General features: G+C 63.4%; 170 protein-coding genes, 1 tRNA gene, 1 other RNA gene and 4 pseudogenes. 74 read left to right on the top strand and 102 right to left on the bottom strand.

Annotated elements, in window-relative coordinates; translation table 11 throughout:
- The 5 genes and pseudogenes from Q7V46_RS06670 to Q7V46_RS06650 all read right to left on the bottom strand — a co-directional run.
- A pseudogene (locus Q7V46_RS06670) lies at nucleotides 1-153 on the bottom strand (IS110 family transposase); the annotation flags it as partial.
- A gap of 348 nt (nucleotides 154-501) precedes the next feature.
- On the bottom strand, nucleotides 502-915 hold the full coding sequence (locus Q7V46_RS06665) for a hypothetical protein (RefSeq protein ID WP_304912732.1): 414 nt from the start codon (nucleotides 913-915) through the stop codon (nucleotides 502-504).
- 177 nt (nucleotides 916-1,092) lie between these two features.
- Complete coding sequence (locus Q7V46_RS06660; protein WP_304912731.1) at nucleotides 1,093-2,346, bottom strand: nucleoside recognition domain-containing protein; 1,254 nt, start codon at nucleotides 2,344-2,346, stop codon at nucleotides 1,093-1,095.
- Nucleotides 2,347-2,384: 38 nt separating this feature from the next.
- The gene (locus tag Q7V46_RS06655) at nucleotides 2,385-3,779 is read right to left on the bottom strand and encodes a GTPase/DUF3482 domain-containing protein (protein WP_304912730.1); all 1,395 of its coding nucleotides are present in this window, start codon (nucleotides 3,777-3,779) and stop codon (nucleotides 2,385-2,387) included.
- Nucleotides 3,776-5,218, bottom strand: coding sequence for a DUF2868 domain-containing protein (locus Q7V46_RS06650; RefSeq protein ID WP_304912729.1), 1,443 nt, complete (start codon nucleotides 5,216-5,218; stop codon nucleotides 3,776-3,778). Before Q7V46_RS06650 ends, Q7V46_RS06655 begins: the two co-directional genes overlap by 4 nt.
- Between Q7V46_RS06650 and Q7V46_RS19995 the strand changes: the two are divergent.
- A pseudogene (locus Q7V46_RS19995) lies at nucleotides 5,154-5,720 on the top strand (VOC family protein); the annotation flags it as partial. The gene Q7V46_RS06650 and the pseudogene Q7V46_RS19995 overlap by 65 nt on opposite strands.
- Nucleotides 5,721-5,840: 120 nt before the next feature.
- Here the strand turns inward: Q7V46_RS19995 and Q7V46_RS06640 are convergent.
- Complete coding sequence (locus Q7V46_RS06640) at nucleotides 5,841-7,448, bottom strand: iron ABC transporter permease (protein ID WP_304912728.1); 1,608 nt, start codon at nucleotides 7,446-7,448, stop codon at nucleotides 5,841-5,843.
- Between the two features lie 194 nt (nucleotides 7,449-7,642).
- Between Q7V46_RS06640 and Q7V46_RS06635 the strand changes: the two genes are divergently transcribed.
- Nucleotides 7,643-8,767, top strand: a complete 1,125-nt coding sequence (locus Q7V46_RS06635) for an ABC transporter ATP-binding protein (protein ID WP_304912727.1) — start codon at nucleotides 7,643-7,645, stop codon at nucleotides 8,765-8,767.
- Nucleotides 8,768-8,862: 95 nt separating this feature from the next.
- On the opposite strand, the gene Q7V46_RS06630 is transcribed toward Q7V46_RS06635, so the two are convergent.
- From Q7V46_RS06630 to Q7V46_RS06620, 3 genes are all read right to left on the bottom strand, one after another.
- Nucleotides 8,863-11,349 carry a penicillin acylase family protein gene (locus Q7V46_RS06630; protein WP_304912726.1) on the bottom strand — a complete coding sequence of 829 codons (2,487 nt, stop codon included), beginning with the start codon at nucleotides 11,347-11,349 and terminating at the stop codon, nucleotides 8,863-8,865.
- Nucleotides 11,350-11,593: 244 nt separating this feature from the next.
- Nucleotides 11,594-12,085, bottom strand: a complete 492-nt coding sequence (locus tag Q7V46_RS06625) for a copper chaperone PCu(A)C (RefSeq protein ID WP_370690292.1) — start codon at nucleotides 12,083-12,085, stop codon at nucleotides 11,594-11,596.
- Between the two features lie 136 nt (nucleotides 12,086-12,221).
- Nucleotides 12,222-12,614: a DUF2946 family protein gene (locus Q7V46_RS06620; RefSeq protein WP_304912725.1), complete on the bottom strand. Its 393-nt coding sequence runs from the start codon at nucleotides 12,612-12,614 to the stop codon at nucleotides 12,222-12,224.
- Between the two features lie 101 nt (nucleotides 12,615-12,715).
- Here Q7V46_RS06620 and Q7V46_RS06615 point away from each other — a divergent pair, with 101 nt between their 5' ends.
- Both Q7V46_RS06615 and Q7V46_RS06610 read left to right on the top strand, forming a co-directional pair.
- Nucleotides 12,716-13,369 carry a glutathione S-transferase gene (locus tag Q7V46_RS06615; RefSeq protein ID WP_304912724.1) on the top strand — a complete coding sequence of 218 codons (654 nt, stop codon included), beginning with the start codon at nucleotides 12,716-12,718 and terminating at the stop codon, nucleotides 13,367-13,369.
- Between the two features lie 20 nt (nucleotides 13,370-13,389).
- On the top strand, nucleotides 13,390-15,798 hold the full coding sequence (locus Q7V46_RS06610; RefSeq protein WP_304912723.1) for an alpha/beta hydrolase fold domain-containing protein: 2,409 nt from the start codon (nucleotides 13,390-13,392) through the stop codon (nucleotides 15,796-15,798).
- Nucleotides 15,799-15,948: 150 nt separating this feature from the next.
- Here the strand turns inward: Q7V46_RS06610 and Q7V46_RS06605 are convergent, their stop codons facing one another.
- Entirely contained in the window at nucleotides 15,949-18,042 is a 2,094-nt protein-coding gene (locus Q7V46_RS06605) for a TonB-dependent receptor (RefSeq protein ID WP_304912722.1), read from the bottom strand.
- A 295-nt stretch (nucleotides 18,043-18,337) separates the two neighbouring features.
- Nucleotides 18,338-20,470, bottom strand: coding sequence for a PQQ-dependent dehydrogenase, methanol/ethanol family (locus tag Q7V46_RS06600; protein WP_304912721.1), 2,133 nt, complete (start codon nucleotides 20,468-20,470; stop codon nucleotides 18,338-18,340).
- Between the two features lie 256 nt (nucleotides 20,471-20,726).
- Between Q7V46_RS06600 and Q7V46_RS06595 the strand changes: the two genes are divergently transcribed.
- Entirely contained in the window at nucleotides 20,727-22,046 is a 1,320-nt protein-coding gene (locus Q7V46_RS06595; protein WP_304912720.1) for a helix-turn-helix domain-containing protein, read from the top strand.
- Here Q7V46_RS06595 and Q7V46_RS06590 read toward each other — a convergent pair.
- The 6 genes from Q7V46_RS06590 to Q7V46_RS06565 all read right to left on the bottom strand — a co-directional run bounded on the left by Q7V46_RS06590 (nucleotide 22,022) and on the right by Q7V46_RS06565 (nucleotide 26,955).
- Nucleotides 22,022-22,792 carry a 1-acyl-sn-glycerol-3-phosphate acyltransferase gene (locus Q7V46_RS06590; RefSeq protein WP_304912719.1) on the bottom strand — a complete coding sequence of 257 codons (771 nt, stop codon included), beginning with the start codon at nucleotides 22,790-22,792 and terminating at the stop codon, nucleotides 22,022-22,024. The two genes, Q7V46_RS06595 and Q7V46_RS06590, sit on opposite strands and share 25 nt — an antisense overlap.
- A complete protein-coding gene (locus Q7V46_RS06585) occupies nucleotides 22,789-24,123 on the bottom strand; it encodes a dihydroorotase (protein WP_304912718.1) in 1,335 nt (444 codons plus the stop codon). Before Q7V46_RS06585 ends, Q7V46_RS06590 begins: the two co-directional genes overlap by 4 nt.
- A 226-nt stretch (nucleotides 24,124-24,349) precedes the next feature.
- Nucleotides 24,350-25,312: an aspartate carbamoyltransferase catalytic subunit gene (locus tag Q7V46_RS06580; protein ID WP_304912743.1), complete on the bottom strand. Its 963-nt coding sequence runs from the start codon at nucleotides 25,310-25,312 to the stop codon at nucleotides 24,350-24,352.
- Complete coding sequence (gene pyrR / locus Q7V46_RS06575; RefSeq protein ID WP_304912717.1) at nucleotides 25,309-25,824, bottom strand: bifunctional pyr operon transcriptional regulator/uracil phosphoribosyltransferase PyrR; 516 nt, start codon at nucleotides 25,822-25,824, stop codon at nucleotides 25,309-25,311. The genes Q7V46_RS06580 and pyrR overlap by 4 nt, the downstream gene beginning before the upstream one ends.
- The gene (ruvX, locus tag Q7V46_RS06570) at nucleotides 25,821-26,225 is read right to left on the bottom strand and encodes a Holliday junction resolvase RuvX (RefSeq protein ID WP_304912716.1); all 405 of its coding nucleotides are present in this window, start codon (nucleotides 26,223-26,225) and stop codon (nucleotides 25,821-25,823) included. The genes pyrR and ruvX overlap by 4 nt, the downstream gene beginning before the upstream one ends.
- 139 nt (nucleotides 26,226-26,364) lie before the next feature.
- Nucleotides 26,365-26,955 (bottom strand): YqgE/AlgH family protein, encoded by a 591-nt coding sequence (locus Q7V46_RS06565; protein WP_304912715.1) that lies wholly within the window; start codon nucleotides 26,953-26,955, stop codon nucleotides 26,365-26,367.
- A 54-nt stretch (nucleotides 26,956-27,009) separates the two neighbouring features.
- Here Q7V46_RS06565 and Q7V46_RS06560 point away from each other — a divergent pair, with 54 nt between their 5' ends.
- Nucleotides 27,010-28,491 (top strand): deoxyribodipyrimidine photo-lyase, encoded by a 1,482-nt coding sequence (locus tag Q7V46_RS06560; RefSeq protein ID WP_304912714.1) that lies wholly within the window; start codon nucleotides 27,010-27,012, stop codon nucleotides 28,489-28,491.
- 178 nt (nucleotides 28,492-28,669) lie between these two features.
- On the opposite strand, the gene Q7V46_RS06555 is transcribed toward Q7V46_RS06560, so the two are convergent.
- The 6 genes from Q7V46_RS06555 to Q7V46_RS06530 all read right to left on the bottom strand — a co-directional run bounded on the left by Q7V46_RS06555 (nucleotide 28,670) and on the right by Q7V46_RS06530 (nucleotide 38,744).
- On the bottom strand, nucleotides 28,670-34,738 hold the full coding sequence (locus Q7V46_RS06555) for an Hpt domain-containing protein (protein ID WP_304912713.1): 6,069 nt from the start codon (nucleotides 34,736-34,738) through the stop codon (nucleotides 28,670-28,672).
- Between the two features lie 35 nt (nucleotides 34,739-34,773).
- Entirely contained in the window at nucleotides 34,774-37,020 is a 2,247-nt protein-coding gene (locus Q7V46_RS06550) for a methyl-accepting chemotaxis protein (RefSeq protein ID WP_304912712.1), read from the bottom strand.
- A 57-nt stretch (nucleotides 37,021-37,077) separates the two neighbouring features.
- The gene (locus Q7V46_RS06545) at nucleotides 37,078-37,611 is read right to left on the bottom strand and encodes a chemotaxis protein CheW (RefSeq protein ID WP_304912711.1); all 534 of its coding nucleotides are present in this window, start codon (nucleotides 37,609-37,611) and stop codon (nucleotides 37,078-37,080) included.
- Nucleotides 37,612-37,641: 30 nt separating this feature from the next.
- Complete coding sequence (locus Q7V46_RS06540) at nucleotides 37,642-38,007, bottom strand: PleD family two-component system response regulator (RefSeq protein ID WP_304912710.1); 366 nt, start codon at nucleotides 38,005-38,007, stop codon at nucleotides 37,642-37,644.
- Nucleotides 38,007-38,402 (bottom strand): PleD family two-component system response regulator, encoded by a 396-nt coding sequence (locus tag Q7V46_RS06535; protein ID WP_370690291.1) that lies wholly within the window; start codon nucleotides 38,400-38,402, stop codon nucleotides 38,007-38,009. Before Q7V46_RS06535 ends, Q7V46_RS06540 begins: the two co-directional genes overlap by 1 nt.
- 168 nt (nucleotides 38,403-38,570) lie before the next feature.
- Nucleotides 38,571-38,744 carry a rubredoxin gene (locus tag Q7V46_RS06530; protein WP_304912741.1) on the bottom strand — a complete coding sequence of 58 codons (174 nt, stop codon included), beginning with the start codon at nucleotides 38,742-38,744 and terminating at the stop codon, nucleotides 38,571-38,573.
- A gap of 152 nt (nucleotides 38,745-38,896) precedes the next feature.
- Between Q7V46_RS06530 and Q7V46_RS06525 the strand changes: the two genes are divergently transcribed.
- Complete coding sequence (locus Q7V46_RS06525) at nucleotides 38,897-39,838, top strand: bifunctional hydroxymethylpyrimidine kinase/phosphomethylpyrimidine kinase (protein ID WP_304912709.1); 942 nt, start codon at nucleotides 38,897-38,899, stop codon at nucleotides 39,836-39,838.
- 182 nt (nucleotides 39,839-40,020) lie between these two features.
- The gene (gene hemL / locus Q7V46_RS06520; RefSeq protein ID WP_304912708.1) at nucleotides 40,021-41,328 is read left to right on the top strand and encodes a glutamate-1-semialdehyde 2,1-aminomutase; all 1,308 of its coding nucleotides are present in this window, start codon (nucleotides 40,021-40,023) and stop codon (nucleotides 41,326-41,328) included.
- A 605-nt stretch (nucleotides 41,329-41,933) separates the two neighbouring features.
- Here hemL and purH read toward each other — a convergent pair.
- The 3 genes from purH to dusB all read right to left on the bottom strand — a co-directional run bounded on the left by purH (nucleotide 41,934) and on the right by dusB (nucleotide 44,940).
- The gene (gene purH / locus Q7V46_RS06515; protein WP_304912707.1) at nucleotides 41,934-43,520 is read right to left on the bottom strand and encodes a bifunctional phosphoribosylaminoimidazolecarboxamide formyltransferase/IMP cyclohydrolase; all 1,587 of its coding nucleotides are present in this window, start codon (nucleotides 43,518-43,520) and stop codon (nucleotides 41,934-41,936) included.
- Nucleotides 43,521-43,605: 85 nt separating this feature from the next.
- Nucleotides 43,606-43,839 (bottom strand): helix-turn-helix domain-containing protein, encoded by a 234-nt coding sequence (locus tag Q7V46_RS06510; protein ID WP_304912706.1) that lies wholly within the window; start codon nucleotides 43,837-43,839, stop codon nucleotides 43,606-43,608.
- A 48-nt stretch (nucleotides 43,840-43,887) separates the two neighbouring features.
- Nucleotides 43,888-44,940, bottom strand: a complete 1,053-nt coding sequence (gene dusB / locus Q7V46_RS06505; protein ID WP_304912705.1) for a tRNA dihydrouridine synthase DusB — start codon at nucleotides 44,938-44,940, stop codon at nucleotides 43,888-43,890.
- A 148-nt stretch (nucleotides 44,941-45,088) separates the two neighbouring features.
- Between dusB and Q7V46_RS06500 the strand changes: the two genes are divergently transcribed.
- Entirely contained in the window at nucleotides 45,089-45,574 is a 486-nt protein-coding gene (locus Q7V46_RS06500) for a YqaA family protein (RefSeq protein WP_304912740.1), read from the top strand.
- 88 nt (nucleotides 45,575-45,662) lie between these two features.
- Nucleotides 45,663-46,850 (top strand): MFS transporter, encoded by a 1,188-nt coding sequence (locus tag Q7V46_RS06495; RefSeq protein ID WP_304912704.1) that lies wholly within the window; start codon nucleotides 45,663-45,665, stop codon nucleotides 46,848-46,850.
- Here Q7V46_RS06495 and Q7V46_RS06490 read toward each other — a convergent pair.
- Complete coding sequence (locus Q7V46_RS06490) at nucleotides 46,835-47,608, bottom strand: RNA pseudouridine synthase (protein WP_304912703.1); 774 nt, start codon at nucleotides 47,606-47,608, stop codon at nucleotides 46,835-46,837. The genes Q7V46_RS06495 and Q7V46_RS06490 overlap by 16 nt on opposite strands.
- Before the next feature lie 8 nt (nucleotides 47,609-47,616).
- Complete coding sequence (gene ychF / locus Q7V46_RS06485; protein ID WP_304912702.1) at nucleotides 47,617-48,708, bottom strand: redox-regulated ATPase YchF; 1,092 nt, start codon at nucleotides 48,706-48,708, stop codon at nucleotides 47,617-47,619.
- Between the two features lie 99 nt (nucleotides 48,709-48,807).
- On the opposite strand from ychF, the gene Q7V46_RS06480 reads away from it, so the two are divergent.
- The 12 genes from Q7V46_RS06480 to Q7V46_RS06425 all read left to right on the top strand — a co-directional run bounded on the left by Q7V46_RS06480 (nucleotide 48,808) and on the right by Q7V46_RS06425 (nucleotide 61,105).
- On the top strand, nucleotides 48,808-49,560 hold the full coding sequence (locus Q7V46_RS06480; RefSeq protein ID WP_304912701.1) for a LytTR family transcriptional regulator: 753 nt from the start codon (nucleotides 48,808-48,810) through the stop codon (nucleotides 49,558-49,560).
- Between the two features lie 273 nt (nucleotides 49,561-49,833).
- Nucleotides 49,834-50,697 carry a xanthine dehydrogenase family protein subunit M gene (locus tag Q7V46_RS06475; protein WP_304912700.1) on the top strand — a complete coding sequence of 288 codons (864 nt, stop codon included), beginning with the start codon at nucleotides 49,834-49,836 and terminating at the stop codon, nucleotides 50,695-50,697.
- Nucleotides 50,698-50,714: 17 nt separating this feature from the next.
- Entirely contained in the window at nucleotides 50,715-51,200 is a 486-nt protein-coding gene (locus Q7V46_RS06470) for a (2Fe-2S)-binding protein (RefSeq protein ID WP_304912699.1), read from the top strand.
- A gap of 15 nt (nucleotides 51,201-51,215) precedes the next feature.
- The gene (locus Q7V46_RS06465) at nucleotides 51,216-53,627 is read left to right on the top strand and encodes an aerobic carbon-monoxide dehydrogenase large subunit (RefSeq protein ID WP_304912698.1); all 2,412 of its coding nucleotides are present in this window, start codon (nucleotides 51,216-51,218) and stop codon (nucleotides 53,625-53,627) included.
- Nucleotides 53,628-53,783: 156 nt separating this feature from the next.
- Nucleotides 53,784-54,419 (top strand): SRPBCC family protein, encoded by a 636-nt coding sequence (locus Q7V46_RS06460; protein ID WP_304912697.1) that lies wholly within the window; start codon nucleotides 53,784-53,786, stop codon nucleotides 54,417-54,419.
- A 14-nt stretch (nucleotides 54,420-54,433) separates the two neighbouring features.
- Nucleotides 54,434-55,375, top strand: a complete 942-nt coding sequence (locus Q7V46_RS06455) for a MoxR family ATPase (protein ID WP_304912696.1) — start codon at nucleotides 54,434-54,436, stop codon at nucleotides 55,373-55,375.
- Nucleotides 55,376-55,397: 22 nt separating this feature from the next.
- The gene (locus tag Q7V46_RS06450; protein ID WP_304912695.1) at nucleotides 55,398-56,585 is read left to right on the top strand and encodes a VWA domain-containing protein; all 1,188 of its coding nucleotides are present in this window, start codon (nucleotides 55,398-55,400) and stop codon (nucleotides 56,583-56,585) included.
- Between the two features lie 26 nt (nucleotides 56,586-56,611).
- Nucleotides 56,612-57,562 carry an XdhC family protein gene (locus Q7V46_RS06445; RefSeq protein ID WP_304912694.1) on the top strand — a complete coding sequence of 317 codons (951 nt, stop codon included), beginning with the start codon at nucleotides 56,612-56,614 and terminating at the stop codon, nucleotides 57,560-57,562.
- Nucleotides 57,563-57,567: 5 nt separating this feature from the next.
- On the top strand, nucleotides 57,568-58,248 hold the full coding sequence (locus Q7V46_RS06440) for a nucleotidyltransferase family protein (protein ID WP_304912693.1): 681 nt from the start codon (nucleotides 57,568-57,570) through the stop codon (nucleotides 58,246-58,248).
- Between the two features lie 22 nt (nucleotides 58,249-58,270).
- Entirely contained in the window at nucleotides 58,271-58,966 is a 696-nt protein-coding gene (locus Q7V46_RS06435; protein ID WP_304912692.1) for a TIGR02466 family protein, read from the top strand.
- The gene (locus Q7V46_RS06430) at nucleotides 58,959-60,107 is read left to right on the top strand and encodes a hypothetical protein (RefSeq protein ID WP_304912691.1); all 1,149 of its coding nucleotides are present in this window, start codon (nucleotides 58,959-58,961) and stop codon (nucleotides 60,105-60,107) included. The genes Q7V46_RS06435 and Q7V46_RS06430 overlap by 8 nt, the downstream gene beginning before the upstream one ends.
- Nucleotides 60,104-61,105 (top strand): XdhC family protein, encoded by a 1,002-nt coding sequence (locus Q7V46_RS06425; RefSeq protein WP_304912690.1) that lies wholly within the window; start codon nucleotides 60,104-60,106, stop codon nucleotides 61,103-61,105. The genes Q7V46_RS06430 and Q7V46_RS06425 overlap by 4 nt, the downstream gene beginning before the upstream one ends.
- 3 nt (nucleotides 61,106-61,108) lie before the next feature.
- Here Q7V46_RS06425 and Q7V46_RS06420 read toward each other — a convergent pair whose 3' ends face one another.
- Nucleotides 61,109-62,005 carry an MOSC domain-containing protein gene (locus Q7V46_RS06420; RefSeq protein WP_304912689.1) on the bottom strand — a complete coding sequence of 299 codons (897 nt, stop codon included), beginning with the start codon at nucleotides 62,003-62,005 and terminating at the stop codon, nucleotides 61,109-61,111.
- A gap of 81 nt (nucleotides 62,006-62,086) precedes the next feature.
- Here Q7V46_RS06420 and Q7V46_RS06415 point away from each other — a divergent pair, with 81 nt between their 5' ends.
- From Q7V46_RS06415 to Q7V46_RS06400, 4 genes are read left to right on the top strand one after another with little or no spacing between them, the layout of a single operon-like run.
- Nucleotides 62,087-63,256 (top strand): FAD-dependent monooxygenase, encoded by a 1,170-nt coding sequence (locus Q7V46_RS06415; protein WP_304912688.1) that lies wholly within the window; start codon nucleotides 62,087-62,089, stop codon nucleotides 63,254-63,256.
- A gap of 49 nt (nucleotides 63,257-63,305) precedes the next feature.
- The gene (locus Q7V46_RS06410) at nucleotides 63,306-64,019 is read left to right on the top strand and encodes a DsbC family protein (RefSeq protein ID WP_304912687.1); all 714 of its coding nucleotides are present in this window, start codon (nucleotides 63,306-63,308) and stop codon (nucleotides 64,017-64,019) included.
- A 32-nt stretch (nucleotides 64,020-64,051) separates the two neighbouring features.
- Nucleotides 64,052-64,510, top strand: coding sequence for a DUF3429 domain-containing protein (locus Q7V46_RS06405; protein WP_304912686.1), 459 nt, complete (start codon nucleotides 64,052-64,054; stop codon nucleotides 64,508-64,510).
- Between the two features lie 10 nt (nucleotides 64,511-64,520).
- On the top strand, nucleotides 64,521-66,371 hold the full coding sequence (locus Q7V46_RS06400) for a M61 family metallopeptidase (RefSeq protein ID WP_304912685.1): 1,851 nt from the start codon (nucleotides 64,521-64,523) through the stop codon (nucleotides 66,369-66,371).
- A 174-nt stretch (nucleotides 66,372-66,545) separates the two neighbouring features.
- Here Q7V46_RS06400 and Q7V46_RS06395 read toward each other — a convergent pair whose 3' ends face one another.
- The 5 genes from Q7V46_RS06395 to Q7V46_RS06375 form a co-directional block, all read right to left on the bottom strand.
- The gene (locus Q7V46_RS06395; RefSeq protein ID WP_304912684.1) at nucleotides 66,546-67,088 is read right to left on the bottom strand and encodes an outer membrane beta-barrel protein; all 543 of its coding nucleotides are present in this window, start codon (nucleotides 67,086-67,088) and stop codon (nucleotides 66,546-66,548) included.
- Nucleotides 67,089-67,230: 142 nt separating this feature from the next.
- A complete protein-coding gene (locus tag Q7V46_RS06390) occupies nucleotides 67,231-67,758 on the bottom strand; it encodes a hypothetical protein (RefSeq protein WP_304912683.1) in 528 nt (175 codons plus the stop codon).
- 161 nt (nucleotides 67,759-67,919) lie between these two features.
- Nucleotides 67,920-69,215: a phenylacetate--CoA ligase PaaK gene (paaK, locus tag Q7V46_RS06385; protein WP_304912682.1), complete on the bottom strand. Its 1,296-nt coding sequence runs from the start codon at nucleotides 69,213-69,215 to the stop codon at nucleotides 67,920-67,922.
- Nucleotides 69,212-69,652 (bottom strand): hydroxyphenylacetyl-CoA thioesterase PaaI, encoded by a 441-nt coding sequence (gene paaI, locus Q7V46_RS06380; RefSeq protein WP_304912681.1) that lies wholly within the window; start codon nucleotides 69,650-69,652, stop codon nucleotides 69,212-69,214. Before paaI ends, paaK begins: the two co-directional genes overlap by 4 nt.
- A 2-nt stretch (nucleotides 69,653-69,654) precedes the next feature.
- A complete protein-coding gene (locus Q7V46_RS06375) occupies nucleotides 69,655-70,461 on the bottom strand; it encodes an enoyl-CoA hydratase-related protein (RefSeq protein WP_304912680.1) in 807 nt (268 codons plus the stop codon).
- Between the two features lie 182 nt (nucleotides 70,462-70,643).
- Here Q7V46_RS06375 and Q7V46_RS06370 point away from each other — a divergent pair, with 182 nt between their 5' ends.
- The 5 genes from Q7V46_RS06370 to Q7V46_RS06350 all read left to right on the top strand — a co-directional run bounded on the left by Q7V46_RS06370 (nucleotide 70,644) and on the right by Q7V46_RS06350 (nucleotide 73,452).
- A complete protein-coding gene (locus Q7V46_RS06370) occupies nucleotides 70,644-71,432 on the top strand; it encodes an enoyl-CoA hydratase (protein ID WP_304912679.1) in 789 nt (262 codons plus the stop codon).
- A 206-nt stretch (nucleotides 71,433-71,638) separates the two neighbouring features.
- Nucleotides 71,639-72,007: a high-potential iron-sulfur protein gene (locus Q7V46_RS06365; protein WP_370690293.1), complete on the top strand. Its 369-nt coding sequence runs from the start codon at nucleotides 71,639-71,641 to the stop codon at nucleotides 72,005-72,007.
- 80 nt (nucleotides 72,008-72,087) lie between these two features.
- Nucleotides 72,088-72,164 (top strand) — tRNA-Met (locus Q7V46_RS06360).
- 45 nt (nucleotides 72,165-72,209) lie between these two features.
- The gene (locus Q7V46_RS06355) at nucleotides 72,210-72,770 is read left to right on the top strand and encodes a YaeQ family protein (RefSeq protein WP_304912677.1); all 561 of its coding nucleotides are present in this window, start codon (nucleotides 72,210-72,212) and stop codon (nucleotides 72,768-72,770) included.
- 37 nt (nucleotides 72,771-72,807) lie between these two features.
- The gene (locus tag Q7V46_RS06350; RefSeq protein ID WP_304912676.1) at nucleotides 72,808-73,452 is read left to right on the top strand and encodes a class I SAM-dependent methyltransferase; all 645 of its coding nucleotides are present in this window, start codon (nucleotides 72,808-72,810) and stop codon (nucleotides 73,450-73,452) included.
- Between the two features lie 10 nt (nucleotides 73,453-73,462).
- Here Q7V46_RS06350 and Q7V46_RS06345 read toward each other — a convergent pair whose 3' ends face one another.
- Nucleotides 73,463-74,056: a carboxymuconolactone decarboxylase family protein gene (locus Q7V46_RS06345; RefSeq protein WP_304912675.1), complete on the bottom strand. Its 594-nt coding sequence runs from the start codon at nucleotides 74,054-74,056 to the stop codon at nucleotides 73,463-73,465.
- A 158-nt stretch (nucleotides 74,057-74,214) separates the two neighbouring features.
- Here Q7V46_RS06345 and Q7V46_RS06340 point away from each other — a divergent pair, with 158 nt between their 5' ends.
- The 7 genes from Q7V46_RS06340 to mdoH all read left to right on the top strand — a co-directional run bounded on the left by Q7V46_RS06340 (nucleotide 74,215) and on the right by mdoH (nucleotide 83,514).
- On the top strand, nucleotides 74,215-74,646 hold the full coding sequence (locus tag Q7V46_RS06340; RefSeq protein WP_304912674.1) for a hypothetical protein: 432 nt from the start codon (nucleotides 74,215-74,217) through the stop codon (nucleotides 74,644-74,646).
- A 131-nt stretch (nucleotides 74,647-74,777) separates the two neighbouring features.
- The gene (gene miaB, locus Q7V46_RS06335; protein WP_304912673.1) at nucleotides 74,778-76,145 is read left to right on the top strand and encodes a tRNA (N6-isopentenyl adenosine(37)-C2)-methylthiotransferase MiaB; all 1,368 of its coding nucleotides are present in this window, start codon (nucleotides 74,778-74,780) and stop codon (nucleotides 76,143-76,145) included.
- A 12-nt stretch (nucleotides 76,146-76,157) separates the two neighbouring features.
- Complete coding sequence (locus Q7V46_RS06330) at nucleotides 76,158-77,576, top strand: sensor histidine kinase KdpD (protein WP_304912672.1); 1,419 nt, start codon at nucleotides 76,158-76,160, stop codon at nucleotides 77,574-77,576.
- Nucleotides 77,566-78,273, top strand: a complete 708-nt coding sequence (locus Q7V46_RS06325) for a hypothetical protein (RefSeq protein WP_304912671.1) — start codon at nucleotides 77,566-77,568, stop codon at nucleotides 78,271-78,273. The genes Q7V46_RS06330 and Q7V46_RS06325 overlap by 11 nt, the downstream gene beginning before the upstream one ends.
- On the top strand, nucleotides 78,270-79,703 hold the full coding sequence (locus Q7V46_RS06320) for a sigma 54-interacting transcriptional regulator (RefSeq protein ID WP_304912670.1): 1,434 nt from the start codon (nucleotides 78,270-78,272) through the stop codon (nucleotides 79,701-79,703). Before Q7V46_RS06325 ends, Q7V46_RS06320 begins: the two co-directional genes overlap by 4 nt.
- 191 nt (nucleotides 79,704-79,894) lie before the next feature.
- On the top strand, nucleotides 79,895-81,466 hold the full coding sequence (locus tag Q7V46_RS06315) for a glucan biosynthesis protein G (protein ID WP_304912669.1): 1,572 nt from the start codon (nucleotides 79,895-79,897) through the stop codon (nucleotides 81,464-81,466).
- Nucleotides 81,439-83,514, top strand: a complete 2,076-nt coding sequence (gene mdoH / locus Q7V46_RS06310; protein ID WP_304912668.1) for a glucans biosynthesis glucosyltransferase MdoH — start codon at nucleotides 81,439-81,441, stop codon at nucleotides 83,512-83,514. The genes Q7V46_RS06315 and mdoH overlap by 28 nt, the downstream gene beginning before the upstream one ends.
- Before the next feature lie 47 nt (nucleotides 83,515-83,561).
- Here mdoH and Q7V46_RS06305 read toward each other — a convergent pair whose 3' ends face one another.
- Complete coding sequence (locus Q7V46_RS06305; protein WP_370690290.1) at nucleotides 83,562-84,188, bottom strand: hypothetical protein; 627 nt, start codon at nucleotides 84,186-84,188, stop codon at nucleotides 83,562-83,564.
- 46 nt (nucleotides 84,189-84,234) lie between these two features.
- Entirely contained in the window at nucleotides 84,235-85,605 is a 1,371-nt protein-coding gene (gene ffh, locus Q7V46_RS06300) for a signal recognition particle protein (protein WP_304912667.1), read from the bottom strand.
- A 181-nt stretch (nucleotides 85,606-85,786) separates the two neighbouring features.
- On the opposite strand from ffh, the gene Q7V46_RS06295 reads away from it, so the two are divergent.
- The 8 genes and pseudogenes from Q7V46_RS06295 to Q7V46_RS06260 all read left to right on the top strand — a co-directional run.
- Nucleotides 85,787-86,587, top strand: a complete 801-nt coding sequence (locus Q7V46_RS06295) for an inner membrane protein YpjD (RefSeq protein WP_304912666.1) — start codon at nucleotides 85,787-85,789, stop codon at nucleotides 86,585-86,587.
- An 11-nt stretch (nucleotides 86,588-86,598) separates the two neighbouring features.
- Nucleotides 86,599-86,847 carry a PP0621 family protein gene (locus Q7V46_RS06290; protein WP_304912665.1) on the top strand — a complete coding sequence of 83 codons (249 nt, stop codon included), beginning with the start codon at nucleotides 86,599-86,601 and terminating at the stop codon, nucleotides 86,845-86,847.
- Nucleotides 86,848-87,067: 220 nt separating this feature from the next.
- Nucleotides 87,068-88,729: a PAS domain-containing sensor histidine kinase gene (locus Q7V46_RS06285; RefSeq protein ID WP_304912664.1), complete on the top strand. Its 1,662-nt coding sequence runs from the start codon at nucleotides 87,068-87,070 to the stop codon at nucleotides 88,727-88,729.
- 32 nt (nucleotides 88,730-88,761) lie between these two features.
- On the top strand, nucleotides 88,762-90,276 hold the full coding sequence (locus tag Q7V46_RS06280) for a sigma-54 dependent transcriptional regulator (protein WP_304912663.1): 1,515 nt from the start codon (nucleotides 88,762-88,764) through the stop codon (nucleotides 90,274-90,276).
- Nucleotides 90,266-90,886, top strand: coding sequence for a 1,6-anhydro-N-acetylmuramyl-L-alanine amidase AmpD (gene ampD, locus Q7V46_RS06275; RefSeq protein ID WP_304912662.1), 621 nt, complete (start codon nucleotides 90,266-90,268; stop codon nucleotides 90,884-90,886). Before Q7V46_RS06280 ends, ampD begins: the two co-directional genes overlap by 11 nt.
- 433 nt (nucleotides 90,887-91,319) lie before the next feature.
- Nucleotides 91,320-94,208, top strand: coding sequence for a ribonucleoside-diphosphate reductase subunit alpha (locus tag Q7V46_RS06270; protein WP_304912661.1), 2,889 nt, complete (start codon nucleotides 91,320-91,322; stop codon nucleotides 94,206-94,208).
- Nucleotides 94,209-94,350: 142 nt separating this feature from the next.
- Nucleotides 94,351-95,517 carry a ribonucleotide-diphosphate reductase subunit beta gene (locus tag Q7V46_RS06265; RefSeq protein ID WP_304912660.1) on the top strand — a complete coding sequence of 389 codons (1,167 nt, stop codon included), beginning with the start codon at nucleotides 94,351-94,353 and terminating at the stop codon, nucleotides 95,515-95,517.
- 217 nt (nucleotides 95,518-95,734) lie between these two features.
- A pseudogene (locus Q7V46_RS06260) lies at nucleotides 95,735-95,980 on the top strand (histone); the annotation flags it as partial.
- Nucleotides 95,981-96,032: 52 nt separating this feature from the next.
- Here the strand turns inward: Q7V46_RS06260 and Q7V46_RS06255 are convergent.
- The 7 genes from Q7V46_RS06255 to Q7V46_RS06225 all read right to left on the bottom strand — a co-directional run bounded on the left by Q7V46_RS06255 (nucleotide 96,033) and on the right by Q7V46_RS06225 (nucleotide 102,895).
- Nucleotides 96,033-96,914, bottom strand: a complete 882-nt coding sequence (locus Q7V46_RS06255) for a carbohydrate kinase family protein (protein WP_304912659.1) — start codon at nucleotides 96,912-96,914, stop codon at nucleotides 96,033-96,035.
- 14 nt (nucleotides 96,915-96,928) lie between these two features.
- Nucleotides 96,929-97,594 carry a DUF3426 domain-containing protein gene (locus Q7V46_RS06250; RefSeq protein WP_304912658.1) on the bottom strand — a complete coding sequence of 222 codons (666 nt, stop codon included), beginning with the start codon at nucleotides 97,592-97,594 and terminating at the stop codon, nucleotides 96,929-96,931.
- A 996-nt stretch (nucleotides 97,595-98,590) separates the two neighbouring features.
- Nucleotides 98,591-99,478 (bottom strand): 50S ribosomal protein L11 methyltransferase, encoded by an 888-nt coding sequence (gene prmA / locus Q7V46_RS06245; protein WP_304912738.1) that lies wholly within the window; start codon nucleotides 99,476-99,478, stop codon nucleotides 98,591-98,593.
- An 86-nt stretch (nucleotides 99,479-99,564) separates the two neighbouring features.
- On the bottom strand, nucleotides 99,565-100,914 hold the full coding sequence (gene accC, locus Q7V46_RS06240) for an acetyl-CoA carboxylase biotin carboxylase subunit (RefSeq protein WP_304912657.1): 1,350 nt from the start codon (nucleotides 100,912-100,914) through the stop codon (nucleotides 99,565-99,567).
- Between the two features lie 14 nt (nucleotides 100,915-100,928).
- Nucleotides 100,929-101,384, bottom strand: coding sequence for an acetyl-CoA carboxylase biotin carboxyl carrier protein (gene accB, locus Q7V46_RS06235; RefSeq protein ID WP_304912656.1), 456 nt, complete (start codon nucleotides 101,382-101,384; stop codon nucleotides 100,929-100,931).
- A 273-nt stretch (nucleotides 101,385-101,657) separates the two neighbouring features.
- Nucleotides 101,658-102,185: a TlpA disulfide reductase family protein gene (locus tag Q7V46_RS06230; RefSeq protein WP_304912737.1), complete on the bottom strand. Its 528-nt coding sequence runs from the start codon at nucleotides 102,183-102,185 to the stop codon at nucleotides 101,658-101,660.
- A gap of 92 nt (nucleotides 102,186-102,277) precedes the next feature.
- Nucleotides 102,278-102,895 (bottom strand): hypothetical protein, encoded by a 618-nt coding sequence (locus Q7V46_RS06225; RefSeq protein WP_304912655.1) that lies wholly within the window; start codon nucleotides 102,893-102,895, stop codon nucleotides 102,278-102,280.
- Between the two features lie 112 nt (nucleotides 102,896-103,007).
- Between Q7V46_RS06225 and mpl the strand changes: the two genes are divergently transcribed.
- On the top strand, nucleotides 103,008-104,474 hold the full coding sequence (gene mpl / locus Q7V46_RS06220) for a UDP-N-acetylmuramate:L-alanyl-gamma-D-glutamyl-meso-diaminopimelate ligase (RefSeq protein ID WP_304912654.1): 1,467 nt from the start codon (nucleotides 103,008-103,010) through the stop codon (nucleotides 104,472-104,474).
- Nucleotides 104,475-104,478: 4 nt separating this feature from the next.
- Here mpl and Q7V46_RS06215 read toward each other — a convergent pair whose 3' ends face one another.
- The 6 genes from Q7V46_RS06215 to rodA all read right to left on the bottom strand — a co-directional run bounded on the left by Q7V46_RS06215 (nucleotide 104,479) and on the right by rodA (nucleotide 111,369).
- Nucleotides 104,479-104,799, bottom strand: coding sequence for a hypothetical protein (locus Q7V46_RS06215; RefSeq protein ID WP_304912653.1), 321 nt, complete (start codon nucleotides 104,797-104,799; stop codon nucleotides 104,479-104,481).
- A 143-nt stretch (nucleotides 104,800-104,942) separates the two neighbouring features.
- The gene (locus Q7V46_RS06210; RefSeq protein WP_304912652.1) at nucleotides 104,943-105,947 is read right to left on the bottom strand and encodes a hypothetical protein; all 1,005 of its coding nucleotides are present in this window, start codon (nucleotides 105,945-105,947) and stop codon (nucleotides 104,943-104,945) included.
- A gap of 237 nt (nucleotides 105,948-106,184) precedes the next feature.
- Entirely contained in the window at nucleotides 106,185-107,318 is a 1,134-nt protein-coding gene (locus tag Q7V46_RS06205) for a 3-deoxy-7-phosphoheptulonate synthase (protein ID WP_304912651.1), read from the bottom strand.
- 421 nt (nucleotides 107,319-107,739) lie between these two features.
- Nucleotides 107,740-109,200 carry a metalloprotease TldD gene (gene tldD, locus Q7V46_RS06200; RefSeq protein WP_304912650.1) on the bottom strand — a complete coding sequence of 487 codons (1,461 nt, stop codon included), beginning with the start codon at nucleotides 109,198-109,200 and terminating at the stop codon, nucleotides 107,740-107,742.
- A gap of 77 nt (nucleotides 109,201-109,277) precedes the next feature.
- Nucleotides 109,278-110,192 carry an NAD(P)-dependent oxidoreductase gene (locus tag Q7V46_RS06195; RefSeq protein WP_304912649.1) on the bottom strand — a complete coding sequence of 305 codons (915 nt, stop codon included), beginning with the start codon at nucleotides 110,190-110,192 and terminating at the stop codon, nucleotides 109,278-109,280.
- Nucleotides 110,193-110,214: 22 nt separating this feature from the next.
- Nucleotides 110,215-111,369, bottom strand: a complete 1,155-nt coding sequence (gene rodA / locus Q7V46_RS06190) for a rod shape-determining protein RodA (protein WP_304912648.1) — start codon at nucleotides 111,367-111,369, stop codon at nucleotides 110,215-110,217.
- Between the two features lie 23 nt (nucleotides 111,370-111,392).
- Here rodA and Q7V46_RS06185 point away from each other — a divergent pair, with 23 nt between their 5' ends.
- From Q7V46_RS06185 to ruvC, 7 genes are all read left to right on the top strand, one after another.
- Nucleotides 111,393-112,055 carry a YqiA/YcfP family alpha/beta fold hydrolase gene (locus Q7V46_RS06185; protein ID WP_304912647.1) on the top strand — a complete coding sequence of 221 codons (663 nt, stop codon included), beginning with the start codon at nucleotides 111,393-111,395 and terminating at the stop codon, nucleotides 112,053-112,055.
- A 47-nt stretch (nucleotides 112,056-112,102) separates the two neighbouring features.
- Entirely contained in the window at nucleotides 112,103-114,178 is a 2,076-nt protein-coding gene (locus tag Q7V46_RS06180; RefSeq protein WP_304912646.1) for a ribonuclease catalytic domain-containing protein, read from the top strand.
- Nucleotides 114,179-114,211: 33 nt separating this feature from the next.
- Entirely contained in the window at nucleotides 114,212-115,078 is an 867-nt protein-coding gene (locus tag Q7V46_RS06175; protein WP_304912645.1) for an energy transducer TonB, read from the top strand.
- Nucleotides 115,079-115,088: 10 nt separating this feature from the next.
- Entirely contained in the window at nucleotides 115,089-115,826 is a 738-nt protein-coding gene (gene mtgA, locus Q7V46_RS06170; protein WP_304912644.1) for a monofunctional biosynthetic peptidoglycan transglycosylase, read from the top strand.
- 148 nt (nucleotides 115,827-115,974) lie between these two features.
- On the top strand, nucleotides 115,975-116,592 hold the full coding sequence (locus tag Q7V46_RS06165) for a lysophospholipid acyltransferase family protein (RefSeq protein WP_304912643.1): 618 nt from the start codon (nucleotides 115,975-115,977) through the stop codon (nucleotides 116,590-116,592).
- Nucleotides 116,592-117,581, top strand: coding sequence for a phosphatidate cytidylyltransferase (locus tag Q7V46_RS06160; RefSeq protein ID WP_304912642.1), 990 nt, complete (start codon nucleotides 116,592-116,594; stop codon nucleotides 117,579-117,581). Before Q7V46_RS06165 ends, Q7V46_RS06160 begins: the two co-directional genes overlap by 1 nt.
- A 12-nt stretch (nucleotides 117,582-117,593) precedes the next feature.
- The gene (gene ruvC / locus Q7V46_RS06155) at nucleotides 117,594-118,142 is read left to right on the top strand and encodes a crossover junction endodeoxyribonuclease RuvC (protein ID WP_304912641.1); all 549 of its coding nucleotides are present in this window, start codon (nucleotides 117,594-117,596) and stop codon (nucleotides 118,140-118,142) included.
- Nucleotides 118,143-118,381: 239 nt separating this feature from the next.
- On the opposite strand, the gene Q7V46_RS06150 is transcribed toward ruvC, so the two are convergent.
- The 26 genes from Q7V46_RS06150 to dapF form a co-directional block, all read right to left on the bottom strand.
- The gene (locus tag Q7V46_RS06150; RefSeq protein WP_304912640.1) at nucleotides 118,382-118,558 is read right to left on the bottom strand and encodes a hypothetical protein; all 177 of its coding nucleotides are present in this window, start codon (nucleotides 118,556-118,558) and stop codon (nucleotides 118,382-118,384) included.
- Nucleotides 118,559-118,586: 28 nt separating this feature from the next.
- On the bottom strand, nucleotides 118,587-119,510 hold the full coding sequence (gene lpxC / locus Q7V46_RS06145) for a UDP-3-O-acyl-N-acetylglucosamine deacetylase (protein WP_304912639.1): 924 nt from the start codon (nucleotides 119,508-119,510) through the stop codon (nucleotides 118,587-118,589).
- A 221-nt stretch (nucleotides 119,511-119,731) separates the two neighbouring features.
- Nucleotides 119,732-120,946, bottom strand: coding sequence for a cell division protein FtsZ (gene ftsZ, locus Q7V46_RS06140; protein WP_304912638.1), 1,215 nt, complete (start codon nucleotides 120,944-120,946; stop codon nucleotides 119,732-119,734).
- Between the two features lie 237 nt (nucleotides 120,947-121,183).
- Nucleotides 121,184-122,413 (bottom strand): cell division protein FtsA, encoded by a 1,230-nt coding sequence (gene ftsA, locus Q7V46_RS06135; RefSeq protein ID WP_304912637.1) that lies wholly within the window; start codon nucleotides 122,411-122,413, stop codon nucleotides 121,184-121,186.
- Between the two features lie 12 nt (nucleotides 122,414-122,425).
- Nucleotides 122,426-123,217: a cell division protein FtsQ/DivIB gene (locus tag Q7V46_RS06130; RefSeq protein WP_304912636.1), complete on the bottom strand. Its 792-nt coding sequence runs from the start codon at nucleotides 123,215-123,217 to the stop codon at nucleotides 122,426-122,428.
- Entirely contained in the window at nucleotides 123,218-124,198 is a 981-nt protein-coding gene (locus tag Q7V46_RS06125) for a D-alanine--D-alanine ligase (protein ID WP_304912635.1), read from the bottom strand.
- Nucleotides 124,195-125,604 (bottom strand): UDP-N-acetylmuramate--L-alanine ligase, encoded by a 1,410-nt coding sequence (murC, locus tag Q7V46_RS06120; RefSeq protein ID WP_304912634.1) that lies wholly within the window; start codon nucleotides 125,602-125,604, stop codon nucleotides 124,195-124,197. The genes Q7V46_RS06125 and murC overlap by 4 nt, the downstream gene beginning before the upstream one ends.
- Complete coding sequence (gene murG / locus Q7V46_RS06115; protein ID WP_304912633.1) at nucleotides 125,601-126,680, bottom strand: undecaprenyldiphospho-muramoylpentapeptide beta-N-acetylglucosaminyltransferase; 1,080 nt, start codon at nucleotides 126,678-126,680, stop codon at nucleotides 125,601-125,603. The genes murC and murG overlap by 4 nt, the downstream gene beginning before the upstream one ends.
- Nucleotides 126,677-127,984 (bottom strand): putative lipid II flippase FtsW, encoded by a 1,308-nt coding sequence (gene ftsW / locus Q7V46_RS06110; RefSeq protein WP_304912632.1) that lies wholly within the window; start codon nucleotides 127,982-127,984, stop codon nucleotides 126,677-126,679. Before ftsW ends, murG begins: the two co-directional genes overlap by 4 nt.
- Nucleotides 127,984-129,825 (bottom strand): UDP-N-acetylmuramoyl-L-alanine--D-glutamate ligase, encoded by a 1,842-nt coding sequence (murD, locus tag Q7V46_RS06105; protein WP_304912631.1) that lies wholly within the window; start codon nucleotides 129,823-129,825, stop codon nucleotides 127,984-127,986. Before murD ends, ftsW begins: the two co-directional genes overlap by 1 nt.
- Nucleotides 129,822-131,000 (bottom strand): phospho-N-acetylmuramoyl-pentapeptide-transferase, encoded by a 1,179-nt coding sequence (gene mraY, locus Q7V46_RS06100; RefSeq protein WP_304912630.1) that lies wholly within the window; start codon nucleotides 130,998-131,000, stop codon nucleotides 129,822-129,824. The genes murD and mraY overlap by 4 nt, the downstream gene beginning before the upstream one ends.
- A complete protein-coding gene (gene murF / locus Q7V46_RS06095) occupies nucleotides 130,990-132,432 on the bottom strand; it encodes a UDP-N-acetylmuramoyl-tripeptide--D-alanyl-D-alanine ligase (protein WP_370690289.1) in 1,443 nt (480 codons plus the stop codon). The genes mraY and murF overlap by 11 nt, the downstream gene beginning before the upstream one ends.
- On the bottom strand, nucleotides 132,429-133,997 hold the full coding sequence (locus tag Q7V46_RS06090; protein WP_304912629.1) for a UDP-N-acetylmuramoyl-L-alanyl-D-glutamate--2,6-diaminopimelate ligase: 1,569 nt from the start codon (nucleotides 133,995-133,997) through the stop codon (nucleotides 132,429-132,431). The genes murF and Q7V46_RS06090 overlap by 4 nt, the downstream gene beginning before the upstream one ends.
- Entirely contained in the window at nucleotides 133,997-135,730 is a 1,734-nt protein-coding gene (locus tag Q7V46_RS06085; RefSeq protein WP_304912628.1) for a penicillin-binding protein 2, read from the bottom strand. The genes Q7V46_RS06090 and Q7V46_RS06085 overlap by 1 nt, the downstream gene beginning before the upstream one ends.
- Nucleotides 135,727-136,035 carry a cell division protein FtsL gene (gene ftsL, locus Q7V46_RS06080; RefSeq protein WP_304912627.1) on the bottom strand — a complete coding sequence of 103 codons (309 nt, stop codon included), beginning with the start codon at nucleotides 136,033-136,035 and terminating at the stop codon, nucleotides 135,727-135,729. The genes Q7V46_RS06085 and ftsL overlap by 4 nt, the downstream gene beginning before the upstream one ends.
- Nucleotides 136,032-136,958 carry a 16S rRNA (cytosine(1402)-N(4))-methyltransferase RsmH gene (rsmH, locus tag Q7V46_RS06075; protein ID WP_304912626.1) on the bottom strand — a complete coding sequence of 309 codons (927 nt, stop codon included), beginning with the start codon at nucleotides 136,956-136,958 and terminating at the stop codon, nucleotides 136,032-136,034. Before rsmH ends, ftsL begins: the two co-directional genes overlap by 4 nt.
- Before the next feature lie 5 nt (nucleotides 136,959-136,963).
- Nucleotides 136,964-137,389, bottom strand: a complete 426-nt coding sequence (mraZ, locus tag Q7V46_RS06070) for a division/cell wall cluster transcriptional repressor MraZ (protein WP_304912625.1) — start codon at nucleotides 137,387-137,389, stop codon at nucleotides 136,964-136,966.
- Between the two features lie 336 nt (nucleotides 137,390-137,725).
- Nucleotides 137,726-139,066 (bottom strand): ATP-dependent protease ATPase subunit HslU, encoded by a 1,341-nt coding sequence (hslU, locus tag Q7V46_RS06065; protein ID WP_304912624.1) that lies wholly within the window; start codon nucleotides 139,064-139,066, stop codon nucleotides 137,726-137,728.
- Between the two features lie 115 nt (nucleotides 139,067-139,181).
- Nucleotides 139,182-139,727, bottom strand: coding sequence for an ATP-dependent protease subunit HslV (gene hslV / locus Q7V46_RS06060; RefSeq protein WP_304912623.1), 546 nt, complete (start codon nucleotides 139,725-139,727; stop codon nucleotides 139,182-139,184).
- Nucleotides 139,728-139,873: 146 nt separating this feature from the next.
- Nucleotides 139,874-141,742, bottom strand: a complete 1,869-nt coding sequence (locus Q7V46_RS06055; RefSeq protein ID WP_304912622.1) for an STAS domain-containing protein — start codon at nucleotides 141,740-141,742, stop codon at nucleotides 139,874-139,876.
- A 51-nt stretch (nucleotides 141,743-141,793) separates the two neighbouring features.
- Nucleotides 141,794-142,516, bottom strand: coding sequence for an RNA polymerase-binding protein DksA (gene dksA / locus Q7V46_RS06050; protein WP_370690288.1), 723 nt, complete (start codon nucleotides 142,514-142,516; stop codon nucleotides 141,794-141,796).
- A gap of 708 nt (nucleotides 142,517-143,224) precedes the next feature.
- On the bottom strand, nucleotides 143,225-144,289 hold the full coding sequence (locus tag Q7V46_RS06045; RefSeq protein WP_304912621.1) for a GTP-binding protein: 1,065 nt from the start codon (nucleotides 144,287-144,289) through the stop codon (nucleotides 143,225-143,227).
- 172 nt (nucleotides 144,290-144,461) lie between these two features.
- Complete coding sequence (locus Q7V46_RS06040; RefSeq protein ID WP_304912620.1) at nucleotides 144,462-144,896, bottom strand: DsrE family protein; 435 nt, start codon at nucleotides 144,894-144,896, stop codon at nucleotides 144,462-144,464.
- Nucleotides 144,897-145,015: 119 nt separating this feature from the next.
- Entirely contained in the window at nucleotides 145,016-146,059 is a 1,044-nt protein-coding gene (locus Q7V46_RS06035) for a tyrosine recombinase XerC (RefSeq protein WP_304912619.1), read from the bottom strand.
- Nucleotides 146,060-146,092: 33 nt separating this feature from the next.
- Nucleotides 146,093-146,791, bottom strand: a complete 699-nt coding sequence (locus tag Q7V46_RS06030) for a DUF484 family protein (RefSeq protein WP_304912618.1) — start codon at nucleotides 146,789-146,791, stop codon at nucleotides 146,093-146,095.
- A 54-nt stretch (nucleotides 146,792-146,845) separates the two neighbouring features.
- Nucleotides 146,846-147,721, bottom strand: a complete 876-nt coding sequence (dapF, locus tag Q7V46_RS06025) for a diaminopimelate epimerase (protein WP_304912617.1) — start codon at nucleotides 147,719-147,721, stop codon at nucleotides 146,846-146,848.
- A gap of 72 nt (nucleotides 147,722-147,793) precedes the next feature.
- Between dapF and Q7V46_RS06020 the strand changes: the two genes are divergently transcribed.
- Nucleotides 147,794-149,515 (top strand): MBL fold metallo-hydrolase, encoded by a 1,722-nt coding sequence (locus Q7V46_RS06020; RefSeq protein ID WP_304912616.1) that lies wholly within the window; start codon nucleotides 147,794-147,796, stop codon nucleotides 149,513-149,515.
- Nucleotides 149,516-149,581: 66 nt separating this feature from the next.
- On the opposite strand, the gene Q7V46_RS06015 is transcribed toward Q7V46_RS06020, so the two are convergent.
- Nucleotides 149,582-150,118, bottom strand: coding sequence for a Crp/Fnr family transcriptional regulator (locus Q7V46_RS06015; protein WP_304912615.1), 537 nt, complete (start codon nucleotides 150,116-150,118; stop codon nucleotides 149,582-149,584).
- A gap of 471 nt (nucleotides 150,119-150,589) precedes the next feature.
- Here Q7V46_RS06015 and Q7V46_RS06010 point away from each other — a divergent pair, with 471 nt between their 5' ends.
- A complete protein-coding gene (locus Q7V46_RS06010; protein ID WP_304912614.1) occupies nucleotides 150,590-151,270 on the top strand; it encodes a Crp/Fnr family transcriptional regulator in 681 nt (226 codons plus the stop codon).
- 13 nt (nucleotides 151,271-151,283) lie between these two features.
- Here Q7V46_RS06010 and rnpB read toward each other — a convergent pair.
- Nucleotides 151,284-151,645, bottom strand: an RNA gene (gene rnpB, locus Q7V46_RS06005) — RNase P RNA component class A.
- 67 nt (nucleotides 151,646-151,712) lie between these two features.
- On the opposite strand from rnpB, the gene Q7V46_RS06000 reads away from it, so the two are divergent.
- A complete protein-coding gene (locus Q7V46_RS06000; RefSeq protein WP_304912613.1) occupies nucleotides 151,713-153,542 on the top strand; it encodes an NAD(P)/FAD-dependent oxidoreductase in 1,830 nt (609 codons plus the stop codon).
- A gap of 110 nt (nucleotides 153,543-153,652) precedes the next feature.
- On the top strand, nucleotides 153,653-154,288 hold the full coding sequence (locus Q7V46_RS05995) for a glycine zipper 2TM domain-containing protein (protein WP_304912612.1): 636 nt from the start codon (nucleotides 153,653-153,655) through the stop codon (nucleotides 154,286-154,288).
- Between the two features lie 147 nt (nucleotides 154,289-154,435).
- Here the strand turns inward: Q7V46_RS05995 and htpX are convergent, their stop codons facing one another.
- The 6 genes from htpX to Q7V46_RS05965 form a co-directional block, all read right to left on the bottom strand.
- Entirely contained in the window at nucleotides 154,436-155,305 is an 870-nt protein-coding gene (gene htpX, locus Q7V46_RS05990; RefSeq protein WP_304912611.1) for a protease HtpX, read from the bottom strand.
- A 184-nt stretch (nucleotides 155,306-155,489) separates the two neighbouring features.
- Entirely contained in the window at nucleotides 155,490-156,290 is an 801-nt protein-coding gene (locus Q7V46_RS05985; protein WP_304912610.1) for a DUF3025 domain-containing protein, read from the bottom strand.
- Nucleotides 156,291-156,334: 44 nt separating this feature from the next.
- Nucleotides 156,335-157,381 carry a dihydroorotase gene (gene pyrC, locus Q7V46_RS05980; protein WP_304912609.1) on the bottom strand — a complete coding sequence of 349 codons (1,047 nt, stop codon included), beginning with the start codon at nucleotides 157,379-157,381 and terminating at the stop codon, nucleotides 156,335-156,337.
- 131 nt (nucleotides 157,382-157,512) lie between these two features.
- Nucleotides 157,513-157,842: a transporter substrate-binding domain-containing protein gene (locus Q7V46_RS05975; RefSeq protein ID WP_370690287.1), complete on the bottom strand. Its 330-nt coding sequence runs from the start codon at nucleotides 157,840-157,842 to the stop codon at nucleotides 157,513-157,515.
- 23 nt (nucleotides 157,843-157,865) lie between these two features.
- Entirely contained in the window at nucleotides 157,866-158,792 is a 927-nt protein-coding gene (locus Q7V46_RS05970; protein ID WP_304912607.1) for a LysR substrate-binding domain-containing protein, read from the bottom strand.
- A 171-nt stretch (nucleotides 158,793-158,963) separates the two neighbouring features.
- Nucleotides 158,964-160,877, bottom strand: a complete 1,914-nt coding sequence (locus tag Q7V46_RS05965) for an ABC transporter ATP-binding protein/permease (RefSeq protein WP_304912606.1) — start codon at nucleotides 160,875-160,877, stop codon at nucleotides 158,964-158,966.
- A 37-nt stretch (nucleotides 160,878-160,914) separates the two neighbouring features.
- Here Q7V46_RS05965 and Q7V46_RS05960 point away from each other — a divergent pair, with 37 nt between their 5' ends.
- Nucleotides 160,915-161,355 (top strand): acyl-CoA thioesterase, encoded by a 441-nt coding sequence (locus Q7V46_RS05960; RefSeq protein ID WP_304912605.1) that lies wholly within the window; start codon nucleotides 160,915-160,917, stop codon nucleotides 161,353-161,355.
- Nucleotides 161,356-161,494: 139 nt separating this feature from the next.
- Complete coding sequence (gene bamE, locus Q7V46_RS05955; RefSeq protein ID WP_304912604.1) at nucleotides 161,495-162,070, top strand: outer membrane protein assembly factor BamE; 576 nt, start codon at nucleotides 161,495-161,497, stop codon at nucleotides 162,068-162,070.
- Between the two features lie 197 nt (nucleotides 162,071-162,267).
- On the opposite strand, the gene Q7V46_RS05950 is transcribed toward bamE, so the two are convergent.
- The 3 genes from Q7V46_RS05950 to Q7V46_RS05940 all read right to left on the bottom strand — a co-directional run bounded on the left by Q7V46_RS05950 (nucleotide 162,268) and on the right by Q7V46_RS05940 (nucleotide 165,856).
- The gene (locus Q7V46_RS05950; RefSeq protein WP_304912603.1) at nucleotides 162,268-163,017 is read right to left on the bottom strand and encodes a type 1 glutamine amidotransferase; all 750 of its coding nucleotides are present in this window, start codon (nucleotides 163,015-163,017) and stop codon (nucleotides 162,268-162,270) included.
- A 92-nt stretch (nucleotides 163,018-163,109) separates the two neighbouring features.
- Nucleotides 163,110-163,913: a crotonase/enoyl-CoA hydratase family protein gene (locus tag Q7V46_RS05945; RefSeq protein ID WP_304912602.1), complete on the bottom strand. Its 804-nt coding sequence runs from the start codon at nucleotides 163,911-163,913 to the stop codon at nucleotides 163,110-163,112.
- Entirely contained in the window at nucleotides 163,910-165,856 is a 1,947-nt protein-coding gene (locus tag Q7V46_RS05940; RefSeq protein ID WP_304912601.1) for an acyclic terpene utilization AtuA family protein, read from the bottom strand. The genes Q7V46_RS05945 and Q7V46_RS05940 overlap by 4 nt, the downstream gene beginning before the upstream one ends.
- Nucleotides 165,857-166,133: 277 nt before the next feature.
- Between Q7V46_RS05940 and Q7V46_RS05935 the strand changes: the two genes are divergently transcribed.
- The 8 genes from Q7V46_RS05935 (at nucleotide 166,134) to Q7V46_RS05900 (ending at nucleotide 174,585) form a co-directional block, all read left to right on the top strand.
- Entirely contained in the window at nucleotides 166,134-167,009 is an 876-nt protein-coding gene (locus Q7V46_RS05935; RefSeq protein WP_304912600.1) for a branched-chain amino acid ABC transporter permease, read from the top strand.
- A gap of 126 nt (nucleotides 167,010-167,135) precedes the next feature.
- The gene (locus Q7V46_RS05930; protein ID WP_304912599.1) at nucleotides 167,136-168,212 is read left to right on the top strand and encodes a branched-chain amino acid ABC transporter permease; all 1,077 of its coding nucleotides are present in this window, start codon (nucleotides 167,136-167,138) and stop codon (nucleotides 168,210-168,212) included.
- Nucleotides 168,213-168,352: 140 nt separating this feature from the next.
- Nucleotides 168,353-169,189: an ABC transporter ATP-binding protein gene (locus Q7V46_RS05925; protein ID WP_304912598.1), complete on the top strand. Its 837-nt coding sequence runs from the start codon at nucleotides 168,353-168,355 to the stop codon at nucleotides 169,187-169,189.
- A complete protein-coding gene (locus Q7V46_RS05920) occupies nucleotides 169,186-169,974 on the top strand; it encodes an ABC transporter ATP-binding protein (protein WP_304912597.1) in 789 nt (262 codons plus the stop codon). The genes Q7V46_RS05925 and Q7V46_RS05920 overlap by 4 nt, the downstream gene beginning before the upstream one ends.
- 303 nt (nucleotides 169,975-170,277) lie before the next feature.
- Nucleotides 170,278-172,134, top strand: coding sequence for a long-chain fatty acid--CoA ligase (locus tag Q7V46_RS05915; protein ID WP_304912596.1), 1,857 nt, complete (start codon nucleotides 170,278-170,280; stop codon nucleotides 172,132-172,134).
- Between the two features lie 76 nt (nucleotides 172,135-172,210).
- A complete protein-coding gene (locus tag Q7V46_RS05910) occupies nucleotides 172,211-173,377 on the top strand; it encodes an ABC transporter substrate-binding protein (protein ID WP_304912595.1) in 1,167 nt (388 codons plus the stop codon).
- 173 nt (nucleotides 173,378-173,550) lie between these two features.
- Nucleotides 173,551-174,144: a hypothetical protein gene (locus tag Q7V46_RS05905; RefSeq protein ID WP_304912594.1), complete on the top strand. Its 594-nt coding sequence runs from the start codon at nucleotides 173,551-173,553 to the stop codon at nucleotides 174,142-174,144.
- 39 nt (nucleotides 174,145-174,183) lie between these two features.
- Nucleotides 174,184-174,585 (top strand): DUF2784 domain-containing protein, encoded by a 402-nt coding sequence (locus Q7V46_RS05900; RefSeq protein WP_304912593.1) that lies wholly within the window; start codon nucleotides 174,184-174,186, stop codon nucleotides 174,583-174,585.
- Between the two features lie 229 nt (nucleotides 174,586-174,814).
- On the opposite strand, the gene Q7V46_RS05895 is transcribed toward Q7V46_RS05900, so the two are convergent.
- Nucleotides 174,815-175,714 (bottom strand): crotonase/enoyl-CoA hydratase family protein, encoded by a 900-nt coding sequence (locus Q7V46_RS05895; protein WP_304912592.1) that lies wholly within the window; start codon nucleotides 175,712-175,714, stop codon nucleotides 174,815-174,817.
- Nucleotides 175,715-175,975: 261 nt separating this feature from the next.
- On the opposite strand from Q7V46_RS05895, the gene Q7V46_RS05890 reads away from it, so the two are divergent.
- The 4 genes from Q7V46_RS05890 (at nucleotide 175,976) to Q7V46_RS05875 (ending at nucleotide 183,567) form a co-directional block, all read left to right on the top strand.
- On the top strand, nucleotides 175,976-178,021 hold the full coding sequence (locus Q7V46_RS05890; protein ID WP_304912591.1) for a PhoX family phosphatase: 2,046 nt from the start codon (nucleotides 175,976-175,978) through the stop codon (nucleotides 178,019-178,021).
- Between the two features lie 467 nt (nucleotides 178,022-178,488).
- A complete protein-coding gene (locus Q7V46_RS05885; RefSeq protein ID WP_304912590.1) occupies nucleotides 178,489-180,429 on the top strand; it encodes a phosphate transport regulator in 1,941 nt (646 codons plus the stop codon).
- On the top strand, nucleotides 180,426-182,087 hold the full coding sequence (locus tag Q7V46_RS05880) for a PEP/pyruvate-binding domain-containing protein (RefSeq protein ID WP_304912589.1): 1,662 nt from the start codon (nucleotides 180,426-180,428) through the stop codon (nucleotides 182,085-182,087). Before Q7V46_RS05885 ends, Q7V46_RS05880 begins: the two co-directional genes overlap by 4 nt.
- 64 nt (nucleotides 182,088-182,151) lie before the next feature.
- Nucleotides 182,152-183,567 carry a bifunctional enoyl-CoA hydratase/phosphate acetyltransferase gene (locus tag Q7V46_RS05875; RefSeq protein ID WP_304912588.1) on the top strand — a complete coding sequence of 472 codons (1,416 nt, stop codon included), beginning with the start codon at nucleotides 182,152-182,154 and terminating at the stop codon, nucleotides 183,565-183,567.
- A 64-nt stretch (nucleotides 183,568-183,631) separates the two neighbouring features.
- On the opposite strand, the gene fabI is transcribed toward Q7V46_RS05875, so the two are convergent.
- From fabI to Q7V46_RS05860, 3 genes are all read right to left on the bottom strand, one after another.
- Nucleotides 183,632-184,390 (bottom strand): enoyl-ACP reductase FabI, encoded by a 759-nt coding sequence (gene fabI / locus Q7V46_RS05870; RefSeq protein ID WP_304912734.1) that lies wholly within the window; start codon nucleotides 184,388-184,390, stop codon nucleotides 183,632-183,634.
- A 116-nt stretch (nucleotides 184,391-184,506) separates the two neighbouring features.
- Nucleotides 184,507-185,691, bottom strand: a complete 1,185-nt coding sequence (locus Q7V46_RS05865; protein WP_370690286.1) for an acetate/propionate family kinase — start codon at nucleotides 185,689-185,691, stop codon at nucleotides 184,507-184,509.
- 56 nt (nucleotides 185,692-185,747) lie between these two features.
- Nucleotides 185,748-187,553 (bottom strand): alpha/beta hydrolase, encoded by a 1,806-nt coding sequence (locus Q7V46_RS05860; protein ID WP_304912587.1) that lies wholly within the window; start codon nucleotides 187,551-187,553, stop codon nucleotides 185,748-185,750.
- A gap of 181 nt (nucleotides 187,554-187,734) precedes the next feature.
- On the opposite strand from Q7V46_RS05860, the gene Q7V46_RS05855 reads away from it, so the two are divergent.
- Entirely contained in the window at nucleotides 187,735-189,618 is a 1,884-nt protein-coding gene (locus tag Q7V46_RS05855; RefSeq protein ID WP_304912586.1) for a 5'-nucleotidase C-terminal domain-containing protein, read from the top strand.
- Nucleotides 189,619-190,244: 626 nt separating this feature from the next.
- On the opposite strand, the gene Q7V46_RS05850 is transcribed toward Q7V46_RS05855, so the two are convergent.
- The 11 genes from Q7V46_RS05850 to Q7V46_RS05800 form a co-directional block, all read right to left on the bottom strand.
- Nucleotides 190,245-190,571, bottom strand: coding sequence for a hypothetical protein (locus tag Q7V46_RS05850; protein WP_304912585.1), 327 nt, complete (start codon nucleotides 190,569-190,571; stop codon nucleotides 190,245-190,247).
- Between the two features lie 52 nt (nucleotides 190,572-190,623).
- Nucleotides 190,624-191,370, bottom strand: a complete 747-nt coding sequence (locus tag Q7V46_RS05845) for an alpha/beta fold hydrolase (protein WP_304912584.1) — start codon at nucleotides 191,368-191,370, stop codon at nucleotides 190,624-190,626.
- A 2-nt stretch (nucleotides 191,371-191,372) separates the two neighbouring features.
- A complete protein-coding gene (locus Q7V46_RS05840) occupies nucleotides 191,373-191,864 on the bottom strand; it encodes a hypothetical protein (RefSeq protein WP_304912583.1) in 492 nt (163 codons plus the stop codon).
- A 41-nt stretch (nucleotides 191,865-191,905) separates the two neighbouring features.
- Nucleotides 191,906-192,175: a GlsB/YeaQ/YmgE family stress response membrane protein gene (locus tag Q7V46_RS05835; protein ID WP_304912582.1), complete on the bottom strand. Its 270-nt coding sequence runs from the start codon at nucleotides 192,173-192,175 to the stop codon at nucleotides 191,906-191,908.
- Between the two features lie 106 nt (nucleotides 192,176-192,281).
- Nucleotides 192,282-193,565: a phosphatidylserine/phosphatidylglycerophosphate/cardiolipin synthase family protein gene (locus Q7V46_RS05830; RefSeq protein ID WP_304912581.1), complete on the bottom strand. Its 1,284-nt coding sequence runs from the start codon at nucleotides 193,563-193,565 to the stop codon at nucleotides 192,282-192,284.
- Between the two features lie 292 nt (nucleotides 193,566-193,857).
- A complete protein-coding gene (locus Q7V46_RS05825; RefSeq protein ID WP_304912580.1) occupies nucleotides 193,858-194,226 on the bottom strand; it encodes a hypothetical protein in 369 nt (122 codons plus the stop codon).
- 17 nt (nucleotides 194,227-194,243) lie between these two features.
- Nucleotides 194,244-194,753, bottom strand: a complete 510-nt coding sequence (locus Q7V46_RS05820; protein ID WP_304912579.1) for a hemerythrin domain-containing protein — start codon at nucleotides 194,751-194,753, stop codon at nucleotides 194,244-194,246.
- Nucleotides 194,754-194,904: 151 nt separating this feature from the next.
- Nucleotides 194,905-195,333 carry a hypothetical protein gene (locus Q7V46_RS05815; RefSeq protein WP_304912578.1) on the bottom strand — a complete coding sequence of 143 codons (429 nt, stop codon included), beginning with the start codon at nucleotides 195,331-195,333 and terminating at the stop codon, nucleotides 194,905-194,907.
- Nucleotides 195,334-195,611: 278 nt separating this feature from the next.
- Complete coding sequence (locus tag Q7V46_RS05810) at nucleotides 195,612-196,340, bottom strand: class I SAM-dependent methyltransferase (protein WP_304912577.1); 729 nt, start codon at nucleotides 196,338-196,340, stop codon at nucleotides 195,612-195,614.
- Nucleotides 196,341-196,387: 47 nt separating this feature from the next.
- Nucleotides 196,388-196,624 carry a hypothetical protein gene (locus tag Q7V46_RS05805; RefSeq protein ID WP_304912576.1) on the bottom strand — a complete coding sequence of 79 codons (237 nt, stop codon included), beginning with the start codon at nucleotides 196,622-196,624 and terminating at the stop codon, nucleotides 196,388-196,390.
- Nucleotides 196,625-197,367: 743 nt separating this feature from the next.
- The gene (locus Q7V46_RS05800; RefSeq protein ID WP_304912575.1) at nucleotides 197,368-198,474 is read right to left on the bottom strand and encodes a PQQ-dependent sugar dehydrogenase; all 1,107 of its coding nucleotides are present in this window, start codon (nucleotides 198,472-198,474) and stop codon (nucleotides 197,368-197,370) included.
- A gap of 10 nt (nucleotides 198,475-198,484) precedes the next feature.
- Between Q7V46_RS05800 and Q7V46_RS05795 the strand changes: the two are divergent.
- Nucleotides 198,485-198,839, top strand: a pseudogene (locus Q7V46_RS05795) (hypothetical protein); the annotation flags it as partial.

The following is a 198,839-nucleotide window of genomic DNA, read 5'->3' as shown; positions in this document are numbered from 1 at the left end:
CTCCATCGCAACAACACTGGGCTGCCGATTCGAGAAGAACGGCACCATCTCTGCACGCTTGAGCTTCAGCTTGGTGATTTCTCCTGTCTCGGGATCCACCGAGTGCAATTGAAAGTAGCGTTTGGCAATATCCAGTCCGATCACAGCGAGCATGGCAGTCTCCTAGGAAGGTGGATGAAACCTCCATCGTGATCGAAAAAGACTCAGGAGGCGTCCATGCCATCCTCGGTGAATCTGCTCTTCTTCATGTCCGTCATTCTCCTGGTGGTTGACGGACTTCACTAACTTCAGACTGGTACGGCTGGCGGGGGGCAGGTCACCGGGGCTGCCGATGTCGGTGAATGCGGTGATCGTCCGCTTGAGGAGCTCCACACGGCCTTCAAGTCAAGTCCGGACGTCTCATCACCCCACGCAGGACAAGGGGCCGGGTCGGGTCTGTTCGGTGACACGCGGCGAATCCTGCGCCAACCCCGTCCCAGCGGCAGCCAGGGCGGAGGGCGGCTACCTGCGCGCTTTGCGTCCCTGTCCTGAAGGCTCTGCGCTGCGGTTTCGCTTCAAAACGGGCGCATCGGACGGGCCGCTGGGGTCGCCCTGCTTGCCGGGTCGGCCACCGGGTCCGGGGACATCCTGCGCGCGCTGCCCGGCATCCAGGCCGGGCGTGGCCCGCATGTCGGTGTCAACCAGACCATTTTCAATGTCCTTGGCGGCTTGCACCATGACGCGGCTGGGCTTGCCGTCGGTCATCTGCGTGTTCTGATCGCGTTCGTGCGGCAGCTGCAGATGTTCTTCGTCTGACCCGGCGGGTTTCGATCCCGGGGCACGGGGTGTGCGGCTGACCATGTTGGCCGGGCTGGGCGGTTGCTTGCTGGGCAGGTCAGACGGCTTGTGGGGAGGCGGAACGGGTGGTCTTGACATCAGGGAGGCCTCATTCTTTCGGGGGTGGGCAATGACCGGTTGAGCGCGGCACTGCCGATGCAGCAAGGACCAATCGGCCATCCCCCGCCATGACCTGCCCGGACCGGATGCCCATTCTGCTGGAAACGCAACTTTCAAATGTCAGCTGGCCCTGCCGGATTGCCTGAACCTCCCGCTTCAGCGCAGCATGGCGTAACCCACGCCGATCGCTGCAAACAGCCCCACCACATCGGCGAACAGCGCACAGGCCAGCGCGTGCCGCGTGTGCTTCACGCCCACGCTGCCAAAGTACACCGCCAGAACATAGAAGGTGGTTTCGGTGGAACCCTGCACGATCGCGGCGAGGCGGCCTGCGAACGAGTCCACACCGTGGACTTGCATCACATCGATCATGAGCCCGCGTGCGCCAGCGCCCGAAAGCACCTTCATGAGCCCCACCGGCAACGCGGGCAGGAAATCGGTGTCCAGTCCCAGTGCCGTGACGCCCGCGCCTATCAAAGCCAGCAGGTAATCCATGCAGCCGGCGGCGCGGAAAAGGCCGATGGCAATGAGGATGGCGATCAGGTAGGGGACGATCTGTATGGCCACGCCAAAGCCTTCCTTGGCGCCTTCGATGAAGGCTTCGTAAGCGTTGATGCGTCGCCATGCGGCAGCCAGCAGGAACAGCGCCACGATGCCCAGAATGGCCACCGCGCCGGTGGTGCCGGCGATGCGCGCGGCCTGCTCAGCCGGCAGGCGGGCCAGTGCGGTCACTGCGGCGGCCAGCAGGCCCCCCACCGCCAGCACCGGCAACAGGAAACGCGCGCGCCACAGGGGCAGGCGCTGGGCCACGGCCACCGCCAGTACGCCGGCCAGAAGGGCGGTGAAGGTCACCAGCAGGGTGGGCAGAAAAATGTCTGCCGCATTGAACTCAGCACCCAGCCCCTGCTTGACCGCCATGCTCTGCCGGATTGCGATCACCGATGTGGGAATGAGCGTGAGGCCAGCGGTGTTCATGACCACGAACATGATCTGGGCCTGACTGGCCGTGCCGGGCGGTTCGGTGTTGAGGGTCTGCAGCTCCTGCATGGCCTTCAGGCCCAGCGGCGTGGCCGCGTTGTCCAGCCCCAGCAGGTTGGCCGACATGTTCATGGTCATGGCGCCTTGTGCGGGGTGGCCCTGCGGCACGCCGGGAAACAGGCGCCGCAGCAGCGGACCGGCTGCGCGGGCGAGCAATTCGATCATGCCGGCACGCTCACCCACGCGCATCAGCCCCAGCCACAGGGCCATGATGCCGGCCAGACCCAGCGAAATCTCGAACCCGGTACGTGCGTTGTCGAACAGCGCGGTCAGCAGCCCCTGGAAGATCGCATCGTCACCCAACAGCCAGCGCACCGCTGCGGTGGTGAATGCAACGAGGAAAAAACCGATCCAGATCCAGTTCAGCGCCATGGGAGGGGATGGTAGCCGCAGAGGGTGCGGTTGTTCGATCAGTCCAGCAGGCGTTCAATGCGATGCGCAACCAACTGGCGCAAGACTTCCCGACGGTTGTCGGTGTCGTTGGCGCTACCGCGGGCCGGTTCCCATTCAGGGTGGCTGCGCGCGGGGGCCAGATCGGCCAGCAAGGCTTTCAAGTCGGCGCGGTAGCTGTCGGCGGGTGCCAGCCGCACCGCCAAGGGTTCCAGTGCCGCGTGGCCGCGTGCTTCAAGGCGCTGACAAAGTTGCAGCAGGCCATCTGCCAGCACAGCCAGCACGTCGTCCTGCAGGGTGAGTTCTTCGATGCGCATCAATCGGTTGCGCAGCTTGCGCGGCAACTGGCCCCAGCCCTGCCCCACCACCCCACCAATGGCCGCGCCCAGCGCGGTGCCGGTGCCCAGCGACAGGCCGGCCAGCGCGATGTCCAGTGTGAGTCCCACGGCGGCACCGGCGGCCGCACCCTGGCCCAGCAGGCGACCCACACTGGCCAGGGTCTCAGGGTTGAACAGGTCGGACGCCCAGCGCCCGCTGGCCCAGGACATCACGTCAAGTTGCGCATCGTCCTTGGCGAAGCCGTGCAGGGCGAGCAGATCGTTCACGCCTTGCTGCAGGTTTTTCACCAGTTCGGCGCGGAAGGCGCCAACGAAGGCATCGCGTGTTTTGTGTTCAGCCAGGGTATCGCCTGGGGCCTCTCGGCGCATGGCAGCGGCGCTGATGAGCATATCGGCCACGTGGCGTGCGCTGGCGGTTCGGCGTGCCTGAGCCTGCTGGTCCAGCTCGGCCAGCACGGCTTGCAGCGTGGGGCGGTGGTTGCGCAGCAGCACGCCCAGGTCTTCGTACAGCTGCCGCTCCGAGCCCACGAAAGGCGCCACGGCGTCGAAGCGCACAGCGGCGTGCAAGCCGTAGGCGGCCAGCAGTTCGCGCCATTCGGGCTCGCGCGCGCCTTCTGCGCGCACGAAATTGAGCACCGGCATGATGGGCCGCGCACAGCCCGTGAGCAGCTCGATTTCGCTGCGGTACTTGGGCAGCACGGGCTCGCGGCAGTCGATGACGACGATGGCCGCATCGGCCTGCAGCAGCTGCCGCAGCACCTTGGCTTCCTGTTCGAAAACGCCATGGGCTTCAGGTCCGCCCAGCAGGGCGCGCACGCGCTGCGGCGGCGTGAGTGCATCAGACATCTGCTTCAGGTGGTGCTGCAGCGCCACCGAGTCTTCCAGCCCGGGCGTGTCGAAGTAGCGCACGCGGGTGACACCGTCGACCTGCAGGCCGATGGCTTCCACGTGGCGGGTGGTGCCGGGACGGTCGGACACCTCGCCGAAGTGCGCCTGGCGCGTCAGCGTGCGCAGCAGCGAGGTTTTGCCGGCGTTGGTGTGGCCCACCACCGCGATGTGAATGGCTTCCGCGCTCATGGTGTGTCCTGCGCCGTCGTTGCCGGAGTATTGGCCAACCACCTCGCAGCCTCCGCAGCATTGGCGCAGAAGTGCACGGCAGAGAGCTCACTGGCCTTGAGCCATTCGGACCAGCGCCCAGGCTTGTCGGCTTCATTGAGCGCACCACCCGGCCCGCTGCCCAGCGGCAGCAGCGCGCAGCGATGGGTGTGGGTGCAAAGCTGGCGCAGGAAGCGTTCGGCGCCCCGGTCCGGGCTGGCGGCGGCGGCGCACACGAAGAGCGCATCCACCGCTGGCGCTGATGCCAGTGCGGTCAACAGTTGCAGGCGTTCGGGCATGCTGCCGGCCACGGCGTGCGCGTCATCGGCATGCTGGACAAGCTCCTCCGGTGGCCACACCATCTCAGGCGGCAGTTCATACCCGATCAGCACAATGTCAGTCGCTTCGCCAGGCGAGCGAGGCCGGAACTTCTGCGGGCCTGCCACGCGCGGCGGCGCCTGTTCTGCGTCCACCACCTGAGGCGGATCCATGCCCTGGAACCGGGTGACAAGCTGGTGGAAGTACGGATCGCTCAGATCCAGTGAAAGACGTGCAGAGCGCCGCTGCCAGACCAGTACGCACACCACCAACGCGACCACGCGCGGCACCAGGCCGTAAATCAGCGCGCTGGCCAAAAGCCACCACGCCATGGCATGCGCGCCTTGCGTGCTGGGGGGCGCGTTCACGGTCACGGCATCCGGAACCGGGAAGCCCAGCCTGCTTGGCAGCCAGCCGGTGGCCTGCAAGAAGCCCTCGAAGAAGGCGGGGCGCAGGATGGTGGTTTCCCAGGTGAGCGACCAGGATTGAAAAGCGAACAGCAGCAGCAGGGCGAGCAGCACCAGCAAGAAAGCCAACGCCCAAAGCAGGTGGCTCAGCGCACCAAACACCCACAGGCCCAACCGGTGCTCGCGCAGCACCGCGTGCACACCGCACAGCAGGCTCATCGAATGCGGACCGTGCAGGCCGGGCAGGCGCGCGGCCAGGCCCAACGTCAGTTTGCCGAGCGACCAGGGTCCCGCTGTGCTGGCCGAGCCGGCTGAGGCAATGGCCCACACCACCCAAACAAGCAAGGCCGCCACCGGTACGCCCAGCATGGCCACAAAAGCAAAGGCGGCATTCACCGTCTGCCCGCTGCCCAACGCGCGCGTGAGCAAACCGCCCGCCAGCACAAACGCGAGCCCCACGAGCAGACCGCCCGCCACCCACAGTCCGGTTCGCAGGCGCGACCATTCGTCCACCAGCCCCAGCCGCTGTGCCAGCAGGCGTGCTCGCTCCAGCAACCGGTCCTGGTCACTGGTGTGGCGGCCGTGCGCCAGCGTCATTTCATTGGCATCGTCCAGCGCACCGCCCGCTTCGATGGCCTGCACGGCATGTGCCAGCGCCAGATCGCGAAAACTTGCGGGTGCGGGGCGGGTGGTCAAACAGCGGTCTCCGGTGGGCCAGGGTGCAATTGAGGCAGCAGCAATGCTACTCGGCGGGGTGGGACTCACTGGCCGTCAATCGACCGGGCAAGGTGCCATGTCGAAAAAGGGCGAACTGGTTCGTCGTGGTGTTGACAGCCAATTCAACCTCTTTGGAAAGAACCCCATGCCTCAACTGTGTGCCTACTTGTCCTTCAACGGCGACTGCGCCGACGCCATGGCGTTCTACGCCAAAGTGCTTGAAGCGAAGCTCGAAGCCCTGATGACCTACGGGCAGATGCCCGACGGCGATCCAGTGGCGCCAGAGCACGCAAACAAGATCATGCACGCCTACCTGGTGCACCCCGACTTTGCCCTGATGGCCGGCGACGCCATGCCAGGTGTGCCCTTCGACGGCATGAAGGGGGTGATGCTGGCCATCACCTACCCCGAAGCGGCCGAGGCCGAACGCGTCTTCAAAGCCCTGGCTGAAGGCGGCAGCGTGCAGATGCCGCTGGGCGAAACCTTCTGGGCCGAACGCTTTGGCATGCTGACCGACCGGTATGGCACGGCCTGGGCGGTGAATGGGGGGGGCGAGAGAAATGCCGAAGGACTGACCGGTCAGCGCGCCCGCCATAAAAACTTAGCGCGCCCGCAAGGTCCTGCTCAGCAGGATCACCGGCAAAAGTCCCACCAGCACCAGCGTGAGCGCCGGCAGCGCCGCCTCGCCCAGCCGCTCGTCGCGAGCGAGCTGGTAGGTGACCACAGCCAGGGTGTCGCTGTTGAAGGGGCGCAGCACCAGGGTGGCCGGCAATTCCTTCATCACGTCCACAAACACCAGCAGCGCGGCCGCCGCCGTGGAACGCCGGAGCAGCGGCCAGTGCACGCGAAAGGCCAGGCCCAGACCGGTGGTGCCGAGCATGCGGGCAGAGTCGTCGAGGCTGGCGGGAATGCGGGCGTAGCCGCTCTGCATGGACTGCAGTGCCACGGCGGTGAAACGCACCAGATACGCCCAGACGATGCCGAGCGCGGTGGCGGTGATGAGATAACCCACGCGGGTGTCTGGCTGCACGGTTTGCACCCAGCCCACCGGCAGCAGGATGCCGACCACGATCACCGCACCGGGCACGGCGTAACCCAGACTGGCCAGTTGCACCACACCGCGCGTGAGCGCACCGGGCCGGGCGCGCAGGGCGAACGCCAGCGCCAGCGCAATGGCGGTGGCCAGCGCAGCGCTCAGGCCAGCCAGCCACACGCTGTTGCGCGACCACTGCACAAAGCTGCTCCACGGCAGGTCGTCCCAGCCGCCAATGAGCGGGCGCAACATGAAAAGCACTGGCAGCAGGAAGCCGAAGGCAATGGGCAAGGCGCACACCAGCACCGCCCAGGCGGCGCGCCCACCGCGCAGGCGCACCGGCTGGGCCTCTGCGCTGCCGGCACGCTGGCCACGCAGCGTGGCGAAGCGCATGCGCCGCTGAGCCCTGTGTTCCAGCCAGAGCAGCAGCGCCACCAGGGCCAGCAGCATGGTGGCCAGCTGGGCGGCAGCCAGCGGCATGTCCATGGACAGCCAGGCCTTGTAGATGCCGGCGGTGAAGGTCTGGATGCCGAAGTAGCTGGCCACGCCGAAATCGGCCAGGGTCTCCATGAGCGCCAGCGCCACTCCGGCGGCCACGGCGGGGCGCGCCAGCGGCAGGGCCACCTCGCGGATGCGGCGTGACAGGGGGGCACCCAGCAGGCGCGCGGCTTCCATGAGCTGCGCGGCGCGTTCGGCCAGCGCGGTGCGCGCCAGAAGGTACACATAGGGATAGAGCGAGAAGGTGAACACCCAGACCGCGCCGGGCGTGTTGCGGATTTCAGGGAACACGCGGCCACTCAGGCCAAAGGCGTCGCGCAGCCAGACTTGCAAGGGGCCGCTGAATTGCAGGAAGTCGGTGTAGGCGTAGGCCACTACGTAGGCCGGCATGGCCAGGGGCAGCAGCAGTGCCCATTCAAAAAGACGTCTGCCGGGGAAGTCAAACAGCGTGACGGCGCTCGCCGTGGCCATGCCAACCGCCGCCACCCCCACCGCCACCGCCACGCACAGCCACACCGTGGTGAACACATACTCGGGTAGCACTGTCTGGGCCATCTGGCTCAGCACGTCGCGCGCCGCGGCGTCGAACTGCAACCATGACGCGCCCAGCGTCAAAACCGGCAGCGTGAGCATCACCGCGAGCAGGAGCAACAGGGCCGGGGCCAACCAACGCAACATGGGCAAAGGATCGGTGAGTGGGTGAAGCAATACGCAGGAAGCAACGGGATCAAGGGCAGAGCGCCTGCGGGCGCAGGCATCATGGCACGGCCAACTGTGGTCTCCCTGCACGGGGCCATTGACCCACATCAACACAAATGAGAATTGTAGTTATCTACAATCAAAGCCCCTCCCCAGAAAATCCGGGATTCATCATGTTCCTCCGTGTTTCGCAACTCAGTGTGCGCTACCCCGGCAATGCACAGGCCGCAGTGGATGGCGTCTCGCTCGGTCTGCGGGCGGGCGACATCGGTGTGCTGATCGGCCCTTCGGGCTGCGGAAAGACCACCTTGCTGCGCGCAGTGGCTGGTCTGGAGCGGGCCAGTGCAGGCCATATTTCCCTGGACGGCGAAACCGTCAGCGGCGCGAGTGAAGGCCAGCAGCACCACATGCCGGCTGAGAAACGGCGCATTGGCATGGTGTTCCAGGACTACGCGCTCTTCCCGCATCTGAACGTGGGCAAGAACATTGCTTTTGGCATCAACAAGCTGCCCAATGGTTCGCGCGAAGCCCGTGTGGCCGAGGTGCTGAAACTGGTGGGACTGGACGGCATGCAGGCCCGATTTCCACACGAGCTCTCAGGCGGCCAGCAGCAGCGCGTGGCACTGGCGCGTGCGCTGGCGCCGAACCCCAGGCTGCTGTTGCTGGATGAGCCGTTTTCGAACCTTGACGTGGACCTGCGCGAGCGGCTGGCACACGAAGTGCGCGGCATCCTGAAAGCCGCCAACGCCACCGCGCTTTTCGTCACTCACGACCAGCTGGAGGCGTTTGCCATTGGCGATGTGATCGGCGTGATGCACGAAGGGCATCTGCACCAGTGGGAAGACGCCTACGCGCTCTACCACCGCCCCGCCACACGCTTTGTGGCGGAGTTCATCGGGCACGGTGTGTTCGCGCCAGCCCAGATCCGGCAGGACGGCAACGAGGTGTCTGTGCAGACGCCACTGGGTGCGCTGCAAGACATGGACGAATGCCCCTTGCCCTCCGCCTACGAAGCCGGCCTGTGCGATGTGCTGCTGCGAGCAGACGACATCGTGCACGACGACGATGCACCGGTGAAAGCGCAGATCCTGCGAAAGGCGTTTCGCGGTTCAGAGTTCTTGTACACACTGCGCCTGGCCAGCGGCGAGGTGCTGATGACGCACGTGCCTTCACACCACAACCACGCGGTGGGCGAGTGGATCGGGATTCGCGCCGAGGTGGATCATGTGGTGACGTTTGCACGCGGCGGGGCTGCGCTTTCGCCGCCCGCACCGGCTGCGGTGCGCAGTGTGGTGTGAAGTTCTTGTGACTTTGGGGTGATGGACCGGCGTCGCCCCGGCCCCTGCCTCCCCCAAGCAGAAAAGGCGTTACGGCCCCGGTGGAACTGCAGGCGTCAGGGCCTGAGCGTCACCCGATGGTTGAACTCCGGCGGGTCCATGCGCAACGGCCGGTACTGCACCACCGCCCATTCTGCACGCATGTCGCGGTAGCGGTCCGAAAACACCAGCCCGCTCTGCCCCGTCTGGTAGATGAAACGCGAGTTCTCCAGATCGCCGAGGTCGTACAGCGCGCGCATCGACGGGCCATGGCGGTTGGCGAAGGGGTCTTTCTCGTGGTTGGCGTGGAAGTGGCCCATGTTGACAGTGAAACGGTCGCCGCCGGTGGGCACACGCACGTCGAAGAACCTGGCCAACGGACCCACATTGCTGAAAGGCCTGTGAGCCGACAGCGCAGGGTGCGCCTGGCCCCATTGCCAGGCAGATACGTTGTTGCCCTGCCATGCGGCGATGCGGGTCAATGCACGGTCCAGTGCCAGGCCAGTGGCCACTGCACAGCCTGCCGCGCCGCACCAGTCGGTATCGTTGCGAACGAGGATGCCTTCGATCGCCGGGCGGAACACGCGCCGGCCGTACATGGCCATGAGCCGCTCTTCACCCAGTCGGCCGCCGATGACGCCACGGGTGAACTCGTCGGTCCACACGGCGAACACGAGCGCGCCGGCACTCTCCGCGCGCAACTCGCCGTTGAACGTGGCCAGCGCGGACTGCGCGGCGGCACCCAGCGGATGGCCGACCGGCGCGCCCAGCAGGTGCGGCAGCAGTACCCGGGCCGACTCGGACACCACGTCAGCGTGGATGACCCTCTGCGAATCGAGATCGTGCCGCTCCTGCGTGGCCAGCAGGGTGTCGATGCGATCCTTGCGATAAGGAATCTCCCAGTCCTGGGTGATGAAGTGAGGGTAATCGGCACCGTGGACGCGCTGGTTGGCGGTGGACAGCCAACCCGCTGCGCTGATGGTGTCGTGATCGACTTCGGGAGTGTCTTCGTAGGGCAGCCAGCCTTGCCAGTCGTAGCGGGCATCCCATCCAGGAGAGGGTGCCACACCCATGATGTCGTTGTCGGGGTGACGCAACGGCACACGGCCAGTGGCTTTGAAGGCAACGCGGCCAGCCGTGTCGGCCATGACCACGTTCTGCATGGGCGCGTGAAAGTCTTCATATGCGGCGAGCAGTTCCGCAACCGACTGCGCCCGGTTGCTGCGCACGCCGGCCAGAACAGCGCGGTTGTCGGTGTCCAGTGCGGTCCAGCGCAGCGACAATGCGTAGCGGCTGGTGTCGATCAGCGCCTGGTGCGCGGCCTGCGCGTCACTCACCACCGGGCCATGGCGGGTGTGGCGCACGGTGTGCACCACGTCCGGTCGGCCTTTGACGCGGATGGTTTCCTGGCGGGTGGTGAAATCGGCCCAGCCGTCGGGCGTCTGATAGCGCCCAGAATTCGCGGGGTCGATGCGCTCCAGGTAAAGGTCTTGCACGTCGGGCGCGGTGTTCGTGAAACCCCAGGCCACGTGGCGTGTGCGGCCCAGCAAGATGAACGGCAGACCAGGCACGCTGGCGCCGGTCACGTCGAGCCCCGGGGCCTTCAGGCGGGCGAAATACCAGATGGCTGGGGCGCTGAGCGAAAGGTGGGGGTCGTTGGCCAGGATGGGTTTGCCGCTGGTCGTGCGTTCGCCGGCAATCACCCAGTTGTTGCTGCCCTTGCCGTCGACCGTGCCAAGGTTGTTGCTGAAGTCGTTGGCCCAGGTGGCCAGGTCGCTCTGGAAAGCGGCGGTCAGCAGATTGCCTGGTGTATGGGGCAACGATTCAGTGGGTGCCTGTGACTGGGTGGTGGCCGTGCGGTACACACCCAGGTCGGCGTAAAGACGTGCCAGGTCGGCATGCGCCACCGGGCGCTCGCCCGGGTACGGGGGCAGCAGTTGCCAGAGCGCCTGGGTGTCGAGCACCTGCAGCGCACTCAGGCGCGTGAATTCGTTGCCCATGTTGCCGCCGAGGTCCAGCGCCATCATGATGGCCCAGCCCACGCTGTCGGTCGCCGTCCAGGCCACACCGGATTCACCGCCAGGCCTCGTGCCCAACACATGGAACTCCGGTGGCAGGGCCTGGGTGCTGGTGGCGTGGAACGCATTGATTCCAGCGGCGTAGGCCTGCACGGCCTGCTGAGCATCGGGCGGCAAGGCCGCGAGCTGGCGCTGGGCCGCTTCCAGCACGCCCAGGGTGCGCAACAGCTTGTCGGTCTCCAGCGTGGCTTCGCCCAGAATCTCGGACAACTGACCGTGCATGACGCGGCGGTTGAACTCCAGCTGCCAGCCACGTTCCTGCGCGTGCACGTAGCCCAGCGAAAACCAGGCGTCGCGTTCACTGGCAGCTTCGATGTGGGTCACATCGGCGCCGTCGCGCGACACCTGCACTGGTTGGGTGAGGCCAGCCACGGCGAACTCGCCGTCCAGCGCGGGCAGCGCCCGGTACACGTACACGCCCAGTGCTGCGGCCAGGGCCACCAGCAAACTCAGGGCGCCCAGGCCAATGCGTAGAAACCATTTCATGTTGTCGTCTCTGTTCTCAACACCACCGTGCCGCGCCTCCGTCGTTGGTGCGCCCAGCCGGCATGGTAGCGGTGAAAATTGTCAGACCGCGACGGGGTCCGTCGAAGGGGGCTGGCACTCGGGTTTCCAGCACCGGTCCGAATACCCCACGGCGTTGTGACCACCTGCCGGACCGGGTGCGCTCGGTCGCAGCCCCACACGCAGGGGCCAGTCTGGGGCCACGGCCTTTGAATGCGGCGTCAGGTCAGTGCTTGGGGCCTGGTCCATGGCCGCCGCCATGGCCATCGCCCTTGGCGGTCTTGGCGTTGAGCGCCCGCACGGGCGCCTTGACCTCCAGCGTTTCGCGCTGGCCATCCTTGCCTTCAAGCACCAGCAACAGGCTCACCACGTCGCCTTCTTTCACGGGACCCTTGAGGTCCATCAGCATCACGTGGTAGCCACCGGGCTTGAGTTCCACGGTCTTGCCGGCGGGGAGGTCCAGGGCGGGCATGGCGCGCATTCTCATGACGTCTTTTTCCATGGCCATTTCATGGATTTCCACCACTCCGGCGATGGACGAACTGGCTTCCACCACCTTGGTATCGGCCTTTGCGGTGAGCTGCATGAAGGCGCCAGTGGCCTTCTGTTGTGCCACGGTGGCACGCACCCAGGCGTCTTTGACGGTGACGGTGGCAGCGCCTTGCGCCCAGGCGTTGGCGGTGACCGCGAGCAGGGTCGCGATGAGCAATTTTTTCACAGGGTTCTCCTTGGGAGGTGGGGTGGAAGACAGACCGCCAGACACGGACGTCGATGAACGATGTCCTTGGGAATGGCTCTACGGGGGATACGTGGAAGATGCGCGCTCCACCGGAGCGCGCAGAACAGCACTGGCCTCAGACCAGTGGCGGTGCGCGCGGCTGTGCGGTGACTCGCCCGGCGCTGGGCGTGACCGAGCGGAAATGAGCCAGCGGTTGGTCGCCATGGAGGTCGATCCGCCCCAGCGAGGTGTGCGCCGGCGGGAGTCCAGCCGCACCCCCACCCAGCTTGCACCAGGGGCACTGACCTGATCCGTCGGCCAAGGGTCCGCCGGGAGCGCCACTGCCGTCGCCAGCATCAGGGTCGATCTGCACCCACAACATGCCGCTGGCGCTGCAAACCTGTACCCAGCCGGCTTCGCCCCGCGCATCGACCAGGCCCTGCGCCACAGCGGGCGCCAGCGCGCCCAGCAGCAAGGCCAGGGTGGCCAGCCAGGCGGCAAATCGGCGGGTGGTACGGGTCAAGGACATGACAACGGAGTTTATCAGCGGGTCGTCAACTGCGGGACGCCTCCCATCCGGTACGCCGCACTACCATTGCTACAGACCACAACCCCAACGGAGACAAAACCATGCTCAGACTCTGCGGCTTTTCAGCCAGCAACTACTACAACAAGGTCAAGCTCGCCCTGCTCGAAAAAGGCGTGCCGTTTGAAGAAGAACTGGCCTGGGTGGGCGAGACCGACAAAGCGGCCAGCCCGCTCGGCAAGGTACCCTACCTCAAGACCGACGCCGGCCCGCTATCGGAATCCACCGTGATCCTCGAATACGTCGAGGAAGCATTCCCGCAGAACCCGCTGATGCCGGCGGACGCCTTTGCAGCGGCCAAGGTGCGCGAGCTGGTGCGTTACCTCGAACTGCACCTCGAACTGGTGGCACGCAACCTGTATCCCGAAGCCTTTTTTGGCGGCAAGGTGAGCGATACGGCCAAGGAAAAGGTCGGGGAGCAGCTGGAAAAGAACATCGCTGCGTTCGCCAGACTGGCCAGATTCTCGCCCTTCATGGCTGGCGACACCTTTACCCTGGCCGACTGCGCCGCGGCCGTTCACCTGCCACTGGTGGCCAGCGCCACCAAGATCATCTATGGCCGCGACTATCTGGCCGACCTGCCGGTGCGCGACTACCTGAAGCTGCTGGCTGAGCGGCCCACGGTGCAGAAGGTGAACGCCGACCGCAAGACCAACACCGAACTGATGCTGCAGCGGGCCCGCACCGCCAAGAGCTGAAGCGGCAGGACCCATTTTTCGTGAAGTCCCTGGCACCTGATACGCCCATCGAACATCCGAAGGGCTGGGTCGAGGCATGCACGGCGGGCTTGCTGCGCACCACCCTGCGCACCTTGCTCAAGCCGGTGTTATCGCCGCGCTGGTCCATCCCGTTTCAGCGGCGCTGGCTGGAAGGCCTGTCACGCATAGCCCTGGTGCCGCGCTCGGTGCGCATCACACCGGGCGAAGTGGCCGGTGTGCGCGGCGAATGGTTGTGCCACGGCGACGCCCCACCGGCCAGAGCCGGACATGTGCTGTACCTCCATGGTGGTGCCTACTGCGTGGGCAGCGCCGCCACCCACCGGGCGCTCACGGCTCGCCTGGCACAGACCACCGGCCTGCCCGTGTTTGCGGCGAACTACCGGCTGGCACCAGAACATCCGTTTCCCGCCGCGCTCGACGACACGCTGGCGGTGTACCGCGCGCTGCGCGAGCGCGGGCCGGTGGTCGTGGGCGGCGATTCGGCGGGCGGCGGCTTGAGCTTGTCGCTGGCGCTGGCGCTGCGCGAAGCGGGTGAAGCCCTGCCCGAACTGCTGTTGCTGCTCTCGCCCCTGGCCGACATGCAGCCCGACCACATGCCGAAAGAACCACCAGGCGAAGCGATGTTGAGCGCGGCCTGGGCCGAGGCCTGCGTGGGGCACTACCTGGGCGATCCATCTGGCACATCCGATGCCCGGCTCTGGACGACATCGGCATTGAAAGCCGACCTGAGTGGCCTGCCGCCCACGCTGATCCAGGCCGGCACGGACGAAATGCTGCACGACCAGGCGCTGGACCTGCACGCTGCGCTGACGGCGGCCGGCGTGCTCAGCCACTGCGAGATCACGCCCGGGCGCTGGCATGTGTTCCAGCTGCACGGTGGTGCGCTGCGCAGTGCGGACGAAGCCATTGAGCGTTTGGGCAAGTTCACAAGGGAAACGCTGGACGCAGCCGCTGCGCCAAGCCACAGCGAGCACGAAGTGGTGATCATGGGTGGCGGCATGTCGGGCGTGTGCATGGGCATCCAGTTGCAGCGCGCCGGTCTGCGCGACTTCGTCATTCTGGAAAAGCAGCCCGGCATGGGCGGCACCTGGTGGGACAACACCTACCCTGGCGCCCATGTGGACGTGCCCTCCCCGGTGTATTCGTTCTCCTTTGCACCCAACCCCGACTGGAGCCGGCGCTTCGCTTCGGCGCCGGAAATCCAGGCCTATGTGCAGCGCCTGGCGGCCAGGCACCACCTGGGCGCCCGTACGCGCCTGGGCACCCAGCTCACCGAGGCGCGCTTTGACGACAGCACAGGCCACTGGCATTTCCGCACCGAGCGCGGCGACACGCTGCGCTCGCGTTTCTTTGTGTGCAGCACCGGCCCGCTGAACCAGCCTCGCTGGCCCGACATTCCCGGGCTGGAGCAGTTTGCCGGTCAACGGCTGCACTCAGCGCGCTGGGACCACAGCGTGTCGCTGGCGGGCCAGCGGGTGGCGGTGATCGGCACCGGCTCCACCGCTTCGCAGCTGGTGGGGCCCCTCGCGCAACATGCCGCGCATCTGACCGTGTTCCAGCGCACGGCCAACTGGGTACTGCCCCGTCTGGACCGCCCGTACAACGCCCTGGACCACCTGCTCGCCCGCTTCCCACCCTACGCCGCAGCCGTGCGCTGGGGCTGGACGCAGGTGCTGGAATGGGGCCGCCGGGGTTTTGATGAAGGCACCGTGGCGCGCAAAGGCATGCTGCGCACAGCGCGCGCGCATCTGGAGCGCCAGGTGCCGGATGCGCATCTGCGTCATCAGCTCGTACCCCCCTACCCACTGGGCTGCAAGCGCATCATCTATTCCAACGACTTCTATCCCGCACTGGGTCAGGCCAATGTAGCGCTGGTCACCGCCGGCATCGAGCGTGTCACGCCCCGAGGCATCCGCACCACCGACGGTGTGGAGCACGCCATTGACCTGCTGGTGTGCGCCACCGGATTCGACACGGTGCGCCTGCTGTCCTCCGTCAAGGTCACCGGACTGGGTGGGCGCACGCTGCGCGAAGCATGGGCACAGGGCCCGGAGGCTTACCACGGCGTGACCGTGGCGGGCTTTCCCAACATGTTCCTCATGCTCGGCCCCAACACCGGCACGGGCCACACCTCGACCCTGCTGTTCATCGAACCCGAGGTGCAGCACGCCATCGCCTGCATGCAGCGGGTAAAAAAGGAGGACAAGCGCTGGATCGAGGTGCGCGCCGACGTGATGGCCGCGCACAACCAGCAACTGCAAAAGCGGCTGAATGGCTCGGTGTGGACCCAGTGCCGCAGCTGGTACCGCATGGAAGGCGGACGTGTGGTGGCGCTGTTTCCTGGATTCACGGCGGAGTACGTGCGCGCGGTGCGGCAGCCCGCCGCGCAGGACTACACCTTGAGCTGAACCGCCAACCACTTCAACGCAAGCCGCCACGCACGAGGTGTCTTGAGGTCCAGAGACACCGCGGAACCGCCCTTCGACAAGCTCAGGACGGGCCGCTGGTGTCGCCCCCCTTGAGGGGGGTGGCGCCGAAGGCGACGCAGGGGGTGCTCTCTACCTCACAAGCTCCAGCCCGACAAAGATCGAACGGCCAGCACCCGGCTCATAGAACCTGCCGTTGCCCTCGTTCACGATGACCGATCCGACGTGTCGGCGGTCGGTGATGTTGTCGATGCGAACAAACTCGCGCCAGGTCAAGGCGCCGCGCTTCTGTTCGAAGCGCATGCCCAGGTTGAACAAGGTGCTGGCGCCCGCGAATTCGGTGTTGCGGTCGTTCACCGCCATGCGGCCGGTGTGCCGTGCATCCAGCGTGACCGTGCTGCCGGCCCAGCCGGTGTCCCACTGCACCTGCACCGCCGCCTGGTGCCTGGAGAGGCCGGGCAGCAGATTGCCTGCCGCGACCGGCACGGTCGGTACCAGGCACGGGGTGCCCGCGCAAGCCAGGAAGCCGTCGCGGTAGCGCGCGTCCAGCCATGTGTAGGCCGGGCTGATCACCAGCGGTCCCCAGGCGAGGTCGGCCGCCAGTTCCAGGCCATGGCGGCGGGTGCGCCCGGCGTTCTGGAACGTGGATCGACCGCCGCTGTTGCTCAGCACCACGATCTCGTCTTCGGTGCGGGTGTCGAACAGTGTGGCGCTCCAGGCACCCCAGCCATGGCGACCACGCAACCCGGCCTCGGCGCTGCGGCTGGTGGAGGCAGAAAGGTTCTGGTTCAGCCCCGTCAAACCCGAGGGCCGGTAGGCCACCTCGTTGAGCGTGGGTGTTTCCAGCCCACGGCCGAAGCTGGCGAAAGCTTGCACTTCGCTGGAGAGCGCGTGACGAACGCCGAGTACCGGACTGGTGCCACTGAAGCGCGCGGTGCCGCTGTCGTCCGGGTTGCCGGGGCGGATGTAGCGGTCGCTGGACTCGAAGCGCACCCTCGAGTGCCTGAGACCAGCGGTCAGCGTCCAGTCGGGCGTGGCCCACTCGGCCTGGGCATAGGGGTCGAGCGAGCTGGCGCGGTTGGTTTCGTCCCGGCGCAAGCGCCCTTGCACCCCCAGGGTGCTGCCGACAAAATTTTCAAAGCCCAGCCGCACTTCGCTCTGCCGGTCGCCCGCCAGCCCGGCCGTGACCGTGAGCGTTGCGTCGCCGTACGAGCGGTCCAGGCGCCAGCGCGCGTTCCACCCGCCGTAGTCGCGGTCCAGGTCGATCACGCCACCGGCGCTGCCGGGAGGTGTTTGCGCACCGGCAGGAATCGCCTGGAACTGGCGCACCGCGCGCTGGCCGGCGTAGCCCATCAGCTCCAGCCGGTGACCACCGCCCATTGCCTGCTCCCAGGCCAGGCCCAACTGGCTTTGCGACACGCTCTTGCGGGTGTTGAAATCGGTGGCCACGGCGTTGGTCTGCTGCGGGTCGGCATCGAACTCGGCCCGCGTCAGACCCAGCGGGTCGAGCGCCTGGCTGGTCTGGCGGTTGAACACCAGCACGGTGCGCCCACCCTCATGGGCACGGCTGAGCTTGAGATTGCCGGTGCTGCGCGACGCGGCCGACTGGGGGCGTGTACCGTCGGTCTCGAAGGTGCTGCCGTCCAGCGTGTACGACCAGCCGCGCTCACCGACCGCACCGGTCTGCCCGGTCAGCTGGCTGGAAAAACGCCACAGCCCGTCCGATCCACCTGCAACGCCCGTGCGCCACTCTCCGGGCCGTTTGCCGTCCTGCGTGTACAGGGCGATCACGCCGCCGGCCGACGCACCATAGAGCGCGGAATACGGCCCGCGCACGATCTCGATGCGGTCGGCACTGCCGATGGGAAAGTTGGCCGCCTGGCCTTGCCCGTCGGGCGTGCTGGCGGGAATGCCGTCCACGAACAGGCGTACACCCCGCACTCCGAAAGGCGCACGCGCGCCGAAGCCACGCACCGAAATCTGCAGGTCCTGGGCGTAGTTCTGGCGGTTGCGCACCACCAGACCGGGCACCCGGCCCAGACCTTCGGACAGGTTGATCTGCAACTGACCAGCACGCAGTTCCTCGCCATCGATCACATCGACCGACCCAGGTGAACGCCAGCGCTGCTCAAAACTGCCCTGGCCTGTGATGACCACCGGTGCGAGTGCGCCAGCAGTGTCACCGGTTGCGGTGACGGGCTGGGCCTGCAGGACGGTGGCGCTCACACACAGGCCAAAACCGAGCCAGACATGCCACTTGAAGGAAACCGGGCCAGCCGTCGAACAGCCCCAAGGCAGGCCCGGCACCCCTGGGGGGCAGCGACCCACGAAGCGGTGGAGCATGGGGGTACCGATCCGGCGCAGGGCCGCCCCAAGGCGGATCAGCCCCACCGGGGGAGAGCGCCCCGCGAAGCGGAGGAGCGTGGGGGCGATCCGACCGCCGCGCAGGGCCGCCCCAAGCAAGGTCAGCCCCCCCGGGGGGCAGCGACCCGCGAAGCGGTGGAGCGTGGGGGCGAAAGCTTCACTTCTTCGGCCGAATGGCATCGGCTGTGCCTTGAATAAATGCCTTGATTTTCTGAACGTCATCGGTGCTGAGTTTTCCGGTGAAGTCGGGCATGCCACGGGCTGTGGCCGGGCCCTTGTAGACGAACTTGTCGAGGTTCTCAATGAAAGACGCGTCCATATAGCCCAGGTTGGGAATGTTGCCGCCACGGTCCACACCCGGCACGCCATGACAGAACACACAGTTGCTCACGTACAGCGCGGTGCCAGCCGGCACATGCGCCGGATCGTACTTGACGCCTTCGACCAGTTTGCCCAACTGGTAAGCGACATGCGCGGGTGGCTCGGCTTTACCCCCCACCGCGAAGGTGTACACCGTGCCCGGCCCCATGCGGTCGGTGGCTCGCTGGGCCAGCCCATAAACCCCGCCCCAGCCCACGGCAATCGACACGTACTGCTTGCCATCCACCAGGTAGGTGGAGGGTGCGGCGATCACACCGGTGCCGGTGGGAGCCTCCCACAGCTGCTCGCCGGTGGCGGCGTTGTAGGCAATGAACCGACCGTCCGCCGTGCCCTGGAACACCAGGTTGCCGGCGGTGGTGAGTGTGCCGCCGTTCCAGGGCGAAATCTGCTCCTTGGTCCAGGCGGCCTGTTGCTTCACCGGGTCCCAGGCCACCAGACGGCCAAACGGCTTGCTGGTGGGTGGTTCCACATTGGCAAAGCTGGCAGTGTTCCAGCCCATGTTGGAATGCGGCTCGCCCGGGCGGTCGGCGTTGAACTTCCAGTCCTTGTTGTCCATGAGGGTGAGCGGCACGCCCTGCACCGGCATGTAGACCAGCCCGGTTTGCGGGTTGAATGACATCGAATGCCAGTTGCGCGCTCCGAATGCGCTCGGGATGATCTCGCGTGGCCGGTCGGCGGTGCGCGCGATCGCGGTTTCGATGGGACGTCCGTTCTGGTCGTAGCCGGTGGCCCAGTTCACATCGACGAAATTCTTGGCTGAGATGAACTGGCCGTTGGTGCGGTCGATCACGAAGAAGAAGCCGTTCTTCGGCGCGTGCAGAATCACCTTGCGCGGCTTGCCGTCCAGCGTCAGGTCGGCCAGAATCATTGGCTGCGTGGAGGTGTAGTCCCAACTGTCGCCGGGTGTCTGCTGGTAATGCCAGACATACTTGCCCGTGTCCGGGTTGAGCGCGACGATGGAAGCGAGGTAGAGGTTGTCGCCGCCGGCCGGGCTGCGCTTGCTTTGCGCCCAGGGCGATCCGTTGCCGGTGCCGATGTACATCAGGTTCAGCTCGGGGTCAAACGCCATGGCGTCCCATGCGGTGCCACCGCCGCCGGCTTCCCACCACTTGCCCGCAGGGTCCCAGGTCTTTGCGGCGCGCTCCATCGACTCGTCTTCGAAGGGTTTGCTCGGGTCGCCCGGCACGGTGAACCAGCGCCATTTCTGGGCGCCTGTCTTCGCGTCATAAGCCGTGATGTAGCCGCGCACGCCGTACTCGGCGCCGCCGTTGCCGATGATCACGTTGCCCTTGAACACGCGCGGCGCGCCGGTGATGGTGTAGCTGAACTTGCGGTCGATGATGGTGTCCTTATCCCACGCCACCTTGCCGCTGGCTGCGTCCAGCGCGATCAGGCGACCGTCGTACGAAGCCACGAAGACCTTACCTTCATGCAGCGCCACGCCGCGGTTGACCACGTCGCAGCAGCCTTTGTAGCCGGCTTCGCGCGGCACCTTCGGATCAAACGTCCAGATGCGCTTGCCGGTGCGCACATCAACCGCGTGCACGATGCTCCACGATGCGGTGACGTACATGATGCCGTCGACCACCAGCGGCGTGGCCTCCACGCCCCGCTTCGATTCAAGGTTGTAGGACCACACCAGGCCCAGATCCTTCACGTTGGCGGTGCTGATCTGGTTCAATTTCGAGTGGCGCGTTTCCGCGTAGTCGAGCCCATAGCTGGGCCAGTCGGGGGTCTGTGCAGCGTTGCTCTGCATGAAGGCCGCATTGACCTTCCCGACGGCGGCCTTGATGTGGGCCGGTGTGCCTTTCGCAGGCGTCTGCGCCCAGGCGGAAGCGCTGAACGCCACGGCGGCGAGCAGGCCCAAGGCCAGGCGGCACCGGGTGGTGACGGGGTGGATCGGTTTCATCGTGTCTCCTGATGCAGCCCGCTGCCGGCAGGCCTGTTGTGGGGTTGCCGACCCGCCCTGCCTTGTGCTGGGGGCTTCATAAGTCGGCTTACAGATGTTGGCTGCGCACGCCGGGAAATTCACCTTCGGGATTTCCCTGAAGCGAATGTGTTCCGACATGGAACACTCCCCTTTCTGGGGATGCGCCGTCAAGGGCTTACCCGCATGCGGCTTCCCTGTGCACCCACTGATACTTGCCCAGGTGAAGGAGCCCGTCATGCCGCCGCCAGCCAGCCCAAGCAGCCACACCACCCACCAGCCTTTTTTTCAGACGCCCGACCAGCGCACCGCGCTGGCTCGGCAACGCTTTTTCGAAGAAGGGATTCGCCCTTCGGGTCTGGTGGGGGAGCCGGTGCTGCAATCGTGGCTGCGCTGCTGTTCGGCCCATCTGCGCCCGTTCGATTCGGTGAGCTTCGAACCGGTGAGCCGGAGCCGCGCCCACGCCAGCCTGAACCGCAACCGCCAGTTGCTGCAAGCCGGCAACACCGAGCTGGGCCACATGGAAGCCGCCCTGGGCGGCACCGACTGCCGCGTGCTGCTGACCGACGCCCAGGGCGTGATCATCCACGCCACCGACCTGCCTCAGAACCCCGGCCAACCCCTGCTGCGCGCCGCCGCGCGCGTGGGTGTGAACATCGCCGAAAGCCACATCGGCACCAGTGCCCCCGGCATCGTGGTGCGCACCGGCGAAGCCTGCAGCGTGGCCGGCGGCGAGCACTTTCACCAGAGCCTGAAAGGGCTGTACTGCGCTGCTGCGCCGATCCACGACATCCATGGCCAGCTCGCGGGCGTGCTCGACGTGTCGGTGGAGGGCGGGCGGTTTCCGTTCGATGCGGCAGCGGTGGTGGGCACCTACGCCACCACCATCGAAAACCGCCTGCTGCAGTTGCAGTCCACCGAGCACCTGCTGCTGCATTTCCAGGCCAGCCCGACGTTTCTGGACACGCCGCTGGAGGCGCTGGCGGGTGTCAGCCCTTGCGGGCGGGTACTCTGGCTCAATGGTGCGGGCCGGCGGCTCACGGGTTGCCACATGGAGGGCCGACCCACGGTGGACAGCGTGTTCGGGACCCCCATCGAGCGCCTGATGGACCTGCACCGGCAGAAGCGGATGCAGACCCTGCGGCTGCCCAATGGGCTGGGCGTGTGGGTCAAGGGACGCATGTGTGGTGACGATGGGGCGGACTTCAACCACGCGGTGGCTGTGGAGGGTGCACCGGCGGGAGCAACCAGCCACCCTCATGACCACGCCAGCCCACCACCCATGACGCTGGCCGAAGCGCCTTCCATCGCCGCCGTTGCAGAGCCGGCCCGCACCGACCGCGCCCCTTCATCCAGCAAGCGCCCCACCCTGGTGGACCACAGCCAACGACTGATCGAGGTCACACTGGCCGAGTGCGGCGGAAACATCGCCAAGGCAGCCAGGGCCTTGGGGGTGTCGCGCGGCATGCTGTATCGCCGCCTGCAAAAACCCGCGGCGCAGGGGGTTGCTGCAGACACCACCCCTGCCGAAGTTCAGTCCCGCGACGCTGCGGACTGATCCATCGGCGAAAGATCCAGCAGGCGCTGCACCTCACTGCGCACGTCTTCTGCCCAGGTGCGGCGGTCACGCCCCTGAAACGTCTGCGCCTCGCCGTAACGCACCACCGCTCGCAGGTGACTGGCGCGCAAAGTGGTCCAGATCGATGCAATCAGTGTGGTGTCGCCCACATACACCGGTGCGTCGTGCGGTGCACCGTTGCGGCTGTCGACAAAGCGCAGTGCCACGGGCAGCACCGGCACATTGGCCGAGATGGCCGATTGCAACAGGTTGGCGTGGAACGGCAGCAGCGAGCTGCCATCGCTGGTGGTGCCTTCGGGGAACACGCTCAGGATGTCTCCCTCGCGCAGACTGTCGGTCATGCGGTGCACCACACGCATGGCATCCCGGCGGTTTTCGCGCTCGATGTAGAGCGTGCCCGCAGCGGTGACGAGGGTACCCAGCAAGGGCCAGTGCTTGGCGTCGGCCTTGGACACAAAGCGGCTGGGTTGGGCGGCGTTCATGACCAGGATGTCCAGCCAGGACACGTGATTGGCCAGTTGCAGCAAAGGGCCGCGTTCGGGCGGCTCGCCATGCACCACCAGTTCCACGTTGAGGATGCGCAGCATCTGTCGCGTCCACTCGCGCAGCAGCAACCGGGTCTGCGCAGGCGTGAGGCGAGGGAACTCGGTGCGGATGATCCATAGAGCGCGAAGCACGTGCCATGAGGCCCGCAGCGCGCGCCAGAATGCGCGCAGGGTGGTCACGCGGACACGACCCCGTTCTCGACTGACCAGTGTGCCACCTGCCCACCCACCAGCGTGGCGCGCACGCTCACAGGCAGTTCGTGGCCACCGAAAGGTGTGTGCTTGCCCTGGCTGCGCAACACTGGGGCTTCCACGGCCCAGGGTTGGTTCGGATCGAACACACACACGTCCGCCACGCCCCCCACCGCCAGTTTGCCCACGCTGGCTTGCAAGGTGCCCAGGCTTGCGCCCAGCACCGCCTGCGGCCCCTGCGTGAGCACGGTGAGCGCCTGCATCAGTCCCAGGCCGTCCTGCTGTGCCCATTTGCATGCCAGGCCCAGCAGCAGTTCCACTGCAGTGGCACCGGGTTCGGCTTCGGCAAACGGCAGCGTCTTGGCGTCACTGTCCACCGGGTTGTGGTCAGACACCAATGCATCGATACTGCCATCGGCCAGCCCTGCTCGCAACGCATCGCGGTCGCGTTGCTGGCGCACGGGCGGCTGCAGCCGCAAGCGGCTGTCGTAATAGCCAATGTCCACATCGGTAAGCAGCAGGTTGTGCACACTCACATCGCAGGTCACGGGCAGGCCTTCGGCCTTGGCCTGACGCACCAGCGCCAACCCCGCCGCACTGCTGATGCGGCACAGGTGCACCCGCGCACCGGTGCCGGCCTTGCCTTGCACCGCGCGCATCAGCTCAAACAATGTGTGCAGGGCAATGGTCTCTGCGGCCACCGGCACGCCGGCCAGGCCCAGACGCGTCGCCAGTGGTCCGCTCGCGGCCACGCCCTTGCCCAGCCAGGCGTCCTGCGGCCGAAGCCAGACCGTGTACCCGAACGTGGCGGCGTACTGCAGCGCGCGCTGCAGCACCTGCGTGTTCAGGATCGGCACCTCGGCCTGGCCAAAACCAATGCAGCCGGACTCGGTCAGTTCAGCCATCTCGGTCAGTACTTCGCCCTTGAGACCGCGGGTGAGCGCACCCAGCGGAAACACACGCGCCAGGTGCAGCTTTTCGGCGCGGAACTTGAGCATGTCCACCAAGCCGGGTTCATCCAGCACGGGATCGGTGTCGGGAGGGCAAACCAGCGAGGTCACACCACCGGCCACCGCTGCGGCCATTTCGCTCTCCAGCATGGCGGCGTGTTCCTGACCGGGTTCTCGCAGGCGCACAGCCAAGTCGACGAGACCCGGAGCAACCACACAGCCCGTGGCGTCGATGGTGCGGTTGGCGTGGAAATCCGCACCCACGTTGCCGATGGCGATGATACGGCCAGCCGCGATCGCCACATCGGTCATCTCGTCGCGCCCGGTGGCCGGGTCCATGACGCGGCCGTTTTGAATCAGGATCTTCATAGGTGGTTCTTTCGCTCAGCGATCGGTCGGCCGCAGTGGTGGAGCGTGGAGGCATCCAGGCCGCAGCGCAGGGCCGCCCCAAGCAAAGCCAGCCCCCTGGGGGGGCAGCGACCCGCGCAGCGGCGGAGCGTGGGGGCAACCCGGCCGCAGCGCAGGGCCGCCCCAAGCAAGGCCAGCCCCCTCGGGGGGCAGCGACCCGCGCAGCGGTGGAGCGTGGGGGCAACGTTCATGCCTCGTTCCCCGCGACGATGCCCATCACCGCCATGCGCACCGCGATGCCAAAAGTCACCTGCGGCAGGATCACGCTCTGCGGGCCGTCCACCACAGCCGAATCGATTTCCACCCCGCGGTTGATGGGCCCCGGGTGCATCACGATGGCGTCGGGCCTGGCCCAGCGCAAGCGGTCGGGCGTGAGACCAAAGCTCTTGAAATACTCCTGGCTCGATGGCAGCAACGCACCGCTCATGCGCTCGTTCTGCAGCCGCAGCGTGATCACCACGTCGCAGTCCTTGATGCCTTCCTCGAGCGTGTGGCACACACGCACGCCCATCTGCGAGAGATCGCTGGGCACCAGCGTGCGCGGGCCGACCACGCGCACGTCGGGGCAACCCAGCGTGGTCAGGGCGTGGATGTCCGATCGCGCGACGCGCGAATGCACGACGTCGCCCACGATGGCCACCGACAGTTTCGTGAAATCCTGCTTGTAGTGGCGGATCGTGTACATGTCGAGCAGCCCTTGCGTGGGGTGCGCGTGGCGCCCGTCGCCGGCATTGATCACGTGCACGTGCGGTGCCACATGCTGCGCGATGAGGTAGGGCGCGCCCGATTCGCTGTGGCGCACGACGAAGATGTCGGCCGCCATGGCGCTGAGGTTGGAGATGGTGTCGAGCAGCGATTCGCCCTTGGCGGTGGAGCTTCGTGCGATGTCGAGGTTGATCACGTCGGCGCTGAGGCGCGTGGCCGCGATCTCGAAGGTGGTTCGGGTGCGGGTGCTGTTCTCGAAAAACAGGTTGAAGACGCTCTTGCCACGCAGCAGCGGCACCTTTTTCACCTCGCGACTGCTCACGCTCACGAAGTTGCCAGCGGTATCGAGGATCTGGGTGAGGATGTCGCGTGAGAGGCCTTCGGTGGAAAGCAGGTGAATGAGTTCACCGTTTTTGTTGAGCTGGGGATTGCGTGCCACGTTCAGACCTTCTTGCTTTCCACTACAAAACTCAGTTGCCCATGGTCGTCCTTGGCAAGTTCAAGCAGCTGGTCGTCGGGCAGCGTCAGCGTGGCCACACACACGTTCGCTTCGATCGGCAGTTCCCTGCCGCCTCGATCCACCAGCACCGCCAGTTTGACACTGGCGGGGCGCCCGTAGTCGTACAGCTCATTGATCACGGCGCGCAGGGTACGGCCGGTATAGAGCACATCGTCGATCAGCAGCACATGGGCACCATTGACCTCGAAAGGCAGCGAGGTCTGCGCGCTGTTGGTCAGGCCTCGCTGGGAATAATCGTCCCGGTGCATGGCAGAAGAAATCACGCCCGCCGCGCCAGGCAGTCCCAGGTCTCTTTGCAAGCGTTCGGCCAGCCATGCACCACCCGAGGTGATGCCCACCAGCACCAGCGGCACGGGCGAGTCGGCCAGAAATTGTTGTACCGCGCTGCGCAGCCCGTTGTACAGGGCCTCGGCGTCGAGTGACGGCGGCTGGGTCAAGGCAGACTCCTCAAAAACTGTTCCAGGATGATGCAGGCCGAAGCGGCGTCGGCATCTTTCGCGCCCAGGCTGTGGGCTTCAGTGGTGGAATAGCGCTCGTCCACCTCATACACCGGCAAGCCATGGCGCCCGCGCAACTGGCGCGCAAACTTCAAAGCGCGAGCGGTGTTTTCGTGCGCCGCGCCATCCGGGTGGTAAGGCACCCCCACCACCAGGGCGTCCGGCTGCCACTCGTTCAGGCGCTGGGCGATCTGCACGAAACGCGATTCACCCTCGGCCGCGATCGTTCCCTGAGGAGTGGCTGTGCCGGTCAACCGGTTGCCGGTGGCCACGCCCGTGCGTTTCAGACCGTAGTCAAACGCCAGGAACGTCTGGTGGGACGGTGAGATGTCCGTCAACATCCGCTGTTCGCCCCGCCAAAGACACGATGCCCCGCCAATTCGCACACTCCGCGAAACCGGCTTCGCCGGGCCGCAGGTGTGGCCCCCCTCCCGCCGAAGGCGAGAGAGGGGGGTGACGCGAAGCGGCGCGGGGGGTGCTTCATCCATGCCCCGCGTCGGGCGAAAGCATCCAGGGCTGCAAGCCCAGCAGGCCCATGGCCCTTTCGTAGCGTTCGGCCACGGGTGCATCGAAGATCAGGTTGGGGTCAGCCTCCACCGTGAGCCAGCTGTTTTCCGTGATTTCAGATTCCAGCTGACCCTGGCCCCATGACGCATAACCCAGGGTCACGAACACCCTGCGCGGACCAGCGCCAGAGGAAATCGCTTCCAGCACGTCTTTGGACGTGGTCATTTCCAGCCCGCCAGGAATGGACAGGGTGGACGCATAAACAGACTCACCCTCGCCGCCTTCGACCGCGTCGTGCAGAACGAACCCACGTTCGGTCTGCACCGGTCCGCCTTGAAACACAGGCTGGTCGGACAGGTCTTCACGGCCCAGCGAGAGGTCGATCTTTTCAAAAAGGCGGGGCAACAGGATGTCGCTGGGTTTGTTGATGACCAGGCCCAATGCACCCTTTTCACTGTGCTCACACAGAAACACCACACTGCGACCGAATAGCTCGTCGCTCAAGGCGGGCATCGCAATCAGGAAATGATTGGTCAGGTTGGTGGGGGCAGAATCAGCAAACATCGCGGGATTTTAAGCCGCGCCATTTTTTCGGCCGCAAGCAGCCCGGACGCCCCCATGAACACCTACGACAAAGGCCTGATGTGGTTCCGCCGCGACCTGCGTGCAGATGACAACGCGGCCCTGCACCATGCGCTCAAAGCCTGCAAGCAGGTCTGGTGTGTGTTCGTCTTCGACACGGACATCCTGGACGGGCTGAATCGGGTCGACCGCCGCGTGGAATTCATCCGCGAATCACTGGTTGAGCTCGACGAGCAATTGCGCAGGATGGCCGAGCTGAACGGCGTGCCGGGCGCGGGGTTGATCGTGCGCCATGCTCGGGCACAGACCGAGATCCCTGCATTGGCGCAGGAACTGCAGGTTCAGGCTGTCTTCGCCAATCACGACGACGAGCCCGCCGCACTGGCGCGCGACGCCCAGGTGTTCGGCAACCTCGCGCATGCGGGCATCCTTTTGCACAGCCACAAGGACCATGTGATCTTCGAGCGTCGCGAGGTGCTCACGCAGGCCGGACATGCATTCGGGGTGTTCACTCCCTACAAGAACGCCTGGCTCAAACAGCTCACCCCGTTTCATTTGAAATCCTATCCCGTGGAGAAATACGGGACTTCGCTGGCGCCTCTTTCTGCCGACCTGGCGTCGGGAGTGCCGAGCTTGCCAGACATCGGATTCGAAGCAAGCAATTTGTCTCAACTGCCCATGCCCACCGGCAGCAGCGGCGCGCATCAGCTGTTCGAAGACTTCGTGCAGCGCATCGACTGGTATGAGGATGCCCGCAACTTTCCCGCCGTGAAGGGGCCCAGCTACCTCAGTGTGCACTTGCGCTTCGGCACCATCTCGATCCGCCGGGTGGCTTCGGTGGCGTATCAGATGCATCTGCAGGGCATGGCAGGTGCGAGCACATGGCTGTCTGAGCTGATCTGGCGTGATTTCTACCACCAGGTGCTGGCCAATCACTCCCATGTGGTGGACCGTGCGTTCAAGCCCGAGTACGACCACATCAAGTTTGAACACGGCAAACACGCCAAGGTCCTGTTTGCGGCGTGGTGCGAGGGGCGGACCGGTTACCCACTGGTGGACGCGGCCATGGCCCAGATCAACCAGACGGGCTACATGCACAACCGCCTGCGCATGGTGGTCGCCAGTTTCCTGGTGAAAGACCTGGGGATCGATTGGCGCTGGGGGGAGCGCTATTTCGCCGAGCACCTGATCGACTTCGACCTTGCTGCCAACAACGGTGGCTGGCAATGGGCCAGTTCCAGCGGGTGTGATGCGCAGCCCTATTTCCGCATCTTCAACCCTGTCACTCAAAGCGAGAAGTTCGATCCTGGCGGCAAGTTCATCCGGCGCTATCTGCCTCAGCTCGCCGGCCTGCCTGACGCGGCTGTTCACGCTCCCTGGAAGGCCAACGAGATCGAGAAAGCAGCGGCGGGCCTTGTGCTGGGTGAGAACTACCCATTGCCCATCGTGGACCACGCAGAAGCAAGGGAAGCCACGTTAAGGCGCTACGCCGTGGTCAAGAACCCGAAAAAGATCTGAAGTTTGCCCCGCAGGCATTGCCCCCTTGAGGGGAACGCGCGAAGCCGCTGCGGGGATGTACCAAACCCTCTCCGGCGCGAAGTGTCTCAGTCCAGAGATACCGTGGAACCGGCTTTACCGGGCCACTGGTATCGCCCCCTTGAGGGGGTCACGCGAAGCGTGGCTGGGATGAGCCCCGTCAAACCTGCTCCGCGGCAATCTGGGCGTAGTGGCCGATGAGGGCCAGCAGCTCGTCTTCCGCGTAAGGCTTGCCGAGGTAATGGTCCACACCCAACTCCCGGGCATGCTCGCGATGCTTTTCTGCAATGCGCGAGGTGATCATGATCACTGGCAGACCGGCCAAGCGGGCGTCGCCCCGAATGTTGCGCACCAGATCGAATCCGTCCATGCGCGGCATTTCAATGTCCGAGAGCACCACAGTCGGCCGCTCCTGCTGCAAACGCTCCAGCGCCTGCAGGCCATCCGCCGCCAAAGACACCCGGTAGCCCTCGCGCTGCAGCAAGCGCTGCGTGACGCGACGCACGGTGATCGAATCGTCCACCACCAGAATCAGGGGCACCGCATTCATGGCCAGATCGGCGGCAGAAGCGGTTTCTCCCTGAGCAAGCTGGGGGGTGTGCACCTGCGCCGCCACCCATTCATGAACCTGCGCACCATACACGGTTGCCAAAGCCACCGGGTTGTAAATCAACGCCACAGCGCCCGATGCCAGGATCGACATGCCCGCCAGACCGGGCAGTCGCGACAACTGCGACCCCAGGTTCTTCACCACCACTTCCTGGTTGCCCAGGACCGCATCCACATGCATGGCGACGCGCTGGGCTGCGCTTCGGAAAATCACCACAGGCAAGGTGCGTGCGCTTTCAACCGATCGCGGCGAAGACTGCAGCAGGGCGCCGGCCCAGTAGAAGGGGATGTCCTCGGCACCCGCGTGCAGGGTTCCCGTCTCGTACGCCTTGGACAGCTCGTCGGCGCTGACGCGGCGCACCAGTTCCACGATGTTGGACGGCACTCCGAACGTGAGTGCCCCAGCTCGAACCATTACCACCTGCGTCACAGCGGTGGTGAGCGGCAACACGAGTTTGAAGCTGGCTCCCTGACCCCGCTCACTGCTGGTTTCAATCCGGCCACCCAGCGCCACCACGTCGGCACGCACCACGTCCATGCCGATGCCCCGCCCGGCCAGTTCGGAAACTTCTTGCGCCGTGCTCAGACCGGCCTCGAACACCAACTGTGCGGCCTCGGCATCAGACACATTGACACCGGGTTGAACAAGCCCTTGAGCCAGGGCCTTTTCCCGCAAGCGGTCCAGATCCAGGCCTGCTCCGTCGTCGCTGAAGACCACCGATACGTCGTTGAGTTCCTGCGCCAGGCGAATCTCGATTCGACCTTCGGCCGGTTTGCCTGCGGCAGCGCGTTCGTCAGGCGACTCAATGCCATGCACGACGCTGTTGCGCAGCAGGTGTTCAAAGGCAGCCGTCATCCGGTCCAGCACGCCCCGGTCCATTTCAATGTTGCCGCCTGTGATGTCGAGGCGCACTTGCTTGTGGGTCTCTTTCGAAGCCTGACGCACCACACGGTACAGCCGCTCGGAGATACCTTCAAATTCCACCATGCGCGTGCGCAACAGGTCGCTTTGAAGCTCCCGTGTCTGGCGCGCCTGAGCGACGAGTCCGTCTTCGGTGGCTTCCACTGCGCGCTGCAAATTGCGCTGCACGGTGGCCACGTCGTTGACCGACTCGGCCATCATGCGGGTGAGTTCCTGCACACGTGTGAAGCGGTCAAACTCCAGCGGATCGAAAGACTGGTCGGCATCGCGAGCCTGTGCCAACCTCGACTGCATCTGGGTTTCGGCCTGAAGCTCAATGTCGCGAAGCTGCATGCGCAGGCGATCCAGGTTGCCTGTGAGGTCCTTCAGCGAACCTCGCAGGGTCACCAGTTCCGACTCCATGCGCGAACGCGTGATGATGACCTCACCCGCCTGGTTGACCAGCCGGTCCAGCAGCTCCGGGCGCACGCGCACGGCAGCACCGGCACGGGCCTGGGCCAGCACGGGAATGCGGGGCAGCGTGAGGCTGGAAAGGCTCTCTGCAACCGGACTTGCGGGCGGCACCTCTTGGCGGTTGTCTTCAACGAGGGCATCTTCAGGAGCCACCAGCGCAATGTCGGCTGGCACGGCGATTTCAGCCAGTGGCTTGAGATCTTCAGAAGGATGCTCGGCATGCCGCAACACGTCGAAGCGGGCCGTGATGGCATCGAATGCCGCTTCCAGGGGTTCAAGGTCCGCACCGCGTTTCACGTCCGAACCCATGCGCTCGGCATCTGTTTCCATGCGGTGGGCCATCTCGCCCAAACGCAAGGCCCCCGCCAAGCGGGCACTGCCTTTGAGGGTGTGAAGATTGCGCAGCACCTCTGCACGGGCGCTGTTGTTGTCCGGACGAGCGACCCACTGGCGCAACGCACCACCCAGCTGGGGCAACAGCTCCAGCGCCTCTTCCGTGAAGATGGGAAACAGGTCGGCGTCGATGGTGTCCAGCACGTCGATGTCGTCATCGATGTCCTGAACAGCGGCGTGCCCGGGTCTGTCCTCGTGGAAGTGTATGGGCTCGAACTCGGTCACCATCAGCGAAGGCGCAGAGACTTCTTCGTCCGACGGTGTGGTCGGGGCTTCAGGCACCTCAACCACGGCTTCTGGCCACGGCTCGTGCACCACACGGTACAGCGCTTCCAGCAAGTCCGCATTCGGCTCCTTGACGAAACCGGCAGCAAACTGGTGAAGCAGTCGTCGAATGTCTTCCGAGGCATCCACAAACAGCTGTGCGTGCTCGGCGGAGGCCTGCTGACCCCCCTCCTGATGCTGACTCACTGTGTTGAGCGCATGCTCCAGCGCACGGGCAATGCGGGAAAGCGACTCAAACCCAACCGTGGCCGAACTACCAGCCAAGGAGTGCGCAAGCGACTCTGCCTCAACGTTCAGAGGCTCGTGGCGCTCAAGCGCCCATTCACCGAGGCTGTTCACCAGCCGGCGAGACCACTCGTCTGCTTCGTTCAGGTAGACGTTGTAGAGCTTGATGCCAATGCGGAGATTCCCGATGACCTTGGTCTGGTCATCAGGGACTTCATCCATGGGTTCGTCGAAGTGCACAGCAACGTCATGCGCCCCGCCGGCATCTTCAGACACCTCGACCGCATGAAGCTGTGGAATTCCGTTGCCCAGCGGCGCTGCCCCTTCGGCCTTCAGATCGGCATCGGATTCAGCGGCAGGCTCTGCGCCGGCATGGAATTCAATGACTTCGGCTGGCGTCTCGCTGACGGCTTCGGCTGGTACTCCGGTGTCTTCACTGGCAGGTGTTTCGGGCTCTGCAAAGGAAGACAGGCGGGAGAGGCTGGCCATGTCGATGTCGCTGAACATCGGTTGCGAAGCGACTTCACCCCGCACCTCAACGAACACGGGGTCACTGGCCAAACCGAGATCGCTCCCAAAAGTCGAGGTATCGACAAAATCCGAATGTCCCTGCAGAGAGGGAATGCTGTCTTGAGAAACCTCTGTCGTTCCAGCGTCCAGCTCCAGGCCCTCGTCAAACTGTGACTCGGTCGGAGCGCCCAGATCGCTGCCTTCAGCCCCGAGCTGCTCAGCAGCTTCGTGGTCGGGCTGCGAATCCATGGCGGCCCCATCGTGGGCGACTTCATGCGCGACTGGTGCCGATTCCAGTGCCAACGGATCTGCTTCAGGTGCTTCTGCGATCGCAACCGCTTCCAGCTCAGGCTGCTGTATTTCTGGCAGGACCAGAGGGCGGTACACAGCGTCGTTGCGCCATGATTCGGCGCTGTCCCTGAACGGCTGGGCACTCCATGGCACGTCCGTGCGCGCTTCAATGTCCTGGACCCACCGCGAAAAACCACCCAAGGCCTCGCCAGCCAGACGGAGCATTTCCGGCCTGGACACACCCTGTTCGGCCAATGCCGCATTGAGCATCTGCTCCATGGCCCATGCCGCGTCACCAAATTCGGTGAGGCCGACCATGCGTGAACTGCCTTTGAGTGTGTGAAAAGCGCGTCTCAGGGTGGTCAGGTGTTCAAGATCGGAAGGCTGCGCCTGCAACTGGTTCACGGCCGCCAGACCGTTGTGCACCACTTCGCGCGCCTCTTCCAGGAAAATGTCGAGCAGGTCGTCATCTTCGCCAGAGGCGTCATTGATCGGCATTGGCTCGCTGGGCGTCTGAGCCGAAGCGACGGACAGATCGACCAGGGCTTGTGCGCCCGCCTTGGGATCGTCGTGAATGACCGCTTGCGCGGCCTCGCGAGCGGCACGCGCCACTTCAGGCTGTTCGGCCAATGATGCCTGCGAGGCCAGGGTATCGAGCTGTTCGCTCAGATCCGCGAGGCTGATCCCGTCTTGCACCCCTTCCACCACGCGCTGCACGCCTGCGTCGATGGCCTGGGCGTCGTCCTTGGCCGGCTGCTCGGGCACCCTCTCGGCCAGGGTTCGGCCCATCAGTGGCAACAGCTCGCCTTTTTCTTCATCGAATACGAACAGCTTCTTGGCCAGCGCAGGCTGGTAGTTGAGCATGTCCACCAGAAAACTCAACGCGCTGAGGTTGTTGCCCAGTTGCTGGAAGGTTCCAGCCTCGCGAGCCATGGCTTCATCAACTTCGGTATCGAGGATCTGATCAACAACCGTGCGCATGCGCGCAACGGTCTGAACCGCCTGGTCGAGACCAAGCACCGAAAGCACACCCCGCATTTGCCCGAGCTGCGAAACTGCCACATGCAGGCCTGCCTTCTCAACAGGCGCGCGGAAGAACTGATCGAGCGATTTTTCAACTTCGGTCAGCGACGCCTTCAGCTCGCCCACCACACTGCCCATGGTCTGGCGGTCGCTCACACGGCGATAGAGCTGCTCCATCCAGGTATCCAGCGGCTGGGCCGGCTCACCTGCAAGCACGCTTTCAAGCCGCACAGCCAGTGCCTGGGTGCGCTCGGTGAGCTCATGGGCATTGGGATCAAAGTCTTCGAATGCCGCCTCCAGGTACAGCGTGGTCGTGGCCACCTCCATGGCGAGCTCGGGCCGCACGCCGCGGCTCTCCCGTGTGGCGTGCTCAGCGGCCTTGACGAGGGCCTGTGCCAGCACGGTACTGGCAGGGTGCAGCTTCAGAAGCGAGTCGGCCACCAGACCGAACTGGTCCACCACCTGCCTCGATCGGCTGGCGTCACCGCCTGAGAAGAGCGACCAGGCTTCCTTGGCTGTATGTATGCGTTTGCGCGCCTGGGCCAGCACGGCAGGGTCGTAGCGACCCAAGGTAGCCTGGTGGTAGTTGACCGGTCGTTCGTCGACAAGACCGAAGGCCTGTTTCACTGCATGCAGGTGAGGCGCCTGCTCCGCAGCCCCGTGCTCAGATTGGGCACACAGGAACAGGAGGTCGTGCAGCAGGGTTTCCGAAACCTGCGACTTGCCTTGTACAAACGATGCAAACTGAAGCAGGATGCGCGACGTTGCTCGTTTGGCGTACAGATCAGGCGGCAGGAGCTTGTGTCCCAAGGCCTCGAAGTAACCCGCGACCACACGCCAGAAGGTTTGTTCGCGCGCCTCTGAAGCACCTGCGGACAGCGACGCACTCAGCTTGGCCAGTTGCAGCGCTGCCGCCGGGCTCTGCGTCTTGACGACCAGCAAAACCAGCCGGTCGAACATGGAGCGCAGCGTGGCGTTGCATTGTTGTGGTTTGGCGTCCTGGGGTGGCTGAACATGCGTGCCCCGATGCTCGAAATTCCAGAGATCGGCGGGGTGCACTCTTTCGGCACCCGCCAACTCCTGCACTTCACGGTACTGCGGAAACAACGCGACGGCATGGACCACCTTGTTGTTCAATACCGCTTCCAGGTATTCGATCAGCGCGAAACTGGCTCGCTCGATTTTGTCGGCCGCCTCATGGGTGCAGGTCTGCGGGCGCTGTACAAATTTCTGGACCGCCGCCTCCATGGCCCGCAACACCTGTGCAGGAGCCACCAGGCCCACCATCTCAAGCGCGCCGACCGCCTGGTGGAGCTGCTGGCGAGCCAATCGCAGGGAGCCTGGATCGACCGCCTCCAGATCGTCGTACCGAGACTGTTCGGTCTCCCGAACGAAGCGCCGGATCGCCTTGTTTGCACCATCGAAGGACTTGCGAAGCTCTTCAAAAACCCATGCCAGCGGACCGAGGTCGGCGAGCGGTGCGTCCGTCTGCGAACTGTCGGCGAGCTTGTCTAGCATGTTGGTATCGTTGTGTTCGAGGGCTCGGAGGTGGTTCAGGCGATCTTGAATCGAGCGACCGACTGGCGCAGTTCTTCGGCCATGGCTGACAGTTCACGAACCTGATGCGCTGTCGAACGGGTACCTTCTCCGGTCTGTTCTGTCACCGCAAAAATATGCTGAATACTGCCCGCCACCTCGTTGGCGGATTCGGCCTCCCGGGATGCTGCATCGGAAATCTGCTCAATCAGTTCGGCCAGTCGGCGCGACACACGGTCGATCTCGGAAAGCGCAGTACCGGCGTTGTCCGACAGCTTCGCCCCTTCCACCACACCCTGCGTGGATCGCTCCATGGCGGCCACCGCGTCCTGGGTGTCGGTCTGAATGGCCTTCACAAGTGCCGAAATCTGGCGTGTGGCGTCTGCGGAGCGCTCGGCCAGTCGCTGCACCTCTTCCGCAACCACCGAGAAACCCCGTCCGGCTTCACCGGCGGACGCGGCCTGAATGGCAGCGTTCAGGGCCAGCACGTTCGTCTGTTCGGTAATGTCGGAAATCAGTTCGGTGATTTCACCAATTTCCTGCGAAGACTCACCCAGGCGCTTGATGCGCTTGGAGGTCTCCTGGATCTGGTCCCGGATGGCATTCATACCGCCGATGGCATCTTGCACAGCCTGCAGACCGGATTCGGCGGCTTCGAGAGAGGTGCGGGCCACCGAGGCCGACTCTTGCGCCTGTCCAGACACCTGGTTGATTCGTTGCGCCATCTCCAGCACCGACTGGCCGGTTTCGCGAATTTCACGCAGCTGCTCCGTGGAGGCCGCCAGCAGCTCGGTGGAGGTGCTCTCCACCGCCGAGGTCGTCTGCGCGACCCGGGTCGCCGTGGCCTGCACGTTACCCACCAGGGAGCGCAACTCTTCCACCGTGTAGTTCACCGAGTCGGCGATGGCGCCGGTGATGTCTTCGGTCACCGTGGCTTCTTGCGTCAGATCCCCTTCAGCCACTGTCTGCAATTCGTTCATCAGACGCAGAATGGCCGCCTGGTTGGCATCGTTGACGCGCTTTGCGTCCTGCTCGAGCGACTCGGCTTCCACTCGCTGGCTTTCAGCAACCAGCTGTCGCTGACGGCTGTCGAGCAGCTGCACATAAGCCAATCCGCCCGCGCACAACAGTGCAAACAAGGCAGCGATGATCAGAACAGCCAGTTCGCCCCCGCCCACGCCGGAACGCGATGACAAATCACTCTGCAACTGCTGCAATCCCAGTCGCAGCGGCTCGCTATCGGAAATGATGCCGGCCTGCGCCTCACGCGCAGACACAAGGCCCTGCAGGTTGCCCAGGATGGCACCGGCCTCCGTGCGGGTGTCTTCGTACAGCTTCAGCAAGGCTTCCAGGCTTTCCCGGATCTGCGCATCGCGCGCAGGAGCAAGGCGCAACTCTTCACTGCCATTGAGCAAGCCTTCCGAAATTTCCTTGAAGGTGTTCAAGTCCTTGCCCAACAAGAACACGGCTTCAGGACTCACCCCTTCCAGCGTCAGGAATTCGTTGGCCGACTTGCCAATTCGCTGGGTCAACATCACCAGCTGGCCCGAGGCTGCAATTTCCACCGCTGGCGCGCCTTGTTGCAGCTTGAGCGAGGAAATGGTTTCAGCGATCTCAAGCAGGTCAGAAGATTGCCGGTTGATGGTGCCCAGAGCGGCGCCCACCTGTGTCAGCACGGCTTCCTGTTCAAGCACCGCCCCCGCGTTGCGCTCCGCCAGATCCACCTTGGGCAGCAAATCGGCCAACAATGGCTCAAATGCGGCGCCAGCAGCATCAATGCCCAACTCGTTGTCGCCTTGCTGAAGGCCTCGCACGTTGCGCGCCAGCACGGTGGAACTGTCCTTGACTTCAGAGAAGGCTTCAGGGCTGCCCACCAATGCCTGCGACACGCTTTTCGCCAAGCGCTGCGACTGCATCAGCGCCTGACCGCTGGCGGCCACCTGCTGACTGATCTTGTCCGTCTGGCTCAAGATGAAGAAGGTCAAGGCACCCAGGAAAATGAGGCCCACAGCCAACAGGACAGCCAAGGTACGCTGATGCTGATCAGCGGGCTTGGTGCCCAGCAGCGGCAGCGAAACCAACCCGGCCGAGGAACCTGAACCCACCTCGTCATCCGAGGAAAAAGGCTCAGGACGATCCAGCGGTTGCGGTGAAAGCCGGGCAGCCGCCATCTCGGCGATCTCTTGATCGGTGGCGTTCGACAGGTCTGGTTCGTCACCCGTATTCTTTTTGAACAGTCCCTGGAATCGATCGATCGTGGCCATGAAAAAACCTTCCAACAAAAATAAAGTCCGAGGCTTCGGCGCGAAACGCCGCCAGCTTCAGGCTGCAATGGCCAGAAACTCCGGCTCGGTCGACAGTCCCTGGAAATCAATTTCTAGCCATGTCTGACCCTGCATGTCGAGCAGACACCGGGAAACATAGGTGGGCGCACCTGCAGGCACTTGCGCCAACGTGCTGAAGTTGGCGGGGTTTCTCAAGCCCAGCAGCCGGTCAATGAGTAGCACCGCGTTGATGCCGAGCGCGTGATGAAAACTCACCAGGCGCGATTCGGAAGTGATCCGTTCGGCATGAGGCGATACCCCACCGTCGCTTCCCAAGAGCCTGGCAAGGTCAATCACGCCATGCAGACCACCACGCAAGCTGGCCACGCCGAGGTACCAAGGCTTGGTGTACGGAACTCCCTGGATGGCAGACCATGGGAAGATTTCCCCGGACTGAACAAGTGGCAAAAGAAACCGCTGGCCGCCAGCCTCAACAGCAAGCCAGGAAGCGGTGACGGCTTCCGTTTTGGCTGCCGACAGACGCTGAGCCAGCCGTTCCTGAAGGTCCTTGAGTGACTGTCTGTTGGCCATGCTCGGTGTTCGAGGTTCGTTCTATGGGCTTCAGCCCAACGCCCGAATCTTGGACATCAGTTCCTCAGCATCAACCGGTTTGGTGACGTAGTCGCGAGCGCCTTGGCGCATGCCCCAGACGCGGTCGGTTTCCTGATCTTTGCTGGTGCACATGATGATGGGGATGTGGGAATACTGCGGATCCCGGGTGATGGCCCGGGTCAACTGAAAGCCATTCTGACCGGGCATCACAACGTCCATCAGGATCAAATCGGGCTTTTCCTCGCCTAGCCGACGAAAGGCTTCATCCGCATTCTCGGCGGTGCGCACGCTGTAGCCGTTTTTACTCAGCAGGTCGGACAGAACCATGAGCTCGGTTTTCGAGTCATCAACAACAAGAACTTTTTGGATAGGCATCAGACTGCTCCGGTGAGGTTGGCTCCATACTGCTGCACGGCTTGCAACAACTGGTCTTTGGTGAACGGTTTGGTGAGATAGTCCTGTGAGCCGACCATGCGACCACGTGCTTTGTCGAACACACCGTCTTTGGACGAGAGCATCACCACGGGAATGTTGGCGAATCGCGCGTTGCGCTTGATGATGGCGCAGGTCTGGTAGCCGTCGAGCCTGGGCATCAGGATGTCGCAGAACACCAGATCGGGCTGGTAGTCGTTGATCTTGGCAAGCGCATCAAAGCCGTCGTCTGCCAGCAGCACTTCATGCCCGCCTTGCTTCAGAAAAATCTCGGCGCTTCGGCGAATGGTGTTGCTGTCGTCCACCACGAGAACTTTGTATGCAGGTGTCGTGCTCACGATCAGGTCACTCCAATAAACGAACAGGGCGGGAGGCGCACACCCTTGGCGGCGTTGCTGGCGGTCGGGCCAGCCTTGGTCGGCGCGATGATATCTGCATCAATTGCAGGCAGAGACCATGGCGCATGAACATTGAGGAGGAATCGTTAAATATGAAGCAGTCCAGCGTCAGATTTGCACCATCTCAAAATCCTCCTTGCGAGCACCACACTCGGGACAAGTCCAGTTCATGGGTACTTGCGCCCAAGGGGTGCCGGGCGCAATACCGTGCTCTGCTGCGCCGGCGGCTTCGTCGTAAATCCAGCCGCAGATCAGGCACATCCAAGTCTTGGTTTCGATCATGTTCATGGGGGGCATTGTCATAGAATGCAGCGATTGTATCGAGCAGGTTACCGTTCATCCGGCCACTGTCCGACCAGTGACATGCTGGACCTTCCGATGTGCGTCGGCAACCGCCCAGGCTTTGTGGCCGGGACCACTCCCCTCACTCCCTCATGCCCGACATTCCTGAATCCCCAGCTGCAAGGCCTGTGATCGAACCAGGCGAAGCGTCACTGCCGTGCGTCATGGCGTTCAACGCAAACGACCCCAGCGGGGCTGGAGGACTCAGCGCAGACCTGGTCGCCATGTCGAGCGCATCGGTCCATGTGCTGCCCGTCGTGACTGGCGCCTACATCCGGGACACCTCGGACATCCACGACCACATTGCTTTCGACGAAGAAGCACTCACCGACCAGGCTCGCTGTGCACTGGAGGACATGCCGGTGCAGGCCTTCAAGGTCGGGTTTGTCGGGAGTCCGGAGAATCTCAGCGCCATTGCTGAAATCACGACCGACTACTCGGATGTGCCCGTCATCGCGTACATGCCCGACTTGTCCTGGTGGGATGAGCTGGCCATCGAGACCTATCTGGACGCCTGCACCGAACTGCTGCTCCCCCAGACCACCGTACTGGTGGGCAACCACAGCACCTTGTGCCGCTGGTTGCTGCCAGACTGGGAAGGAGACCGGGCGCCCAACGCGCGCGAAGTGGCCCGCGCCGCTGCGGTGCACGGTGTGCCCTACACCCTGGTGACCGGATTCAACGCGGCCGATCAGTACCTGGAAAGCCACCTCGCTTCGCCCGAGACCGTGCTCGCCAGTGCACGCTATGAGCGTTTTGAAGCCACATTCAGTGGTGCCGGAGACACGTTATCGGCCGCCTTGTGCGCGCTGATCGCGGCGGGCGCCGATCTGCAAGCCGCCTGCTCCGAAGCCCTGACCTACCTGGACCAATGCCTGGACGCGGGCTTCCAGCCGGGCATGGGACATGCGGTGCCCGACCGCCTGTTCTGGGCACATGAAGACGAGGACGAAGAACCCGCCGAATCGAATGAGAGCGCATCGGACAGTACCCTCGATGCCGAAGACTTTCCACTGGACACAACCCGGCATTGATCCGGAGCACCCCCCGCGCCGCCTTCGGGATCACCCCGTGGGGAGGCGACACGAGAAGACCGGCTGAGCCGGTTCCTCGGTGTGTCTGGATCGGGCGTTTTCATGCGGGGCCATTCAATCTCCGGCACCATCCAAAATCCAAGCACCGGCAGCAACTGAAGCAAATCACCCTTGACCACACCATGACCTCACCTGACCGCAACCTGCAACTCTTCGAGCGCGCCAAGGCGCTGATTCCTGGGGGCGTGAATTCGCCTGTTCGCGCGTTTCGCGCAGTCGGTGGAACACCTCGTTTTGTGCAACGTGCAGAAGGCGCCTATTTCTGGGACGCCAATGGTCAGCGCTACATCGACTACATTGGCTCATGGGGACCGATGATCCTTGGTCATGGCCATCCGGCCGTGGTGGAGGCGGTGCAACGTGCGGTGCTTGATGGCTTCTCATTTGGCGCACCCACCGAGCGCGAAGTCGAACTCGCCGAAGCCATCATCGCGCTGGTTCCCAGCATCGACATGGTGCGTCTGGTGAGTTCCGGCACCGAAGCTGGCATGAGTGCGATCCGCCTCGCACGCGGCGCAACCGGCCGCAAGAAGATCATCAAGTTCGAAGGCTGCTACCACGGCCATGCCGACGCGCTGCTGGTCAAGGCCGGCTCTGGTCTGGCCACCTTTGGCAACCCGACCAGTGCAGGTGTTCCGCCCGAGGTGGTGCAGCACACGCTGGTTCTGGAATACAACAACATCGAGCAATTGGAAGAGGCATTCTCAGAACACGGCCCGGAAGTGGCCTGCCTGATGATCGAGCCGATCGCCGGCAACATGAACTTCGTTCGGGCCAGCGTACCGTTCATGAAGCGTTGCCGCGAACTGTGCACGCAGCACGGCGCCTTGTTGGCCTTCGATGAAGTCATGACGGGTTTCCGCGTCGCACTCGGTGGCGCACAAAGTGTCTATGCGCAGCTGATTCCGGGCTTCGAGCCCGACATGACCGTGATGGGCAAAGTGATCGGCGGCGGCATGCCGCTGGCCGCCTTTGGCGCCAAGCGCGCCGTGATGGAGCAGCTGGCACCTTTGGGTGGCGTTTACCAGGCAGGCACCTTGAGTGGGAACCCGGTGGCCACAGCCTGCGGACTGGCCACACTGAAGGAAATCAGCAAACCGGGCTTTTTTGAGCACCTGTCTGCGACCACGCAATCGTTGGTGAGCGGCCTGACGTCTGCTGCAGCAGCTGAAGGTGTGGCCCTTTGCGGCGACAGCCAGGGCGGCATGTTCGGCTTCTTCCTGTTCGACGAACTGCCGCAGAACTACGCCAAGGTCATGACCACCGACGGCCCGCGCTTCAACACTTTGTTCCATGGGCTTCTGGATCGCGGTGTGTACATCGCACCTGCGCTTTATGAAGCCGGGTTTGTGAGTTCGGCGCACACGGCGCAGGACATTGCCGATACCGTTGCGGCGGCGCGGGACGTGTTCAAGCTGCTGGGCAAATAAGCGGATTTACGCTGCGCACAAACGGCCGGCTTTGTCCGGCCGTTTTCTTTGGAATCGTTGCGTTTCCAGCCAGCACCTCGCGCCAGGTGGATGGTGGATGGTGGAGCTACCGTTCTCCGGCTCACCTCGCGGGCGGATGCTTCTGGTAGGCCAGCATGGGTTCGTCAACGGCGTTCTGGCACACCGGCTCAGTGGCAACCGCGAATGGAGCCTGCACCCGTCAGCCCGCACCACCCACCTTCAAATGCGCGTGGGCACTCCCGCAAACACCCGTCCCGGCACCCCAAGGTGTTTTCTGTTGACGCACCCACCCGTCAGCGGGGCAGGGGGTTGGGGCAGTCCGGTCGCAGGCTCCATTCGCGGCCGTCACAGAGAAGGAACGCTCATCCGGTGTTCACGAAGAAGCAGTAGCGGACCGGAACAGCCGCCCGCGAGGTGAGCCGGAGAACGGATGCCCCGACTCCCTGCCCAACCACCCTGTTGGCGAGAAACCGCACCCGATAGAAACGGCAGCAGAAAAAGAAAAGGGGCCCCGAAGAGCCCTCACCCCCACCCTCTCCCAGAGGGAGAGGGAGTCAGGCACTTCACGCGAAGCGTCCGATAGCTCAGTGACGGAAGTGGCGCACGCCGCTGTACACCATCACCACACCACGCTCGTTGGCCGCGTCGATCACTTCCTGATCGCGCATCGAGCCACCGGGTTGGATGACGCACGAAGCGCCCGCATCCACCACCACATCCAGACCATCGCGGAACGGGAAGAACGCATCGCTCGCCACCGCCGTGCCCTGCAGCGTCAGGTTCGCGTGACCGGCCTTGATGCTGGCGATGCGCGCCGAATCCAGGCGACTCATCTGACCCGCGCCCACGCCCATGGTCATGCCGTCCTTGCAGAACACGATGGCGTTGGACTTCACGAACTTCGCCACCTTCCACGCGAACAGCAGGTCTTCCATTTGCTGCTCCGTCGGCTGCAGCTGGGTCACCACCTTCAGGTCGGCGCGCTGCAGCACGTGGTTGTCGGCGCTCTGCATCAGCAGGCCGGATCCGATGCGCTTCACGTCGGTGAGGTTCAGGCCCTTGTCCCACGCGCTGGGGCCGCCCGGCGGCAGCGCGATCTCCAGCACACGCACATTGGCCTTGGCCTTGAACACTTCCAGCGCTTCGGGCGTGTAGCCCGGCGCCATCAGCACCTCGACGAACTGCTTGCTGATGGCCTGCGCACCCGCACCGTCGAGCACGCGGTTCAGGGCGATGATGCCGCCGAAGGCGCTGGTCGGGTCGGTCTGGAAGGCTTTGCTGTAGGCCTCCAGTGCATCCTTGCCCACGGCCACGCCGCAGGGGTTGGCGTGTTTGACGATCACACAGGCCGGCACGTCAAAGCTCTTGACGCATTCCCAGGCGGCGTCGGCGTCGGCGATGTTGTTGTAGCTCAGCTCCTTGCCCTGCAATTGCTTCGCCGTGACCAGCGAGCCCGGGGCCGGGTACAGATCGCGGTAGAAGGCGGCGGTCTGGTGCGGGTTCTCGCCGTAGCGCAGGTCCTGCAACTTGACGAAGCGGCCGTTGGCCTGGCCGGGGTATTCGGTGCGCTTCGGCACGCTGGCACCTTCTTCGAACTCGATCGACGAGAGGTAATCGCTGATCGCGCCGTCGTACTGGCTGATGCGGTTGAACGCCGCCACCGACAGGACAAAACGTGTCTTGTCGCTGAGCTTGCCGCTGGATTTGAGCTCATCGATCACGGCGGGGTACTGGGTCGCGTCGGTCAGCACCGCCACGTCTTTCCAGTTTTTTGCTGCACTGCGCACCATGGCCGGGCCGCCAATGTCGATGTTCTCGATCGCGTCTTCCAGCGTGCAGCCGGCCTTGGCCACGGTGGCTTCAAACGGGTAGAGGTTGACGATCAGGATGTCGATGGTGTCGATGCCGTACGCCTTCAATGCGGCCATGTGTTCGGGCACGTCGCGGCGCGCCAGCAAGCCACCGTGCACCTTGGGGTGCAGGGTCTTGACGCGGCCGTCGAGCATCTCGGGGAAGTTGGTGACTTCGGCCACCTCGGTCACGGGCAGGCCCTTCTCGGCCAGCAGCTTGGCGGTGCCGCCGGTGGAGATGAGGGACACGCCCAGGGCATGCAGGGATTGGGCCAGTTCGACGATGCCGGTCTTGTCGGAGACGGAAATGAGTGCGCGCATGGAGGAGGTGCTTGGAGGGAGACAGTAAAGGGACAAGGCAGGAAACTGGATGGCGCTGAAAACTCAGTGCGATACGCCAGGACCTTTATAGAAGATGGTGTTCAAGCAGCTTCTTGCGCAAGGTGTTGCGGTTCAGTCCCAGCCACTGCGCGGCGCGCGACTGGTTGTTTTGTGATTGCTGCATGACGACTTCCAGCAAGGGCTTTTCCACCGCCTTGACCAGCATCTCATGCAGACCAGCGGGGTCCGTACCGTTCAAATCACGGAAGTACGCCTCCATGCTGGTGCGGACGCAATCGTGCAGATTGGGGTTACTCATAAAAGGGTCTCTTGCGTTGTTCTGATTGTTGTTCCGCTCGCGCTTCGCTCATGCTGCCAGTTTCCATCGCGTACCGCTACCTGGTTCGTCGGGTGTCACCAGGGCCTCATGCGTGTCACGCCATTCGTCCAGGCTATCGCTCACACATCGCAGTTGCGCCTCACAGGTGGTGAGTTCGTTGATGCGGCCACGGAACACCGCAGCAGCTCCGAGAGGCAAGGGCAATGCATTGGCGTACCAGCCCAGGTGCTTGCGGGCACTGCGCACACCGGTGAATTCGCCATACAGCCCGTAGTGATCCTCCAGGTGTTCAAGCAACCAGGTGCGCACCTCCGACAGATCGGGCGGCGGCAGTTCCTCGCCGGTGGCCAGGAAGTGGGCAATCTCGCGAAAGATCCATGGGCGCCCTTGGGCAGCGCGGCCAATCATGATGGCGTCAGCGCCGGTGCGCTGCAACACGTCGCGCGCTTTCCGCGGGCTGTCAATGTCACCGTTGGCCACCACGGGTATGCGCACCCGGCTCTTGATGTGCGCCACGGTATCGTGCTCGGCCTCCCCTTTGTAACCCTGTTCGCGGGTGCGTCCATGCACGGTCAGCATCTGGATGCCGGCGGACTCTGCCGCGAGCGCCAGGGTGGGCGCATTGCGCATCGAGGCACACCAGCCGGTGCGCATCTTGAGCGTGACGGGCACACCATGGGGTTCGCAGGCAGCGACCACCGCCTGCACGATGTCAATTGCCAGAGCCTCGTCCTGCATCAGCGCGGAACCAGCCCATTTGTTGCACACCTTCTTGGCCGGGCACCCCATGTTGATGTCGATGATCTGGGCGCCGCGATCGATGTTGTAGCGCGCGGCATCGGCCATCATGGCTGCCTCGGTACCGGCGATCTGCACGGCGATGGGATCGCTCTCACCATCGTGGTTGGCGCGACGCGAAGTCTTCAGGCTGTCTTGCAGATCCGGGCGAGAAGTCACCATTTCGCTCACCGCATAGCCAGCACCCAGACGCTTGCAGAGCTTGCGGAAGGGGCGATCCGTGACCCCGGCCATGGGCGCGGCGAACAGGGCATTGGGCAGGGTGAAAGCCCCGAGTTGCATGGCGGTGGGAGAATCTGGTGAGAGCGAAGTCGAGGCCGGGATCAGATGATGGACCGGCGAAAGCGGACTCGCATTGTATCTGCCTGTTTTTTCAGCAGGCGATAAATTCATTCCTCAGAAAAGGCTTCACCCCACCGTGCAAACCCCGATGCCCGACTGGATCGTCACGATGACGCAATGGCTCGCATTGCCAGAGGTCGGCCTGAGCACCGTCTTTGTGGTGGCGTTCGTTTCCGCCACGCTGCTGCCCATGGGCTCCGAGCCGGCCGTGTTCGGTCTCATCAAGCTCAACCCCGAGTTGTTCTGGCCAACCATTCTGGTGGCCACGGCGGGCAACACCGCCGGTGGCGCTTTGTCGTGGCTGATGGGTCTGGGTGCACACAAGGCCGTGGACAAGATGCGCCATGGCACGCCCACCGAGGCGCGAGCCCTGCGCTGGCTCGAACGCTTTGGTCCGAAGGCCTGCCTGCTGAGCTGGCTGCCGGTGGTGGGCGACCCGTTGTGCGCTGTAGCGGGCTGGTTGAAATTTCCCTTCTGGCCCTGCGTGGCCTATATGGCCATCGGCAAGTTCGTTCGCTATCTCATCATGACCACCGCTCTGCTCTGGGTGTTCCCGGGGGCACTCCCCACCTGACCCCAGCTCACGGCTTCGCGGCGATTCGCCTGCAGACCGACGAACCCGACGCCCACAGATCGCAGCCCGTACCGCTTCGCACGCCTTCATGAACCCCACCCTGTCGAACGCCCGCAATCCAAGCGATGCCCTGCCCCGTGCGTTGTGGGCCCTGATGGTCGGCAACTTCGTGATCGGCACCGGCGTGATGGTGGTGCCCGGCACACTGAACGACATCAGCACATCGCTGGGCGTATCGATTCCGCAAGCCGGCCAGCTGATCACCGCGGCGGCGATCCTGATGGGCCTGGGCGCACCGGCTTTTGCCACTCTGGTCGCAGGCTGGGATCGTCGACGGCTGTTGACGCTGTCCCTGATCTGGTATGGCTTGCTCACCGGTATCTGCGCCCTGGCACCGAACTATGGCACCTTGCTGCCCTTGCGGGTGCTGGCCGTGATCTCACCAGCCATCTTCACCCCACAGGCTGCGGCGTGTGTGGGCCTGCTGGTGCCCCCGGCACAGCGCGGCCGCGCCATCACCTTTGTGTTCCTGGGCTGGTCGGTGGCTTCGGTCATGGGCATGCCGCTGTCGGCCTGGATCGGTACCGAGCTCGGCTGGCGATGGGCTTTTGGACTGGTTGCCGTCATGTCGCTGGCCAGTGCGGCCTGGATCTGGCGCGACATGCCCAACGGCATCAAGCCGGCGGCACTGTCACGGCAGGCATGGGGGCAGACATTGGGCTCACCCGCATTGATGATGGCGGTCGGTGTGACCCTGCTTTCCGCCTTCGGCCAGTTCACGCTGTTCTCGTACTTTGCTCCTTACTTCCTGCAAACACTCGGTCTGGGCGGCGGCGGGCTGTCGCTGTTGTTCCTGTGGTTCGGGGCCTTCGGGCTGGCCGGCAACGTGGGTCTGACGAGGGTGATCGACCGGGTCGGTGCTGGCCGGGCCGTGCTGTTCATGCTGAGCGCCATCATGCTCAGCCTCGCACTGTGGCCACTGGGGCGCCACGGGCTGTGGCAACAGGCACTGGTGCTGGTGCCCTGGGCTCTGGGTTGTTTCGCAGTCAACTCGGCGCAGCAGGCGCGCCTGGTGCATCTGTCACCGGTGCTCGCACCCGCCACCGTGGCACTGAACACCTCAGCCATGTACGGAGGTCAGGCGCTGGGAGCGGCATTGGGCGGCGTGATGATCGCGCAAGGTCAGATGCTGCGCCTGCACGAGGTGGGTCTGGTGGTGCTGCTGCTGGCGATGAGTCTCAGCTTGTGGGCCGAGCGGGCTCAGAAGCGTTCGTAGGGCAGCAAAAAGCGCCATTCGCCAACGGGCAGGCCGGCCAGCGAAATGCGGCCCAGCCGCAGGCGGCGCAAGGCGGTGAGCTGCAGACCCGCGCGCTCACACAGGTGCGCCACCTGCCCCGGTCGATTGCCCTTGATGGCCAGGCGCAGGCGCAACTCACTCTGCCAGCTGGCGCGCGCCGAAGGCACGGACCAGCCGTCAAAAAACAGCGCCTTGCCCAGTGACTTGAGCACCGCATCGCGCCGGGCATCGTCCTCCAGCTCGGGATCGGCCGCCACTTCGGCCAGCCACTCGTTTTCCAGTTGCCCCGCGTCGTCGGTCATCTTGCGCGCCACCGCCGGGTTCTGGGTGAACACCATCAGCCCGCTGGCCTTGGTACCCAGGGGTGAGACGGGCACCAGTTTGTGCAGGTGGGCCTTGAGCAGGCGCACACCGGAGCGGTCACCCTTGAAGCGGTTGCCATCAGCAAACCATTTGGCAGCCAACGTGTCCGGCAGCAGCGGCTCGTCGGGCAGCACCCGGTTGGCTGGCTTGTGCCAGATCAGCGTCATCGAATCCAGCGGCTCCAGCTTGGCCTTCGGGTCCAGCTGCACGGTCTGGTCGTCGCGCACCCGCTCCATGGGCTCTTGCACCACCACGCCATCCACCCGCACCCAGCCACCGGCGATATAGAGCTCGGCATCGCTGCGGGAACAGGGCAACTGGGTGGCCAGGCGCTTGGCCAGGCGCTGCGCTTCAGACTGGCCGGGGAGCGTCATGGAAAGGGTCAACTGCTGAACAGGAAGTTCATCACGTCGCCATCCTTGACGACGTACTCCTTGCCTTCGGCGCGCATCTTGCCGGCGTCTTTCGCGCCCTGCTCACCTTTGTAGGTGATGAAGTCGTCAAAGCCGATGGTCTGGGCGCGGATGTAGCCCTTCTCGAAGTCGGTGTGGATCACGCCTGCGGCCTGCGGCCCGGTGTCACCCACGTGGATGGTCCAGGCACGCACTTCCTTCACGCCGGCTGTGAAGTAGGTCTGCAGGCCCAGCAGCTTGTAGGCGGCGCGGATCAGGCGGTTCAGGCCGGGCTCGTCCTGCCCCAGTTCCTTGAGGAATTCAAGTCGGTCGGCGTCGTCCATCTCGGACAGCTCGGCCTCGATCTTGGCGCAGATGGCGACCACGGGGGCGTTCTGCTTGGCGGCAAATTCCGTCAGGCGATCCAGCAGCGGGTTGTTCTCGAAGCCGTCTTCCGACACGTTGGCCACGAACATGGCGGGTTTGGCGGTGATCAGGAAGAACTGCTTGAGCTGGGCCTGCTCTTCCTTGCTGAAATCGATGGTTCGCACCGGCTGGGTGTCATTCAATGCGGTCTGGCATTTCTCCAATATGGCGAGCTGCTTGATCGACTCCTTGTCACCCGAGCGGGCGATCTTGCTCACTCGATGAATGGCCTTTTCCACCGCAGCCAGATCGGCCAGACAGAGTTCGGTCTGGATGACCTCGATGTCGGCGATCGGGTCGACCTTGTTGGCCACGTGGATCACGTTGTCGTCTTCGAAGCAGCGCACCACGTTGACGATGGCGTCGGTCTCGCGGATGTGCGCCAGGAACTTGTTGCCCAGGCCTTCACCCGTGCTGGCGCCAGCCACCAGACCGGCGATGTCCACGAACTCCACAATGGCCGGCACCACGCGCTCGGGCGTGACGATGTCGGCCAGTTGCTGCAGACGGGGATCGGGCACTTCCACCACGCCCGTGTTCGGCTCGATGGTGCAGAAGGGGTAGTTTTCGGCCGCGATGCCGGCCTTGGTCAGGGCGTTGAAAAGCGTGGATTTGCCGACGTTGGGCAGGCCCACGATGCCGCATTGGAGACTCATGAATTACCTCGAAAAACAGCCCTCCAGTGTATGCGATGGGTAGCATTGCGTTACGCTCCAGCCCAGCCGGCTGACCGCAGACCGGCCAGGAGACCGCCGATGGATGCCCAGGCTGCGACCAACTCGCCCCTGTACCTGTTCGAAAAATTCGAGGTGGGTGTGATCCACCTGAATGCCGAGCGCACCGTGCTCGCCATGAACGACTTCGCTCGCAGGGTGTTGCCAGTGGGCGAAAAGCAGCCGTTTGACAAGCTGGTGTCTTCGTTCCACCCGGATCGATCCAAACCCAAGGTCAATTTCCTGCTGGACCAGGCTTCGAGCTGTCCGGTGGCCAATGCGGTCCCCATGACCATGATCATCAACATCCCCGAGCAGGTGCTGCTGATCAAGGTGTCCCGACTCGGTGATCAGGACGGCGCCACCACCGGGTTTGTGCTGGTGTTCTACGACGTGACCCAGGTGGTCAGCCAGGAACCCTCGCTGGCAGACCCACCGGCAGCCAACGTGCGGCTGAACCGCATTCCCATGGTGGCCAACCACAAGGTGGCCTTTGTCGATACGCAGGACGTGCTTTGCCTGGAGTCCCAGGCCCATTACACCCGGGTGCTCACACGGGACGGCTTTCATTTCTGCAACCTCAGCATTGGCGACCTGGCGTCGCGGCTCGACCCGGCCCAATTTATGCGGGTGCACCGCTGTTTCATCGTGAACCTGCACGCGGTGGCAGAGTTGGGGCGCGCGGGCAGCAAGACACATGTGCTCCTACAAGGAAAACACAGAGAACCGATCCCGGTGGCGCGCGGGGAAGTGGCCCGACTGCGCGAGGCCCTGGGTCTCATGGCGCGGCATTGAAGCCGGGACTTCGGCCTCCTGCACAGTTGCCGCGGCCTTTGACGGCGCGTGAAAAAAACGCGTGGGATCGCACTGGGACATTCCCGGATTGCATTTTCATCAGCGCTTGATCTGAGCAGTTCATGCGCCTGAACGCGCAGTTCGTGCAAAAAACCTGGCATTTGATGCGCCTGCCGGATCAATCCCCGGCATTCGTGTCGGAATCACCTGGCTCCTACACTGATTTTTGCTTTGACATAGGTCAAACCAGAACCGTGACCACAGGAGACAGACATGATTCCACCGCGTTTCGAGTACCACGCGCCCCGCTCCGTCGGGGAAGCCGTAGCCCTGTTGGGGCAGTGGGGGTCGGAGGCCAAGCTGCTGGCCGGCGGCCACAGCCTGCTGCCGATGATGAAGCTGCGTTTTGCCGAACCGGCGCACCTGATCGACATCAACCGGATACCCGAGCTGCGGGGCATTCGCGAAGAAGGCAGCACGGTGGTGATCGGTGCCATGACGGTGGAAAACGAGCTGATCAGCTCGCCGATTCTTCAGGCCCGGGTACCACTGCTGTGTGAAGCCGCGCAACTGATTGCCGACCCGCAGGTGCGCAACCGGGGCACCATCGGTGGCGACATTGCACATGGCGACCCGGGCAACGACCATCCGGCGCTGTCCATCGCGCTGGACGCCTCTTTTGTGCTTGAAGGACCGAACGGGCGGCGCACCGTCGCGGCCGACGGGTTCTTCCTGGGCACGTACATGACCCTGCTGGAGGAAAACGAGGTCATGTGCGAAATCCGTGTGCCGGCCTTCGCCCAAGGGACTGGCTGGGCGTACGAAAAGCTCAAACGGAAAACAGGCGACTGGGCCACTGCCGGTTGTGCCGTTGTGATTCGCAAGAGCGGCGACACGGTGAGTCACGTGCGCATTGCGCTGACCAATGTGGCACCCACCGCGCTGCGCGCCGAAGCCGCCGAGGCCGCGCTGCTGGGCCAGCCACTGAATGTGGCTACGCTGCAGTCGGCTGCCGATGCGGCCATCGCCATCTGCGATCCGGCAGAAGACCTTCGCGGCGATATCGAATACAAGACCGCCATGACTGGGCAGATGGTCAAGCGCGCACTGACCAAGGCCTGGGGCCGTTGTTCCTGAACCGCTGGAGATCCAACATGGCAAAAAAACTCATCACCGTCACCGTCAATGGCCGCCAGGAAGAAAAGGCGGTGGAACCACGCACCTTGCTCATCCACTTCCTGCGCGAGGATCTCAACCTGACAGGTGCCCACATCGGCTGTGAGACCAGCCACTGTGGTGCCTGCACCGTCGACGTGGACGGGCAGTCGGTCAAGTCGTGCACCCACCTCGCGGTGCAGTGCGACGGCTCCGAAGTGAACACCGTTGAAGGCCTCGCCAGCAAGGGCGTGCTGCACGCAGTGCAGGAAGGTTTCTACAAAGAGCACGGCCTTCAGTGCGGCTTCTGCACGCCCGGCATGCTGATGCGCGCGCAGCGCTTTCTTCAGGAGAACCCCAATCCCAGCGAAGCCGAAATCCGGGCGGGCATGGCGGGCAACCTGTGCCGCTGTACCGGATACCAGAACATCGTCAAGGCGGTGCAGTACGCCGCCCGCAAACTGCAAGAACCCGCCACAGCCTGACCAGGAGACAACCCCATGAACGCACCCGTAAACGACGCCGAAGCCCGCGAACTGGCACTGGCCGGCATGGGCGCATCACGCCTGCGCAAGGAAGATGCCCGATTCATCCAGGGCAAGGGCAACTACGTCGATGACATCAAGATGGCGGGCATGTTGCACATGGACATCGTGCGCTCCCCGGTGGCCCATGCCCGCATCATCAAGATCAACAAGGAAAAGGCATTGGCCATTCCGGGCGTGCACGCGGTGCTTACCGCAGACGATCTCAAGCCACTCAAGCTGCACTGGATGCCCACCCTGGCGGGCGATGTGGCCGCCGTGCTGGCCGACGAAAAGGTGCACTTCCAGATGCAGGAAGTGGCCATCGTGATCGCTGATGACCGCTACATTGCGGCCGACGCTGTGGAAGCCGTGGAAGTGGAATACGACGAGTTGCCCGTGGTGATGGACCCCTACGCCGCCCTGCTGCCCGATGCGCCGGTGCTGCGCGACGACCTGGCTAGCAAGACCAGCGGGGCTCACGGCCCGCGCGAACACCACAACCACATTTTCACCTGGGATGCCGGCGACAAGGCCGCAGCTGACGCGGCGTTCGCTAGCGCGCCGGTGACTGTGTCGCAACACATGCACTACCCGCGCGTGCACCCCTGCCCGCTGGAAACCTGTGGTTGCGTGGCCAGCTTTGATCCGGTGCGCGGGGAGCTGACGACCTTCATCACCTCGCAGGCGCCGCATGTGGTGCGCACCGTGGTGTCCATGCTTTCGGGCATCCCTGAATCCAAGGTGCGCATTGTCAGTCCCGACATCGGAGGCGGTTTTGGCAACAAGGTACCGATCTATCCGGGCTATGTGTGCGCCATCGTGGCGTCCATCGTACTGGGCCGTCCGGTGAAGTGGGTGGAAGACCGCATCGAGAACATCTCCAGCACCGGCTTTGCGCGCGACTACCACATGGACGGCGAACTGGCCGCCACCGCCGACGGCAAGATCACCGGCCTGCGTGTGAACGTGGTGGCCGACCACGGCGCATTCGACGCCTGCGCCGACCCCACGAAATTCCCGGCCGGCATGTTCCACATATGCTCTGGCAGCTACGACATTCCCGCCGCACATTGCAGCGTCAAAGGCGTGTACACCAACAAGGCGCCCGGTGGCGTGGCCTACCGCTGCAGCTTCCGTGTGACCGAGGCGGTCTACCTGGTCGAACGCATGGTGGATGTGCTGGCGCAGAAGCTCGGCATCGACAAGGCCGAAATCCGGGCCAGGAACTTCATCCGCAAGGAGCAATTCCCCTACACCAGCGCGTTCGGCTTCGAGTACGACTCGGGCGACTACCAGGCTGCCATGGACAAGGTGCTGCAGGCGGTGGACTACAAGGCGCTGCGCGCCGAACAGGCGGCCAGGCGTGCCGACCCGGACAGCCCCACACTGATGGGCATTGGCCTGGTCACCTTCACCGAAGTGGTGGGGGCGGGCCCGAGCAAGATGTGCGACATCCTGGGGGTCGGCATGTTCGACTCGTGCGAGATCCGCATCCATCCCACCGGATCGGCCATCGCACGCATGGGAACCATCACACAAGGCCAAGGCCACCAGACCACGTACGCCCAGATCATTGCCACCGAACTGGGCATACCAAGTGAGGTGATCCAGGTGGAAGAAGGCGACACCTCCACAGCGCCCTACGGGCTGGGCACCTACGGCAGCCGCTCCACGCCCGTGGCTGGCGCGGCCATTGCCATGGCGGCGCGCAAAATCCACGCGAAGGCCAAGAAGATCGCGGCCCACATGCTGGAAGTGCACGAAAACGACCTCGACTGGGAAGTGGACCGCTTCAAGGTCAAGGGCGACGATGCCAAATTCAAGACCATGGCCGAGGTGGCCTGGCAGGCCTACCACCAGCCACCCGAAGGGCTCGAACCGGGCCTGGAAGCGGTGCACTACTACGACCCGCCCAACTTCACCTTCCCGTTTGGCATCTACCTCTGCGTAGTCGACATCGACCGCGCCACCGGAGAGACCAAAATCCGCCGCTTCTACGCACTCGACGACTGCGGCACCCGCATCAACCCGATGATCATCGAAGGCCAGATCCACGGCGGGCTGACCGAAGGATTCGCGGTGGCCATGGGACAGCAAATGCCGTTTGACGCCCAAGGCAACCTGATGGGCAACACGTTGATGGACTACTTCCTGCCCACCTTCGTGGAAACGCCCCACTGGGAAACCGATCACACGGTCACACCTTCGCCGCACCACCCCATCGGGGCCAAAGGCGTGGCTGAGTCACCCCACGTGGGCTCCATTCCGACATTCACGTCGGCCATTGTTGACGCGTTCTCGCACCACGGCATGACCCACATGGACATGCCTCACAGCGCCTTTCGCGTCTGGAAAGAACTCAAGGCGCGCGGCATGAACTTGTAACCCCCCGCCTCGCTGCGCGCGACCCCCCAGGGGGCGGCGCTGGCGGCCCGGCAAAGCCGGTTCTGCGGCGCCCTGGGCTGGCGGCTCTTCATGCCATGCCCATCGCGCTCCGGCTTGGTAACGCGCTGATCATTGATCCAACGAAGGTCTATCGCCATGGAAGTCAAACTCGACAAACGCTACCCGCTGGACGTGGACCCGGCCAGGGCCTGGGTCATCCTCAGCGATCTCAAGGCCGTGGCGGGCTGCATGCCAGGCGCCGAACTCACCGAACAGTTGTCTGACACCTCTTACAAAGGTGGCGTGAAAGTGAAAGTCGGACCGGCGGTGGCCCAGTTCGGCGGGATCGTGGACGTGCTTGAACAAGACACCGCCGCACAGAAAATGGTGCTGCGCGGCAAAGGCGCGGACAAGGGCGGCTCGTCAGCCTCGATGGACCTCACGGCGGTGATCGAAGTCGACCCTGCCAACCCGGAACACAGTGTGCTGCACGGCGACGCGTCGGTCATCGTCAACGGCAAGTTCGCCCAGTTTGGCGGTCGCATGATGGTGCAGGTGTCCGACATGATCCTGCTGCAGTTCGTGGAGAACTTCCGCCAGGCCGCCCTGGCATTGCCCGCAGCCGCCGCCCCGGCGGGCACCATTCAAAGCGCCGTCGAGTCGTCGGCCTCTGCTTCACCGACGACAGCATCCGCCGCCGCACCCAAGGTGGCCAGCGAGATCAACGGCCTGGCCATTGCCTGGGCTTTGATCAAGAACTGGTGGCTGGGTCTTTTCGGCAAACGTTCCTGAGCGAAACACACACCGTGACCACCACACTGCCAGCGCCCCCTCACGACGAACGTGCGCTGCGTGAGCAACTGCAGCGCGTGGGCTACCTGGCCGATACCGATCTGGCCACCACGGCGTGGCTGGCGGGTCGGCTGCAGCGGCCCTTGCTGATTGAAGGCGATGCGGGCGTCGGCAAGACCGGCCTGGCCACGGCGCTTGCGCTATCGCAAGGTGCCGAGCTGGTTCGGCTGCAGTGCTTTGAAGGCCTGGACTTGTCTCAGGCGGCCTACGAATGGAACTACGGGCGCCAGTTGATGGCGATTCGCCTGCACGAGGGCCGCAGCGAACAGGTGCAGTCCTCGGACATTTTTTCGCGCGAGTTCCTGCTGGAGCGGCCATTGCTCAAGGCCATCAGTCTGTCTGGGCCCAGTGTGCTGCTGATCGACGAAATAGACCGCGCCGACGAAGCCTTCGAAGCCTTCCTGCTGGAGGTGCTGGCCGACTACCAGATCACCGTCCCGGAACTCGGCACACTGCGTGCACAGCACATTCCCCAGGTTGTTCTCACCAGCAACGGCACGCGCGAATTGTCTGATGCACTGCGCCGCCGCTGCCTCTATCACTACCTTGACTACCCCACACTGGCGCGCGAAGTGGCCATCGTGAAATCCGCAGTGCCTGAGGCTGATGCCCATCTGGTCGAAGACTGCGTGCAGTTCGTGCAACGTTTGCGCAATGAGGATCTGGCCAAGACACCGGGCATCGCAGAAACTCTGGACTGGGTTCGCGCCCTGCACCAGTTGCAACAGCACACACTGCCCGAAGACATGACGGTGCTGCTCACCACGCTTGGCTGCCTGCTGAAAACACGCGAAGACCGCTTTCTGGTGTCTGCCGAGCGGGCTTTGCAGTTGGTGGAAGGCCGTCGAACCGTGGGCGTGGCCGAAAAGACCGCCGCGGTGGTGGCAGCGCCATGAGCGCAGCACGGAGGGTAGTCCAGTGAGCGCCCGGTCTGACCGGCATGCCGCTGTGGCGCCCAGCCAGAGCGTGGCCGGGTTCGCGGCCATGCTGCGGGACCATGGACTGAAGGTGGGGGTGACCGAACAACAGGCCATGCTGCAGGCCAGCCTGGCGCTGGGAGCCTTTCGTAGTGTGCCGCTTCGTGCGGCATGGCGCGCCATTGCCTGCCACTGCGCGCGCGACTGGCGCCAGTGGCCCGACCTGTTTGATCGCTACTGGTACCCGCAGCGAATCAAGGGCGATGTCCGGGTGAGTGGCCAGGTCCGGCCTTCCCGGGACCTGCGTCAGGTCGTGCAAGACCTTCACCAGCGCATGGAACCGGCATCTGCCAGTCCACCGAAGCCATCAGCGTCGTCATCCGCTGCCCATGCCCCGGGTGCCAGCGACGAGCACAACAACGAACCGGGCAATCCAAAAGCCATGGGCGGAGCGAGCCGAGCCGAGCCCCTGCATCAGCGCAACGGACAGATGTGGCTACCGCAGGAACTGGGCACACTGCTGCAACTGGCGCGACAAATCACGGCGCAATTGCGTCCTCGATCCACGCGGCGCTGGCACGCGGCCCGCCCTGGACACAGGCTCGACCTGCGTCAGACACTGCGGCGCAGTGTGGCCTGGGGTGGTGAACCGCTGCAGCCGGCCTGGATGGTGCAGCGCATGGAACCCCCTCGCCTGTTTCTGCTCATCGACGTGAGCCGCTCGATGGAATCACATGCCCCGCTCTTCCTGCGCATCGCGCGGGCGTTTGCAGTGGCTGCGCAGGCCCGGGTGTTCGTGTTCCACACGCGCCTGGCCGACGTCACGCCACTGATGCAGCGCGATTCGGCCGCCGTTCAGGAGAAGGTGAACGTCGTGACGGCAGGATTCGGCGCCGGCACGCGGATTGCGGCCTGCCTCAACGACTTTGCGCGCTTGCACGCCCGGGGGCAGATCAGACGGGGCTCCAGAGTCTGGGTCTTTTCCGACGGGTTCGACACCGATCCACCCGAAGCGCTTCCCGGTGCGTTGCTGGCGCTGCGATCCCGTGGTGCGCACGTCACCTGGTTTCACCCCACTCGCACGGTTCCAGCCGCAGCGGCCTTGCGGGCATCCCGGGCCAGCATCGAGCATTTCGTTCCTATGGCCAGCCTGGGCGACCTGGTCGCGGCCCGAAAGCAACTGCACTGAAGCCCCACACACTCCAGGAGATCACCATGAGCCAGAACGAATGGATCAACGCCGTCCAAAGGCTCCACGCACAGCAACAGGCCTTCGCGCTGGTGACGGTGCTGCGCGTGCAACCGCCCGCATCGGCCAAGGTGGGTGACAAGGCCCTCGTCACCGCAGAGGGTGCTATCCATGGCTGGATTGGCGGCGGCTGTGCGCAACCCGCCGTGATCAAGACGGTGCGCGCCGCCCTGGCCGACGGCCAGGCACGCCACATCCGCATTGCCCCGACCGACGAAACGGCCGAACGAACCCTGGGCGATGTGCTGGAATTTGGCATGGCCTGCCACTCGGGCGGCACGCTTGAAATGTTCGTGGATCCCGTGCTGCCCGCAGCGCAATTGACGGTGCTGGGCGACTCCCCGGTGGCGCGTGCCCTGGCCATGCTGGCGCCGCGTCTGGATTTCAGCGTCACGGTGATTGCCGAAGGCGCTTGTGCCCAGGATTTTCCGGAAGCCAGAACTGTGATGCCCAGCGACAACGTGGAACAGGTGCGCGAGCTGGTGCGGCCGGAGGGGCTGGCCATTGTGGCGACGCAAGGCCGCCGCGATCTTCAAGGACTGAAGACGGCACTGGCGCTGCGACCACGAAAGCTCTGGTTCGTGGCCAGCGCGCGCAAGGCCGGCGTGATCCGGCAAAGCCTGATCTCAGCCGGGGAAGATCGTGCCCAGGTGGATGCCATCGTGGCACCTGCCGGCGTGCCTGTAGGTGCCCAAACGGCGGAAGAGATTGCGCTCTCGATCCTGATGGCGGTGGTGGCCGAGCGCCGCACACGGTCCGAAGCAACGACATCCACCTCCAGCAAGTCGTGCTGTGGTGGCGCTGCAGCAAAAGCGGACCTTGCTACGGTCGATCAGGAGGCGCCTGCGCCACAGGTTCCCGTAGCGCCGATACCCGAGGTGTCGGCGAAAACCACCCCATCCTGCTGCGGCGGCTGAACAACATGGGTTGCATCCTCAAAGGTGGCGGCGGCCTGTACAGTCGCTTGGCGGTGGGTGCGGTGCTGCTCGCTGCGGGTGCTGGCTCTCGCATGGGCCACCGACCAAAGAGCCTGCTGGAACTGGGCGGCATTCCCCTGATCCGGCGCCAGCTCATCGCCCTCTCAGGTGCCGGCGTGGACGAACTGGTGGTGGTGCTGGGCCACCATGCCCAACGCATCGCGCCGGTCATCGAATCGTTTCCCGTGACGGTCGTCCACAACCCCGACCCGAATGCCGGCCAGAACACCTCTCTGCACATTGGCCTTCAGGCGCTTTCGCCGAAGCTGGACTGCGTGCTCGTGGCCCTCGCCGATCAGCCACTCATCAATTCGCAGGACATCAACGACCTGATCGGGGCCTACAAGAAGCGCCCTTCCATGGCACAGGTGGTGCAACCCGAGGTGGATGGTCTGCCCGGCAACCCGGTGCTGTTCAGCGCCGAGGTACGCGACCAGATCCTGTCGGGAGATGCGAACGCCGGTTGCCGCCAATGGCAGGCGGCGCACCCGGAGCAGGTGCTTCGTTGGCTAACCAGCAACCAGCGCTACCGCACCGACGTGGACACGCAGGACGACATCGAAGCGCTGGCTGCACGCACCGGGCACCGGCTGCGCTGGCCCGACGACCTGGCCGTCATGGGATGACCCGCTTCTGACGTCGCCAGCCATGCTCACGCCATCGCCCCTGGTTCCGCTGTGGTTCACCCCATTGGGCTTGCACCGCTACGCGCAGGCCGACTCGGTCAATGGCTTGCTGGCCAGGGTCTTGCGCTCGCTGCGCGCGACCGACCCGAACGCCGCACCCGACGCGGCCTTCTACGCCAGCCGTGACGACCTGCTTCAGCGCATCCGTCTGCCCGAGTGGGACGGACTGGTGAGGTTCATTGTGGACAGCCTGCGCCAGACCGTGGTACTGGCCAACCAGGGTGCCTGGCCCGAAGCCACGCCAGCGCTCCAGATCGCTCTGCGCGGCGTGTGGTTCCAGATGAGCAACCAGGGTAGCCACCACGACGTGCACACACACGGCAATTGTTCGTGGTCGGGCGTGTATTGCGTCGATGTGGACGAAGAGCATGCTCGCTCACGCCACCCGGCACTGGGTGCACACAACGGTGTCACGCGCTTCTATGGTCCCCACTTCAACCACCTCGGTGGTGCCCACATGGACTTCGGCAATGCCTATCTGCAGTCTGCGCATTTCGACATCGCACCGCGGCCCGGGCAACTGGTGGTTTTTCCCTCATGGCTGCCTCACCAGGCCCTTCCGTACGCAGGCGAAGCCGACCGCATCATCGTGTCGTTCAACGCCAGCGTACATGCAGGCAGCGGCAGCGACCAACTGCACGGGTATGCCCATGCCTGAGGAACTGCATCAACTGCAGAGCGGATTGCCATTGAACAGGTCGATGGCCGGCTCACTGACCCAGTCGCTGGCAATGTGGACAGTGTTGTTCATGGGGTGGGTGTGGCTGGGCGAGCAGGGGCAGCGGCTGGGCTGGCCCATGGCCGGCGGTTTGCTCGCGGTGGCCCTCTGGTGGGCGGTCCGGTTGCTGATCATCGGATCGCGGTGGGGCGCCATGCTGTCTGGTCGTGCCATCGCCTTGATGGGCGGAACCACAACCGCAGGCGCGCTTGTCATCGAACTCGGTGCGGCCGGCCAATACGCACACACGCTGCTGCTGACATTGGCCATGACATGGGCGGTCTGGTCAGGTGCGCTGGAGGCGGGCCGCAGGATCGGTCCAGTGTCCCATGCATCAAGCGTCTGGCACGTTGGCCCGGCGATCGTGGCAGCGGCGCTGGTCTGGCCAACGCTGGCCGCGCCCGTTGGGTGGCTGTCACGTGAATGGCGTGTCGCAGGACTGCTCATGGGTCTCGTTCTGCTCGGTGCCATTGCTCGCCCTGCCCGGTCACACTTCACGCTTGGTCACACGCCTGTTTCGTCCCTGTCCATGTCAGTGGGCAACGCGCTGCCCGCCATGGCCATGGGCTTGATGATGGGTTCGCTCTGGTTGGGCTCGATCTGGTGCACGGCTCAGGGATGGTCGCAGCCCACCGTGGTGGGCCTGCACCTGATGACGATGGCGTTGGTGCCCGCTATGGTGCAGCCAGCCCTGAGTCGTTGGCGCACGTCCGCACCTTCCCTGAATTCGCTGGTTTTGGTGTTGCTTGTTCTGGCTGCGGTACTCATGCAGACCAGCAACAAGCCAGTGCAAGGGCTGGTCGGCATGACAGGGATCGCATTGGCCTGGGCGATTCAAGTCGCCCGTCACCCCTCACCAGCCGGGGCGGCGAACGGACTCGTCCGCCATTCACTATCTATGGGTGGCCCTGTGTTGTTGATCGCCGTCGGCCAGGCAAGCATCACCCTGGGGCCTCAGGCACTGGCATGGGCTTATGGTTTGCTGGGTGCGCTTGCGCTGATCGCGCTTGCGTACCGGGTCCGGCAAATGGGTCTGCGGTCTGCGCCACAGGCAACGTCTTCATGGAGAAACGCCATATGAACAGTATCGACATCGACGTCATCCGCACCGCACTTGACTGGTTGGGCAAAGGCCATCGCGTCGTGCTCGGCACCGTGGTGCGCACCTGGGGCTCGGCGCCGCGCCCACCCGGTTCGCTCATGGTCATCCGCGACGACGGCCAGGTGGCGGGCTCGGTGTCAGGCGGCTGCATAGAAGACGATCTCATCGCACGCGTGGCCAGCGGGGGACTCGCGCTGCGTCTGCCCGAAGTGACCATCTATGGCCAGACCGCAGAGGAGGTGCGGCGCTTCGGACTGCCCTGCGGCGGCACGGTGCAGATCGTGCTGGAGCCGCTGTCAACGCAATCGCGCTTGCGCGAACTGCTGGCAGACATCGAGACCCACCGGCGGGTGCAGAGACGCCTGGACCTCGCTACCGGCCTGGTGCGTCACGGACCTGCTCATGAAGGGGACCGGGTGACATTTGACGGTGCCACGCTGACCACCGTGCACGGCCCCCGTCTTCGCCTGTTGGTGATTGGCGGCGGTCAGTTGTCGCGCTACCTGGCGTCGATGGCTGTGATGCTCGACTACCAGGTGACGGTATGCGAACCCCGCAGCGAGTACCACGAAGGGTGGGATGCCATGCCGGGCGTCACCCTGTCCACCACCATGCCCGATGATCTTGTGCTGGCCATGAACCTGGACCACAACAGTGCGGTGGTCGCCGTCACACACGACCCCAAACTCGACGATCTTGCGCTCATGGAGGCACTGCGAACACCGGCGTTCTACGTTGGTGCGCTGGGCTCTGTGCACAACAACGCCAGGCGTCGCGAACGCCTGCAGATGTTTGATGTGTCGGCCGATGAAGCCGACCGGTTGCGCGGGCCGGTGGGCCTGAACCTCGGCGCGCTCACACCCCCCGAGATCGCCATGAGCATCGTGGCGGAAATGACGGCATTGCGTCGGGGCGCTGATCTGAACCAACCCCTGGGGCGGTGGACAGTGTCCACCACCGCCTGCGCCATCGTGTAGGCCTCAGTCGAATTGCCAGTCGGCACCCACGGACTGCCCCACACGCAGGATCAGACCATCACCATCCAGCACGATGGCGTTCATACCGAAGGTGATGGCGCCGTCCACGCGCTGGTCCTGCCGGTAGGCCTGCAGAGTGTCGCCAACCGTCGGGCTGGACTCGGCGGTGGCCGGGTCGATGTTGGGAATGGGGCAGCGTGCACAGGGTTTGACCGTCTCGATGCGCGCCACCCCTTCTGCGGTGACGATCTGCAACGGACCGAGCCGGTCTTCGTCGTGGCCCTGCAGACCGCCCAGCACGATATTGGGTCGAAAACGCGCCATTTCCACCGGTGGGTGGCCGGCCTGCACCAATCGCTCATTCAGCCCCATCAGTGAAGCCGTGCTGGTCACCAGCAACGCAAACCCATCGGAAAACTGGGTCGTGGCTTCGCGCCCACCGGTCCATTTCAGGCTGCTCAGGCGTCGCACCTCGGGATCAAAACGCACCAGCCGCAGCCGCTTGAGATTGGCGGGGGCGTCTGGCCCCAGAAAATCACTGAACCATTGCCCGGCCAGATCACCCATGTCGTAGGCCTGCAATTCATCGTCCCATACCCGCACCTTGACAGGCCATTCGGCAGCCTCCAGGGACAGGTGCAGCGCCAACATGCCCGGTGCGCGCAGCACCAGTTGCCCCATCTTGAATGTCGGCGTGATCAAGGCCATGCGCGGCAGCTCGCGCTGCGTCACGAACTCCCCCTGGTCGTCCACCACCATCCAGGCGCGGTCCCAGGCCAGGCCGGCGTCGGTCAGTTCGGCTTCGGGCATGGCCAGGGCGCCACAGGACTTCACCGGGTAGATCCAGAGCTGATCGATGGTGGCCTGGACTTCGGACGAGATGGCGCTGGCTGAGGTCATGTGAATGAGGGTGGTTGGGCCAAATAGCGGGGCAAATTGCCCGGTGGTGGCCGGATTGTGCCCTGCTCCTAAAATCCCCCTATGTCATTGTCCTCCGCCCGTCCCGTCTCCCAGCGCCGTTTCGATGTGACCATCCGCGGTGGCGGCGTGGTGGGACAGACGCTGGCACTGTTGCTGGCGCGCGACCGACTGAAGGTGGCACTGGTGGAACCGGCCCTGCCGGCGGACCAGCCCCCGCGAACCGATGTGAGGGCCTACGCGCTCAACGCCGCTTCTCGCGAATTGCTGCGATCGGTGCGCGCCTGGCCGCAACCTGGGGCCACTGAGGACGGATCGTCCACCACCGTCACCCCGGTGAGCGCCATGCACGTGTGGGGCGACCAGGGCGGATCGGTGCGTTTTGAAGCCAACGAACAGGGGCTGGACGCGCTGACCTGGATCGTGGATGTGCCTGCACTCGAGCGCAGGCTGGCCGATGCGGTCGGCTTCCAGGCCAGTATCGAGCGCTTCCAGGAAGCGCCACCCGCTGCGCTGACCGTGATCTGCGAAGGCAAACGCAGCCAGACGCGCGAAGAGATCGGGCTTGACTTCACGGTACGCCCCTACCCGCACAAAGCGGTGGCGGCCCGCCTGCGCTGCGAACGACCCCACGGCGGCGTGGCCCGCCAGTGGTTTCAGGACGGCGAGATCATGGCCCTGTTGCCGCTGGAAGGCGCCCAGGGGAACTCCGTTGCGCTGGTGTGGTCTGTCCCTTCGCAGCAAGCGGACGCCTGGCTGGCCGAAGCCGGACAAAACCTGGCCCAGGGAGTTCAGGCGCGCTGCGCTGATGCGCTGGGAAAAATGACGCTGGAGAGCCCGCCTCAGGCTTGGCCGCTGGAACTCTCGAAGGCGCAGCACTGGATAGCCCGCACGCCTCGAGGTGGTGTGGCGCTGGCAGGCGATGCGGCTCACGCCATGCATCCGCTGGCCGGTCAGGGACTCAATGTGGGCCTGGCCGATGCGGCGGAGCTGGCCCGGGTGCTGCACGGGCGGGAGTACTGGCGCGAACTGGGGGACCTGAAACTGCTGCGGCGCTACGAACGTGCCCGGGCCGCCGATGTGGGCGCCATGAGCTGGGTGACCGACGGCCTGTTCACCCTGTTTGCGCACAACGACAGCCGCGTCAAGGCCTTGCGCAATTGGGGTATGAAGGGATTCGAGCGCAGCGGCGCGCTCAAACACTGGATGGCCCGACAGGCCGCCGGACTGTAGAAACACATTTCCTCTGACTCTTACCTGGAACCCCGAATCGGGCACTGACATGACTTCCTTCAAGACCCTACTGGTGACACTGCTTGCAGCGTTTTCCCTCAGTTCAATGGCGCAGGAAGCCACCATTCGCAAAAACCTCACTGAGCGCCTGCCCAACCTGCCCAAGATCGACGAGATCAGCAAGACGCCCATGAACGGGCTGTTCGAGGTCCGGGTCAACGAAAGTGAAATTTTCTACACTGACGCACAGGGCAACTTCCTCATCCAGGGCGCGCTCATCGACACGCAGGCGCGGGTCGACCTGACCGCCCAGCGCCTGGATCGCCTCACATCCATCGCCTTCAAGGACCTGCCGCTCAAGGACGCTTTCACCATCGTGCGCGGCAATGGCAAGCGCCAGATGGCGGTGTTCGAAGATCCCAATTGTGGTTTCTGCAAACGTTTTGAACGCGATCTGCTCACCATCGACGACGTGACCGTGCACGTTTTCCTCTACCCCATCCTGGGTCCAGACTCGGCTGACAAGTCGCGCAACATCTGGTGCGCCAAGGACAAGGGCAAGGTCTTTCTGGACTGGATGGTGCGCAACGTGACCCCCGCCGCCGCCACCTGCGACACCACGGCCCTTGAGCGCAACGTCGAATTCGGTCGCAAGTACCGCATCACCGGCACGCCGGCCAGCTTCTTTGTGGACGGCAGCCGCGTGCCCGGCGCGGTGGGTGCCGACCGCATTGAACAGGCGCTCTCAACCGCCAAACCCTGACCTTATCCCTCGCTGCCACGCCCCTCGCGTTCATGGCACCCCAGGGTGAATCGGCTCCCTTCCCGGACACGCGCTGGGTGCGAGCACTTGGGCTGGCCGGACTGATCCCTTTCGTTTTCCTCGCCAGCCTGCTGTGGTTGGTGGATGCGACCCTCCAGTCCTGGGCAGCACTCGCACTGGCGACGTATGCGGCGCTCATCGCTTCGTTTCTGGGTGGCGTTCACTGGGGCATCGGTTGGATCGCCACCGACCTGCGGCACGCCAGACTCGGGCATTTTTTGTGGGGCGTCACACCTTCGTTGCTGGCATGGCCCGGCTTGCTGATACCACCCTACGCTGGGCTGGTCTCGCTGGGCCTGCTGCTGGTGCTGTGTTACATCGTTGATCGTCACTTCTACCGCCGCGCCGGCCTCACCCGCTGGCTTGGATTGCGCCTGCAACTCACGATCGTTGCATCGTTGAGTTGCTTCCTGGGCGCCAGCGCACTCTGATCCCCTTGTCATGTCCCTCAAAAAAAGCGCTTCCCCCACCTCCGCTCGAAAACCCAAGCGTCCACCAGCGGCACCAGCGGCACCAGCGCTGGGTTACCGCGTTGCTGTGCTCAATGCCCATGCACACCTGTTCGCCATCACGCTGACGATTGATCGACCTGCGCCACGACAACGGGTGGGTCTGCCGGTGTGGATCCCCGGCAGCTACCTGGTGCGCGAGTTTTCGCAGCACCTGCAGCACCTGCAGGCCATCCAGGGCGGCGAACCCGTGGCGGTACGTCAGGTCGACAAGCACCAGTGGGAAATCACTGGGATACCTGGCCAACCATTGGAACTGCGCTACGAGGTCTACGCCTTCGACGCGTCGGTGCGCACCGCGTACCTTGACGCCTCCCGTGGTTTCTTCAACGCCACCAGCCTGTGCCTGCGCGTGGCCGGGCAGGAAGATCAACCGCATGCGCTGGTGATTGAATCCGGTGAATTCACACCGGGCTGGCAAGTCGCCACGGGCCTCACGGCGGTGGATGTGGATGCCGCCGGCTTCGGGCGCTACCAGGCCGAACACTACGACGAGCTGGCCGACTGCCCCTTTGAGATGGGGCACTTCTGGAGCGGCGAGTTTGTCGCACATGGTGTTCCCCACCGTTTTGTGGTCAGCGGCGCCGGCACCTGGGTGGACTTTGACCGGCTGCTGGCCGACACCCGGCGCATCTGCGAAACCCAGATCAATTTCTGGCATGGTGACAAGGCACCGCCCTTCAAGAACTACCTGTTCATGCTGTACGCGAGCGCCGACGGCTACGGCGGACTGGAGCACCGCAATTCCACAGCGCTGATCTGTGAGCGCAGCGATCTGCCCCGGCTGGCGGAATCGTCCTCCACAGCGCCCGCGCCCGCATTGAAAGCCACCGACGGCTACACCACCCTGCTGGGGCTGATCAGCCACGAGTACTTTCACACCTGGAACGTCAAACGCTTGCGCCCGGCGGAGTTCAAGCGCTACGACTACACCGGCGAAAATTACACCGAACTGTTGTGGTTCTTCGAAGGTTTCACCAGCTACTACGACGACCTGATGCTGCGCCGCGCGGGACTGATCGACGACGCTCCCTACCTGCATCTGATCGCCAAGACCATCAACCAGGTGCAGCAGACGCCCGGGCGCCACGTGCAAAGCGTGGCACAGGCCAGTTTCGACGCCTGGGTGAAGTACTACCGTATGGGCGAAAACACGCCCAACGCCACGGTGAGCTACTACACCAAGGGCTCGCTGGTTGCCCTGTGCCTGGATCTCACCCTGCGCAGCGAGGGGCACAGCCACCTCGATGCCGTGATGCGTGAACTCTGGCAGCGCAGCGAGGGCGGCCCGATTCGGGAAGCCGACGTGGCCCGCGCACTCAAGCGCCTGGGCAAACGAAGTTTCGAGAGGGAGTTGCGCGACTGGGTACACGGCACCACCGACCTGCCGGTGGTGGCCTTGCTGGAGGCCCACGGCGCCAAGGCCAAAGAAGAAACAGCTCCACTGGCTCAGAAGCTGGGGTTGCGTGTCACAGAAAAAGATGGCGTCGCCCTGAAGACGGTGCTGCGTGGTGGTGCCGCTGAAGCCGCCGGGATGGCAGCAGGCGATGAATGGCTGGGCGTGGAATTCGCACCAGACAGACGCGGCGAGTCAGCCGAGTCCTGGCGCGTCCACAAGCTGGACGAGGTGGCCTGGCTCAGAGGTCAGCGGGAACAGCTCACGGCGCTGATCGCACGCGACAAGCGACTGCTGCGCTGCAATCTGACCTGGCCCGCCGACACGCATACCGTGCGGCTGCAGGTGGGCGATGCAACCAAGCTGAGGCCCTGGATGGTGGGGTAAGCACTCCCGCAGCGCTTCGCGCCACCCCCTCGAGGTGCCAGGAATGAAACACCCCCGCGCCGCTTCACATCACCCCCAAGGGGGCGATACCATTCGTCTGGCAAAGCTGGCCCGAAGGTGTTTCTGGACTGAGACATTCCGCTCCGGAAAGGCTCTTGAACAGCCCGTCGAGCCTCAGAACTTCAGGCCCAGACTGAGCGTGTAGCCATCGATCTTCAAGCCGCTCTTGTCGAGGTAGCTCATGTAATCGAGGCTGAGGGTGAGGCTGTCGGTGGGCAGCAGGCGCAGTCCAGCCCCGTAAGAAAAGCCAGTGTCACTGCCAGTGCCCAGCCCTTCGAAACGCACCCGGGTTTCAGCGACACCGGCCCGACCAAACAGCTCCACCGGCCCCAGGTTCAGGCGCGACGCGAGATAGACCCCCAGGAATTCGTCCACCTTGACCCGGGAGTTCATCGCCACGTTGCCGCGCAAGCGGTCGTCGCGGACACCGGTACCGATCATTCCCTCCACACCCAGTCCTGCAAAGGGTGAAATGCCGATCATGGCACGGGCCATGGCAGGCTCCGACTTGACCGACACGCCCAGCACCGGCACCGACAGGCTTGCAGTCAATGCCGTGTAGCCCAGTTCGCCGTAGACAGATTGCGCCTGCGCGGCGGGTGCCGCGATCATGCCTGCGAGGCCGGTGGCAAGTGCGAGATGGCGAAGCTTGTTCATGGGAGAGTCCTTCCTGAAATGAATGAACACCACATTCTAGGAAGGTAGCGGGCCCAACAGGTCGGCAAGGGCCATGAACTTGAGGCCACAGGCGTGTCGGCGTCCGTTGCGCCGGTCTGGAACCACCTGTTCTGCAGGCCTCTCAAGCAGTCGGCAAGTGGACTGCGATCTCCTGATCGAATTGCTGCACCGTGGCCGAGTTCTTGAAATTGCGCAGGCCATCGCGGATGCGCGGCAATGCCAACTGCAGCTCCGAGGCGCTTTTGCATGACTCCACACGTATGGCCAGGGTCTCACCCATGGGGCCCAATTGGTCGTTGATGAAACGCACCACGCGCCGGCGAGCGTCGAGGAACGGCCAGGTCTCTTCGACCACGGGCGGCAAAGTGCCCACCGCTGCAGGAGCCAAGGCAGTGTCCGCACCCGTTGGCGCGGATGCCGCACCAGCCCCGGGGGCTCCCTGCCCATGCAGCCACCCCTGTGCAACCAGTTGCTCCAGCAGGGGCCCGGCGGCGCCTTCGGCTCCCAGCATCTTGTCAAGTTCGGCCACCGTCCGCTTGCCGTCGGTCATGATCAGCAGCGAACGCAAACGGGGCGTGAGACCTGGCGGACGGCTCGTCAGGGCCTCCCGCCCGTTGTCCGTCTTCAAGAAGACCGCGCTTTTGTCCATTTGGAAGCTTCCTTTGTGAGGGAATGTAGCGACTGGACAAGACAACGGCTAGGGGGTTTGACCTCAGGCGTGACAACTAGGAGACGGAACAATTTCACGCCAACGACCGGAAGTTTCTGGCACCCCCAGCGCCCGAGACGGCTGAGCAACGCGCGGATGCCTCATCGCAAACGCTGATCCACCACCCGCTTGGCCTTGCCCTGGCTGCGCTCCACACCGCCTTCGGGCCTGAGCTGCACTTCCACGCTGCTGCCCACAAACACCTTGACCTCGTGTTGAAGCATCTTGGCAGCCGCGCGTGCCTCGATACTCTCGGGCGCGAGGCCTGGTCGGGTCTCCACGATCACGGTGAGGTTGTCCATCGGCCCTTCACGGGTCAGCAGACATTGGTAGTGAGCCGTGAGTTCGGGGCGCTTGAGGATGAGTTCCTCGATCTGGGTGGGAAACACGTTCACCCCGCGTACGATCATCATGTCGTCGCTGCGACCGGTGATCTTTTCCATGCGGCGCATGGTGCGCGCGGTACCGGGCAGCAGGCGGGTGAGGTCGCGCGTGCGGTAGCGGATGATGGGCAGCGCTTCCTTGGTCAGGCTGGTGAACACCAGCTCACCCATCTCGCCATCGGCCACCGGCTCGCCGGTTTCGGGGTCGATGATCTCGGGATAGAAGTGGTCTTCCCAGATGGTCGGGCCATCCTTGGTTTCCACACATTCGTTGGCCACGCCCGGCCCCATCACCTCCGACAGACCGTAAATGTCCACCGCGTCGATGTTCATGCGCGCCTCGATCGCCACGCGCATGTCGTTGGTCCAGGGCTCGGCGCCGAAGATACCCAGTCGCACGCTGCTCTCACGTGGGTCGATGCCCTGCCGCTCGAACTCGTCGGCAATGGCCAGCATGTAGCTGGGCGTGACCATGATGATGTCGGGACGGAAATCCTGCATCAGCTGCACCTGGCGCTCGGTCTGGCCACCGCCGAAGGGCACCACCGTCAGACCCAGTTTTTCGGCGCCGTAGTGTGCACCCAGACCACCGGTGAACAGGCCATAACCGTAGCTCACGTGCACCATGTCGCCGGGTCGGGCGCCACTGGCGCGGATGCTGCGCGCCACCACCGTGGCCCAGGTGTCGATGTCCTTGAGGGTGTAGCCCACCACCGTGGGCTTGCCCGTGGTGCCACTGCTGGCGTGGATGCGCGCACATTTTTCGCGCGGTACCGCGAACATGCCAAAGGGGTAGCTGTCGCGCAGGTCCTTCTTGGAGGTGAAGGGAAACTTTGCCAGATCGGCCAGGCTGCCGCAGTCGTCGGGGTGCACCCCCGCCGCATCGAATTTGGCGCGGTACACCGGCGAGTTCTGGTAGGCATGGCGCAAGGTGGCCTGTAGCCGCTTGAGCTGCAGCGCGCGCAGCTCGTCGACGCTGGCTTTTTCAATCGGCTCCAACGGAAAGCGGTTCATGCGCTCACCTCTTCGGGAAACACCTGGCCGGGAATGACCGCGCTCTTGCCCCGGAACATGGCCACGACCTCGCCCTTCTGGTTCGTGACCCGCATGTCGTAGATGCCATGGCGTCCCTGCAAGGCCTGCTCCTGGCCCTCGCAGGTGAGCACATCGCCCTGGTGGCCGGGCTTGAGGAATTCGATGCTGCAGCCCGCCGCCACCGCATTCCTGTTGTGGCTGTTGCAGGCGTATGCGAACGTGGTGTCTGCCAGCGTGAAGATGAACCCGCCGTGGCAGATCTGGTGGCCGTTGAGGTGCATCGGCCGGACCGACATGCGCAGCACGGCATGTCCGGGCGCCACGCTCACCAATTCGATGCCCATGGTCTCGCGGGCCGCCACATCCACGGCGAACATCGACTCCCCCACTTTTTGAGCGCGTTCCTGAGGTGTCATGCTCATTCCCCCTTGAACTGTGGCGCGCGCTTCTGGCGGAACGCCATCACGCCCTCGATGTAGTCGTGCGTTCGGCCCAGCGCGGACTGGGTATCGCGTTCCACATCGAGCTGTTCGCTGAAGCTGCGCGTACCCGCCTCCCGCAACAAGGCCCGCGTGGCCACCAGCGCCTTGGTCGGCATGACCGCCAGCTTGCCGGCCAGGGTCAGGGCAGCAGTCACCGGATCGTCGGCCACATCCCAGATCATTCCCCATTCTTTCGCTTGCTGGGCCGGCAACTTGTCGCCCGTCATGGCCAGCGCCATCGCCCGCGCCATGCCCAGGCGCTCCACGAGCAGCCAACTGCCGCCTGCATCCGGAATCAGACCGATCTTGCTGAATGCCTGGATGAAGCTCGCACCCGGTGAGGCAATCGCCATGTCGCAGCACATGACCAGCGAAGCGCCCGCACCGGCCGCCACGCCATTGACCGCTGCGATGCTGGGCATGCGCAGGTTCTGGAACCGCCTGGCTGTGGGGTTGAAGGCCTGTTCGATCACCGGGCCGGGATCGGCGCGCTGCACCAGATCAGGCCCGGGTTCGAAATCGAACTCGGCCAGGTCAGCGCCGGCGCAGAAACCGCGTCCAGCGCCCGTCACCACAAGTGTCCGGATGGCGGAGTTGCCTTCGGCACGGTCCAGCGCCGACCACAGTTCGTGGTGCATGGCGCGCGTGAAACTGTTGAGCGCGTCGGGACGGTTGAGCGTGACCAGAGCCACTGCTCCGCGCTCCTCATACAGGATGGAAGAGGCCGTTGACGGGGAATTCATGTGATGCTGTCTCCTCAGATGCGGGTACTGGGCGCTTCGGCAAATACGGCTTCGTCGCAATTTACCATTAACCGACCCATCGGTCGGCTAATGTTTTCCCTTGGTGGAGCCAGCTATAGTTGACCTTGATGTTGACGTTCACGTCAACTCACCCTCTTACCCCATTCAAGCCGAGGAAAGCCATGAGCGAGACACCCACCCCCGAACTCATCACCGTGCGCACCGAAGGGCGCGTGGGCATCATCACCCTGAACCGGCCCAAGCAGCTCAACGCGCTGAACAACCAGCTCATGGACGAACTCGGTACGGCCCTCAAGGGGTTCGACGCCGACGAGGCCATCGGCTGCATGATCGTCACCGGCAGCGAGAAAGCCTTCGCCGCCGGTGCCGACATCGGCGCCATGGCAACCTACAGCTTCGCCGACGTCTACAAGGGCGACTACATCACCCGCAACTGGGAAACCATCCGCAGCATCCGCAAACCGGTGATCGCTGCGGTCAGCGGCTTCGCCCTGGGCGGCGGTTGCGAGCTGGCCATGATGTGCGACTTCATCATCGCCGCCGACAACGCCAAGTTCGGCCAGCCCGAGATCAAGTTGGGCATCATTCCCGGCGCTGGCGGCACCCAGCGCCTGCCACGCGCCGTTGGCAAGGCCAAGGCCATGGACCTGGCCTTGACCGGACGCATGATGGACGCCGCCGAAGCGGAGCGCGCCGGCCTGGTCAGCCGCGTGGTTCCACTTGACCAGCTGATGAACGAAGCCCTGGGCGCCGCCCTGCAGATCTGCGAGTTCTCGCTGCCGTCGGTGATGGCCGCCAAGGAGTGCGTCAACCGCTCATTCGAAGGCAGCCTGTCAGACGGCGTGATGTTCGAGCGCCGGATGTTTCACGCGATGTTCGCAACCGAAGACCAGAAAGAAGGCATGGACGCTTTCGTGAACAAGCGCAAGGCGGCCTTCAAGCAACGCTGAATGGCACAGTGCCGGGGTGTGCCATGCACAGGCTGTAACAGGTCGCTGGGGAACGCAGGCGTATAACCGACCCCACGCAGCACTCCCCAGCGGGCAACCGGTCGCGGGCTGTGCGGGCAGGTCGGACCTGCTTCCCCTCATTTACCCAGGACCACGCCATGACCACCCGCCGACGCTTTTTGATGATGGTGCCCGCCAGCGGCGCCGTGCTTGCCGCCGCCTGCTCCAAGCAGGAAGGCCCGACCGCAGCCGCTCCGGCGCCAGCGCCTGCCCCAGCATCGGCGGAGCCGCCGACGGCCGCGGCACCGGCTCCCGCCGCGCCTGCGGAATCGCCATCGGCCTCCGGCCCGATGGTGGAGGCCACCGACCCCACCGCTGTGGCCCTGGGCTACGTGGCCCTGGCGGCCAATGTGGACAAGATCAAGCATGCCAACTTTGTGGAAGGCAGCAACTGTGCCAACTGCTCGCTTTACCAGGGCTCGGCCGGCTCGGAAGCCGGTCCGTGTCCGCTCTTTGCTGGCAAGCAGGTCGCCGCAGCAGGCTGGTGCGCGTCGTACGTCAAGAAAGCGGCCTGACACACCGGCCTCAGGGAAAACTGGCACCGCAGCCAGAGCGCCCGATGGCGCTCCAAAATCTGGCTATAATTTTGAGCTTCGGCGATATAGCTCAGTTGGTTAGAGCGCAGCATTCATAATGCTGATGTCGGTGGTTCAAGTCCACCTATCGCCACCAAATTTCAGAAGCGGGCACCGGCGACGGGTCCGCTTTTTTGCATTCATGGCCCTCAAATCCACCATTTTCAAGGCGAATGTCGCCATCGCCGACATCGACCACAGTTACTACGCCGACCATGTGCTCACGCTCGCCCGTCACCCGAGCGAGACGGACGAACGCATGATGGTGCGGCTGGTGGCACTGGCCATTCACGCTCACGAGCTGCAGGACACCTGCGGTGGTGATGGTACGCTGGCCTTTGGTGCCGGCCTGTCGGACCCGGAAGACCCGGACGTCTCTCTCACCGACTTCACCGGCCGAAAGCGCATCTGGATCGAAGTTGGCCAACCCGAAGACAAGCCGCTCCTGAAAGCCTGCAGCAAGGCCGATGCGGTGTTTGTCTACGCCTTCGGTTCGGCGGCCGATGTGTGGTGGCGCGGCATTGAGAACAAGCTGACCCGGCTGGACCGGTTGCAAGTGTGGCGCCTGCCCACCGAGGTCGCGCCGGCGCTGGCGGCCATGGCCGAACGCAGCATGCAGTTGCAAGCCACAGTGCAGGAGGGTGTGCTCACGCTCTCCAGCACACAAGGCAGCGTGCCCATCGAGCCGCTGCGCTGGAAATAGGACCTTCCCCAGGATTCGCTCGCACCCCAGGATGCCCATGCAGTGCCCAGTGTGCGAGAGCAAGCAATGCCAGGCGTTTCAGACAGTGGGAGATCGCACCTACCTGCGCTGCCTCGACTGCCTGGCCACGTTTCTCCATCCCGAACAGCGCCCCGGGCCGGACACCGAACTGGCCGAATACCGGCTGCACCAGAACGCGGAAGACGATGCGCACTACCGCCAGTTTCTTAGCAAGCTGAGCGATCCTTTGCTGCAGCGACTGCCCCCTTCCAGCCGGGGCCTGGACTATGGCTGTGGGCCAGCACCGGCACTGGCGGCCCTGCTGCGCGAAAGCGGCCATGAGGTAGCGCTCTACGACCCCTTTTTTCATCCGGGCCGTTCGGTGTTGACCTGCACCTACGACTTTGTCACTTGTACCGAGGTGATCGAGCACTTCCACCAACCCGCCAATGAATTTCGCCGCTTTGACACACTGCTGGCACCGGGTGGCTGGCTGGCGCTGATGACCAATTTCCAGACCGACGATGCCAGGTTTGCCGGCTGGCACTACCGCCGCGACCCGACCCACGTGGTGTTCTACCGCGAGGCCACCTTGCATTGGCTGGCGAGACGCCACGGATGGACATGCGAGATTCCCGGCCCCAATGTGGCGCTGATGCACAAGCCGCCCGGCAGGTCCTGAGCGGGTCGCATCAACCCGCGTGTTTTCCCGGACGCCAGCCTTGGGCACCCAGAGCCTGCGTCGCCACCGCTTCGGGCACCGCCTCCAGTGGCGTGGCCATGGTGTCGTTCCAGCGGTTGAGAAAGGCGAACATCGCCACCACCCCCAGAATTTCCACGATGGCGCCATCGCTCCAGTGCCCGCGCAATTCGTTGAACTGCTCGTCGGTCACGGCATTGGGCTGCGAGGCAGCCGCCAGAGCGAAGTTCATCGCCAGCCGCTCGGCCTCGGTGTAGCAGGGGCTGTCGGCAAAGCGCCAGACATCGGCCAGCTTGGCCTCTGATACCCCGAAGTTCTTCGCTCCCAACAAGGTGTGAGCCTGGCAATACAGACATCCCGCGACCTTGCTGACCACATGGCCGATGAGTCGACGAAACCCCAGATCGACCTCGCCCTCAGGGTCCATGACCGCGGCGTTCATGACTGCGAGTGCCTGGGCCAGCTTCGGCTTCCTCTGCATGGTGAGCACGCTGTTGGGCGTGAAGCCCAGGGTACCCAGGAAGAAGTCAAAATGCGGTTTGAGTTCGGGTGTGGTCTCGGGTGGCAGGGGCGGCAAGCGGGCCATGCTGTTCCTTCTTTTTTGGGTGAAAGCGTATTGGTACGAGGACCACGGGTGGTGGTGCATTCTGCGCAAACGCCCACCGGCTGGCGAGCCCCCGTGCGACAATCCTCGCCTGACTTCTGCCGGCGCTCCGCCTTCTCCACAGCCTCTGGACACACACCATGAACCGCTGCCTCGCTGCTCTTTCGACCCCCTCATCCCTCGCGCGCATGCTGGCCGCCGCGCTGGCACTGAGCGCCGCACCGTGGAGCGGTGCACAAACCCAACCAGTCCGCAACTTCCCAGACAGCGCATTGCGCGCCAAGATGGTGGTGGTGCAGCCACCAGAAATCAAGCTCAACGGTGAACCGGCGCGCCTCTCCCCCGGTTCGCGCATCCGCGGCCAGAACAACACGATCATCCTTTCTGGCACGCTGGTCGGCCAGGAGGTGTTGGTCAACTACGTGCGCGACAGCCTCGGCCTGGTGCACGACGTCTGGGTGCTCAACCCAGCAGAAGCCGCAGAAAAGCGCGCGGGTGCTGCCACCGAGCGCAATTTCCGCTTTTCGTCCGAGACCCCTGCCAACCCGGACGCGCCCACCCGGGCCAACTGAAAACGCCCCATCGGCGCCTTGTCCTGTGGCTGGAACGCCGTCAGGGCTCTGTGTCGTTCCGACCGAACTGGCCTGTTGAAACTTACGATCCCGTCGGGCCTCGCCACAGACGCGATCTGCGGAGCCTCCCCATGAGCAAAAAAGTCTTTATCAAAACCTTTGGCTGCCAGATGAACGAGTACGACTCGGACAAGATGGCCGACGTGCTGGGCGCCGCCCAGGGCTACGAGCCCACGCAGGACGTGGAGGAAGCCGACCTGATCCTGTTCAATACCTGCTCGGTACGAGAGAAGGCACAGGAAAAGGTGTTTTCTGATCTGGGCCGCATCAAGCACCTCAAGGAAAAGGGCGTGCTCATCGGCGTGGGGGGCTGCGTGGCCAGCCAGGAAGGTGCCGAGATCATCAGGCGCGCGCCGTATGTGGACGTGGTGTTCGGCCCGCAGACGCTGCACCGCCTGCCCGAGATGCTCAACCAGCGCGCGCGCCTTGCATTGCCGCAGGTGGACATCAGCTTCCCCGAGATCGAAAAATTCGACCACCTGCCACCCGCCAAGGTGGACGGCGCCTCGGCTTTCGTCTCCATCATGGAAGGATGTTCCAAGTACTGCAGTTACTGCGTCGTGCCCTACACGCGTGGCGAAGAAGTGAGCCGACCGTTCGACGACGTGCTGGTGGAAATCGCCGGCCTTGCCGACCAGGGTGTGAAGGAAGTGAACCTGCTGGGTCAGAACGTCAATGCCTACCGCGGCCCCATGGGCCTAACCAGCAATGGTGACGGTGAAATCGCCGACTTTGCATTGCTGCTGGAGTACGTGGCCGAAATCCCGGGCATCGAGCGCATCCGCTACACCACCAGTCATCCCAACGAGTTCACACCCCGCCTGATCGAGGCCTACGCCAGGATTCCGAAGCTGGTGAACCACCTTCATCTCCCGGTGCAGCACGGCAGCGACCGCATTCTCATGGCCATGAAGCGCGGCTACACCGCCATGGAATTCAAGAGCACGGTGCGCAAGCTGCGTGCCATACGCCCCAACCTGTCCATGAGCAGCGACTTCATCGTGGGTTTCCCCGGTGAGACCGACGAAGACTTCGACAAGATGATGAAGCTCATCACCGACGTGGGCTTTGACGCCAGCTTCAGCTTCATCTTCAGCCCGCGCCCCGGCACGCCAGCGGCCAACCTGCCTGACGACACGCCGCACGCGGTCAAGCTCAAGCGCCTGCAGCACCTGCAGGCCACCATCGAAGAGAACGTGAAGCGCATCAGCGCCAGCCGCGAAGGCACGGTGCAGCGCATCCTGGTGGAAGGGCCGTCGCGCCGTGCGGGCAAGGACGGCGCTGTCGAACTCATGGGCCGCACCGAGTGCAACCGCATCGTCAATTTCGACGGGGGACCGAATGCGTCGCGCCTGGTGGGGCAACTTATCGATGTGCTGATCACCGAAGCCCGCCCGCATTCACTGCGCGGTGAGGTGAAGGTGCGCGAGGTCCACTGACCTTCCGCTTTCGTGAGAGCCCTGCGCTTCTCCTTTCCCCAGCTGCTGCTGGTCGCGTTCGTGCTCATTGGCGCGCTGCTGGGTGCCGCCGCGTTGCGCGCGTTGTTCACACTGGACACCCTCATGGCCCAGAGCCGTGAGAGCGCCGTGCAAGCCATTGCCCTGACCACCGCCGCGCAATCGCTGAGCGAACGCAGTCTGACCATGGAGCGCGCCGCACGCCAGTCGCTGGTGCTGCGCGACAACCAGTTGAGGCTCAGATTTGAGGAAACCGCGGCCAATGCCACTGAAATCCTCGCCCGGCTGGAGAGCAATGAGCTGCCCCCCGATCAGGCCACCGCATGGCGCAATCAGCTGGACGGCATCGCCGCCCTGCTCGATGGCACCCCCGAGACGGCCCTGGACCGCGAACGTGACGTGACATTGGCGTTTCGTGATCTCGACGTGCACAGCGGAGCCATTGCGCAAACTGTGCAAAACATCATCGGCAACCGCAACGACGCTTTGCAGGCCCAGTTCGCCACCAGCCGGCAACAGCTCACGCAGCAGGTCCTGGGCTCCATCGGGGTGGCGGTGGTGATGGCACTGGGATTCGGCATCTGGCTGGCGCGCCCCTTCAAACGGCTGGAAAAGGCCATCCAGGGTCTGGGGGAGAACAGACTGGACGTGCCCATTGACATCGCGGGTCCGTCGGACGTTCGACGCGTGAGCCAGCAACTGGAATGGCTGCGCCTGCGTCTGACCGAACTCGACGCCGACAAGGCGCGCTTTCTGCGTCACATCTCGCACGAACTCAAGACGCCGCTGGCTTCACTGCACGAAGGTGTGGCGGTGCTGGGCGATGGCGTGGCGGGGCCGCTCAACCCCAACCAGGCCGAGGTTGTGAACATCCTGCAGCACAACACCCAGATGCTGCAGGGGCAGATAGAGGCCCTGCTGCGTTTCAACGCGGCCGCTTTCGAAGCCCGGCAATTGCGTCGCGAACGAACCGACATGCGCGAATTGCTTGAAGAGCAGGTCGATGTTCAGCGGCTGCACTGGCAATCCCATGCCTTGACCGTGCGCATTGAAGGGCCTTCTCTGGTGCTCCAGGTGGACAGGGAAAAAATGGCCTCGGCGGTGGGCAATCTGCTGTCCAATGCGATCCGGCATTCACCTCACGGCGGCCATATACGCCTCTCGCTCTCGGATCAGCCCGGTTCGGCCTGCATCGACATCGTGGATCAGGGACCAGGCGTTGCAAAGGGCGATCGGGACCGCATTTTTGAACCCTTTTTCCGCGGCGAACATCAGCCCGACAATGCAGTCAAAGGCACGGGCATCGGTCTGTCCATCGTGCACGAGTACATTGTGGCCCATGGTGGCCGGGTCTTCCTGCTACCGGACAGCACCAGCGCCCATTTCCGTATCGAATTGCCCCATGTTCAATGAACTCCATCTGGTCCCGGCCGCCGCGCGCTCGATGCGACATGCCGCACTGCTGATGACCTTGGCGGTGGGCGTGGGACTGGTGGCCTGTGCCAGCCCGAGTGCAACAGGTTCAGCACCGTCATCACCAGCGGCACCTGCGGCCGTCCCCGCACTGGCGCCCCTGCCCACCGAACCCGAAATTTCTCCTGTCGCCAACCTGACGTCCGCAGAACCCGCACCCGTTCCGACGCCGGCCATCACCGGGACCCAGCTGTTCGCGCTGGGTGATCTGGTGTCCCTGATGGAACACGCGGAGCGCTTGCGCAGCTTCCCTCCGGCCGAACTGTTGAGCCACATCGCGACCATGGGCGACCCGGGCAACAATCCGGTGCGGCAGATGCAGCTGGCGCTTGCGTTGTCGTACACCAACCAGCCGCCAGATACGGCTCGGGCGCTGGGCCTGCTGCAGAGGGTGATCAACCACACGGCACCAGAAAGTGCCGCGCTCAAGCCGCTGGCCCGACTGCTGGCTGCCAAACTGATGAACCAGCGCCGCCTGGAAGACACCGTGGACAGGCAGGCCCAGCAATTGCGCGACAGCGCACGTCGCATCGAACAACTCAATGAGCGGCTTGAAGCCATGCGCGCGATCGAACGCAGTCTCCTACCCCGTCCACCAGCGCCGGGCAGCAACGGCAGCCGCCCCTCTCCCCCATGAGTGCCACCTATGCGCCTCACCCAACGCCGCCTGGCAAGCCACGCGCACGCATCCTGGTGGTGGACGACGACGCAGACATGCTGCGCCTGCTGGCCATGCGTCTGGGGGCGGCAGGCTACCAGGTCACATCGGTGGGATCGGCCGAGTCGGCATTGAGCCAGCTCGACATCGAGCGGCCCCAACTGGTGCTCTCCGATGTGCGCCTGCCAGGCAAGGACGGGCTCGCGCTGTTCGACGAAATACGCTCCCGCCACCCCTCTTTGCCGGTCATTCTGCTCACCGCCCACGGCACCATCCCCGACGCCGTGGAAGCCACCGCACGGGGGGTGTTCACCTACCTCACCAAACCCTACGAAGCCAAGGAACTGCTGGAGAAGATCGCACAGGCCCTGGCCATGGGGGCGCCCGCAAGCCCGAGTTCGCAAGCCGATGAAGAATGGCGAGCCGACGTGATCAGCCGCTCCAACCGCATGGCCGACCTGCTGGCCGAGGCCCGCATGATTGCACAATCGGACGCCAGCGTGCTGCTGCGAGGCGACAGTGGCACCGGCAAGGAAATGCTGGCCAGCGCCATCCACCGCGCCAGCCCTCGTTCCAAGAAGCCTTTCATTGCGGTGAACTGCGGCGCGATCCCGGAAGCCCTGCTGGAGTCTGAACTGTTCGGTCACGTCAAGGGCGCCTTCACCGATGCCGTGGCCAATCACAAAGGCCTGTTCCAGACCGCCGACGGCGGCACCTTGCTGCTGGACGAAATCGGTGACATGCCGCCCGCGCTTCAGGTGAAGCTGCTGCGCGTGCTGCAGGAACGTGCTATTCGTCCGCTTGGCTCCAGCCAGTCCATTCCGGTGGACGTGCGCATCATTTCGGCGACCCACCGAAACCTCGAAGAAGCCATGGCGGAAGGTCTGTTCCGCGAAGACCTGTACTACCGACTCAACGTGGTCACGCTCACTCTGCCCACCCTGGCCGAGCGCCGAGAAGACATTGCCCTGCTGGCCAACCACTTCCTGGCCAAGCTGGCCAGGAAGTACGGCAAGCGCAGCTCCGGCTTTGCACCAGAGGCGCTGAAGGCGCTGACGATGGCGTCCTGGCCGGGCAACGTGCGCCAGCTCTACAACGTGGTCGAGCAGGCATGTGCGCTCACCACCACCCCCCTGGTGTCGCTGGCGCTGGTGCAGCGCGCGCTGCGCACCCCTTCCACCGAGGTGCTCAGCTTCACAGACGCCCGCCAGCGTTTCGAGCGCGACTACCTGGTCGGCCTGCTCAAGATGACCGACGGCAACGTGGCGGACGCGGCTCGCCTGGCGCAGCGCAACCGCACCGAGTTCTACCGATTGCTGCAAAAGCACGAACTCACGCCAGGCCTGTTCAAGAGCGACAGCATGGGCGGGGTTGCGGGCACTTCCGACGATGCTGTCGCTGATGAGTGACAGCATCAAGCCTTTGTTTTTAAAAGCATTTCTTCTCAGACTCCCACAAGCTGTCGCTGTCTGACGACAAAAACAGGGCTCTGGAACACCGTCAGTGATCCTTGGTACGGGAAAACCCGCGCAAGTCCTCTGAAAGCCTTTGATTTCAAAGCATTTTTATCGGTTGGCACGGGGTTTGCCCTATACAGGGCATGGCAACTCCTTTTCCCCCGTTTTCTCCACCTGCACGCTGGCGCGGTTGGGTGCTGCTGGGCGGGCTGGCGGCCACGCTGGCCGGGGCGTCGGCACACGCACAGCGATTCGATCTGGACGCACTCACGCAACTGGCCCAAACCCGCGCCAACGAGCCTTACCGCGCAAACAGCGACAAGCTTCCCCCCGCACTGGCGGACATCACCTACGACCAACTGCGCGACATCCGCTTCAAGACCGACCGTTCGGTCTGGCGCGCTGAAAGGCTGCCTTTTGAAGCCCAGTTCTTCCATCTCGGCCTGTACCAGACCGAACCGGTCCGCATCCACGAGATCACGCCCAATGGCACGGTGCGCCACTTGCCCTACAGCCGGGACGATTTCGACTACGGTCGCAACACCTTCAATCCGAAGCCCTGGGGTGACCTGGGTCACGCCGGTTTTCGGCTGCACTACCCGCTCAACAACACCGCCTACAAGGACGAGCTGATCGTCTTTCAGGGCGCGAGCTACTTCCGTGCGCTCGGCGCGAGTCAGCAGTACGGCCTGTCGGCGCGCGGCCTGGCCATTGATACCGTGGGTGGCAAAGGCGAAGAATTCCCGCGTTTCACCGAATTCTGGATCCAGCGCCCAGCCAAGGACGCCACCGAAGTCACCGTGCTGGCCCTGCTGGAGTCGCCGCGCACCACTGGCGCCTACCGCTTCGTGGTGCGCCCGGGGCAGCAGACCACCACCACGGTGGACGCACGGGTGTTCCTGCGCAAGGGCGCGAGCCCGGTCAACACGCTGGGCATCGCGCCGCTGACCAGCATGTTTCTCTCGGGTGAAAACCAGCCCATGGCCGGCGATTTCCGTCCCGAAGTGCACGACTCCGATGGCCTGATGATGGCGACCGGCCAGGGCGAATGGCTGTGGCGCCCGCTGCAGCGCCCAGAATCGCCGGTGGTGAGTTCATTCGCAATGACCGATCCACGCGGCTTCGGCCTCATGCAGCGCGACCGCAGCTTTGCCAGCTATGAAGACGTGGAAGCGCACTACGAGCGCCGGCCCAGCGCATGGATCAAGCCGCTGGGCCGATGGGGTGCTGGCCGGGTGGAGCTGGTGCAACTGCCCACACCCGACGAAACACACGACAACATCGTGGCGTACTGGGTTCCAGACAAGCTGCCTGCAGTGGGCCAGCCGCTGGAACTCAGCTATGAACTCGCCTGGCAAGGCGATGCCCAGCAGCGTCCCCCCAGCGCCTGGGTCACCCAGACCCGTCGCGGCTACGGCTACACCCAGCTCTCACCCGCAGAACAAAAAGTCCAGCCACAGTATGTGATCGACTTTGCCGGCCCGGCTCTCGACGCCTTGCCCAGCGACGCAAAGGTCAGCGCCGTGGTCACCGCCGATGCCAACGGTCGACTCATTGAAACCTTGGCCTACCCCAACCACGCCACGCGCTCTTGGCGCGTGACCTTGCGCGTGCAACGCGTCGACCCTGCAAAGCCGGTCGAACTGCGCGCCTTTCTCCAACACAAGAACGACACAGTGAGCGAAACATGGACACATCTGCTGCTACCCGAATGAGCGCCACGCCGGGCCACTCTCCAGCAAGCTCGCACCACAGTGCGGAGAGCGAAGGTACGCCCGTGAACTCCGAACAGCTCTCCAGCCTCCCGGCGCGCAGTCTGCTGCGCGAGGAGCGTCATCCCAATGCGTTCACTGCGCCGCCCTTGAATCGCGGATCGATGGTGCCTCGCCCATGGCGTGGCTTCTGGAACAGCGTGGGCACATCGATACTCAGCACGGCCAGCCGGATGCTCCCGCCCTACGCATCCGCAGGAACACAGGCGCAAGCCGTCGCACCCGAAGCATGGGAGCGAGCGGCCAACCGTCGCCGTGCCGTGTTCGCGCTGCTCACGCTACTGACCACAGCCTTTGCCACTGTCCTGTTCGGGCAAGCCCAGCCGGCACATGACAACGCATGGCTTCAGTATGGCCAACTGGCACTCTTCATGGTGCTGTCTGCCTGGGTTGTCACCGGATTCGTCACCGCCGTCATGGGTTTCTGGGTCACACTGCGCGGCGACGCGCACACGCTCACAGCCGCTTCGGTGCGCGACCACGCCATGAACCCCGATGCACGCACGGCGATCATCATGCCCATCTGCAACGAGGATGTGGCCACCGTGTTCGCCGGCTTGCGCGCGACATGCGAATCACTGGCCGCCACCGGTCACAACAGACAGTTCGACGTGTTCGTGCTGTCGGACAGCTACGACCCCGCCATCGCTGCCGCCGAGCGCGCCGCCTGGGAACGCCTGCGCGGCGATCTCGCAGCACAAACCGATCTACCCCCCATCGAGGTCTACTACCGCCTGCGCACCCGCCGCACGCACCGCAAGGCAGGCAACGTGGCCGACTTCTGCCGCCGCTGGGGCAAGGACTACCGCTACATGGTGGTGCTCGACGCGGACAGCGTCATGAGCGGCAGCTGTCTGGTGTCCATGGTCAAACTGATGGAGGCCAATCCGAGGGCTGGCATCGTGCAGACCGCCACCCAGGCCATTGGCCACGCCACCCTGCACGCCCGGGCACAACAGTTCGCCTCCCGCGTCACCGGTCGACTGTTCACGCTGGGCATGCAGTTCTGGCAACTGGGTGAATCGCACTACTGGGGACACAACGCCATCATCCGGGTAGAGCCGTTCATGAAGCACTGCGCACTCGCCCCCATCAAGGGCACAGGCGGCATGTCGGGCGGCATCATGTCGCACGATTTCGTCGAGGCTGCCTTGATGCGCCGTGCCGGCTACCACGTGTGGCTGGTCTCAGACCTCACTGGCAGCTACGAGCAGCAGCCACCGGACCTGCTCAGCGAGCTCCAGCGCGACCGGCGCTGGTGCCAGGGCAACCTGCAGAATTCGCGTCTGATGGCAGAACCCGGCATCCACCGGGTGCACCGTGCCATGTTCGTCATCGGTGGGATGTCCTACCTGTCGGCGCCGATCTGGCTGGCCTTCATGACCTTCGGCACGGCGCTCTGGGTGAGCAACACCAGCGTTGTGCCCCATTGGAGCGCCCTTCCTGCAGAGATCCGTACCCTCTGGGTCTGGACGCTGTGCATGCTGTTCATGCCCCGCGTGCTGGGCCTGCTCGCGGTTTTTCTCAAAGGCGGTCAGAAGGCGTTTGGCGGAACGGGTGCACTGTTGGGGAGCGCTGCCATGGAAACCGTGCTCGCACTGCTGCAAGCGCCCGTGCGCATGCTCGCGCACTCGCTGTTCGTGCTCGCAGCCATCACCGGACTCAAGCTCGACTGGAAGTCGCCACCCCGCGAAGCCTCAGGCATTTCCTGGAAAACCGCGGCCATTCGCCTGGCGCCAATGACGATGATCATCTGTCTCCTGGGTTTGGGCGTCGCCCTGCTGAATGTCTACGCCCTGCTCTGGCTGGTGCCGATCGCCCTGCCGCTGTTGCTGGCGGTGCCGATCACGGTGATGACCAGCCACGTGACGTTCGGTGAGCGGATGCGGGCGCAAGGGCTGCTACTGATCCCGGAAGAGTCCTGGTCACCCGCTGTACTGCGCCGCGCATGGCGCCATGCCGCCCGGTTGGCCCTGCCCCAGGCCATCTGATTCCTGGCTGGAGGATTCCTGCGATCTGAGTATGAGGCACGCCCCGCTCAGGTTGCAGGTGGCTTCAGGTAACGGTCGTCCGACCAAGTGGCCAGGTATTGCGGTGCAAACGCCACGCCAATGGCAGCGAACATCCCGGTGAGAAAAGCGTCGCCCCAGGCCATCAGCCAGCGGGCCACCAAGGCCTGCTCAAGCGCGACGCCATCCACCCGATGATGGGTCACCTCATACACCACGCCGACCAGGAACACCACCAGTGCGGTGGCCAGAAAACCGCGACCCAGGGTGTAGACAAACAGGTTCGATGGCACCCAGCGCCGCATCAAGGCACCCACACCCAAAGCCAGTGTGGCGGGCGCCAGCCCCACCCACACCCATTGCGACAGGACGGTGTCGGCATCCAGAGGCCCAAGCCCCCACACGATCAGAGCCACCACCCCCAAGACGGGCACCGCCAAGGGCCAGCCCAGCGCCAACAACAGCAGACAGGCGCCAGAGAACTGGATCGGCAAGCCCTTGGGCATGACCTGAGGCAGCAGCCACAGGAAGGGCAACAGCACCACCGCTGCCAATGCGGGCGTGAGCAAAGGGCCCCGCAACATGCGCCAAGGTCGCAAAGCCAGCGCGGCGGCCATGCACAGCACCGCCACGGCGATTTCTATGAAGATCAACATGACAGGGCCATTTTCACCACCACCTGAAGCCCCTGCCTGCGAAAGATCAACCCATGCCGGGAAACTTGGGCATGCCTTTCATGCCCCCCATGCGCTTGATCATCTTCATCATGCCGCCGCCCTTCATCTTCTTCATCATGCCCTGCATCTGCTCGAACTCCTTGAGCAGGCGGTTGACTTCCTGAACGTGCACGCCGGCGCCGGCGGCAATGCGGCGCTTGCGTGTGGCCTTGATGATGTCCGGGCGGGTGCGCTCCTTGAGCGTCATGCTGCAGATGATGCCTTCCTTGCGCTTGATGTCTTTTTCGGCGCGGTTCATGTCGACCTCGCTGGCCTTGGCCGCCATGGCACCCGGCAGCTTGTCCATCAGGCTGGAGAGTCCGCCCATCTGCTTCATCTGGCGAATCTGGTCGAGGAAGTCGTTCAGGTCGAAGCCCTCACCGCTTTTGACCTTGGCGGCCAGCTTCTGCGCGGCGGCCATGTCCACGCTTGCTGTGACCTGCTCGACCAGGGCCACGATGTCGCCCATGCCCAGAATGCGCCCTGCATGCCGGTCGGCATCGAACACCTCCAGGCCATCGATTTTTTCCGAGACTCCGGCAAACTTGATCGGTGCACCCGTGATGGCCCTGACCGAAAGTGCAGCACCACCTCGCGAGTCACCGTCGGTCTTGGTCAGGATGATGCCGGTGAGAGGCAGGGCTTCCTTGAACGCCTTCGCGGTGTTGATCGCATCCTGACCCTGCATCGCGTCGACCACAAACAGTGTCTCCACCGGGTCCAGCACCGCATGCAGTTCCTTGATCTCGCGCATCAGCGCCTCATCGATCGCCAGGCGACCGGCCGTATCGACCAGCAGCACATCGAAATAGTGCTTGCGGGCGTAGTCGATCGCGGCGCGGGCAATGTCCACTGGCTTCTGGTTCGCCGTGCTGGGAAACCACTCCGCACCCGCCTGCGCGGTCACCATCTTGAGCTGTTCGATGGCCGCAGGGCGGTAGACGTCACCCGAAACGGTGAGCACCTTCTTCTTGCGCTTCTCGATCAGGTGTTTGGCCAGCTTGGCGGTGGTGGTGGTCTTGCCCGCGCCCTGCAGGCCCGCCATCAAAATCACCGCCGGCGGCTGGGCGGCCAGATTGATGTCGGACACGCCGCTACCCATGATCGCTGCCAGCTCGCGGTTGACGATACCGACCATGGCCTGTCCCGGCGTGAGCGAACCCACCACCTCCTGCCCCAGCGCCTTTTCCTTCACCTTGGCGATGAAGTCGCGCACCACCGGCAGCGCGACATCGGCCTCCAGCAAGGCCATGCGCACCTCGCGCATCATGTCGGTGACATTGCTCTCGGTGATGCGGGCCTGGCCGCGCATTTCCTTGACGATGCGTGAGAGACGTTCGGAGAGGGCTGTTGCCATGGTGCGCTCGGGGTGAGGGGCAGACGCCACCGCTTGGGTGGCGGAAAAATGGGTCAGAGTGGCCAGTATTTCTCACAAACAGGTGTGCCGGCCCACAACGGCCTTCGTAACAAGGCCGTTAAACTGTGCAAATGATTTTAGCTGCGCAACCCGCACGCGCGCGGGTGGTGGTGCCCGGTCCATGAACCTGCTGCCCACCCTCATGTCGAATCCGTCCGCCGCCCTGCTCTCGTCAGTGGCGGCTTTGTCGTACGCCGTGCTGGCCTGGGCCCACCCGAGAATGACACCCCCGCAGGTGCGCGGCCTGCTGGCCATCGCCTGGCTTCTTCACCTGGTGGTGCTGTTGCAGGGTTTGTTCATTCAACCGGTTCGTTTCGGTTTCGCCCCGGCACTCTCCATCACCGCATGGCTGGTATTGACCGTCTACCTGGTGGAAAGCCGCTTGTATCCACAGTTGCGAGCACGATGGACGCTTGCTGCACTCGGCTCTGTTGCGGTGCTGGTGGCATTGGTTTTTCCAGGATCCACCTACCCTGCACTTCAATCATCCTGGCTGCCGCTTCATTGGGCACTGGGCATCGCATCCTATGGGCTCATCGCAGCCGCCGTCTTCCACGCCTGGATGATGCAGCGGGCTGAGAAAGCCATGCGCCAAGGCACATCCACCGAAGCCACCATGCCGCTGCTGATGCTGGAGCGACTGACTTTCCGGTTCGTGGCTGCGGGTTTCGCCTTGCTGAGCGCCACCCTTCTTGCGGGCGGGTGGTTCGCCGCCACACTGCATCACCAATGGGTGTGGGAACACAAGACGGTGTTTTCCGTACTGGCATGGCTGACGATGGGCGTCCTGCTGCTGGGACGCTGGCGCCTGGGCTGGCGCGGGCGGACCGCCGTTCGGACCCTGTATCTGGGCGCGGGCTTCTTGCTGCTCGGCTATGCCGGATCCCGCTTTGTACTCGAAGTGGTTTTGAATCGCAGCTGAACGCTACCCACATGAAATACCTGCTCGTTCTTGCTGTGATCCTGGTGGCCATCTACATCTGGCGAAACAACCGCCTCAGAAGCGACGATGACAAACCAGCGCGCAAAGCGCCCCGGTCGAACAAGCTGGCTCCCCCTACTGTGATGGTCGCCTGCAGGCACTGCGGCACCCACCTGCCCGAGGCGGAGGCCGTCAAAGGCAGACAGGGCACCTACTGCAGTGACGAACACCTGCGACTGGGCGAGCGAGGCCCGGAATGAAAAGCCTCGGCCGGCCCTAGGATGAAACAGCCACCACGCTCACTTCGTTCGATGTCCCCCATAGGGGTTTGTCAGCGCTTTCGGGCGACTGGCCTCCAGTGACATGGCTCGGAACACCCATTCACAATTCGCTCCCTCCTGGTTTTCGGTGTTCGAAACCGGCAGCTCGCATGGGCGAGAACAGCGACTGAGGGCGTTTGTGCGGCTGTGGAGCGCCTTCATGCGCGCCCGCGTATTCATCGCTGCGGTGTTGCTGGCGCTGCAGACATTCGTGCTGCTCACCAACGCGGGGGGGCCGGACTGGCTGGTGGCCCTGTGCGCGGGGCACCTTTGCGCAACCCTGGCGGTGCTTTTTTGGTCCCGCCCGATCGACCACGGCCAGGTGTTCCGCCTTCAATGGGTGATGACCATCGGCGTGGACATGGTGGTGTTTGCGGTGCTCCAGTATTTCCAGCAAGCCAGCCTCAACTACACCCCGCTGTTTGCCCTGCCGGTGCTGCTGGCTTCCATCCTCGGGCCCCTGATGCTGGGACTGGCCACGGCCGCCAGCGTGGCCTTCTACCTGCTGGGAGAGGCCTGGCTCAGCGCGCCCTTGCTCAGTGACGTGTCGACCGCGCGCTTTCTCCAGGCGGGTCTGACGGGCACAGGCTTTTTCCTGGTCGCCGTACTGGCCAACCAGCTCGCCATCCGGCTGGCCAAAGAAGAGGCGTTGGCCCAGAGCAGCCAGGTGGCCGCGCGCAACCAGGCCGAAGTCAACGAACTGATCATCGAAAGTCTGACCGAAGGGGTGCTGGTGGCGGACCCGCACGGCGTGGTGCGCAGTGCCAATCCCGCTGCGCTGGCCATGCTGCTGGGCGAAGGACACTCCAGCGCCACGCGGCTCCTGCTTTCCGTGAAAGAGAGCTGGGCCGGTCTGTCTCACCTGGTGAACGAGACCTTCGTTCTCGGTCAGCCACTGCAATCGGAAATCTCTCTTGACATCGACGAACTCACCACCCACCGCCTGTACGCCCGCACCCGGCTGACGGTGCAGGGTGGCCGGGGCCGTGGTCTGTGCGTGGTGTTTCTGGAAGACCTGCGCGAAGTGGAAGCGCGCGTGCGCACCGAGAAGCTGGCGTCCATGGGGCGGATGTCGGCAGCCGTGGCCCACGAGATCCGCAACCCGCTTTCAGCCATCACACAAGCGAACGCCCTGCTCGACGAAGAAGTGCAAGCGCCGGCACAGAAGAAACTCACGCAGATGATCGAGCACAACGCCCAGCGTCTCTCGCGCATCGTCGACGACATTCTCAACGTCGCGCGAGCCCAGCCAAGCCAGATTGAAGGACTGATCCCGTCGCTCCCGCTGGACGCTTCCATCCGCTACATCACGCAGGAATGGTCGCGCCAGAACCAGTCGCGCGGTATCCTGGGCGTGCACACCCACGCTCCCGCCGCACACGTGGGCTTCGACCCCGAGCACCTGCGCCGACTGCTGGTCAACCTGCTCGACAACGCCATGCGGCACGCCACCGGCCAGCCTTCTTCGATCCGTGTCATCTCCCAACCCAGTGGCAACGACCGGGTGCGCATGTCGGTGTGGAGCGACGGCGCTCCCCTGGAGGCCGGCGTCCTCAAGCACCTGTTCGAACCCTTCTTTTCTTCCGAGAGCCGGTCCAGTGGACTGGGGCTCTACATCTGCCGCGAACTGTGCGAGCGATACGGCGCCAACATTGCCTACCAGCGCACCCGGCTGGACCAGCGCGACGGCAATGAGTTCTATGTGATCATGGCGGCATCGGACGGACACAGCCGACAACCCGTGCAGCAAAACCTGTCCTACACACCAGGTGACTCCATCCCCTCCATGACGCGGCCCGGGTCGCTTCGCGGCGCCACCTGAGTACGAACAGACTGCCCATCCCGCCGCCCACAATGACTGCGCAACCCATTGCCTCGATCCTCGTTGTAGACGATGAGCCCGACCTTCGCACACTCTACGAGCTGACGCTGCTGCGAGAGGGTCACGAAGTGACCTCGGCGCCCGATCTGGAGCAGGCCCGCGAGTGGCTGGCGCAGAAGCGCTTCGACGTGCTGATCACCGACATGCGCCTGCCTGACGGGTTGGGGCTGGAGTTGCTTCGCCAGCTGACAGACACTCAGCGCACCGAAAAAAGCATTGTCATCACTGCCCACGGATCGGCTGAAAACGCCGTGGAGGCACTGAAACTCGGTGCATTCGACTACCTGACCAAACCGGTCGATCTCAAACAACTGCGCGCAGCGGTATCCTCAGCATTGCAGAGCCAAAGGCATCCACCTGCCGCTCTGCTCGATCGCACCACCGACGCCGAGCATGCAGGCGACACACTGACCGCGCTGCAACTCTCCCGCGCACCATTGCCGCCTGCGGGCGTGCGCTCCCTGCAACGCATTGTTGGCAGCGCACCCAGCATCGTGCAGATCAAGTCGCGCATCGAAAAGGTGGCAACGAGCATGGCGCCGGTGCTCATCCTGGGCGAATCCGGCACCGGCAAGGAACTGGTGGCGCGTGCGGTGCACGAATGCAGCCACCGCGCCAGCGGTCCGTTCGTGGCGGTGAATTGCGGCGCCATTCCTGAAAATCTCATCGAAGCCGAGTTTTTTGGCGCTCGCAAGGGTGCGTACACCGGAGCCACCCAGGACCGAGAGGGCTACTTCCAGGCGGCCAAGGGCGGCACGCTGTTTCTCGATGAAATTGGCGATCTGCCCATCGCCATGCAGGCCAAACTGTTGCGCGTCATCCAGGAGCGCCGCGTGCGCCCGCTCGGCGGCGTGCAGGAAAACGCCGTGGATGTGCGTCTGGTCAGCGCCACCCACCGCGACCTGTCGGCGTTGGTCCAGAGCAGTCAGTTCCGGCAGGATCTTTTTTACCGGCTGAACGTCATCGAACTGCGCACCCCTGCCCTTCGCGAGCGACGCGAGGACCTGCCCGAACTGGCGCGCGCGCTCATGAAGCGCATCTGCAAGGAAAGCGGCCAACCAGCGCCCGCGCTGTCAGACCGGGCCCTGGCGTGGCTGCAGACGCGGGCACTGCCAGGCAATGTCCGTGAACTGGAGAATCTGCTGCAACGTGCCCTGGCGCTCAGCAGCGGCGACGCCATCGAACCCAGTGATTTCGGTGATCTCGAGGCGGTCCAGCCAGATGGATCGACCGACAGCGAGTCACCCCTCGCTTCAGGGCCATCGCCCACGTCGCCGGACAACGCCCCTGCCGCGATCGACATTCCAAACGATCTGCAGACCTACCTGGATGAGCAGGAGCGTCTCGTGCTGCTCAAGGCGTTGAGGGAGTGTGACTACAACCGCACCGCCGCCGCAGCGCGCCTGGGACTCAACCTGCGGCAGATGCGCTACCGCATCCAGCGGCTGGGCCTGAGCATGCCCACCGACGACAGCGATGGTGGCTGAACCGCTGCTCGCCGGCAGGTGGCAGGCCGGCTGGCTGGACGGCGCCCGTCGTTGTCCCTCGCCCAACTTCGGCCCCCGACCCGCTGGTGCGCTGGTCGACCTGATCGTGGTGCATTCGATCAGCCTGCCGCCCGGCCAGTACGGCGGTCCCGAAGTGGAACAACTGTTCACCAACCAGCTGGACTGGCAGGCCCACCCCTATTTCGAACAGATCCGCGGCGCGGAAGTGTCGGCGCATTTCTTCATTCGGCGCGATGGCGAACTGGTGCAGTTCGTCGAAGTTGACCAGCGGGCCTGGCACGCCGGCGTCTCCCACTGGTGCGGCCGCGACAACCGCAACGACGATTCCATTGGCGTCGAAATCGAAGGGCTTGAAGGCGATCCCTTCGAAACCGCACAGTACAGCGTCCTGATCCGTCTGTGCCATGCTCTGGCCGCGCGTTACCCCATTGCTCATATCGCCGGGCATGAACACATTGCCCCCGGCCGCAAGTTCGACCCGGGACCGGGTTTCGACTGGACAGGCCTCCAGCAAGGGCTGAGCTGGCCCATCAGGTGTTTCCCTGAGGTCACACACGCCGGAGATGTCTCACCCAGCCGATCGGGTTAGCTGAGATTTTTCTCAGCACGCGCAGCAAGCCAGGGACGTCGCGGCCTGCAAAGGTCTTTCGCTTCGAAGACCGCATGCCGCAAGGGCTTCAGCGACACCATTCAAGCCTGTCGCGCGCTGGCGGCGGCACAAGAAAATTGACGCACCGGCCATCGAAACCCGCTGTGTCACAGCGGAAAAAACGGCTTGGCAGCGCAATCAGGAAAAAAATCCAAAACACTACCGGTAGTGGCTTGAACCATGCCCGCACACCAGATATAGTGTGCGCTGCGTCACGCCAGCCGATCCGTTTCACACCATTTCGCTCCCGCCGCCCCATTCGCAGATGTGCAGCGCATCGAACCTGTTCAAAACCCCGGCACGCCGCCTACGCCCCAGCGCAAGATCTGGCGCCTTCCGCGCCTGAACACACAAAACAAACGAAAGAGGAACCATGCAGACCACATCATCTTCCGCCGCACAGCCTGCTGCTGCCAGTTTGGCGGCCCCCGTTTCGCTCAAACCCTCATCGGGGTCTGCCAGTGCCGCCTTCAGCCACTACCAGATCATTCGCCGCAACGGCGCCGTGGTGTCGTTCGAGCCCAGCAAGATCGCCGTGGCGCTGATGAAAGCCTTCCTGGCCGTGCACGGTACCCAGGGCGCGGCGTCTGCCAGCGTGCGCGAGACGGTGGATGCGCTCACCCAGACCGTCGTGAAAGCGCTTGTGCGTTCGCGTCCTGGCGGTGGCACCTTCCACATTGAAGATGTGCAGGACCATGTGGAACTTGGACTGATGCGCAGCGGCCACCATGAAGTGGCGCGCGCCTACGTGCTCTACCGCGAGCGCCGCGCTCAGGAGCGTGCCCACCAGGCGAAGCCCGCCGCCGCAGAGGTGGAACTGCACGTCATCGACGGCGGCCAGCGGGTCCCTCTCGATCTGCAGCGCCTGCAGGGTCTGATTGAATCGGCCTGCACCGGGCTGGGCAAGGATATCAAGGCGGACCCGATCGTGGCCGAGACCAAACGCAACCTGTACGACGGCGTGCCGATCGAAGAGGTCTACAAGGCGTCCATCCTGGCCGCTCGCACGCTGATCGAGAAAGATCCGGACTACACCTACGCCACCGCGCGCCTGCTGCTGCACACCATCGTCAAGGAAGTGATGGGCGAAGAAGTGCCCGCCACCGAAATGGGCGCGCGCTACGCCGACCACTTCCCCCAGTTCATCAAGAAGGGCGTGCAGAACGACCTGCTCGACGAGCGCCTGCTGCAGTTCGACCTGGCCCGCCTGGGTGCCGCGCTCAAGCCCGAGCGCGATCTGCAATTCGACTACCTGGGCCTGCAGACGCTGTACGACCGTTACTTCCTGCACGTGCGCAAGTCCCGCATCGAATTGCCCCAGTCGTTCTTCATGCGCGTGGCCATGGGACTCTCGCTCAACGAGATCGACCGCGAAGCGCGCGCCATCGAGTTCTACGAGGTGCTGTCTTCGTTTGACTTCATGTCCTCCACCCCCACGCTGTTCAACAGCGGCACACTGCGCTCGCAGCTCTCCAGCTGCTACCTCACCACCGTGCCCGACGACCTCGACGGCATCTACGAGTCCATCAAGGAAAATGCGCTGCTCTCCAAGTTCGCTGGTGGCCTGGGCAACGACTGGACCCGCGTGCGCGCACTCGGCGCCCATATCAAGGGCACCAATGGCGAATCCCAAGGCGTGGTGCCGTTCCTCAAGGTGGTCAACGACACCGCCGTGGCGGTGAACCAGGGTGGCAAGCGCAAGGGCGCGGTCTGCACCTACCTGGAAACCTGGCACCTCGACATCGAAGAGTTCCTGGAGCTGCGCAAGAACACCGGCGACGACCGCCGCCGCACGCACGACATGAACACGGCCAACTGGATCCCCGACCTGTTCATGAAGCGGGTGATGGAAAAAGGCGAATGGAGCCTGTTCTCGCCGAACGACGTGCCCGACCTGCACGATCGCTTTGGCGCCGACTTCGAACGCGCCTACGTGGCCTACGAAGAGAAGGCTGCGCGCGGCGAGATCAAGCCCTACCGCAAGGTGCCGGCCACAGACATGTGGCGCAAGATGCTCTCCATGCTGTTCGAGACCGGCCATCCGTGGATCACCTTCAAGGACGCTTGCAACGTGCGCTCGCCGCAGCAACACGCCGGCGTGGTGCACAGCTCCAACCTCTGCACCGAGATCACGCTCAACACCAGCGACACCGAAACCGCCGTCTGCAACCTGGGTTCGATCAACCTGCTGCAGCACGTCAAGGACGGCGACATCGACCGCGTCAAGCTGCAGAAGACCATCACCACCGCGATGCGCATGCTCGACAACGTGATCGACATCAACTACTACGCAGTGAAAAAGGCACGCGACTCCAACATGCGCCACCGCCCGGTGGGCCTGGGGGTGATGGGCTTCCAGGACGCCCTCTACGAACTGCGCATTCCCTACGCGTCGAGCGAAGCCGTGGCCTTTGCCGACCGTTCCATGGAAGCCGTCTGCTACTACGCGTACTGGGCATCCACGGAACTGGCGCGTGAGCGCGGCAAGTACGCCAGCTTCAAGGGTTCCTTGTGGGACCAGGGCATCCTGCCACTCGACACCCTGCAGATGCTCAGTACCGAGCGAGGTGGTTATGTCGACGTGGACCGCTCCAGCACCATGGACTGGAATGCGCTGCGCGACAAGATCATGGCCGACGGCATGCGCAACTCCAACTGCGTGGCCATTGCACCCACCGCCACCATCTCCAACATCATCGGCGTGGACGCATCCATCGAACCCTGCTTCGGCAACCTCTCGGTCAAGTCCAACCTCTCCGGCGAGTTCACTGTCATCAACAGCTACCTGGTGAAGGACTTGAAGCGTCTGAACCTGTGGGACGACGTGATGGTCATGGACCTCAAGCATTTCGACGGTTCGCTGCGTCCCATCGATCGCGTGCCGCAGGAAGTGAAGGCGCTGTATGCCACCGCGTTCGAGGTGGAGCCGCTGTGGCTGGTGGAAGCTGCAGCGCGTCGCCAGAAGTGGATCGACCAGGCCCAGAGCCTGAACATCTACATGGCCGGTGCCTCAGGCAAGAAGCTCGACGACACCTACAAGCTCGCCTGGTTGCGCGGCCTCAAGACCACCTACTACCTGCGCACCACGTCGGCCACACAGGCAGAAAAATCCACCGGACGCACAGGTCAACTCAACGCAGTTGCGGTCGGTGGAAGCGATGCATCGATGCGTGCACCTGAGGTGATTCAAGCTTCTGCCGAACCCGCTACCGATGTGAAGTTCTGTGCGATCGACGACCCCGGATGTGAAGCCTGCCAGTGATCACGCTGCGCATTGCAAGCCGCGTTGCGGTGTCGAACATCGAGCATTCGATGCGACACCGCAACACAAAACCATCAACGAGTGCATGAGTCCTTTGCTTTTCATGCCGACACTTCGATAATCCGATGAATTGGACACACCTATGCTGACCTGGGACGAACAAGTCATTCCCTCTTCGAAGCCCGCCGCACTTCCCCTTGCCTCTGCTGTGCCAGGTATGCAAGCGCCACTGTCAGGTGCGGACCCCACCCCTTTCCCTTCCGAAGTCAAAGCCACTCAAGCCGTCGGCACGCGCCGTGTCAACGCGGCCGACAAACGCATCATCAACGGCCAGACCGACGTCAACCAGTTGGTGCCGTTCAAGTACAAGTGGGCCTGGGAAAAATACCTCGCCACCTGTGCCAATCACTGGATGCCGCAGGAAGTGAACATGAGCCGCGACATCGCGCTCTGGAAAGATCCCAACGGGCTGACAGAAGACGAGCGCCGCATTGTCAAGCGCAACCTCGGCTTCTTCGTCACCGCCGATTCGCTGGCAGCCAACAACATCGTGCTGGGCACCTACCGCCACATCACGGCGCCCGAATGCCGGCAGTTCCTGCTGCGCCAGGCGTTTGAAGAAGCCATTCACACTCACGCCTACCAGTACATCGTCGAGTCACTTGGTCTGGACGAGTCCGAGATCTTCAACGCCTACAACGAGGTCCAGTCGATCCGCGACAAGGACGAGTTCCTGATCCCCTTCATCGAAGCGATCATGGACCCGAACTTCCACACCGGCACACCCGAAACCGACCAGCGCCTGCTCAAGAGCCTGATCGTCTTCGCCTGCCTGATGGAAGGACTGTTCTTCTACGTGGGCTTCACGCAGATCCTGGCGCTGGGTCGCCAGAACAAGATGACCGGTGCGGCCGAGCAATACCAGTACATCCTGCGCGATGAATCCATGCACTGCAACTTCGGCATCGACCTGATCAACGCGATCAAGATGGAGAACCCGATGTTGTGGACGACCGAGTTCAAGGCCGAGATCAAAAAGCTGTTCCTCAAGGCCGTGGAGCTGGAATACCGCTATGCCGAAGACACCATGCCGCGCGGTGTGCTGGGCATGAACGCGTCCATGTTCAAGGGCTACCTGCGCTACATCGCCAACCGGCGGGCCACGCAGATCGGTCTGGAACCCATGTTCCCCAACGAGGAAAATCCGTTCCCCTGGATGAGCGAGATGATCGACCTCAAGAAGGAACGCAATTTTTTCGAAACCCGTGTCATCGAGTACCAGACGGGCGGCGCCCTGTCCTGGGACTGAATCCCCTTCCACCGGGGCTTACCGCAGTCACTCACCATCACATGTGTCTTCAACATTCAAAACCCTGCACTCGGCGCACTGGCGTCCGAGGCAGGGTTTTGTCACTGAATTCAGCGCCTTGGCGTCGTTCGTGGATGCATCCACTGGACCCCAGGGCCTTGAATCATTTTGTGGGCGAACGTGCTCATGAAGTGCTCTTTGCAACTTGATCAAGGAGAAAATAATGGCAACTGCGAAAAAAGCCCCGGCCAAAAAGGCCGTAGCGAAGAAAGCTGCACCAGCGAAGAAGGCCGCACCGGCCAAGAAAGCTGCTCCAGCGAAGAAGGCCGCACCCGTGAAGAAGGCAGCCCCAGCAAAAAAAGCTGAGCCGGCCAAGAAGCCGGCAGCCCCTGCGGCCCCTCCAGCACAAACGAAGCTGAATCCTCAGGCTGCCTGGCCGTTTCCTACGTCCAGCAAGCCCTGAAGATCTTCATCTGAAGTGCAATGGCCCGGCGCGCAAGCGTCGGGCTTTTTTTTCACAGGCTGTAGTTCTGGCCACCCCGGCTGGCGATCTTCAGTGCCCCCATGCGATTGCCCATTTCGACACATCGCTGCATCGGCCATCCCTGTTCAATGCCATGCAGCAGCGCTGCCCGGAAGGCGTCGCCACAACCCGTGGGATCCAGCACCTCGGTGGCCTTCACACCAGGCACCAAAGTTTTCTGACCCTCTGCCCACACTTCGCAGCCCTGTTCGCCCAATGTCACCACCAGGCTTCGAACTTTCTCGGCAATGCTTTCCAGGCTGAGCCCTGTGCGATCGGTCAGCATCTTGGCTTCGTAGTCGTTCACGGTGACCCAGCTTGCCAGTTCGATGAAATGCCGCAGCTCTTCGCCATTGAACATGGGCAGGCCCTGGCCTGGATCAAACACGAATGGAATGCCCGCATCATGCAGTTGCCTGGCATGAACCAGCATCGCTTCGCGGCCATCGGGTGCAACAATGGCCACGGAAATATCGGCGCGTGACGGCACCGGGTTGTGGTGCGCACTGGACATCGCCCCAGGGTGAAAAGCGGTGATCTGGTTGTTGTCGAGATCGGTCATGATCATGGCCTGTGCCGTGTAGCTGCCTTCGACACGCTGCACATGGGCGGTGTCAACGCCCAGTTTTTGCAGTCGCTCCAGATAGTCTTGTCCGTCGGTGCCCATGGCAGCCAGCGGAACCGCTTGGGCGCCGAGCTGACGCAAACCATAGGCGATGTTGCCGGCGCAACCACCGAATTCGCGACGCAAGCCGGGTACCAGGAAGGACACGTTGAGGATGTGTAGCTGGCTTGGCAAGATCTGTTCTGCAAAGCGACCTTCAAAGTTCATGATGGTGTCGAACGCAAGAGAGCCGCAAACAAGAATGGCCATGAGGGATTCCAGGATCAAGGATAAAAAACCAGTGCGCGGTAGCCCGCCATTGGCAACGAATCGCCTACGGCGATGGACAGGCGCAAGCTGACGGACAACGAGCCACCCGCCGGAAGCAAATCTGGCGCTTCCGGTAAATCTTGCGGCAGAAAAACTCGACGCGAAATGACGTTGTCGGCAGCATCGGTCAGGCTCAACTCCAGCGCGGGCAAAGCCACACTGATGGACGCGGTGTTCTTGAGCACCAGATCAAAGGAATAGAAGTTGCCAAGCCGGCGCACGAGTGCCGTGCTGTCGATCACGATCGCATCGATGCGCTGAATGGGTGCCAGAGTACACCCCAGCGCACCACACAGGGCCTGGAACGTGGGTTGCAGCTCTGGCTTCCATGCGACCAGGCGGTTGCGCTCAAACAAGGCCCATTGTGCCGTCAGCAAAACGGAGAGCACCAGCACCGTGCCAACGAACAGGGCACGCATGCCCGGCGTTTGCCAGTAGGCGCGACGTCGAGCCTGCTGAATGAATTCAGGCTCTGCTGGAGGCTGCGCCTCCACTTCTTCGGCGTCCTTGTCTGCCACCGGCGTTGGCCGAACGACCTCTTCTCCGGTCTCGGTCGTGGCCGACAGTGAGGGCGAAGGCGGTGGAGCAGAAGGTGCCTCTTGCCCCTTTGCCTTCACCATCGAGCGTTTTAGCCTAAACTCAGGTTGTTCGCTGTCAGCCTTCGGTTCATCTCCGCTCGTCTTGGCAGCAAAGCGCTGGAGCTCTGTCAAGAAATCGGCGTCCCCTGGGACCGCGTCGCCCAACAAGGCACGCGTTGAAAGGGGGGACTCATTTTGCCCGACCATCGTTGGTGCGGATCGGCTGCCGAGCGATGCGACATCCGACGTTCGCGGCGGCTTCACTGCAGGAGATGGAAGCACCCGCTCATGGGCTGTGAAGCGATCACCCTCCAGTGCCGCCGGAATCGTGACATCAAAATCCACTTCACTCGCAGACGGTGTGATCGGGACTTCTGCACGCTGACTGTGTTCTGGCGGTCTGGCTGCAGGAGGTGCCGACAGCGAACGACGGGCGACCACGCCGCCTCTGGAGGGCGCGGCGCCATCTGAACTACCCGGAGTGAAGCCTATCTGGGTTCGCTGCTCTCGCCGGATGAAGCGATCCTGCCTGGGTATCGGGATCTTGTCCGACAAGTCCAGATCCACCCCCGGAGCTGCTGACGCAGTGGGTGCTGCGGGTGCCATGGACTGCACAGAGGGTGACTCGGATTGTGGAGGTCGTGCAGCGCCCGTAACCGCTGCAGATGGCACCCAGGTTTCCAGATGCAAAGTGGCGTCAAAGACATCGGCACAGTGCCCACAACGCACCCAGCCGTCGGAAATCTTGAGCTGGTCAGGAACGACCCGGAACATCGTTCCGCAAGCTGGACAGCGAGTGGTGTAACTCATGCTCCGATTATTGCAGCCGGCATGGGCCTGGCCAGGTCAGAAGCACAAGGCGCATCGGGGCCGAAGCGCAGGACCGCCCCAAGCAAGGCCGCCCCCTCGAGGGCAGCGACCCGCGCAGCGGCGGAGCGTGGGGGTACAAAGACTGCAGCGCAGGGCCGCCCCAAGCAAGGCCGCCCCCTCGGGGGCAGCGACCCGCGCAGCGGCGGAGCGTGGGGGTCAACGCCACTTTCAGGACTTGACCGCGGTCATGAGGATCCAGCCTTCAGACTCATCACTGACCGCCAGTGTCACCCAAGGCGCGTACGCGTCGCGCAATTCATCGGCCTGACGCGCAAGGATGCCGGCCAGCACGAGTTGACCGCCACTCTCTGCAACATGGGCACAGAGCAAGGGGGCCAGCACCTTGAGCGGGGTAGCTAGGATGTTGGCCAGCACCAGGTCAAACACGCCGCTCGCCAGGTCGGGCAGGCCAGCCTGGAGGGCCACGTGGTTGGCGGCTGCGTTGAGCCGAGTGGCCTCCACCGCGGCAGTGTCGATGTCGACCGCCACGATGTCGCGCGCACCAAACTTGGCTGCACCGATCGCAAGGATGCCGGAGCCACAACCGTAGTCCAGCACCCGTCGCCCGGTCTGATCGCGTTGAGCGGTCCAGCGAAGGCACATGCGTGTCGTGGGGTGTGTGCCGGTACCGAATGCCAGCCCTGGGTCCAAACGGATCACCTGCAGTGCAGCGGCGGGCGGCTCGTGCCAGGTCGGCACGATCCAGAAGCTGGGTGTGATTTCAACCGGTTCAAACTGTGATTGCGTCAGGCGCACCCAGTCCTGCTCGGCAACGGTCTGGATGCCAAGAATCTTGCAGCCGGCAAAAAACGCCTGCGGCTCCAGCAGACGGGCCGCTTCGCGGGCCGATGCCTCCTCGGAGAACAAGGCCACCACCCTGGAACGTTGCCAACCCTCTTTCGGAGGCGGCATGCCCGGCTCCCCGAACAAGGCCGACTCGGCGGGCGTCAAGGCATCTGCGTCCTCGACCGACACACTGAGGGCCTCGAGAGCGTCCAGCGCTTCACTCACGGCCTCGACAGCCGGCTCCGGCACCATCAACACCAGTTCAAACAGAGACGCCATGAATCAAGATCGAGCAAGGGTGTCAAATCAGGCGCCATGCCAGCAGGCAAGTCGCTACGGGCACGTCGTCTGGCAGCTCAACGGTCGCGCTGCGACAACCATTCTTCCAGGTAGTGGATGTTGGTGCCGCCGGTCACGAAATTGGCGTCCACCATCAGCTCCCTGTGCAGAGGAATATTGGTCTTGATGCCTTCGATCACGGTTTCAGCCAGTGCGGTGCGCATGCGGGCCAGCGCCTGCTCCCGCGTGTCGCCGTGCACGATGATCTTGCCGATCATGGAGTCGTAATTCGGCGGCACGAAGTAGTTGGTGTAGGCATGCGAGTCCACACGCACACCTGGACCGCCCGGTGCATGCCAGGTGGTGATACGACCAGGTGAAGGCGTGAATTTGTACGCGTCCTCGGCGTTGATCCGGCACTCGATGGCATGCCCGCGCAACTGGATCTGCCGCTGGGTAAACGGCAATTTCTCGCCCGCCGCCACGGCGATCTGGGTGCGAACGATGTCGACACCGGAGATCCATTCGGTGACCGGGTGTTCAACCTGCACCCGGGTGTTCATTTCAATGAAATAAAACTCGCCGTTCTCGAAGAGAAACTCAAAGGTCCCTGCGCCGCGGTAGCCGATCTTCTTGCAAGCGGTGGCACAACGGTCACCAATTTTCTCGATCAGGCGGCGGGGAATGCCAGGCGCTGGCGCTTCTTCGATCACTTTCTGGTGGCGCCGCTGCATGGAGCAGTCGCGCTCGCCCAGGTACACCGCGTTGCGGTGCGTGTCGGCGAGAATCTGAATTTCGATATGGCGAGGGTTCTGGAGAAACTTCTCCATGTATACCTCAGGGTTGCCGAATGCGGCACCGGCCTCGGCCTTGGTGGTCTGCACTGCGTGCAGCAGCGCGGCTTCCGTGTGCACTACCCGCATGCCGCGCCCGCCGCCACCGCCTGCTGCCTTGATGATCACGGGATAGCCCACCGCTTTGGCGGTGCGCTTGATCACCACGGGATCGTCTGGCAAGGCACCTTCGGAGCCCGGCACACAGGGCACGCCCGCGCGAATCATCGCCTGCTTGGCAGATACCTTGTCACCCATCAAGCGGATGGACTCGGGGCTGGGGCCGATGAAAGTGAACCCGCTGCGCTCCACCCGCTCGGCAAAGTCGGCGTTCTCCGACAGAAAGCCATAACCCGGGTGGATCGCTTCGGCATCGGTCACTTCCGCCGCCGAGATGATGGCGGGCATGTTGAGGTAGCTGTGTGTGCTGGATGCCGGACCGATGCAGACGGCTTCGTCGGCCAGGCGCACATACTTGGCGTCGCGGTCGGCTTCGGAATACACCATCACCGCCTTGATGCCCATTTCCCGGCAGGCGCGCTGCACCCTCAAGGCGATTTCGCCACGGTTGGCGATCAGGATTTTCTTGAACATGGGCTCCCAGCCGGTTATTCGATCACATAGAGGGGCTGACCGTATTCGACCGCTTGTCCGTTTTCCACCAGGATCTGGGTCACGGTGCCTGACTTGTCGGCTTCGATTTCATTGAGGATCTTCATCGCCTCAACAATGCAGATGGTCTCGCCTTCCTTGATCGAATCGCCGATCTCGACGAAAGGCTTGGCTCCGGGGCTGGAAGCCCGGTAGAAGGTGCCTACCATGGGCGACTTGACCGTGTGCCCTTCGGGAGCGGCAGGTGGTGCGGCCGCTTCCACGGCCGCCACAGCCGCGGCAGGGGCGGGCGGCGCAGGGGTGGGAGCCATGGTGTAGGTGACTGGGGCAGCCATGGTGGCAGGCGCGCTCTTGACAATGCGAACCTTGCCTTCGGCTTCGGTAATTTCCAGCTCGGACACATTCGACTCTGAAACCAGATCGATCAGGGTCTTGAGTTTTCTTAAATCCATGGTATCTCCAACGAAAATCGCTCAAGTCGACTTAAGTTCTCCTATTTACCAGCGGAAAAACCTGCCAACCCGAAAAGGTGTCGCAGTGTACACGATGACACAATGAAAGGTGCCATCTGATTTGACCGGGTGTCGGACGCAGACCAAGCGGCACAACTGGTCGAAAATCGAAGCTTTTCAATCCATTTCGGGAAAATATGCCGCGAGATGTCGCATATCAGGGGACGAAGGCAGTTAGATTGCTGCGCGGGCGTTCACACAGAAATGTGTCGCCTACGCGAGCTGTGCCCACTGCTTCAAATCGTCCTCCGACACCTGGCCGATCTTTCGATGAGCGACCTTTCCCGCCTCATCAAATACCACCGTGAAAGGCAGGGCGCCGGTGAGATTGCCCAATGACCGGCTGAGCTCCGTGCCAGCGAATCCGGCCATGCCGACAGGAAAACTCAACGGCAGCTTTTGGAGGAAGCCGCGTACCGCACTGGGTTGATCCACAGCCAGGCCAAGCACCTGCCAACCCTTTTCTGCCTGGCTGTTGTGGAACGCATTCAGGAGCGGCAACTCCTCCACACACGGGGGACACCACGTGGCCCAGAAATTCACCAGCAGCGGTTGACCACGCCAATCCGCCAAGCGAACGGTCTCGCCATGCGGTCCATCGAACTCGGACGCCCAGAACGCCGCTTCGGCGCCCGAAACCACCGTTGCAGGACGGAACCGCCACCAAGCCATGCCTGCCCCCGCGCCCAACGCACCAAGCGCGACGAGAGACATCAGCAACTGCCTGCGCCGGCGATCCATGGAAGCCTCCTCTCCCGACTCTGCGCTTTCTGGAGCACCTTCTCCCGGGCTGTGGTGGTGCGCGTCAGCCTGGGAATGGCGCGGCCCTGCGTTCATGACGCCACCTCCCCAGACGGCGCACTCAGCAGGCTGCGCACGGCCACGGCATCGCCACGTGGCTTGCGGCCTTCCGCATCCGGGCGAAGCGCGCCGCGCAGATCATCCAGGTCATGCACCATCAGATGCACAAGCACCCACTGCGCCAGCGCATCGCACCGGGTGCGCAACGTGAGTGCTTGCACCGGCTCGCGATCGCGGCCGGTCGATAGCCCAGGGTGGTAGTCGACCCGATGATCGAGCAGTGCCCATTCCGCCTCCTTGGGATCGTCACAGTAAAGGTGCAAATGAATGTCGCAGTGTCTGGTTGCCCACCCATGCCAGACAGCCCCGGAAAGATGCGGTCGGAAACGGGACATCCGCTCCATCCACAGCAAGGCCGTTTGACGCAATGCGAGCAGCTCTTGAGGCTGCGTTTCGGAGCAAAACACACCGATGTATTCTCGGACCGCCGCTTCCATGGCCGTGTTGTCGGGCATGGCCGTGCGCACGCCCAGGCCCATTTGCTTGATCGCGCGGCGCTTGGCCGCCGCAAAGTCCAAACCTTCTTCCACCACCATGCGCGCCGCCACTGCCGCGATTTCTTCGACGGGGTCTGCTCGATGAACGTTCATAGTCTGATTGTGCCCGTTGATCGATAAACAGTGTGCCGATGCGGTCACGGCCGCTCTTGTGGACCCCCTTGCTCAAAATGCCCCTGGTCGGCGCCACCCTAGAATCTCGCCCATGCATATACACATCCTGGGCATCTGCGGCACTTTCATGGGCGGTCTGGCCGCCCTTGCGCGTGAGGCCGGACATCGCGTCACCGGGTGCGACAGCGCGGTATACCCGCCCATGAGCGACCAGTTGAAGGCCCTTGGCATCGATCTGATTGAAGGCTTCGGCGCCGATCAGCTGAGCCTGAGTCCGGATATGTATGTCGTGGGCAACGTGGTCAGCAGGGCCCATTTACCGAACGGCACGCCCAAATACCCCCTGATGGAAGCCATTCTGGAATGCGGGGCGGCCTACACCAGTGGGCCGCAATGGCTGGCCGAGCACGTGCTGCAAGGCAGACACGTTCTGGCGGTGGCCGGCACACACGGCAAAACCACCACCACGGCGATGTTGACCTGGATACTGGACTGTGCAGGCCTTGAGCCAGGTTTTCTCGTTGGCGGTGTCCCTCTGAATTTTGGCGTGTCGGCCAGGCTCGGCGGCTCGCCAGGCGGGCAAACCCATACAGGCACACAGCGCCTCACTCCCCCCCCGCAGCGCCCCCTGTTTGTGATCGAAGCCGACGAGTACGACACGGCTTTCTTCGACAAGCGCAGCAAATTTGTTCACTACCGGCCCCGGACAGCCATATTGAACAACCTCGAATTCGATCATGCGGACGTCTTTGACGACCTGACCGCGATCGAGCGGCAATTCCACCACCTGGTTCGCACTGTGCCTGGTTCCGGCATGCTGGTGGTGAACGGGCTGGAAGAAAGCCTGGACCGTGTGCTGCACATGGGTCACTGGTGTCAGGTGCACACTTTCGGTTCAACCGTCAGCGACTTCACTGCCCAGGGTGAACCGCATGCTTTTGACGTGCTGCTCCACGGCAAACGGATCGCTCGGGTTGAGTGGGGCCTCACAGGTGTGCACAACCAGCTCAACGCGCTGGCGGCCGTTGCAGCGGCCAGCCATGTGGGCGTGGCGCCGGCCGCTGCAGCCATTGCCCTGCAAACATTCGAAAACGTGCGCCGACGCATGGAAGTGCGAGGCTCGGTGCCCTACCCCGGCGGTGCCGTCACGGTGTACGACGATTTCGCCCACCACCCCACCGCCATACGAACGACGCTTGACGGCCTGCGCCGTCGCCTGGGTGCTCCCGGCAGCGGCGGTGCCAACCGCATCCTCGCCGTGTTCGAGCCCCGCAGCAACACCATGAAGCTGGGCACCATCAAGTCTCAGTTGCCCTGGAGTCTGGAGCAGGCCGATCTCGCCTTCTGTCATGCAGGTGGGCTTGAATGGGATGCCGCGGAGACGCTGCGCCCGCTGGGGCGTCGGGCACAAGTGGCGACCACTCTTGACGATCTGGTGAGGCAGGTGGTCAGCGCGGCCCAGCCCGGCGATCACATCGTTTGCATGAGCAATGGTGGGTTCGGTGGCGTGCACCAGTTGCTGCTGAACGCGCTGGATGCCAAGGGACGATCGATTTGAGGGCTCAGTAAGCCAGCGCCTGAGCCTTCACGTCCACCGTCACGGCGGGTTTGCCCAGCGCAGCGCTTGCCGCGCGGGCAAACGCCATGGCCCACGCACGGTGATTCCTGTCGCGGAAGCGTTCTTCGCCTGCGGCCTCGGCCACGCAAAGGATCTTGTCTGCTGTCAACACCTTGCCAGTCGGTCGAATGGGGTCGCAGCCGAAAAAATGGAACTGGTCGTCGAGCCAGGTTCGAGCCAGTTCATGTGGCATCGGCTGCACTTCATCCAGATCGAAACGGTACGTGGCGGGCTCGCCCCAGGTCACGGTGAATTGACTACGCATGCAGATGCTCCTCGGAATGGCGGCCTGTCACTCGACAGATGGGTCATGGATTGTGACGCCGAAGCGGCTGGATGCCAACCAGACACCGGCCAACTGCGGGACCGGATTGCTTGCGCCGCGAAAAGTCGCGCTTGCACTCCGACTTAATACGGCATCTGCATGGAGCGCTGGTCGCTCGCGTCGGGGGGCACTGCTCGCAAGGGGGAATGCCGGGTGTCCTGCAGGATGCTGGATAAAGCAGCGAGCTCGGAAGTCCCTGAACGCGAATGGGTCACGGTTTCGGGAGAGCTCTTGTCAAAATGCAACGCCACCAAGGCCCGACGGGCAGAATGCTCGGCACGGCGTGCACTTTCAGGGTCGGTCGTCAAACCTCCGCCATAGTAGAGTGCGGTGACACACTGCTCGATGTCCACATCCGTCACCTCCATGCGGACGCGCATCTCATCCAGGGTGCCGGGCCTCACCATCAACTCGCGCATGAAGCGCAGGTGCGACTCTTCAAACCAGCGGGCAGGCACACGTGGCACCCGGCGCAGGTAAATCGTGCGCTCGCGATAGCGTTCCGGCAATACGTCGCGCACCGTGCGCACGGCGAACGTCCACAAGACACGGTGCAGCGACAGCCTCATGAATGACGGAGGAATGTCATGCGAAGGGACCGCAGCCGGCACCCACCGCACCATGTCCAGATCGATCGGCCTTGCAGGCGTGTGCAGCCCCACCTGCCCGCGATCCATATCGATCACGGCAATCAGTTTTTCTTCCTGCAACAGGTGCACGACACCTTTGGGGAAATCACGCATCCGCTCGACAAGTTGCGCCCCCAGCGCGAACTGGGTGCGCAGCGGGCGCAGCCAGGCCTCGAATCGCTGCAGGCGCTGCCTCACGCTGGCTTCGTCCACGGCATCAAAAAACTCGGCGGAAGCAAAACCTTCGGGCAGCGGGGTGGAAAAGGCGAGGGGCCGATCCACTTCTGCCCGATTCAAGGTGAGCTGCTGTCCTGATTCGAGTGGGTGATCGATCACCAGCGCATCGCGGCCCAGGACGTCCACCGACTGGCCACAGATCATCCACGCGTCGGCGCCATGCGGATCGCAAACGGACCAAAGCGGCCAGCCTGGCTGATGCTGCGCGATCCAGCGCTTCATGCGCTCCATGTCAGCCCGGGAGAAGCCAAGCAATCCGAGCCGAAGTACCGGCTGTTCCACATCCACTCCAATAAACGATCGCCAATTGGCGCACGAAGCACGCAAAGCACCCCGAAAAGACGGTGATCATTTCTCAGGATAACGACACAGAGCCGCGCGAGACACCCAGCCGGCCATATTCACGCAATTGAACGTGACATTCCTCACGATCAACCGCAGCGGATGCCAAACACCTGCTCAGCCTTTGTTCCGCCTCGCTGTCTGCACTGAATTTGAGAGCGCATCCAGCGCTTGCAAAGAGTCGTCCCAGCCCAGGCAGGCGTCGGTAATGCTCTGGCCATAGTTCAGTTTGCCAATGTCGTCTTTGCCGGGCGTGAACTTCTGTGCCCCTGCTTCAATGTGGCTTTCTATCATGACGCCGAAGACGCTGCGAGATCCTGCCGCGATCTGCCCCGCAATGTCCCTCGCCACCTCCAGCTGCTTTTCGTGCTGCTTGCTGCTGTTGGCGTGGCTGCAATCCACCATCAACCGGTTCGGCAACTTGGCCGCTTCCAGCTCCTTGACCGATGCGGCCACGCTGGCCGCATCGTAGTTGGGCGTCTTTCCTCCGCGCAGAATCACGTGGCAGTCCTTGTTGCCATTGGTCTGCACAATCGCCACCTGCCCGTTCTTGTGCACCGACAGGAAATGGTGCCCACGCGCCGCAGCCTGAATCGCGTCGGTGGCGATTTTGATGTTCCCGTCGGTGCCGTTCTTGAAGCCGATCGGTGCCGACAGGCCCGATGCCAGTTCCCGATGCACCTGGCTTTCGGTGGTGCGGGCGCCAATGGCCCCCCAGGAAATCAGATCGCCGATGTACTGAGGTGAAATCACGTCCAGGAACTCGCTGCCGGCGGGCAGTCCCTGGCGATTGATATCGATCAGCAGCTGGCGCGCAATGCGCAGCCCCTCGTCGATGCGGTAGCTCTCGTCAAGGTAAGGGTCGTTGATCAGACCCTTCCATCCCACCGTGGTTCGGGGCTTCTCGAAGTACACCCGCATCACGATTTCGAGCGTGTCCGCGTACTTGTCGCGCAGCGGTTTCAGGCGACGCGCGTAATCAAGTGCGGCAGCAGGATCGTGGATGGAGCAAGGTCCGATCACCACCAGCAGGCGGTCGTCCTTGCCATGAAGAATGTCGTGAATACGGCGCCGAGTGCGGCTGATCAGTGCCTCCACGGGGGTGCCGCCAATGGGAAAGAAACGGATCAGATGTTCGGGAGGTGGCAACACGGTGATGTCCTTGATGCGTGCGTCGTCGGTCTCGCTGGTTTTGTCGACAGGACGTGCATGCCAGGCGTCGCTGCTGGCTGGGGCATTTTTCGAGGTCATCAATAGGCTCCTGGAGTCGGGTTGGCTGAAAAAAGACAAGGGACGAAAAAAAACCGCCGGGCTTGGGGCTCCGGCGGTTTGATCGAGATTCGGTGATGCGCTTACAGCCTCGCCTCTCGTCCGCCGGGGACTGAGAACCAAAAGTAAAAGGCAAAAAAGGCGAAACGCGAAGTCATGGGGTCGAAATGTAGCACAGCCTAGCGCAACCTCCGCAGAACCGGCTTGCATGGCTGAAAGGTTGGGCACCCCCTCCGGCGCGAGGTGCCTCTTTCCAGAGATACCGTGGAACCGGCTTTGCCGGGCCACTGGTATCGCCCCCTTGAGGGGGTGACGCGCGAAGCGCGGCGCGGGGGTGGACCACCCATCCTGCGCGCCAGCGAGGGGGGGAAGCCGCGTCAGCGGCGCAGGGGGGTGTTCCGTCTCACGCGGTGCCGCCCACGGTGAGCCCGTCGATGCGCAAAGTGGGCTGACCCACGCCCACTGGCACGCTCTGACCTTCTTTCCCGCAAGTGCCCACGCCACTGTCCAGGCGCATGTCGTTGCCGATCATGCTCACGCGGGTGAGCGAATCGGGGCCGTTGCCGACCAGCGTGGCGCCTTTTACCGGATACTGGATCTTGCCGTTTTCCACCCAGTAGGCCTGGCTGGCAGAAAACACGAATTTGCCCGACGTGATGTCGACCTGCCCACCACCGAAATTGGTGGCATACAGGCCTTTCTTGATGCTGGCCACGATTTCCTCGGGCGCCTTGTCGCCACCCAGCATGTAGGTGTTGGTCATGCGCGGCATGGGTACGTGGGCATAGCTCTCACGACGGCCATTGCCAGTGGGCTTGACGCCCATCAGGCGGGCGTTCATCGCGTCCTGAATGTAGCCACGCAGAATGCCGTCCTCGATAAGTACATTCTTCTGCGAGGTGTGCCCTTCGTCATCCACGTTGAGCGACCCGCGCCGGTCGGCGATGGTGCCGTCATCAAGCACGGTCACGCCCTTGGCAGCCACGCGCTGGCCGATGCGGCCAGCAAAGGCACTGGAGCCCTTGCGGTTGAAATCGCCTTCCAGCCCATGCCCCACGGCCTCGTGCAACAAAATACCTGGCCAGCCGGACCCTAGCACCACCACCATTTCACCGGCTGGCGCAGGGCGTGCATCGAGGTTGGTGAGAGCGTTGGCCACCGCCTCATCCACATAAGACTGCACCATGGCATCGTCGAAATAGGCCAAGCCGAAACGGCCCCCTCCACCCGACGAGCCGACTTCACGGCGACCCTTCTGTTCGGCGATCACGGTGACCGACAAGCGGATGAGTGGGCGCACATCGGCCGCCATGGTGCCATCGGCCCGAGCCACCAGCACCACGTCGTGCTCCGCAGCCAGACCGGCCATGACTTGCACCACACGGGGATCTTTTGCCTTGGCCAGGCGCTCGACCTTTTCCAGCAGCGCCACCTTGGCGATGCTGTCCATGGTGCCGATCGGGTCCAGACCGGGGTAGAGGGAGCGCGACTTCGAAACCTTGACAGCCGGCACGCGCACCTTGCGGCCCTGGCCTTGTGCGGAAATGGTGCGCACGGTGTGCGCAGCGTCGATCAGTGAATCCCAGGACAAATCGTCGGAATAGGCAAACGCGGTTTTTTCGCCGCTGACCGCTCGCACGCCCACGCCCTGGTCAATGCTGAAACTGCCGGTCTTGACGATGCCCTCTTCCAGGCTCCAGCCTTCGCTGCGCGTGGTCTGGAAATAGAGATCAGCATCGTCCACGCCGTGGGACATGATCTCCCCCAGCGCCCGCTGCAGGTGAGAAGGTGTCAGGCCAAACGGGTCGAGCAAGACGCTCTGGGCGGTGGCGAGGCGGGCAAGGGTGGGTTCACGTGCAATCATGCCCTCATTGTATGAAGGAGTGGCGGCACTCAATGCGAGCATGGTTTTGTCGATCACGACTCACCTGGGTGGCAGAGTCAGCTGTCCGAGCCCAACTTCGTCAGGCGCAGCCACTGCAGCAGGGCAGCGTCGTCCAAGCCGCCAAGACCGTCGGCACGGGCCCGCGCAAACACGGACGCGGCCTTTTCCCCCAGCGGCCCGTGAAAGCCGACTTGCCGAGCAGCCTGCACCGCCAGGCGGGTGTCTTTTTCCAGCAGAGTCACATGCGCCCTGGGCGCCAGATCACCGGCGATGGCCCGGCGCATGCGGTCGGAGCCGATCCAGCTCTGTCCGCTGGATTGTTCGATCACATCCAGTGTCAGCGAGGCATCCAGCCCCATGCACTCGGCCAGCGCCAGCGCTTCGGCTGCACCCACCAGGTTGATGCCCGCCAACAGGTTGTTGACCAGCTTGGTGCGCGCCGCGTCGCCCACCCGTTCACTGATGCAAAACACCCGTGAAGACAAAGCGTCCAGCAGTGGCTGGTGCTGTCCCAACAAGGCGTTATTGCCAGCAACCATGAGGCTCATGCTGCCGTCGCGGGCGCGGGCAGGGCCGCCTGACATGGGAGCGTCGATACAGGCAATGCCTTGCACCTCCAGCTGGCTGGCCATGGCTTCCACATCTTCGGGTGCAAGGGTCGGGCACATCAACACCATCTGACCTGGTCGCATGGCGCTCGCAGCCCCATCCGAGCCGAAAAGCACCGAATTCGCCTGCACCGCATCGACGACGCAGACGATCAGCACACCCCCGTCACACAGCAGGGTCGCTGCAGCAAACGGGCTGTCGACCACCTGTGCCCCTGCCTGCTCGGCCTGCTGCCGCCGCACCGGATCGATGTCGCTCACCACCACGGGCCAGGCCTGATCACGAAGGCGGCCAACCATGCCGCCGCCCATGTTGCCCGCGCCGATCACCGCCACGCGGAACTTGTCGAGGTTCGGGTTCATTGCGCGCAAGGCCGGGCGATGGTCACGATTGCATCAGCCGCTTGGAGCGGGCGATCGACATCAGCATGCCCAGGCCTACACCCAGAGTGACCATGGCGGTACCGCCATAGCTGACGAACGGCAGCGGCACACCCACCACCGGCAGGATGCCGCTGACCATGCCCATGTTGACAAAGGCATAGACGAAGATGTTGAGGGTCAGTGCCCCCGCCAGCAAACGGGTAAATAGCGTGGGCGCGTCCAGCGCAATCATCAGACCACGCACGACCAGGAAAATGAACCCGGTCATGAGACCCAACGTGCCGAGCAGTCCGAACTCTTCAGAGAAAGCGGCATAGATGAAATCGGTGGTGCGCTCGGGAATGAACTCCAGATGGGTCTGCGTACCCTGCATGAAACCCTTGCCCCAGATACCACCAGAACCGATGGCGATCATGCCCTGGATGATGTGAAAGCCTTTGCCCAGTGGGTCCTGGAAAGGATCCAGCAGCGTGCAGACCCGGATGCGCTGGTATTCCCTGAGCACCTTCCAGTCCACGCCCGGCGCACACCACTGTTCTTCCATCAGGATCAGCGTCACCACACCCACGACCCCCAGCAAGACCGGTGGCAGGATCAGCTTCCAGCTCAAGCCTGCAAAGAAGATCACGAAGATGCCAGAGGCCACCACCAGCAGCGCCGTGCCGAGATCGGGCTGCTTCAGAATCAATGCCGTGGGCACACCGAGCAGGACAAACGCCACCAGGAAATCAATGGGTTTGAGCTGTCCTTCCCGGCGCTGAAACCACCAGGCCAGCATCAGCGGCATGGCGATCTTCAAAAGCTCGCTGGGCTGGATCACCACACCCACATTCAACCAGCGCTGCGCGCCCTTGCGCTCCAGGCCAAACAGCTCGACACCCACCAGCAGCGCCAGTCCGACCAGGTACAGCGGTATCGCCAGCGACATCAGGCGCTGAGGCGGCACCTGGGCCACCAGGAACAGCACGCCGAGCGCAATCAACATGTTGCGCCCGTGCGCGGCAAAGCGTTCGCCGTGGTCGAAACCGACCGAATACATCGTGACCAACCCGACCCCGGACATGATCAGCACGCCCAGCACAAGGGGCACGTCAAAGCCCTGGAAAATGGGCGCAATGCGCTGCAGCAGGGAAGGTTTGTCGAATACGGCGGCCATGGTGAGCGATTATCCTTCGCTCGATGAGTCCCCACACCTCCGGCACCACGCACTTGCTCTATCTTCACGGTTTTCGGTCATCACCCCTGTCCATGAAGGCAACCAAGGTGGCCAACCGGGTGAGCGCCGAACACCCGGACGTGGTCTGGTGGTGTCCACAGCTACCCCCCTCGCCGCGGGAAGCCATGGCGCTGGTCATGCAGGGAACCGCCCTGTGGCCGCGGCAAAGCATGGCGGTGGTGGGTTCTTCTCTGGGTGGTTTTTACGCGCGATGGTTTGCCTTGCAAACCGGATGTTGGGCCGCTTTGCTCAACCCGGCCGTGTTTCCCGCGCGCGACCTGGCCCGGCACATCGGTGAACATGCGACTTGGCAGAACCCCGAAGAGCGGTTTTTCTTTCAACCCGGCTACATCGACGAGTTGCAGCGTCTTGAAGCCGACATCCACCACCTCGCCGCGGCGCCAGCCACCCGACAGGGACGGCAGTTTGCTGTCATTGCCACGGGAGACGAAGTGCTGAACTGGCGGGAGATGCACGCCTTCTGCGCAGGCAGCGCGATCCGCCTGATCGAAGGCAGCGATCATGCCATCAGCGATTTCGACGAACACATCGACGCCCTGTTCGATTTCCTGAACCTGGTGCGCCCTGGGCAAACCCGGCCTGAGGTGTCTGCACATTCAGTTTGAATCCCGCCGCGCCGCGGCTCTTCATTCCCACGTGGGACAATCTCCCGATGCATATTTTGTTCGACGAGGCCGGCAAACTTCTGACCGGTCGCCTGCTCTCTGAAGCAGAGAGTTCCCTGCAGGTAGAGCTGGATTCAGGCAAGCGGGTCAAGGTCAAGACCGCCAACGCACTGCTCCGCTTTGAGAAGCCTGCGCCTTCCCAGTTGATGACCGCAGCCGGCACCCTGGCTGAGAGCATGGAACTGGAGCTGGCCTACGAGTTCGCACCGGAAGAAGAATTTGGCTTCGCCGATCTGGCGCGTGAGTACTTCAGTGCCAGCGCGGGCACGTCCGAGCAGGTCGCCGCCCTGCTCTGCCTGCAAGGTGCGCCTCACTATTTCCGTCGAGCCGGCAAAGGGCGCTACAAAAAGGCAGCGCCCGAAATCGTTGCCCAGGCCCTCGCTGCCATCGAGAAAAAGCAACAGATGCAGGCGCAGGTCGAAGCCTGGGCCGGCGAGCTCGCAGCAGGCACCTGCCCCGAGCCGGTTCGCCAGCAGCTCTACAAGATCCTTTTCAAGCCCGACAAGAACGCACCAGAGTACAAGGCGGTCGTCGATGCGGCACGCAGCACGCACACCGCGCCATTGGCCCTTTTGCACAACGCGGGCGCTATCGAAAGCGCCTACCAGTTTCACTGGCAGCGTTTCCTGTTCGACCAGTTTCCCAAAGGCACCGGTTTCCCGAGCCTGCAGGCACCGGTCATCGCCGACGAGCTGCCGCTGGCCAGCGTGCAGGCGTTTTCCATCGACGACTCGCACACCACCGAGATTGACGACGCCCTGTCGCTGCAGGGTCTGGGCAGCGGTTCAGTGACGCTGGGCATACACATTGCCGCGCCGGGGCTGGCCGTGCTGCCCGAGAGCGTCATCGACCAGGTCGCTCGCTCGCGCCTTTCAACCGTGTACATGCCAGGGCACAAGATCACCATGCTGCCCGACGACGTGGTTCAGGCGTACACGCTGATGGCCGGGCGGGATTGCCCGGCGGTGTCCCTGTACGTGACGCTGGACGAATCTACGCTGGAGGTTCGGGAGAGCCGCACCGCGCTGGAACGGGTGCCGATTGCGTTGAATCTGCGTCACGACCAGCTCGACGATGTGATCACCGAGGCCTGGTTGGCGGGCGAAGCATCAACAAACGCGCCGCCGGCCGAGATCGCGGTACTGCAACCCACCCTGGAATTCCTGTTCCGTCTGGCCCGCCACCTCAAGGCGCAGCGCGAAGTGGTGCGTGGCAAACCCGAGAACTTCAACCGGCCCGACTACACCTTCCGCCTTGAAAACGTGACCGGCGAGGAACCCAAAGGCGATGAGCGCGTGCAGATCGGCACACGCAAGCGCGGTGCGCCGTTGGACCTGATGGTGGCCGAAGCCATGATCCTGGCCAACAGCACCTGGGGCAACTGGCTGGCCGAATGCGGTGTGCCGGGCATTTACCGAAGCCAGGCCAGCCTGATGCCCGGCGTCAAGGTGCGCATGGGCACCAAGGCGCAGCCTCATGCCGGCATTGGCGTGAAAAGTTATGCCTGGAGCACCTCGCCACTTCGGCGGTATGTCGACCTCGTCAACCAGTGGCAGATCATTGCCTGCGCCCGTCACGGCCGCACCGCTGCGCTGGCAGCGCCCTTCAAGCCCAAGGACGCCAATCTGTTTTCCATCATCAGTGGCTTTGATGCGGCTTATGCGGCTTACAACGCCTTCCAGAACGGCATGGAACGCTACTGGACGCTCAAGTACCTGCAGCAAAACCACCAGAACGAACTCACGGCCACCCTGTTTCGCGACAACCTGGTTCGAGCAGACACCCTGCCGCTGGTGTTCCCGGCGATGGGCACCGAAAACCTGCCGAGAGGCGCTCATGTGCGCGTTCGCCTGGGAGCGATCGATGAAATTTCCCTGGAAGTGGCCGGCACCGTGATCGAACGCCTGGATCTGCCGGTGGACGCACTGGATGACGCCGCCAGTGACGAGTCTGACGGCGACGACGAAGGGCTGGCTGCCCCCCTGGCACTGGCGATCAGCGTGGATGAAACAGATTCGGAAGAAGGAGCATCTGCAACACCGCCTGTCGGCGACGGACATTGAGCGAAGACCCCTCAGCTTGCGGATAATGCCCTTGTGAAAACCGCGTTGACGTTTCTGAAGCAACTCAGCACGCTGCAACTGGCACTGGCGGTGTCAATCGCGGTGCATGCCGGGTTGCTGACCGTTCGCTTTGTAAATCCGGAAGGCTTCAACCGGGTGTTCCAGGACACACCACTGGAAGTGATTCTGGTCAATGCGCGCAGCGATGAGCGCCCTGAAAAAGCCACCGCCATTGCCCAGGCCTCGCTGGCGGGTGGCGGTGATGCAGAGCGTGGCCGAGCCACATCACCGCTGCCGCCGTCGGCTGTGGCCCGCCTGGGAGACAACCCGGATGAAGACGAGCGGCGCATCGAAGCGCTGAAACAGCAACAGAACCAGATCCTGGCCCAGGTCCGCAAGCAGCTCGCCAGCATGCCGGCGCCCGATCTGCAAGCCGTCAACACGAGCCAGGAATCGATCGAGCGAGAGCAAAAACGCCGCGCCCTGATCAAAATTCTGGCTGAGATCGAAAAGCGCATCAGCGAAGAAAATGCGCGACCCAAGAAGCGCTACATCAGCCCTGCCACGCGCGAAGAGGTTTACGCGATTTACTACGACGACCTGCGTCGCAAGATCGAGGACCGTGGCACCACCAACTTCCCCGTGGCCGCCGGCCGCAAGCTCTACGGCGAGCTGACCATGGTCATCACAGTCAACCACACCGGCGATGTTCTGGGTACCGAGGTGGTGCAGGGCTCGGGCAACAGCACGCTGGACCGCCGGGCCGAAGCCATCGTGCGAAGCCTGGCGTTTGGCCGCTTCAGCGACGCCATGCGCCGGCAGGCCGATCAGATCGTCGTGGTCTCCCGTTTTCGTTTCACCCGCGACGAGACGCTGAGAACCCAGATGACCAGCCAGTGAGCGCTTGCCCGTGAAGTCGGTTCTACGCTGGTTGATGTGGGTGTTGCTCGCGGGCGTGGCGTTGCAGCTGTTTTTCGCCTTGCGTATCGCGCTCATGGTCGTGATCGATCCGCAGAGCACGGCCTTCATGCGGTCGGAAGCCTGGCGCATCGGCACGACCAGCGTGCGCGACGAAAAGAAAAACTGGCGATGGTCACAACGCTGGGTCGACGCGGACCAGATCAGCCCCAACTTGAAGCGCGCGGTGATCGCGTCTGAGGACGCAGGCTTCCTGGACCATGGCGGTGTCGACTGGTCCGCCATCGAGTCTGCCTGGCAGAAAAATGCTCGCCGCCAGCAACAGGCCGCCCAGCGCAAGACACCGTCACCCCGGGCGCCCCGGATCATCGGCGGATCGACCATCACCCAGCAGCTCGCAAAAAACCTGCTGCTTTCTGGCGAGCGCCAGATGCTGCGCAAAGGCCAGGAGCTGGTGTTGGCACTGATGCTGGAGACCTTTCTGAGCAAGGAACGGATCCTGGAGATCTACCTCAACAGTGTGGAGTGGGGCGAAGGGGTGTTTGGTGCCGAGGCAGCCGCTCAACACTACTTCAAGAAGCCGGCAAGCAAACTCAGCGCGCGCGAGGCCGCGCGGCTGGCGGTCATGCTCCCGTCGCCCAAGTTCTTTGAAACCCGGCAAGGTTCGGCTTACCTTGCTGGCCGCACGTCGACGATCGTGGCGCGGATGGGTGCGGTAAGGGCGCCATGACCCCCCTGCGTCGCTTCGCGCCTTCCCCCCTGAAGGGGGGACGACACCTGAGGCCGGGCGAAGCCCGTTCCTCGGTGTCTCTGGATTTGGCGCCCCTGCACTCGCTGGATTTTCTCTACGTCGATGCGCTCCTTACCGGGAATCCCCTATGAAGTTCGGGGCTGGCGTCATGAGTGTGTTCCTCTTGGGCCTCGTGCGTCTGCTCACCGGTGCTCAGGCGCGGTGGCATGGCTGTCCACCCAAGGCGGAACAGCGCATCTATTTCGCGAACCACCAGAGCCATGCCGATCTGGTACTGATCTGGGCGGCATTGCCGCTGGAGTTGCGCAGCATCACCCGGCCCATTGCTGCCAAGGACTACTGGACGGGCTCGCGCTTCAAGCGCTGGATCACGACCGAGGTGTTCAATGCGGTGTATGTGGAGCGCGAACGCAAGGGCGATGAAGATCCCTTGCAGCCGCTCATCAATGCACTGGAAAGCGGTGACTCGCTGATTCTGTTTCCCGAAGGCACACGGGGCTTTGCCGAAGATCCCCAACCGTTCAAATCAGGCATTTACAACCTCGCCAAACGCTTTCCCGATGTGGTGCTGGTGCCCGCCTGGATCCACAATGTGCAGCGTGTGATGCCCAAAGGCGAAGTGGTGCCGGTGCCGGTGCTGTGTTCGGTGACTTTCGGCGAGCCGATCAAGCTGGAACCGGATGAAGATCGATCGGCCTTTCTGGTGCGAGCCCGGGAATCGGTCATGGCACTGCGGGAGGTCTGATGGGCAGCTTTCTGCGTGGTTTGACGTCGGAACAGCAGGTAAGCCTGCTGTTCGTCGTGTTGTTCGGTCTGCTGATGCTGGCCAGCGCCGCGAGCGTGCTGCTTTCACTGCGCGAGCGCCGCGCCGCTTCACCCATCAGTGAAGACCGCCTCTACCAGAAGCGCGACAACCAGGCCTTGTTGCGCAGCACCTGGTGGATGATGGTGGTTTTCTGGGTCGCATGGGCGGCGGGCGATGGCGTGGCCATTGTGCTTTTCGGACTGGTGTCGTTCCTGATCCTGCGCGAGTTCATCAGCCTGTCACCCACCCGGCGCGGCGACCACCGCAGTCTGGTGATGGCTTTTTTTCTGGTGCTGCCGATGCAGTACGGTCTGGTCTGGACACAGCATTTCAATCTGTTCACCGTGTTCGTTCCGGTCTATGTGTTTCTTGCGATTGCGGTGGTGAGCGCGCTGGGCAACGACCCCGAACGATTCCTGGAGCGCAACGCCAAGTTGCAGTGGGGCATCATGGTGTGCGTCTATGGCATGAGCCACGTGCCAGCGCTGATGCTGCTGGACTTCCCACTCTTCAAAGGGAAGAACGCTTTCCTGGTGCTGTTTCTGGTGCTCGTGGTGCAGACCTGCATGTTGGTCCAGCATGTGGCGGCACGGCGCGAAGGCACCCCTGTGGCACCCGCCATCAGCAAGACCTTTCGCTGGAGCACCTGGGGCATCGGCCTGCTCGCGGGTGGCTTGCTGGGCGCGGCGTTGGCCGGTTTTACACCATTCACGCCACTGGCCGCCATGGGCATGGCCCTGGTGGCTTGCGTGGCCGGATCGCTGGGTCACCTCGTCATGAAAGCCATCAAACGCGACCGCGGCGTGACCCATTGGGGCGCTGCCGGGCGCTCCGTCACGGGCGCCAGCGGTCTGCTGGACCGCGTGGACGCTCTTTGTTTTGCAGCACCGGTGTTCTTCCATTCGGTGCGCTGGACCTTCGACCTCTAAGAGGCTGACACCATGCGCATCCTCGGCATCGATCCTGGCCTGCAATGCACCGGATTCGGCGTGATCGACACCGATGGCGCCAACCTGCACTACGTGGCCAGCGGCACCATACAGACCAGCCCGAAAGATGGTGCGCTGTTGCCAGCCCGACTCAAGGTGCTTTTCGATGGCATCTCCGAGGTGGTGGCGCGTTACCAGCCAGAAGTCTCGGCCTGTGAGATCGTGTTCGTGAACGTCAACCCCCAGGCCACGCTCTTGCTGGGGCAGGCGCGCGGCGCCTGCCTGACCGCACTGGTGGCCAACAACCTGCCGGTGGCCGAGTACACCGCGCTGCAACTCAAAAAGGCAGTGGTCGGCTACGGCAAAGCCGCCAAGCCGCAGGTGCAAGAGATGGTGAAAAGGCTGCTGAAATTGCCCGGTCTCCCCGGCAAGGACGCCGCCGACGCCCTGGGCCTGGCCATCACACACGCTCAGGTCAGCCGCACCATGCTCGCGATCAACAAGGTCTCGCCGCTGCAGGCACGGACGCATGGCTCTTACCGGGACGGCAGGAGCTATTGACGCCCCCCGCGCCGCCTTCGCCGTCACCCCCCTGAAGGGGGCGATACCAGAGGCCCGGCGAAGCCGGTTCCTCGGTATCTCTGGATGGGGCATTTCACTCCGGAGAAGCTGCTGACTTCAGTGGGTGGGCCAAACTTCCTCCGGAGTGAAGTGCCCATTTCCAGCAACACCCAGGATCCGGGATTGCCGGTCCGAAGGTGTGCCCCCTGGGGGGTGACGCGAAGCGGCGCGGGGGATTCCTAGACCAGCCGTTCCAGGATCAGAACACCGAAAAAGCCGAGCGCGGCGATGATGGTCCATTTGAGGATCACCAAACCCCACTCCCGGTATTTGGCCTGGCCGGTTCCCATGTAGAACGCGAAGCACACGCCGGCGGCGATCAGCAGAAGGAAGACGGTGGCGCGGAAAAGCAGCATCAACGGATTCCCGGGCCTGGGACCATGGTCACCATGCGGGTGCGAGCTGGGCGAAGCCGGACGGGGCTTCGCGCTCTCGCTCGAAGCTCACCACCTCGTAGGCGTCGGGTTGTCGCAGCAATTCGCGCAGCAGCAGATTGTTCATCGCATGGCCGCTTCGGAAGGCGCTGTAGGCGGCGAGCAGGGGCTTGCCAATGATGTAAAGGTCACCGATCGCGTCCAGGATCTTGTGCTTCACAAACTCATCCTGGTAGCGCAGGCCATCGGCGTTGAGCACCTTCACGTCGTCCATCACGATGGCGTTGTCGAGACCCCCGCCCAGCGCCAGACCGTGTGAGCGCATCATTTCCACGTCACGCGTAAAACCGAACGTGCGGGCACGCGCAATTTCTCTTGTGTACCGGCCACTGCTGAAGTCGAATTCGAAGCTCTGTCCCGTGGACGTCACCGCCGGGTGATCGAACTCGATCTCGAACCGCAGCTTGTAACCATGAAAAGGTTCGAGCCGGGCCCACTTGCCCGTGCGGCCTTCTCCCTCGCGCACTTCGACAGGTTTGATCAGGCGGATGAACCGCTTCGGTGCGTTTTGCATCACGATACCGGCACTCTGCAACAGGTACACGAACGATGCGGAAGATCCATCCAGTATGGGCACTTCTTCGGCCGTGATGTCGACATAGAGATTGTCGAGGCCAAGACCGGCGCAGGCACTCATGAGGTGCTCCACCGTATGGACCTTGGCGCCCCCCTTGGAGATGGTCGACGCCATGCGCGTGTCTGTCACGGATTCGGCATTGACCGGGATTTCAACCGGATCCGGCAGGTCGATTCGGCGAAAAACGATACCCGTGTCGGGCGCAGCGGGTCGCAAGGTGAGTTCCACCCGCTGGCCGCTGTGCAGGCCGACACCCACCGCCTTGGTAAGTGATTTGAGGGTGCGTTGCGAAATCATCCGGCGATTTTAGTTTTCAATGCGGTTTCGTGCTCACCGGGAAACCTATCCCGGCGATATGAATGCCAAAAAGGCGCACGGATTGATGGGATGGAAAGCGTAACGAGCGGCCGGTCTCCCGGAGCGCGACCTCAAGGCCAGAACACCGCGGAACCGGCTTTGCCGGGCCGCAGGTGTTGCCCCCTGGGGGGAGGCGCCGCTGGCGCTTCGGGGGGAGCCAATCAATCGGCTTGTTTGCGCAGGAATGCTGGGATCTCGAAGTCGTCCATGCCACCCGAGGCCAGCGCATCCACTTTGGCCGCTGCCTGGGTACGGTTGGTGCGCCACACGCTGGGCACCGCCATGGAGTGGTAGTCGGGCTGGCTGTGGGCGGCGCCAGGGCCGTCCACTGCGGCATTGACTGTGGGCACGTGGAACGGCACGTTGTCGGTGCCGGTGCGCAGCACCTGCAATGGAGGCGCGGTGCGGCGGGCACCCTGACGCGACAGGCCAGTGGCGACCACCGTCACCCGCATTTCGTCGCCCAGGCTGTCATCGTAGGCGGCGCCATAGATCACGTGCGCTTCGGGCGAAGCGTAGGCACGGATGGTGTTCATTGCCAGCTTGGATTCCGACAGCTTGAGCGAACCCTTGGCGGCGGTGACCAGCACCAGCACGCCCTTGGCGCCGGAAAGGTCGATGCCTTCAAGCAGTGGGCAGGCCACGGCCTGTTCGGCGGCAATGCGGGCCCGGTCAGGGCCGGCGGCGGTGGCCGTGCCCATCATGGCTTTGCCTGGCTCGCCCATCACGGTGCGCACGTCTTCGAAGTCGACGTTGACGTTGCCGTACTCGTTGATGATCTCGGCAATGCCGCCCACGGCGTTCTTCAGCACGTCGTTGGCGTGCGCGAAGGCTTCGTCCTGGGTGACTTCGTCGCCAAGCACTTCCTGCAGCTTTTCGTTGAGCACCACAATCAGGCTGTCCACATTGGCTTCGAGCTCGGCCAGGCCGTTGTCGGCATTGGTCATGCGGCGGCCGCCTTCCCAGTCGAACGGCTTGGTGACCACCCCCACGGTCAGGATACCCATTTCCTTTGCCACGCGAGCGATCACGGGTGCGGCGCCGGTGCCGGTGCCGCCACCCATGCCTGCGGTGATGAACAGCATGTGCGCGCCAGCAATGGCGGAACGGATGTCGTCCACGGCCTGCTCTGCAGCGTCACGGCCTTTCTCAGGCTTGCTGCCGGCGCCCAGCCCGCTGGTACCCAGCTGGATGGTCTTGTGCGCCGCGCTGCGCGTGAGGGCTTGCGCATCGGTGTTGGCGCAGATGAACTCCACGCCCTGCACGGTACGCGAGATCATGTGTTCGACCGCGTTGCCGCCGCCGCCACCGACGCCGATCACCTTGATCTGGGTGCCCTGGTTGAATTCTTCGACTTCGATCATTTCGATGCTCATGGTGTGCTCCTGGTGCAGTTGCTGTGGGGTTTGCCGCGGGTGCGGCTGTTTCTGGATCTGGAAATACAAAGGAAAGGGGTTGGTCTCATCCTGGGGGGCCCGTGTGTTCGATGCAGCGTTGTCGTCGCCGTCGTCGAGTGCCCGGATCACACCAGGTGGCACCGAGGAACCGGCTCTGCCGGGTCTCTGGTGCCGCCCCCCTCGGGGGGTCGCGCGGAGCGTGGCAGGGGGTTCTCATCAGAACGTCCCCACAAACCAGTTTTTCACCCGTTCCAGTGCGCCTTGCACGGAACCCGCTTTCTGTGCCACCTTGTGTCCTCGCACGCGGGCCAGGCGGGCTTCTTCCAGCAGGCCCATGACCGTGGCGGCGCGTGTCTGCATCACCATGTCGGACAGCGCGCTGGCGTAGCTCGGCACACCACGACGCACGGGCTTGAGAAAAATATCCTCACCAAGTTCCACCATGCCCGGCATGACGGCGCTACCGCCGGTCAGCACGATGCCGGAGGACAGGACCTCTTCATGGCCGGAATCGCGCACCACCTGCTGAACCAGCGAAAAAATCTCTTCCACCCGCGGTTCAATGACCCCGGCCAATGCCTGCCGACTGAGCATGCGCGGGCCGCGATCGCCCAGACCGGGCACCTCCACCTGTGTGTCGGGATCGGCCAGCAGCTGCTTGGCGCAGCCGGACTCGACCTTGATGTCTTCTGCGTCCTTGGTGGGCGTGCGAAGGGCCATGGCGATGTCGCTGGTGATCAGGTCGCCCGCGATCGGGATCACCGCTGTGTGGCGGATCGCACCGCCAGCAAAGATGGCCACGTCGGTGGTGCCCGCGCCGATGTCCACCAGCGCCACGCCGAGTTCTTTTTCGTCTTCGGTGAGGATGGCCTGGCTGGACGCCAGCGGGTTCAGCATGAGCTGGTCCACTTCCAGGCCACAGCGGCGAACGCACTTGATGATGTTCTCGGCCGCACTCTGTGCTCCGGTGACGATGTGCACCTTGGCTTCGAGTCGGATACCACTCATGCCGATCGGCTCCTTCACCTCCTGGCCATCGATCACGAACTCCTGCGGCTCCACCAGCAGCAAACGCTGGTCGGTTGAGATGTTGATGGCCTTGGCGGTCTCGATCACACGCGCCACGTCGGCGGCGGTGACTTCCCGGTCCTTGATCGCCACCATGCCGCTGCTGTTGATGCCCCGGATGTGGCTGCCGGTGATGCCGGTGTAGACGCGTGCAATGCGGCAGTCGGCCATCAGCTCGGCCTCTTTCAGCGCGGCCTGAATGCTCTGCACTGTGGCGTCGATGTTCACCACCACGCCGCGCTTGAGCCCGTGGCTGGTCGACACGCCGAGCCCGGCGAGCTTGAGTTGGCCATTGGGTTGAACCTCGGCGACCACCACCATGATTTTGGCGGTGCCGATGTCGAGTCCGACCACGAGATCCTTGTATTCCTTGGCCATGATTGCTACTGATTACCTTCTGTTTTGTGTTGAGCCAGGGCCTGCACCGTCCACGGTGGTGACACCTCGCAGCCTCAGGGCATATCCGTTGGGGTAGCGCAAGTCGACCGCTTGCAGTTCACCCGGATATCGCTGGGTCAGCTGATTGAGCGTGCCGGTGAAGCGGCGCGTGCGTTCGATCAGGTTGTCCGGCGTGCCACGTCCCAACTCCATGCGGGCGCCGTTATCGAGATGGGCGCTCCAGTTGCCACGTTCGTTGAGTTCGAGTCGTTCCAGGCTCAGCTCCATGCGGGCGAGCTCATCGCTGAGCTTCTGGTAAAGCGCCCACACCAGGGCCGACTGCGGCAGAGGACCGGCCAGTTCGGGCAGGTTGTCACTGTCGTCAGGGCTGGCTTCAAACACCTCGCCATGCAGATTGACCAGTTGACCTGAGCCGGTCTGGCCCCACCAGGCCACCGCCTTGTGTTCTTCCAGCGTCACGCGAAGCCGGTTGGGAAATTCGCGTTGCACGATGGCGCTACGCACCCAGGGTACCGATTCAAACAACTGGCGCACCTGTTGCAGATCCACCGTGAGAAAACTGGAGTTCACGCGCGACCGCAGTGCATTGGTCAGTTGCGCCTTCAGCGACACAGCGTTCTGGTGCACCACATCGCCATGTACCGTGATTCCCTGGATCGTCCATCCGGGATGTCGAACCGCCCAGTTACCTGCCATGACCAGACACAAGACAGCAAAAACCACTGCCATGGCGCGGGTGGCCATCTGCATGAGTCTGATGTCGAGTGGCAGGTCGGTTGTCACTCAGGTCTCCTGGGTGGGGGCCGGATTGTCAAGCGTCGCACCTGCCAGCACCGAGACACACAGATCTTCGTATGACATGCCTGTGGCACGTGCCGACATGGGCACCAGGGAATGGCTTGTCATTCCCGGCGAAGTATTGATTTCAAGCAGGTAGGGTTTGCGGGTGGCCGCGTCGATCATCACGTCAGCCCGCGCCCAGCCACGGCAGTCCAGGGTGAGGTAGGCTTTGAGCACGAGTGCCTGGATCGCGGTTTCTTCGGCCAGGGGCAATCCGCTGGGCACGAGGTATTTGGTGTCGTCGGTGAAGTACTTGTTCTGGTAGTCGTAATTGCCGTCGGGCGCCACGATACGGATCACAGGCAGTGCCTTCGCCTCTGCACCCGTGCCCAGCACCGGGCAAGTGACTTCGTCTCCCGCAACGAACTGCTCGCACATCACATGCGGATCTTGTCTGGCAGCGAGTGCGTAGGCGGCGGCACACTGATCCGCATGGGTCACCTTGCTCAAACCCAGCGTGGAACCCTCGCGCACCGGTTTCACGATCATGGGCGAACCCAGTGCCTCAAACGCAGCCTCGGTCTCTGAGGCGCTGTGCACCTGGCGCCAGGCCGGCGTGGGCAGGCCTTCTGCCAGCCAGATGCGCTTGGTCATGAGCTTGTCCATGGCCACAGCCGATGCCATCACACCCGGGCCGGTGTAGGGAATGCCCAGCAACTCCAACGCGCCTTGCACCGTACCGTCTTCACCCAGTCGACCATGCAATGCGATGAAGCAGCGTGCAAAGCCTTCGCGGCGCAGATCGTCCAGTGCCCGCTCTGCAGGATCGAAGGCGTGCGCATCAACACCTTTGGACTGCAACGCGGCCAGCACGCCCGTGCCCGACATCAGCGACACCTCGCGTTCGGCCGAACGGCCTCCCATCAACACGGCCACCTTGCCCAGTGATTCAGGGTCCATCGACTTGTTTTGCTTCGTGCTCATGCGCTTTGCTCTCCGGCCAGTTCGATCACCCGCCCTGCCACCGCGCCGACCGTGCCAGCGCCCATGCACAAGACCACGTCGCCATCGCGCGCATTGTCGAGCACGGCCTGTGCCATGGTGGCGATGTCGTCCACAAACACCGGTTCGAGCTTGCCGGCCACACGCAGGGCCCGCGCCAGCGACCGGCCGTCGGCCGCAACAATAGGGGCTTCGCCGGCGGCGTACACCTCGGCCAGCAGCACCGCATCGGCCTGGTTGATCACCTTCACGAAATCTTCAAAGCAGTCTCGGGTGCGCGTGTAGCGGTGGGGCTGGAATGCGAGCACCAGGCGTCGGCCTGGATAGGCACCCCGCGCTGCTGCCAGCGTGGCCGCCATTTCCACCGGGTGGTGACCGTAGTCATCAACCACGGTGAAGCTGCCACCAGAGGGCAACGCCGCCTCGCCGTGGCGCTGGAAACGGCGACCCACGCCCTTGAATTCCGCCAATGCCTGCAACATGGCTTCGTCTTCCACGCCAAGCTCCACCGCAATGCCGATGGCCGCGAGCGCATTGAGCACGTTGTGGTCGCCCGGAAGGTTGAGCACCACATCGAGGTCGGGCAGCTCCACACCATTGCGGCGCTGGACCGTGAAATGCATCTGGGTGCCGACCGCGCGCACATTGATCGCTCTCACCTGGGCGTCTTCAGAAAATCCGTAGCTGGTGATGGGGCGCGCGATCTGGGGCAACAACTCCCGGATGGTGGGGTCGTCCACGCACACCACGGCCGCGCCATAAAACGGCATGCGGTGCAGGAACTCCACAAACGCCGCCTTCAGGCGACCGAAGTCGTGGCCATAGGTGTCCATGTGGTCGGCGTCGATGTTGGTGACCACCGAAATCACGGGCAACAGGTTGAGGAAAGAGGCATCGGACTCGTCAGCCTCGACCACGATGTATTCGCCTGAACCCAGTTGGGCATTGGCGCCTGCGCTGTTGAGGCGGCCACCGATGACGAAGGTCGGGTCCATGTTGGCGGCAGCCAGCACGCTGGCGACCAGGCTGGTGGTGGTGGTCTTGCCGTGCGTGCCTGCAATGGCCACACCCTTTTTCATGCGCATGAGTTCGGCCAGCATGACGGCACGCGGCACCACCGGCACCAGCTTGGCATGCGCGGCCACCACCTCGGGGTTGTCTTCCTTGACCGCCGTGGAGATCACGATGGCGTCTGCGCCTTCGATGTGCGCTGCGTCGTGACCAATGAACACCTCGGCACCCAGTGCCACCAGCCGGCGCGTGACCGTGCTCTCGCCCAGATCGCTCCCGGAAATCCGATAGCCCAGGTTCAGCAGCACCTCGGCAATGCCGCTCATACCGGCGCCTCCGATGCCTACAAAGTGGATGTGGCGAATGGCATGTTTCATGACTTCTGACCTTTCGCCAGCGATTCACATGCGGCCACAACTGCCGCCACGGCATCGGTCTTTTCCATCTGTTTCGCTTTGTTCGCCATCTCCATCAGCTGCGCCCGGGTCGCAGTCTGGATGGTCTGGGCCAGGGATTGGGGCGTGAACCGAGGCTGGGGCACCAGCCAGGCGGCGCCCGCATCCACCAGAAAGCGGGCGTTGGTGGTCTGGTGATCGTCCACCGCTGAAGGGAAGGGCACAAAGAGGGCCGCAGCGCCGACCGCAGCGATTTCCGTCACGGTGCTGGCGCCAGCCCGGCACACCACCAGATCGGCATTGGCAAAGGCTTGTGCGGTGTCGTCGATGAAAGGTGTGAGTTCGGCCCGAACCCCGACGGCAGCGTAGTTGGCGCGCAATTCTTCGATCTGCTTTTCACCACTCTGATGAACCACACTGGGCCGGTCGCTTTCCGGGATGAGCGCCAGGGCCCTGGGCACGGTGTCGTTGAGTGCTTTGGCACCCAGGCTTCCGCCCACAACCAGCAGGTGCAGGGGTCCGCTGCGTTGCTCGAAACGCTCAGAGGGCGATGGCTGCTGGAGAAACGGGGCGCGCAGCGGGTTGCCGACCCAGTGGCCTTTGGGGAAAACGCCAGGAAATGCCGTGAACACGCGATCAGCGATACCAGCCAGCACCTTGTTGGCCATGCCAGCCACGGAATTCTGTTCGTGCAGAACCAGCGGCTTTCCCGCCAGCACGGCCATCATGCCCCCGGGAAAGCTGATGTAACCGCCCAGACCCAGCACCACGTCGGGCTTGACCCTTCTCACGACACCCAGCGCTTGCCAGAAGGCGCGCAAGAGGCGCAAAGGCAACAGCGCCAGCGTGAGCGCGCCCTTGCCGCGCACGCCGCCGAAGTCGATGGTCTCCAGCGGAAAACCACGTGGAGGAACGAGCCGGCTTTCCATGCTCCCGGGCGATCCGAGCCAATGCACGCGCCAGCCCTTTTCGCGCAGGGCTTCGGCCACCGCAAGACCGGGAAAGATGTGGCCGCCCGTGCCACCGGCCATGACGAGGGCGCAACGTTGGCCGCTCATGCGCGACCCCCTCGCATCATCTGGCGATTCTCGTAGTCCACCCGAAGCACTATCGCAATAGCCACCAGGTTCATCAGCACAGCCGATCCGCCGTAGCTCATCAGCGGCAAGGTCAGACCCTTGGTTGGCAAGGCGCCCAGGTTCACGCCGATGTTGATGAAGGATTGAAAGCCGATCCACAGTCCCACGCCTTGCGCGACCAGTCCGGCGAACACCTGGTCCAGTGCGATCGCCTGGCGGCCGATGTGCATGATGCGGCGTGTGAGCCACATGAACAGGCCGATCACCACGAGCACGCCGACCAGCCCAAATTCTTCACCGAGCACGGCCAGCAGAAAGTCGGTGTGCGCCTCAGGCAGCCAGTGCAGCTTCTCCACGCTACCACCCAGCCCGACACCGAAGATCTCGCCGCGGCCGAATGCAATCAGGGAATGCGAAAGCTGGTAGCCCTTGCCCAGCGCATGCTCGACGCTCCAGGGGTCCAGGTAGGCAAAGATGCGCTCACGCCGCCAGTCACTCATCATCACCATGAGGGCGAAAGCCGCCACCACCACCAGCGCAATGAGGAAGAACATGCGTGCGTTCACGCCACCCAGGAACAGGATGCCCATGGCGATGACCACGATGACCATGAAGGCGCCCATGTCGGGTTCGGCCAGCAGCAGCATGCCCACCACCGCCACCGCCACGGCCATGGGAGCCACGGCACGGAAGAACCGTTCCTTGACTTCCATGCGCCGCACCATGTAGTCGGCCGCGTAAAGCAACACCGCCAGCTTGGCCAATTCGGATGGCTGAAAGTTGATGATGCCCAGCGAAATCCAGCGACGCGCACCATTGACGCCCTTCCCTATGAAAGGAAACAGCACCAGCACCAGCAGCACCAGTGCGATCGCAAAAAGCCACGGTGCTGCACGCTCCCATGTCTTCATGGGGAACTGGAATGCCATGATCGCGGCCACAACGCCGATCATCATGAACAAACCGTGCCGAGCCACGAAATGGGTGTGGGTGTAGTTGGCGAAACGGGGGTTGTCAGGTAGCGCAATCGAAGCCGAATACACCATGACCAGTCCCCAGGCCAGCAGACCCACCACCACCCACAGCAGCGGCTGATCGAAACCGAGTTCGCGCACCGCCAGATTGCGCGAGCCCGAGTAGGTGCGGTTGGACAAGCGAACCGGCAGGCCGTCGCTCGCGCCACCAGTCGCCAACGCGCCCGCCAGGTCGCGACCCAGCAAACGGCCCAGCCACGAGGGCTTGGCAGTGGGGCTGACGGGCGAACGCTTGCGCGAGGTGGCCATCAGTGAGTGCCCTCCAGGCTCACACCTTGCTCGTGGGCAAGGTCGGTCACAGCTTCCACGAACACCCGGGCCCGATGGATGTAGTTGTCGAACATGTCCAGGCTGGCGCAGGCCGGCGACATCAACACCGCATCTCCCGGATGTGCGTGTGCCGTGGCCAGGCGAACCGCCTCGGGCAGGGAGGATGCATCCTGCAGCGGCAGCTGGGCCTGCGCGATCGCATCGCCCACTTGCTCACGGATCAGCGGCGCATCGCGCCCAATCAGCACCACCGCGCGGGTGTGGCGGGCCAGGGCATGGGCCAGCGGCGCAAAGTTCTGACCCTTGCCATCACCACCCAGGATCACCACCAGCTTTCTCTCGGCGCCGAGCCCCTCGACTGCAGCGAGGGTGGCCCCCACGTTGGTGCCTTTGCTGTCGTCGAAGTATTCGACACCCTGGATGATCGCGACCGGCTCCACACGGTGAGGCTCGCCCCGGTATTCACGCAGCCCATGCAACATGGGACCCAGTGCGGCACCGGCAGACGTCGCGAGCGCCAGAGAAGCCAGGGCGTTGGCGGCGTTGTGTCTGCCACGGATGCGCAGCGCCTCCACCGGCATCAGTCGCTGGAAGTAGATCTCTTCGGCTTCCTCCGCGGCACGGCCGCGTCTGCGCGTTTCATCGACGGCGAGCGCGCGGACCAGCCACTCCATGCCGTTGACTGTTTCGATGCCCCAGTCCTGTGGACGCGTTGGCGTGTCGGTTCCAAAAGTGGCATACGGCCGCGCCGGCTGCAGGCGGTTGCGCCCCCCCGCCTTGACGGTGACGAGGGCGGGCTGCATGGCCATGACCTGTGCATCGTTGCGGTTGAGCAGCATGAGGGCCTGGGTGCCGAACACATGGGCCTTGGCCTGCCCATAAGCAGCCTGTGAGCCGTGCCAGTCGATATGGTCTTCGCTCAGATTGAGCACCGCACTGGCGGTGGGGACGCTGTCCCAGGCACCGCCCGATACGCCGTCCAGTTGAAAACTGGAAAGTTCAAGCACCCACACGGCGGGCAGGTGCCTGGGCTGCTCGGGTTCGATCGGCGGCGGCTCCAGCAGGGCCGGGCCATCGCCTTCTACGTCGGGTTCGGCAGGCATGTCAGATGGCGCGTCTTCAATCGCATCGGCGTTTTCATCCTCGGATTGCTCGGGCGACTCGTCCGTCTGCCGATCTGCGTCCGGTGCATCGGGCGTCCGTGATGACAAAGCGTGATCCAGATGCGCGCCGTGATCTGGCTGGTCAACCGTGGATGCCGATTCGGCAGCGGCGGCGTCTTCCTCGGCCTGCGCCACCGCTTCCTTGTCGATGGCGTCGGACAGCACATCCAGCAGGCTGGGGCCGATGTTGCCGGCGGTGGCCACCTGCACGCCCGCGCGCTGCAACAGCAAGCTGGTCAATGCCGTCACGGTGGTCTTGCCGTTGGTGCCTGTGATGGCCAGCACCTTGGGGCGGTAGGGCAGGCGCTCCCGCTGTGACAAGTCTTGCAGCGCCTGGGCAAACAGATCCAGTTCGCCCAAGACAGGCACCCTTCGGGAAGCAGCCCATTCGTGCACCACCTGCAACTGACTGGGCGCCAGGCCCGGGCTGCGCGCCACCAGCGTCCATTCGCATCGGGCCAGCAAGTCTGCGTCAAACGCGCCGGAAATGAAGCTGGCGTGCGGGCACTGGCTGGCCAGGGCTTCCCGCTGGGGTGGTTGTTCACGGGTGTCGGCCACCGTCACGCGCGCACCCTGGCGCAGACACCAGCGCGCCATCGCCAGGCCGGAGAGGCCCAGGCCGAGTATGAGCACGTGTTGGTCTTTGAGGTGGTTCATCGCAGCTTCAGGGTCGACAGCCCCACCAGACACAGGAGCATGGTGATGATCCAGAAACGAACCACGACCTGCGTTTCTTTCCAGCCCTTTTTTTCGAAGTGGTGGTGCAGCGGCGCCATCTGAAACAAACGGCGACCCTGACCAAAACGGCGTTTGGTGTACTTGAAGTACGTCACCTGCAGCATGACGGAGAGCGCCTCCACCACAAAGATGCCGCCCATGATGGCCAGCACGATTTCCTGACGCACGATGACCGCGATCGTGCCCAAGGCGCCCCCGAGCGCCAGCGCACCGACGTCTCCCATGAACACCTGTGCCGGATGCGTGTTGAACCAGAGGAACGCCAGGCCCGCGCCCGCCATGGCGGCACAGAAGATCAGCAGTTCGCCCGCACCCGGAATGTGTGGCACCAGCAGGTAACGGGAGAACACGGCGTTGCCGGTCACATAGGCAAAGATGCCCAGCGCCGAGCCCACCATGACCACCGGCATGATGGCCAGACCGTCCAGACCATCGGTGAGGTTGACCGCGTTGCTGGAACCGACGATCACGAGATAGGTCATGACCACAAACCCGAAGACGCCGAGCGGGTAGCTGATTTCTTTGAAAAAGGGCACCATCAGGCCGGCCTGGGGCGGCAGGTCCACCGTGAAACCCGACGCCACCCAGTTGTAGGCCAGTTGCAGCACGCGCAGGTTGCTGGTTTCAGACACGCTGAACACCAGATAGAACGCCGCCACCAGCCCGATCACCGATTGCCAGAAGTATTTTTCGCGAGAACGCATGCCCTCCGGGTCCTTGCGCACCACCTTGCGCCAGTCGTCCACCCAGCCGATGGCGCCAAAACCCAATGTCACCACCAGCACGATCCAGACGAAACGGTTCGACAGATCGAACCATAGGAGTGTCGACAATGCGATGGAGAAAAGAATCAGGACCCCACCCATGGTGGGCGTGCCACCTTTGCTGATGTGGGTCTGCATGGCGTATTCGCGAATGGGTTGACCGATCTTCAAAGCTGCGAGGCGACGAATCACGAACGGGCCCGCCACCAGGCCCACGAGCAAGGCCGTCATGGCCGCCATCACGGCACGGAACGTCAGGTACTGGAACACGCGCAGGAACCCGAACTCCGGAGAGAGCGTCTGGAGCCATGTGGACAGGCTAAGCAGCATGGGGTTTGTCCTTGTTGTTATTGGGCCCGGTCGCCTCGTCCAAAGCCGCCAAGGCTTGCACCACCCGCTCCATCCCCATGAATCTCGATCCCTTGACCAGTGCGCTGCGCAAGCGCGGTGCGCCAGCAACCGGGTGCATCAGCCCCGCCACATGCACTGCCAGATGAGGCACGTCAGCCCAGTGCACCGGAGCCGGCTCGCCAGCGGCCTTCATGGCAGCCACAGCCTGCGCCATCCAGTTGCCCGCCACATGCACGTTGTCCAGGCCACGCGACGCGGCGTACCGCAGCACCTCGGTGTGAAAGGCCAGACCCTGATCGCCCACCTCTCCCATGTCCCCCAGCACCAGCAAACGCGGGGCTGGAAGCTCAGCCAGCACATCCACTGCCGCGCGCATGGAGTCCGGGTTGGCGTTGTAGGTGTCGTCGATCAGTGTCACTGCGCCGGTGGGCAACTGCAGGGACAACGCGCGCGAGCGACCCCCCACAGGCTCAAAGGCGCTCAAGCCTTGGGCAATGGTGGGCAGATCGACGCCTGCCGCAAAGGCGCAGGCCGCAGCGGCCAGGGCATTGCGAACGTTGTGCCTTCCGGCAATGTGCAAGCGGCACGATACCAGGTTGCCACCGATCACGATCGACAGCTGCCAGGCGCCCTCTTTCCACACGGCGCTCTGCACTTGCACATCGGCCGCCGTGTCGTGATCGCTGAACGTGAGGGTGCGCCGCCCGCCAGCCAGTTCGCGCCACAAGGGCGTGAAAACATCGTCAGAAGGGAAAGCCCCCACGCCATGGGCGGGCAGCGAAGACAGCACACTTCCGTTTTCCTGGGCCACGGCTTCCACGCTGGACATGAATTCCAGGTGTTCGCGTTGGGCGTTGTTCACCAGAGCCACCATCGGTTGTGCGATGGCGGCGAGCTCGGCGATTTCCCCGGGGTGGTTCATGCCCAGCTCGACGACCGACAAGCGATGTGCCTCGTTGAGGCGCAACAGCGTGAGCGGCACCCCGATGTCGTTGTTGAAGTTGCCCTGCGTGGCGTGCGCCGCATCGCCAGCGGCTGCTCGCAGGATGGCCGCGATCATCTGCGTGACCGTGGTCTTGCCGTTGCTGCCCGTCACGGCAATCAGTGGCAGCGGGAACTGCGCACGCCACAGACGGGCGAGTTCACCCAGCGCGCTGCGCGTGTCGGGCACTTCCACACCGGGCAAACCTGCGCTGGCGAGCCCATGGTGCGCCAGCGCTGCGACCGCGCCTGCGTCCTTGGCCTGTGGCAGGAAGTCGTGTGCATCAAAGCGCTCGCCCTTGAGTGCCACGAAAAGGTCGCCAGCACGCAGGCTGCGCGTGTCCGAATGCACCCGTGCAATGGGCACGTCGGTGTTGCCGATGGCATGCGCACCGGAGAGCTGCAAAAGGAGCTGGCCCACCGTCCTCACGCCTGGCTCCCTTCGAGTTGTCTCAGTCGATTGGTGAGCGCCAGCCGCGCGTGACTCACATCGGAAAACGGGCGCTTGGTGCCTTGCACGTCCTGGTAGTCTTCATGCCCCTTGCCTGCCACCAGCACCACGTCTTGCGAGCGGGCCTGCCCGACCGCATGTTCAATGGCCTCTGCGCGATCGACCAGCACGGAGGCAGCCTCCGGACAGGAGAGACCTGCGACCATGTCCTGAAGAATGCGTTCGGGATCTTCGGTGCGGGGGTTGTCACTGGTCAGCACCGCATGCTGCGCCTCGCGCTCAGCCACCGCCGCCATCAACGCACGCTTGCTCCGGTCACGATCGCCTCCACAGCCGACCACGACCCAAAGCGCGCCATCACGCTGCCTCGCCACGGGCCGGAGCGCCTGCAAGGCTTTTTCCAGGGCGTCGGGGGTGTGTGCGTAGTCCACCAGCACCCACGGTACCAGTGACGAATCACCCTGCGCTGGCGCCACGGTCTGCATGCGTCCAGGCACCGGAGAGAGAACCGCGCAAGCCGCCACCGCATCGGCCAGAGGCACACCCAGCGCGCGGGCACCAGCGAGCACCCCCAGCAGGTTGGACACGTTGTATTCACCAACCACCGGCAAGCTCAGCAGATGCACGGCAATCTCGCTGCCTGCGCCATCCCGCTCGACCACTTCCCACTGCATGCCGTGGACGGTATGCACCAGATGCCTGCCAACAAGTCTGGCCGTTTCCGCAACAGGCCCAGTCCCATGAGCGATCGTCCACAAATCGAGGTCCCGCTCCGCCAGCACCGCAGCCAGCTCCCTGCCGCGAACATCGTCCAGGTTCACCACCGCTGCCGCCAGACCAGGCCAGTCAAACAACATCGTCTTGGCCGCCCAGTAGCTTGACATGTCTCCATGAAAGTCGAGGTGATCCTGGGTGAAATTCGTGAACACCGCCACTCTGACCTGCGTGCCGTTGAGGCGACCTTCTACGAGGCCTATGGAGGAGGCCTCGATGGCGCATGCCTTCACGCCGTCGTTGACGAACTCGCGCAGCTGTTGCTGCAAGCGCATCGGATCGGGTGTGGTCAATCCGGTCGGCACAAGAAAAGCTCCGGCGACTTCTTCGGCAGCGGACGGCACGCGACCCATGCCCAATGTGCCGACCAGCGCGCAATCGCGCGCGCAGGCGCTGAGCAGTTGCGCCATCCACCATGCGGTGGAGGTCTTGCCGTTGGTGCCCGTGATGGCGATCACGTCCAGCTCCCCACTGGGGGTCTTGCAGAACGCGCTCGCGACAAGACCAGCCTGCGCTTTCAGACCCTTCACCGCGGCGATGGGCGCCTGGCCGTCGAAAGCGAAAGTGTCCGCACCTTCTTGCTCCACGACAACAGCCGCAGCACCAGCCTCCAGCGCGGCACGAACAAAGCGCCGCCCATCCTGAGCAGCGCCCGGCCAGGCCACAAAACCATCGCCAGGCCGGATCTCACGGCTGTCGCAATTCAGCACGCCCGTCACGCGATCGTGCAACCATTTCGTCACGGCCAGGGGAGTGTCGAAGGTCTGCATCAGAACGACTCCTCCACCAGTTCAGCCACGATCTGTGGCTTGACGTCCATATCGGGCTGCACGCCCAGTATGCGCAGGGACTGCTGTACGGTTTCACTGAACACGGGCGCTGCCACCACGCCACCGTAGTAATGGCCATTGCGAGGCTCATCGATCATCACCGCCACCACGATGCGCGGCGCCTCCACCGGCGCCAGGCCCACGAAGAAGCTGCGGTATTTCTTGTCGGCGTAGCCCTTGCCTTCCTGTTTTCGGGCGGTGCCCGTCTTGCCACCGACCGAGTAACCCATGGTTTGCGCCCGCGTGGAGGTGCCTCCAGGCTGGGTGGACAGAGCCAACATGGAACGCACCGCGCCCGCGCTCTTCTGACTGAACACCCGGATGCCGGCAGTGGGTTCGTCGGTCTTGACCAGGGTGACCGGAATGAGTTCGCCATCGCGAGCAAAGATCGTGTAAGCCTGCGCCAGCTGAAACAGAGACGCCGATACCCCATACCCATAGCTCATGGTGGCCTGTTCAATCGGGCGCCATGTCTTGTACGGGCGCAAGCGACCAGTGACAGCACCCGGGAACGGCAGTTGTGGTTTCTGTCCAAAGCCGGCTTGAGCATAGGATTCCCACATGTCACGCGGCGACATCTGCATCGCCATCTTGACCGTGCCCACATTGCTGGACTTCTGGATCACTTCGCTGACCGTCAGCACCCCGTTGTCCCTGCTGTCCCGGATCGTGGCACCGCCAATCTGCATGCGGCCAGGGGCCGTTTGGATCGGCGTGGAGGGCTTCACCAGCCCCTTCTCCATTGCAAGCGCCGCAATGAACGGCTTCATGGTGGATCCAGGCTCGAAGCTGTCGGTCAGTACCCGGTTGCGCAGCTGTTCACCCGTGAGATTGACCCGGCGATTGGGATTGAAACTCGGGTAGTTGGCCAATGCCAGCACTTCACCCGTCTGCGTGTCGAGCACCACCACGCTGCCAGCCCGCGCCTTGTGGGTCTGCACCGCTTCGCGCAGCTTCTGGTAGGCGAAGAACTGGATCTTGCTGTCGATCGAGAGCTGCAGGTCGGGGCCATCCACCGGCGGCACCACATCGCGCACATCTTCCACCACCCTACCGAGGCGGTCCTTGATGACCCGGCGCGATCCGGCCCGACCGGACAGCTGCTGGTTGAAGGCCAGCTCCACACCCTCTTGCCCGCGATCTTCCACATTGGTGAACCCCACCACATGCGCCGCCGCTTCGCCTTCCGGGTACTGCCGCTTGTATTCGCGTCGCTGGTAGATGCCTTTGATGCCAAGCGCAGCGATCTCCTTGGCGATCGGATCGTCCACCTGGCGCTTGATCCACACGAATGTCTTGTCTTCATTGGCCAGGCGCTTGCGCACCTCAGCCAGAGGCATGCCGAGCAGCTTGGCGAGATCCCGGATCTTGGGGTCACCCTTGTCCACGTCCTCGGGAATGGCCCAGATGCTTTGCGCCACCACACTGGAAGCCAGGATCAGGCCGTTGCGGTCCAGCACCCGACCCCGGTTGGCGGGCAATTCCAGCGTGCGTGCATACCGCACCTCGCCCTGGCGCTGAAAGAAATCGTTTCCAAAAACCTGCACATAAGCGGCACGCGCACCCAATCCCGCGAACGCAACCGCCAGCCCCGCCACGATGAACTTGCTGCGCCATACCGGCGTCTTGCTGGCAAGCAACGGACTCGCACCGTAATTGATGCTGCGACTCATGGCCGCCCTCCCCGCGCTTCCGGCATGGGCGCCACCAGCGGCTCTGGCACGACGACGTACTGGGTGATGCCAGGTGTGACTGGACGCATCTGGAGCTGGCGGGTAGCCAGTTGTTGCACCCGCGCCGGCGTGGCCTGGGCGCGCCGCTGCACGACGAGTTGCTCGTACTCGACATTGAGCTGGCGGGACTGCGCCTGCGCCCGGTCCAGCGCCGTGTACAGACGGCGAGACTCGTACTGGGTGTGCACCAGATAAAATGCACTGATCAGCACCGCCGCAAGCAGCACAAGGTTCAACCTGATCATGCCGACACCTCGGTGCGCTCGGCCACGCGCATGACCGCGCTTCGGGAGCGCGCATTGCCTTGCACTTCGGCCTCGCCGGGCTTGATGCGGCGGACATGGCACAGCGCCATCGGAGCAGGTTCTGCAAATGGAACGCGGCGGTCCACCACGGAACGCGAGTGGCGCGCCATGAACTGTTTGACCATGCGGTCTTCAAGGGAATGGAAGCTGATCACCACCAGTTGTCCGCCCGGACGAAGCACCTGCAGACTGGCCTCTAGCGCTTGTTGCAACTCTTCAAGCTCGGCGTTGATGAAAATCCGAAAAGCCTGAAATGTGCGCGTTGCAGGGTCCTTGCCCGGCTCGCGGGTTTTGACCGCGCCAGCCACGACTTCGGCCAGCTCGAGGGTGGTTCGAAAAGGGCCCCGTTCCTGTCGGCGACGATCAATCGCCTTTGCAATCGGTTGAGCAAACCGTTCTTCGCCATATTCACGGATGACCTCCGACAGAGTTGAAATTTCGGCCGTTTCGAGCCACTGCGCCACACTCTGGCCACGCGTGGTGTCCATGCGCATGTCCAGCGGGCCATCGCGACGAAAAGAAAAACCCCTCTCGGGGTCGTCGATCTGAGGGGAGCTCACACCGAGGTCCAGCAACACCCCGTTCGCACTGGCATGCCCGAGCTCGCCCAGATGACAGAAGCCCTGGTGCCGGATGACAAAGCGGCCATCGCTGACTGCCAGTTCGTGCGCGTCGGCAACCGCCTGTGGATCTTTGTCGAAGGCCGTGAGTCGCCCTTGTGGAGAGAGCCGCTGAAGAATCAGGCGGGAATGCCCGCCGCGGCCATAGGTCGCGTCGACATAGTGTCCGTCGGGGTTGATTGCGAGCGCCTCCACGGCTTCGTTCAACAGGACGGTTTGATGATTCCATGCGTCTTGCACCATGACCTTCAAAAAGAAAAGTCCTTCAAGACATCCGGCATCTCGGCCTTCATGGCCTCTGCTTCCTTCTCTGCGTACGTTGCAGCATCCCAGAGTTCGAGGAACGATCCCATCCCCAGCAGGATGGCATCTTTGGTGATGCCTGCGGCCTGACGCAGTTCGGGCGAAATCAGCACCCGCCCGGACCCGTCCATTTCAAGATCCATCGCATTGCCCAGAAACACGCGCTTCACCCACTGCAGATTCATGGGCATTTCCGCAAACTGGCTGCGGAACGCTTCCCAGGCGGGCTGGGGGAATATCATCAGGCAACCATGAGGGTGTTTGGTGATCGTGAGCAGGCTGCCATCCACACTCAGTGCCGCACGATGCCGCGTAGGGACGGAGAGCCGCCCCTTGGCATCGAGACTGAGAGATGAAGCACCCTGGAACACTGCGATCAATCCTTAAAAGACACTTTTCACCACTTAATTGCACTTTTTCCCACTTTATCAGGAATTCCCAAGCGTGCAATGGGGAGTTCGTCAAAATTTTTGTAATGAAATCAACCACTTAGCACCGAAATTGGAAGCCAATTTGCCCAAAAATGCAGCAAAAGCAAGCACTTACAACCATCTCTGCATGTGATGCCTCATAAATTCGCAGGTCTGGCGAATTTGTAAAGACAAGTCAGGGAGCGACCGGACCTCGTGCAGGGTCCCGGATCGACATAGGCGAAAAAAAACCGCTCCATCCATCAGATGGGCGGTTTGGCAGGAAGAATCGACCGCTCAGAGGATGTAGCGCGACAGGTCTTCGTTGCGGCTGAGTTCACCCAGCCGTCCGTCCACATAGGCTGCATCCACCGAAATGGTTTGCCCTTGCAGACGGGCCGCATCAAAGCTGACCTCATCCAGCAAATGCTCCATCACCGTGGACAAGCGACGAGCACCGATGTTTTCGGTGCGCTCGTTCACATCGCAGGCGATCTGGGCCAGGCGACGGATCCCTTCTGCATCAAATTCCAGGGTCACACCTTCAGTGGCCAGCAGGGCCTGGTACTGCCGCACCAGTGAAGCGTGGGTTTGCGTGAGGATGGCTTCAAAATCGTCCACAGACAGCGACTGCAGTTCCACCCGGATCGGAAAGCGGCCCTGCAACTCGGGGATCAGGTCGCTGGGCTTGGAGAGATGGAAGGCCCCGCTGGCAATGAACAGGATGTGATCGGTCTTGACCATGCCGTACTTGGTGGTCACGGTCGTGCCCTCCACCAGAGGCAACAGGTCCCGTTGCACCCCCTGGCGTGACACATCGGCTCCGCCCGCATCGCTGCGCGAAGCCACCTTGTCGATCTCGTCGATGAAGACAATGCCGTTCTGCTCTGCGTTGTGCAGAGCACGGGTCTTGATCTCTTCTTCGTTGACCAGCTTGCCCGCTTCTTCCTCGATCAGCAGTTTCATCGCCTCGGCGATCTTGAGCTTGCGTACCTGGCGTTTGCCTGCACCGATCTGGCTGAACATGCCTCGCAGTTGCTCCGCCATTTCCTCCATACCCGAAGGACCCATGATTTCCATGGTCGGCCGGGCTTCGGCCAGGTCGATTTCAATTTCCCGGTCATCGAGCGAACCTTCCCGCAACTTTTTGCGGAAGGTCTGTCGTGCGGTGCTCTCCGGGGTGGGCGTGACAGCGCCCGATGCCTCTGCGGCGCCGCTGCGGGGTGGTGGAATCAGTGCATCCAGGATGCGATCTTCAGCAGCATCTTCCGCCCGGGAGCGCAATTTTTTCATCTCCTGTTCACGAGTCTGCTTGACCGCGATTTCAGCCAGATCGCGGATGATGGCGTCCACGTCCTTGCCGACATAGCCCACCTCGGTGAACTTGGTGGCTTCCACCTTGATGAAAGGCGCATCGGCCAGCCGGGCAAGCCGGCGGGCAATCTCGGTCTTGCCGACGCCTGTCGGGCCAATCATGAGGATATTTTTGGGTGTGATTTCACCCCTCAGCTTTTCATCCACCTGCTGACGGCGCCAACGGTTGCGCAGAGCGATGGCAACCGCTCGCTTGGCCGCTTTTTGGCCAATGATGAATCGATCCAGTTCGGAGACGATCTCCTGAGGCGTCATGGAAGACATGGGCTAGGTAGGTGTGAAGAAAGCCGCAGCGCGGCATCAGGTGGGAGATCGAGAACGGGGACCCTGCGCGTCCTGCCTGTTGCGCTCACAAGGCAATACGCAGGCGTTGCATCCGTCACAAGGTCTCGATGGTGTGGTTCATGTTGGTGTAGATGCACAACTCGCCGGCAATGCCGAGTGACTTTCGAACGACATCTTCAGCGCTCAGTTCGGTGTGGTCAATCAGGGCCTTGGCGGCCGCCTGCGCATAGGCACCACCCGAACCGATCGCCACGATGCCGTGCTCGGGTTCGAGCACATCGCCGTTGCCAGTGATGATCAGCGACGCGGTCTTGTCAGCCACGGCGAGCATGGCCTCCAGGCGCCGCAGCACGCGATCGGTCCGCCAGTCCCGGGTGAGCTCGATCGCCGCCCGCACCAGGTGCCCCTGGTGCTTCTCCAGCTTGGCTTCAAAGCGCTCGAAGAGCGTGAAGGCGTCGGCAGTGGCGCCCGCAAATCCGGCCAGCACCTGATCCCGGTACAGCTTGCGCACCTTGCGCGCAGTGCCCTTGACCACGATATGGCCCAGCGTGACCTGACCGTCGCCTCCGATGGCCACCTGCACACCCTCGGGGGTCTGGCGGCGCACGCAAACAATGGTGGTTCCGTGAAATGATTCCATAGATATGGGAGATGGGGATGGTCAGCTTGATGTCAAGCCGGGAAGTGGACGAAGGGCAATGCCACGGAGCGGCCCTTCGACAAGCTCGGAAGGGTGTACCTGTGCCGGCTCGCGAAGAAGGTCACGCCGCAAGCGGCGACGCTGGGTCAATCGTTCCGAACAACCACTTTGGCGTACTCGGTGATACCGATCACGTGGAAAAAAGCCGACACCAAACGGTGTGCATCAACGAATTGCACCGCCCGCCCTTGCGCATAGTGACCCGACACCCAGTTGAGCAACGTGCCGGCAGCCGAGAAATCCACCCTGATGAGGTTGCGACAGGAGATGATCATCACATCGGCCCCTTTCAGCCGCCGCTCCAGGGCTTCCAGAGTGGCTTGCGGATCGCCCTGGATTTCGCCAGAAAGCTCCACCAAGCCCACCTGATTGAATTCCGAGTTCTGGCTGTCTTGCACCGAGTCACCTGGATACCCTGAGGCCACCTGCTCCATCTGTACCTCACCCAGCACCGATTGACCACTTTCATCGACCTTCTGGCTCACCGAGCGAAAGTGACACTGGGGCTGCTCCCACCCGGGAGGCGAGACTTCGTAGGTCACACAGAAATCCAGTGCGGTGAGCTCGAACTCATCAGCGCGATTCATGACACGCAGCACAGCGAGACGCAACTCCCACCAGAGTTGCTCAACATCGCGTCGACCGGAAGGTGTCAGATTCTTCAGGAGTTCACGCAAGCTCGAAGAACCGAGGAAGCGCAACTCCACCTCCTGGTCACCCCACAGCGTAAAGACGCCCAACAGAGCTTTCGCCGCCTTGTTGTCCATGGCCTCGATCTGCGACCAGTCCAGCACCCAGGGTTGCGGTACCCGCAGGAGAACATTCTGCAGCGTGCCCACTGCGTGGGCATCGACTTCGGCATCACACACCCAGGCAGCCCTGCCCGAGCTTGCAGACGGTGTGTACTTCTTTCCCGACAGCTTGGTGACCAAGTCGGGCATGTCGAACCACTGGGGTGCAGAACGACTGAAGCGATTCACGAAATCAACTGCCTGACTCTCAAATGGCGCCAACTGTCCCGTGGCCCGGTACAGATCAAACAGCGCGAGCCAGTCATCCTGCTGTTCGACACGGGCACCACCGTCACCCAGAACCTCCAGCAATCCCTGCTCCGCGCCTGCGTCATCCCCATTGGCGAATCGGATGGCCGCCTCTTCCACCTCGGGGTCCTGGACGATTTCCTGCACATCCAATGCAAAAAAGTGCGAAGCGGAAAAAGCGGGCTTGGCCTCCGATCCGGTGCTCGGCTTGGCCGGAGCCATCAACCCGGTCCGAGTGACGGGCGAAATCGAAGTGCCCTGCCTTTCCTGAGTTGTGGACTCGCTGTCACGTGCATGAAGCACGGCCTCTTGAGGCTGCACGACCGGCATCTCGGGCGGCGGCACAGGTGGCGAACCGGCAACCAATGGATCAAGCCCGGCACTGGTCGTTGGCAGATTCGAAGGCTCTGTTTCTTTGTACTGTTGGCGTCTGCGAAGGGCCTCCGGATCCGGCGGAGCTGCCTTGAATCCAGGATTGGCAGCCAACTCCTGCGGTGCGCTACCGGCTGCGTTGCCCCCACTGTTGAGGCTGGAACCTGTGGCCGATGAGTCGGGCCCTTTGGTTTTCCACCACTGCATCGACATCTGGGCTTCGATTTCGTCGATCTTCTTCAAGGTCATGGCCCGGTCGTCCGGCTTGGACGGCAGGCTGCTCTGGAAGAATGAGGGACGTACACCCGGCCCTTCGGCCCCCGAAGCCTCACGGCTGCGGATCTTGCGCAGCATGTCGAATTCACGCTTGCGCACGAAGTCGTTGCGGCGCTTGCGCTCAATCATTTCCTTGAGTGCGGCCTTGCTGTATTCGCTTTCGCGATCGGCAGATCGCGTGTCCAGATCCGACCAGCTGGTGGTCGGATGCCGGACAAACTTCACCACCTTGGACAGAAAGCCGCCGTTGGAATCGTCCTTGGCCATGTCAGGTGAAGAATGTTGAACGTGTGGAAAAAGCGCAATGCGAAGGCAAAATCAATCGCCAAACATTTTTTGCTTGAGCTCGCGTCGCTGCTGTGCCTCCAGCGAAAGGCTGGCGGTGGGACGAGCCATCAGACGGCCTACGCCGATGGCTTCGCCCGTCTCCTCACAATACCCGTAGTCGCCCGAGTCGATTCGGCCAATGGCCTGCTCGATTTTCTTGAGCAGCTTTCGTTCGCGGTCACGCGTGCGCAGCTCAAGCGCGTGCTCTTCTTCGATCGTGGCCCGGTCTGCCGGGTCGGGCACAACCACGGTGTCTTCGCGCAAATGCTCGGTGGTCTCACCGGCATTGGCCAGCATGTCGGCCTTGAGCTGGGTGAGCTTGAGCCTGAAAAATGCGAGTTGCACATCGTTCATGTACTCGCTGTCGGGCATGGCCTGCACGTCCTGGTCCGTCAACTTGTCAACAGACAGGCTTTTCCAGTTGTTGGCCCGCTTGGGGTCTTTCTGGATGGATGAGGGCACGGGAGGAGTCATTACGGCACGTTCGTTCATGGTGGAAAAGGTCGCCTTGGCGGCATCGGGTGCGTGGGTGGGTACCACGGCAGCCTGCGTCATCTGCTCCATCATCACCTTCTTGGCGGCGCGTTTGCCCAATGGCCGCGGCGTGGGCTCGATCGGGGTGGGCGCCACAGCGGCTTTGGCGGGCGCGGGCGCACGTTTCTCGGTTGTTGATGGCACAGGCGGTTTGGTCGGCACGTTGGGTTTGGAAGCCACCACGGGTGGACTGGATGGCTTTTGGATGGCCGGTTTCTGGGGACTGGAGCCTTTGGGTGGCGCCTTGGTCGCAACCTTGATCGGCGCCTTGGCGGCGGGTCGGCTTGGTGCTGCCTGGCTGGCTGGCTTGTTCGCTGATTTGGGAATGACCTTGGCCGCCGCCTTTGGGACAGCCTTGCTCACGGTTTTCACGGCGACCTTTTTGGCTGGCGGTTTGGATACAGACGCATTCTTGCCAGTTGTCACAGCGGAGGCAGAGGGCTTTGAAGCCTTCGCCTTGGCAGGCGACGCCAGCTTGGCGCCCGTTTTTCCAGCGGACGCGGCTGCTGACGGACGGCCTTTGGCCCCCGACGCGGTCGGTTGGGCGGTTTTGGCTGTCCTGGTGGCCGGGGCTTTCACAACGGGTCTCCTCTCAGATCCTGACAATGCTCGGTCTTCGGGCAGGTGAGAAGCTGAGACCGGGGTCTTTCGCGCCGCACCGCTGGCCGGACGGGCCGGCGTTGACGTTGTTATACCTGCTTTGGAATGGCGCTGAACCTCTGGCGACACCCGACCGGGCTGGACTGCAATCTTGGGGCGCGATTGTAACGAAGCTGCGTCTCGCGAAGTCGACGCCTTGCCAGCAGGAAAACCCAATCGTTGGAGAAGCGAGACAAACAACACGGTCAGTCCTGGTTCGTTTGGTGATGGCCAGGCGGTCGAATGGGATCAAACAAGCGACTGATCAAGCCCCTGGACCAGAATGTCCTTGGGAAGATCGAGCCCGATGAAAACCATCTTGCTGGTCCGGGGTTCGCCATCCGCCCAGGCAGGACCCAGGTCGCTGCCCATGAGTTGGTGCACTCCCTGGAAAATCACCTTGCGGTCGGTGCCTTCCATGTCAAGCACCCCCTTGTAGCGCAGCATGCGCGGACCATACACCTGCACGATGGCGCCAAGGAAGTCTTCGAGCTTGGCCGGGTTGAACGGCCTGGTGGCCCGGTAAACAAAACTCTTCACGTCGTCATCGTGGTGGTGGTGATGCCCGTGTCCGCCGTCGCCATGGTGGGAAGGATGGTCACAGTGCTCCCCGTGGGCATGATCGTGGTCGTGATGCTCATGGTCATGCCCATCATCGGTCTTGAGAAAGTCGGGATCAATGTCGAGTTTGGCGTTGAGGTTGAAGCCGCGCAGATCGAACACGTCCTTGATCGCCACTTCGCCAAAATGCACCGCGCGCATGGGGGCGCGCGGGTTCATGTGCTTGAGTCGGTGAATCAGGGCATCGACCTCGCCCGGCTCCACCAGGTCGGCCTTGCTGATGAACACCTGGTCCGCGAAACCCACCTGACGACGGGCTTCCTGGCGGTCGTTCAATTGCTGGGCCGCGTGCTTGGCGTCGACCAGGGTGATGATCGCATCGAGCAGATATTGCTCGGCGACCTCGTCGTCCATGAAGAAGGTCTGCGCCACCGGGCCAGGATCGGCCAGGCCCGTGGTCTCGATCACCACGCGCTCGAAATCCAGCTCGCCTTTGCGTTTTTTCTGTGCCAGGTCCTGCAGGGTGGCGCGCAAGTCGTCCCGAATGGTGCAGCAGATGCACCCGTTGCTCATCTGGATGATGTTCTCCGTGGTGTCGGCCACCAGGATTTCATTGTCGATGTTCTCTTCGCCGAACTCGTTCTCGATCACCGCAATCTTCTGCCCATGGGCCTCACTGAGCACGCGCTTGAGCAAAGTGGTCTTTCCGGAGCCGAGAAAACCGGTGAGGATGGTGGCAGGAATGAGGGACATGGCAGGCGGCGTTCAGACGTGCAAATGGGGCGGTGCGCAGCCGGGGAGTGTATTCGACCCGCCATGCCATTGGAGTGCTGGCTCCCATGGCCTCACGAAAGGAGCGGACAGACCGATCCGCCGGCCTTTGCCAGAAAATCCCGTGCGGCGGAGCGATGCGTGCTTCCTGGGCTCAGGGGCGAAGGTAGACGAATCCCTCGCGCGCTTGCAGCCTGGCCACTTCGGCCACCCCCGAAGGAATCACCTTGGCCTCCATGGCGACTTTGGCCGCGTCGATCTTGCGGGAGACAAGGGTGTTGTTGCACACGCGGAACTCGACGCCTTTGGCCGCAAGATCACCGATGGCGCCGGCAAACGGCTGGTCCATCTGGTTGGTGGCACCCTCCAACAGGAAGTCGATGCCAAGCCCGTGCGTGACCACCACGATTTTGGCGGTCGGGTCCGCCGCCAGGTGGTTGCGGATGTTGTTGACGGCCCTGGAGGCCTGGGGGATGCCTTCGCTCATGTGGTAGACGACCTTGATGGCCTCTTGCGATTGAGCCTGAGCCGACGTGGCAAGCACCGCGACAACGAAAAGAGATTTGAAGAACGTAAACAGCTTGGGCATGGGATTCTCCTGGAGATTGGAATACAACAACTTGCTTATATGTAGATTATCGGGAGGCGGCGTTTGCAAGACAGCGGGAATACCCCCGGATTCGCCGGCGAACTGCCCATATTTCCTATCTATCGGTTGCGGGGCCTTGCGGGTGTGTCCGGCGAGCGAGCTTTCGCGTTCAAATCGGTCACATCGTCCTCTGTGCTCTCAGTCGACAGCAAATCCCCCTTCCCCTTCAGCGATGCGCGAGGATGTGATGCATCGTAAACCTTGGCCAGATGCTGGAAGTCCAGCCGGGTATAGACCTGCGTGGTGCTGATGCTGGCGTGACCCAGCAGTTCCTGCACGGCCCGCAGGTCGCCACTGGATTGCAGCACATGGCTGGCAAAAGAATGACGCAACATGTGCGGATGCACCGGCGTGGCAAGGCCGGCAAGCCGGGAGCGGCGTTTGAGTCTCACGCGGATGTGCTGCGGCGTCAGGCGCTGACCGCGGGCGCCAACAAAAAGCGCCTGCGAATCGCTCGCTTGCGGCCCCAGCCAGGTCTTGCGCGCTTCCAGCCACAAGGCCAACGCCTGCAAGGCAGCGCTACCCACCGGCACACTGCGGCGTTTGGCGCCCTTGCCCAGCACATGGGCTTCACCATCGGGCAGGTCGATCCAGCCTCTCGCATTCGGGCCAGCCTGAACATCCAGCCCGACCAGCTCACCAATGCGCAGACCGCATCCGTACAGCAATTCGGTGATGCACCGATCGCGAGCCTCCAGTGCGGGCGAGTCTGTCTCGGCCACAAATGCCGCCAGTTGCACCGACTCGTCCACACCGAGTGCCTTGGGCAACGGTTTGCCCGCTTTGGGCGCGCGCACGTCCTGTACCGGGTTGTGGTCGATCAGGCCCTGCCGTCCCATCCAGTGGAACAGGCCACGCCATCCCGAGAGAATCATTGCGATGCCTCGCGGACTGCGCCCGCCGCTGTGCATCTGGGCCACCCAGCGCCGGATGTGGGTGTTTTGCACTTCGGTCAATGAAAGCCCGGCTTCCGACACTTTGTCGGTCAGCTTGTCCAGGTCCAGGGCGTAAAGCGCCAGCGTGCGATCGGCAAGGCGCTTCTCCACGCGCGCATGGCTCAGGTAGGCGAAAACCAGTTCGGCGTTACTGGCGGTGTGGGTCACGGCATCAAGGCCAGATCGCAAGAACTGACAGAATCAATCCAGCTGCGGCTCGACCACTGGCCGCAAGCGGGAGAGCGCCGCACTGGTGAGCTCACCGATGCGCTCAAGGAAGTCGGTGCCCATGTCGGAGGCGAAGCGATGCGGATCGGCCGACGCCAGCACCAGCAGACCAAAGGCCTGAGGGGCAATGCCCGCTCGCAGCGGGATCAGCGCCAGCGACGCCGCCGTCGACGGATCAAACAGCCACTGTGCCGCCTCCAAGCCTGGATTGGCACCGCAGTATGGCAGTGTCAGCGACGAAGCAAACGACATCACGTCGTCGCTGGCACCCTGGGCAAACGATTCGTGCTCGAACTCTGGCGACACCCCCCAAACCTTGATGGCGACCTGCGGCACCAGAAACTGCTCGGCAATCTCGCGCGAAATGACCTCTGGCAGATCACGCGCCTCCCGCGTCAGCAACAGCTCCCGCGTCCACCGTTGCAGCTTGTCGGCAATGGTGGTGTTTTCGTGCCCATGGCGGATCATTTCAGCCGCCTTCAGTTCAAGGCCACGAATTTTTTCCCGAAGCATTTCAGCCTGGCGTTCCTGGAGGCTCACAGCGCGATGCCCATGCGGGCTGGTCAGTTGCACCGCCGCCAGCAGCCCGGCATGGCGCTCGAAAAAATCGGGGGTGTTGGACAGGTAGTCGGCGATGTCGTCTTCGGTGATCGGTGGAATGGGGTTGTGCATATTGAATCTCTCTGTTTCGCACCTTGAATCGGCGCATGGCAAGGGTGTGAATGATCAGTCGACATCGGGCACGTCGATTTCGCCCTCGAAAACGGTGGTGGCTGGACCGGTCATCAGCACCGGCGCCGCGTGAGTGGCATCGTCTTGCCACGCGATGGTGAGCATGCCGCCATGGGTCTGCACATCGACTTCGTTGTCGAGCAAGCCCAGACGAATACCGGCGACCACCGCCGCGCAGGCGCCGGTGCCGCAGGCCAGCGTTTCGCCGGTGCCACGCTCAAAAACACGAAGGCGGATGTGGCTGCGGTCCACCACCTGAAGGAAGCCGGCATTCACACGCGCAGGAAAGCGCGGGTGCGTTTCAATCTGGGGGCCCCAGTCCAGTACCGGGGCTGTGTCCGCGTCGTCGACCAGCATCACGGCATGCGGGTTGCCCATGGACAGCACAGACACCAGCACCTGGCGGTCGGTGCCGAGGGTCAGCGGCCATTGTTCCCATGCACCACAGGTCTGTGCATCAATGCCCTGGCTGTTGAACGGAATGCGGTCCAGCTCAAACACCGGCGGACCCATGTCGACGGTGACACGGCCGTCTTCGTTGAGTCGGAGGCTGAGTTCACCTTTCTGCACCTTCACCCGCACCGGGTTGCGGTCGGTCAAGCCCTTGTCGCGCACATAACGCACGAAGCAGCGTGCCCCATTGCCGCAATGTTCGACCTCACCGCCGTCTGCGTTGTGGATGATGTATTCAAAATCCAGCCCGGGACCGGGTGACGGCCGCACGGTCAGGATCTGGTCAGCGCCGACGCCGAAATGGCGGTCGGCCAGCCAGCGGTACTGCGCCCTGTTCAGGCCCAGGGAGGCCCGCGTCTCGTCCAGCACGACAAAGTCGTTGCCTGCGCCCTGCATTTTTGTGAACCGGATGTGCATCTTGGGATTATCGGCCCAGCCCCGCCGTGCAAGGTACAGCGTGGAGAATCGCTTTCCAGCAAAATGCGCTCCATGGTTCGCCCCACCCAACTCCTCCACCCTCAACGAGATCCAGCGCCACTGCGGCTTGCGGCCACGGTGCTGTTGCTGCGCGACTCGCCCGACGCCCAGCGACCCAGCATCGAAGTGCTGATGACACGGCGCTCCATGACCGCCAGCTTTGCGCCCGGCGCCTACGTGTTCCCGGGCGGCGGCATCGATGCCGCCGATGCACAAATGCACGGACAGGCCACCCGCAGACCCACCCAGAGCAACCTGCACCTCACACAGGCCATTGCCGCGATCCGCGAGAGTTTTGAAGAACTGGGTGTGCTGCTGGCGCACCGGGCAGATGGATCGACTGTGGACGCCAGCGACATTGCCTTGCTGGACCGCAACGCACCACTCGCGCCGCAGTGCACCCTGCGCGGCCTGACGCTGGGGGCGGCAGACGTTTTCGTGCTGGCCCACTGGATCACCGACCGCGACCTGCCGCGCCGGTTTGACGTGCCCTTTCTGGTGGCGCGCATGCCCGAAGGCCAGGTGCCTGTGGCCGACGAATCCGAGCAGTTTGAACCGGTCTGGGTGCGGCCGGCCGATGCACTGGCACGGCACGAAGCAGGCAGCTTCTTCATCATCTTTCCCACTATCCGCACGCTCGAGCGTCTCCAGGCACATGCCGATGTGCAATCGGTGCTGGACGCCTGTGCCGTCAATGACCAGCCGCTGTGGACCAGCTGCCCACGCGCCGGCCTGATGAATGGACACGAGTCGCGCCACATGGAACACGAACCGCCGTTTGGCGAACTCGCGCTGGTGAGCCCGGACGGCCAGATTGTGCACAGCCTGGACTGGCAGCACGAACGCGCCGTGCCCTTGCTCAAGAACGTGCAGCGCCTGACCGCACCCAACCCGGGCTTCATGACCGGCCCCGGCACCAACAGCTATGTGGTTGGCGATCCCGCCACAGGCCACATCGTGATCGACCCGGGCCCGGACGATGCGGCACACATTGAGCGCCTGTGGCGCGCTGCAGGCGGGCGCATCCAGGCCATCGTCTGCACCCACTCGCACCCTGATCACTCACCCGGTGCCCCCAGGCTGCAAGCCATGTGCGTGGCCGCCGGCCTGAGCCGACCGCCGATCATGGGGCTGCCCAGCCTGCCCACGGCCCGCGAAAACAGCCGATTTGTGCCCGAGCATTCGCTGGCCGACGGTGAGCAGCTCGTGTTGTCCGGACGGTCGGGCGAAACCACTGTCAGCCACACGCTGGAGGTGATTCACACCCCGGGTCATGCGGCCAACCACCTGTGCCTGTTGCTGATCGAGGACGGACTGTTGTTCACCGGCGATCACATCCTCAATGGCAGCACCACCGTGATCGACCCGCCGGATGGCAGCATGGGCGCCTACCTTGAATCGCTCGACAAACTGGCCAACCGGTGTCACCAAAACAGTGTCGAATTCATCTTGCCTGCGCATGGCTACGTGCTCGGCGATCTGAAGGCCGGTGCGGATGAAGCCGGCGGGCCTGCAGAGGGCGGCGCGCTGCGCGCCATTGCCCAATTGAAAGCGCATCGGCTTCAGCGTGAAGCCAAAGTGGCGCGCGCCATGCAGGCGTTCCCGGAGGGTCCGGCGGACGAATGGGTGCGGATGGCCTACGACGATGTACCAGAACGCCTGTGGCCGGTGGCCAAACGTTCCTTGATGGCTCATGTGGAGCGACTGCAAAGCCTGGGTGGGTTCAACCTGTGAGAGCCTGAGTCGATGGTCTGAGTCGATGGTCTGAGAGTGGCGCGCAGTTGCTCACCTCCGGACCGTTCAGTTCTGGTGAAGCGGTTTCCGGTAGTACATACCCTTGGCAGGGGCATGACAACCGCAAGAGCGTGCCTGGAGCAAGGCGCGATCCGGCACCACCAGGCGTCCCGGCTCGCACTCCAGGGCACCGAGACCCATCAACTGCGCAGCCGCTTCCGTCAGTTCACCGTTTGAGACCGCCAACAGGGGTGCCAACTCAGCCAGGTCGATCGCCAGTTCATCCTCGGGCAGTCGATCCAGGGCGGTGAGCAGCCAGCGGGACAGGCGCTGTTCGACGCCATGGTGTTTTTGGCAGGAGGCCGTCTGCGAGACTTGCGAAGCGAGCGACAGCATGTGGGCCACCGTGACCCTGACCACTTGATCAGCACCCACCCCGGCGGCAGACACAGCGCTGGTGGGCACACGCCAGGCAAATCCTGGCTGAAGGACCACAGCCCGATTCGTTTCGACGCCCGCCCCCAGGAGAGCTGCAACCTCCACCACGCCGTCGTTCCCGACCAGCGCCACCGGCACCTCACCGCCACCATCTGCAGTCTGCATCAAAACCACCAGGGCACTGGTTGGAAAGTAGATGTGAAGTGCCACAACACCTTGGGCGTGCAGGACGTCGCGCGCTGACAGTTCGACCAGTTCGAGTTGTTCTGTCCAGGGAAGTTGATCCGCTTGGGCAAGGGCTGAAAGCACTCGGTTGAAGGTTGGCTGGGCTGGCAAAGGGTGCTCCCGCCCGCAGGCGTGTTGGGGTGCGGGGCCGACATGACCGGGCGCTCGACAGTGTATGAGCAATGACGCGGTGAAATGTTCGATACCGAACACAGATCGCCGTGTCACCTTGTCGGGACCTTCCCATGGACGTTCAGCCAGCGCATCGAACGACCTGGGTGTCCGGCGAAGTGTGGCAAATTGCAGCGTGCCCGCCACGTACACTGCTCGGGCGCAACCGCCCACCTGCACGGCCGCCCGGGCCTCGCGCTCCGCTCACGTGTTGAACTTGAAACATTAACGGGACCCACATTGACCCTCACGCACAACGGCCTCGTGGCCCAATTGGCCACGGATGACCAGCGGATGCTTGAACGTCTCTGCAAGCCCGTTGAACTGCAGACGGGGGACATCCTGGCAGCCCCGCACATGGCTGATGGGCATGTGCATTTCCTGATCAGCGCGTGCGTGGCCCTGGTGGTTCGTCACTCGGACGGCAGTGGCCTGGCTGTGGGCCTGACGGGTAAGGAGGGTGCGGTGGGCCTGCAACATGCCCTGGGCATGGGCTCAGGCAATCTCACACTGCAGGTACAACGCGGCGGGATGGCTTTTCGCGCCGACGGCGAGGCGATGCAGCGGTTGGTCGGGCGTCGCTCCAACCTGCTGCGTGCGTTCGCCATCTATCTGTGGCACTTTTCCCAGGATCTGGCTTCCATTGCCGCTGCGTCCCAGACCCATGACATCAAGTCCCGTCTGGCGAGCTGGATCCTGATGAGCCACACCCGCAATGAACACGACGATCTTTTGCTCACCCATGCCCACCTCGCCGACATGCTCGGCGTGCGCCGCGCTGGTGTCACGATGGCTGCCGTCGAACTCAAGAACGCGGGCCTGGTGGACTACCAGCGTGGGCGCATCCACATTCTGGATCTGGACGGCTTGCGCGGTGTGGCCAGGCGACCCGCGCCGGGCAATGGTCCACCGCCAGCATGAGGCATCGTCGAAAGTGTGAAGCGCGCCGTTACGCCGGATTCTGTGCGTTCGGACCCCTCTTGCGAAGACCCCGAACGTGACCGCCATTCATCTGGGCCGGGGGTCGCCCACCCGGCTCGGTGCTACCTACCCGCCAACTCCGCGGAACCACGTCAACGTTGGCCTATTTGGTATTGCTGCGCGTAGAGATTGCCCGTTTCACCCGCACTGAAGCGGCTCGTCTCTGTTGCTCTGATCCTCACCTTAGGGCCCTTGGAGCGAACTCCTCAAGCTGATCGGTGGAGAGGTGTTACCTCCTACGCTGTCCTGTGCAGTCCGGACGTTCCTCCAGTGCGCCCTTTCGGGCCTTGCACCAGCGACGGTCTGGCGCGCTTCACCCCGGTATTATCAGTGCCTGGCTGCCCGCATGCAGCGCACTGCTTGATAAATACAAGCCTCCACCATGATCCGCCTCTCCGAACTCAAGATTCCGCTGGCAGACGTGCCTGCCGAACACCGGCGCGCGTCCGACGCACCCGCCGAAACCGATCTCGATCGCACGCCACCACCCCACCCGGTGCAAGCGCTCACCGAGCTGGTCGCGCACAGGCTGGGCATTCCAACCGAAGCCATCAAGGGCTTGCAGGTGTTCAAGCGCAGTTTCGATGCCCGCAAGGCCGAACTGCTGGCGGTCTACATCGTGGATGTGTCGCTGGTGGATCCCTCGGAGGAAGCAGCGCTGCTGCAATCGCACAAGGACGACGCGCACATCCTCGCAACACCGGACATGACCTGGCTGGCACCCGTGCGGGCGCCGGTCGGCTGGTCCGTTGAAGAGAGCGACCGACCGGTGGTGGTTGGTCTGGGACCTTGCGGCCTGTTTGCGGCGCTGGCGCTGGCCCAGATGGGACTGCGCCCCATCGTGCTTGAGCGCGGCAAACCGGTCCGTCAACGCACCAAGGACACCTGGAGCCTTTGGCGCCACGGCGTGCTGGACCCTGAGAGCAACGTGCAGTACGGCGAAGGCGGTGCTGGACTTTTCTCAGATGGCAAGCTTTACAGCCAGATCAAGGACCCGCGCTTCCTGGGTCGCAAGGTGATGCAGGAATTCGTGGAGGCTGGCGCGCCGGCCGAGATCCTGTACGCCGCCCACCCCCACATCGGTACGTTCAAACTGGTCAGGATAGTGGAGACGATGCGTGAAAAAATCGTTGCGCTGGGCGGTGACATCCGTTTTCAGCACCGCGTGTGCAATGTGCAGATGACCCCCCTGGATGGAGCGCAACAGTTGAGCGGCCTGACAGTTCAGAGGCTGGACACGGGCGAGATGTTCGACATGCCGGTGAAGCGGGTGGTGCTGGCGCTGGGTCACAGCGCGCGCGACGCCTTTGCCATGCTGTTCGACGCCGGTGTGTACATGGAAGCCAAGCCGTTTTCGGTGGGCTTTCGCATCGAACATCCCCAGAGCGTCATCGACCGCGCGCGCTGGGGTCGCCATGCCGGGCACCCCCTGCTGGGCGCAGCCGACTACAAGCTGGTGCACCACGCAAAGAATGGCCGTGCGGTGTACAGCTTCTGCATGTGCCCGGGCGGCACGGTGGTGGCTGCCACCTCTGAGGCCGGCCGGGTCGTCACCAACGGGATGAGCCAGTACTCCCGCAACGAGCGCAACGCCAATGCCGGCATCGTGGTGGGCATCGAGCCTCGTGATTTTCCGCAGGCCTTCCCGCAAGACAAGCCGTTATGGACCGCCGCCTTTGGTGAGACCGACGGCCCACGCTACGCCGCGCAGGCCGAGTCGCTGACCGCCTCGGGAAAGAGCCACCCCCTGGCTGGGGTGGTGATGCAGCGACAGCTCGAGGCCCGGGCCTTTGAGCTGGGTGGAGGCACTTACGAAGCACCCGGGCAGACCGTGGGCGATTTCGTTGCAGGTCACGCATCCACCGAACTGGGCACAGTGACGCCTTCCTACCAACCTGGGGTCAAGCTCGTCGATCTCGCTCAAGCCCTGCCTGCCTACGCCATCGAGGCCCTGCGCGAAGCGCTGCCCGTGTTCGGCCGCAAGATCAAGGGCTACGACATGGCAGACGCGGTGCTCACCGGTGTGGAAACCCGCACCTCGTCGCCGCTGCGCATCACCCGGGGCGTCGACTGCCAGAGCTTGAACACGCGCGGGCTTTTCCCTGCCGGCGAAGGCGCAGGGTATGCGGGCGGAATTCTCTCGGCCGGGGTGGATGGCATCAAGGTGGCAGAAGCCCTGGCCCGCGACATTCCGGGTCTGGTGCAGGCATGAGAGGCCATGTGACAGCGGGTTACATCTCTCCAGGCAGCTTTACACAGGCGCCAATGTCGATTGACATGGGGTGATCACGATAGGGGCTCCAACCAACCAGGAGCTTCATCATGAAAACCTCGTTCAAACCCGTCCTGATTCCCGTCCTTGCCGGCCTGATCGGTCTGAGCGCCAGCGGCCTTGCACAAGCCAAGCAAGAGCGTGCCCGGGTGATCAGCAGCACGCCGGTGGTGCAACAAATCGCCGTTCCACGAGACGTCTGCTACGACGAAACGGTCTATGTGCCGGCTCGCCGGATCGGTGCCGGCGCGGTCATCGGTGGCATCGCCGGTGGCGCCATGGGCAATGCCATTGGCGACGGCAATGGCCGCGCTCTGGCAACGATGATCGGCCTGGTGGGCGGCGCGGTGGTCGGCAACCACATCGAGGCGCCTCGTCACGCGAGCACCCAGGTGGTGCGCAACTGCACCACGCAAACCCATTTTGAGAACCGCACTGTGGGCTACAACGTGGTCTACCGCTACTCGGGGGTGAACTACAACGTGCAAATGCCGCAAGACCCCGGCCGCTATGTGAACGTGAACGTGGCTCCCGCTTACTCGGGCCGTCCTCACCATTCCAATGGCAGGCCCCATGCCATGCAGACACCGGCTGCCACCCGCGTGATGGTCGGCTCCCAGTCCTACACGGCACAGCCAGACATCCAGCCGGTGCACTACCAGGGCGGACACCGCAACTGGCGCTGAGGAAGAAGCATAGAGAGGGAGAGAGAGATGAGCCGGCCCACGCTGGTGCGCTCTCCAACCTCTCATCTGGACGTACGGAAAAAAGAAAGCGACCCGAGGGTCGCTTTCTTTTTGGGGCAAGCCCCTGCCGTCCGACGCGTCCGACGCTTACAGCTTCTGAAGGGCGTCGATGCGCTCTTCCATGGGTGGATGGGTCGAGAACCACTTTCCCAGTTTGCCCGTGATGCCCATGGACTGCATGGTTTTGGGCAGTTCGCCAGGCGTCAGGCCGCCCAGACGGGCCAACGCATTGATCATGGGTTGCTTGCGACCCATCAACTGAGCAGCACCGGCATCTGCACGGAATTCGCGCTGGCGGCTGAACCAGGCCACGATGATGGCGGCCAGAAAGCCCAGCACAATATCCATCACGATGGTGGTCACAAAGTAGCCGATGCCAGGACCGCTGCTGTTGCTGTCACCCTTGCGCAGGAAGCTGTCCACCGCGTAGCCGATCACGCGGCTGAGGAACACCACAAAGGTGTTCATCACACCTTGCACGAGGGTCATGGTGACCATGTCGCCATTGGCCACATGCGCCACCTCGTGGCCAATCACGGCTTCGACCTCTTCCTTGGTCATGCTCTGCAGCAGGCCTGTGGACACCGCCACCAGCGCCGAGTTCTTGAATGCGCCGGTGGCAAACGCGTTGGGGGCGCCGTCGTAGATGGCGACTTCAGGCATGCCGATGCCGGCTTTGGTGGCGAAGGTCTGTACCGTTTGAACGATCCAGGCTTCGTCTGCGGTTTGCGGCTGGTTGATCACTCTGGCCTTGGTGCTGAACTTGGCCATGGGCTTGCTGATCAGCAGGGAGATGATGGCGCCACCAAAACCGATGATCAGCGAGAAGCCCGCCAAAGCAGTCATGTTCAGGCCGTTCGCTGTGAGGAAACGGTCCACGCCCAGGATGCGGGTGGTGATCAACAGCACCGCCATCACGGCGACGTTGGTCAGGACAAACAACATGATGCGTTTCATTTTTTCTCCAGTAATGGCTAAATCCGGGGCGCTCCGGCATGGGCTTGCGATCCGGCAGATGCGCGCAAGGTTCCCGTTTTCACCGGTGTCTCGGGACCGGCATGACCAGTCCGGACAGCGCGCATGATACCGAGGTTTCAGTATGAGGCCGAGGTGCGGAAAATCAAGGAAAACGCCTTGAAATTCAAGACGTTACTGTGCTTGCTGCGGTGGATTGAAGGCGCGGAGCGCGAAACACGGCAGAATCTTCATAAAACCCAGGCGCAGTGTTCTCGGGCCACCAGCCCGGCACACCCAGCACAGGGAGTGGCGTGAACGGTTTGGTGGCCATTTCCTCCCGGTTCAGGCACGCTGCCAGCCACCCGTCCCAGCGAGCCAAATCGCTTCCCAGAAGCGGCGGCACCGGATGCCGGTACACGTGTGCGGTGATCGACTTGTACGGCAGCACCAGTTTCTCCAGCAAGGCATGCCCGAAAAGTACCAGGCGGGCCTCGGACCAGAGCGGACGCAGGGTGACAAAGAGCCGTTGCCAGTCGCGCGCCAGCAGTGCATCCCAGACCGGATCAGGCGCCTGAAGGAGTGCCGCGTTTTCGTCGAACAAGGTCAGGGCATCGCGAACCCTGCCTCGCACAGCACCCACGCCAGCCGCAGCGATTTCCGCCGCCTGCAATTGATTGAGCCGCTTTTTGGTGCACGGAAAGCGCAGCCAGACCAGACCGTTGAAGAAATCGTGCAGGTTGTCCCTTGTGGGCACACAACCGGTCTGGAATATATGGCTCTCGTAGGCTGCACCAGTTGGCAGTTCGCTCTGCGCTACGAAGCGAGGCGGACGATGCGTCCCTGCGAAACCCACGGTCCCCACGCGTTCATTCAATGCGTGCGACAAGACGGCGCCTGCGCCCCACCGCTGGCGAACGGCCTCGCCATTGGCAGCGACCGCTGAAAACCAGGGTCGCTCCCATTGGAGCTCCTGAGCCAGGCTCATGTCGGTGTCACGATCGCCCGCATTGCAGCTACCGTCTGATCGCGTCAGGCCACCAATCGCCAGGGCAACGCCTCGCCCGAGCGCAAGGGTTTGAGTTCGGCTTCGCCGAATGTGAAACTGGCTGGCGGCGTCCAGTGCTCCCTGCGCAAGGTGATGGTGCCGGTGTTGCGAGGCAGGCCATAAAAAGCCGGCCCGTTGAAACTGGCAAAGGCTTCGAGCTTGTCGAGGGCGCTAGCAGCCTCAAAAGCCTCGGCGTACATCTCGATGGCTGCGTGAGCCGTGTAGCAGCCGGCACACCCGGTGGCGTGCTCTTTCAGATGCGCCGGGTGCGGCGCGCTGTCGGTACCCAGAAAGAAGCGATCGCCTCCGCCTGTGGCCGCAGCGACCAGGGCCAGACGATGGGTCTCGCGCTTGAGCACCGGCAGGCAGTAGTAATGTGGGCGGATACCGCCCGTGAAAATCGCGTTGCGGTTGTAGAGCAGGTGGTGGGCGGTGATGGTGGCGCCCAGGAACCGGTCGCCCTCAGTCACGTACTGGGCGGCTTCCCTGGTGGTGATGTGTTCCATCACGATCTTGAGTTCCGGGAAATCGCGGCGCAGCGGCTCCAGATGCTGTTCGATGAACACCGCTTCGCGGTCGAATAGATCGATGTCGGGCGACGTGACTTCGCCGTGCACCAGCAGGAGCACACCCGCACGCTGCATGGCTTCCAGCGTCTTGTGGGTCTTGCGGATGTCGGTCACGCCAGCATCGCTGTTGGTGGTGGCGCCTGCCGGGTACAGCTTCACGGCCACCACACCTGCGTCTTTCGCCCGGGTGATTTCGTCTGGTGGCAGGTTGTCGGTGAGGTACAGCGTCATCAGCGGCTCGAACGCCATGCCCGCAGGCACGGCCGCGCGGATGCGTTCGGCATAGGCCGTGGCCTGGGCCGCAGTGGTCACCGGTGGCTTGAGATTGGGCATGATGATGGCACGGCCAAACTGTGCTGCAGTGTGCGGCACCACGGTGCGCAAGGCGTCGCCATCGCGCACATGCAGGTGCCAGTCGTCTGGGCGGGTGATGGTGAGGGTGCTGGAGGCTGTGGAGTTCATCGCCCGATTGTCTCAAACCGGCGTGGAGGTCTCCCGATAACTGCAGACGTTCGACGAGCACCCTGCCTTCAACTCAATTCAACTCACCCTGCGGAGCGCGTGCCCCCAGTCAAGGGGCGCCGAGGGTCCGGCTACGCCGGCCCAAGGGCGCCGCCCCCCTCCAAGCGTCGCATCTCATCGTCGATGATCTTCGTGAAAGCAGACTCGTCCTTGGGCAGCATGATGGCCAGCGGCTCGGTGGTGAAGAACCACCCCACCAGCTTCAGCGCTTTCGGATCTGCCCTTCCGGTGGCCATGCCGTAGAGCAGCACGTCATCCATGGCAAACGCCTGGACCTTGGCGCTCTCCACCAACTCCACCGCGCGCTCGTAGCGGTCGGCTTTGAAGATGTCGAGCTTGAGGCAGCGCTCCAGATCCACCCGATGAAGCGCCACCGGCGGCGTGGTGTTGCGGGTCGACACCACCGGGACGCCTGCCCTCCTTTTCAGGCTTTGCTGCGGGTCAGACTCTCGGCCAGCCGACTCCAGAACACCTGTACCGCTCGTTTGCCCTTCTGGGTGTCCATCGGTCGTGCACGGTAAATGCGGATGTCGAGTTCGGCTTCCAGCCCCCCGCCCGCAGACACCAGTTTCTTGGCGCGCACCTCCTTGCGCACCGCGCTGGCCGGCAGGAAGGCGATGCCATGCCCCTCCAGGGCCATGGCCTTGAGTCCTTCGGCCATGTCGGTTTCGTAAATGCGGTCCAGGTGAACCGGCGTGCCACCCTGCTTCACCAGCTGATCCACCGCCCGCCCCAGATAGGCGCCGGGCGCATAGGCCAGGTAGGGCACCGGCTGGCTGGCCGTGCCAGGGAGCGCATACAGCGGGGCCCCAAGTTCGTCGGGCCGCACATAGGGCGCCAGCAACTCGCGTCCCAGGGGCATCATTTCATAGCGCTCGGCGTCGAGCTGGATCGGCTGGGCCGCGTGATGGTACGCAATCAGCAAGTCGCAACTGCCCTCGACCAGGCGCATCACGGCATCGTGCACATTGAGTGCAATCAGGCGGCTCTTGATGGGGCCGCTGATCTCGCGCAAGCCGGACAGCCAGGACGGGAAGAAGGTGAATGCCAGCGTGTGCGGCACCGCGAATTCGATCACGTCTTGCGCCGCCGCGGTGTGAGCGCGCAGCATCGCGCGTGTGCTCTGGAGGGCCTGGAGCATCTCCAGCGCCTGGTCGTACAACGTCTGACCGGCTGGCGTGAGCCGGGTGGGATACGACGAACGATCAACCAGATCGGTGCCTGCCCAGGCCTCCAATGACTGGATGCGCCGGGAGAATGCGGGCTGGGTGACGTGCCTGAGCAACGCCGAGCGGCTGAAGCTTCGGGTTTCAGCGAGGCTGACGAAATCCTCGAGCCATTTGGTTTCCATGGACGCGGATTGTGACACTCCCGCGCCGCGCTGCCCTCGGCGTCACTCCCCAGGGGCCGATGCCTGCGCGCCTGAGGGGGGGGTGAATCCAGAACAGCGCGGAGCCGGCTTTGCCGGGTCGCTGCTGTTGCCCCCTGAGGGGTGACGCCGAAGGCGGCGCGGGGGGGATATTCAATCCGCCCCGGACTGCTGCAACGCCCACATCCCCGCATACACGCCACCCGAGGACACCAGCTGTGCATGCGTCCCCCGTTCCACGATTTCGCCATTCACCAGCACCAGGATCTCATGCGCATCCACCACCGTAGACAAACGGTGCGCAATCACCAGCGTGGTCTTGTTGCGAGCCGCCGACTTCAGCTCCGCCTGAATGGCCCGCTCGTTGGCCGAGTCCAGCGCCGAAGTGGCTTCGTCGAAGATCACGATGGGCGGATTCTTCAACAGGGTGCGCGCAATGGCCACGCGCTGCTTTTCACCACCCGAGAGCTTCAGACCGCGCTCGCCCACCATGGTGCGGTAGCCCAGCGGCAGCTTTTCGATGAAGCTGTGAATGTGCGCCGCGCTGGCTGCCGCCACCGCCGCTTCATGCCCTGCGTCGGGTCGGCCGTAGAGGATGTTGTATTCAATGGTGTCGTTGAACAGCACGGTGTCCTGCGGAACGATGCCGATGGCCTGCCGAACGCTCGACTGCGTGACTTCGCGGATGTCCTGACCGTTGATGAGAATGCGACCGAATTCAGCGCCGGGCCGCCCCAAGCTGACTTCAGCCCCCTCGGGGGGCAGCGGACCTCGCGCAGCGAGGGAGCGTGGGGGCTCATGGTTCGACACATCGTAAAAACGGTACAGCAGCCGCGCCAGGGTGGACTTGCCCGAGCCGGACGGCCCGACCACTGCCACGGTCTTACCGGGTGGAATCTCGAAGCTCACCCCGTGCAGGATCTCGCGCGCCGGCTCGTAGGCAAAGCGCACGTTCTCGAACCTCACCGCCGGCGGGCCATCCAGTGCCAGCGGCCGGGCATCGGGCGCATCGGCGATCTCGCGCTCCTTTTCCAGCAACACGAACATCTTGTCCAGGTCGGTCAGGCTCTGCTTGATCTCGCGGTAGAGCACGCCCAGGAACCCTAGTGGAATGTAGAGCTGGATCATGAAGGCGTTGACCATGACCAGGTCGCCCAGCGTCATCTCGCCGTTTGCCACGCCCTGGGTGGCGCGCCAGAGCATGAGCACCAGCGCGATGGCGATCACCAGTTGCTGACCCGCGTTGAGCAGGGACAGCGTGGTCTGGCTCTTGATGCGGGCGCGGCGCAGCTTTTCCAGGGCTTCGTCGTACCGGCTGGCCTCGAAAGCTTCGTTGTTGAAGTACTTGACCGTCTCGTAGTTCAGCAGCGAGTCGATGGCGCGGGTCTGGCTGACCGATTCCAGCTCGTTCATCTGGCGTCGGAACTTGGTGCGCCACTCTGTCACCACCACGGTGAAGGTCACGTACAACACCAGCGCCACCAGCGTGATCCACACGTAGCCCATGTCGAACTTGGTGCCCAGCAGCGCCAGCACCATGGTCACCTCGATCAGGGTGGGAACGATGCTGTAGAGCGAATACGAGATCAGCGACTGCACTCCCCGGGTGCCGCGCTCGATGTCGCGGGTCATGCCGCCGGTCTGCCGCTCCAGGTGGAAACGCAGGCTCAGGGCGTGAAGGTGGCCGAACACCTCCAGCGCGATGCTGCGCGTGGCGCCTTCGGTGGCTTTGGCGAACACCAGTTCGCGCAGTTCGGTGAACACGCTGGTGGACAGGCGCAGCCCGCCATACGCCAGCAGCAGACCCACCGGCACCACCAGCATCGACTCCACGCTGCCGGGCCGGATGCTCATCGCATCCACCAGCTCCTTGAGCAACAGCGGCACGCTCACATTGGCCATCTTGGCCGCCACCATGAAGCCCAGCGCAAGCACCACGCGCCACTTGTAGCGCCAAAGGTAGGGCAGCAGCCGCGACAGAGTGGCCCAGTCGGAGCGCCCGGAGGGGGGTGTTGCGGATGACGCGGGATCGACGGGGAGCGGCTGGGAGACGGCAGTGGGGCGCATGAACGAGAATGTGTGCTGTTGTTTCCAGATTGTGACCATGTCCACCGAATCAAGCCCCCGCCCCGAAAGTGCCCTGCCCCAGGACCGTGAACTGGTGTTGAAAGTCATCCCCATGCCAGCCGACACCAACGGCAATGGCGACATCTTTGGCGGCTGGGTCATGGCCCAGGTCGACCTGGCCGGCTCGGTGCTGCCGGCTCGCTATGTGCGCGGCCGCATGGCCACGGTGGCGGTCAACCAGTTCATCTTCAAGCAGCCGGTGCGCGTGGGAGACATCCTGAGTTTCTTCTCGCACGTCTCGCGCGTCGGCAACACATCCATCACGGTACAGGTCGAAGTCTTCGCCGAGCGTTTTTCGGCGCAGGGCCAGTACGTCAAGGTGACCGAGGCCAGCCTGACCTATGTGGCGATCGACAACGAGGGCCGACCTCGGCCGATCCCCAAGGACGGGCTGAAGATTCCAGATCTGGCAGCTTGACCGGGCGGCTACCAGCACCGCGCCCCGATCAGCCACTTTGTTGGCATGCCGGCGTTGGCGCTGGGCGTGCGACAGGCCAGCGGCTTCGCACGCCACTCGATGGGGTGGCCCTTCCGATTGCCTTCAAGGGATAACTGCAATGAACTTTCGAACTGCCTTCCCCACCGTGCTGGGTCTGTGCATGGCCTTGCCTGGCAGCTTCACCCACGCACAGGTGCCCGAGCAGGGCTTCCTGTGCTGCAACATGCGCACCGATGGCAGCTGGATCAGCGACATCAACTATGAAGAAAGCGGCAAGCGCATCGTTCCCTACGGTACGCCCCTGACCTTCAAGGGCTTCGGGCGCAACCGCGTTGAGGTGGAAATGGAGGGCAAACGGCAATGGCTGGGCAACGACTACAGCCGCGACCTGAGCAAGGAGGCTTTTGCCCAGCGGTACATCGTCGCCACCGACCCCCGCACGGTGGTGGCCAAAGCCGGCCCCAAGGTGCGCCAGGCGATCGAGACCGCCCGCGTGACGCCGGGCATGACCCGCGAGCAGGTGGCGATGGCGGTGGGTTACCCCGTGAGCAGCGAAAACCCCAACCTGGATGCGCCGCGCTGGCGCTACTGGCTGTGGAGCTATTCACCCTTCACGGTGATCTTCAATGAGCAGGGGCGCGTGGCCTCGGTGGAGACCGATGCGGACACGATGCTCAAAGTGTTCTTGAAGTAAAGGCACACCCCCGCCGCTGTACTTGGGGCCCGCCCCCGCCGCGCTTCGCGCGACCCCCTCAAAGGGGGCGACACCAGAGGCCCGGCAGTACCGGTTCCTCGGTGTCTGTGGATCAGGCACCTCACTCCGGTTTCGTCACTTCCGTGCGCTCAGTCGGTCGAAACCCGGCCAGGCTGCTCGCGAGCCCGGCAGCCCGCTCACCGCCAGCGCGAACGCCACTGCGTGTAGATGTGGTCGGCCAAGGCCTGGCTGCCCGCTTGGTACTTCGCGGTGGCTGCGTTCATGTCGGCGGGGGACTGCACGCTGTCCGGGTGCAGGGTGATGGCTGCGGGGTACACGTCGCCAGGCTCGGCGAGCCAGGTGGCGATTTTCCGGGGGGTGATTTCGATGTGAAACTGCATGGCGAGGTGGGGGCCGATGGCGAAGGCCTGGTGGGCGCATATGGGTGATGTGGCCAACAGTTCAGCATGTTCGGGCAGCTCCACAAAACTGTCGTAGTGCCATTGATAGACCACGGTTTCACTCGCGTCGCCCAGCCAGGTGAGCGCCGCATCACTTTCCCGCCTTCGTATGGGCAACCAACCCACTTCGGGCTGGGGGAGGCGTTCCACCCGCCCGCCGAATGCACGGGCCATGAGCTGGCCGCCCAGGCAATGCCCGACGACGGGAATACCCAGCGCATCGGCTTCGAGAATCAGGGCTTCGGCCTGGCGCAACGTGGGGCGGTCGTCGTTGGCGCCCCATTCGCCACCGAGCACAGCCAGCGCACGGTACCCGCTCACTGAATCGGGATAGGCCTCGCCAGCTTCTGCACACAGCACCCGCCACGACACACCCTGTGCATCCAGCCATTGGCCCAGATAGCCAGGGGAATCTTCCAGGGTGTGCTGCAACACGAGCACATCCAGCTGACTGGCCCTGGGCGCGTTCATCGATTGATCATTCATTCGGTCCATGATACGAAGCCATTCGGCTGTACCGGGGCCAATGGGGGCATCCGCCGGGGGACCGATCGGCAGATGAACCTGCGGCCTGTGCGTCAGAACTGGCCGTGGCGCCCGGTTCCGCCGGCGAATCGGCGCGCACCCGCCAGCGCATCCGGTATACGTTGGCGACCCCGTTCCCACTCCTGAAGCAGCGCGTCACCCATGGGCAGATCCCATTGTTGGTGGGCACTTTCGCGGTCGGCCCGCATGGTGGCCTGGGGGAAGGCCGCAAGCTGCTGAGCCAACGCGATGGCGGCTTCGCGCGCATGGCCCTTGGGCACCACGCGGTTGGCCAGGCCCATCTGCCGGGCTTCGTCAGCCTCCACCTTGCGGCCGGTGAGAATCAGATCCATGGCATGCCCCATGCCGATCAGGCGTGGAAGCCGGACCGTTCCACCGTCGATCAGTGGCACACCGAAACGGCGGCAATAGACACCGAAATAGGCGTCCTCCTCCATGACCCGCAGGTCGCACCACAAGGCGAGCTCCATGCCGCCGGCCACGGCGGCCCCGCTGACGGCGGCGACCACCGGTTTGCTCAGGTGCAATCGCGACGGCCCCATCGGTCCCAGTGCGCGCGTGTCACCGGGGGCGAAGTCCAGAGCTTCAAGACCGCCGGTTTCACCGCGTTCGGCCAGTGCAGCGCCGAACTGCAGGTCCCAGCCGGCGCAGAAATGGCCGTGCGCGCCGTGAAACACCGCCACCTTGGCGGCGTCATCGTCTTCGAAGGCGAGGAAGGCCGCGTGCAGGGCTCGAGCTGTGGGTGTATCAACCGCGTTGCGCACGTCGGGCCGGTCGAGGGTGACGATCCAGATACCGTCGTCCTGTTTTTCTGTGGTCACGGGGTTGGCGTTCATCTCATTCCTTCGGTTTCATGGGCAGGGGGGGCTGCACCCCACCACCCCACACGTGGCGCATTCAGGGCCTGCTCCAACTCTTCCGTCATGACCTCAATCTCGAGCCGCAACAACGCCCCCGCCATGGACTTTCCCAGGTTGTCCAGGCGAAGATTGCGTGCCCCCCCACCCTGCAATGCACCCCGCAGCACGAACTTGAGCGCCAGGATGTTTGGCAAGGCCCAGGCATCCACTTCACCCTGCAGCCAGGGCGCGAAGTGTGCTTGCACGCGTTCGGCTGTGACCTCGCGTTCAAGGATGGCGTAACCCGTCGCGTTCCAGGCGAAGAGGCCAAAGTCGACCCAGTCGGCCTTGTCGCCGCTGCGTGCGTGCGCGATGCGCGCCAAGGGGACACGAACAGAACCGGTGTGTGTTCCGGCCTCGGGCTTTTGACAGGCTGTCTCAGTGCCAACCGGGGCCAGTGGTCCGGGGAGAGCGAAAACGGCGTCTGCTGGCGCGTTGTTGTTGCCTGCCAGTTGGGTGTGCAAAGGGGCAGTGACCGGCGCGGTACTGCCCAGCAGCTGCACCTCCACGCGCGCTTCCACCGCCTGCCGTGACACCAGCGAAGGCCAGATGCCCAGCAACTCGCTGGTGTTGTGCAGGCCGGTGAAGCCGCAGGTGTAGGCAGGGCCGCTCAGGCCGATCCAGGGGAACAGGCGGCCAAAACCATCTGCAGCCGCTTTGCTGGGCGTGCGCAGCACCATGCGCGTCCAGATCTCGTTCAGGTTGTTGAGCGCAGTCGCTTCCGGCAGCGGCGCGAGCGCCCCGTGTGCGGAACTCAGGCCGGGGTATTCCACGTACAGCTCGTCGAAAGGCATGCGCTTCTCTTCGAGCAGCGTGCGGATGGTGGCTTGCGCGGCTTGCGCCTTGTCCCAGGCATCCGGCCATGAAAAGCCCCAGGTCACCTCGGCCCTGTGGCCGTCACGGTAGCCAGCCACGACTTTGAGCGTATCGGGCGGTGCCGTACCACGGGCTCCCGTCAGTTGCACGCGGTCCTGCCCTTTGTCTTCGATCTGGATGTGATCCATGTCGAGCACCACATCGGGCGACAGATAGGCGTGTGGGTTGTGCACTTCGTAGAGCAGTTGCTGGCGCACGGTGTCGAAATTGATACGCCCTCCTGTGCCGGGCGCCTTGGTGATGAGCGCGCGGCTGTCTTCCCAGACTTCGGCGACGGGGTAGCCAATGTGTGCCAGGTCGGGAATGGACTGCCACGCGCCCTGGCTGCCGAAATTGCCACCGCTGCCCTGGCCGGAACACTCCAGCAGGTGGCCCACCGTGAGCCCTTGAGCCAGACGGTTCAAGTCGGTTTCCGTGTGGGCACCCTCCAGCGTCCACCCCAGGGCGTGCACCAGCGGCCCCAGGAACAACGCCGCATCGGCCACCCGGCCGGTGATGACAATGTCGGCACCCGCATCCAGCGCCCGCACGATGGGCGCAGCGCCCAGGTACGCGTTGGCGAACACCAGTCGCTCGCGCACAACGGCCACCGGCAAACCATTGAACAGATGAGCAAACTGGTCAGACGGCGTGTCGGTGTCGAGCAGGCGGGGCAGCACATCGTCGCCCGCGACCACTGCCACGCGGGCCTGAAGCCCCTTCGCTGCAAACGCGGCCAGCACCGCTTGGGCGGCGCCGTGCGGATTGAGTCCGCCCGCGTTGCAGACGAAGCGCACACCGCGTGGCTGCATGAGCGGCCACAGACGCAGCAGCATGGGCACCACATCGCGCGCATAACCCAGCGTGGGGTCGCGCTGCCGGTCTTTCTGCAGGATGGCGAGCGTGAGTTCAGCAAGGTGGTCGCTGGCAATGAACTGCACGTTGCCGCGTTCAATGCTGGCCACCACGGGCTCCCAGTTGTCACCGTAAAAACCGAGACCTGCGCCGATGCGAATGGATTTCATGACGAATGGATGAAATTGGAAAAGGCAGCATAAAACCTCTGTCCATTTTTGCCAAGCGAATGCTTTGTGAAAATAACTGCCGCCTGCGCCGACCGCCACGGGATCGCTCAATCACCGCAGCCTGATGGTGGCACGTAAGCGACTCTTTTGGGGAGAACCCTAGCGTCAGTCTTGTGCAAGACAGCTATAAACACCGCACATCGTCTGGGTGACCTGCCACAAAGCCTGCAGCAGCCGCCGGGAGGACCAAGGCGCCAGACCACACAGGAGAAACCGCGTGCAACTGCTGCAACTGCTCATCAGCGGCGTGGCCCAGGGCTGTATTTACGGACTCATTGCCCTGGGCTTCGTTCTGATCTACAAAGCCACGGAGACGGTCAGTTTTGCCCAGGGCGACCTGATGATGGTGGGCGCCTTCGCTGGCCTGGTCACCATGACCATGCTGGGCTTTCCGTTCTGGCTGGCGGTGCCATCGGCCATCATTGCCATGGGCCTCTTTGGCGTGGTGCTTGAGCGCGTGGTGATCCGCCCCATTCTGGGGCAGCCAGCTTTCACCATTGTGATGTTGACGATCGGTGTCGGCTACGTATTGCGCGGTCTGATCACCATGATCCCCGACATCGGCACCGACACCCACACCCTGCCCGTTCCCTACGCTGGCGAAGTGATGCGCCTGGGGACCTTGGTGGTGTCGGCCGAACAGGTGGTGGTGATCGGCGTCACCATCGTGCTCTGCGCTGGCCTTTTCGCCATGTTCCGCTATTCCAAGCTGGGCATCGCCATGCAGGCGGCTTCGCAGAACCAGCTCGCGGCCTACTACATGGGCATTCCGGTCAAGCGCATCAACGGGCTCGTCTGGGGCCTGGCCGCGGCCGTGGCGGCTGTGGCAGGGCTGCTGCTCGCACCCATCACCTTCGTGCACGCCAACATGGGCTTCATCGGCCTCAAAGCCTTTCCGGCGGCGGTGGTGGGCGGCTTCGGCAGCCTGCCCGGCGCCATCGTGGGCGGCCTGATCATCGGCATCGTGGAAGCCCTGGCCGGGTTCTACCTGCCCGAAGGCTTCAAGGACATCGCACCCTACATCGTGGTGCTGATCATGCTGGTGCTCAAGCCCAATGGCCTGTTCGGCGAGAAGCTAAGGAAAAAAGTATGACGAAGCCGAATAAGCACTTGAGCCGAGGCCACTTCCAGGGCGGCCGCGGAACCGGCTTTGCCGGGCCGCAGGCAGCGCCCCCCTTGGGGGGTTGCGCCGCAGGCGCTTCGGGGGGGAGTCGCTGACATGCGTTTTTTATTTAAGACCGACTACAACCAGGACATCCGGCTGGCCAAGCATGGCGGCCATGTGTTCTGGTACGGGCTGCTTTGCCTGTTCATGGTGGCGGCGCCCTGGCTGGTGCAGGAGTACTGGCTGGCACAGTTCACCTTTGTGCTGATCTACGCGATCGTGGGCCTGGGCCTGATGTTGCTGGCCGGCTTCACAGGTTTGTTCTCGCTGGGCCATGCGGCGTTTCTGGGCGTGGGCGCCTACACGCAGGCCATCATGGTCAATGCGGGTTTTCCGTTTCCGCTGGCGCTGGCCTGCGCGGGCCTGCTGTCGGCGGCGGTGGGCATGGTGGTTGGCCTGCCTGCTCTGCGGGTCAAGGGCATCTACCTGGGCATGGCCACGCTGGCGTTCGGCTTCATCGTGGAAGAAGGCATGGCTCGCTGGGAAAGCGTGACCGGCGGTAACGCCGGCATGATGGTCAACCAACCGGCCCTGTTCGGCTGGACGCTGGATACACCCACCGAGTTCTATTTCCTTTGCCTGCTGGTCACGGTGCTGTGCACGCTGGGTATCGTGAACCTGCTGCGATCGTCCACCGGGCGGGCATTTGTGGCCATTCGCGACTCGGAGATTTCGGCGCAGAGCATGGGCATTCATCTGGCGCGCTACAAGACCATGAGTTTTGCACTCTCGGCCGCGCTGGCGGGCATTGGCGGCGCCCTGTATGCGCACCAGATCCAGTTTCTCTCCCCTGACCAGTTCAGCCTGCTGCAGTCGGTGGATCTGCTTCTGATGATCGTGATCGGCGGCCTGGGCTCCATTCACGGCGCGTTCCTGGGCGCCATCTTCATCATCGTGATGCCACAGCTGATCTCCATCGGCAAGGATTTTCTGCCTGCGGTGATTGCCGATGCCACCGGCCTCAAGGGCGTGGTCTACGGCGTGGTGCTGGTGGCCATCGTGCTGTTTGAACCCATGGGCCTTTATGGTCGCTGGCTGAAGATCCGCACCTACTTCCAGCTGTTCCCGTTCTACCGCAAGGGCATGTTCAAGCGGCAGAAATCGTTCCAGAAATCCGACAGATTGAAATGACCCACCCCCGTCGCTTGCCCACTGCGTGTAGCCGCATCCCCCCTCAAGGGGGCGACACCAGAGGCCCGGCAAAGCCGGTTCCTCGGTGTCTCTGGTCCGCGTCCCTACGCTCGTAACGTGTCATCAACCTGAAACCATTCATGACCGACGACATCCTTCTGTCTGCCCGCAACCTCAGCGTGCGCTTTGGCGGCGTGCTCGCGGTGAACAACGTGAGCTTTGACGTGAAGCGCGGTGAGGTGTTCACCCTGATCGGGCCCAATGGCGCGGGCAAGACCACGGTGTTCAACCTGATCAGCCGCATCTACACACCCACCACGGGCCACATCGATTTCGCCGGCCCTGACGGCATGCTCAAGCTCACCGAGCAGCCGCCACACAAAATCGCATCGCTGGGCATTGCACGCACGTTTCAGAACATCGAACTTTTTGAACACGCCACCGTTTTGCAGAATCTGCTGATCGGGCGCCACACACACCGCAAGACCGGGCTCTGGAGCGAACTGTTCTTCACCGGCAAGACGCGTGCAGCCGAGATCGAGGCGCGTGAAAGGGTGGAGCACGTGATCGAGCTGCTGGACCTGCAGCACCACCGCGAATCGATGGTGGCCGGCCTGCCTTATGGCGTGCGCAAGGTGGTGGAGCTGGCGCGGGCACTGTGCACCGAGCCCAAGTTGCTGCTGCTGGACGAACCTTCTTCCGGGCTGAACGTGGAAGAGACCGACGACATGGCGTTCTGGATCACCGACATCAAGAACGAACTCGGCATCACGGTGTTGATGGTGGAACACGACATGTCGCTGGTGTCCAAGGTGTCGGATCGGGTGTTGGCCATGAGCATGGGCGAGGAACTGGCCACCGGCACGCCAGCTGAAGTGCAGGCCCATCCCGGCGTGATCGAGGCTTACCTGGGTTCGGTGGACGACGTGTCAGGCCTGCGGCGGGAAAATCACAAGACACCGGGGGTATCGGCATGAGTGTTGCAACCTCCGACGCCCCTGTACTCAAGCTGCTCAATGTGGAGAGCGCCTACGGCCCCATCAAGGCGATCCGTGGCGTGAGCCTGCAGGTGCGGCGCGGCGAGATCGCCACCGTGCTGGGCTCCAACGGCGCGGGCAAGACGACCATTCTGAAAACCATCAGCGGCATCATCGACCCGCGCAAAGGCAGCATCGAGTTCAAAGGCGAACCCATCACGGCCCAGGACCCGGCCTTCATCGTGCAGCAGGGTCTGAGCCATGTGCCAGAGGGCCGCGAGGTGTTCCCGTTGCTGAGCGTGCGGGACAACCTGCTCATGGGCGCCTACACCCGCAAGGATCGCGACGGCGTGGCGCGCGACATGGAAGCGGTGTTCACCTATTTCCCCATCCTGCGCGAGCGCGCGGTGCAAGACGCCGGCCTGCTCTCTGGCGGCCAGCAGCAGATGCTGGCCATCAGCCGCGCGCTCATGGCCAACCCGGACCTGATCCTGCTCGATGAACCCAGCCTGGGCCTGAGCCCGAAGCTGACCAAGGAAATTTTCGAGATCGTGGTCCGCATCAACCGCGAACGCGGTACCACCATCTTGCTGGTGGAGCAGAACGCCAACATGGCGCTCAATGCATCCGACTACGGCTACGTGCTGGAGAACGGCCGCATCGTGATGGAAGACACCTGTGCCCGGCTGCGCGAAAAGGACGACATCAAGGAGTTCTACCTCGGCATGAAGGAAGAGGGTGTGCGCGCCGATCGACGCTGGAAGAAAAAGAAAAACTGGAGATGAAGATGAGGCACCCCCTGCGCCGCTTCGCGTCTTCCCCCTCTCTCGCCTTCGGCGGGAGGGGGACGCACCCTGTGGCCCGGCAAAGCCGGTTCCACGGGAGCCCTGGACTTCAGGCACGCGCTCCGGAAGATCGGTGCCCCCCCCTGCGCCGCTTCGCGTCTTCCCCCTCTCCATTTCGCGCCTTCGGCGCTGGGAGGGGGACGCACCCTTGGACCGGCGGAGCCGGATCCTCGGGAGCCCTGGATTGGAAGGCATCGCGCTCCGCCAATGTGTGGGCGCTTGTCAACGTCATGGATCACTGAAATGAGTACTCTCTGGGATCTCTCCCACATCCAGCCTCAGCCCAATATCGTGATGGAGGGCGAAACGATTCCGGCGCTGTTCTGGAACGCTGCGAAGGCGCGTGAGCCGAACGTGTGGATGCGCCAGAAGGACTTCGGCATCTGGCGCAGCTGGACATGGAACCAGACCGCTGAAGCCGTGCGCGAGATCTCGCACGGTCTCATGGCGCTGGGCTTTGGGCCGAAGGAAACGGCGTCCATCCTCTCCAACACCAACATCGAGTGGGTACTGAGCGACTTGGCGGTGCTGAGCGCGGGCGGTGTGTCCAACGGCATCTACCCCACCGACGCTTCCGAGCAGGTGCAGTACCTGTGCGAAGACTCCAGCACCACCGTGCTGTTCGTGGAAGACGACGAGCAGCTCGACAAGGCGCTGGTGGTGCGCGACCACCTGCCCAAGCTGCGCAAGATCGTGGTGTTCGACATGGAAGGCTTGCGTGAGCTCGACGACCCGCAGGTGATCAGCCTGGACGCCTTGCGCGAGCTGGGCAGGGAACACGCCCGCCAACACCCCCAGATGCTGGAGCAGCGGGTGGCCGCGTGCCAGCCAGACGATCTGGCCATCCTCGTTTACACATCTGGGACCACCGGCAAGCCCAAGGGCGCGATGCACAGCCACAAGGGGCTGATCTACACCGTGCGCGGCTACAACACACTGATCTCGCGCGACGAAAACGATGAGTGCATGTGTTTTCTGCCGCTGTGCCACATCGCCGAGCGCATGGGGGGCGAGTACTTCTCGCTCTACACCGGCGCCAAGCTCAACTTCGTGGAGAACCCGGAGACCGTGCCCGAGAACGTGCGCGAGATTGCGCCCACGGTGTTCACCGCCGTGCCGCGCGTGTGGGAGAAGTTTTACTCCGGCGTGATGATCGCGCTCAAGGAATCCGGCAAGCTGCAGCAACTGGCGTATGGCTGGTCCATTGGCGTGGGCCAGCGGGTGGCCGACCTGGTGCTGGCCAATCAGCCCGTGCCGGGTACGCTCAAGCTGCAGTTCCATATGGCGCGCATGCTGGTGCTCAACAACGTGCGCAAGCTCATCGGCATTCACAAGGCGCGCTTTCTGGTGACCGGCGCAGCGCCCATCTCACCGGATCTGGTGCGCTGGTACATGGCGCTGGGCGTGCCCATGCTGGAAGTGTGGGGCATGACCGAGACCTGTGGTGCGTCCACCGGCATCCCGGCCGAGCGAATCAAGCCCGGCAGCATCGGCCCTGCCGCCAGCTACAACGAAGTGAAGCTGGACCCGACCACCGGCGAGATTCTGGTGCGTGGCCCCAACGTGTTCATGGGCTACCTGAACCTGCCTGAGAAGACGGCCGAGACCATCGACGCCGACGGATGGCTGCACACCGGTGACGTGGGCTTGGTCGATGAGGAAGGGTTTTTCCGTATCACCGACCGCATGAAAGACATCATCATCACCGCAGGCGGCAAGAACATCACGCCCAGCGAGCTCGAGAACGAACTGAAGTTCTCGCCCTACGTGACCGACGCGGTGGTGATCGGCGACAAGCGCGCCTACCTCACCGTGATCATCATGATCGACCAGGAGAACGTGGAGAAATTTGCGCAGGACAACGATGTGCCGTTTTCCAACTACGCCAGCCTGACCCGTTCGCCCGAGGTGCAGCATCTCATCCAGGAAGAGATCGACCGAGTGAACAAGAAATTCGCCCGCGTGGAACAGATCAAGAAGTTCTTTCTGCTCGATACCCAGCTGTCTGCCGAAGACGAAGAACTCACGCCCACCATGAAGCTCAAACGCAAGCTGGTTGAAAAGAAGTATTCCCCACAGATCGAGGCCATGTACGGCTGAGCCTCCTTCTTGAACACCCCCTGCTTAAACACCCCGCCACCGCCAACCATCCGTTCACAACCAAGGAGACAAGTGCATGAAGACCAAACCAACACTGATCGCTGCCAGCCTGTTGCTGGCCAGCGTATCGGCTTTTGCCCAGACCCAGGGCGTCACCAAGGACGAGATCGTGCTCGGCTCGATCCAGGACCTCTCAGGCCCGCTGGCGGGCTTCGGCAAGCAGGTGCGCTTCGGCATGATGCTGCGCGTGGATGAAGCCAACGAGCAAGGCGGCATCCATGGCCGCAAGATCAAGCTCAACGTGGAAGACTCCGGGTACGAGCCGCGCCGCGCGGTGCTGGCCGCACAGAAGCTGGTCAACCAGGACAAGATCTTCGCCATGGTGGGCCACATCGGCACCGCACAGAACATGGCCGCCATGCCGGTGCAGTTCCAGAAGAACGTGATCAACTTCTTCCCGGTGACCGCCGCACGGGAGATGTACGAGCCCTTCCACCGGCTGAAGTACTCGTTTGCCGCCACCTACTACGACCAGATGAAAGCCGCCGTGCCGCTGCTGGTGAAGGAAAAAGGCGCCAAGAAGGTCTGCACCATGTACCAGGACGACGAGTTCGGACTGGAGGTGTTCCGCGGTGCCGAAGAAGGCCTGAAGTCGATGGGCATGCAGTTTGCCGAAGTCACCACCTTCAAGCGCGGCGCCACCGATTTCGCCTCGCAGATGCAAAAACTGGCTTCTTCCCAGTGCGACTTCGTGGTGATGGGCACCATCATCCGGGAGACCATTGGCGGCATTGCCACAGCCAAGCGCCTGGGCTTCAACCCCACCTTCCTGGGGTCGAGTGCGGCCTACACCGATCTGATCCACAAGCTGGGTGGCCCGGCCATGGACGGCTTCTATGCCACCATGACGGTGCAGAACCCCTATCTGGACGCAGCCTCGCAGCCGATCCGGTTCTGGGCCAACAAGTACAAGACCAAGTTCAACGAAGATCCGACCGTGTTCTCGGTGTATGGCTATTCGCTGGTCGACTCCTTCCTGCGCGCCGCCAGCAAGGCCGGTCCCAACCTGACCACCGACAGCTTCATCAAGGCCATGGACACCATGGTGATCCCACCGGACATCTTCGGCAGTTCTGAAATGACCTTCGGCCCGCAGAAACGTCTGGGCAGCAATGCCACCCGTCTGTCGCAATTGAAGGAAGCGCGCTGGCAAGTGGTGTCAGACTACTTCAAGGTGAACTGAGCCTCCAAGCTGTTGTTCTCTGCCGCCGGCGCCACAGTGCCGGCGGCATTTTTTTGCCTGCCGGTGGCCTGGCCATTTCCTGAATTCCCCTTGAAACCCCAGGCCGGCAAGAAGCGCGAGGATTGGCGAAAGTAGGGACACTGGCCATCTTGCCCTGCAATGTCAAAGCCCCGATGTTCAACTTCTTCCGCGACTACAACGATCAACTGGAAATCCTGTTCGAAGGTCACGACCCCAGCGCCCACAAGCTGCTCCGACACGCCGACGTGGACCTCATTCGCAACCACCTCAACCGGAATGAAGCCGTTTGTGCGTACGCCACGGGTCGCGCCGTGGGCGCCGGCCGCTCGATCTGGGTGGTCACCACGCAGTCGCTGCTGGTGGTCAGCACCGGCAAGCATCCTGGCGTGCGCAAATTCGACCGCCAGAACATTGAACGGGTAGAGGCAGAGGAAGGCCGCTACGGCCACAGTCTGCGCGCACTGCTCCCGGATGCGCGCCTGGCTGTCTATGGTGTGCCGCAGACGTTTGCGGTGCTGGCGCTGCGTGCCCTTGGTCGCCCCGCCGGGTCGGACGGGACCCGCAGCTTGGCCCAGACCGCTCTGACCGAAGAAGCACACGCACACGCCCTGCATGCCTTCGCCGATCTCGCGCTGCGCGCTCAGCCCCTGCTCGCCCAAAGCGAGGCTGAAGCACAACAACTGCTGCTGCAGGCCGCGGCCCGCGCCCGCATCGACGGCCAGCAGCACGCGACCGAAGCGGCGTAAACCACGCCCGCTTGCACTGTTGGGAGCCTACCATCGGGGATGCCCTCCCTGACCCCCACTCAAGCACAGATGCTGGCCGACGCCCTGCTGGCGTTGCACATGGGCATCGTGCTGTTCGTGGTCGGCCTGCTGCCGCTGGTGCTGATGGGGGGCGTGTTCGGTTGGCGCTGGGTGCGTCATTTCGGGTTGCGCCTGAGCCATCTGGCCCTGATGGTCTTCATTGCCGCACAGGCCTGGCTGGGGCAGTTGTGCCCGCTCACCATATGGGAGCAGAACCTGCGGCGCATCGCCGGCCAGGACAGCTACCGCGAAAGCTTCATCGAGCACTGGCTTGCCAGGCTCCTTTACTGGGAGGCGCCCTGGTGGGTGTTCGTAGCCGCCTACACCGGATTCGCGGCTGCGGTGGGTGTGGCCTGGTGGAGGGTGGGGCCCAGGCGCTGAGTGTGGGTAGCCGCAGCTGAAGCGTTTGGCCTGAACCTTGCATGGCCACGCCTCAGGGCGAAACACCGTCAGCTTTTACTTCAACTTCACTGTGCGGCTGAATGGTCAGCGTGTTCACGCCACGCATCTCCGGCTCAGACATGAGCCATGGCTGCAAGTCAGGCAGCCCTCCTGCCCAAGCCGCCGCACCAGTCACAAGGCTGGTGACACGCGCAAACGCGCATCCCTTTCACAAGCGACGATCTTCCATCTCTCGAATCAATGCTCTCGCCTCGTCACCTTCCGGAATCGGCCGTCCGCTGTCGCGCCATTCGATGGCGGACTTGAAGCCATGCGCCTGTGCCTGCCGGCGGAACCACAGGCCTTCAGGGTTGTGACGGGTGATTCCGTCAAACACAGTGGCCATCATCTGGGTCTGCTCCAGCCCCATGTTCAGCATGACCTGATTCACCACCATCTTGTGCATGGCCAGCTGGGCGCGCGGAACACCTGCGATCCTTGCCGCTAGCTTCATGGCGGCAGCATCCAGTTCTTCTGCCGGCACCGACAGGGTTGCGAGCCCCCACTCCGCCGCCGTCTTGCCATCAATGAGGTCGCCAGTGAACATCATCTGTTTCGCTCGCATGGGGCCCAGGCGGTACGTCCACATCGCGGTGGTCGGGCAGCCCCAGACCCGGGTGGGCATGTAACCGATGCGTGCGTTGTCTGCCATGACCAGCAGGTCGCAGCACATGGCGATATCGCTTCCCCCGGCGGCCGCAGCGCCGTGCACTTTGGCGATGGTGGGCTTTGCGCTCTTCCACAGGGCCATGAAATCCTCGGTGTTCTGCTTCATGCAGGCGTAGTCCACCATGGGATCCCAGGGAGTTTTCTCCTGCTGGCAAGGGTGCTCCATCCGTTGCTCGGCGTATCCGGTGAGGTCGTAGCCACCGCAGAATCCCTTGCCTGCCCCTTCCACCATGATGACGTGCACTTCATCGTCAGCGTTCGCCCACTGGACCGCCTCCCTGATCTCGCGCGGCATTTCGTCGCTGATGGCATTGAGCCGCTCGGGTCTGTTCAGGAGCAGACGGGCCACCCGAGGGTTTTGCTGGTCTTTGTCGATCTGGAGCGTCTCGAACGTTGGCATGTAGGGTTCCTTGAAGCAGTGAAAAACACAAACGCCTGAAAAAGCCGTCAGCGCAGACTCTGGGCTCGCCTGATCACCCACACCTGCGCGGTGGGTGGGCATGCTGGGCCTTACCGGTTCTGCCAGGACAGGTTGCCAATCAACCAGGCACTGACACAAACGGGGGCACGTGCAACGTTTCTCGGTGACTTTCACGCGTTTGTCAAACGCAACGCCTACATTCATGTCGCTTTCAACCTCAAGTTAACAAGACCTCACCCCATGTCCCAACTTCCAGGCAATCTGATCATTGACAACGGCGACGGCGACGAGCCGATGTCCAACCCCAGCAGCAACCGCCATTTTGAAGATGTTCTCAAGGCCAACCTGAGTCGGCGAAGCGCCCTCAGGGGAGGCCTGGGTGCCTCGATCACCGCCTTGTTCGGCGGCGTAGGTCTGACCGGTTGTGCGGCCACTACGGGCGGTTCAGGCGGCAAACTCATCGGTTTCGAGGCCGTATCGGTCAGCAGCGCAGACACCGTGGTGGTGCCCAAGGGCTACAAGGTGCAAAGTTTCATCCCCTGGGGAACACCCATCTCCGGCAACATGCCGGCGTTCGACCCGATGAAGAACACCGGCGCCGACCAGGCCAACCAGGTGGGCAGCCATCACGACGGCATGCATTTCTTCCCTATCGAAGGCAAGGACCCGTACAGCGGCAGTTCGACGGAAGGCTTGCTGGTGCTGAACCACGAATACGTGGAGCCGCGCTACATGCATGCCAGCGCCGTGGGCCAGAAGCTGGATCGCAACGGGGTGCCTGCGCTGGTGAATGGCAAGCGACCGGCCGACGAGTGCCGCAAGGAAATCAACGGTCACGGCGTGTCGGTGGTACACATTCGCAAGGGCGGTAACGGCCAGTGGAGCGTTGTGCCAGGCAAGTTCAACCGCCGAATCACTGGCGCTACACCGATGGAGTTCAGTGGTCCGGTGCGTGGTACCGATTTCGTCAAGACCCTGCACAGCCCCGACGGCACCCGCACCCGTGGCACGCTCAACAACTGCGCTCACGGTGTCACGCCGTGGAACACCTACATGATGGCCGAGGAGAACTGGGCCGGCTACTTCATCAACAAAGTGAGCGCCAATGGACGCACCCGCGAACAGTCGCGCTATGGTGTGCGCAGCAACGACAGCAAACCAGCCGCCTCACGCTACGGCTGGGAACTTGCCGACACCGGCACAGATGAGTTTTCCCGCTTTGATGTGACGGCAAAAGGTGCCAGCCCTACGCAGGACTACCGCAATGAAGCCAATGGGTTCGGCTGGATGGTGGAAGTCGACCCCTTCAACCCTGGGAGCACGCCCGTCAAGCGCACGGCGCTTGGCCGCTTTGCGCATGAGGGCGTGGTGTTCCAGCCAGGAATCGAGGGTAAACCGGTGGTCTGCTACTCTGGCGATGACGCCACCAACGAATACATCTACAAATTCGTCTCCAAGGGGGTCTACCAGAAGTCCCGTGGCGTGGCCAACGGCGCACTGCTGGACGAAGGCACGCTGTACGTGGCCAGGTTCAACGATGACGGATCGGGCGCGTGGTTGCCGCTGGTGTTTGGTCAGGGCCCGCTGACTCCGTTCCGATTCAGCAGCCAGGCCGATGTGCTGATCAACACCCGCCTGGCAGCCGACACCGTGGGTGCAACCAGGATGGACCGCCCGGAGTGGGGCACGATCGACCCCAGGAATGGCCAGGTGTACTTCACCCTGACCAACAACAGCGGGCGCACCGAAACCAACAAAGCCAACCCGCGTGAGAAGAGCCGCTGGGGCCACATCATCCGCTGGACCGAAGGCGGGAATGATCCTGCGTCCACCCGGTTCAACTGGGACATCTTCCTGTTGGCAGGTCCAGAAAACGACTCACAGTTCGCCGGCAAGCCCCTGAACAAGGACCAGATATTCAACAGCCCCGATGGTCTCTGGTTCGACAAGGAAGGCCGCCTGTGGATCCAGACCGACACCAGCGAGAACGCCATGAACAAGGGCGACTACGCCCAGTTCGGCAACAACCAGATGCTGTGTGCGGACCCGCGCACCAACGAGCTCAAGCGCTTTCTGGTGGGCCCGGTCGGGCAGGAGATCACCGGCGTGATCACCACGCCAGACGGAAGAACCATGTTCGTCAACGTGCAGCACCCCGGTGCCACCACGTCGGCCGACGACTTTGCTGCCGGCAAGATGACGGGTACCTGGCCCAACATGGGACCCTATGGCCGCTCTGCAACCATTGTCATTACAAAGGACGATGGCGGAGTGATCGGTACCTGACCCATTGGGTTTGAGTTGCGAGAGATGTCAGAGCGGCTTCGGCCGCTCTTTTTTTCCTCCCCTTTTGACCAATCTCTCGAGGTTGCCCCGAATGGGTGAACTGTTCCACCTGCGGCCCTGCCGAAAAGGTGTTTGCGGTGCGACGCTCAGCCAGCCGATGATCGAGCCCCGTGTGTCAATCAGGATCAGCTGGGCACGTGCTGTCCGACAGGTCTGGCGTCGGGGTGCTCGTGGCTGTCCCCATCCACCTGATCGCAGGTGAATCGGGCAGGAAGATCGGCACTGCAATCGCTTTTCTTGTCACGTGCCGCGTCCCATAGGCAATCTCCGCGCGGTGCGGGATCGCGAACCCACAGCAACAGGCGCCTTCCATGGAATCGATGAAGGCCGACTGATACAAGTTTGTCACCACGTTGCCACATGTCTTCTGAATGATCCGAAGGGTACCAATTCATGTCGGGAATCGTGTGGAAAAAGAAAGTGCAGTGGCCTCACTCGGGCAGTCCACATTGTTGCTGCCCGCCTGGATCAAGGCCGCCCTGCAGGCCAATGACCGTCTCAAGCTCTATCTGTCCGTTCTTCAGTCGTCTGCGCAGCGTGCGGCCAACCCCGCATCCACCGCGGTGGACTGGACGCGCGAAGTCGCCCACCTGGGCCTGCGCGACGCGACCTGGCTCAAGGATGTCGCGACGACCGCCTATCTGCAAGACCAGACCCTGATCGTTCCCCAGTTGTCTCTGTGGCTGGAGGCACTTGCCAGCGACCTGAGCATCATGGCCAGGCCGCTTTGCGACATCGCAGAAACAAGTGACCCGGCCCTGTCGGCGAGACGCGACCACTGGCTCAAGAAAATCGAAGAGCTCAACGACGAGGAAGGCTTGAGCCAACAGGCGCTGAACGACCTGACACACGGCAATCGACACGGAAGCGACAGCTTCCATCTGCTGGTGATGGACCTGCACAAGCGGCTCAATGCCATGGCAGTCGCCGTTGCCACAGAAGATGTGGATGGGGCCCACGTCTGGCAGGTGGAAGATGGTGACCGCCCACTGATCCGTGCGTTCATGCGCGGCCTCGCACGCACCGCCTCTTTGAAGTTCAACCACCCGGGTCTGGACACCGCCGTCACCCGAAATGGCGAGCGGCTTCTGATCCAGAACGACATCGGAACCAATGACGCACACGTGTTGGTGATGGAAGTGGAGAAGCGCACGGTCCACCTCACCTACTCGGATCTGCACGCAGCCCGCTTCGAATTCTTTCGCCAGATGCTGGAGAGCATCGGGTTCGAATGGACCGTGTTCGCGCCCCGCACGACGGATGGACTGAACCAGGGGAAGCCGTATCAGGTGGGCAATGCGGTCTTCGAGGCCGCTGACGACGAGGCGCTGATGGAAGTGCTGGAGGCCGCGTCCTCGCGCATCGTCTTCGTGATCGACTGGAACCGCGCCCGCAAGCGACTGCAGGCTTTCGTGCGCAAGCCGGTGGCCATCGCGGTGCTTCGTTATGCCGCTGAACAGGACCTGGGTCACATGGCCTGGCTGCTCGCCGGAGGCGAGCAGCTCATCTATGAAGCGATGCAAGCGGTGGATGGAGAGGCATTTCGCATCGGCGACCGGCTCGATCACATCCTGGGCGAAGCCGCCACCCAGTCTTTTCTGCAGGACCTGTTGCGTGTGGCCAGCATCAAACTGCGTGAGCAGCAACCTGTCGCGCTGATCGCTGACGAAGCCAGACTTCTGCTGGCTCGGGTGCTTCAGCGTCGCACCTTTGAATACGACCTGCTGGCCGAACATGCCGCCTTCTGCCATGCGCTTGCACTTGCATTGAGTGAAGCCCTTGAATTCGCAAAAACCACAGAAGACGGTGTACTGCGTGCCAAAGACTGGGAGCGCAAGGCGGACCACGTTCTCATGGAAGCGCGGCGCCGGGCAGAACGCCAACCCCGCTGGCTACCCATGGTGCAGTTGCTCGACGAGATGGACGACATCGCCGATGCCCTGGAAGAAGCCGCCTTCATTCACAGCATCACGCTGACGCAACCTCTGGCCGGCCTGCCACCAGCTGTGAATGCGGTGTTGTGCGAACTGGCCGACACCACATTGGCCGCCATACAGGATCAGATCAAGGCCATCGAGATAGGCCGTCACATGAGCGAGCACAACGACCCCGCCGACAGCGAGGCCTTCCTGCAGGCACTCTGGCGCATGCTGCGCGCCGAGCGCATCTGCGACGACTTGCTGCGCAGCGCGCGCGTGCACATCGTGCAGACCCTGCATTCAAGCCCTACGTCGCTCTCACTTGCAACCGAACTGGCTGCCACCATCGAAAGCGCCACAGACAGCCTGCTCACCGCCGGCTATGCGCTTCGCAAACTGGTTTTCAACAAGTCAGGAATGTCTGCATGAATGCCGCGCACCACTGGCCCAAACACTTCTACCTGGTTGGCAGCGGCGAAGCACCACCGCACCACAAACCCACCCGCGAGAACATGGGCTCCAAGGCGCACAATCTGCTGCGCATGTCCACCATCGGTTTGCCGGTGCCTCATGCACTGGTGATCGGTACCCACTTCACCCGTGCCCCTGAGGACTGCATGCTGCCGCTGTTCAGCGTCGGCTTGCCCACCCTGGAATCGGCAACCGGCATGGTGTTTGGCGATCCGCGGCAGCCATTGATCGTCTCCGTGCGCTCGGGTGCCCCGGTGTCCATGCCGGGCATGATGGAGACATTGCTCAACGTGGGACTGTGCGATGCCACACTGCCCGGCCTCTTGCGCCAGACCGGCAATCCACGCCTGGTCTGGGACGCCTACCGCCGCCTGATTGCCACCTACGGCGAAGTGGTTGCCCAGCTTCCAGGCGCTCTCTTTGAGGAAGAGATCGGGCGCATCACACAGGGGCGGGACGAAAGGCTGCTGGACTTCAGCGAACTGCGCGATTTGAGCCAGCGGTTCCTCTCCATCTACCTGGAGCACGCTCGCGAGCCTTTTCCGCAAGACGTGCGCGCTCAGATCAGCGGGGCAGTGAAAGCCGTGTTTGCATCGTGGCAGTTGCCCAAAGCCAGGACCTACCGCGAGCTGCACGGCATCGACGCCGCCATGGGCACGGCAGTGACCATACAGAGGATGGTGTTCGGCAACACAGGTTGTCATTCGGGTGCAGGCGTGGGCTTCACGCGCAACCCGACCAGTGGAGCGAAGGCCATCTGGGTTGATTTTCTTGCCAACGCCCAGGGCGAAGACGTGGTCGCAGGTCAGCGCAACGCGCACGGCCACGAAGTCCTGGCCCAGACTGCGCCAGACGCATGGAGCGAACTGCAGGCCACCGCACAACGCCTGGAACAAGCCTTCGAAGACATGCAGGACTTCGAATTCACCGTGCAGGACGGTGCGCTCTTCATGCTGCAGACGCGCTCCGGCAAGCGCACGCCCCTGGCGGCTGCCTGCATTGCGCTGGACCTGCTTGACGAAGGCCTGATCGATGCCAAGCAGGCCATGGCACGAACCCACTCGCTGACGGACGCTGACCTGTCCACGCTGCGACTGGTGGCGCGCGACGCAGACAAACCAGGGGGCGCACCTGTGACCCCTCTAGCACAAGCCATGTCTGCCTGCAATGGCGTGGTCAGCGGTGAAATTGCGCTGGATACCGAGCGTGCCCAGGAACGTTCCGCTGCCGGTGCGTCGGTGATTCTGGTCCGGCATGACGCCCAGACGAGCGACATTGCCGCGCTGGACGCCGCCGCTGGCCTGCTGACCCAGCGAGGGGCACGAACCTCGCACGCTGCGGTGGTGGCCAGGCAGATGAACAAGGTCTGCCTCGTCGCTTGCAGCGCTTTGCATATTGACGAGGCCAACCGCCGTGTCTTTATCGACCAGCGCGAATTTGCCGAGGGCGATGTGATCACCCTGGATGGCAATGAAGGGCTGGTTTACGCGGGTCAGGTTGCCACGGTGAGCGTGACCGACGAGGCACTGCTCGCGCGCCTGCACGCGCTGCGCAACTCAATGCCGGCCACCGGCCCGGCCACTCACAAGTCCGGGAAGCACCAGCACCCCGCATGACCGCTGCAACGCATCTTGAAAAAATGGTGTTAACAGGCCCTAAACCAACCAAAGACAACCCGCCATGAACATCGGTAACGACTTTGTCGAGAACCACACCTTTGACGAACTGCAGATTGGTCAGAGTGCCCGCCTGCTGCGGACCCTCACGCATCAGGACATCCAGGCCTTCGCAGCGGTTTCCGGCGACACCAACCCGGCGCACCTGAACGCCGAATACGCCAGCGAGACCCTGTTCCAGGGCGTGATCGCCCACGGCATGTGGAGCGGTGCACTGATTTCTGCGTTGCTGGGCACACAATTTCCGGGCACGGGCACGATCTATCTTGACCAGGCTCTGCACTTCTCCCGACCCGTGCGCATCGGCGATACGCTGACCGTGTGCGCAACCGTCACTTCCAAGGACGACCACAAGAAGGTTGTCGAGCTGGCCTGTGAAGCCACCAACCAGAATGGCGAGAAAGTGGTCAGCGGCATCGCCAGGGTGCTCGCCCCACCCATCAAGGTCCGCATGCCTCGCGGCAGCTTGCCGCAGATACAGGTCTTTGATCCCGAGGCACGGTTCAACGACCTGCTTGCCATGGTCCGCACACTCCCGGCGGTGAGCTGTGCCGTGGTGCACCCGTGCGACGAGGGGTCGCTCAGGGGTGCGGTGGACGCCGCGGGACATGGACTGCTCGTGCCCGTGCTGATCGGTCCCGAATCACGCATCCGGGCGATCGCAGAAAAATACCAGCTGGACCTCAATGGGATGAAGATCGTGCACGCGCCGCACAGCCATGCCGCGGCCGAGCTTGCGGCGGCCATGGCCGCTGCTGGCGAAGCCGCGACGCTGATGAAAGGCAGCCTGCACACCGACGAACTGATTCATGCCGTGCTGGCCCGCAACGAACTGCGGACAGAACGGCGCATGTCTCACGTGTACCGTTTTGACGTGCCGCTCTACAGCAAGCCCCTTCTGATCACCGATGCGGCACTCAACATCCGCCCGACGCTGATGGAGAAAGCAGACATCGTGCAGAACGCGATCGATTTCGCCCAGCTGCTGGGTGTGGAGTTGCCTCGTGTGGCCTTGCTGGCGGCGGTGGAAAACGTCAACGCCGACATGCCCTCGACGCTGGACGCAGCAGCGCTTTGCAAGATGGCCGACCGCGGGCAGATTCGCGGGGGCTTGCTGGATGGACCGCTGGCTTTTGACAACGCCATTTCGGCCGAAGCTGCCCTGATCAAGCAAATCGAATCAAAAGTCGCCGGGCAGGCCGACATCTTGCTCGTGCCCGACCTGGAAAGCGGCAACATGCTGGCCAAGCAGCTGGAGTACCTTGCGGGGGCAGCTGGTTCGGGCATCGTGCTGGGTGCCCGTGTGCCGATCGCATTGACGAGCCGGGCCGAGGGCCCGAGAGCCCGTGTGTCATCGGCCCTGCTGGCCCAGCTGGCGGCGCATCATGGCCGCGTGTCGCATCGGCAATCAGCCACTTGAACGCTGTCACCCGGGCCACAATCTGTGTGGCCGCGCGCCTTCATGGCGCGCTCCGGGCGCAAGGTCAAGCCATGTTGTGCAAGCCAGCGTCGACGTAAATCACATCGCCGGTCATGCCCGAGGCACCACCACCCACCAGAAAAGCCACCGCACGGCCTACCTCGGCGATGTCGACGAGCCGGCGACCGGGTGAACGGGTCACCGCCATGTCGATCAGTTCGTCGAAATGGGCAATGCCCGATGCTGCCCGTGTGCGCAAGGGCCCTGGTGAGACGGCATAGACGCGAATGTCCTTTTCGCCCAGCTCCTTGGCCATGTAGCGCACGGCCGATTCCAGCGCCGCTTTCACCGGCCCCATGAGGTTGTAGTTGTTGACCACCTTGTCGGCGCCGTAGTAACTCATGGTGACCATGGCACCTCCCGGATTCATGAGCGGTTCGGCGTGGTGCGCCATCTCGATGAAGGAATGGCAGGACACCTGCATGGCCTGCAGAAAGCCGGACTGGGAGCAATCAATGATGCGGCTGTGCAGGTCTTCTCTGGGCGCAAAGGCAATGGAATGAATGACAAAGTCGAGACTGCCCCAGGTGTCCCTGAGTCTGTCGAACACCGCCTGCATCTGCCCCGGCTGCGTCACGTCCAGCGCAAGCACAAGGGTCGCGTCGATCTGTCGTGCCAGTGGCTCGACATAGGACCTGCTTTTCTCGTTGACATACGTCAACGCAATGTCGGCACCGAAGGCCCTCAGTTTGGCAGCGCAGCCAAAAGCGATGCTGTCGCCGTTGGCCACACCCACCACCAGGCCGCGCTTGCCCCTGAGCATCTCGCCGATGCGGGCGTTTTCGTCCCAGACCTTGGGCAAGGGATCGATGGAATTGGGATCTATGAACATGGGGGGTATAGGGTGTGTGAGATTGTCGATTGGGGATGAGGGCAACTTCACAATGCCAGCAGCTCGGCCGCGTGCGTGGCGAGCATGTGTTCTTCATCGGTCTTGAACACCAGGACCCGCACCCTGGAGGAAGGGTGGCTGATGACAGCGGCGTTGCGCAGGTTGGCCTCCAGATCGATGTGAATCCCCATCCATTCCATGCCGGACAGCATCATGGCACGCACCTGCGGGGCGTTTTCACCAATGCCTCCGGTGAGCACCAGCGCATCCAGCCCACCCAGGCAAGCCGCCAGACCGCCAATCTCGCGCCGGCCGCGATCTGCAAAGTAAACCAACGCGTCTCGCGCAGCCGGGCTGTCCGATTCTTGCAACTCACGCACGTCGTGCGACAAGCCGGAGATGCCCTTGAGCCCGGCCTGCTGGTAGAGCAAATGGCTGATGGACATCGCGTCCATACCCTTCTCCGCCATCAGGTACAGAACGACGCCCGGGTCGAGCTGACCGCAGCGCGTACCCATGGGCAGGCCATCAAGCGCGGTGAACCCCATGGTGGACGCCACCGATCGGCCGTCGTGCATCGCGCACATCGACGCTCCGTTACCCAGGTGTGCGACGACGACGCGACCCTGGGCAAGCACCGGGTCGTGGGAGCGCAGGTGACGTGCAATGAACTCGTAGGACAGCCCATGAAATCCATAGCGCCGGATGCCTTCTTCGTAGAAACTGCGCGGCAATGCGAACGTGTCGGCCACAAAAGGGTGGGTGCGGTGAAACGAGGTGTCGAAGCAGGCGACCTGCGGCACGTCGGGAAACGCTGCTCGTGCGGCCCTTATGCCAGCGAGGTTGTGCGGCTGGTGCAGGGGCGCGAGCGGCACGAGGCGCTCCAGATCGGCCAGAAGCGCATCGTTGATTCGTGCTGGAACCAGGTGCTCGACACCGCCGTGCACCACCCTGTGACTCACAGCCGCCACACAGGTACCGGGGTGAGCATGCTCCAGCCACCGCAGGATGGCATCGACCGCCGCTGCATGGCCACCCTCCCCCAGTTCAGGGGTGAAGCGAGTGCTGCACGTTGTCTGTGCTGTGGACTTGACGAAAAACGTTGCCCGGGGACCCAGGCTTTCAATCTGCCCGGTGGCAATCAGGGCCAGCTGGTCATGGGTCTCATAGACCGCAAACTTCAGGGACGACGAACCCGCATTCAGCGTGAGCAGCAGGGAAGGCATTGGCATGGGTGTGGGCTGTGCAGCAGGTTCTTGGCGAACGTAGGTGTACGGGCTGCTTCCAATCAGTCTGCGTAACGCTGCATCACGTAGCGCCCAGGGGCGACACCCAGCTCGGGACCGGCGGGCGGCTGGCGCGCGTCGATCTTTTCGTCGCTGCCGCGACGCTGCATCCACTCGCTCCAGGCCTCCCACCAGCTGCCCTGGCGGTGCGCGGCGATGGCTGCCCATTGGTCCGGCGTGGGTCGCCTGTCCGTCTGGCCCGTGGTCAGGATCTGGTAGTGCCGCCCCGCATGACCAGGTTCAGACACGATGCCCGCGTTGTGCCCGCCATTGGTCAGCACAAAGGTCACCTCCGTGGCCGCCAGCTGATGGATCTTGAATACCGAGCGCCATGGCGAGACATGATCCTTGACGGTGCCTACCGTGAACATCGGCACGTCGATGTCACGCAGCGATACAAGGTGCCCCTCGAACACATGGCGCCCTTCAGCCAGATTGTTGCCCAGGTACATGCGGCGCAGGTACTGGCTGTGCATCACCGCTGGAAGGCGTGTCACATCGGCATTCCAGGCCATCAGATCGTTGCTGTACGACGGTTCACCCATCAGTACCGAGCGCGTGCGTTGTGACCACACCAGTTCGCGCGAATGCAGAAACTGGAACGATCCGGCCATCTGCCGGCCACTCAGAAAGCCCTGCTCGGCCATCATGTCTTCGAGCATCTCCACCTGGGCCGTATCGATCAGAACGCCCATCTCACCCGGTTCGGAAAAATCGGTCTCAGCGGCCATCAAGGTCAGACTGGCCAGGCGCGGCACACCGCCGTCGTTCGTTTCATGTCGTGCGAGGGTTGCGGCTGCAATGGAAGCGAAGGTACCGCCAAGACAGTAGCCGGCCAGGTGCACTGGCCGCTGTGTCGCCATGTGAACATGATCCAGCGCGTCAAGCACGCCCATGCGCACGTAGTCGTCCAGCGTCAGCAGGGCGTCGTTCTCGTCCGGGTTCCGCCACGACACGATGTACACGGTGTGGCCCTGCTCCGTCAGCCAGCGCACCATGGAGTTGTGCGGCGACAGGTCCAGGATGTAGTACTTCATGATGCAGGACGGAATGATCAGCACCGGCTCGGCAAACACCTGCTCGGTGACCGGCTGGTACTGGATCAGTTCGATCAGATCGTTGCGCAACACCACCTGACCGGGCGTCATGGCCAGCCCATTGCCTGGTGCCGGCACCTCATCGTTCGCATGCAATGGCTGCAGCCCGTGGCGCAGCCGCCATTCGTCGACTGCGTGACCCACGCCTTTGAGGACGCTCTGACCGCGAGAGTCCATCGCTTTTTGCAGTGCTTCCGGATTGGACAAAAGCCAGTTTCCGGGCGAGACCATATCCAGCCACTGCTTTGCGAAGAACTGCAGTTGCTCGCGAGAGTGAGGCTCCATGCCACGCAATTCGGCGGCACTGGTCCACCACCGCTCACAGGCCTGATTGGCCGAGGCCATGGCACTCCAGGGCCACCGGTTCCATGCCGATGCGGCAAAGCGGGCGTCGCCAGATGGATGACCCCGATCTGAATCCCGTGGTTGCACATCGTCTGCCACAGCGGTGTCGGTCAGACCAGGCTGCAACTGGAAAACAGCTCCGCTCATCGTCTCCTTCAGCCAGGCCAGGCCGAGTGCCTGCGCCTCTGTTCTCAGGCGGGCCCTCGAACCTGGGGAGACGGACAAATTGAGCAACCAGTCGGTCCAGGCTCGGGCCAGCGAAACGGGGGACAGTCCCACGCTGGCGCGAGCCAGGGCAGCATGGGCAAGTTGGTCCAGAGCCGCTGCGGCGTCGTGGAGGTGCGGGGTGTTTGTATGGGTAGACATCGGAACAGCATATGAAGCGCTTGTGACAGGGGTTTGAAAACTTCAAGGCAAATCGACTGGACGCCACAAGAGCACCGTGCCAATGGTTGCACCACATCAGCCAACTTTGCACCCCTTCACAGGCTTGTCACGGGCAGCCAGCAGCATCCCTTGCATCATCCAGTCATTCAGGAGAATTCCCTTGGCATTCACCTCCTCACGCCGCTGCGCCCTGTGGATGGCATCCAGCCTCGTTATTGCTCTGGCCGCCTGCGGTGGCGGTGATGAGAACGTCAGTCAGAATCCCAGGAATCAACCGGTATTCCCTGCACAGGATCTGACGCTGATGCACATCAACGACCACCACTCGCAGCTGGATCCGTTCGCCAACACCGTGCTGCAGATCGGTGGTGTCGCAACCCGCGTGGACCTTGGTGGCTTCGCTCGCGTGACGAGCGCCTTCAAGGCCGCACCTGCCAAGGCCAATGTCCTCAAGCTGCATGCGGGCGATGCCATCACGGGGTCGCTTTACTACACGCTGTTCAAGGGCGAGGCCGACGCCGCCATGATGAACACCGTGTGTTTCGACGCCTTTGCGCTCGGCAACCACGAGTTTGACGACTCGGATGCCGGCCTGAAAGTGTTCCTCGATTTCCTGCGCAACGGCACCTGCAAGACACCGGTTCTGGCCGCCAACGTCAAGCCAGCCATCGGCACCCCACTGGCCATGAGCACTGCCACCGACTACATCAAGCCCTACACGCTCAAGAAGATCAAGGGTGTGCAGGTGGCCATCATCGGCATCGACATCAAGGGCAAGACCACGAACTCTTCGCGCCCGTTGGCCAGCACCGTGTTTGAAGACGAAGTGGTGGCTGCCCAGCGCACCATCGATGGTCTGAAGAAAGAGGGCATACGCCATTTCGTGCTGCTGACGCACCAGGGCCATGAAGCCGACAAGGCCATGGCCGCGCAACTGACCGATGTGGACGCGGTCATCGGCGGTGACTCGCACAGTCTGCTGGGTGACTTCAGCGACTTCGGTCTCAGCAGCTCTGGCGACTACCCGACCCAGGCCATCAACAAGGATGGCAAGCCCGTCTGTATCGGCCAGGCCTGGGAGTATTCAAAGGCCATTGGCGAGATGCGGCTGAGGTTCAACAAGCTCGGCGACGTGGAAAGCTGCACTGGCCAGGTCTCGTTGCTGGTCGGCTCCAGTTTCCAGCGCCAGGACAGCAGCGGCGCCTGGGTCGCAGTGGACGAAGCCACACGCCAGGGCATTGTGAACAATCTCAAAGGTTCGCCACTGCGCGTGACCGAGCCCGATGTGGCTGCAGCGGCCACGCTGGCTGACTATTCCGCGCAAGTGGAAGCAAAGAAGGCCGAGCTGATCGGACAAGCGGGCGAGGCGCTTTGCCTGGTGCGTGTGCCCGGTGAATCCACCAACCGCTCTGCTGGCGTCGCAGGCTGTGAAAACGCCAACACGCTGGCGCGAGGCAGCGACGCAGCACAGGTGGTTGCCGAAGCCTTCCTGGCCGGCAGCCTGCGGGCCGACATCGCCATTCAAAATGCGGGTGGCGTGCGCATTGCGGTACCCGCCGGCCCGATCAGTCTGAACACGGCCTTCACCCTGCTGCCGTTCACCAACGTGCTGGTCGAACTCCCCATGACCGGTCAACAGGTGATCGATGTGCTGGAAGACGCCGTGTCAAACCACCTGGACACAGCCGGGTCTGACGGATCCCACCCCTACGCAGCGGGCCTGCGCTGGAACCTGGACATGAACCAACCGCGGGGAGCACGCTTCACCAACGTGCAAGGGCGCGACCGTGTCACAGGCAACTGGGCGTTCATCGACCCCGCGCGCACCTACACCGTCGTGACAAATGACTTCATCGCCAGCGGCCGCGACGGCTACGCCACGTTCGGCACCGTGTTCGCCACGGGCAGCCATGTCAACAATTACCTGCTGTACACACAGACCTTTGTGGACCACGTGCGTCGGCTGGGCACGGTGAACCGCCCAATACCCGGCGACTATGCTCACCAGGCGGTCATCACCGCCGCTGGCGTGAGCCTGCCCTGACGAAGCGTCACTGAAAATGACGCCCTGACGGCTGCTCGCGTTTCTGGCACAGGCACCGCACAGGTCGCTGCTTCTGGATCCATCATCAGCCGTTTGAAACCGGCGCTTTTCTGCAAGGACCCGGCACCAGACAGGCTCGGATTTTGGCGTCCAGCGAGGCGATTGCACGCATGTCGGCATCGACGAAGTCGGCAGCCACATCTCGCCTGGGCTTGCTCATCAGGGGATCCTGGGCCCTGGAAGGGGTTTCGGTTGCTTCGTTGCTGGCAAATGAGAACGCCGGACCCACTCCTGGTGATCCTTTGGCATTCGCAGTTCGCAACTGCGAGGTGGGTGAACGCCCGACAACGTTTCGAAGGCCGGCGTTGGCGGCATTCAGACAAGCTCGACCTGGCATCGGAATCAAATGCATGGGCAAGATCGGATCTGAACGAGGACCAGGTGCCCGCTCCTGTTCAGGGTCTTGCGGAATGGTGCCGGGCACCGGACCCTCGTCGGGCTCCACCGGCGGCGAACCCGGCTCATGTTCTCTGGGCACATCGTGGTCCGGGAGGTGGGGCTTGTGCAAATGCATGTGGGACATGGTCATGGCCTCCGAAGGGATGGTGGGTCAAGGTCAAGCCGGCTCACCGAGCCAGGCTGAGCGGTGCCGAGTGATCGTTGTTCTGCCCGGGCAGTGGCTTGGACATCGGGACATCTTCAGGTGCAAAAGATGGCTTCCTGGTTCCGTCCGTTTCATTCGCCATCGGATCGGCCAGGGTGGCGCTCGCCGGCGGGAAGATCGTCGATGCAGACGGCACCCCCGGATTGGCCACAGCGCCCGCCAATGGGTCCGATTCGGCCGGCAGCGGCTGGTTGGCGATGGGTGTCGGGTGGGCGGGTGGCGTCTTGTCACAGGCGGCCAGCAACAGCAGGCCTGTGCTGAGCACGATCCAGATAAATGGCTTTTTCACGGCGTTCCCCTTTGGGATGAATGGGCATCGGAGCCAGGATTCGATGGCATGTTCATTGCGCCCTCGCGTATTGACGCCAGGGTCCGGGTCGCTGCCCGAGGCGGTCTGCGACCACCGCAAGCACTTCACGGTTCCAGCCCATGCCGAAATGGCTGCCCTCAACCTCGATGTCCTGCACGAGGCGCGAACGCTTGATGTGGCGACACGTCTGCCAAGCGACCACGCCGTCTGAGCGGCTGTAGATCGAGGTGGTGCGCAGCGGCGGCGGCGTACGCAGCCGCAGACGCAGCGCCGGGTCCATCTTCGACACCTGGCCGCTCATCAAGCGCAAGAGCCCGCTCACGTTGGTGTGATCGGTCTCCGAATTGAAAGGTGTTCCGATCGTGATGACTTGCCGAATCTTCGGCGCCATCAACTTGGCGAGTTCGCGGGCGTAGAGTCCACCCAGGCTCCAGCCGATGAACGTGGCCGGCTGCTCATTGCCAGCAAGCAAGCCAATGACCTTCGCCTTCAAGGTGCTTAGCCAGACGTCAAGGTCGCCCTGGGGGCCGGCATTGAACCCCTGGCCCCAGTCGAACGCGTCGTACCCGAGCGAGCGGCAGCGCCCGCGCAAGGTGGCAACGGAATACCCGTCCGCACCCAGCCCCGGAAAGATCACGACGGGATGGCCATCACCGACGTTGGTGACGCCAGCATCTGAAAAATGGTGCCAGGCATATTCCAGAGCGGCACGGAACGGCTCGACGCCCAGCATGACTGGCGATGGGTGATGAATCGCGTTGGGGGAAAGTTGTTTCATGGTCACAGGCGCGTCGTCGGCTTGATGCGGTCCCATGCATCTCGAGCGGCATGCCTGGCTCGCTCCCACTTCAGGCTGGATGCCCCATGCTTGTCGTTCCACTCCCTCGACATCTCGGGCTCGCCTTCTTCAAACGTACGCTCCGGGTTTCGGGTGAACGCATCGACGCCCACACCATAGGCAGGGCCGTAGTCGTTGTACGATGAACCGCGCTCCACATAGGGACGGTCGCTGTAGTGGTCGCGCCAGTAGGCGTCTTCGCGGGTGGGGTCAATGGCTTCTGCCACGCCTTTGCCGGCGAGTCCACCCAGCACGGCACCCACGGTGGCGCCCACGACCGTTCCGACGGGTCCGACGACGGTACCCGCTAGCGCGCCTGCGGTCGCTCCCCCCACTGCTGCGACCACACCTGTACCCACCGGGTGAGCCCCTGGGGCACCCGTGATGGGATCGCGATTGCCTTTTTGTTCACGAGTTTCGTTGCTGTCGTTCATGGCATGGCCTTGTGCTGGTGGAGGGAACTGTGCAAGCACGTTCAGCGTGCGCTACCGCGTCGCGCGACGTTCACGATGGCGAGCAAAAGCGCGGCACCGATGAAGGAGACCAGCAGGGCAGGCAAGCTGAAATTGCTCTGATTGATCGTGCCGACACCGATCAATGGTGAGATGAACCAGCCTGCCAGCATCGCGCCGACGATGCCGACGATGACATTCAGAAACATGCCTTGCTGGTCATTGGTTTTCATCAATATGCTCGCGAGCCAACCAATGACACCGCCGACGATGAGCCAGATAAGAAAGTTCATGATGTTCACTCCTGAAGAACCGTGGGCGCCCCGCATGAAATGTGCAGGGCTTGGAAGGCCATGTTCGCGCCCCGCCGCACCCTCGTCTGTACGCCCGCGAACATGATCAAAGTTGCGTGTCGATCAGCGAGGCAAACCATTCCTTGATCCGCTCGCGCGTGGGCCTGGCTTGCCACTCTTCGTAGCTCACCTGGTGCGCCAACGCCAGGTCGGCTTCGAAGGCGGCCGTCTGGCTGCTTGCGAATGCCTTGTCAACGATGTTCAGCGTGGCTTCGTCGTTGAGTCGAAAGGACCGGTTGTCGAAGTTGGTGGAGCCGACCGAGGTCAGCAACCCATCGACAATCAGGAGCTTGCAGTGGTACATCGTGGGTCCATACTCCGCGATGGTGGCACCGGCCTTGAGCAGCGGGCCCCAGGTCGCTTTGGATGCATGGCGCACCGTGTCGCTGTCGATGTGCTTGCCAGGCACCACGATGCGCAGCTTGACGCCTCGCTTCAACGCGTCGGCCAGAGCCTGCAGGGTCAGCGCGTCGGGCACGAAGTACGCGGCAGACAGGTCGATGGAGCGCGATGCCGCGGTCAAGGCAAAGAGGTACATCAGCTGCATGCTCTCGCTGCCACCGCTGGGAGAGCTGCTGAACATCTGCGCCCATGACGGGCCTGCCGGTTCCAGCACTGGAAAGTAGTCCGGCCCATGCAGGACATCGCCAGTGACCTTGATCCAGTTGTCGATGAACACCGCCTGCATCTGGGCGACGACCGGGCCTTCCACCTCGAAGTGGGTATCCCGCCAATGATCAGGATCCTGTGCGCGCCCCGTCCAATGCGGTGCCACCCCGACGCCGCCCGTGAACCCGACGCGCCCGTCGGCGATCAGCAGCTTGCGGTGGGTGCGATTGTTCATGCGCCCCAGGTGCGACCAGTGCGGTGGGTGAAACCGTTTGACCTGGACGCCGGCCTGTTCCATGGTGGTCATCAGGTTGTCGTCCATCTTTGCGCTGCCCACCCAGTCGAGCAGCACATGAACCTTCACACCTGCGCGCGCGCGCTCGGCCAGGGCGTCGGCAAACTCTCGCCCGATGTCGCCCGACCAGTAGATGTAGGTTTCGAAGGTGATCGACACCTGGGCGCCACGGATCGTCGCCAGCATGGGGGGAAAGATCTCGTCGCCGTTGAGCAGCGCGCGCACCTTCGCTCCCTGCAGGAAGGGCGGCCCGAGCAACACGCCGAGCTCCCGCATGAAACGGGGGTCATCGAGCGCGTAGAGGCGTTCAATGCGCTGCTGAATTTTTGTTTCGCCGCCCATGAAGTTCGAGACAAGCAACCCGACGACCAGACAGAGGGAGGCAACGACGCTAGCGATCAGCGCCCAGCGGGACTTGCGACGCATTGTCTTGCCGGCCGCCCTTCAGCGCCTGCCCTTGGACTTCGGCTTGGACTTCGCTTTGGAAGCAGGCGGGGATGCGGGCGCGGACATTGCCGCCTTCAGGTTGCGTCTCGCCTCAGCCGTGGCTTGGCCGCGAACGGTTCCTGCAACCCGGTTTGCAGCGCTGAGCCACATGCTCATGAAAGGGTTTTTTTTCAACCAGGGATTGGCCATCTGTTTCCTTTGCCGGTGTCATTCCCCATTGGTTTGCATTCGATTTCGAATAGCGCCAAAGGGAAGTCGCCTTGTACCGCGTTCAGCGTGAGATTCGGAAGATCGTGGCGCCCAGCGCAAACGCAGCAGCGACAGATGCCAGTGGATTGCGACGGACGGTGACACGCAGGCTGTTGACCCATTCGGATCGGGAATCGCGAAGTCGATGCACGCTGGCCTGCAGCGCTTCATCTGCGGCTTCAAGGCTCTCGTCCATGTTTCGAAGTGCGCTTTCCCCCTTGTGTTCCGTGGCGTTGCGAGAACCCTGACCTGCGTTCATCACCAGAACAGCCGATTCAGGCGGGGGGGTTTCGTTTCTTTGCGGTACCGCAGCGTCGGGAGCGCGCTCACGCTGGTCACTGGTGGGCCATGGGACGGCGGAGGAACTGACTGGCAAGTGGGTTTGGTTCATGGTGTGCTCCGGTTGTTTCAGGTGACCTGGGCCAGCAGGTCTTCTTTGCGCGCGGTCATGCGCGACCCCAACTCGACCATGTCGAGCGTCGAGGCCTTGGCCTTGGGAAACATCTCGTTCTGCTCTTCCTTGACGTGGTGCTTCACGTACTCTGAAAGCACCTTGACCTTGGCATCGAACATCTCGCCATCGGGCTCCACGCCTTCAATCTGGGCGATCAGCTCTTTCAGGCTCGCGTGCTCGACCGTGGCTTCAGGAACAAGCAATTTGTCTTTCAGTTTCGCCTTCACTGCCGGGTAGAAGATTTCTTCCTCGATCTGAGCGTGCAGGGTGAGTGCCGTGCAGATTTCTCCGACCAGCTTTTTCTTGCTGGTCACCGATCGGGCTTTCTCGTATTCGGCAAACATCTTGCTCACGGCCACGTGATCGGCCTTGAGCAAGGCGATGGCATCCTTCGATGCGGGCTTTGCCTTTGGAGAGGCCGCGGTCTTGGTGGCGGTCTTGGTGGCGGTCTTGGTAGCGGTCATGGTGTTCCTGGAGAGGTTGGTCGAAGGGAGGTGCCGTCGATGCACGTCCACTGGAATGAATACAGACCCGGGAGTTGCCACCTTAATGACGCGAGCCTGTCCGGGTCTGTACGCTTGCGCACGCGGAGGCGGTCGCCTTTGTCACCCCGGGTCACGCAGCCCATGAGACTGCCGCCGCGGATGCCAGCGCCTGATGTTGGCGAACCCGAACCATCAGGTTGCGTTGCAAGAGCGCTTGCAGCGCCTGCATGTCGGTCAGCGCTTGCCGCAACGCCCTTGTTTCTATGCGCCAGCAATTGCCAGCCCCCCGGACCACCGAGCGCCATGGTGTCTTCGCCACGCCCAGCAGCAGCTCCGATCCCAGCATGGATTCCACACCAACCTCTATTGGCGGATGGCTGCCCACCTCGCTCACCAGCGAGATGGAACCGGAGTTGGGAAAGTAGGCGTGTGTGAGCGTGGTGCCGCGGGCGCTGAGCTCCGTCGAGGGCACAAGTTCATAGAATTCGCAGCGCTCTAGAAATCGGGTTTGAACGCCCCTGGGCAGGCGTTCGATGATGTGGTTTTCAGTGTTTGGCATGGCTCCCGCCTGGTCAGTAGGCGAAGCCCCTCGCAGAGGGAGCTTCGGTGAATCACTCGGGTGTTGTGCCCGAGACTCTGTGGATCATCTTGCTGGGAGACAGGTCTGGCGACCGTCTGGCACCGCACACAGCGCGAAAAATGGTGCGAGCGTCCGCATGCGCAATCAACTCACCGCATGGGCCAGTCAGGAGATCAACATCGCAGACAGGTGCAGGCAATCACCGAGTTCGCAGCCGATCACTGCAAACCTGACGGGTCCGAAAGCGTCTCAGCCTTTCAAGTGACCGGCTGACCCAAGTCAGGTGATGCAACCCCTGCCGGACTACCCTGGGCATTCATCTGCCGTGCAGGCTTGACCCAGACGAACACACGCATCGGCGGCAGGCTGCGCCACTCCCACGCAATGCGGGGCGGGCCGAGGTGCGGTGAGAAGTAGCCGACCACCTGGGGGCTGCACTGGTAGGCAACCACACGCCCACCAGGGGCGAGATGGGCGTGGATTGCCGCAGCAAGTCGTCGTGCGGTGTCGCTCGGCAGTGTCGAGAAAGGGATGCCAGACACCACGACATCGACGGGCGGCATGTCCCGCAGGCGCAAGGCATCGGCCAGGGACTCGGCAGTCCCGGCATGCACCGTGAGCCGCGGATCGACAATCGCACGGCGCAGCCGATCGCAGAAATCGGGGTTGATCTCGATCGCCAGCAGACGCGCGTTGGGTGCCAGCATGCGCAAAAGCGCGCGCGTGGTGCCGCCGGTGCCCGGACCGAGTTCGACCACGCAACGCGCCTGCGCAAGTTCGGCTGCCTGCACCACACGGTCCTCGAGATAGGCGGAACTCGGAACCACGGAAGCGACTTCGAACGGGCGGACCAGAAAACCGCGCAAAAACGTTGCTGCATCGGCCAGTCGCGACACCTGGCCCGTCGCGGCGTTCCCATGACTGGCGGTCGCCATCGGGTTCGTACCAGACGCAGCCAACAGAACTTTCTTCGATTCTTCGTTCAAGGGGATGACCTCCGGCATGGATCAGGAACTGTACAGAAATCACGCATTCAGTTCGCCCTTCCCATCTTGATCGCACCGCGAATGCTGAAGGCGGCCAGGCCTATCTGCAGTGCGATCAAGGCATGCGAACCCGTGTGCCAGCCCCAGGTGGCCCACAACACATTGCTCAGAAGAAACAACCAGAAACCCATGCTGCGGCGCTGCGTTTTCCGCGACGCGACCAGCCACGAGGCTGCCAGCGTCACCACCATGGCGGACCACTGCATGAGAGAAAGCATGTCCATGCTGGTGCATGGGCAAGGCGGATGCCTGCAGGCTCATGGCTGCTGGAAATGGATTCCACGCCGGAATGGTGGCCCGGCTCCCGAGGACTTGTCTTCATCCCGGCGCTGATGGGCATTTCGAGGGTGCTTCGGTCAATATGCATCGGACTGACGACTGCGGTGGTCCGCTAAGGGTCACTCTTTGTACGCCAGCGATGCCACAAGCGTCGACCCCAGGCTTCAGATCGATCGAGCAACCCCGCAAGCCCGCGCCAGCGGGAGGCCAACAGCGCCAGGCCTGGGATCCACAGCAGAAATCCGGGCACCCCTGGCGGCAGCGACAGCAAAAGCCCGCTGACGAGCAACACCAGTCCGACAGCGATGTAGCCAGCATTTCGCCACGCGTTGGCTTGCGCACCTTCGCGACGTCGACTCTCTACAAAATGCTTGAGGAATCGCCGGCCCGGTTTGCCGTCGCGGATCTCTCGGAAGTCTGACTTGAGCTTTTCCAACACGGAAGTTTGCTACGGTTGAACCAGTTGACCCCCGTTGAACCCGGACTGCGGCATCATGGTCCACGCGCAGACGAGCGGTTTTCCAAGGGCGCCGGGTCGGCAGCGCGGGGGTTCATGCCATGCGGCGACATGCCGAGGGCGGAACGTGCTGAGTATCCACACCCGTGTTCATGATCGCCGGTCCACTTCACTGCGTCTGTTCTTCAGCGCACATCTGCAATGGCTCACCAGTTGCCTTGCATGCGCTGCTCATGGTGACGCCGGTGTCACACGCAGTACACGACCGTTGGGGCTGTCTGTCAGCAGGTAGATGGCGCCTTCTGGCCCAGCGCGCACGTCGCGTATGCGCTCGCCAAGTTCCTGAAACAGGACTTCCTGCGAGCCTGGCGAACGACCCGACAAGGGCACGCGGCGCACGCTGCGTTCCACCAGCGCCGCTACGAACAGGCTACCGCGCCACGCAGGAAACAACGCACCGTCGTACCAGGCCAGCCCCGCCGGGGCGATGGATGGTGTCCACTCCACCAGCGGTGGCTCCATACCGGGCAGGCTTCGATAGGGCGTGATGCGGGCGTAGGTGTAGTCGATGCCTCCGGTGGTGACGGGCCAGCCGTAGTTGGCCCCAGGTTGGAGGAGATTCAGCTCGTCTCCGCCCCGCGCCCCATGTTCGTGGGCGAAGGGCACGCCGTTCACCACCACCAGTCCCTGCGGGTTGCGATGTCCGAAGGTGTAGATCTCCGGCCGGGCATCGGGGCGAGCGAGAAAGGGGTTGTCGTCCGGCACGCTGCCGTCGGCTTTGATGCGCAGAATCTTGCCCAGATGGGTGTGCAGTCGTTGCGCATCCGTGCGATCGAGGTTCCCGTCGCCCATGCCGAGCAGCAGACTCCCGTCGGGGAGCCAAGCCATGCGGCCACCGAAGTGCTGTGTCTCGGCTTTGGCGGGCTGGGTAGTGAAGACCGGCTGCACATCCAGCAATTGATGGCCGTCGAAACGTGCCCGCACCACACGCAAGTGGTTGGCTTCCGGGCTGCCATGAGCGAATGACAGCAGCACCTGGCCATTGACCGCATGGTCTGGATGCAACGCCACGTCAAACAAGCCAGCCTGCCCACGTGCCAGCACCGCCGGTACACCGGCCACCGGTTCATTTCGCAACTGTGGCCGGCCATCAGGCCCAGGCTCGATCAACCGCAGCCGGCCCGGGCGTTCGGTCACCAGCATGCGGCCATCGGGCAGAAAGGCCAGGGACCAAGGGTGTTCGAGCCCGCTGGCCACGGTCTCGACCCGGTAGCCGGCCGCCTGGGCCGACATCACCGCGGCCAGCGCACCCATGAAGAAAGCTGCTGCGTATTTCATAATGAACATTATGAGATCCAGCATCGCGAAAGAATCCCAGTCCCCACGCTGGACAAGGCATCTTGCACCGCTGCTGCTGTCCTGGATACTGGCTGCAGCATGGGGTTCTGTGGTGCAGACGCAGTGGAACCTGCAAGCCCTCGTGGATCTGGGCTTGAACATACCCACATCGGAGCGCGTCCGCATGACCTGGCGGGACCTGATTGGCTTCGCCCCCGTCTATGCCGGCATCCTGGCCGCAGGCTGGCTACCTGCGCTGCCCGTGGCCGCCTTGCTGGCCCGCCGGTGGCCGACTTGGCGGAGCACTTTGCTGGCTGCGGCGGCCGGGGCTGGCATGGTGGCCGCAGTGCGCACCATCGATGCGG

The organism is Hydrogenophaga sp., assembly GCF_030651625.1.
Classification (GTDB): domain Bacteria; phylum Pseudomonadota; class Gammaproteobacteria; order Burkholderiales; family Burkholderiaceae_C; genus Hydrogenophaga.
Note: the sequence above shows the minus strand (reverse complement) of the source record. Positions and strands in the feature narration are given on the sequence as shown.

What these genes read in the sequence shown, in the direction of transcription:
- hemL (WP_304912708.1), top strand. Translation starts at nt 40,021, where the DNA reads ATGACCTCACCTGACCGCAACCTGCAACTCTTCGAGCGCGCCAAGGCG.
- miaB (WP_304912673.1), top strand. Translation starts at nt 74,778, where the DNA reads ATGAGCAAAAAAGTCTTTATCAAAACCTTTGGCTGCCAGATGAACGAG.
- paaK (WP_304912682.1), bottom strand. Translation starts at nt 69,215, where the DNA reads ATGAACCGCTTTCCGTTGGAGCCGATTGAAAAAGCCAGCGTCGACGAG.
- dapF (WP_304912617.1), bottom strand. Translation starts at nt 147,721, where the DNA reads ATGCACATCCGGTTCACAAAAATGCAGGGCGCAGGCAACGACTTTGTC.
- Q7V46_RS06445 (WP_304912694.1), top strand. Translation starts at nt 56,612, where the DNA reads ATGAGCCAGAACGAATGGATCAACGCCGTCCAAAGGCTCCACGCACAG.
- Q7V46_RS06000 (WP_304912613.1), top strand. Translation starts at nt 151,713, where the DNA reads ATGATCCGCCTCTCCGAACTCAAGATTCCGCTGGCAGACGTGCCTGCC.
- Q7V46_RS06500 (WP_304912740.1), top strand. Translation starts at nt 45,089, where the DNA reads ATGCCCGACTGGATCGTCACGATGACGCAATGGCTCGCATTGCCAGAG.
- paaI (WP_304912681.1), bottom strand. Translation starts at nt 69,652, where the DNA reads ATGACACCTCAGGAACGCGCTCAAAAAGTGGGGGAGTCGATGTTCGCC.
- Q7V46_RS05875 (WP_304912588.1), top strand. Translation starts at nt 182,152, where the DNA reads ATGAACATCGGTAACGACTTTGTCGAGAACCACACCTTTGACGAACTG.
- Q7V46_RS05915 (WP_304912596.1), top strand. Translation starts at nt 170,278, where the DNA reads ATGAGTACTCTCTGGGATCTCTCCCACATCCAGCCTCAGCCCAATATC.
- Q7V46_RS06440 (WP_304912693.1), top strand. Translation starts at nt 57,568, where the DNA reads ATGGGTTGCATCCTCAAAGGTGGCGGCGGCCTGTACAGTCGCTTGGCG.
- Q7V46_RS06410 (WP_304912687.1), top strand. Translation starts at nt 63,306, where the DNA reads ATGACTTCCTTCAAGACCCTACTGGTGACACTGCTTGCAGCGTTTTCC.
- Q7V46_RS05950 (WP_304912603.1), bottom strand. Translation starts at nt 163,017, where the DNA reads ATGAATGATCAATCGATGAACGCGCCCAGGGCCAGTCAGCTGGATGTG.
- Q7V46_RS06490 (WP_304912703.1), bottom strand. Translation starts at nt 47,608, where the DNA reads ATGACGCTCCCCGGCCAGTCTGAAGCGCAGCGCCTGGCCAAGCGCCTG.
- Q7V46_RS06600 (WP_304912721.1), bottom strand. Translation starts at nt 20,470, where the DNA reads ATGAAACCGATCCACCCCGTCACCACCCGGTGCCGCCTGGCCTTGGGC.
- ruvX (WP_304912716.1), bottom strand. Translation starts at nt 26,225, where the DNA reads ATGTTGACGGACATCTCACCGTCCCACCAGACGTTCCTGGCGTTTGAC.
- Q7V46_RS06090 (WP_304912629.1), bottom strand. Translation starts at nt 133,997, where the DNA reads ATGCAGACCTTCGACACTCCCCTGGCCGTGACGAAATGGTTGCACGAT.
- murD (WP_304912631.1), bottom strand. Translation starts at nt 129,825, where the DNA reads ATGAACCACCTCAAAGACCAACACGTGCTCATACTCGGCCTGGGCCTC.
- pyrC (WP_304912609.1), bottom strand. Translation starts at nt 157,381, where the DNA reads ATGAACTCCACAGCCTCCAGCACCCTCACCATCACCCGCCCAGACGAC.
- Q7V46_RS05995 (WP_304912612.1), top strand. Translation starts at nt 153,653, where the DNA reads ATGAAAACCTCGTTCAAACCCGTCCTGATTCCCGTCCTTGCCGGCCTG.
- Q7V46_RS06295 (WP_304912666.1), top strand. Translation starts at nt 85,787, where the DNA reads ATGAACCTGCTGCCCACCCTCATGTCGAATCCGTCCGCCGCCCTGCTC.
- accB (WP_304912656.1), bottom strand. Translation starts at nt 101,384, where the DNA reads ATGGATTTAAGAAAACTCAAGACCCTGATCGATCTGGTTTCAGAGTCG.
- Q7V46_RS06185 (WP_304912647.1), top strand. Translation starts at nt 111,393, where the DNA reads ATGAGTCCCCACACCTCCGGCACCACGCACTTGCTCTATCTTCACGGT.
- Q7V46_RS06255 (WP_304912659.1), bottom strand. Translation starts at nt 96,914, where the DNA reads ATGGCCATTCTTGTTTGCGGCTCTCTTGCGTTCGACACCATCATGAAC.
- Q7V46_RS06635 (WP_304912727.1), top strand. Translation starts at nt 7,643, where the DNA reads ATGTTCCTCCGTGTTTCGCAACTCAGTGTGCGCTACCCCGGCAATGCA.
- Q7V46_RS06565 (WP_304912715.1), bottom strand. Translation starts at nt 26,955, where the DNA reads ATGTTTGCTGATTCTGCCCCCACCAACCTGACCAATCATTTCCTGATT.
- Q7V46_RS06325 (WP_304912671.1), top strand. Translation starts at nt 77,566, where the DNA reads ATGTTCAATGAACTCCATCTGGTCCCGGCCGCCGCGCGCTCGATGCGA.
- murG (WP_304912633.1), bottom strand. Translation starts at nt 126,680, where the DNA reads ATGAGCGGCCAACGTTGCGCCCTCGTCATGGCCGGTGGCACGGGCGGC.
- rodA (WP_304912648.1), bottom strand. Translation starts at nt 111,369, where the DNA reads ATGGCCGCCGTATTCGACAAACCTTCCCTGCTGCAGCGCATTGCGCCC.
- Q7V46_RS06165 (WP_304912643.1), top strand. Translation starts at nt 115,975, where the DNA reads ATGAAGTTCGGGGCTGGCGTCATGAGTGTGTTCCTCTTGGGCCTCGTG.
- Q7V46_RS06660 (WP_304912731.1), bottom strand. Translation starts at nt 2,346, where the DNA reads ATGGCGCTGAACTGGATCTGGATCGGTTTTTTCCTCGTTGCATTCACC.
- Q7V46_RS06560 (WP_304912714.1), top strand. Translation starts at nt 27,010, where the DNA reads ATGAACACCTACGACAAAGGCCTGATGTGGTTCCGCCGCGACCTGCGT.
- Q7V46_RS06495 (WP_304912704.1), top strand. Translation starts at nt 45,663, where the DNA reads ATGAACCCCACCCTGTCGAACGCCCGCAATCCAAGCGATGCCCTGCCC.
- ampD (WP_304912662.1), top strand. Translation starts at nt 90,266, where the DNA reads ATGGTGGCTGAACCGCTGCTCGCCGGCAGGTGGCAGGCCGGCTGGCTG.
- Q7V46_RS06315 (WP_304912669.1), top strand. Translation starts at nt 79,895, where the DNA reads ATGGCAACTCCTTTTCCCCCGTTTTCTCCACCTGCACGCTGGCGCGGT.
- ruvC (WP_304912641.1), top strand. Translation starts at nt 117,594, where the DNA reads ATGCGCATCCTCGGCATCGATCCTGGCCTGCAATGCACCGGATTCGGC.
- Q7V46_RS05825 (WP_304912580.1), bottom strand. Translation starts at nt 194,226, where the DNA reads ATGAACCAAACCCACTTGCCAGTCAGTTCCTCCGCCGTCCCATGGCCC.
- Q7V46_RS05820 (WP_304912579.1), bottom strand. Translation starts at nt 194,753, where the DNA reads ATGACCGCTACCAAGACCGCCACCAAGACCGCCACCAAGACCGCGGCC.
- Q7V46_RS06480 (WP_304912701.1), top strand. Translation starts at nt 48,808, where the DNA reads ATGGATGCCCAGGCTGCGACCAACTCGCCCCTGTACCTGTTCGAAAAA.
- Q7V46_RS06015 (WP_304912615.1), bottom strand. Translation starts at nt 150,118, where the DNA reads ATGCAGACTGCAGATGGTGGCGGTGAGGTGCCGGTGGCGCTGGTCGGG.
- Q7V46_RS06055 (WP_304912622.1), bottom strand. Translation starts at nt 141,742, where the DNA reads ATGGCCAAGGACGATTCCAACGGCGGCTTTCTGTCCAAGGTGGTGAAG.
- mraY (WP_304912630.1), bottom strand. Translation starts at nt 131,000, where the DNA reads ATGCTGCTTAGCCTGTCCACATGGCTCCAGACGCTCTCTCCGGAGTTC.
- Q7V46_RS06475 (WP_304912700.1), top strand. Translation starts at nt 49,834, where the DNA reads ATGATTCCACCGCGTTTCGAGTACCACGCGCCCCGCTCCGTCGGGGAA.
- Q7V46_RS05945 (WP_304912602.1), bottom strand. Translation starts at nt 163,913, where the DNA reads ATGAACGCCAACCCCGTGACCACAGAAAAACAGGACGACGGTATCTGG.
- Q7V46_RS06040 (WP_304912620.1), bottom strand. Translation starts at nt 144,896, where the DNA reads ATGCCCAAGCTGTTTACGTTCTTCAAATCTCTTTTCGTTGTCGCGGTG.
- Q7V46_RS06285 (WP_304912664.1), top strand. Translation starts at nt 87,068, where the DNA reads ATGCGCGCCCGCGTATTCATCGCTGCGGTGTTGCTGGCGCTGCAGACA.
- Q7V46_RS05930 (WP_304912599.1), top strand. Translation starts at nt 167,136, where the DNA reads ATGCGTTTTTTATTTAAGACCGACTACAACCAGGACATCCGGCTGGCC.
- Q7V46_RS05830 (WP_304912581.1), bottom strand. Translation starts at nt 193,565, where the DNA reads ATGCGTCGCAAGTCCCGCTGGGCGCTGATCGCTAGCGTCGTTGCCTCC.
- Q7V46_RS06465 (WP_304912698.1), top strand. Translation starts at nt 51,216, where the DNA reads ATGAACGCACCCGTAAACGACGCCGAAGCCCGCGAACTGGCACTGGCC.
- Q7V46_RS05800 (WP_304912575.1), bottom strand. Translation starts at nt 198,474, where the DNA reads ATGAAATACGCAGCAGCTTTCTTCATGGGTGCGCTGGCCGCGGTGATG.
- htpX (WP_304912611.1), bottom strand. Translation starts at nt 155,305, where the DNA reads ATGAAACGCATCATGTTGTTTGTCCTGACCAACGTCGCCGTGATGGCG.
- Q7V46_RS06250 (WP_304912658.1), bottom strand. Translation starts at nt 97,594, where the DNA reads ATGGTGAAGGCAAAGGGGCAAGAGGCACCTTCTGCTCCACCGCCTTCG.
- dusB (WP_304912705.1), bottom strand. Translation starts at nt 44,940, where the DNA reads ATGCAACTCGGGGCTTTCACCCTGCCCAATGCCCTGTTCGCCGCGCCC.
- Q7V46_RS06550 (WP_304912712.1), bottom strand. Translation starts at nt 37,020, where the DNA reads ATGGCCACGATCGATCGATTCCAGGGACTGTTCAAAAAGAATACGGGT.
- Q7V46_RS06640 (WP_304912728.1), bottom strand. Translation starts at nt 7,448, where the DNA reads ATGTTGCGTTGGTTGGCCCCGGCCCTGTTGCTCCTGCTCGCGGTGATG.
- Q7V46_RS06530 (WP_304912741.1), bottom strand. Translation starts at nt 38,744, where the DNA reads ATGATCGAAACCAAGACTTGGATGTGCCTGATCTGCGGCTGGATTTAC.
- Q7V46_RS06345 (WP_304912675.1), bottom strand. Translation starts at nt 74,056, where the DNA reads ATGGCCCGCTTGCCGCCCCTGCCACCCGAGACCACACCCGAACTCAAA.
- ftsA (WP_304912637.1), bottom strand. Translation starts at nt 122,413, where the DNA reads ATGGCCAAGGAATACAAGGATCTCGTGGTCGGACTCGACATCGGCACC.
- Q7V46_RS06390 (WP_304912683.1), bottom strand. Translation starts at nt 67,758, where the DNA reads ATGGACAAAAGCGCGGTCTTCTTGAAGACGGACAACGGGCGGGAGGCC.
- ftsL (WP_304912627.1), bottom strand. Translation starts at nt 136,035, where the DNA reads ATGATCAGGTTGAACCTTGTGCTGCTTGCGGCGGTGCTGATCAGTGCA.
- Q7V46_RS05895 (WP_304912592.1), bottom strand. Translation starts at nt 175,714, where the DNA reads ATGCCAACGTTCGAGACGCTCCAGATCGACAAAGACCAGCAAAACCCT.
- purH (WP_304912707.1), bottom strand. Translation starts at nt 43,520, where the DNA reads ATGCGCGCACTCATTTCCGTCTCCGACAAGACCGGCATCGTCGAACTG.
- Q7V46_RS06020 (WP_304912616.1), top strand. Translation starts at nt 147,794, where the DNA reads ATGGTTCGCCCCACCCAACTCCTCCACCCTCAACGAGATCCAGCGCCA.
- Q7V46_RS06540 (WP_304912710.1), bottom strand. Translation starts at nt 38,007, where the DNA reads ATGCCTATCCAAAAAGTTCTTGTTGTTGATGACTCGAAAACCGAGCTC.
- Q7V46_RS05835 (WP_304912582.1), bottom strand. Translation starts at nt 192,175, where the DNA reads ATGAACTTTCTTATCTGGCTCATCGTCGGCGGTGTCATTGGTTGGCTC.
- Q7V46_RS06585 (WP_304912718.1), bottom strand. Translation starts at nt 24,123, where the DNA reads ATGAAGATCCTGATTCAAAACGGCCGCGTCATGGACCCGGCCACCGGG.
- Q7V46_RS05845 (WP_304912584.1), bottom strand. Translation starts at nt 191,370, where the DNA reads ATGAAACAACTTTCCCCCAACGCGATTCATCACCCATCGCCAGTCATG.
- Q7V46_RS06340 (WP_304912674.1), top strand. Translation starts at nt 74,215, where the DNA reads ATGAACCGCTGCCTCGCTGCTCTTTCGACCCCCTCATCCCTCGCGCGC.
- Q7V46_RS05970 (WP_304912607.1), bottom strand. Translation starts at nt 158,792, where the DNA reads ATGGAAACCAAATGGCTCGAGGATTTCGTCAGCCTCGCTGAAACCCGA.
- ychF (WP_304912702.1), bottom strand. Translation starts at nt 48,708, where the DNA reads ATGAGTCTCCAATGCGGCATCGTGGGCCTGCCCAACGTCGGCAAATCC.
- fabI (WP_304912734.1), bottom strand. Translation starts at nt 184,390, where the DNA reads ATGCTCAGGGGCAAGCGCGGCCTGGTGGTGGGTGTGGCCAACGGCGAC.
- Q7V46_RS05880 (WP_304912589.1), top strand. Translation starts at nt 180,426, where the DNA reads ATGAATGCCGCGCACCACTGGCCCAAACACTTCTACCTGGTTGGCAGC.
- Q7V46_RS05960 (WP_304912605.1), top strand. Translation starts at nt 160,915, where the DNA reads ATGTCCACCGAATCAAGCCCCCGCCCCGAAAGTGCCCTGCCCCAGGAC.
- Q7V46_RS06460 (WP_304912697.1), top strand. Translation starts at nt 53,784, where the DNA reads ATGGAAGTCAAACTCGACAAACGCTACCCGCTGGACGTGGACCCGGCC.
- ftsZ (WP_304912638.1), bottom strand. Translation starts at nt 120,946, where the DNA reads ATGAGCATCGAAATGATCGAAGTCGAAGAATTCAACCAGGGCACCCAG.
- tldD (WP_304912650.1), bottom strand. Translation starts at nt 109,200, where the DNA reads ATGATTGCACGTGAACCCACCCTTGCCCGCCTCGCCACCGCCCAGAGC.
- Q7V46_RS06350 (WP_304912676.1), top strand. Translation starts at nt 72,808, where the DNA reads ATGCAGTGCCCAGTGTGCGAGAGCAAGCAATGCCAGGCGTTTCAGACA.
- Q7V46_RS05910 (WP_304912595.1), top strand. Translation starts at nt 172,211, where the DNA reads ATGAAGACCAAACCAACACTGATCGCTGCCAGCCTGTTGCTGGCCAGC.
- Q7V46_RS06045 (WP_304912621.1), bottom strand. Translation starts at nt 144,289, where the DNA reads ATGTCCCTCATTCCTGCCACCATCCTCACCGGTTTTCTCGGCTCCGGA.
- Q7V46_RS06290 (WP_304912665.1), top strand. Translation starts at nt 86,599, where the DNA reads ATGAAATACCTGCTCGTTCTTGCTGTGATCCTGGTGGCCATCTACATC.
- Q7V46_RS06435 (WP_304912692.1), top strand. Translation starts at nt 58,271, where the DNA reads ATGCTCACGCCATCGCCCCTGGTTCCGCTGTGGTTCACCCCATTGGGC.
- Q7V46_RS06425 (WP_304912690.1), top strand. Translation starts at nt 60,104, where the DNA reads ATGAACAGTATCGACATCGACGTCATCCGCACCGCACTTGACTGGTTG.
- Q7V46_RS06225 (WP_304912655.1), bottom strand. Translation starts at nt 102,895, where the DNA reads ATGAACGTTCATCGAGCAGACCCCGTCGAAGAAATCGCGGCAGTGGCG.
- Q7V46_RS06400 (WP_304912685.1), top strand. Translation starts at nt 64,521, where the DNA reads ATGTCCCTCAAAAAAAGCGCTTCCCCCACCTCCGCTCGAAAACCCAAG.
- Q7V46_RS06355 (WP_304912677.1), top strand. Translation starts at nt 72,210, where the DNA reads ATGGCCCTCAAATCCACCATTTTCAAGGCGAATGTCGCCATCGCCGAC.
- Q7V46_RS06215 (WP_304912653.1), bottom strand. Translation starts at nt 104,799, where the DNA reads ATGCGTAGTCAATTCACCGTGACCTGGGGCGAGCCCGCCACGTACCGT.
- bamE (WP_304912604.1), top strand. Translation starts at nt 161,495, where the DNA reads ATGAACTTTCGAACTGCCTTCCCCACCGTGCTGGGTCTGTGCATGGCC.
- Q7V46_RS05900 (WP_304912593.1), top strand. Translation starts at nt 174,184, where the DNA reads ATGCCCTCCCTGACCCCCACTCAAGCACAGATGCTGGCCGACGCCCTG.
- Q7V46_RS05840 (WP_304912583.1), bottom strand. Translation starts at nt 191,864, where the DNA reads ATGAACGACAGCAACGAAACTCGTGAACAAAAAGGCAATCGCGATCCC.
- Q7V46_RS06370 (WP_304912679.1), top strand. Translation starts at nt 70,644, where the DNA reads ATGAGCGAGACACCCACCCCCGAACTCATCACCGTGCGCACCGAAGGG.
- Q7V46_RS06160 (WP_304912642.1), top strand. Translation starts at nt 116,592, where the DNA reads ATGGGCAGCTTTCTGCGTGGTTTGACGTCGGAACAGCAGGTAAGCCTG.
- Q7V46_RS06320 (WP_304912670.1), top strand. Translation starts at nt 78,270, where the DNA reads ATGAGTGCCACCTATGCGCCTCACCCAACGCCGCCTGGCAAGCCACGC.
- accC (WP_304912657.1), bottom strand. Translation starts at nt 100,914, where the DNA reads ATGTTCAAGAAAATCCTGATCGCCAACCGTGGCGAAATCGCCTTGAGG.
- Q7V46_RS06280 (WP_304912663.1), top strand. Translation starts at nt 88,762, where the DNA reads ATGACTGCGCAACCCATTGCCTCGATCCTCGTTGTAGACGATGAGCCC.
- Q7V46_RS06630 (WP_304912726.1), bottom strand. Translation starts at nt 11,349, where the DNA reads ATGAAATGGTTTCTACGCATTGGCCTGGGCGCCCTGAGTTTGCTGGTG.
- Q7V46_RS06205 (WP_304912651.1), bottom strand. Translation starts at nt 107,318, where the DNA reads ATGACCTCGAAAAATGCCCCAGCCAGCAGCGACGCCTGGCATGCACGT.
- Q7V46_RS05940 (WP_304912601.1), bottom strand. Translation starts at nt 165,856, where the DNA reads ATGAAATCCATTCGCATCGGCGCAGGTCTCGGTTTTTACGGTGACAAC.
- Q7V46_RS06415 (WP_304912688.1), top strand. Translation starts at nt 62,087, where the DNA reads ATGTCATTGTCCTCCGCCCGTCCCGTCTCCCAGCGCCGTTTCGATGTG.
- Q7V46_RS06430 (WP_304912691.1), top strand. Translation starts at nt 58,959, where the DNA reads ATGCCTGAGGAACTGCATCAACTGCAGAGCGGATTGCCATTGAACAGG.
- murC (WP_304912634.1), bottom strand. Translation starts at nt 125,604, where the DNA reads ATGAAACATGCCATTCGCCACATCCACTTTGTAGGCATCGGAGGCGCC.
- Q7V46_RS06230 (WP_304912737.1), bottom strand. Translation starts at nt 102,185, where the DNA reads ATGGATCGCCGGCGCAGGCAGTTGCTGATGTCTCTCGTCGCGCTTGGT.
- mdoH (WP_304912668.1), top strand. Translation starts at nt 81,439, where the DNA reads ATGGACACATCTGCTGCTACCCGAATGAGCGCCACGCCGGGCCACTCT.
- Q7V46_RS06595 (WP_304912720.1), top strand. Translation starts at nt 20,727, where the DNA reads ATGCCGCCGCCAGCCAGCCCAAGCAGCCACACCACCCACCAGCCTTTT.
- Q7V46_RS06620 (WP_304912725.1), bottom strand. Translation starts at nt 12,614, where the DNA reads ATGTCCTTGACCCGTACCACCCGCCGATTTGCCGCCTGGCTGGCCACC.
- Q7V46_RS06195 (WP_304912649.1), bottom strand. Translation starts at nt 110,192, where the DNA reads ATGAACCCGAACCTCGACAAGTTCCGCGTGGCGGTGATCGGCGCGGGC.
- Q7V46_RS06525 (WP_304912709.1), top strand. Translation starts at nt 38,897, where the DNA reads ATGCCCGACATTCCTGAATCCCCAGCTGCAAGGCCTGTGATCGAACCA.
- Q7V46_RS06405 (WP_304912686.1), top strand. Translation starts at nt 64,052, where the DNA reads ATGGCACCCCAGGGTGAATCGGCTCCCTTCCCGGACACGCGCTGGGTG.
- Q7V46_RS05890 (WP_304912591.1), top strand. Translation starts at nt 175,976, where the DNA reads ATGTCCCAACTTCCAGGCAATCTGATCATTGACAACGGCGACGGCGAC.
- Q7V46_RS05805 (WP_304912576.1), bottom strand. Translation starts at nt 196,624, where the DNA reads ATGGACATGCTTTCTCTCATGCAGTGGTCCGCCATGGTGGTGACGCTG.
- lpxC (WP_304912639.1), bottom strand. Translation starts at nt 119,510, where the DNA reads ATGATTTCGCAACGCACCCTCAAATCACTTACCAAGGCGGTGGGTGTC.
- Q7V46_RS05925 (WP_304912598.1), top strand. Translation starts at nt 168,353, where the DNA reads ATGACCGACGACATCCTTCTGTCTGCCCGCAACCTCAGCGTGCGCTTT.
- ftsW (WP_304912632.1), bottom strand. Translation starts at nt 127,984, where the DNA reads ATGGCCACCTCGCGCAAGCGTTCGCCCGTCAGCCCCACTGCCAAGCCC.
- Q7V46_RS05965 (WP_304912606.1), bottom strand. Translation starts at nt 160,877, where the DNA reads ATGCGCCCCACTGCCGTCTCCCAGCCGCTCCCCGTCGATCCCGCGTCA.
- Q7V46_RS06545 (WP_304912711.1), bottom strand. Translation starts at nt 37,611, where the DNA reads ATGGCCAACAGACAGTCACTCAAGGACCTTCAGGAACGGCTGGCTCAG.
- Q7V46_RS06665 (WP_304912732.1), bottom strand. Translation starts at nt 915, where the DNA reads ATGTCAAGACCACCCGTTCCGCCTCCCCACAAGCCGTCTGACCTGCCC.
- Q7V46_RS05860 (WP_304912587.1), bottom strand. Translation starts at nt 187,553, where the DNA reads ATGTCTACCCATACAAACACCCCGCACCTCCACGACGCCGCAGCGGCT.
- Q7V46_RS06030 (WP_304912618.1), bottom strand. Translation starts at nt 146,791, where the DNA reads ATGCACAACCCCATTCCACCGATCACCGAAGACGACATCGCCGACTAC.
- Q7V46_RS05985 (WP_304912610.1), bottom strand. Translation starts at nt 156,290, where the DNA reads ATGAGCCTGGCTCAGGAGCTCCAATGGGAGCGACCCTGGTTTTCAGCG.
- Q7V46_RS06270 (WP_304912661.1), top strand. Translation starts at nt 91,320, where the DNA reads ATGCAGACCACATCATCTTCCGCCGCACAGCCTGCTGCTGCCAGTTTG.
- mpl (WP_304912654.1), top strand. Translation starts at nt 103,008, where the DNA reads ATGCATATACACATCCTGGGCATCTGCGGCACTTTCATGGGCGGTCTG.
- Q7V46_RS06180 (WP_304912646.1), top strand. Translation starts at nt 112,103, where the DNA reads ATGCATATTTTGTTCGACGAGGCCGGCAAACTTCTGACCGGTCGCCTG.
- Q7V46_RS06395 (WP_304912684.1), bottom strand. Translation starts at nt 67,088, where the DNA reads ATGAACAAGCTTCGCCATCTCGCACTTGCCACCGGCCTCGCAGGCATG.
- Q7V46_RS06125 (WP_304912635.1), bottom strand. Translation starts at nt 124,198, where the DNA reads ATGAGCACGAAGCAAAACAAGTCGATGGACCCTGAATCACTGGGCAAG.
- hslU (WP_304912624.1), bottom strand. Translation starts at nt 139,066, where the DNA reads ATGTCTTCCATGACGCCTCAGGAGATCGTCTCCGAACTGGATCGATTC.
- Q7V46_RS06555 (WP_304912713.1), bottom strand. Translation starts at nt 34,738, where the DNA reads ATGCTAGACAAGCTCGCCGACAGTTCGCAGACGGACGCACCGCTCGCC.
- Q7V46_RS06085 (WP_304912628.1), bottom strand. Translation starts at nt 135,730, where the DNA reads ATGAGTCGCAGCATCAATTACGGTGCGAGTCCGTTGCTTGCCAGCAAG.
- Q7V46_RS05865 (WP_370690286.1), bottom strand. Translation starts at nt 185,691, where the DNA reads ATGCCAATGCCTTCCCTGCTGCTCACGCTGAATGCGGGTTCGTCGTCC.
- Q7V46_RS05905 (WP_304912594.1), top strand. Translation starts at nt 173,551, where the DNA reads ATGTTCAACTTCTTCCGCGACTACAACGATCAACTGGAAATCCTGTTC.
- Q7V46_RS05815 (WP_304912578.1), bottom strand. Translation starts at nt 195,333, where the DNA reads ATGCCAAACACTGAAAACCACATCATCGAACGCCTGCCCAGGGGCGTT.
- Q7V46_RS06305 (WP_370690290.1), bottom strand. Translation starts at nt 84,188, where the DNA reads ATGTTGATCTTCATAGAAATCGCCGTGGCGGTGCTGTGCATGGCCGCC.
- rsmH (WP_304912626.1), bottom strand. Translation starts at nt 136,958, where the DNA reads ATGGTGCAAGACGCATGGAATCATCAAACCGTCCTGTTGAACGAAGCC.
- hslV (WP_304912623.1), bottom strand. Translation starts at nt 139,727, where the DNA reads ATGGAATCATTTCACGGAACCACCATTGTTTGCGTGCGCCGCCAGACC.
- Q7V46_RS06615 (WP_304912724.1), top strand. Translation starts at nt 12,716, where the DNA reads ATGCTCAGACTCTGCGGCTTTTCAGCCAGCAACTACTACAACAAGGTC.
- Q7V46_RS05920 (WP_304912597.1), top strand. Translation starts at nt 169,186, where the DNA reads ATGAGTGTTGCAACCTCCGACGCCCCTGTACTCAAGCTGCTCAATGTG.
- Q7V46_RS06655 (WP_304912730.1), bottom strand. Translation starts at nt 3,779, where the DNA reads ATGAGCGCGGAAGCCATTCACATCGCGGTGGTGGGCCACACCAACGCC.
- Q7V46_RS06375 (WP_304912680.1), bottom strand. Translation starts at nt 70,461, where the DNA reads ATGAATTCCCCGTCAACGGCCTCTTCCATCCTGTATGAGGAGCGCGGA.
- Q7V46_RS06420 (WP_304912689.1), bottom strand. Translation starts at nt 62,005, where the DNA reads ATGACCTCAGCCAGCGCCATCTCGTCCGAAGTCCAGGCCACCATCGAT.
- Q7V46_RS06265 (WP_304912660.1), top strand. Translation starts at nt 94,351, where the DNA reads ATGCTGACCTGGGACGAACAAGTCATTCCCTCTTCGAAGCCCGCCGCA.
- Q7V46_RS06470 (WP_304912699.1), top strand. Translation starts at nt 50,715, where the DNA reads ATGGCAAAAAAACTCATCACCGTCACCGTCAATGGCCGCCAGGAAGAA.
- Q7V46_RS06150 (WP_304912640.1), bottom strand. Translation starts at nt 118,558, where the DNA reads ATGCTGCTTTTCCGCGCCACCGTCTTCCTTCTGCTGATCGCCGCCGGC.
- Q7V46_RS06510 (WP_304912706.1), bottom strand. Translation starts at nt 43,839, where the DNA reads ATGAGTAACCCCAATCTGCACGATTGCGTCCGCACCAGCATGGAGGCG.
- Q7V46_RS06210 (WP_304912652.1), bottom strand. Translation starts at nt 105,947, where the DNA reads ATGAAGCGCTGGATCGCGCAGCATCAGCCAGGCTGGCCGCTTTGGTCC.
- ffh (WP_304912667.1), bottom strand. Translation starts at nt 85,605, where the DNA reads ATGGCAACAGCCCTCTCCGAACGTCTCTCACGCATCGTCAAGGAAATG.